General features: G+C 71.6%; 201 protein-coding genes, 3 tRNA genes and 1 pseudogene (2 of these 205 running past the window's edge). 89 read left to right on the top strand and 116 right to left on the bottom strand.

Annotated elements, in window-relative coordinates; translation table 11 throughout:
* The 3 genes in view from ASF89_RS05385 to ASF89_RS05375 are tightly spaced (at most 29 nt apart) and all read left to right on the top strand, a layout consistent with a single transcriptional unit that may run on beyond the window.
* A protein-coding gene (locus tag ASF89_RS05385; protein ID WP_055812630.1) for a molybdopterin molybdotransferase MoeA crosses the window boundary here: on the top strand, window positions 1-610 show its 3' portion. Its footprint begins 566 nt before the window's first position; the window shows 610 of its 1176 coding nt (coding positions 567-1176); its start codon lies beyond the left edge, outside the window; it ends in the stop codon at window positions 608-610.
* A gap of 29 nt (window positions 611-639) precedes the next feature.
* Window positions 640-1599 (top strand): formate dehydrogenase accessory sulfurtransferase FdhD, encoded by a 960-nt coding sequence (gene fdhD / locus ASF89_RS05380; protein WP_082489795.1) that lies wholly within the window; start codon window positions 640-642, stop codon window positions 1597-1599.
* Entirely contained in the window at window positions 1596-3908 is a 2313-nt protein-coding gene (locus tag ASF89_RS05375; RefSeq protein ID WP_055812627.1) for an FdhF/YdeP family oxidoreductase, read from the top strand. The genes fdhD and ASF89_RS05375 overlap by 4 nt, the downstream gene beginning before the upstream one ends.
* Here the strand turns inward: ASF89_RS05375 and ASF89_RS05370 are convergent.
* Window positions 3905-4624, bottom strand: a complete 720-nt coding sequence (locus ASF89_RS05370) for an MBL fold metallo-hydrolase (RefSeq protein ID WP_055812624.1) — start codon at window positions 4622-4624, stop codon at window positions 3905-3907. The genes ASF89_RS05375 and ASF89_RS05370 overlap by 4 nt on opposite strands.
* A gap of 53 nt (window positions 4625-4677) precedes the next feature.
* On the opposite strand from ASF89_RS05370, the gene ASF89_RS05365 reads away from it, so the two are divergent.
* The gene (locus tag ASF89_RS05365; RefSeq protein WP_055794423.1) at window positions 4678-5226 is read left to right on the top strand and encodes a TetR/AcrR family transcriptional regulator; all 549 of its coding nucleotides are present in this window, start codon (window positions 4678-4680) and stop codon (window positions 5224-5226) included.
* A 20-nt stretch (window positions 5227-5246) separates the two neighbouring features.
* On the opposite strand, the gene ASF89_RS05360 is transcribed toward ASF89_RS05365, so the two are convergent.
* The gene (locus ASF89_RS05360; protein ID WP_055812619.1) at window positions 5247-6413 is read right to left on the bottom strand and encodes a N(5)-(carboxyethyl)ornithine synthase; all 1167 of its coding nucleotides are present in this window, start codon (window positions 6411-6413) and stop codon (window positions 5247-5249) included.
* Window positions 6414-6485: 72 nt separating this feature from the next.
* On the opposite strand from ASF89_RS05360, the gene ASF89_RS15645 reads away from it, so the two are divergent.
* A complete protein-coding gene (locus ASF89_RS15645; RefSeq protein WP_055812616.1) occupies window positions 6486-7040 on the top strand; it encodes a hypothetical protein in 555 nt (184 codons plus the stop codon).
* A gap of 543 nt (window positions 7041-7583) precedes the next feature.
* Here ASF89_RS15645 and ASF89_RS05350 read toward each other — a convergent pair.
* Window positions 7584-7883, bottom strand: coding sequence for a hypothetical protein (locus ASF89_RS05350; RefSeq protein WP_055794416.1), 300 nt, complete (start codon window positions 7881-7883; stop codon window positions 7584-7586).
* On the bottom strand, window positions 7880-13357 hold the full coding sequence (locus tag ASF89_RS05345) for a DUF6531 domain-containing protein (protein WP_055812613.1): 5478 nt from the start codon (window positions 13355-13357) through the stop codon (window positions 7880-7882). Before ASF89_RS05345 ends, ASF89_RS05350 begins: the two co-directional genes overlap by 4 nt.
* A 305-nt stretch (window positions 13358-13662) precedes the next feature.
* On the opposite strand from ASF89_RS05345, the gene ASF89_RS05340 reads away from it, so the two are divergent.
* The gene (locus ASF89_RS05340; RefSeq protein WP_055812610.1) at window positions 13663-14667 is read left to right on the top strand and encodes a helix-turn-helix transcriptional regulator; all 1005 of its coding nucleotides are present in this window, start codon (window positions 13663-13665) and stop codon (window positions 14665-14667) included.
* A 374-nt stretch (window positions 14668-15041) separates the two neighbouring features.
* Here the strand turns inward: ASF89_RS05340 and ASF89_RS05335 are convergent, their stop codons facing one another.
* The 3 genes from ASF89_RS05335 to ASF89_RS05325 are packed head-to-tail and all read right to left on the bottom strand — an operon-like array spanning window position 15042 to window position 19700.
* Window positions 15042-16997, bottom strand: coding sequence for a hypothetical protein (locus ASF89_RS05335; protein ID WP_055812608.1), 1956 nt, complete (start codon window positions 16995-16997; stop codon window positions 15042-15044).
* 13 nt (window positions 16998-17010) lie between these two features.
* Window positions 17011-19155: a hypothetical protein gene (locus ASF89_RS05330; protein WP_055812605.1), complete on the bottom strand. Its 2145-nt coding sequence runs from the start codon at window positions 19153-19155 to the stop codon at window positions 17011-17013.
* Entirely contained in the window at window positions 19155-19700 is a 546-nt protein-coding gene (locus tag ASF89_RS05325) for a hypothetical protein (protein WP_055812602.1), read from the bottom strand. Before ASF89_RS05325 ends, ASF89_RS05330 begins: the two co-directional genes overlap by 1 nt.
* Before the next feature lie 672 nt (window positions 19701-20372).
* Here ASF89_RS05325 and ASF89_RS16175 point away from each other — a divergent pair.
* Window positions 20373-20507 (top strand): annotated as a pseudogene (locus ASF89_RS16175) (site-specific integrase); the annotation flags it as partial.
* Window positions 20508-20644: 137 nt separating this feature from the next.
* Here ASF89_RS16175 and ychF read toward each other — a convergent pair.
* Complete coding sequence (ychF, locus tag ASF89_RS05320) at window positions 20645-21718, bottom strand: redox-regulated ATPase YchF (protein WP_055812599.1); 1074 nt, start codon at window positions 21716-21718, stop codon at window positions 20645-20647.
* A gap of 120 nt (window positions 21719-21838) precedes the next feature.
* Between ychF and ASF89_RS05315 the strand changes: the two genes are divergently transcribed.
* Together ASF89_RS05315 and ASF89_RS05310 are read left to right on the top strand one after the other, a co-directional pair.
* On the top strand, window positions 21839-22474 hold the full coding sequence (locus ASF89_RS05315; protein ID WP_055812595.1) for an exonuclease domain-containing protein: 636 nt from the start codon (window positions 21839-21841) through the stop codon (window positions 22472-22474).
* A gap of 52 nt (window positions 22475-22526) precedes the next feature.
* A complete protein-coding gene (locus ASF89_RS05310; RefSeq protein WP_055813150.1) occupies window positions 22527-23828 on the top strand; it encodes a DNA recombination protein RmuC in 1302 nt (433 codons plus the stop codon).
* Here ASF89_RS05310 and glpX read toward each other — a convergent pair.
* A complete protein-coding gene (gene glpX, locus ASF89_RS05305; RefSeq protein ID WP_055794400.1) occupies window positions 23825-24823 on the bottom strand; it encodes a class II fructose-bisphosphatase in 999 nt (332 codons plus the stop codon). The genes ASF89_RS05310 and glpX overlap by 4 nt on opposite strands.
* Before the next feature lie 71 nt (window positions 24824-24894).
* Between glpX and ASF89_RS05300 the strand changes: the two genes are divergently transcribed.
* Window positions 24895-28290 (top strand): SdrD B-like domain-containing protein, encoded by a 3396-nt coding sequence (locus ASF89_RS05300; RefSeq protein ID WP_055812592.1) that lies wholly within the window; start codon window positions 24895-24897, stop codon window positions 28288-28290.
* 126 nt (window positions 28291-28416) lie between these two features.
* Window positions 28417-29445 carry a class II fructose-bisphosphate aldolase gene (gene fbaA, locus ASF89_RS05295; protein WP_055812589.1) on the top strand — a complete coding sequence of 343 codons (1029 nt, stop codon included), beginning with the start codon at window positions 28417-28419 and terminating at the stop codon, window positions 29443-29445.
* 73 nt (window positions 29446-29518) lie between these two features.
* Here fbaA and ASF89_RS05290 read toward each other — a convergent pair whose 3' ends face one another.
* Window positions 29519-30136, bottom strand: coding sequence for a DUF6264 family protein (locus tag ASF89_RS05290; protein ID WP_055812586.1), 618 nt, complete (start codon window positions 30134-30136; stop codon window positions 29519-29521).
* Window positions 30133-31146: a 4-hydroxy-3-methylbut-2-enyl diphosphate reductase gene (locus tag ASF89_RS05285; protein ID WP_055794392.1), complete on the bottom strand. Its 1014-nt coding sequence runs from the start codon at window positions 31144-31146 to the stop codon at window positions 30133-30135. Before ASF89_RS05285 ends, ASF89_RS05290 begins: the two co-directional genes overlap by 4 nt.
* 188 nt (window positions 31147-31334) lie before the next feature.
* Here ASF89_RS05285 and xseA point away from each other — a divergent pair, with 188 nt between their 5' ends.
* From xseA to ASF89_RS05260, 5 genes are all read left to right on the top strand, one after another.
* Complete coding sequence (xseA, locus tag ASF89_RS05280; RefSeq protein ID WP_055794390.1) at window positions 31335-32648, top strand: exodeoxyribonuclease VII large subunit; 1314 nt, start codon at window positions 31335-31337, stop codon at window positions 32646-32648.
* Window positions 32649-32733: 85 nt separating this feature from the next.
* Window positions 32734-32943: an exodeoxyribonuclease VII small subunit gene (locus tag ASF89_RS05275; protein WP_055795490.1), complete on the top strand. Its 210-nt coding sequence runs from the start codon at window positions 32734-32736 to the stop codon at window positions 32941-32943.
* Entirely contained in the window at window positions 32940-33614 is a 675-nt protein-coding gene (locus tag ASF89_RS05270) for a DUF4245 domain-containing protein (RefSeq protein WP_055812583.1), read from the top strand. The genes ASF89_RS05275 and ASF89_RS05270 overlap by 4 nt, the downstream gene beginning before the upstream one ends.
* A gap of 2 nt (window positions 33615-33616) precedes the next feature.
* The gene (locus tag ASF89_RS05265) at window positions 33617-34267 is read left to right on the top strand and encodes a carbonic anhydrase (RefSeq protein ID WP_055794385.1); all 651 of its coding nucleotides are present in this window, start codon (window positions 33617-33619) and stop codon (window positions 34265-34267) included.
* A 69-nt stretch (window positions 34268-34336) separates the two neighbouring features.
* Window positions 34337-35731, top strand: a complete 1395-nt coding sequence (locus ASF89_RS05260) for a class II fumarate hydratase (protein WP_200913402.1) — start codon at window positions 34337-34339, stop codon at window positions 35729-35731.
* A gap of 75 nt (window positions 35732-35806) precedes the next feature.
* Here ASF89_RS05260 and ASF89_RS05255 read toward each other — a convergent pair whose 3' ends face one another.
* The 5 genes from ASF89_RS05255 to ASF89_RS05235 form a co-directional block, all read right to left on the bottom strand.
* The gene (locus ASF89_RS05255) at window positions 35807-36418 is read right to left on the bottom strand and encodes a hypothetical protein (RefSeq protein ID WP_055812580.1); all 612 of its coding nucleotides are present in this window, start codon (window positions 36416-36418) and stop codon (window positions 35807-35809) included.
* Window positions 36415-37476: a hypothetical protein gene (locus ASF89_RS05250; RefSeq protein ID WP_055812577.1), complete on the bottom strand. Its 1062-nt coding sequence runs from the start codon at window positions 37474-37476 to the stop codon at window positions 36415-36417. Before ASF89_RS05250 ends, ASF89_RS05255 begins: the two co-directional genes overlap by 4 nt.
* Window positions 37477-38022: 546 nt before the next feature.
* Window positions 38023-39315: a PhoH family protein gene (locus ASF89_RS05245; RefSeq protein WP_055795486.1), complete on the bottom strand. Its 1293-nt coding sequence runs from the start codon at window positions 39313-39315 to the stop codon at window positions 38023-38025.
* A gap of 316 nt (window positions 39316-39631) precedes the next feature.
* Window positions 39632-40759 carry an aminotransferase class V-fold PLP-dependent enzyme gene (locus tag ASF89_RS05240; RefSeq protein WP_055794378.1) on the bottom strand — a complete coding sequence of 376 codons (1128 nt, stop codon included), beginning with the start codon at window positions 40757-40759 and terminating at the stop codon, window positions 39632-39634.
* 91 nt (window positions 40760-40850) lie between these two features.
* Window positions 40851-41639 (bottom strand): isoprenyl transferase, encoded by a 789-nt coding sequence (locus ASF89_RS05235; protein ID WP_055794376.1) that lies wholly within the window; start codon window positions 41637-41639, stop codon window positions 40851-40853.
* 72 nt (window positions 41640-41711) lie between these two features.
* Here ASF89_RS05235 and ASF89_RS05230 point away from each other — a divergent pair, with 72 nt between their 5' ends.
* Window positions 41712-42437, top strand: a complete 726-nt coding sequence (locus tag ASF89_RS05230) for a hemolysin III family protein (protein ID WP_055812574.1) — start codon at window positions 41712-41714, stop codon at window positions 42435-42437.
* Between the two features lie 69 nt (window positions 42438-42506).
* Here the strand turns inward: ASF89_RS05230 and ASF89_RS05225 are convergent, their stop codons facing one another.
* Both ASF89_RS05225 and mca read right to left on the bottom strand, forming a co-directional pair.
* On the bottom strand, window positions 42507-42833 hold the full coding sequence (locus ASF89_RS05225) for a hypothetical protein (protein WP_055794373.1): 327 nt from the start codon (window positions 42831-42833) through the stop codon (window positions 42507-42509).
* Window positions 42830-43720, bottom strand: coding sequence for a mycothiol conjugate amidase Mca (gene mca, locus ASF89_RS05220; protein WP_200913400.1), 891 nt, complete (start codon window positions 43718-43720; stop codon window positions 42830-42832). The genes ASF89_RS05225 and mca overlap by 4 nt, the downstream gene beginning before the upstream one ends.
* A 78-nt stretch (window positions 43721-43798) precedes the next feature.
* Here mca and ASF89_RS05215 point away from each other — a divergent pair, with 78 nt between their 5' ends.
* Window positions 43799-44239 (top strand): DUF4307 domain-containing protein, encoded by a 441-nt coding sequence (locus ASF89_RS05215; protein ID WP_055794371.1) that lies wholly within the window; start codon window positions 43799-43801, stop codon window positions 44237-44239.
* A 135-nt stretch (window positions 44240-44374) separates the two neighbouring features.
* Window positions 44375-44866 (top strand): transcription elongation factor GreA, encoded by a 492-nt coding sequence (greA, locus tag ASF89_RS05210; protein ID WP_055794368.1) that lies wholly within the window; start codon window positions 44375-44377, stop codon window positions 44864-44866.
* Between the two features lie 27 nt (window positions 44867-44893).
* Here greA and ilvA read toward each other — a convergent pair whose 3' ends face one another.
* Window positions 44894-46132 carry a threonine ammonia-lyase gene (ilvA, locus tag ASF89_RS05205; protein ID WP_055794366.1) on the bottom strand — a complete coding sequence of 413 codons (1239 nt, stop codon included), beginning with the start codon at window positions 46130-46132 and terminating at the stop codon, window positions 44894-44896.
* Entirely contained in the window at window positions 46125-47300 is a 1176-nt protein-coding gene (locus ASF89_RS05200; protein WP_082489792.1) for an AI-2E family transporter, read from the bottom strand. Before ASF89_RS05200 ends, ilvA begins: the two co-directional genes overlap by 8 nt.
* 118 nt (window positions 47301-47418) lie before the next feature.
* On the opposite strand from ASF89_RS05200, the gene ASF89_RS05195 reads away from it, so the two are divergent.
* Window positions 47419-48609 carry a winged helix-turn-helix domain-containing protein gene (locus ASF89_RS05195; RefSeq protein WP_055812571.1) on the top strand — a complete coding sequence of 397 codons (1191 nt, stop codon included), beginning with the start codon at window positions 47419-47421 and terminating at the stop codon, window positions 48607-48609.
* 73 nt (window positions 48610-48682) lie between these two features.
* On the opposite strand, the gene ASF89_RS05190 is transcribed toward ASF89_RS05195, so the two are convergent.
* Together ASF89_RS05190 and ASF89_RS05185 are read right to left on the bottom strand one after the other, a co-directional pair.
* A complete protein-coding gene (locus tag ASF89_RS05190) occupies window positions 48683-49591 on the bottom strand; it encodes a M48 family metalloprotease (protein WP_055794362.1) in 909 nt (302 codons plus the stop codon).
* Window positions 49592-49629: 38 nt separating this feature from the next.
* Entirely contained in the window at window positions 49630-50211 is a 582-nt protein-coding gene (locus ASF89_RS05185; protein WP_055812568.1) for a LemA family protein, read from the bottom strand.
* Window positions 50212-50488: 277 nt separating this feature from the next.
* Between ASF89_RS05185 and ASF89_RS05180 the strand changes: the two genes are divergently transcribed.
* A complete protein-coding gene (locus tag ASF89_RS05180) occupies window positions 50489-52789 on the top strand; it encodes an Ig-like domain-containing protein (RefSeq protein ID WP_055812566.1) in 2301 nt (766 codons plus the stop codon).
* Between the two features lie 427 nt (window positions 52790-53216).
* Here the strand turns inward: ASF89_RS05180 and ASF89_RS05175 are convergent.
* The 13 genes from ASF89_RS05175 to ASF89_RS05115 all read right to left on the bottom strand — a co-directional run bounded on the left by ASF89_RS05175 (window position 53217) and on the right by ASF89_RS05115 (window position 67673).
* A tRNA-Leu gene (locus ASF89_RS05175) sits at window positions 53217-53293 on the bottom strand.
* Window positions 53294-53388: 95 nt separating this feature from the next.
* Complete coding sequence (locus ASF89_RS05170) at window positions 53389-54843, bottom strand: NAD(P)/FAD-dependent oxidoreductase (protein ID WP_055812563.1); 1455 nt, start codon at window positions 54841-54843, stop codon at window positions 53389-53391.
* A gap of 39 nt (window positions 54844-54882) precedes the next feature.
* Entirely contained in the window at window positions 54883-56133 is a 1251-nt protein-coding gene (locus ASF89_RS05165; RefSeq protein ID WP_055794353.1) for a S8 family serine peptidase, read from the bottom strand.
* 4 nt (window positions 56134-56137) lie between these two features.
* On the bottom strand, window positions 56138-56689 hold the full coding sequence (locus ASF89_RS05160; protein WP_055812560.1) for a DUF501 domain-containing protein: 552 nt from the start codon (window positions 56687-56689) through the stop codon (window positions 56138-56140).
* Complete coding sequence (locus ASF89_RS05155; protein WP_055794348.1) at window positions 56686-57225, bottom strand: septum formation initiator family protein; 540 nt, start codon at window positions 57223-57225, stop codon at window positions 56686-56688. Before ASF89_RS05155 ends, ASF89_RS05160 begins: the two co-directional genes overlap by 4 nt.
* Before the next feature lie 114 nt (window positions 57226-57339).
* Window positions 57340-58620 (bottom strand): phosphopyruvate hydratase, encoded by a 1281-nt coding sequence (gene eno, locus ASF89_RS05150; RefSeq protein ID WP_055794346.1) that lies wholly within the window; start codon window positions 58618-58620, stop codon window positions 57340-57342.
* Window positions 58621-58708: 88 nt separating this feature from the next.
* Window positions 58709-59953, bottom strand: coding sequence for a histidine--tRNA ligase (gene hisS, locus ASF89_RS05145; protein WP_055812556.1), 1245 nt, complete (start codon window positions 59951-59953; stop codon window positions 58709-58711).
* Window positions 59954-60234: 281 nt separating this feature from the next.
* Window positions 60235-60813 carry a TetR/AcrR family transcriptional regulator gene (locus ASF89_RS15845; protein ID WP_055812553.1) on the bottom strand — a complete coding sequence of 193 codons (579 nt, stop codon included), beginning with the start codon at window positions 60811-60813 and terminating at the stop codon, window positions 60235-60237.
* Between the two features lie 334 nt (window positions 60814-61147).
* Complete coding sequence (locus ASF89_RS05135) at window positions 61148-61927, bottom strand: MazG family protein (protein WP_055812550.1); 780 nt, start codon at window positions 61925-61927, stop codon at window positions 61148-61150.
* A 31-nt stretch (window positions 61928-61958) separates the two neighbouring features.
* Window positions 61959-65573, bottom strand: a complete 3615-nt coding sequence (mfd, locus tag ASF89_RS05130; protein ID WP_055812547.1) for a transcription-repair coupling factor — start codon at window positions 65571-65573, stop codon at window positions 61959-61961.
* 43 nt (window positions 65574-65616) lie between these two features.
* Window positions 65617-66207 (bottom strand): aminoacyl-tRNA hydrolase, encoded by a 591-nt coding sequence (gene pth, locus ASF89_RS05125; RefSeq protein ID WP_055812544.1) that lies wholly within the window; start codon window positions 66205-66207, stop codon window positions 65617-65619.
* 45 nt (window positions 66208-66252) lie between these two features.
* Window positions 66253-66888: a 50S ribosomal protein L25/general stress protein Ctc gene (locus ASF89_RS05120; RefSeq protein ID WP_055794333.1), complete on the bottom strand. Its 636-nt coding sequence runs from the start codon at window positions 66886-66888 to the stop codon at window positions 66253-66255.
* 242 nt (window positions 66889-67130) lie between these two features.
* Window positions 67131-67673: a gluconokinase gene (locus ASF89_RS05115; protein WP_235483989.1), complete on the bottom strand. Its 543-nt coding sequence runs from the start codon at window positions 67671-67673 to the stop codon at window positions 67131-67133.
* Between the two features lie 134 nt (window positions 67674-67807).
* Here ASF89_RS05115 and gndA point away from each other — a divergent pair, with 134 nt between their 5' ends.
* Window positions 67808-69280 (top strand): NADP-dependent phosphogluconate dehydrogenase, encoded by a 1473-nt coding sequence (gene gndA, locus ASF89_RS05110; RefSeq protein ID WP_055812541.1) that lies wholly within the window; start codon window positions 67808-67810, stop codon window positions 69278-69280.
* 457 nt (window positions 69281-69737) lie between these two features.
* Here gndA and ASF89_RS05105 read toward each other — a convergent pair whose 3' ends face one another.
* The 4 genes from ASF89_RS05105 to ASF89_RS05090 all read right to left on the bottom strand — a co-directional run bounded on the left by ASF89_RS05105 (window position 69738) and on the right by ASF89_RS05090 (window position 73394).
* Window positions 69738-70217 (bottom strand): SRPBCC family protein, encoded by a 480-nt coding sequence (locus tag ASF89_RS05105; RefSeq protein ID WP_055794331.1) that lies wholly within the window; start codon window positions 70215-70217, stop codon window positions 69738-69740.
* A gap of 114 nt (window positions 70218-70331) precedes the next feature.
* Window positions 70332-71309 (bottom strand): ribose-phosphate diphosphokinase, encoded by a 978-nt coding sequence (locus ASF89_RS05100; protein WP_055794328.1) that lies wholly within the window; start codon window positions 71307-71309, stop codon window positions 70332-70334.
* Window positions 71310-71351: 42 nt separating this feature from the next.
* Window positions 71352-72785, bottom strand: coding sequence for a bifunctional UDP-N-acetylglucosamine diphosphorylase/glucosamine-1-phosphate N-acetyltransferase GlmU (glmU, locus tag ASF89_RS05095; RefSeq protein ID WP_055794326.1), 1434 nt, complete (start codon window positions 72783-72785; stop codon window positions 71352-71354).
* A gap of 120 nt (window positions 72786-72905) precedes the next feature.
* Complete coding sequence (locus ASF89_RS05090) at window positions 72906-73394, bottom strand: hypothetical protein (RefSeq protein WP_055812538.1); 489 nt, start codon at window positions 73392-73394, stop codon at window positions 72906-72908.
* Between ASF89_RS05090 and ASF89_RS15630 the strand changes: the two genes are divergently transcribed.
* Window positions 73384-73854 carry a hypothetical protein gene (locus ASF89_RS15630; protein WP_156463313.1) on the top strand — a complete coding sequence of 157 codons (471 nt, stop codon included), beginning with the start codon at window positions 73384-73386 and terminating at the stop codon, window positions 73852-73854. The two genes, ASF89_RS05090 and ASF89_RS15630, sit on opposite strands and share 11 nt — an antisense overlap.
* A 140-nt stretch (window positions 73855-73994) precedes the next feature.
* Here ASF89_RS15630 and ASF89_RS05085 read toward each other — a convergent pair.
* A tRNA-Gln gene (locus ASF89_RS05085) sits at window positions 73995-74069 on the bottom strand.
* Between the two features lie 65 nt (window positions 74070-74134).
* Between ASF89_RS05085 and ASF89_RS05080 the strand changes: the two genes are divergently transcribed.
* Window positions 74135-74629 carry a MarR family winged helix-turn-helix transcriptional regulator gene (locus tag ASF89_RS05080; RefSeq protein WP_055812535.1) on the top strand — a complete coding sequence of 165 codons (495 nt, stop codon included), beginning with the start codon at window positions 74135-74137 and terminating at the stop codon, window positions 74627-74629.
* Window positions 74630-74765: 136 nt separating this feature from the next.
* On the opposite strand, the gene ASF89_RS05075 is transcribed toward ASF89_RS05080, so the two are convergent.
* The 5 genes from ASF89_RS05075 to glp form a co-directional block, all read right to left on the bottom strand.
* A complete protein-coding gene (locus ASF89_RS05075; RefSeq protein ID WP_055813141.1) occupies window positions 74766-76580 on the bottom strand; it encodes an ABC-F family ATP-binding cassette domain-containing protein in 1815 nt (604 codons plus the stop codon).
* 132 nt (window positions 76581-76712) lie between these two features.
* Window positions 76713-77186, bottom strand: coding sequence for a molybdenum cofactor biosynthesis protein MoaE (locus ASF89_RS05070; RefSeq protein WP_055812533.1), 474 nt, complete (start codon window positions 77184-77186; stop codon window positions 76713-76715).
* A complete protein-coding gene (locus ASF89_RS05065; RefSeq protein ID WP_055812530.1) occupies window positions 77179-77667 on the bottom strand; it encodes a molybdenum cofactor biosynthesis protein B in 489 nt (162 codons plus the stop codon). Before ASF89_RS05065 ends, ASF89_RS05070 begins: the two co-directional genes overlap by 8 nt.
* Entirely contained in the window at window positions 77664-78164 is a 501-nt protein-coding gene (moaC, locus tag ASF89_RS05060) for a cyclic pyranopterin monophosphate synthase MoaC (protein ID WP_055794312.1), read from the bottom strand. The genes ASF89_RS05065 and moaC overlap by 4 nt, the downstream gene beginning before the upstream one ends.
* Window positions 78157-79401: a gephyrin-like molybdotransferase Glp gene (gene glp / locus ASF89_RS05055; protein ID WP_235483986.1), complete on the bottom strand. Its 1245-nt coding sequence runs from the start codon at window positions 79399-79401 to the stop codon at window positions 78157-78159. The genes moaC and glp overlap by 8 nt, the downstream gene beginning before the upstream one ends.
* A gap of 37 nt (window positions 79402-79438) precedes the next feature.
* Between glp and ASF89_RS05050 the strand changes: the two genes are divergently transcribed.
* From ASF89_RS05050 to ASF89_RS05030, 5 genes are all read left to right on the top strand, one after another.
* Complete coding sequence (locus ASF89_RS05050) at window positions 79439-80320, top strand: MTAP family purine nucleoside phosphorylase (RefSeq protein ID WP_055794310.1); 882 nt, start codon at window positions 79439-79441, stop codon at window positions 80318-80320.
* The gene (locus tag ASF89_RS05045) at window positions 80317-81417 is read left to right on the top strand and encodes an NAD(P)-dependent oxidoreductase (protein WP_082489789.1); all 1101 of its coding nucleotides are present in this window, start codon (window positions 80317-80319) and stop codon (window positions 81415-81417) included. The genes ASF89_RS05050 and ASF89_RS05045 overlap by 4 nt, the downstream gene beginning before the upstream one ends.
* Window positions 81418-81522: 105 nt before the next feature.
* Window positions 81523-82206, top strand: a complete 684-nt coding sequence (locus ASF89_RS05040; RefSeq protein ID WP_055812527.1) for a glycosyltransferase family 2 protein — start codon at window positions 81523-81525, stop codon at window positions 82204-82206.
* Window positions 82203-82925 (top strand): DUF2064 domain-containing protein, encoded by a 723-nt coding sequence (locus tag ASF89_RS05035; RefSeq protein WP_055794304.1) that lies wholly within the window; start codon window positions 82203-82205, stop codon window positions 82923-82925. The genes ASF89_RS05040 and ASF89_RS05035 overlap by 4 nt, the downstream gene beginning before the upstream one ends.
* A complete protein-coding gene (locus ASF89_RS05030) occupies window positions 82922-83650 on the top strand; it encodes a bifunctional 2-polyprenyl-6-hydroxyphenol methylase/3-demethylubiquinol 3-O-methyltransferase UbiG (RefSeq protein WP_055812524.1) in 729 nt (242 codons plus the stop codon). The genes ASF89_RS05035 and ASF89_RS05030 overlap by 4 nt, the downstream gene beginning before the upstream one ends.
* Here the strand turns inward: ASF89_RS05030 and ASF89_RS05025 are convergent.
* The gene (locus tag ASF89_RS05025; RefSeq protein WP_055812521.1) at window positions 83596-84078 is read right to left on the bottom strand and encodes a hypothetical protein; all 483 of its coding nucleotides are present in this window, start codon (window positions 84076-84078) and stop codon (window positions 83596-83598) included. The genes ASF89_RS05030 and ASF89_RS05025 overlap by 55 nt on opposite strands.
* Complete coding sequence (locus tag ASF89_RS05020) at window positions 84078-85409, bottom strand: molybdopterin-dependent oxidoreductase (RefSeq protein WP_055813132.1); 1332 nt, start codon at window positions 85407-85409, stop codon at window positions 84078-84080. The genes ASF89_RS05025 and ASF89_RS05020 overlap by 1 nt, the downstream gene beginning before the upstream one ends.
* A gap of 68 nt (window positions 85410-85477) precedes the next feature.
* On the opposite strand from ASF89_RS05020, the gene ASF89_RS05015 reads away from it, so the two are divergent.
* The 3 genes from ASF89_RS05015 to ASF89_RS05005 are packed head-to-tail and all read left to right on the top strand — an operon-like array spanning window position 85478 to window position 88385.
* Window positions 85478-86956 (top strand): glycosyltransferase 87 family protein, encoded by a 1479-nt coding sequence (locus tag ASF89_RS05015; RefSeq protein ID WP_235483985.1) that lies wholly within the window; start codon window positions 85478-85480, stop codon window positions 86954-86956.
* A gap of 9 nt (window positions 86957-86965) precedes the next feature.
* Window positions 86966-88060 carry a GTP 3',8-cyclase MoaA gene (moaA, locus tag ASF89_RS05010; protein ID WP_156357241.1) on the top strand — a complete coding sequence of 365 codons (1095 nt, stop codon included), beginning with the start codon at window positions 86966-86968 and terminating at the stop codon, window positions 88058-88060.
* Between the two features lies 1 nt (window position 88061).
* Window positions 88062-88385, top strand: coding sequence for a MoaD/ThiS family protein (locus tag ASF89_RS05005; RefSeq protein WP_055812515.1), 324 nt, complete (start codon window positions 88062-88064; stop codon window positions 88383-88385).
* A 309-nt stretch (window positions 88386-88694) separates the two neighbouring features.
* On the opposite strand, the gene ASF89_RS15840 is transcribed toward ASF89_RS05005, so the two are convergent.
* The gene (locus ASF89_RS15840) at window positions 88695-90158 is read right to left on the bottom strand and encodes a ThiF family adenylyltransferase (protein ID WP_055812513.1); all 1464 of its coding nucleotides are present in this window, start codon (window positions 90156-90158) and stop codon (window positions 88695-88697) included.
* Here ASF89_RS15840 and ASF89_RS04995 point away from each other — a divergent pair.
* A complete protein-coding gene (locus ASF89_RS04995; RefSeq protein ID WP_055812510.1) occupies window positions 90157-91833 on the top strand; it encodes a hypothetical protein in 1677 nt (558 codons plus the stop codon). The two genes, ASF89_RS15840 and ASF89_RS04995, sit on opposite strands and share 2 nt — an antisense overlap.
* A 39-nt stretch (window positions 91834-91872) precedes the next feature.
* On the opposite strand, the gene ASF89_RS04990 is transcribed toward ASF89_RS04995, so the two are convergent.
* The 7 genes from ASF89_RS04990 to rsmI form a co-directional block, all read right to left on the bottom strand.
* Complete coding sequence (locus ASF89_RS04990) at window positions 91873-92811, bottom strand: 4-(cytidine 5'-diphospho)-2-C-methyl-D-erythritol kinase (protein WP_055794290.1); 939 nt, start codon at window positions 92809-92811, stop codon at window positions 91873-91875.
* A gap of 13 nt (window positions 92812-92824) precedes the next feature.
* Window positions 92825-93343 (bottom strand): hypothetical protein, encoded by a 519-nt coding sequence (locus tag ASF89_RS04985; RefSeq protein ID WP_055812508.1) that lies wholly within the window; start codon window positions 93341-93343, stop codon window positions 92825-92827.
* A gap of 37 nt (window positions 93344-93380) precedes the next feature.
* The gene (gene rsmA / locus ASF89_RS04980) at window positions 93381-94259 is read right to left on the bottom strand and encodes a 16S rRNA (adenine(1518)-N(6)/adenine(1519)-N(6))-dimethyltransferase RsmA (protein ID WP_055812505.1); all 879 of its coding nucleotides are present in this window, start codon (window positions 94257-94259) and stop codon (window positions 93381-93383) included.
* Window positions 94259-95236 carry a TatD family hydrolase gene (locus ASF89_RS04975; RefSeq protein WP_055794284.1) on the bottom strand — a complete coding sequence of 326 codons (978 nt, stop codon included), beginning with the start codon at window positions 95234-95236 and terminating at the stop codon, window positions 94259-94261. Before ASF89_RS04975 ends, rsmA begins: the two co-directional genes overlap by 1 nt.
* Window positions 95233-96801: a methionine--tRNA ligase gene (metG, locus tag ASF89_RS04970; protein ID WP_055794282.1), complete on the bottom strand. Its 1569-nt coding sequence runs from the start codon at window positions 96799-96801 to the stop codon at window positions 95233-95235. The genes ASF89_RS04975 and metG overlap by 4 nt, the downstream gene beginning before the upstream one ends.
* Window positions 96802-96924: 123 nt before the next feature.
* Window positions 96925-97911 carry an NADP-dependent oxidoreductase gene (locus ASF89_RS04965; protein WP_082489785.1) on the bottom strand — a complete coding sequence of 329 codons (987 nt, stop codon included), beginning with the start codon at window positions 97909-97911 and terminating at the stop codon, window positions 96925-96927.
* Window positions 97912-98064: 153 nt separating this feature from the next.
* Window positions 98065-98892, bottom strand: a complete 828-nt coding sequence (rsmI, locus tag ASF89_RS04960; protein WP_055812503.1) for a 16S rRNA (cytidine(1402)-2'-O)-methyltransferase — start codon at window positions 98890-98892, stop codon at window positions 98065-98067.
* Between the two features lie 46 nt (window positions 98893-98938).
* Between rsmI and ASF89_RS04955 the strand changes: the two genes are divergently transcribed.
* The 5 genes from ASF89_RS04955 (at window position 98939) to ASF89_RS04935 (ending at window position 104031) form a co-directional block, all read left to right on the top strand.
* Window positions 98939-100672, top strand: a complete 1734-nt coding sequence (locus ASF89_RS04955) for a dolichyl-phosphate-mannose--protein mannosyltransferase (RefSeq protein ID WP_082489784.1) — start codon at window positions 98939-98941, stop codon at window positions 100670-100672.
* Between the two features lie 95 nt (window positions 100673-100767).
* Window positions 100768-102060 carry an O-acetylhomoserine aminocarboxypropyltransferase/cysteine synthase family protein gene (locus ASF89_RS04950; RefSeq protein WP_055794276.1) on the top strand — a complete coding sequence of 431 codons (1293 nt, stop codon included), beginning with the start codon at window positions 100768-100770 and terminating at the stop codon, window positions 102058-102060.
* Between the two features lie 7 nt (window positions 102061-102067).
* On the top strand, window positions 102068-102643 hold the full coding sequence (locus ASF89_RS04945; protein WP_055794274.1) for a CoA-binding protein: 576 nt from the start codon (window positions 102068-102070) through the stop codon (window positions 102641-102643).
* Window positions 102644-102722: 79 nt separating this feature from the next.
* A complete protein-coding gene (locus ASF89_RS04940) occupies window positions 102723-103595 on the top strand; it encodes a sulfurtransferase (RefSeq protein WP_162240685.1) in 873 nt (290 codons plus the stop codon).
* An 88-nt stretch (window positions 103596-103683) separates the two neighbouring features.
* Window positions 103684-104031 carry a hypothetical protein gene (locus tag ASF89_RS04935; RefSeq protein ID WP_055794270.1) on the top strand — a complete coding sequence of 116 codons (348 nt, stop codon included), beginning with the start codon at window positions 103684-103686 and terminating at the stop codon, window positions 104029-104031.
* Between the two features lie 72 nt (window positions 104032-104103).
* Here ASF89_RS04935 and ASF89_RS04930 read toward each other — a convergent pair whose 3' ends face one another.
* The 7 genes from ASF89_RS04930 to ASF89_RS04900 all read right to left on the bottom strand — a co-directional run bounded on the left by ASF89_RS04930 (window position 104104) and on the right by ASF89_RS04900 (window position 113247).
* Window positions 104104-106308, bottom strand: a complete 2205-nt coding sequence (locus ASF89_RS04930) for a thioredoxin domain-containing protein (RefSeq protein ID WP_055812497.1) — start codon at window positions 106306-106308, stop codon at window positions 104104-104106.
* A gap of 9 nt (window positions 106309-106317) precedes the next feature.
* Window positions 106318-107517, bottom strand: coding sequence for a bifunctional 2-methylcitrate synthase/citrate synthase (locus ASF89_RS04925; protein WP_055795471.1), 1200 nt, complete (start codon window positions 107515-107517; stop codon window positions 106318-106320).
* Window positions 107518-107579: 62 nt separating this feature from the next.
* A complete protein-coding gene (gene prpB / locus ASF89_RS04920) occupies window positions 107580-108482 on the bottom strand; it encodes a methylisocitrate lyase (protein WP_055812493.1) in 903 nt (300 codons plus the stop codon).
* A complete protein-coding gene (locus ASF89_RS04915) occupies window positions 108482-110053 on the bottom strand; it encodes an MmgE/PrpD family protein (protein ID WP_055812490.1) in 1572 nt (523 codons plus the stop codon). Before ASF89_RS04915 ends, prpB begins: the two co-directional genes overlap by 1 nt.
* Window positions 110053-110985 (bottom strand): DMT family transporter, encoded by a 933-nt coding sequence (locus tag ASF89_RS04910; RefSeq protein ID WP_200937097.1) that lies wholly within the window; start codon window positions 110983-110985, stop codon window positions 110053-110055. The genes ASF89_RS04915 and ASF89_RS04910 overlap by 1 nt, the downstream gene beginning before the upstream one ends.
* Window positions 110986-111088: 103 nt before the next feature.
* A complete protein-coding gene (locus ASF89_RS04905; RefSeq protein ID WP_055812484.1) occupies window positions 111089-112675 on the bottom strand; it encodes a long-chain fatty acid--CoA ligase in 1587 nt (528 codons plus the stop codon).
* 92 nt (window positions 112676-112767) lie between these two features.
* Window positions 112768-113247, bottom strand: a complete 480-nt coding sequence (locus ASF89_RS04900; RefSeq protein ID WP_055812480.1) for a helix-turn-helix transcriptional regulator — start codon at window positions 113245-113247, stop codon at window positions 112768-112770.
* Between the two features lie 645 nt (window positions 113248-113892).
* Between ASF89_RS04900 and hrpA the strand changes: the two genes are divergently transcribed.
* From hrpA to ASF89_RS04850, 9 genes are all read left to right on the top strand, one after another.
* A complete protein-coding gene (hrpA, locus tag ASF89_RS04890) occupies window positions 113893-117810 on the top strand; it encodes an ATP-dependent RNA helicase HrpA (protein ID WP_055812474.1) in 3918 nt (1305 codons plus the stop codon).
* 103 nt (window positions 117811-117913) lie between these two features.
* Window positions 117914-118924 carry a LacI family DNA-binding transcriptional regulator gene (locus ASF89_RS04885; protein ID WP_055794254.1) on the top strand — a complete coding sequence of 337 codons (1011 nt, stop codon included), beginning with the start codon at window positions 117914-117916 and terminating at the stop codon, window positions 118922-118924.
* A gap of 150 nt (window positions 118925-119074) precedes the next feature.
* Window positions 119075-119971: a glucose 1-dehydrogenase gene (locus ASF89_RS04880; RefSeq protein ID WP_055794252.1), complete on the top strand. Its 897-nt coding sequence runs from the start codon at window positions 119075-119077 to the stop codon at window positions 119969-119971.
* Between the two features lie 77 nt (window positions 119972-120048).
* The gene (locus ASF89_RS04875) at window positions 120049-120819 is read left to right on the top strand and encodes an AzlC family ABC transporter permease (RefSeq protein ID WP_235476286.1); all 771 of its coding nucleotides are present in this window, start codon (window positions 120049-120051) and stop codon (window positions 120817-120819) included.
* The gene (locus tag ASF89_RS04870; RefSeq protein ID WP_055794250.1) at window positions 120816-121127 is read left to right on the top strand and encodes an AzlD domain-containing protein; all 312 of its coding nucleotides are present in this window, start codon (window positions 120816-120818) and stop codon (window positions 121125-121127) included. Before ASF89_RS04875 ends, ASF89_RS04870 begins: the two co-directional genes overlap by 4 nt.
* A 116-nt stretch (window positions 121128-121243) precedes the next feature.
* A complete protein-coding gene (locus ASF89_RS04865) occupies window positions 121244-122611 on the top strand; it encodes an extracellular solute-binding protein (RefSeq protein ID WP_055794247.1) in 1368 nt (455 codons plus the stop codon).
* Window positions 122612-122798: 187 nt separating this feature from the next.
* Window positions 122799-123704 (top strand): carbohydrate ABC transporter permease, encoded by a 906-nt coding sequence (locus tag ASF89_RS04860; RefSeq protein ID WP_055813126.1) that lies wholly within the window; start codon window positions 122799-122801, stop codon window positions 123702-123704.
* A complete protein-coding gene (locus ASF89_RS04855) occupies window positions 123701-124612 on the top strand; it encodes a carbohydrate ABC transporter permease (protein WP_055794245.1) in 912 nt (303 codons plus the stop codon). The genes ASF89_RS04860 and ASF89_RS04855 overlap by 4 nt, the downstream gene beginning before the upstream one ends.
* Before the next feature lie 76 nt (window positions 124613-124688).
* A complete protein-coding gene (locus ASF89_RS04850; RefSeq protein ID WP_055794242.1) occupies window positions 124689-126224 on the top strand; it encodes an alpha-N-arabinofuranosidase in 1536 nt (511 codons plus the stop codon).
* Between the two features lie 106 nt (window positions 126225-126330).
* Here ASF89_RS04850 and ASF89_RS04845 read toward each other — a convergent pair whose 3' ends face one another.
* Together ASF89_RS04845 and msuE are read right to left on the bottom strand one after the other, a co-directional pair.
* Window positions 126331-126735, bottom strand: a complete 405-nt coding sequence (locus ASF89_RS04845) for a hypothetical protein (RefSeq protein WP_055794240.1) — start codon at window positions 126733-126735, stop codon at window positions 126331-126333.
* Window positions 126736-126799: 64 nt separating this feature from the next.
* Entirely contained in the window at window positions 126800-127462 is a 663-nt protein-coding gene (gene msuE / locus ASF89_RS04840; protein WP_082474938.1) for an FMN reductase, read from the bottom strand.
* Between the two features lie 71 nt (window positions 127463-127533).
* Here msuE and ASF89_RS04835 point away from each other — a divergent pair, with 71 nt between their 5' ends.
* The 3 genes from ASF89_RS04835 to ASF89_RS16065 all read left to right on the top strand — a co-directional run bounded on the left by ASF89_RS04835 (window position 127534) and on the right by ASF89_RS16065 (window position 130741).
* Window positions 127534-128307: a class I SAM-dependent methyltransferase gene (locus ASF89_RS04835; RefSeq protein WP_235483983.1), complete on the top strand. Its 774-nt coding sequence runs from the start codon at window positions 127534-127536 to the stop codon at window positions 128305-128307.
* 122 nt (window positions 128308-128429) lie between these two features.
* Entirely contained in the window at window positions 128430-129488 is a 1059-nt protein-coding gene (locus ASF89_RS16070; protein ID WP_055812468.1) for a hypothetical protein, read from the top strand.
* The gene (locus tag ASF89_RS16065; RefSeq protein ID WP_369814528.1) at window positions 129485-130741 is read left to right on the top strand and encodes a kynureninase; all 1257 of its coding nucleotides are present in this window, start codon (window positions 129485-129487) and stop codon (window positions 130739-130741) included. Before ASF89_RS16070 ends, ASF89_RS16065 begins: the two co-directional genes overlap by 4 nt.
* Before the next feature lie 89 nt (window positions 130742-130830).
* Here ASF89_RS16065 and ASF89_RS04820 read toward each other — a convergent pair whose 3' ends face one another.
* The 5 genes from ASF89_RS04820 to nrdH form a co-directional block, all read right to left on the bottom strand.
* Window positions 130831-131790, bottom strand: a complete 960-nt coding sequence (locus ASF89_RS04820; protein ID WP_055812465.1) for a hypothetical protein — start codon at window positions 131788-131790, stop codon at window positions 130831-130833.
* A gap of 187 nt (window positions 131791-131977) precedes the next feature.
* Window positions 131978-132979, bottom strand: coding sequence for a class 1b ribonucleoside-diphosphate reductase subunit beta (gene nrdF / locus ASF89_RS04815; RefSeq protein ID WP_055794231.1), 1002 nt, complete (start codon window positions 132977-132979; stop codon window positions 131978-131980).
* A 115-nt stretch (window positions 132980-133094) separates the two neighbouring features.
* On the bottom strand, window positions 133095-135200 hold the full coding sequence (gene nrdE / locus ASF89_RS04810) for a class 1b ribonucleoside-diphosphate reductase subunit alpha (protein ID WP_055813120.1): 2106 nt from the start codon (window positions 135198-135200) through the stop codon (window positions 133095-133097).
* Window positions 135201-135238: 38 nt separating this feature from the next.
* Window positions 135239-135655, bottom strand: a complete 417-nt coding sequence (gene nrdI, locus ASF89_RS04805; RefSeq protein WP_055794229.1) for a class Ib ribonucleoside-diphosphate reductase assembly flavoprotein NrdI — start codon at window positions 135653-135655, stop codon at window positions 135239-135241.
* A 78-nt stretch (window positions 135656-135733) separates the two neighbouring features.
* On the bottom strand, window positions 135734-135967 hold the full coding sequence (gene nrdH, locus ASF89_RS04800; protein WP_055794227.1) for a glutaredoxin-like protein NrdH: 234 nt from the start codon (window positions 135965-135967) through the stop codon (window positions 135734-135736).
* A 331-nt stretch (window positions 135968-136298) separates the two neighbouring features.
* On the opposite strand from nrdH, the gene ASF89_RS04795 reads away from it, so the two are divergent.
* The 3 genes from ASF89_RS04795 (at window position 136299) to ASF89_RS04785 (ending at window position 139054) form a co-directional block, all read left to right on the top strand.
* Window positions 136299-137507, top strand: a complete 1209-nt coding sequence (locus ASF89_RS04795; protein WP_055812462.1) for an MFS transporter — start codon at window positions 136299-136301, stop codon at window positions 137505-137507.
* A 32-nt stretch (window positions 137508-137539) separates the two neighbouring features.
* On the top strand, window positions 137540-138370 hold the full coding sequence (locus ASF89_RS04790) for an aldo/keto reductase (protein ID WP_055812459.1): 831 nt from the start codon (window positions 137540-137542) through the stop codon (window positions 138368-138370).
* A gap of 150 nt (window positions 138371-138520) precedes the next feature.
* The gene (locus ASF89_RS04785; RefSeq protein ID WP_055794221.1) at window positions 138521-139054 is read left to right on the top strand and encodes a ribonuclease H; all 534 of its coding nucleotides are present in this window, start codon (window positions 138521-138523) and stop codon (window positions 139052-139054) included.
* 282 nt (window positions 139055-139336) lie between these two features.
* Here ASF89_RS04785 and ASF89_RS04780 read toward each other — a convergent pair whose 3' ends face one another.
* Complete coding sequence (locus ASF89_RS04780; protein ID WP_055812457.1) at window positions 139337-140098, bottom strand: SDR family NAD(P)-dependent oxidoreductase; 762 nt, start codon at window positions 140096-140098, stop codon at window positions 139337-139339.
* Window positions 140099-140175: 77 nt separating this feature from the next.
* Window positions 140176-142746, bottom strand: coding sequence for an RNA helicase (locus ASF89_RS04775; RefSeq protein ID WP_082489781.1), 2571 nt, complete (start codon window positions 142744-142746; stop codon window positions 140176-140178).
* Between the two features lie 332 nt (window positions 142747-143078).
* Here ASF89_RS04775 and ASF89_RS04770 point away from each other — a divergent pair, with 332 nt between their 5' ends.
* Complete coding sequence (locus tag ASF89_RS04770; RefSeq protein WP_055794218.1) at window positions 143079-144005, top strand: NAD(P)-dependent oxidoreductase; 927 nt, start codon at window positions 143079-143081, stop codon at window positions 144003-144005.
* A gap of 53 nt (window positions 144006-144058) precedes the next feature.
* Here ASF89_RS04770 and ASF89_RS04765 read toward each other — a convergent pair whose 3' ends face one another.
* From ASF89_RS04765 to galU, 5 genes are all read right to left on the bottom strand, one after another.
* A complete protein-coding gene (locus ASF89_RS04765; RefSeq protein ID WP_082489780.1) occupies window positions 144059-145732 on the bottom strand; it encodes a methyltransferase in 1674 nt (557 codons plus the stop codon).
* A 52-nt stretch (window positions 145733-145784) separates the two neighbouring features.
* Window positions 145785-145857, bottom strand: a tRNA-Ala gene (locus ASF89_RS04760).
* A 54-nt stretch (window positions 145858-145911) separates the two neighbouring features.
* Window positions 145912-146985, bottom strand: a complete 1074-nt coding sequence (locus tag ASF89_RS04755; protein ID WP_156463312.1) for a DUF3040 domain-containing protein — start codon at window positions 146983-146985, stop codon at window positions 145912-145914.
* Window positions 146986-147093: 108 nt separating this feature from the next.
* Window positions 147094-147741, bottom strand: a complete 648-nt coding sequence (locus ASF89_RS04750) for a GNAT family N-acetyltransferase (protein WP_055812445.1) — start codon at window positions 147739-147741, stop codon at window positions 147094-147096.
* A 12-nt stretch (window positions 147742-147753) separates the two neighbouring features.
* Complete coding sequence (gene galU / locus ASF89_RS04745) at window positions 147754-148647, bottom strand: UTP--glucose-1-phosphate uridylyltransferase GalU (RefSeq protein ID WP_055794212.1); 894 nt, start codon at window positions 148645-148647, stop codon at window positions 147754-147756.
* 66 nt (window positions 148648-148713) lie between these two features.
* On the opposite strand from galU, the gene ASF89_RS04740 reads away from it, so the two are divergent.
* From ASF89_RS04740 to mscL, 3 genes are all read left to right on the top strand, one after another.
* Window positions 148714-149292, top strand: coding sequence for a 5-formyltetrahydrofolate cyclo-ligase (locus ASF89_RS04740; RefSeq protein ID WP_055794211.1), 579 nt, complete (start codon window positions 148714-148716; stop codon window positions 149290-149292).
* Between the two features lie 28 nt (window positions 149293-149320).
* Window positions 149321-149701, top strand: a complete 381-nt coding sequence (locus ASF89_RS04735; RefSeq protein ID WP_055812442.1) for an FmdB family zinc ribbon protein — start codon at window positions 149321-149323, stop codon at window positions 149699-149701.
* A gap of 76 nt (window positions 149702-149777) precedes the next feature.
* Window positions 149778-150275, top strand: coding sequence for a large conductance mechanosensitive channel protein MscL (gene mscL / locus ASF89_RS04730; protein ID WP_055812439.1), 498 nt, complete (start codon window positions 149778-149780; stop codon window positions 150273-150275).
* A gap of 125 nt (window positions 150276-150400) precedes the next feature.
* Here the strand turns inward: mscL and ASF89_RS04725 are convergent, their stop codons facing one another.
* Both ASF89_RS04725 and ASF89_RS04720 read right to left on the bottom strand, forming a co-directional pair.
* Window positions 150401-150616 (bottom strand): hypothetical protein, encoded by a 216-nt coding sequence (locus ASF89_RS04725; protein WP_055794207.1) that lies wholly within the window; start codon window positions 150614-150616, stop codon window positions 150401-150403.
* Window positions 150613-154380 (bottom strand): AAA family ATPase, encoded by a 3768-nt coding sequence (locus tag ASF89_RS04720; RefSeq protein ID WP_055812436.1) that lies wholly within the window; start codon window positions 154378-154380, stop codon window positions 150613-150615. The genes ASF89_RS04725 and ASF89_RS04720 overlap by 4 nt, the downstream gene beginning before the upstream one ends.
* A gap of 190 nt (window positions 154381-154570) precedes the next feature.
* Here ASF89_RS04720 and ASF89_RS04715 point away from each other — a divergent pair, with 190 nt between their 5' ends.
* The 3 genes from ASF89_RS04715 to ASF89_RS04705 all read left to right on the top strand — a co-directional run bounded on the left by ASF89_RS04715 (window position 154571) and on the right by ASF89_RS04705 (window position 156385).
* Window positions 154571-154969 (top strand): hypothetical protein, encoded by a 399-nt coding sequence (locus tag ASF89_RS04715; RefSeq protein ID WP_055812433.1) that lies wholly within the window; start codon window positions 154571-154573, stop codon window positions 154967-154969.
* A gap of 233 nt (window positions 154970-155202) precedes the next feature.
* Window positions 155203-155409 (top strand): DUF1508 domain-containing protein, encoded by a 207-nt coding sequence (locus ASF89_RS04710; protein ID WP_055794201.1) that lies wholly within the window; start codon window positions 155203-155205, stop codon window positions 155407-155409.
* Window positions 155410-155416: 7 nt separating this feature from the next.
* On the top strand, window positions 155417-156385 hold the full coding sequence (locus tag ASF89_RS04705; RefSeq protein WP_055812427.1) for an epimerase: 969 nt from the start codon (window positions 155417-155419) through the stop codon (window positions 156383-156385).
* 28 nt (window positions 156386-156413) lie between these two features.
* Here the strand turns inward: ASF89_RS04705 and ASF89_RS04700 are convergent, their stop codons facing one another.
* From ASF89_RS04700 to ASF89_RS04690, 3 genes are all read right to left on the bottom strand, one after another.
* Window positions 156414-157385: a WcbI family polysaccharide biosynthesis putative acetyltransferase gene (locus ASF89_RS04700; RefSeq protein WP_055794197.1), complete on the bottom strand. Its 972-nt coding sequence runs from the start codon at window positions 157383-157385 to the stop codon at window positions 156414-156416.
* A gap of 40 nt (window positions 157386-157425) precedes the next feature.
* The gene (locus tag ASF89_RS04695; RefSeq protein ID WP_082489835.1) at window positions 157426-158703 is read right to left on the bottom strand and encodes a DUF418 domain-containing protein; all 1278 of its coding nucleotides are present in this window, start codon (window positions 158701-158703) and stop codon (window positions 157426-157428) included.
* A gap of 93 nt (window positions 158704-158796) precedes the next feature.
* Complete coding sequence (locus ASF89_RS04690) at window positions 158797-159042, bottom strand: glutaredoxin family protein (RefSeq protein WP_055794195.1); 246 nt, start codon at window positions 159040-159042, stop codon at window positions 158797-158799.
* Window positions 159043-159167: 125 nt separating this feature from the next.
* Here ASF89_RS04690 and ASF89_RS04685 point away from each other — a divergent pair, with 125 nt between their 5' ends.
* Window positions 159168-160487: an amidohydrolase family protein gene (locus ASF89_RS04685; protein WP_055812425.1), complete on the top strand. Its 1320-nt coding sequence runs from the start codon at window positions 159168-159170 to the stop codon at window positions 160485-160487.
* A 9-nt stretch (window positions 160488-160496) separates the two neighbouring features.
* Here ASF89_RS04685 and ASF89_RS04680 read toward each other — a convergent pair whose 3' ends face one another.
* Together ASF89_RS04680 and ASF89_RS04675 are read right to left on the bottom strand one after the other, a co-directional pair.
* Window positions 160497-161459 carry a PDR/VanB family oxidoreductase gene (locus tag ASF89_RS04680; RefSeq protein ID WP_055812416.1) on the bottom strand — a complete coding sequence of 321 codons (963 nt, stop codon included), beginning with the start codon at window positions 161457-161459 and terminating at the stop codon, window positions 160497-160499.
* Window positions 161456-162109 carry a helix-turn-helix domain-containing protein gene (locus tag ASF89_RS04675; protein WP_200937093.1) on the bottom strand — a complete coding sequence of 218 codons (654 nt, stop codon included), beginning with the start codon at window positions 162107-162109 and terminating at the stop codon, window positions 161456-161458. Before ASF89_RS04675 ends, ASF89_RS04680 begins: the two co-directional genes overlap by 4 nt.
* A gap of 124 nt (window positions 162110-162233) precedes the next feature.
* Here ASF89_RS04675 and ASF89_RS04670 point away from each other — a divergent pair, with 124 nt between their 5' ends.
* From ASF89_RS04670 to allB, 9 genes are all read left to right on the top strand, one after another.
* On the top strand, window positions 162234-163523 hold the full coding sequence (locus ASF89_RS04670) for an amidohydrolase family protein (RefSeq protein WP_055812413.1): 1290 nt from the start codon (window positions 162234-162236) through the stop codon (window positions 163521-163523).
* A 7-nt stretch (window positions 163524-163530) separates the two neighbouring features.
* The gene (locus ASF89_RS04665) at window positions 163531-164310 is read left to right on the top strand and encodes an ABC transporter ATP-binding protein (protein ID WP_156357238.1); all 780 of its coding nucleotides are present in this window, start codon (window positions 163531-163533) and stop codon (window positions 164308-164310) included.
* Entirely contained in the window at window positions 164310-165185 is an 876-nt protein-coding gene (locus ASF89_RS04660) for an ABC transporter permease (RefSeq protein ID WP_055812410.1), read from the top strand. The genes ASF89_RS04665 and ASF89_RS04660 overlap by 1 nt, the downstream gene beginning before the upstream one ends.
* A 158-nt stretch (window positions 165186-165343) precedes the next feature.
* Complete coding sequence (locus ASF89_RS04655; RefSeq protein ID WP_055794185.1) at window positions 165344-166534, top strand: hypothetical protein; 1191 nt, start codon at window positions 165344-165346, stop codon at window positions 166532-166534.
* A gap of 58 nt (window positions 166535-166592) precedes the next feature.
* Window positions 166593-167996, top strand: a complete 1404-nt coding sequence (locus ASF89_RS04650) for an FAD-binding oxidoreductase (protein WP_055794183.1) — start codon at window positions 166593-166595, stop codon at window positions 167994-167996.
* Window positions 167993-168847 carry a creatininase family protein gene (locus ASF89_RS04645; protein ID WP_055794181.1) on the top strand — a complete coding sequence of 285 codons (855 nt, stop codon included), beginning with the start codon at window positions 167993-167995 and terminating at the stop codon, window positions 168845-168847. Before ASF89_RS04650 ends, ASF89_RS04645 begins: the two co-directional genes overlap by 4 nt.
* Entirely contained in the window at window positions 168844-169515 is a 672-nt protein-coding gene (locus ASF89_RS04640) for a pyridoxal 5'-phosphate synthase (protein WP_055812407.1), read from the top strand. The genes ASF89_RS04645 and ASF89_RS04640 overlap by 4 nt, the downstream gene beginning before the upstream one ends.
* 113 nt (window positions 169516-169628) lie before the next feature.
* On the top strand, window positions 169629-170387 hold the full coding sequence (locus tag ASF89_RS04635; protein WP_235476273.1) for a DUF1275 family protein: 759 nt from the start codon (window positions 169629-169631) through the stop codon (window positions 170385-170387).
* Complete coding sequence (gene allB, locus ASF89_RS04630) at window positions 170380-171783, top strand: allantoinase AllB (RefSeq protein ID WP_235483981.1); 1404 nt, start codon at window positions 170380-170382, stop codon at window positions 171781-171783. The genes ASF89_RS04635 and allB overlap by 8 nt, the downstream gene beginning before the upstream one ends.
* Window positions 171784-171804: 21 nt before the next feature.
* Here the strand turns inward: allB and ASF89_RS04625 are convergent, their stop codons facing one another.
* The 4 genes from ASF89_RS04625 to ASF89_RS04610 form a co-directional block, all read right to left on the bottom strand.
* Complete coding sequence (locus ASF89_RS04625; protein WP_055813106.1) at window positions 171805-174402, bottom strand: glycoside hydrolase family 78 protein; 2598 nt, start codon at window positions 174400-174402, stop codon at window positions 171805-171807.
* Between the two features lie 2 nt (window positions 174403-174404).
* Entirely contained in the window at window positions 174405-175310 is a 906-nt protein-coding gene (locus ASF89_RS04620; protein ID WP_055794178.1) for a carbohydrate ABC transporter permease, read from the bottom strand.
* Window positions 175311-175313: 3 nt separating this feature from the next.
* Window positions 175314-176198: a carbohydrate ABC transporter permease gene (locus ASF89_RS04615; RefSeq protein ID WP_055812406.1), complete on the bottom strand. Its 885-nt coding sequence runs from the start codon at window positions 176196-176198 to the stop codon at window positions 175314-175316.
* Between the two features lie 133 nt (window positions 176199-176331).
* A complete protein-coding gene (locus ASF89_RS04610) occupies window positions 176332-177612 on the bottom strand; it encodes an ABC transporter substrate-binding protein (protein WP_156463310.1) in 1281 nt (426 codons plus the stop codon).
* Between the two features lie 116 nt (window positions 177613-177728).
* Between ASF89_RS04610 and ASF89_RS04605 the strand changes: the two genes are divergently transcribed.
* Window positions 177729-178778 carry a LacI family DNA-binding transcriptional regulator gene (locus ASF89_RS04605; protein ID WP_055812401.1) on the top strand — a complete coding sequence of 350 codons (1050 nt, stop codon included), beginning with the start codon at window positions 177729-177731 and terminating at the stop codon, window positions 178776-178778.
* A 44-nt stretch (window positions 178779-178822) separates the two neighbouring features.
* On the opposite strand, the gene ASF89_RS04600 is transcribed toward ASF89_RS04605, so the two are convergent.
* The 3 genes from ASF89_RS04600 to ASF89_RS04590 all read right to left on the bottom strand — a co-directional run bounded on the left by ASF89_RS04600 (window position 178823) and on the right by ASF89_RS04590 (window position 180819).
* Complete coding sequence (locus ASF89_RS04600; protein ID WP_055812400.1) at window positions 178823-179281, bottom strand: MSMEG_6728 family protein; 459 nt, start codon at window positions 179279-179281, stop codon at window positions 178823-178825.
* Window positions 179282-179353: 72 nt separating this feature from the next.
* The gene (locus ASF89_RS04595; protein WP_055812398.1) at window positions 179354-180361 is read right to left on the bottom strand and encodes a cation diffusion facilitator family transporter; all 1008 of its coding nucleotides are present in this window, start codon (window positions 180359-180361) and stop codon (window positions 179354-179356) included.
* Entirely contained in the window at window positions 180358-180819 is a 462-nt protein-coding gene (locus tag ASF89_RS04590; RefSeq protein ID WP_055812397.1) for a hypothetical protein, read from the bottom strand. The genes ASF89_RS04595 and ASF89_RS04590 overlap by 4 nt, the downstream gene beginning before the upstream one ends.
* 572 nt (window positions 180820-181391) lie before the next feature.
* On the opposite strand from ASF89_RS04590, the gene ASF89_RS04580 reads away from it, so the two are divergent.
* Window positions 181392-182537, top strand: coding sequence for a zinc-dependent alcohol dehydrogenase (locus tag ASF89_RS04580; RefSeq protein ID WP_055812393.1), 1146 nt, complete (start codon window positions 181392-181394; stop codon window positions 182535-182537).
* 76 nt (window positions 182538-182613) lie between these two features.
* Window positions 182614-183210, top strand: coding sequence for a hypothetical protein (locus tag ASF89_RS04575; RefSeq protein ID WP_082489779.1), 597 nt, complete (start codon window positions 182614-182616; stop codon window positions 183208-183210).
* 67 nt (window positions 183211-183277) lie between these two features.
* Here the strand turns inward: ASF89_RS04575 and ASF89_RS04570 are convergent, their stop codons facing one another.
* Complete coding sequence (locus ASF89_RS04570) at window positions 183278-183730, bottom strand: VOC family protein (RefSeq protein ID WP_082489778.1); 453 nt, start codon at window positions 183728-183730, stop codon at window positions 183278-183280.
* Window positions 183731-183931: 201 nt separating this feature from the next.
* On the opposite strand from ASF89_RS04570, the gene ASF89_RS04565 reads away from it, so the two are divergent.
* Entirely contained in the window at window positions 183932-184198 is a 267-nt protein-coding gene (locus ASF89_RS04565) for a hypothetical protein (RefSeq protein ID WP_055812390.1), read from the top strand.
* A 22-nt stretch (window positions 184199-184220) separates the two neighbouring features.
* On the opposite strand, the gene ASF89_RS04560 is transcribed toward ASF89_RS04565, so the two are convergent.
* The 4 genes from ASF89_RS04560 to ASF89_RS04545 all read right to left on the bottom strand — a co-directional run bounded on the left by ASF89_RS04560 (window position 184221) and on the right by ASF89_RS04545 (window position 188244).
* On the bottom strand, window positions 184221-184847 hold the full coding sequence (locus tag ASF89_RS04560) for a TetR/AcrR family transcriptional regulator (RefSeq protein WP_055794157.1): 627 nt from the start codon (window positions 184845-184847) through the stop codon (window positions 184221-184223).
* 63 nt (window positions 184848-184910) lie between these two features.
* Window positions 184911-185771, bottom strand: coding sequence for a MurR/RpiR family transcriptional regulator (locus tag ASF89_RS04555; RefSeq protein WP_235476268.1), 861 nt, complete (start codon window positions 185769-185771; stop codon window positions 184911-184913).
* Entirely contained in the window at window positions 185768-187021 is a 1254-nt protein-coding gene (locus ASF89_RS04550; protein ID WP_055812388.1) for an allantoate amidohydrolase, read from the bottom strand. Before ASF89_RS04550 ends, ASF89_RS04555 begins: the two co-directional genes overlap by 4 nt.
* The gene (locus ASF89_RS04545; RefSeq protein WP_082489777.1) at window positions 187018-188244 is read right to left on the bottom strand and encodes an alanine--glyoxylate aminotransferase family protein; all 1227 of its coding nucleotides are present in this window, start codon (window positions 188242-188244) and stop codon (window positions 187018-187020) included. The genes ASF89_RS04550 and ASF89_RS04545 overlap by 4 nt, the downstream gene beginning before the upstream one ends.
* Before the next feature lie 199 nt (window positions 188245-188443).
* On the opposite strand from ASF89_RS04545, the gene ASF89_RS15620 reads away from it, so the two are divergent.
* From ASF89_RS15620 to ASF89_RS04530, 3 genes are all read left to right on the top strand, one after another.
* Window positions 188444-188749 (top strand): hypothetical protein, encoded by a 306-nt coding sequence (locus ASF89_RS15620; RefSeq protein WP_156357235.1) that lies wholly within the window; start codon window positions 188444-188446, stop codon window positions 188747-188749.
* A 67-nt stretch (window positions 188750-188816) separates the two neighbouring features.
* Window positions 188817-189269, top strand: coding sequence for a GNAT family N-acetyltransferase (locus tag ASF89_RS04535; protein WP_055812381.1), 453 nt, complete (start codon window positions 188817-188819; stop codon window positions 189267-189269).
* A 224-nt stretch (window positions 189270-189493) separates the two neighbouring features.
* Entirely contained in the window at window positions 189494-190489 is a 996-nt protein-coding gene (locus ASF89_RS04530) for an NADP-dependent oxidoreductase (protein WP_055812378.1), read from the top strand.
* Window positions 190490-190572: 83 nt separating this feature from the next.
* Here ASF89_RS04530 and ASF89_RS04525 read toward each other — a convergent pair whose 3' ends face one another.
* A complete protein-coding gene (locus tag ASF89_RS04525; RefSeq protein WP_055812375.1) occupies window positions 190573-191241 on the bottom strand; it encodes an NUDIX domain-containing protein in 669 nt (222 codons plus the stop codon).
* A gap of 99 nt (window positions 191242-191340) precedes the next feature.
* Between ASF89_RS04525 and ASF89_RS04520 the strand changes: the two genes are divergently transcribed.
* Window positions 191341-192180 (top strand): CPBP family intramembrane glutamic endopeptidase, encoded by an 840-nt coding sequence (locus ASF89_RS04520; protein ID WP_082489776.1) that lies wholly within the window; start codon window positions 191341-191343, stop codon window positions 192178-192180.
* Window positions 192181-192216: 36 nt separating this feature from the next.
* Here the strand turns inward: ASF89_RS04520 and ASF89_RS04515 are convergent, their stop codons facing one another.
* From ASF89_RS04515 to ASF89_RS04505, 3 genes are all read right to left on the bottom strand, one after another.
* Window positions 192217-193185 carry an aldo/keto reductase gene (locus tag ASF89_RS04515; protein WP_055812372.1) on the bottom strand — a complete coding sequence of 323 codons (969 nt, stop codon included), beginning with the start codon at window positions 193183-193185 and terminating at the stop codon, window positions 192217-192219.
* A complete protein-coding gene (locus ASF89_RS04510; RefSeq protein ID WP_055812369.1) occupies window positions 193182-194120 on the bottom strand; it encodes a helix-turn-helix domain-containing protein in 939 nt (312 codons plus the stop codon). Before ASF89_RS04510 ends, ASF89_RS04515 begins: the two co-directional genes overlap by 4 nt.
* A 139-nt stretch (window positions 194121-194259) precedes the next feature.
* Window positions 194260-195282, bottom strand: a complete 1023-nt coding sequence (locus ASF89_RS04505) for a LacI family DNA-binding transcriptional regulator (RefSeq protein ID WP_055812366.1) — start codon at window positions 195280-195282, stop codon at window positions 194260-194262.
* Between the two features lie 163 nt (window positions 195283-195445).
* Between ASF89_RS04505 and ASF89_RS04500 the strand changes: the two genes are divergently transcribed.
* From ASF89_RS04500 to ASF89_RS04485, 4 genes are all read left to right on the top strand, one after another.
* The gene (locus tag ASF89_RS04500) at window positions 195446-196702 is read left to right on the top strand and encodes an extracellular solute-binding protein (protein ID WP_055812359.1); all 1257 of its coding nucleotides are present in this window, start codon (window positions 195446-195448) and stop codon (window positions 196700-196702) included.
* A gap of 64 nt (window positions 196703-196766) precedes the next feature.
* Entirely contained in the window at window positions 196767-197741 is a 975-nt protein-coding gene (locus tag ASF89_RS04495) for a carbohydrate ABC transporter permease (protein ID WP_055812356.1), read from the top strand.
* Window positions 197742-197857: 116 nt separating this feature from the next.
* On the top strand, window positions 197858-198619 hold the full coding sequence (locus ASF89_RS04490; protein ID WP_055813100.1) for a carbohydrate ABC transporter permease: 762 nt from the start codon (window positions 197858-197860) through the stop codon (window positions 198617-198619).
* A gap of 70 nt (window positions 198620-198689) precedes the next feature.
* A complete protein-coding gene (locus ASF89_RS04485; protein ID WP_055812353.1) occupies window positions 198690-200657 on the top strand; it encodes a glycoside hydrolase family 127 protein in 1968 nt (655 codons plus the stop codon).
* Between the two features lie 18 nt (window positions 200658-200675).
* Here the strand turns inward: ASF89_RS04485 and ASF89_RS04480 are convergent, their stop codons facing one another.
* Both ASF89_RS04480 and ASF89_RS04475 read right to left on the bottom strand, forming a co-directional pair.
* On the bottom strand, window positions 200676-202526 hold the full coding sequence (locus tag ASF89_RS04480; protein WP_055812350.1) for an AtzH-like domain-containing protein: 1851 nt from the start codon (window positions 202524-202526) through the stop codon (window positions 200676-200678).
* On the bottom strand, window positions 202519-203646 hold the full coding sequence (locus ASF89_RS04475; RefSeq protein WP_055813095.1) for an acetamidase/formamidase family protein: 1128 nt from the start codon (window positions 203644-203646) through the stop codon (window positions 202519-202521). The genes ASF89_RS04480 and ASF89_RS04475 overlap by 8 nt, the downstream gene beginning before the upstream one ends.
* A gap of 158 nt (window positions 203647-203804) precedes the next feature.
* Here ASF89_RS04475 and pucL point away from each other — a divergent pair, with 158 nt between their 5' ends.
* A complete protein-coding gene (pucL, locus tag ASF89_RS04470) occupies window positions 203805-204698 on the top strand; it encodes a factor-independent urate hydroxylase (RefSeq protein ID WP_055812344.1) in 894 nt (297 codons plus the stop codon).
* A 50-nt stretch (window positions 204699-204748) separates the two neighbouring features.
* The gene (locus ASF89_RS04465; RefSeq protein ID WP_055794113.1) at window positions 204749-205225 is read left to right on the top strand and encodes a nucleoside deaminase; all 477 of its coding nucleotides are present in this window, start codon (window positions 204749-204751) and stop codon (window positions 205223-205225) included.
* Between the two features lie 34 nt (window positions 205226-205259).
* Here ASF89_RS04465 and uraH read toward each other — a convergent pair whose 3' ends face one another.
* Together uraH and ASF89_RS04455 are read right to left on the bottom strand one after the other, a co-directional pair.
* Window positions 205260-205586, bottom strand: a complete 327-nt coding sequence (gene uraH / locus ASF89_RS04460; protein WP_055794110.1) for a hydroxyisourate hydrolase — start codon at window positions 205584-205586, stop codon at window positions 205260-205262.
* Window positions 205583-206134 (bottom strand): 2-oxo-4-hydroxy-4-carboxy-5-ureidoimidazoline decarboxylase, encoded by a 552-nt coding sequence (locus ASF89_RS04455; protein WP_055794107.1) that lies wholly within the window; start codon window positions 206132-206134, stop codon window positions 205583-205585. The genes uraH and ASF89_RS04455 overlap by 4 nt, the downstream gene beginning before the upstream one ends.
* 57 nt (window positions 206135-206191) lie before the next feature.
* On the opposite strand from ASF89_RS04455, the gene ASF89_RS04450 reads away from it, so the two are divergent.
* Together ASF89_RS04450 and ASF89_RS04445 are read left to right on the top strand one after the other, a co-directional pair.
* Window positions 206192-207001, top strand: a complete 810-nt coding sequence (locus ASF89_RS04450) for a xanthine dehydrogenase family protein subunit M (protein ID WP_055812340.1) — start codon at window positions 206192-206194, stop codon at window positions 206999-207001.
* Between the two features lie 53 nt (window positions 207002-207054).
* Window positions 207055-209823, top strand: a complete 2769-nt coding sequence (locus ASF89_RS04445) for a molybdopterin-dependent oxidoreductase (protein ID WP_369814536.1) — start codon at window positions 207055-207057, stop codon at window positions 209821-209823.
* A 112-nt stretch (window positions 209824-209935) separates the two neighbouring features.
* Here ASF89_RS04445 and ASF89_RS04440 read toward each other — a convergent pair whose 3' ends face one another.
* On the bottom strand, window positions 209936-210619 hold the full coding sequence (locus ASF89_RS04440; RefSeq protein WP_055812334.1) for a DUF2848 domain-containing protein: 684 nt from the start codon (window positions 210617-210619) through the stop codon (window positions 209936-209938).
* Between the two features lie 162 nt (window positions 210620-210781).
* Between ASF89_RS04440 and ASF89_RS04435 the strand changes: the two genes are divergently transcribed.
* Complete coding sequence (locus ASF89_RS04435; protein WP_055812331.1) at window positions 210782-212182, top strand: MFS transporter; 1401 nt, start codon at window positions 210782-210784, stop codon at window positions 212180-212182.
* 28 nt (window positions 212183-212210) lie between these two features.
* On the opposite strand, the gene ASF89_RS04430 is transcribed toward ASF89_RS04435, so the two are convergent.
* Window positions 212211-212870 (bottom strand): GntR family transcriptional regulator, encoded by a 660-nt coding sequence (locus ASF89_RS04430; protein ID WP_235476266.1) that lies wholly within the window; start codon window positions 212868-212870, stop codon window positions 212211-212213.
* Window positions 212871-212908: 38 nt separating this feature from the next.
* On the opposite strand from ASF89_RS04430, the gene ASF89_RS04425 reads away from it, so the two are divergent.
* Window positions 212909-213727 (top strand): carbon-nitrogen hydrolase family protein, encoded by an 819-nt coding sequence (locus tag ASF89_RS04425; protein ID WP_055812328.1) that lies wholly within the window; start codon window positions 212909-212911, stop codon window positions 213725-213727.
* Between the two features lie 23 nt (window positions 213728-213750).
* On the opposite strand, the gene ASF89_RS15835 is transcribed toward ASF89_RS04425, so the two are convergent.
* From ASF89_RS15835 to ASF89_RS04395, 7 genes are all read right to left on the bottom strand, one after another.
* Complete coding sequence (locus ASF89_RS15835) at window positions 213751-215886, bottom strand: ATP-binding cassette domain-containing protein (protein WP_055812325.1); 2136 nt, start codon at window positions 215884-215886, stop codon at window positions 213751-213753.
* Window positions 215886-217160 (bottom strand): peptidoglycan-binding domain-containing protein, encoded by a 1275-nt coding sequence (locus ASF89_RS04415; protein WP_055812322.1) that lies wholly within the window; start codon window positions 217158-217160, stop codon window positions 215886-215888. Before ASF89_RS04415 ends, ASF89_RS15835 begins: the two co-directional genes overlap by 1 nt.
* Before the next feature lie 31 nt (window positions 217161-217191).
* The gene (locus tag ASF89_RS04410; RefSeq protein ID WP_156463309.1) at window positions 217192-218106 is read right to left on the bottom strand and encodes a hypothetical protein; all 915 of its coding nucleotides are present in this window, start codon (window positions 218104-218106) and stop codon (window positions 217192-217194) included.
* The gene (locus ASF89_RS16285; RefSeq protein WP_162240684.1) at window positions 218103-218438 is read right to left on the bottom strand and encodes a peptidase inhibitor family I36 protein; all 336 of its coding nucleotides are present in this window, start codon (window positions 218436-218438) and stop codon (window positions 218103-218105) included. Before ASF89_RS16285 ends, ASF89_RS04410 begins: the two co-directional genes overlap by 4 nt.
* Before the next feature lie 595 nt (window positions 218439-219033).
* Window positions 219034-220050, bottom strand: coding sequence for a BMP family protein (locus ASF89_RS04405; RefSeq protein ID WP_055813090.1), 1017 nt, complete (start codon window positions 220048-220050; stop codon window positions 219034-219036).
* A 200-nt stretch (window positions 220051-220250) separates the two neighbouring features.
* A complete protein-coding gene (locus ASF89_RS04400; protein ID WP_055813087.1) occupies window positions 220251-220919 on the bottom strand; it encodes a response regulator transcription factor in 669 nt (222 codons plus the stop codon).
* 104 nt (window positions 220920-221023) lie between these two features.
* Window positions 221024-222325, bottom strand: coding sequence for a sensor histidine kinase (locus ASF89_RS04395; protein ID WP_082489773.1), 1302 nt, complete (start codon window positions 222323-222325; stop codon window positions 221024-221026).
* Window positions 222326-222542: 217 nt separating this feature from the next.
* On the opposite strand from ASF89_RS04395, the gene ASF89_RS04390 reads away from it, so the two are divergent.
* Complete coding sequence (locus ASF89_RS04390) at window positions 222543-222971, top strand: DUF6314 family protein (RefSeq protein WP_055812315.1); 429 nt, start codon at window positions 222543-222545, stop codon at window positions 222969-222971.
* Window positions 222972-223157: 186 nt separating this feature from the next.
* Here ASF89_RS04390 and ASF89_RS04385 read toward each other — a convergent pair whose 3' ends face one another.
* From ASF89_RS04385 to ASF89_RS04370, 4 genes are all read right to left on the bottom strand, one after another.
* Window positions 223158-225818, bottom strand: coding sequence for a phosphoenolpyruvate carboxylase (locus ASF89_RS04385; RefSeq protein WP_055812312.1), 2661 nt, complete (start codon window positions 225816-225818; stop codon window positions 223158-223160).
* 182 nt (window positions 225819-226000) lie between these two features.
* Entirely contained in the window at window positions 226001-227239 is a 1239-nt protein-coding gene (locus tag ASF89_RS04380) for an alpha-hydroxy acid oxidase (protein WP_055812309.1), read from the bottom strand.
* A 31-nt stretch (window positions 227240-227270) separates the two neighbouring features.
* Entirely contained in the window at window positions 227271-228707 is a 1437-nt protein-coding gene (locus ASF89_RS04375; protein WP_082489832.1) for a rhamnulokinase family protein, read from the bottom strand.
* 73 nt (window positions 228708-228780) lie between these two features.
* Window positions 228781-230686, bottom strand: the 3' portion of a protein-coding gene (locus ASF89_RS04370) for a bifunctional rhamnulose-1-phosphate aldolase/short-chain dehydrogenase (protein WP_055812303.1). The gene runs 140 nt beyond the window's last position; 1906 of the gene's 2046 nt are visible here — the last part of the coding sequence; its start codon lies off the right edge, out of view — the gene reads right to left on this strand; it ends in the stop codon at window positions 228781-228783.

Here is a 230686-nt window from a genome sequence, read left to right as displayed (position 1 = left end):
GGGGGTGCCCGCACCGGGGACGGTGCGCGACGTGTTCTCGGTCCCGGTGCCGCGCCTCCTCGGCTCCCTCGGGGTCGGCGACGTGTCGGCGACCCGCGTCGCCGACGACCTCGCCGCCACCGTCGCGGCGCTCGACCGGCCCGACGTCGCACTCATCGTCACGACCGGCGGAACGGCCCGCAGCAGCACCGACCACGTGCGGGCGGCCCTCCAGCGCCTCGGCGCCGAGCTGGTGATCGACGGACTGGCTCTGCGGCCCGGGCAGCCGCTGCTCGTCGCACGACGCGGCGGGACCCTGTACCTCTGCCTGCCGGGCAACCCCATGGCCGCCCTCGTCGGCCTGACCCTGATCGGGGCGCCCCTCGTCGACGGCCTCCTCGGGCGCCGCCCCGCGCCTCCCGGCGCCGTGACCCTGGCCGTCGACGTGCCGCACGCCCGCTCCGGCGACCTCGTGCAGGCCTACCGCGACACGCCCGACGGCGCGATGCCGACGGCGCGCCAGTCGTCGGCCATGCTGCGCGGGCTGGCCGACGCCGACGGGCTGCTCATCGTGTCCGCAGGCGGCGCGCGCGCGGGCGACACGGTGCCGACGATCGCCCTGCCATGGTGATCCGAGGCGATCGGGGGTAGACCTGACCCATGGCACGCATCACGTCACGGAAGCCCGTGACCCGGCTCACCGTCGACGACGACGGGGCGACCGCCGTCCGACGGACGATGGACACCCTGGCCGTCGAGGAGCCGCTCGAGATCCGGGTGGGCGGGCGGTCCCTCGCGATCACCATGCGCACCCCCGGGCACGACTTCGATCTCGCCGCGGGGTTCCTCGTCTCCGAGGGCGTGATCTCGACCGGCGACGAGTACTTCGCAGCGCGCTACTGCGCCGGCGCCACCGCCGAGGGGCTCAACACCTACAACGTGCTCGACGTCACGCTCGCCCCCGGGGTGCCCGCCCCCGACCCGAGCCTCGAACGCGCCTTCTACACGACGAGCTCGTGCGGGCTCTGCGGCAAGGCCTCGATCGACGCCGTCCGCACGAAGTCGCAGCACGCCGTGCTCCACGACCCGCTCGAGATCGACCCCGCCCTGCTCGCCACGTTCCCCGACCGGCTGCGCGAGGGGCAGGACGTCTTCGAGAAGACGGGCGGCCTGCACGCCGCCGCCCTCTTCGACGGCGCGACCGGCGAGATGCTCGTGCTGCGCGAGGACGTCGGGCGCCACAACGCCGTCGACAAGGTCGTCGGCTGGGCCGTGAAGGAGGGGCGGCTGCCCTCGGCGGGGACCGTCCTGATGGTCTCGGGTCGCGCCTCGTTCGAGCTCACCCAGAAGGCGTCGATGGCCGGCATCCCGATGCTCGCCGCCGTCTCGGCCCCGTCGTCGCTCGCCGTCGACCTCGCCGACGAGCTGGGCGTGACCATCGTGGGGTTCCTCCGCGGGCGGTCGATGGTCGTGTACTCGCGACCGGACCGACTCGGCGCTCCCGACGAGACGACCCGCGCCTCCTCGGCGACCCCGGCCGCCGCCCCGGCGACGGCGGGTCCGGCCGAGACCACCCGCATCACCACCCCCGTGCCCCTGACGATCGGACCGAGACCGTGACCGAGAAGCCCCCCGTCGACGATGTGAACGACGACGACATCGAGGTCGGCCCGCCCCGCGAGTGGGCGGCCGGCGTGCCCGGCGTGCTGCACTCGATGGAGCCGGCGATCAAGCAGCTCGGACTCGCCCGCACGGTGAAGCTGATGACGTCGCTGAACCAGAAGGACGGCTTCGACTGCATGAGCTGCGCCTGGCCCGACCCGAACCACCGCAAGGTCGCGGAGTTCTGCGAGAACGGCGCCAAGGCCGTCACCTGGGAGGCCAACCCGGTGCTCGTGCCCGACGCGTTCTGGGCCGAGCACTCGATCGACGATCTGCTCGACAAGTCGGAGTACTGGCTCGGCATGCAGGGGCGCCTGACGACGCCGGTGCACAAGCCCCTCGGCGCCGACCACTACGAGCCGGTCAGCTGGGAGCGCGCCTTCGAGATCATCGGCGACAAGCTGAACTCCCTCGACAGCCCCGACGAGGCGTCGTTCTACACGTCGGGCCGCACCTCGAACGAGGCCGCCTTCGAGTACCAGCTCTTCGTCCGGGCCTTCGGCACGAACAACCTGCCCGACTGCTCGAACATGTGCCACGAGTCGACCGGCGCCGCCATGGGCGAGACCGTCGGGGTCGGCAAGTCGACGATCGCCTACGACGACTTCGAGCAGTCCGACCTGATCATCGTGCTCGGGCAGAACCCCGGCACGAACCACCCGCGCATGCTCACCGCCCTCGAGGACGCCAAACGGAACGGGGCGTCGATCGTCGCGGTGAACCCGCTGCCCGAGGCGGGGCTGCGCCGCTACAAGAACCCCCAGCTGCCGCGGGGGGTCGTGGGGCGCGGAACGAACATCGCCGACCAGTTCGTGCAGATCCGTCTCGGCGGCGACATGGCCCTGCTGCAGGCCGTCGCCAAGCGCGTGCTCGCGGCGGAGGACGCCGCGCCGGGCACCGTGCTCGATCACGCGTTCCTCGCCGAGCACACGGTCGGGCTCGAGGCGTTCCGCGAGCACATCGCCCGCGTCGACGACGACGAGGTGCTGCTCGCCACCGGCATCACGACAGCCGAGATCGACGAGCTGGCCGAGCGCTACATCGCCGCCGAGCGGGTCATCATCACCTGGGCGATGGGCATCACGCAGCACCGCAAGGCCGTCGACACCATCAAGGAGATCATCAACCTGCTGCTGCTGCGCGGCAACATCGGCAGGCCCGGTGCGGGCGCCTCGCCCATCCGCGGGCACAGCAACGTGCAGGGCGACCGCACGATGGGCATCTGGGAGCAGATGTCCGATCAGTTCCTCGACGCGCTGCAGCGCGAGTTCCGCTTCGACCCGCCGCGCGAGCACGGCGTCGACGCGCTCAAGGGCATCAAGGCCATGCAGGAGGGGCGGATCAAGTTCTGGATGGGCATGGGCGGCAACCTCGTGGCCGCCATCTCGGACACGCAGCTGGCCGAGGCCGCCATGCGCGGCACCGACATGACCGTCCAGGTGTCGACGAAGCTCAACCGATCGCACGCCGTCGTGGGCGCCGAGGCGCTCATCCTGCCGACCCTCGGTCGCACCGAGATCGACGTGCAGAAGTCGGGGCCGCAGTTCGTCTCCGTCGAAGACACGGTCTGCTCGGTGCACGGCAGTCACGGTCAGGTGCCGCCGGTGGCCCCCGACCTGCTGTCGGAGGTGGCGATCGTCAGCAGGCTCGCGCAGGCGACCCTCCGCCATCGCGACGATCTCGAGATCGACTGGCAGGCGTTCGAAGACGACTACGACACCCTGCGTGACCACATCAGCCGCGTGGTCCCGGGCTTCGAGCGCTACAGCGAGCGCGTGCGCAGCCGCGACGGGTTCGTCCTGCCCAACGGGCCCCGCGACTCGCGGACGTTCGACACCGCTGCGGGCAAGGCCATGATCACCGTGAACGAGCTCGAGCACGTCGAGCGGCCGGCCGGGCGCCTCCTGCTGCAGACCCTTCGCTCGCACGACCAGTACAACACGACGATCTACAGCCTGAACGACCGCTACCGCGGCATCAAGAAGGGACGCGAGGTCGTCTTCATCAACCCGGACGACCTCGCCGAGCTGGGTCTCGTCGACGGGCAGCGGGTCGACGTGTTCACCGAATGGACCGACGACGTCGAGCGCGTGCTGCGCGACTACCGGGTCGTGGCGTACCCGACGGCGCGAGGGTGCGCGGCGGCGTACTTCCCCGAGGCGAACGTGCTCGTGCCGCTCGACAGCGCGTCGATCGGCAGCAACACGCCGGTATCGAAGGCGGTGCTCGTGCGGGTGGTTCCGGCGGCGGTGCCCGCGACCGTCTAGCCGCGGCGGGCGGCGGCGCGCACGGCCTCGACGGCGGCGGTGACCCCACCGCTCCAGGGGGCGCCGTGGCCGGGGAGCACCCAGGTCGCGCCGGTCTCGACGAGCGCCGAGAGCGCGTCGAGGGCCTGCTCCGGCTCGTCGGTGAACGGCGCCGGCGCCGGACCGACCTCGCCGGTCAGCACGTGGCGGGTCGTCAGGGCGTCGCCCACGAACACGGCGTCGACGCCCGGCACGAACACCGCGATGCTGCCCTCGGAGTGACCGGGCATCGGGATGACCTGCGGCGAGCCCGGCAGGTCGAGCGTCTCGCCGCCGTGCAGCTCGACGACCTCGGTGAGCCAGTCCGTCTTCACCCCGCCCTTCCGCAGCGTGTAGGCGAGGAACCCGAGCACCGCGCCGAGTCGCATCCGCTGCTTGGCGTTCTTCGGCTTGGCGCCGCCCTTCGCCCGGGCGACGTCTGCCGCGTGGATGAAGACGGGCACGCCGTGCTCGCGGCGGAGCCGTTCGGCGAAGCCGAGATGATCGCCGTCGCCGTGCGTCAGCACGACTCCCCTCACGTCGGCCGGCGTGCGACCGAGGGAGGCCAGCTCGGCGACCAGTTCGGCATGCAGACCGGGCAGCCCGGCGTCGATCACGGTGACGCCGTCGGGCGTCACGACGAGGTAGGCGGCGACGACGTCGCTGCCGATGCGGTGAAGCGAGGGGGTGAGTTCCATGATGGCTACTGTAGATAGCCATCATGGCTACTGTCAATAGCTATACTCGACGGATGCCGTCTCCTGAGCGCACCTCCCTCGACGCCATCGTCGCCGCCGCCCGCGAGCTGCTCGAGACCGACGGCCCCACCGGGCTCACCATGGCGGCGGTCGCCGCGCGGGTGGGCGTCCGCGCCCCCTCCCTCTACAAGCGCGTCGACAGCAGGGAGGCGCTGGTCCAGCTGGTCGCGGAGGCCACCCTCTCGGATCTGGCCGTCCACCTCGACGCGGCGGCGGGCGCCCGCCAGGTGCTCGACGGATTCCGCTCGTTCGCGCACGAGCGCCCGGCGGCGTTCCAGCTCGTCATGACGCCCGGCCCCGGCATGCCGCGAGCGCGAGCGGAGTTCGGGGCCGAGGCGAGCCGGGCCGCCCTCCGGGTCGGAGCGGAGCTCGCCGGCGCCGACAACGCCCTCGCGGCGGCCCGCACCCTCACGGCCTGGGTCGCCGGCTTCGTCGTGATGGAGCTGAACGGCGGGTTCCAGCTCGGCGGCGACGTCGACGACGCGTGGGAGTTCGGGACGGAACGGGTCATCGCGGCGCTCGCCGCGCCTCCTCGGCTCTGAGCACGCGACGCGCGGTGTGCTCAGGCGTCGAGAGGCAGGTGCGGGTACTGGGGCGACCGGCCCTGGAAGGTGAGGATCGCGTCGTTCACGACCCGCCCCTCCTCGATCTCGATGGCACGGCGGATCGTGTCGGACTCGCGCCATGACGACGCCCCCTCCATCACGGTGCGGAGGAACGGCATCAGCGCCTCGCTGATCTCCCACGTGGTCGAGTTCCACAGCAGCGACGGGCTGTGGTCGACGGCGTAGTAGTTCGTCGTCTCGCCGACCGTGATGAGCGGCTCGGCGAACGTGGTGGCGCGCGCCCACTCGAAGCCCATGCCCTCGTCGACCGAGACGTCGACGATGAGGCTGCCGGGGCGGAAGGACTCGAGGTCGCTGGTGCGCAGGTAGGTGAGGGGCGCGTTCGGGTCCTGCAGGGTGCAGTTGACGACGATGTCGTTCGCCGCCAGGAACGGCGCGAGGGCGACGGGGCCGTCGGGGGTGTTGACGGTGCTGGCGCCGGGGGTCTCGGGGTCGTGCTCGAACTGGTGGATGTCGACCGAGGGGATGGGCGAGCCGACGGCCGCGATGTTCCGGTTGGTCAGCACGCGGACGTCGTGGATGCCGTGGGCGTTCAGGGCGGTGACGGCGCCGCGGGCTGTGGCGCCGAAGCCGATCACGACGGCGGTCAGGCGGCGACCGTAGTCGCCGGTCGAACCGCAGAGCTGGAGCCCGTGCAGCACCGAGCAGTAGCCGGCGAGCTCGTTGTTCTTGTGGAAGACGTGCAGGGCGTAGCCGCCGTCGGGCTGCCAGTGGTTCATGGCCTCCCACGCGATGAGGGTGAGCTTCTTGTCGATGGCGAGCTGGGTGATCTCGCGATCCTGCACGCAGTGCGGCCAGCCCCAGAGCGTCTGCCCGTCGCGCAGCTCGGCGAGGTCGTCGGCCTGCGGCTTCGGCAGCAGCACGACGTCGCTGTCGGCGATGATCCGCTCGCGGTCGGCCAGGGCCACGAGCGGCTCGAGGTCGGAGTCGGGGATGCCGAAGCGGAGGCCGTAGCCGCGCTCGAGGGTCATGCTGGCGCGCAGATCGGCGTCGATCCGCTCGAGGTGCGCGGGGTGGATCGGCAGGCGCCGCTCGTCGGGCTTGCGGGAGGTCGCGAGGACGCCGAGGCGCAGCAGTGCGGGGGCGGGCGTGATTCGGCTCATGCCTGACCTTAGACGAGGCCGGCTCAGGCCCGGGACCGATGGTGCCGTGCGTGCACGTGCCACCATCGAGTCATGAGCCGAGAGACCGAGAGACCGGTGGCCGTGCGAGCCGTGGCGTTCATGGCTCGATCGTGGTGGGGCGGCCGGCCGCATCGCCGGGTCTCGTACGACGCCTGGTGGCCCGACGGTCGTCTCGAGAACGGTGTCAGTCTCGCCTCGGTGCTGGACCTCCGTCACCCGGCCGACATCGCCGACGCCGAGACGGCCGTCCATGGCCGGTGCCCTGAGATCGGGCCGGGCGAGTGGTGCGACAGGTGGGGACGCGTGGTCGACGGGCCCGTCGACGGTTCGGCGGGGGTCTCGTCTTCGCGGCGCCAGCAGCGACCTCGTCGCCCGCGTCGCCTGATGAGCCAACGGCGCGAGTTCGACGCACCCCGGTACGACCCGACGAAACAGCCCAGCCGGACGGGCCGCCTGGTCGCAGGCCTTGTCGCTCTCGTCGTGGGCGTGGTGCTGCTGGTCACGACCTCGGGCGACGGGCCGCTCGCGCTCGTCGGCGTCCTGAGCGTCTTCTCCTCCGTGGGTCTGCTGGCCGGTCTCGTGCCGCGCCAGCGTCGGTGGTGGTGACGGCGATGATCAGGCCCGGGACCGGTGGCCCCGACACGTCTGCTCAGCCTCGGAGGACCTCTCCGCTCGACGAGACGCCACCGTAGGGCTTGGTCACGGCTTCGCCAGCTCGTCGGTGCTGACGGTGATGCCGGTCGGGTACTCGACCCAGAGGTCGCTGCCCTCGCGGAACAGCCGGGCGGCCGTCATGTCGCACTCCTGGAAGTCGCGACGCGACGTGGGTGACGCGCCCAGCGCTTCCCTCGCCTGTGACAACGGCACCGTCGGGTCACGCCGGGGCCGACATGACCTCGTACTCCGACTCTTCGCGCGAAAAGAGGAGCCACCGGGTCGGCGAGGCCACCTGACAGAAGTACCGGTAATCCTCGGTGAACACCACTGCCTCTCTTTGCATCTCTCACTTCAGCAGCCGTACGAACGGCACAAATTCCTTTTGTTGGCGTAAAGGTCACCAGTCGATGTCGAGGACTAATCGGCCTGGAGACTCGCTTACTGATCCCGACGTGCCGAAATCATGCCGGCAAGTGCTTAGACGTCCGGACATCAGCCTCGCGGGATCTCCTCGGTGGCACTCACGCTTCCGTATGGCCAGTTCACCCACGACTCCGTCTCAGCCTTCTCGAAGAGACGCCGGGATGTCGCGAAGAACTCCTGGAAGTCGCGGCGACCCGACTGCGTGACCCCGAGACGCGTTCGCAGTTCGCCGAGTCCTACCACGTGGTCGGACGAACCGGTCGAAGCGATGACATCGAACTCGTAGTCCCCCGACTTGAACACGAACCATCCGGTGGGGCTCGCAGTCATCCTGAAGAACTTCAGATAGTCGGGGCTCGGCTCGGTCAATTGAGATTCCAAGAGGACTGGTAATCTTGACGGTAATTCGGATAGTCGATCATCTGCGTTCGCTCCATGTCGTAGAAGTCACTTTGATCCAGTGGCTTCACCCAAGCAGGACGCAACTGCGGATCCGGGGCCCCGATGTCGACGAACGACCGCCCCTCAGCCTGCTGGTAGTTAATCCATTTCTTGTTGGCCCAGACGTGGACCTTATCGGTGGCATCGGGGAACAGCTTCGCTGGTCCGTCGTACGTCCAGTCTGGAAGGGCTTCATACGAGGCATAGCCATGTGTCTTGGCGTAGGGGTGCACGCGGTAGTCCATGCTCCGTCCCATGACGACCGTGTCTGCACCCGCATTCCGGGTGACCGAGTTCATCAGGCCCTCTCCGAGCTTGCGACCGGCCGCGCCGCCGACCAGACCGGTGACCGTGCCGGCGGCGGCGCTGCCGGCCGTCGCGGCCAGCGCACCGCTGACCGTGTGGGGACCCGGCCCGCTGTAGTAGCCGTAGGCGCCCTGGGCCGCACCGCCGATGCCGCCCGAGCTCGAGCCGGCGACCAGGGCCGCCTTCATGCCCGTCGCGCCGACCTTCGCGGCGATCGCCGCGCCTCCGAATCCTCCGAGGGCGCCGCTGACCGCGACCTGGCCCCAGTTGACCGTCCCGGTCGTCGCCTTCTGGATGATCGTGTCGGCACCGGCCGAGATGAGCATGACGCCGATGGGCCCGCCGACGCCAGTCGCAATCATCAAGGCACCGCCCACCACCATGGCGCCGCCGACGATGTACTCCCAGTTGTCGGCGAGCTTCTGCCCGACCCAGGCGAGAGCCCCGCGCGACTCGGAGTCGTACGCCGTCAGCTCGGCGTCGGTCAGAGGTCGCAGACCCGTGGGGTCGATCGCGCCCAGCGGGTCGTTGCCCGCGTAGGCATAGGGGTTGCCGTCCCACCCGGCGCCGAGCACCGGGGGCAGCGGGTCGGTCGAGAGGAACCCTCTCGCGCCGGGGTCGTACGCCCTGGCGCCGAGCCATTCGAGACCGGCGACGGTGAGTCCACCCGACGCGGTGATGCTCGGAGCGGAGGGCCCGCCGACGGCGGCGACGCCGTCCAGCCCCGCCGGCGCCCAGGGGTCCGCCTCGTCCGTCGAGCGAGCGCCGCGCCACGACGACGCCGCCCAGGAGCCGCCGACGCCGGTCAGACCACCGGGCACGCCGACGACCTGCCGGCCGCCGAGGCCGACGAGTCGCGGGAACGGCGACGCCGTGTCCCACCAGACCGACGCGTCGTCGACCTCGGCGAGCTCGCCCAGGGCGTCGACCCAGAGGCGGTGCTCGGCGACGACGCGCCCGCCGTCCCGCGACGTGACACCCGCGAGACCGCCGGTCGCGCCCCAGGCGTAGTCGATCTGCGTGCCGTCGCCGTGCTCGACGCGGACGCGGCGACCGAGGCCGTCGTACACGAACGCGGAGCGCGTGCCGTCCGAACCGAGCGTCTCCGCCAGCTGCCCCGCCGCGTCATACCGGTACGACGTCGTCCCGACCGGCGAGCTCTCGCGGACGAGCCGCCCGCCCGCGTCGTACTCCCAGGTCGAACCGGTGCCGTCGTCGGTCGTGCTGGCGATCAGCTGCCCGGCGGCGTCACGCGTGAACCGCGTCACCGCGCCTCCGCGGTCGATCGAGGTGATCCGCCCGTCGTCGTCGCGGGTGATCTCGGTGGTGATGCCGTGAGCGGTGTGCGAGACGACCGCGCCGTCGCGGTACGACCAGACCCGCGCCTCCTCGGCGATCGTGACGGCGACGCACCGGCCCGCCGCGTCCCGGGCGAAGTCGGCTCGGCCCAGCGTCGGGTTCTCGAGGGCGACGATGCGACCGGCGGCGTCGTGCAGCCAGGTCGTCCGCACACCCGAGGCGTCGGTCTGGGCCAGGCGCTCGCCGTCGGCGCCGTACTCCCAGGTGAGCGCGTGCCCGTCGCGCGACCGCGACACGAGCAGACCACGGCGGTCCGAGCGCAGCTCGTGCTCGACGACCCGGCCGTCGGGGCGGGTGCTGTCCGAGACGACCACGCGGCGGTTCACCGGGTCGTGGGTGATGGAGGCGAGGAGGCGGCCGTCCAGATGACGCGCGACCTCGCGACCGGCGTCGTCGTGGCTCCAGGTCCTCACGTGGCCGTCGGGATCGATGCGCTCGATGCGTCGCCCCGCGGGGTCGTACCGCTGCGTGGTGGTGCGCCCGAGCGGGTCGGTGACCGACGCGGTCTGGTCGAGTGCGGTCCACTCGCGGGTGGTGACACCGCCCATCGGGTCGACGGTGCGGACGACGCGCCCGCGCTCGTCGTACTCGAACCGCGTCGTGCCGCCGACGCCGTTGACCGTGCGGATCAGCTGACCCGCGGCGTCGTAGGCGAAGCGGCGGGTGCCCTGCGCGGCGCCCTGCACGAACGTGACGCGACCGGCGGCGTCGTAGCCGAAGCGCGTCGTGCCGAGACCTGGCACGGACTGGGCCGAGACCCGCCCGCCGTCGTCGTACTCGATGCGCTCGACGTCGCCCGTCGGCAGACTGCGGCGCACCACGCGCTGGTCGGCGTCGTAGGTCAGCTCGGTCGTGCCGCCGAGGGGGTCGAGGGTGCGCCAGGGCCGACCGCAGTCGTCGTACTCGAGCCGGGTGGTGGCCCCCGAGGGTGCGACGACGGCGACGACGCGCCCGGCGACGTCACGCTCGAGACGCGTGAGCCCGCCCTCGCCGTCGATCAGCTCGACGGGATTGCCCGCGGCGTCGTAGACGGTCAGCTCGACCGAACCGTCGGCCGACTCGCGGCGGATGGGTCGACCCAGCTCGTCGAGCCGCACGGTGACCGACCCGAACGCGTCGGTCACCGAGGCGACCCCCGCGGATCGGTCGCTCTCGCCGCCGGCCCGGACGCCCGTCGGATCGATCGTGGCCGTCAGGGTGCCGACGGCGTCGTACTCGCGGCGCCATTCGTGCCCGAGCGGGTCGGTGACGGTGGTCAGGCGGGACAGGGCGTCGTGCGCGAACGTCCACGCGTCGCCGCCGGGGAGGGTCGCCGCGGAGAGATTGCCGAGCTCGTCGAACGTGCGCTCGACGGCGCGGCCCAGCGGGTCGACGGTCCGCACGAGCTCGCCGTTCGGCGCGTACTCGAACGTGGTCCGCGCGCCGAGGGGGTCGACGACGGCCGTGGTGCGACCGGCGACGTCGTGCTCGACGGCCCAGACCGCGCCGTCCGGGTCGCGCCGCTCGACGAGCAGCCCCGCCGAGTCGTAGCGGTAGGCCGTCCGAGCGCCGAGGGGGCTGATCGCCGCCGTGGGCCGCCCGGCCTGATCGCGCTCGATGCGCGCCGTCTCGCCGCGCGTGTTGCGCGTCGCGACCAGGTCGCCGAAGGCGTCGTAGTCGAACTCGAGGCGGACCCCGACCGGGTCGACGACCGAGGCGAGCCGACCGCGCTGCCAGGCCAGCTCGGTCCGTCCGCCCAGCGCGTCGACGATGACCGAGGGGTTCCGTTCGACGTCGTCGGCGTACTCGTACGCGACGATCGCACCCGCCGCGGTCACGAAGGTCGTCACGCGATCGTGCTCGTCGTACCCGTAGGTCAGATCGGCGCCCTCGGGGGTGACCGTGCGGGTCCGCCGGCCCCGCTCGTCGTAACCGTGCACCGTGACGGAGCCGTCGCGCTCGGTGAACGAGACGAGGTTCCCGAAGGAGTCGTAGGCCATCGACTGCCGGCGGTCCTCGGTGTCGCGCACCCCGACGAGGCGACCCTTGGCGTCGGCGATCCACGAGTTCGAGCGCGAGCCGTCCTCGTCCGAGACCGCCGTCACGCGCCCGGGCAGGTACGCGAAGCGGGTGCGGCGTCCGTGCTGGGTCACCTGCGTGACGACCCGCCCCTGGTCGTCGTACGTGTTCTCGGCCTCGACGACGCCGGCCGCCGAGACGACGGCCTCGATCAGGCCCTGGCTGTTCCAGCGGTAGGTGCGGCTGCCGATCGGCGAGACCACCTCGACGAGGCGACCCTCGTCGTAGACGTACTCGCACCTCCTGCCGTCCGACGCCGCCACGACCGCGACACGGCCGTCGACGTGCTCGACGTCGATGAACCGACCGAGGGAGTGCAGGAGGCGCGTCACCGGACCGTCATCGCCCCGCCCGACCGAGATGGTGCGGCCCCGACCCGAACCCGAGCCGAGCCAGACACCTGCGGCCGTGAAGGCCCACCAGCGACCGCCGTTGTCGCGGACCACCAGGAATTCGTCGGCGCCCTCGCGGGCGGACGTCAGCTCGCCGTGACCGGGTGCCACCGTCTCGCGGGCGAGCCACAGGCTCTCGCCGACGGCCCGGTCGAAGCCGGCACCGGCCCGCGGGAAGTCGACGGCGCGACCGTCCTCCCTGACCCAGCGCGCGCCCTCGTCGGAGAGCACGAGGGTCTGGTCGAGCACGGACGACCAGCCGACGCCGAAGACGCCCGCTTCGGCGTGGCCCGACGGCAGCGAGTTGTACATGCGGTCGAGGGCCAGCGGGTCGGCCCCGGGGAACGCGAGGTCGGTCTCGGGCTCGATGAAGTTGCCGGTCGCCGTGTTGACCGGGTCGTTGGCGTACCCGCTGGTGGGGACGGCGCCTGCAGCCGTCGGCGGGTCGATGGTGAGCGCCGAGCGGGTGGCCGAGACCCCGGCGGCGGCGAGCGCGTCGGCCAGCGCGGCGTCGCTCAGGGTCGAGACGTCGCCGGTGCCGCCCGCCGACTCGAAGGCGGCGGCCACGGTGTCGGCCCACGACGCGTCGTTCGCGTTGGCGGCCAGGTACCGGCGGTAGGCGCTGACCACGCCGTCGGCGTCGATGCGTCCCCACGAGCACTGGCTCGCGAACGTCGCCAGAGCACCCTCGATCGTGCCGGGGGCGGCGGCGAGCGAGTCGTCGAGGCCCCGCGAGCCGGTGGCGAACGACCTCAGATCGGCGGGCCGGGCCGACGAGGTGCCCCCGCCCCCTCCACCGCCGCTGCCCGGGGCGGGCGTCTCGCGCGAGCCCGTCGAGGTCGACTCCGACGGGAAGGTCGGCGCCGGGCCGGGGTCCGCGTTCGGGCGCTCCTCCTCGCCGAAGAAGAAGTCGTGCACCTCGTCGCCGAAGTCCTTGTCGTTGTGGCGACGCACCCACTCGTTGTTCTCTCGACGGCGGTCGTCCTCGTCGCGGGCGGCGGTCACCATCGTCCCGACGTAGCCCGCGACCGTGCGGAGCGAGCTCGCGAGGGCGGAGGCGTCGACGGCGGCGGTCGCGGCGTTCTGGGCGAACAGCTCGGAGAACCGCCCCGCGAAGTCCTGCTGACCCGTCGAGACGTACGAGGCCCGGGAGCCGGCCTGGTCGTCGAGGCGACCGGCCTCGGTCTCGAGCGTCGACTTCAGGTCGGAGGCCGTCGAGTAGACGAACCTGCCCCCGTTCGACGAATCCGACTGCGGCAGCAGCGGCACCTCTGTGAACTCGGTCATGTGAGCACTCCCCCGGGCGGCGTCTCGACCGGCCGACCCCCGTCGACCGTCATCGCAGGCGACCCGCGACCTCCTCACGGTAGTCCCGCGGCGGGCGCCCGTCCACGCCCCGATCGGGGCGAGGCCCGTTCCGGCCGACCCCTGTTCTGGGTCGGCCCCGCACCCATCCGCCGACGAGGCCGCGTCCGAACTCACCATGAGGTCGGACGAATTCGTGACGTTTCGCTCAGTCGACACGTCCGATTGATGTACCGCCGCGTCCACCACCGCGGCGTCGCCGGACCGCATCGGACCAGGAGGATTCCATGACGAGCACCTACGCACCGCAGCACGAGGGCGACACCAGCCCGATCGCCGTGCAGGCCGACCCCTCCTTCCGCCGCACCGAGCAGGGCACCGACGACCTCCTCGACGCCTGCGCGCGCCTTCAGGACCTCTACGACGGGCGCCACTTCCGGGCCCGTCGCGCCGACGAGGCCTTCCTCTTCCGCTACGCGAGCGCCGGCGACGATCGCCTGAGCCTGCGCACCGCGACGTTCCTCGGGCATCTGCAGGGCGACGTGCCGTGGTCGAAGGACTACGTCGTGTCGTGGCTGCGGTCGGGCACCGCGACGATCGAGCACCACGGCGGCCAGCTGACGAGTCTCGGCGGTCAGCCGTTCCTCATCCCGTCCGAGACGTCGTTCTCGTTCATGATGACGCCGCACCGGAACAACATGGTCCACGCCGACGCGGCGTTCCTGGAGGACATCGCGACCGAGATCCACGGTGGCCCCTCGCAGCGCATCGTCTTCGACCACACCGCCACCCCGACCCCGGAGGCGCTGGTCGCCTGGCGATCGGCCGTCACCGCCGCCACCCCGGCCGTCGTCACCGAGAAGGTCGCGCCGCTCGTGCGGCACGAGGCCCAGGTCACGCTGGTGCGCGCCATGCTGGCGCTGTTCCCCTGGCAGGCCGTCGACGTGCCGACGAGCCTTCGGACCGAACGCACGGCCCGACTCCGCGTGGCGGTGGAGTACGTGCACGCGTCCGCCGATCAGCCGATCACCCCCGCGGACATCGCCCGCGCCGCCGGCATGCACACGCGCACGCTGCAGCAGGCCATGAACGACCACCTCGGCGCGAGCCCGATGAACTACCTGCGCCAGGTGCGGCTCGACAAGGCCCACGACGAGCTCGTGTCGTCGTCGCGCGACGAGGCCCTCGTCTCGGACATCGCCCGCCGCTGGGGCTTCGGCAACCTCGGCCGCTTCTCCGCCGCCTACGTCAAGCGCTTCGGCGAGTACCCCCGCGACACCCTGCTGCGCTGACGCTCAGGGCCGAGGAGGCGCGGCGTCAGAAGGGAGTAACGCACGGCTCCGTCCGCGGCAGCATCTGGGGTGTCTCAATCGAGACAGTCCGCAAAGCACGTGATCGTGGCGGTGAAACTCGCCTTGCCTTCGGTGACTGCTTCGTGCGCCGCAAGGCGGTCGTCCTGGCGGGCCAACTCTTGTAGACCGAGCCACCTGAATTACGCCTCGTAGAGATCGTCGACGCGTTTAGACCGTTGTCAGCGTCGAAGACCGTGAGTTCGAACTTGCCCGCCGTCCTAGGCTGCTTCACGTGATCGGATGTGAGTTCGAGAGCACGAAGACGGGTCACGTAAAAGTCTGTAGAGCCGGCGCCCATAGAGCAATTACGCCGCTTAGGTTTGAGGTGTCACCCGCTTCTTGCGTGTGATGCGCTTCTTCGAGGTGGCAGAAGGCGGTTCGACGTTTGCTTGGAGGCGGACCGTAACGAGGGCGTGCTGCCGCGAGGCGGAGTCAAGCCTAAGCGGAACGACGTGGAATGCCGCAGTGAGATCGCGGCGGATCTTCCGCGGAACGTAGTCGGCCACCACCAGAATGGCGACGGGAATGTTAGTCACGGCGTACTGGACTGCTTGCGCGCCAAAGTCCACAACGAGTTCGTCGTCGGAGCGATCCTTGTCGACTGTCTTAACCTCGATATAGATGGTGCAGCGGTCGGCGAAGGTCAGCGCTATGTCCACGCGGCCGCCCGCAACGTTGGGCAGCTCGACCGCTGAGTCGCGGCCGGCCATCACCAGCTTGGAGTTCAGGTCGTCCGCAAGTTCATGCTCTTCAGGCCAGGGCTGGCCCAGGACCATCCACGGTGGCAACCTGTTGGGCGACTGACTGACGTTGAGGTGGTAGCTGGTGTACCGGACGACGTCGGCGAGGAGGACTTTCAGCTCAGTCCGGTAAGCGCCGATTCCTCTTTCGGCGTGTTCCTCGCACTGGGCCAGGAGGCTGGAAAGGAGTTCGTCCTCTGCGAGGTTCAGCGACCGACTCTGGATCGCGATCTCCTCGAAGACCTGGACGAGAGACGGTTCGGATGCTGCCGCGCGTTCGAGCTCGGAGAAGGCGGCGTCCGTCAGATGGAAACTTCCGCGAATCGCATCCGGAAGACGAAGCGACCCGCTAAGTGCTTTTTTTTGGGGCGCCTCTTCCAACCGGCCGAGGAGCCCTTCCACTGCTGCGCGAGTCGCTGATCCGGTGGGCTCGCCACTCACCTTCAGCCATCGCTGCAGGTGCACGACGACCGACGCGTTTCCTTGCGCGATCTCCTCGATTCGGGGCCAGACCAGCTCGCGCACACCGACCTGAGGCGCCGGCTCCGCCATGCCCGGGTTGACGACGAGCACCATGGTCTGCTCGGCAGCGAACGCACGCGCGAGCGCTCGCAGCGTGGTGCCGGTATCGAACCAACGGTCGGTCTCGGCTATTCGGAGTTGCGTCAGGAGGTCCAGCCAGGCGCTGGTCGTGCCTGCGCGGGCTCCCCGCCAGCTCGGCTCGACTCCTCGGTACCCATCGAGGTACTCGTAGACAGCGTCGGCGATGACGTCGAACCGCTCATCGGGAATGGCTTGGCCCGACACCTGCTCGGCAACACCGGTGACCACGGCCCGGAACGCGGTGGCGTCACGACGACGGTCTTCGAGACATGCGGTGTCGAACCAATGCATCGCGTCATAGAGATCTAAGCGCACGGCTTCAAGCTCGACGGACGCGGCAGCGGTAGCGATCTTTTGGAAGCCGAGCTCCATCGCAGCGTCCGCATCAAGCGAGTCGTGCGTGGAGAGCGCGGTCAAAGCATCTAAAAGTTCGGCGTCATCCCACATCGAGCAGGCGGCACCGAGCGCCCGAACCAGCGGCTCGGTGGCGTCCACCGCTTCGCTCCCGACCTGCAGCATTCCACGCAACTGCAGTGTGCCCTTCGTCCAGTGCCCGAGCGCCAGGCGCGTCCACCCCTCCAACGCGGTGTCCCTCTCGAACCCATGCCTGCTAGCGCGCGCTTTAAAAGCTCCTTCGAGGCCAGATGCGATCTGCGGGAGTGCCGACTCCGCAGCTAGCAGCACGTCGTAGAGGTCGCGTACGGCGAGCACCGGGATGGTGTTGGCAGCGTCGATCAGCAGCGCGCCGGCAGCCGCTTGGTCCTCGAGGTCGGTCCACTCGGCGCAAAGCGCTACGGCAACCTCGACGACGCGCGAGTCACGGACCAGCTCGGAGGACGAGCCGTAGATTGTCTGCTCACCGCCGAGACTAGTTACGGACGGCGTCCCCTCAAGGCTGTCGAGGAAGTCAAACACTGTCTGTGTCACGGCGAACTTCTCCTCACCACATCAGATCTTCCGCAGTCGGCCTCTGGATCGCCTCGTCCGGGAGTACGGCGTCCACCAACTCACTATGCGCCGTGCTCGTAATGACCTGAAGCCCGTACGTCTGCGCTACTCGACTTAACTCGCGCAGCAATAGTTCGCCGTTTTCGCGGTTGAGCTCCTCCGTGGCTAATGAATCGACGATGAGAAACCCTGGGTGACGGCCGAGGCCCGATGTTGTTCCCACGTCCAGGAGTGACACCACGAGCGCGATCTTCAGGCGTAGTTTCTCACCGTCGGTAAGCTTTCCGAACGCGGTCTTCTCGCCACCTTTCACGACTGGGAGTTGAGCGTTCGCCTGGAGAGTCGCCTTCTCCAGGTTGCTGATGCCGAGGGTCTTTCCGAGCGACGTGATCTGTGCACTCACCGACAGCAAGGCCGCTGCGAAAACGCTCTTACCGGAGTCCCCGGCAAAGGTTTCTGCGGCGTCGAGGATGCGTGCGTCGGCGGTCAACGGTTCCTCCTCCGGGTCTTCGTCCGACCGTTCGGATCGCTCCTGAATACGGCCGTCGAGCACCGCGATCCGGCGTTCGAGAGCGCGGCGCTCGATTGGGTCTCCATGGACGTTACTGATGACCTCTGACGCGCGCTGGAACTCGCTCTCGGCAGCCTCCGCCTGTGACATCGCGTCGTCGTGGAGCGTGGAGAGACGTTCCGCGTCGGCGGTGTACCGCGCGACCCTCTGCTCTGCCATCGTCACGGGATCGATCTCATCATCGACGGTGCCGGCATTGTCGAAATTTCCGTTGGGCGCTGCGTCAGATTCGTCTATCGGGTTGTTGCACAACGAACAGGAGCCTTCCTGCTCCCTCTGCCACTGCTCGGGCTGGACCTTAGCATCACATCGCGGGCAGCATGACGGCTTGAGGGCGTGCCAAAACCGTTTGGTGACAGCCGCCTCCTTAAAGGCGGCAAGATCCTGCTCCGCCGCATGCAGCTCTCGCTCCGCCGACCCATACGCGAGAGCGGCATCTGACATAGCCCGCTGCGTCCGGGTGATGGCAGCCGTGGCTTCGGTGACCACAGTCATCGCAGCCTCCACCTCCTCAGCGGTCATGCCAGAGACAGGGATGGTCTTCAGTTCGGCCTCAACCTCAGACTTCTCTGCGCGGAGCACCTGCGCGTTGGCTTCCCTCGATTCGGAGTCTCGGTCCCGACGCCGGTGGATACCGGCGAGCCGCCCGTCCACGGCCTTCTTCTGTGAACGAGCGCTGAGGGCCGTGGCACCCCACTCAGTTGCAAGGAAGGTGTTGAGCACATTCCTGGCGTGAAACGGTGTCTCTCCGATGACGGAGGCTTCACTCGGTTTGGTGATGGCAAGTGCCTGGGACCAAAGGTGCCAACCGTGGCCGACCAGATTTCCGTCATCCGCGTCAGTTGCGTTCGCAATTCGGGTCCACTGTGTCAGGGTGTCCAGTCCAAGGCGCTGGAGCATGAAATCACTGACCGCCGCCTCCATCTGCTCGTCCCCGTCGAAGCTATCGATGGGGAGCGCACCGCCTGTGAGGAGCCGCTCGACCAGGTCGTCAACGGGTACATCCATGCCGAACACTGGCTCACCTGCCGTGGCGGCCTCGTCGCTGTGCTTCTTCATCACGTCGGCGGCGGCGTAGCTGAGGGCATCGAGACCAGGTTCGACACCGGCTGGGAGGACCACGATCTTTCCCGTAGGAACCCCGTCGTCTACGCGCCAGGCAATGAGAATCCGCTCGCCGCCTATAGTCAGTAACAAACAGACCTGACGCAGCCAATTCTGCACGTCACCGGCAACCTTCGATGATCCGCGCAAGCCCCATTTAATGATGTCGAGGGTCGAGCTCTTCCCGGCATCGTTCTTCCCATCGCTGACGAACGCTGTCACGGGGGTGGCGAACGCGCGGTGGAAGGAGAAAGGTACGAATCGACGACCTTCTGCGTCATCGTCGGCCGCGAGATTCTTGATGCCCGCGAAGTGGATCGCGTCGACCCGCAGCTGACGCCTGGTCGGAACTGCCTTGGGCCCGACGATCCTGTACCGCGTGAGCACTTCCGTCACGGCTTCGCGATCTGCCCCTGCGCGCTCCGCGACAATGTCCACCCAGTCCAGGACGGTCCCCTCCATTAGCCCTCCACCACTTTCAGCTTCACGGCGCGCTCACGTACACGCTCGAGAATCGAGGGGATGACATCTCCATGCGCCGTGTCCGCGTACTCGGTCTGCAGATACTGCCGGCGCTTGGCCGCCGCACCAACCGCAGCGTCGGCGATAAGTCCGATGGCCACCGCCTGCTGCGCATACCATTCGAGTTCCGGGATGTCCGCCCGCATCGCAGCAATGGTATCCCGTCCCTTCTGCAGCAGAAAATAGTCCCGACGCGAGAGAGCGCCTGAATCAGCGGCGCGTCGATGCTCGATCTGCTCGTAGAGCTTGAGCACTGCGAGAGCGTCGTCGATAAACTCGTAAGCCCCATATATGTAGCGCTCCATTGGATAGGTGTGCAGTCGGGGCGCATCACCATCCAGCATCCGAACGACGTGCAGCTGGATTTCCTCGAAGGACACTAGGCCTTGCTCGTAGTCCGTGAGCAGTTCGTCAGCGAGGTAGTCGGGATTCCGGAGCCAGAAATCGAGCTTCTGCAGGCGGATGAGCGATGAGACGACGGCCACCGCACTGTCTACGTCGCAAGATGCTGGGACCGGAGTGCCCAGAACGTCCAGCAGCACCAGGACTCGCGTCGCGGTCTGGCTCGTGGATCCGCCACGGCGGCGTGCATCAGTTGATGGCGCTAGGACAATAGGCATCGACTTTCCTCCCCAGTTGTAATCAGCGTCGCAGATGAGTGCTCGGTTAGATGCCCGACACGCTCAGGCCCCTCGCCCGGGCGAACCTCGACGATGACTTGGTGTATCACTTATAGATCACTAACGAACTGCAGTCAGGGCAATTCGTCTGGCCCGACGTTCCCGGTCGTCGGCCGGCCAACGCACATAATTACGACACGTGGTCAGCGAGGGCAGAAGATGCCCTCGCGACAACAACGGAATCCTTAGATTTGCGATTGCGAGCCAGCTCTGCATGTTTTGCTCGCCCAGGACTCGCCTGTGAACGGTTGCCGACGGCCCCGCCCATTTCCGGGTCAGGGGTTCCTGCCGTGCCGGCAACCCGTCATTCAGACTCCCCGACGTATGCGACAGAACGGGCCTTTTGCACGCCTCGAAGCAAGGGTTCGAATCCAATGAGGCCCGTTCGGCGCCGAGAAGTGGCTCTTCCACGGCGAGAACAACGAGCCGCCTCACCAGAACACCGTCTATTATTGCTGAAAGACAACGCTCGAGCACGCCAGCGTCGATGGCGTCCGACTGCACAGCCTCCGGCACATCTACGCCCCGGGCCTGATCGCCGCGGGGTGTGATGTGGTGACCGTTCAACGTGCTTTCGAACACGCGAAACCAGCTACCACGCTCAACACGTAAAGCTATCCTTGGCCGACCGCCGACGACCCCACGAGGGCCGCTGCCAAGACTCTCGGCGAAATCGTACTGCGGAATCTTGCGGACCCGTGCCGACTGGATGGTCGACTTCAGCGTGATGACGCTGCAATACAAGCCATCTAGTTGTTGAAGCGGAACTCCACCACGTCGCCGTCCTGCATGACGTACTCCTTGCCCTCGATGCGGGCCTTGCCGGCCGAGCGCGCCTCCGCGATGGAGCCGGTCTCGACGAGGTCGTCGTACGAGATGACCTCGGCCTTGATGAAGCCCTTCTCGAAGTCCGTGTGGATCACTCCGGCGGCCTGCGGGGCCTTCCAGCCCTTGCCGATCGTCCAGGCGCGCGTCTCTTTCGGGCCGGCCGTGAGGTAGGTCTGCAGCCCCAGCGTCTCGAACCCGATGCGGGCGAGCTGGTCGAGGCCGGATTCGTCCTGCCCGAGCGACGCGAGCAGCTCGGCCGCGTCGTCGTCGTCGAGGCCGATCAGCTCGGACTCGACCTGCGCGTCGAGGAAGATCGCCTCGGCCGGCGACACGAGCGCCTGCAGCTCGGCCTTGCGGGCCTCGTCGGTCAGCACGGCCTCGTCGACGTTGAAGACGTAGATGAAGGGTTTCGCGGTGAGCAGCCCCAGCTCGCGGATCGGCTCGAGGTCGATGCTCGTCGACGAGAGCGCCTCGCCCCGCTGGAGGGCGTCGCGGGCGGCCACGGCGGTCTCGTGCACGACCGGCTCGACGCGCTTGAGCCGCAGCTCCTTCTCGTACCGCACGAGCGCCTTCTCGACCGTCTCGAGGTCGGCGAGGATCAGCTCGGTGTTGATCGTGCCCATGTCGCTCTCGGGGTCGACCTTGCCGTCGACGTGCACGACGTCGGGGTCGTCGAATCCGCGGACGACCTCGGCGATCGCGTCGGCCTCGCGGATGTTCGCCAGGAACTTGTTGCCGAGCCCCTCGCCCTCGCTCGCGCCCTTGACGATGCCGGCGATGTCGACGAACGACACCGGCGCGGGCAGGATCTTCTCGCTGCCGAAGATCCCGGCGAGCACGTGGAGGCGCGGGTCGGGCAGGTTGACGATGCCGACGTTCGGCTCGATGGTCGCGAACGGGTAGTTCGCCGCCAGCACCTGGTTCTTGGTCAGGGCGTTGAACAGGGTGGACTTGCCGACATTGGGCAGTCCGACGATCGCGATAGTGAGAGCCACGAGGGTCAAGCGTACCGGGCGTGCCGCGGCACCGGGGCGGAGCGGGACCCGAGGAGGCGCGGGTCGCCCTCCGCCCGGCCCTGTGGAGGGAGTGTCGGAGGCGCGTGAGACCATGAGTCAATGCCCATCGACTTCACCGCGATCGACTTCGAGACCGCGAACTCGAGCAGCGCCAGCGCCTGCTCCGTCGGCCTCGTCAAGGTCCGCGACGGCGTCGTCGTCGACAAGGTCGGGTGGCTGATCCAGCCGCCCGCGGGCCATGACGAGTTCTCGGAGTGGAACACGCGCATCCACGGGATCGTCGCCTCCGACGTCGTCGGCGCGTTCGGCTGGGCCGAGCAGTTCGACCTGATCGCCGACTTCGCCGGCGACGACGTCTTCGTCGCCCACAACGCCGGTTTCGACATGGGGGTCATCAAGTCGGCGTGCGCGGCGACGGGGCTCACTCCCCCGCCCTGGTCGTACCTCTGCAGTCTGCAGGTCGCCCGCAAGACGTACGCCCTCGACTCGTACCGACTCCCTCTGGCGGCCGCGGCCGCCGGTTTCACCGGCTTCTCGCACCACGACGCCCTGGCCGACGCCGAGGCCTGCGCCGCGATCGTCTCGCACGCCGCGCTCTTCCACGGCGCCGACGACCTCGCCGAGCTCGCGTCGATCGCGTCGGTCAAGGTCAAGGTGCTGAAGCCCGCTCCCCTGCCCGAGTCCCCCGAGGGCGCCGAGCCGGTCAAGCGCCGCCTCCGGGTCTTCTTCAGCTGACCCGGTCCGTCGCCGACGGGCGGTGTCGGTGGCCGCTGCCACACTGCTCGACATGGTCTCCTCGCTCGTCGCCTTCCTCCTCGCCCTGACCGCGCTCGTCGTCGGAGCCCTCGTGGGCGCCCTCGCCGGTCGTTCCCGCAGCGCCGCCGCGACGGGTCGTCTCGCCGCCGAGGCGGCGGCGGCCCGAGCGACCGCGGACTCCTACCAGGAGCGCCTCCACGAGCAGGATCAGCAGTACCGTCGGCAGATCGCGGGGCAGGAGGCGCGGCTCACCGAGTTCCAGGATCGCCTCCGTGACATCCGCATCACCGAGGCCGAGCGCACCCGCTCCGAGGGGCATGTGCTGACGGCCCTCAGCCCCGTCGCCCAGAGTCTCGCCGCCGTGCAGAAGAAGGTCGCCGAACTGGAAGAGCAGCGCACCCATCAGTACGGCGCCTTGAGCGAGCAGCTCCGCAGCGCCGCCGCGTCGGAGGAGCGCCTGCGCAGCACGGCCGAGAGTCTCGCCTCCGCCCTGAAGTCGAACAGCACCCGAGGCGTCTGGGGCGAGACGCAGCTGCGCAACGTGGTGCAGGCGGCCGGCCTCGTCGAGAGGGTCGACTTCGACGTGCAGACGAGCATCCACTCCGACGCGGGGTCCGGTCGCCCCGACATGGTGGTGCACCTCCCCGGCGGCAAGAACATCGCCGTCGACGCGAAGGTGCCCTTCACCGCCTACCTCGAGGCGAGCGCGATCCCGGCCACGGCCGGCGGCGAGGAGGGGGCGCGACGCGAGACCCTGCTGCTCCAGCACGTGAAGGCCCTGCGGGCGCACGTCGACGCGCTCGCGTCGAAGAGCTACTGGGCGGGGCTCGAGTCGTCACCTGAGCTGGTCATCGCCTTCATTCCGAGCGAGTCCCTCGTGGCCTCGGCCCTCGAGGCCGACCCGTCGATCATGGATTACGCCTTCCAGAAGCGGGTCGCCCTGGCATCCCCGGTGACACTCTGGTCCGTGCTCAAGACCATCGCGTTCAGCTGGCAGCAGGACGTCGTGACCGCCGAGGCGAAGTCGCTGTTCGATCTCAGCCGCGAGCTGTACGGCCGCTTGTCGACGATGGCCGGCCACGTCGACAAGCTCGGCCGGTCACTGCGGGGATCCGTGTCCGACTACAACCGCTTCGTGGGCTCGCTCGAGCGGACGGTGCTTCCGTCCGCCCGACGCCTGAGCATGCTCGACGAGACGAAGGTCCTGGCCGCGCCCGCGACCATCGAAGAGACGCCCCGCGACCTGACGGCCGCCGAACTGACAGCCGCCCTCGACGCCGATCGGGAACGACACGGCGCGAGGGCGGATACCGGGATGCAGCGAGAAGGCTAGGCGGTCTCTCCGTACCACTTCGACACGAGGTGGTCGGCCTCGACACGGCGGATCGTGCCCGAGTGCGATCGGAGCACGATGCTCGAGGTGCGGATCATGCCCTGCTTGCGCGTCACACCGGCGACGAGAGCGCCGTCGGTGACGCCGGTCGCGACGAAGTAGGCGTTGTCACCGGTGACCAGGTCGTCCTGGTCGAGAACGCGATCGAGGTCGTGCCCGGCGTCGAGGGCCTTCTGCCGCTCGGCGTCGTCCTTCGGAGCGAGTCGGGCGAGGATGAGACCGTCGAGCGCCTTGACCGCGCACGCGGTGATGATCCCCTCGGGGGTGCCGCCGACGCCGACGCACATGTCGATGCGCGAGTCGGGTCGAGCGGCGTTGATGCCGCCGGCGACATCCCCGTCGAGCAGCAGGCGGGTGGAGGCGCCGACGGCGCGGATCTCCGCGATCAGGTCGGCGTGACGGGGGCGGTCCAGGACGGCGATCTGCATGTCCTCGACGGCGATGCCCTTCGCGGCGGCGAGCGCCACGATGTTCTCGCCGATGGGCCGGTCGAGGTCGATGATGCCGCGACCCTCGGGGCCGGTCACGATCTTGTCCATGTAGAAGACGGCGCTCGGGTCGTACATGCTGCCGCGGTCGCTGACGGCGATGACCGACAGCGCGTTCATCCGGCCGGCCGCCGTGAGGCTCGTCCCGTCGATCGGGTCGACGGCGATGTCGCAGGCCGGCCCGAAGCCGTTGCCGACGTGCTCGCCGTTGAAGAGCATCGGCGCCTCGTCCTTCTCGCCCTCGCCGATGACGACGACGCCGTCGAAGGCGACCGTGCCGAGGAACTTGCGCATGGCGTCGACGGCGGCCTTGTCGGCCGCGTTCTTGTCGCCTTTGCCGATGAAGGGCGCCGAGCGGATGGCCGCCGCCTCCGTCGCCCGAACCAGCTCCATTCCGAGGTTGCGATCGGGGTGCGAGTACAGGGTTCCGGAGGGTGAGTCAGCCATCCCTGAAGCATAGTCCGGCGTCGCCGGGACGTGACGACGTGCGATATGTTCGTGGATCGTATGCAGAACACGTGTTCTACCGAAAGGCTCTCATGCAGCTCTCCCGTCGGCGACCCGCCGCGATCCTCGCCGCCGTCCTCAGCGCCGTCGCGGTCCTGGCCGGCGTTCCGTCGGCCTCCGCGTCCACGATCGCCCCGACCCTGAACGACGTCGAGATCGCGGTCCGGGTCACGAGCGACGGTCTCGGTCGCTTCACCGACCACGATCGTCCCGGCGGTGACAGCGGCCCCTCCAACGGGATCGTGCGGACGGGCGACGCCGTGGTCTACGGCGTCACGGTGGGCACGTCCCGCGGGACGGCGACCGGCGGCGAGTTCACCCTCACCGCGCCTCCCGGGCTCTCCTGGACGCGGCTGCCCTCGGAGTGCGCTCCCGACGGATCGACGATCACGGGCGATCAGCTGCGCTGCCACCTCGGCACGTTGACGAGCGGCGCCCGGACGATCAGCGTCGCCGCCTCGGTCGCCGTGGCGCTCCCCCACGAGGCGATGCTGGCGGTCTCGGCCCAGGCGCGGGCCGAGGGCAACGAGCCCGTCGAGGCGCTCTCGCCCGCAGTGCGGGTCTCGGCCGTCCCCCGCTACGACGTCTCGATGGATCGGGCCCTCCCCGTGCTCGGCGCCGCCACTGGCCCGGACGGCGTGACGCCGGGCTTCCGGCTCGTCTACCCGCTGCTGGTGCACTGGAACGGCCTCGTCGACGGAGGGGGCCTCCTCGGCGCCGAGCCGCTCGGTGACCGCATGACCCTGGTCGACGACGTCTCGGCGATGTACGGCGGCGATGCGAGCCCCGCCGTCCTGTCTCCCCTCGACGGAGCTCCGGCCTGCGGTCCGAACTCCGGGCAGATCGAGTCGATGCCCGGGGGCTCCGGTGGCGGCACGCACGCCGTGGTCGACTCGGGCACCGTGACCTGCACCCAGACGGCTCCTGGCGAGCCCGTGACGATCGAGATCACCGGCGCGGACACCTCGATGTCGTCCGTCCCGACCAAGAGCGTCACCGGAGGGGACATCCTCGGAGGCGCGCTGCCGTACGTCGTGTCGGCCTACGTCTCGCTGTGGGTGCCCGAGCAGGGCGAGGCGGGGGCGTTCCGGGCGACCAACACATACCGGGACTTCGTCGCAGAGTCGGTGAGCGGCCGGGACAACTACGACGGCGCGGGCGAACCGGTCGAGAACAACACGATCTCCCGCGATGTGGCGAGAGGCGCCGGGGCCGGGGGCTCGCTGCGCTACCTCGGCATCGACGCCGAGACGGGCGCGTCGTTCGATCTCTCGGGCAAGAACAACCTGCCGTACGTGACTCCCGCGCAGCCGGTGATGAGCATGCTCGGCGTCCGCAACTCGGGCACCGCGCCGTGGGATTCCGCGATCTCGTGCATCGTGTTCGACAACTCGATGCAGACGATCCGCGAGCACCCGTCCGGCGTGTGGGCCACCTCGACGAACACCGCGCTGACCGGTCGGCCGGAGTTCGCGGCGTTCGACGGATCGGATCCGTCGACGGCCCGCGACGCCCGGTGCGGCGACGACGACCTCGACTGGCAGGCTGACCCGCGATCGGTGACGGGCGGCGCGGACGCCGTGGGGGCCGTGCGGTGGACGTACGACCACCCGGCCACGTCGTCGATCACCTTCGGCGCGCATGTGCGCATCGCCCCCCGCCTCGAGAACGGCACGCGCCCCCGCACCTTCGCAGCGATCCGCACGTCGCCGACGGCCGCCTGGACGCTCGACGTCGGAGACGCCGACTCGGCCAACGGCGGATGGGCGGACTTCCTCACCGTGACGAGCAACATGGCCCGCATCCGCGCCGCCGTCGTCGACGCCGGACACGACGCCGACAGCACACCCGACGAGACGACCTACGTCACCTCCGGGGGCACGGCGACCTACGCCCTGCATCCGAGCCTGACCAACGCCTCCGACGACCGAGTCGACGAAGCGCTCACCATCGAGGCCCGGCTGCCCGCGGGGACCTCCTACGTGCCCGGAAGCGCCTCGCGAGAGCCCGAGGTCGACGACGTCGTGATCGGCGGCGTCGTCCGCCAGCGACTCGTCTGGCGCCTCGCACCCGTGTCCGTCAACGACGCCGTCGACCCCCTCACCTTCGACGTCCGCTTCGACACCGTGCCCCCAGGGGCCGAAGCACGACTCGAAGCGATCGTCGGATCGACCCGCGACGTCTCGGCCGAGTCGGCACGCGTCGCGCATCGCACCGTGACCGTCCTCGAGGGCGGCGGATTCGACGCCGAGGAGACCGTCGATCGGCCGGTCCGCGTGATCGGAGACGACGCGACCTACACCCTGACCTACCGCAACACCGGCAGCACGACGCTGCCGGGAAGCGCGCTCGTCACGGTCCTGCCGTACGACGGCGACGAGCGAGGCACCACGGGCGGCCGGGCCGTCGCCGTCCACGAGCTCACCGCCCACACGACGACGGACGACATCCGCTACACGTCCGCCGCCTCGGAGGACGTGTCCGACGACCCCGTCCACCCGTCGAACCTCGCAGGCGGAGAGACGGCCTGGTGCCCGGCCGGCGAGTTCGGCGTCGACGGCTGCCCCGACAGCCTGAGCGACGTCACGGCGATCCGGGTCGACCGCAGCGAACCGATCGCGCCCGGGGCGGAGGTCAGCCACGAGTTGACGATCGACGGCGCCGCCGCCGGTCTCGAGACCTGGGCGTCGACCTTCGGCCTCCGCGTGACCGGCATCGACTGGACGGCGACGTCCACCGTCGCCACGACCACGGGCGTGGCCGGTTCGATCGGCCGTCACGTCTGGCTCGACACCGACCGCGACGGCACGCGCGGCGACGACGAACCCGCCGCCGCCGCCGGGCATCGGGTGGCACTCCACGGCGTCGACGATCGGGGTGCGGACGTGACGCGGACGACCGAGACCGGAGTCGACGGCCAGTACCGGTTCGAGGGTCTGCGTCCGGGTGACTACGTCATCGACTTCGGCCGCGCGCCGCAGGGATGGACCCTCCGCGACGTCGGCGACGACGAGCGCGACTCCGACGTCGACGACGAGGGGGTCGCTCGGGCGGCACTCGAGACCGTGGTCGGATCCGGTGGACTGACGGGGGTGACGCGGCATGAGCACCTCGATGCCGGGATGCTGCCCGAGGCGGTCGTGGGCGGCCCGGGCGGAGACGACGGCCGTGACGACGGGGCCGATGCGGGCGACTCCACGGGCTCCGGCGGCTCCGACCGTCCGAGCGACGGAGCGGTCGGAGCCGGTGACGACTCGTCCGACGGCCGTCCCGCCTCGCCCGCCGCCGACCGGCTCGCATTCACCGGTGCACACCTCGTCGGCGCAGCGGTCGCCGGTCTGATGCTCACGACCGCGGGCCTCCTGCTCGTCGCACTCCGGCGCAGACGCTCCCGGGCCACGCCGTGACCAGACGGGCGCCCGTCCCGACGACGGAGACGTCGTCTCCCCCCGGGTCCGACCCGTCGAGCGTCGTCGGAGGCCCGCTGACTAGGGTGGTGGCTGCAGCCACCACCCGCAATCGAAGGAGATGCAATGCCCGTCGCAACCCCTGAGCAGTACGCCGAGATGCTCGACAAGGCCAAGACCAAGGGCTTCGCCTACCCGGCCGTGAACGTGTCGTCGTCGCAGACGATCAACTCCGTTCTGCAGGGTCTCACCGAGGCGGGCAGCGACGGCATCATCCAGGTGACCACGGGAGGCGCGGACTACTTCGCCGGTCACACCGTCAAGAACCGCGCGGCCGGCGCCATCGCCTTCGCCAGGTTCGCCACCGAGGTGGCCAAGAACTACCCGATCACGGTCGCCCTCCACACCGACCACTGCCCGAAGGACGCCCTCGACGGTTTCGTCCTGCCCCTCATCGCCGCCAGCGAGGAGGAGGTGCGCGCCGGTCGCAACCCGCTGTTCCAGTCCCACATGTGGGACGGCTCGGCCGTGCCGCTCGACGAGAACATCTCGATCGCAGAAGACATGCTGAAGCGCACCCGGGCGATCAACGCCATCCTCGAGGTCGAGATCGGCGTCGTCGGCGGCGAAGAGGACGGCGTCGAGCACGAGGGCACGAACGACGCCCTCTACACGACCGTCGGCGACGTCACCCGCGTGGTCGAGGCGCTCGGTCTCGGCGAGAACGGCCGCTACATCGCCGCGCTGACGTTCGGCAACGTCCACGGCGTCTACAAGCCCGGCAACGTCAAGCTGCGTCCCGAGCTCCTCGGCGAGATCCAGCAGGGCATCCGCGAGCGCTTCGACACGGCCGAGAAGCCGCTCGAACTCGTCTTCCACGGCGGCTCGGGCTCATCCGACGCCGAGATCCGCGAGGCCGTGGCCAACGGCGTCGTCAAGATGAACCTCGACACCGACACCCAGTACGCGTTCAGCCGGTCGATCGCCGACACCGTGCTGAAGAACTACGACGGCTTCATCAAGGCCGACGGCGAGGTCGGCAACAAGAAGCAGTACGACCCCCGCGCCTGGGGCAAGGTCGCCGAGTCCGCGATGGCGAAGCGGGTCGTCGAGGCGACCCGGCAGCTCGGCTCGTACGGTCAGTCGGGGAGCTGACCCGCGCCTCCTCGGCTCGGTCCGACCATGACGAAGGGCCCCGCAGCATCGGCTGCGGGGCCCTTCTCGTCGCTCAGAGCGAGGGACCCGACTCGATGATCGACTGAACGAAGCCCGCGTCGCCGAAGAGCACTCCGAGCACGAGGACCATCTGCACGATCGACATCACGACCCCGATCGACAGCGGGACCCAGAACGTCACCTTCCGGGCCGCCAGCCGGCGGAGGCTCCAGATCAACGTCACCGCGAACGCGGCGACCGTCGACACGGCGATGATGACGCCGACCCGCTGGAGGGCGTCCTGGCTCGTGAACGCGTCGGTCGAGTAGCCCGCGCCGCTCATGGCCGAGAGCAGCGCCGACGAGAACGACGACGCCATGACCACGTTGGACACCACGCTGTAGAGGCCGATGCCGAGAAGCACGAACGTCGCGACCCGGTCGAATCGGCGTCCGCCGGTCGAGTCGTTCACCGCAGGACGAGGAGGCGCGCCCCAGGTCCCCGCAGCGGGCGCGTCGGAACGGACTGCCGGCGAGGGACCCTGCTGTGCCGTGCTCGGGGCGGACGACTCCGTGCTCGACTCGACCGGGGCGACCGGGTTCACCCAGCCCTCCGGCGCGTACTCGCCGTAGCGGGGGCGCGGGCGCTCGTCGCGGGCGGCGGCGGGCGCGTCGTGGCGATCGTCGGTCATCGGGTCCGACCGCCGAGCCCGCGGGCGTCGACCTGGCCGCTGGAGTCCTTGCGCAGCTCCTTGGGGAGCGAGAACATGAGGTCCTCTTCGGCCGTCACGACCTCGGCGACGTCGAGGTAGCCCGCGTCGGCCAGATCGTCGAGGACCTCCTTCACGAGGACCTCGGGCACGGAGGCGCCGGAGGTCACGCCGACGGTCTCGACGCCGTCGAGCCACTCCTGCCGGATCTCGGACGAGAAGTCGACGCGATAGGCGGCCTTGGCCCCGTGCTCGAGGGCGACCTCGACCAGTCGGACGCTGTTCGAGCTGTTGGCGGAGCCGACCACGATGACCAGGTCGGCCTCGGGGGCGACCTTCTTGATGGCCACCTGACGGTTCTGCGTGGCGTAGCAGATGTCGTCGCTCGGGGGGTTCTGGATGCTCGGGAAGCGCTCGCGCAGACGCCGCACGGTCTCCATGGTCTCGTCGACGCTCAGGGTCGTCTGCGACAGCCAGACGAGGTTCTCGGGGTCGTCGATGACGAGATCGTCGACCTCGCCGGGGTTCTGCACGAGGGTCGTGCGGTCGAGCGCGTGACCCATGGTGCCCTCGACCTCCTCGTGACCCTCGTGGCCGATGAGGATGATGTGCCGCCCCTGGCTGCCGAAGCGGACCGCCTCGCGGTGCACCTTCGTCACTAGCGGACAGGTGGCGTCGATCGCCTGGAGCTGCCGATCGGCGGCTCCCTGCACGACGGCCGGCGAGACGCCGTGGGCGCTGAAGACGATGTGGGAGCCCTCGGGGACCTCGTCGACCTCGTCGACGAAGATCGCGCCCTGGCTCTCGAGGGTCGCGACGACGTGGACGTTGTGCACGATCTGCTTGCGCACGTAGACGGGCGCGCCGTAGTGCTCCAACGCCTTCTCGACGGCGATCACCGCTCGGTCGACGCCCGCGCAGTAGCCGCGGGGTGCCGCGAGCAGCACGCGCTTGTGTCCGGTGACAGGGGTATCCCTTAGCCTGTTACGCACCGCAGGAACACGCGGTGTCGGCAGGTCGATGGCAAGGGCGCCGTTGGTGATATGGCTCACCCGACGATTCTAGGTGCGGCGACTGGTCGCGTACTGAGAGCGGCTGGTCGAGTCCCGCCGACGCGGGCGCGAGCGCTCCCGCCCACCCTCACCGAGCATCCTCGACACCGGTCGACCACAGGAGACGAATGACGATCGTGCCCCCGCCGCCCACGGCCGACGCGCCCTGGCCCGTCGGCCTGCTGGCGAGCAAGGTGCGTGACTGGATCGACCGCCTCGGCACGGCCTGGGTCGAGGGCGAGATCACGCAGTGGAACGTCTCGGGGGGCAACGTCTACGGCAAGCTCCGCGATCTCGAACAGGACGCGACGGTCTCGTTCTCGATCTGGTCGAGCGTGAAGTCCCGGGTCCCCGCCGACCTCAAGCAGGGCGATCGCGTCATCGCCGCCGTCAAGCCCAACTACTGGGTCAAGGGCGGATCGCTCACCATGCAGGTGTTCGACATGCGTCACGTCGGGCTCGGCGACCTCCTCGAACGGCTCGAGCGACTGCGCGTGGCGCTCACCGCCGAAGGGCTGTTCGCGCCCGAGCGCAAGCGGCGCCTGCCGTTCCTGCCCCAGTGCATCGGGCTCGTGACGGGCAGAGACAGCGACGCCGAGAAAGACGTTCTCCGCAACGCGCAGCTGCGGTGGCCGTCGGTCGAGTTCCGCGTGGTGCACGCGGCCGTCCAGGGCGACCGCATGGTCTCCGAGGTGACGACCGCGGTGCAGCAGCTCGACGCCGACCCCGAGGTCGACGTCATCATCGTGGCGCGGGGCGGCGGCGACTTCCAGAACCTGCTCGGCTTCAGCGACGAATCGCTCATCCGCGCCGTGGCCGCGTGCACGACGCCCGTCGTCAGCGCCATCGGTCACGAGGCCGACCGCCCGCTGCTCGACGAGGTCGCCGATCTGCGGGCCTCGACGCCGACCGACGCCGCCAAACGGGTGGTGCCCGACGTCAGCGAAGAGCTGTCGCGCGTGCAGCAGGCCCGGGCCCGCATCGGGCAGCGTCTGACCGCCCTCGTCGCGACCGAGGTCGATCGGCTCGAGCAGATCCGCAGCCGGCCCGTGCTGGCGTCCCCCCAGACCCTCGTCGACGTGCGGGCAGACGAGATCGTCCGCGCGGTCGCCCGGGGCGAAGAGCTCGTCTTCCGGGCGATCGAACGCGCCGACACGCGCGTCGCCGAGCTCACCGCCGGGCTCAGGGCGCTGTCGCCCCAGGGCACCCTCCGTCGCGGATACGCCATCGTCCAGGTGCCGGGGGGCGGCGTCCTCCACGACCCCGCCGAGGCACCCTCCGACACCGAGCTGACGCTCACCGTCGCCGGGGGCAGCCTCACCGCGGTGTCCGGCGGCCCGCGCGGAGGCCCTCTCGACGACCGTCCCTCCCCAGGAGGCACGGGGTCGTCCCGCACGACGGCCGCCGGTCGCTCGCAGCCCACCTCGGCAACCCCTCGTTAGGATCGACATCGTGGACAACACCCCCTCAGACACCTCCCCGGTCGGCGACTCGTCGCCCTCCGACGGCGCGGCGTCCGCTGCGGCCCTGCCCGCCGACATCGCCTCGCTGAGCTACGAGCAGGCCCGCGACGAGCTGGTCTCCGTCGTCGCCGAGCTCGAGCAGGGGGCGTCGACCCTCGAGCGGTCCCTGTCGCTCTGGGAGCGCGGCGAGGCGCTCGCCCGCCGCTGCGAGGAATGGCTGATGGGCGCCCGCGAACGCCTCGAAGCCGCTCGTCGTCAGGCCCCCACGTCATGAGCACGCCGAGACGCGGGCGCGGTCGCGGCCCGCAGGGCCCCCGGGTCGTCGCCGAGCTCGGCCGTCCCGAGACACCCGCCGAGACCGCGGCGCGCAAGGCCGAGAACACCCGCAAGCACTACGCGAACCAGACGGCCATCAACCTGAGCCTGTCGATCGTCGCGTCGCTCGGCATCGTGCTGTTCCTCGTCCTGGTCGTCGTCCGCCCCAACGGCACCGTCAACCGCCAGGACATCGCCTACACGGCCGTCGCCCGACAGGCGCAGGCCAGCGTCGATGTCCCGCTCGCCGCTCCGACGCTGCCCGACACCTGGACCTCCAACCGAGCGGACATCGACACCTCGACGCCCGACGGGGTCGACGTCTGGTATGTCGGGCTCATCACCCCCGACGAGCAGTTCATCGCCCTCGAGCAGGGCATCGACGCCAACGACACCTGGCTCGCCGCAGCGGTCGACAACCGCGCCGCGACGACCGCGCGGCAGATCGCCGGCCTCGACTGGAGGGTCTACGACCGCCGAGACGACGACTCCGCCGGCAACTACGCTTATTCGCTGACGACGACGGTCGACCGCAGCTCGTACGTGCTGCACGGCACCGCCGACGACACCGATTTCGATGCTCTGGCGACGGCCCTGGCTGCCGACGTCGCCGACAGGACGGACGACTGACCATGACGACCCAGCCCCTCATCGAGACCGCGCCGCAGACCCCCGGGGACTCCTGGCGCCGGATGACGGACGGCAACGAGCGCTTCGTCGCCGGATCCCCCGATCATCCCCACCAGGACAGCGACCACCGCTCCAGCCTCGCCGGCGGACAGAAGCCCGTCGCGGCCCTGTTCGGCTGCGCGGACTCGCGGCTGGCCGCCGAGATCATCTTCGACGTCGGCCTCGGCGACCTCTTCGTCGTGCGGAACGCCGGGCAGGTCGTCGGCGACACCGTCATCGCCTCGCTCGAATACGCCGTCTCCGTGCTCAACGTCCCTCTCATCGTCGTCCTCGGGCACGACAGCTGCGGCGCCGTCGCGACGGCCATCGACTCGCTGACCTCCGAGGCGCCTCCCGGGTCGAGGTTCCTCGGCGGACTCATCGACATGATCGTCCCCTCCGTCCGGCGGGCGACGATCGATCTCGAACCGGGCGCCGTGCTCGACCCGCGCAGCGTCGGCAAGCTGCACATCGAGGCGTCCGTCCAGTCGCTCGTCGGCTCGTCCGCGCTCATCGCGACGGCCATCGCCGAGGGCCGTCTCGCGGTCGTGGGGGCCAACTACGCGCTCGCCAACGGGCGCGTCGACCCGTCCGTGGTCGTCGGCCGCCTCTGAGAACCACCCCGGGGCGGCCGCCCCGGGACGCCAGCGCCCCACGAGGGCAGAAGAAGGGACCACGACGTCGTGATCACATCCGAGTACCGCATCGAGCACGACACGATGGGCGAGGTGCGCGTGCCCGCATCGGCTCTGTACCGCGCTCAGACCCAACGTGCCGTCGAGAACTTCCCGATCTCGGGCACCGGCCTCGAGCCGGCGCAGATCGTCGCCCTGGCCCGCATCAAGCGCGCCGCCGCGATCGTCAACGGCGAGATGGGCATCGTCGCCCCCGCCGTGGCCGACGCCATCGTCGCCGCTGCCGACACCGTGATCGGCGGCCGGCACCACGACCAGTTCCCCGTCGACGTCTACCAGACGGGCAGCGGGACCTCGTCGAACATGAACATGAACGAGGTCCTGGCGACGCTCGCCGGCACCGTCGACGGCATCGCGGTTCACCCCAACGACCACGTGAACGCCTCGCAGTCCTCGAACGACGTCTTCCCGACCTCGGTGCACATCGCCGTCACCGGCGCGCTCCTCCACGATCTGGTTCCGGCGCTCACGCATCTCGCCGAGTCGCTCGAACGCAAGTCGGCCGACTGGGCCGACGTCGTCAAGGCGGGCCGCACGCACCTCATGGACGCCACCCCCGTCACCCTCGGGCAGGAGTTCGGCGGTTACGCGCGTCAGATCCGTCTCGCCGTCGAGCGCGTCGAGTCGACCCTCCCCCGCGTGGCCGAGGTCCCCCTCGGCGGGACGGCCACCGGAACCGGCATCAACACGCCCCTCGGCTTCCCGCAGCGCGTCATCGCCGCCCTCGCGGAAGACAGCGGTCTCCCCGTCACGGAGGCCCTCGATCACTTCGAGGCCCAGGGCGCCCGAGACGCCCTCGTCGAAGCATCCGGCGCTCTCCGCGTGCTCGCCGTCAGCCTCACCAAGATCAACAACGACATCCGCTGGATGGGATCCGGCCCGAACGCCGGTCTCGGCGAGCTGCACATCCCCGACCTGCAGCCCGGTTCGTCGATCATGCCCGGCAAGGTCAACCCCGTCATCCCCGAGGCCGTGCTCATGGTCTCCGCTCGGGTCATCGGCAACGACGCCACGATCGCGTGGGCCGGCGCCTCCGGAGCGTTCGAGCTCAACGTCGCGATCCCCGTCATGGGCACGGCGCTGCTCGAGTCCATCCGTCTTCTGACCAACGCGAGCACAGCCCTCGCAGACAAGACCATCGACGGCCTCGAGGCGAACGTCGAGCACGCTCGAGCCCTCGCCGAGTCCTCGCCGTCGATCGTCACCCCCCTGAACCGGGTCATCGGATACGAGGCTGCCGCCAAGGTCGCCAAGCACGCCGTCGCCCAGAAGATGACCGTGCGCGAGGCCGTCGTCGATCTGGGCTTCGTCTCCCGCGGCGAGGTCAGCGACGAGCAGCTCGACAAGGCGCTCGACGTCCTCAGCATGACCCACCCGGGCTGAGCCGGGCACCTCGAGGAGGCGCGGCGCGGCACCATCGCGCGCCGCACCTCCTCGACTCCCCACCCCGTTCGCAGCTCACACGGTCACTACCGTCCCCACCGTCACCGACCAGAAGGCCAGCAGCAGACACGGGCCGAAGGGGACGCCCCGGCCTCCTCTGTGTGGATCGGGGACCTCGGACGGCGCTGACTGCGACGCGAGGCGGCGATCCTGTCGTCGGTCGAGGGCCTCGTATGCCCTCGAGCCCACGGCTGCGACGAGACCGACGACGCCGGCCGCGGCCACGAGGGTGCCCACGGCGACGGCACCCGACGGGGCGGCGGTCCCGACGAGGACCGCGCCGAGCTTGACGTCGCCCATGCCGAGCAGACCTCCGACGGCGAGCGCGAATCCCACGACGAACCACAGCCCGGCCCACGCCCACGGCATCGCCGCCGCCACGGGCCCCTGCTCGGTCGCGACGACGACGCTCGTCGTGACGAGTCCGCCCGCGGCCAACCCGACCAGAACGTTCGGGAGCCGACGCGAGACGAGGTCGTGCCGGATGAGGGCGGGCGTGACCGCGGCCACGGCCAGGTAGGCGACGGCCCGCGGATCAGCGCCCACGGCCGTGACGGCCGTCATGCCGAGGATCACGACGACCCCGAGCTCGAGCACCTGATCGCCGCCCTGACGATCGGGGATCATCGAGGTCGATCCGTGCGCAGACGGATGATCGTCCCCACCGCGGAATTCCGACCCGGTGATGTGCTGCGATCGCCCCGGCCGCCCTGTGCCTGGCCGACGCGATCGTCCGAACGTCGGGGTGTCCGCGGAGGCGGCAACCGCCACCGTGCTCCGTCGAGGCACGCCGCGTGGCGCGTCTCACGACACCGTCTCGCAGCCGTGCTCGTCGCATCGGATCTGGCGACGATCGCGTGCACGGCGTCGATGATGCGCTCTCGCTCGTCTCTCACCATCCGATAGCCGCATCGGAGGGGGATCCGACCTGCGATGGCCACCGCGACGTCCTTCCGACGATCGGCGTCGAACGTGTCGGCGTGGAACGCGCGGCCGTCGACCTCGATGGCGACGGCCTCGTCCACCACGACGTCGATCCGCCGCGCATCTCCTGGTGCCACGGGCACCTGGACCGTGACACGGTGCCCGAGGGCGGCGAAGGTCGCCCTGACGAGACTCTCGATGAAGCTCTGACTGCCGGCGTCAGCCCAGTCGACGATCGCAGCTCGCGCTGCCGAGACGCCCGCGAAGGCGTCCGCGAGCCCCGCACGGGTCATGCCGCCGCCGACCAGGGCCCAGTCCAGCACCGCGACCGCCTCGTCGAACGGGAGCTCCGTGACGGCCAGGACCAGCGCCTCCTCGAGGGAGTCCGCCCAGGGAGGCCTCGCATCGTCGGCGGGATCGGGCCTGCCCGCAGAGCCACGACGCCAGACCACGGTGGCACCGTGTCGAGGGCGGAGCCGGGAGGCGTTCCGAGGGACGACCACCGTCAGCCGCGGTGTGTTCCAGAGCCACGCCCCCGACAGCGCCAGCAGGGACGCACCCGTCAGACGACCGCCGATTCGGACGGCTTCGTGACGGGGGTCGCCCGGCGGGAAGACGGTGTACCAGCCACGCCGGGCGCGATGCACGGCTCCGCTTCGAACCGCGGCCGTCAGGAGCCTGTCCGTGGCGCCGTGGGCCGCGAGCCGGCTCTTGGATGCGACACCGCCGAGGTCCGTGATCAGTGCTCTGAATTGCTCCATGCCGGCAGCCTGACGGCTCGCGGCGTTCTCGACCTCGCGACCCCGACCATCTGGGGACGGAACCCGCGACGCCTGTCTGTGCAGGACTCGTCGAGTGCCGCCGCGAGCGACACCGTGGAGTGCGCGCGTCGGCACGCCGTCCGTCTGTGCCGACCCGTCGATGTCACCGGCTGGTCGGCGACTCAGGTCGGACGGCCCGCCAGCGGGCGCCCCGCCCGCCAACGAGCCCCCGCACCTGAGTCGCCGACCACGAACCGCGCACGGCACCTGAGTCGCCGACCACGTGGCATGCGGCGTGCGGCATGCGGCATGCGGCGTGCGGCGCGCGGCGCGCGGCGTGCGGGACCCGGCCGCCAGGCGCCAGCAGGTCGGCGACTCAGGTCGAAGGGCCCGCCACCGGGCTCCGCACCCGCAAACGAGCCTCCGCACCTGAGTCGCCGACCACGAACGAGCCGCGCGGCACCTGAGTCGCCGACCACGAGCCACGCGCCGCACCTGAGCCACCAGCCACGAGCCGCGCGGCACCTGAGCCGACGGCGTGCCGCATCAGAGGGTGTCGGCGGACTCCAGCATCTGCGTCACGAGCGCGGCGATCGCCGACCGCTCGGACCTCATGAGGGTGACGTGTCCGAACAGGGGGTGCCCCTTGAGCGTCTCGATCACCGAGGCCACGCCGTCGTGCCGCCCCACCCGGAGGTTGTCGCGCTGCGCCACGTCGTGGGTCAGCACCACGCGCGAGTTCTGCCCGATGCGCGACAGCACCGTGAGCAGCACGTTGCGCTCCAGCGACTGGGCCTCGTCGACGATCACGAACGCGTCGTGCAGCGACCGCCCGCGGATGTGCGTCAGGGGCAGCACCTCGAGCAGTCCGCGTTCGACGACCTCGTCGAGCACGTTCTGCGACACGAGCGCGCCGAGGGTGTCGAAGACCGCCTGGCCCCAGGGGTTCATCTTCTCGCCGGCGTCGCCCGGCAGGTAGCCGAGGTCCTGCCCGCCGACCGCGTAGAGGGGCCGGAAGACCATGATCTTCCGGTGCTGCTGCTTTTCGAGCACGGCCTCGAGGCCGGCGCAGAGCGCGAGGGCCGACTTGCCGGTGCCGGCGCTCCCGCCGAGCGACACGATGCCGACCTCGGGGTCGAGCAGCAGATCGATGGCGAGGCGCTGTTCGGCCGAGCGGCCGTGCAGCCCGAAGACGTCGCGGTCGCCGCGGACGAGACGGGCCTCGCCCCGTGACACGACCCGAGCCAGGGCCGACCCCCGGTCGGAGTGCACGACGACGCCGGTGTTCACGGGTGCGTCCGCGAGGGCTCGCGAGCTCAGTCGCTCGGTCTCGTAGAACGCCGACATCTGCTCGCTCGACACGTCGACGTCGATCTGGCCGGTGTACCCGCTGTCGACGACCTGCTCGGCACGGTACTCCTCCGCGGCGAGGCCGATCGAGGCGGCCTTGACGCGCAGCGGCAGGTCCTTCGAGACCACGGTGACCGCGAGTCCGTCGCCCGCGAGGTTCGAGGCGACGGCGAGGATGCGCGAGTCGTTGTCGTTCAGCTGCAGACCCGAGGGCAGCACGGACATGTTCGAGTGGTTGAGCTCGACCCGGAACGATCCGCCGTCGCCCACCTCGACGGGGAAGTCGAGCCGTTCGTGCTGGACCCGCAGCCCGTCGAGCAGCCGCAGCGCCTGCCGCGCGAAGTAGCCGAGCTCGGGGTCGTGGCGCTTGCCCTCGAGTTCGCTGATGACGATGACGGGCAGCACCACGTCGTGCTCGGCGAAGCGGAATAGAGCCTGCGGGTCCGACAGCAGGACCGACGTGTCGAGCACGTAGGTGCGCTGCGCCACCGGGGCGGATCGCGCCTCCCGGGTCGCGTCGTCGGTGCGGGGCTTGCCGGTCTGGGGGGTGTCAAGCGCGGTCACGACCACTCCATCTCCGAGCGCGATGCGCTCGGTACCTTCGGCGAAGACGGCCGCGGAGCAGTTGCGAGGCGAACTTTCGTGGCCGTCTCGATCGGACCCTGTGCCCGATGCGTCGAACATACGTCGCGACGCGCGAGGTGGCGCGACCCGACGCCCCGTGTCGCGTGACGATCAGATGAACACGGACCGGGAGCCGGCCGAGAGCCGAGGAGGCGCGGCGCAGGAGCCGAGGAGGCGCGCCTCAGTAGTAGACGGTCGTCCCGAACGAGGTGAGCGCGCCGCGCAGCAGCTCGAACGAGTCGTCGCCGGTCGACAGGTGCGCGCTCAGGCGCACGGTCGTGTCGCGGACCGTGGCCGTGACGCCGTGGTTCCACAGCGCCGCCGTGAGCGTCGTCATCTGGTCGGGGGCCGGTTCGAGCACGACGATGCCCGCCCGCTCGGCCTCGTCACGCGGGGACACGACGGGGACGGCGTACTCGTCGGCGATGTCGATGAGTCGCGAGGCGCGGTGGGCGATCTCGCGTGACACGTCGGCTATGCCGGCCGACGCGATGCCCTCGAGGGCGGTCGAGAGTCGCGCCTGCGCGATCGGATCGGGGTTCGTGATCTGGAAGGCCGCGGCGCCGGGCAGCGCGGGGAGGGCCTGGTGATACGAGCCGCCGAGAGTGAGCTCGCTGCCCGCGACGCCGCTGAAGACGGGGGTGAGCATCGTGGCGGCCCGCTCGCTGAGGGCGAGGAACCCCGTGCCCCACCCGGCGCGGACCCACTTCTGACCGCCGGAGGCGACGACGTCCGCCACGCCGTACGGGGCGTCGACCACGCCGAACCCCTGGATCGCGTCCACGATCAGCAGCCGGTCGCCGATCACCTGGCGGATGCCCTCGAGGTCGACGAGGTAACCGGTCCGGTAGTCGACGAGACTCACGGCGACCGCCGTCACCCGGTCGGTGAGGTGACGCTGGACCACGGCGGGGGTGACCACGTCGTGGTCGAGGTCCATCCAGAGCGGTTCGAGCACGCGGAGGGCGGCCGAGGCCCGGGTCGCCGCGAGGGGCAGGCTGGGGTAGTCGCGCGGCGACAGGAGCACCTGCCCGGTGAGTCCGAACATCGCGTGGACGAGCCCGGCGCTCGTGTTCGGCTGGAAGACCACCTGATCCGCGGGGAACCCGATGAGGGCCGAGACGGCCCGCTGAACACGACCGGCCTGCTCGGTGAGCGCGACCTCCGACCCGAAGCGAGCCCGAGACTGGACGTCGACGAGAGCGCGCTCCTCTTCGACGACGGGTCGCGAGATCGGACCCCACTTGGCGAAGTCGAAGTACCCGGGTTCGTCGGTGTAACCCGAGATGAGGTCGGCGGTGCTGGTCACGGTGGTCTCCTCGACGGTGTCGCTGGCTGTCCACCTTAACGCGGACGACCCACGGCGGCCGCCCGCGTGGCCGGATGGCGCCGCCGGCGGCTCAGCTGCCGTAGCGGCGGTGGCGGAGCGCGAAGTCGCGGACGGCCCGGAGGAAGTCCACCTCGCGGAGGTCGGGGTAGAACGCCTCGACGAAGTAGAACTCGCTGTGCGCGCTCTGCCACAGCATGAAGTCGCTGAGCCTCTGCTCGCCCGACGTGCGGATCACCAGGTCGGGGTCGGGCTGCCCGCCCGTGTACAGGTGCTCGGCGATCAGCTCGGGGGTGAGGACCTCGGCCAGGGCGTCGAGGGTGCCCCCGTTCGCGTCGTGCTCGCGGACGATGCTGCGCATGGCGTCGGCGATCTCGCGTCGTCCGCCGTAGCCGACCGCCAGGTTGACGTGCAGGCCCTTCTTGTCGGCGGTGCGCTCGGCGGCCCCGCTCAGCGACCGGCAGAGCCCCTCGGGCAGGTCGTCGGTCGCCCCGACGTGCTGGACCCGCCAGTCCCGCTGATGCGAGAGCTCGTCGGCCACGTCGCCGATGATGCCGAACAGCTCGGTGAGCTCGTCGGAGGCGCGGTTGCCGAGGTTGTCGGCCGACAGGAGGTACAGCGTGACGACGCGGATGCCGAGGTCGTCGCACCAGGTCAGGAACTCGCTGATCTTGGCGGCACCGGCGCGGTGGCCGTGAGCGGCCGTCTCGAGCATCCGCTGCTTCGCCCAGCGCCGGTTGCCGTCGACGATCATGGCGACGTGGTGCGGCAGGTCGGCGCCCTCGAGCTCCCGACGGAGTCGGCTCTGGTACAGCTCGTAGAGCACACCGCGGGCCAGCGGCGACCTCCGACGACTTTTCACATCGCTACGGTAGCCCACCCTCGGCCGAGTGCCGCCCGGGCGGCGTCGGCGACGCTCCCCTACGCTCGGACCATGACCCGACCCGTGAGCGAGGACGCCGGCGGAGCCGACATCCCGAACCTGCCTCTGCTCGACGACTCGCTCGAATACGCCTCGATCGAGCGCAAGCCCACCTGGCGCGGCTGGATCCATGCGGCGACGTTCCCGGTGGCCATCGCGACGGGCGTCATCCTGGTCGTGCTCGCCGACGGGGCCGCCGCGACCTGGGCCTCCGCCGTCTTCATGACGACGTCGCTCCTGCTCTTCGGCATCTCGGCGACGTATCACCGGTTCCCGTGGAGCCCGGGTGCGAAGCGGTTCCTGAAGCGGCTGGATCACGCCAACATCTTCCTGCTGATCGCCGGCACGTACACGCCCATCGCGGTGATCGCGCTGCCGCCGGCGACGTCGACGCTGCTGCTGGCCCTCGTGTGGACCGGAGCCGGTCTCGGCATCCTGTTCCGCATCTTCTTCCTCGGCGCGCCGCGCTGGCTGTACGTGCCGCTGTACATCCTGCTGGGGGTGGGCGCGCTCGGCTTCACGGGCGACCTCCTGGCCGCGAGCGTCCCGATGACGGTGCTCGTGCTGACGGGCGGTGCGATGTACATCCTCGGCGCGGTCTTCTACGCGCTGAAGCGCCCGAATCCGGCCCCCGGGCGGTTCGGCTTCCACGAGCTCTTCCACGCGCTGACGGTCCTGGCGTACCTGTGCCACTGGACGGGGATCCTCGTGCTGGCGCTGAATCCGCCGAGCTTCTAGCCGCAGACGCACGCGACGCCCCCGCGCGAAGGCGGGGGCGTCGGGGACGACCGAGGAGGCGCGTGGCCGTCAGTCTCGCGGCACGGGCCCCCCGGACGCGTCGTCACCCGGTGCGCGGGGAGGCGCGTCGGTCGCCGATCCGGCCTCGTCGGCCCGTTCGGCCTCGATGCGCTCGCGCACCTCGCCGCGGTACCGCGTGCGACGGACCCGCCGCGTCATGTCGACGATGATCAGCACGGTCGCGACGGCGACGAAGGCGATCGCCACGAAGCCCCAGACTCCGGGCGTCACGTCGACGTCGGGCACGGTCGACGCCGGCAGCGTCGGATCGGGCGTGGACGGCTGGGCGAGGAGGCGCACCGCGACCGACAGGGTCGCGTCGCCGAGGGCGCTCATCGGAGCGCTCCGACCAGGCCGGTCTCGTCGTCGGTCACTCCGGCGAAGAGGTCGTTCTCGGGCATCGTCGTCTCGACTCTCGATTCGATGAGCTGGAAGTCCTCCGTCGGCCAGGCGGCGACCTGCAGCTCGTGGGGCCAGAAGAAGAAGGCGCTGTCGAGCGGCACCTGGCTGGCGTGGGCCCGGAGCGCGGCGTCGCGGTGGGGGAAGAACTCGGAGGCGGGCACGTGGGTGGTGGCGAGATCGGGTCGTGCGCCCATCCATTCGAGCATCTCGGTCAGGCGCTCGATCAGGGGCGACTCGGCGTCCGCCTGCTGCAGGTGGGTCAGCATGGACTTCAGGCGCGCGGTGTTCATGATCCGGTCGTAGTAGACCTTGTCGATCCGCCACGGCTCGCCGGCCGACGGGTAGCGGTCGGGATCGGAGGCGGCGCGGTACGCGGCCATCGAGATCTCGTGACTGCGGATGTGGTCGGGGTGCGGGTAGCCGCCGTTCTCGTCGTACGTGACGAGGACCTGCGGTCGGAACCGTCGGATGATCGCCACGAGGGGCTCCGCGCTCGTCTCGAGCGGGATCGTCGCGAAGCCGTTGACGGCCACGGGCTCGCCTTCGGGCGGCAGCCCCGAGTCGGCGTAGCCGAGCCACAGGTGGTCGACGCCGAGGGCCTCCTGGGCGCGCTTCATCTCGAGGACGCGCAGACCGGCGATGTCGCGCTCGGCGTGATGCCTGGCCTCGAGCTGCTCGTTGAGGATGGAGCCCTGCTCACCGCCCGTGCAGCTGACGACGAGCACCTCGACTCCGAGACTGCGGTAGAGGGCGTACGTCGCCGAGCCCTTGCTCGACTCGTCGTCCGGGTGGGCGTGGACCGCCAGCAGGCGCAGGGTCACATGTTCCTCGCAATTCGTGCAGGGCAGACGTTGCTACCCTGCCCTAAGGATAATCGGACGGAGATCCGCGTGGCGTCCATGCCCCCCGCACACCCGTCGACCGAGGCCCCGCAGGCCCCACCCGTCGACGACCATCTCGACGCGCGCTACGGGCGCAGCCCCCTCGTGACCCGACGTCGGCGCCTGATCGCGCTCGTCGTCGCCGCCGCGTTCGTCGTGGTCTTCGGCGCCTGGGTCGTGTTCGCGGCCTTCGACGGCGACGGCTCGAAGCTCGAGACCCGTGATCTCGGCTACACCGTGGGCAGCGACCGGCAGATCGACGTGCAGTACACGATCAGCGTCGAGGCCGGCACCCGGGTCAGCTGCGCGGTGCAGGCGCAGAGCGACAAGTTCGCGATCGTCGGATGGAAGGTCGTCGACCTGCCGCCCGCCGACCGCTTCACCTCGACCTACACGACGTCGCTCGCCACCTCGGAGCGGGCCGTGACGGGCTTGATCTACCAGTGCTGGCTTCCCTAGACTGCTCTGAATGACGAGACCGGCCAGTCGGCCGGTCTCCTTTTTTCGGTGGGCGCGCCTCCCGGTCGGCGTCGGCGTGACCCGCGGTCCGATCCCCAGCGCACCGGCAGGTCCGCCGCACGAACGGAGAACCCCATGACGAACGACAATCCCACCACCTGGCTCACCCCCGACGCCCGCGACCGGCTCGAGGCCGAGCTCGCGACGCTGAGCGGCGAGGGCCGGCGCGAGATCACCAGCCGCATCGAGGCCGCCCGCGAGGAGGGCGACCTGAAGGAGAACGGCGGCTACCACGCCGCGAAAGACGAGCAGGGCAAGATGGAGGCGCGCATCCGCACCCTCATCAACCTGCTGAAGAGCGCCACGGTCGGCGAGTCGACCGCCGCCGACGGCATCGTCGGACCGGGCACGGTGGTCACCGCCACGATCGCCGGAGACCCGAGCACGTTCCTCCTCGGCAACCGCGAGATCATCGCCGCCGACAGCGACCTCTCGGTCTACAGCGAGACCAGCCCGCTGGGTCAGGCCATCAACGGTCTCGCCGTCGGCACCGCGACGAGCTACACCGCTCCGAACGGCAAGGAGATCACGGTGGAGATCACCGCGGTCGAGGCCTACACGCCGTAGAGGCGGGGACCCCGGCGCCGACCTCGATCAGAAGTCGACGTCGGGGGTGAAGCCGGCGTCGCGCAGACGCTGCAGCACCTCCTCGACATGGTCGGGGCCCCGCGTCTCGACGCTCAGCTCGAGTTCGACCTCGCTGATCTGGAGACCCCGGCCGTGCCGGGTGTGCAGCACCTCGACGACGTTGGCGTTCGCGTCGGCCAGGATCTCGGACACCCGGGCGAGCTGACCCGGGCGATCGGGCAGACCGACGCGCATCTTCAGGTACCGCTCGGCCGCGGCGAGACCCCGTCCGATGACGCGTTCCATCATCAGCGGGTCGATGTTGCCGCCGCTCAGCACGATGACCGTCGTGCCCAGATCGCGGACCTGCTCGGTCATGACCGCGGCGACGCCAACGGCCCCCGCGGCCTCGACGACCAGCTTGGCCCGTTCGAGCATCACGAGGATCGCCCGGGCGGTGTCGTCGTCGCCGACCGTGACGACCTCGTCGACCGTCTCGCGGACGATCTCGAAGTTCAGCACGCCGGGACGGGCCACGGCGATGCCGTCGGCGATCGTCGGCTGCGTCTCGACGTCGGTGCGGACGCCTCGCTTCATCGAGACGGCGAAGGGCGCGGCGTTGACCGCCTGCACGCCGATGATCCGGACCTTCTTGCCGGTCTCGGCGCCCGACTGCGCCAGGGCGCTCGCGATGCCCGAGATCAGCCCGCCGCCGCCGATGGGCACGATCACCGTGTCGACATCGGGGACCTGCTCGAGGATCTCGAGACCGACGGTGCCCTGGCCGGCGATCACGTCGGGATGGTCGAACGGCGGGATGAACACCGCGCCGGTCGAATCGGAGAACTCCTGGGCGGCCCGCAGCGCCTGCTCGACCGAGTGACCGCTCAGGACGACGTCGGCGCCGTAGTCCCGCGTGGCCTGCAGCTTCGGGAGCGCGACCCCGACCGGCATGAAGATGGTCGCCCGGACGCCCATCTCTCGCGCCGCGAAGGCGACGCCCTGGGCGTGGTTGCCGGCGGACGCGGCGACGACGCCGCGCGATCGCTCGTCGTCGCTGAGCTGCGTGAGCCGGTTGTAGGCGCCGCGGATCTTGTACGAGCCCGTCCGCTGCAGGTTCTCGCACTTGAGGTAGACCGGGGAGCCCAGCAGCTCGGCGAGGAACCGCGAGCTCTCCATCGGGGTGACCCGGGCGACCTGCGCGACCCGGGCGCGCGCCTCCTGGATCTCGGCGAGCGTCGGTCCTGCGAGGGTGAGATCAGACATCGGTGGCGTGTCTTTCCGTGACGACGACGCCCGCGGCGGGCACCGGCTCGCGCCAGGCCCCCCGGGCGACGTAGGTGATCATGACGTTGAGGACGGCGACGACGGGCACCGCGAAGAGCGCGCCCGGGATGCCGGCGAGGAGCGTGCCCGCCGCGACGGCGAACACGACGGCGAGAGGGTGGACCTTGACGGCGCTGCCCATGACGAACGGCTGGAGGAGGTGCCCCTCGATCTGCTGAACGAGGATCACGACCGCGAGCATCAGCAGCGCCACGACCCAGCCGTTGTAGACGAGCGCGATCACGACGGCGACCGCACCCGTGGCCACGGCGCCGACGACCGGGACGAACGAGCCGAGGAAGACCGCGATGGCGATCGGGACGACGAGCGGCAGACCGAGGAACAGCGCCCCGAGACCGATGCCGACGGCGTCGACGAACGCGACGAAGATCTGCACCTTGACGAAGTTGGTGAGGGTGAGCCAGCCCGCGCTGCCCGCGCCGTCGATGGCGCGCCGGGCCTTCGACGGGAACAGCCCGACGACCCAGTGCCAGATGTCCGAGCCGCCGACGAGGATGAAGATCGTCGCGAAGAGCATGAGGACGAGGCCGGCGGCGATGTGACCCGCGGTCGACCCGATCGAGAGGGCTCCCTGCAGGAGCGGCTGGCTGTCCTGCTGCAGAGCGGCCAGAGCGTCGCGCAGGTAGCCGTTGATCTGCGCCTCGGTGAGCTGCAGCGGCGACGCGAGCAGGAGGTCGCGGAGCTGCGCGTAGGAGGCGATGGTCCGGTCGCGGAGCTCGGGCGCGCCGTCGATGATCTGGACGACGACGGCGTAGAACAGGCCGGCGACGATGACCAGGAACCCCACGAGACTGACGACGACGGCGACCCACTTCGGCCATCGATGGCGTTGGAGCCAGCTCGAGAACGGCACGAGCAGCGCCGAGATCAGCAGGGCCACCATGAACGGGATCACGATGATCCGGAGCTGGATGACGAGCCAGACGAAGACCGCCACCGCGCCGACCACCACGAGGATGCGCCACGACCAGGCACCCGCGATGACCATGCCTCGCGAGACGGACGGGTCGGGGACCGCGCCGAACGCGGACGCGACGGGAGGAGGGGTCTCGACCGGACTGCGCGGGGGCCTGCTTCGCCGCATCATGCGCTCAGTGTAGGACCACGGACCTGGTGCCTCGTGACGCCGGATATACCCCTCGCGGCATACGGCCCGGCGGCCCGGCCCGCCCCGGGTGTCGGAGGGCCTGGCTACAGTCGACGGCGTGGCTCACGATCAGCTCTCCCCCGCCCTCGCGCGTCGCGTCGCCCTGGCCGCGCAGGGCTTCGGCGCGTCGACGACGACCCCCGTGGGCACCCGGCGGCTCACCGGCATGATCGGTCGTCTGGGTCTGCTGCAGATCGACTCGGTCAACGTCTTCGAGCGCAGTCACTACCTGCCGCTGTTCGCCCGACTCGGCGAGTACGACCGCGCGCACCTGGACCGACTCACCCTCGACGGACCGGGGCGGTACATCGAGTACTGGGCCCACGAGGCCGCCCTCGTGCCGATCACGACCTGGCCGCTCTTCCGATGGCGGATGGCCGACCACCGACGCCGTGCGCTGGCCGACGACGACTCCTGGTCGTCGGCGAACCCCCGACTCGCCCGGTGGCTGCTCGACCTCGTGCGCGACGGGGGCCCGGTGCCCGCCAGCCTCGTCGAGCACGAGTCGAACGTCCGCACCGGTCCGTGGTGGGGATGGGGCTCGGTCAAGCAGGGGCTCGAGGCGCTCTTCCGCGTGGGCGATCTGGTCAGCGCCGGGAGGCGTCGCTTCGAGCGCGTCTACGCGCTGCCCGAGCAGGTGCTCCCCCGCGAACTGCTCGACCTCGACGTGTCGCGACACGAGGCGCACCGCCGCCTGCTGACCCAGGCGGCGGCGGCTCAGGGCGTCGCCACGACGAGCGATCTGGCCGACTACCACCGCCTCAAGACGGCCGACGTCGTGCCGGCGCTCCGCGAACTGCACGACGAGGGCGTGCTGGCGCCGGTCGAGGTCTCGGGGTGGGGCCGCCCGGCCTGGCTGCACCGGGATGCGCGCCGCCCCCGACGAGTCGGCGCCGATGCGCTGCTCTCGCCGTTCGATCCCGTGGTCTGGACCCGCCCCCGGGCCGAGCGCGTCTTCGGCTTCCGCTACCGCATCGAGATCTACACGCCCCTCGAGAAGCGCATCCACGGCTACTACGTCCTCCCCGTCCTCCAGGACGATCTGCTCGTCGCGCGAGTCGATCTGAAGAGCGACCGTCAAAGCAGCGTGCTGCGGGTGCAGGCCGCCTGGCGCGAACGGGATCTCGAGGTCGACTGCGATCGTCTCGCCGCCCTGCTCCGGCGAGCGGCCCGGTGGCAGGGCCTCGAGGCCGTCGAGGTCATGCACCGGGGCGACCTCGCCGCCGAGCTGCGACGCGCCGTCGGGTGACGGGAGATCCCCCCTCGGGCCCTCGCCGCGCCTCCTCGGCCGACGTCCGCCGCCGCGGCCGACACCCGTCCGTCTAGAAGCGACCGGCGCTCTCGCGGAGTCGGGAGACGCGATCGGCCAGAGGCGGGTGCGTGCTGAACAGGCGATCCATGACGCCCGGCTTCATGGGGTCGCTGATCCACAGATGCGACATGGACGTGTTCTGCGTCCGCATCGGCTGACCGTGCGAGCCCAGCTTCTCGAGCGCCCGGGCGAGACCCTCGGGGTACCGCGTGGTCAGAGCCCCCGTGGCGTCCGCGAGGTACTCGCGCTGCCTCGAGACCGCGGCCTGGACGCCCGCCGCGGCCAGCGGGGCCACGATCATCGCCACGAGGCCCAGGACGAGGAACACCGGGTTGGAACCGCCCCCGCCGTTGTTGCCGTTGGAGTTCCGGTTGCCGCCCGAGAGCGCGCTGAAGAACGACATGCGCAGGAGGATGTCGGCCAGGAACCCCACGGCGACGACCAGCCCGAACACCATCATCGACACGCGGATGTCGTAGTTCTTCACGTGACCGAGCTCGTGGGCCATGACCCCCTCGAGCTCCGAGTCGTCCATGATCTCGAGGAGTCCCGTGGTCGCGGCGACCACGGCGTGCTCCGGGTCCCGCCCGGTGGCGAACGCGTTCGGCGCCGGATCGACGACGACGTAGACCTCGGGCATCGGGAGGCCCATGGTGATGCTGAGATTCTCGACCGTGCGGTACAGCCTCGGCGCCGAGGTTCCGTCGACGCGCTGGGCGTGGCTGAGAGACAGCGCCTGACGACCGGCGGCGAAGTACTGGATCAGCGCGTAGACCGCGGCCACGACCAGCACGATGAAGCCCACCGAGGGGTTGCCGTACAACGCCCCGGCCCCGAAGCCCAGGGCGCCGACGATCACCAGGAAGATCAGGACGATGAGCACCGTGTTGCGCTTGTTGCGCGAGATGGCTGAGTACATGGGCCGGAGACCGATCTACAGGGCCGCGTCGGGCGGCGTCAGAACTGGACGCGAGGAGGCTCGGCGATCGCCGACGGCTCCGCGACCTCGAAGAAGTCGCGCTCGGTGAAGCCCAGGCGCTTCGCGAACATCGTGTTGGGGAACACCCGCGTCTTCGTGTTGAACTCGCGGACGCCGCCGTTGTAGAACCGCCGAGCGGCCTGGATCTTGTCTTCGGTGTCGACCAGCTCGGACTGCAGCTGCAGGAAGTTCTGGCTGGCCTGCAGCTGCGGGTAGGCCTCGGACACGGCGAAGATGCTCTTCAGGGCCGTCTGCATGTGACCCTCGGCGGCGGAGGCCTCGGCGGGCGTCTGCGCCCCCAGCGTCTCGGCCCGCGCCTCCGTGACGTTCTGGAACACCTTCGACTCGTGAGACGCGTAGCCCTTGACCGCCTCGATGATGTTCGGGATCAGATCGGCGCGACGTTTGAGCTGGACGGTGATGTCGCTCCAGGCCTCGTCGACCCGGACCTTGAGGGTCACGAGCGAGTTGTAGGTCGCCCAGAGGTAGATGCCCGCGATGACGGCGAGCAGGACGATGATGCCGACGGCTACCAGGATGCCGATCGTGGCCGGTTGCATGACGTGTCACTCCTTGGGGTACGACGCGAACGACCCAGGGGATGACGGTCGTCTCAGGCGGTGTTCGGGCCGCCACGGTCAGGCTTTCACTATAAATGCGCCTGCCGTCGCCTCGCCGCGGTGGGCGGGTCTTCGGAGCCAACTCACGACCAGGCGCACGGAGATCCCCCCTCGAGCGGATTGACTTGACGGGTCCGACCGTGCTGAATGGGAGGCAGTGCCCGTTCTCTCGACCCCGTCATCATCGCGTGCCCCGACCGCCGTCGTGCGCCGTGCGATGACCCGTGCCGTCGTCTGCACGATGGCGCTGCTCGTGGCCCTCGGGCTCACGCTCGGTGCGCTCGGCGCCCTGCTCCCCGCGTCGTCGGCGCAGGCGGCCGGCGCCCCCACGGCCGAGCCGAGCGCCGCACCGGACCCGGCGCCCGATCGCGAGAGCGCCCCCACTCCGCCGGCGGGCCCGACCCCCACCCCTACCCAGCCGGGCGTCCCGACCGGGCCCACGTTCGACGCCGTCGGCTCCCGGGGCGTCAACACGTTCGTCGTCGGCGGCAGCGCGAGCCCCGGGTCGTCGCTGCGGGTGCTCGACCCGGAGGTCCCCTCCCGGTCCCTCTGCGAGACGGCGACCGCGTCGGCCGCGGCGGCGACGGTGCGCTGGTCGTGCACGGTGACCGTCTCGAACGGGGCGGGGATCAGCCTGACCGTGCGGGACACGACGCACCCCGCTCTGCCCGACGCGAGCAGCGCCTCCTTCTCGGTGCTCGGCGCCCCGACGGTGCGCGGCGGGCTCCTCCTCGGGGCGAAGGCCTCGGGAACGGGCGAGCCGGGCGCCGTCGTCACCGTGTCGTCGAGCTCGGGCGCTTCCGCCTCCGGCACGGCCGACGCCTCGGGCGAGTGGAGCGCCGTCCTCGACTCCACGTCGTTCCCCTCGGGTCGCTACACCCTGACGGCCACCCAGCGGAGCTCCGCCATCCCCGACGTCGACCGCTCCGGGTCGTCCGCCCCCGTCCAGGCCACCGTCGACCGCACGGGACCGACGGCGCCCGTCATCACGGCACCCGCGTCGGGCGACGTCGTCACCCGTCAGCCGGTCGTCGTGGAGGGCACGGGCGAGGACGGCGCGACCGTCACCGTCTACGTCGACGGCTCTCCGATCTGCCAGGCCACGGTGGCGGACGGGTCGTGGCGCTGCGACTCGGCGGGGTCGTCCCTCCCCTCCGGCGCACGGGAGATCACCGCGGCGCAGGTCGACGCCGCCGGGAACTTCGGGCCCGTCTCGGCGCCCTCGACCATCCGGATCGGGCCCGGCGGGGCGACGTCCGCACCGACCGCCTCACCGAGCGCGCCGACGGCGCCGGGGTCCGCCGTCCCGTCCCCCTCCGCTCCGGAGCCGGGTGCGTCGCCCTCCCCCGGCGCCCCGACGGACGCCCCCACGATCCCCGCCCCCACCGTGCCCGGGAGCGACGGCGGTGCCGGGGCCGCAGGCGGCGCAGCGGGATCCGATGCGACCGGTGGAGGCCCCGGAGGCGCGGGCGAGGTGACCGGGGACGCCGCCGCCCCGCGGACGGGCACCTGGGCCACGGCCACCTCCTTCGGCCGGGACCTCCCTCGTCTGACCCAGACCCTCGGCGGCCCGACCTGGCCGCTCGCCGTCGCCCTCGGTCTGCTCTTCCTCGCGATCGCCGCCGGCCCGGTGCGTCTGGCCGTCGCCGCCGCCGGTGCCCGCCTCCGTCGTCGGCCCCCTCGGCTGACCGGCCGCAACCGGGCGCTCGAGCCGCCGACCTCGTTCAGCGGCGGGAGCATCGACCCCCGCCTGGCCCTGGCGGTCTCCGTCGCCGTCGGTTCGGTCGCGATCGCCTTCTCCGCCGGCGTCGACGACCAGGTGCAGTACGCACGACTGCTGATCGCCATCGTGATCGGCGTGGTGGCGCTGAACGGCCTGGCGATCGTCCTGCCCGCCGTGCTCCTGGCCCGTCGTCTCGGATCGTCGTTCTCGATGCGCCTGTCGCCCGCTCTCGTCGTCGCCGCCCTCGTGGCCGTCGCGCTCACCCGGGTGCTGTCCCTCGATCCGCCGCTCGTCCTCGGGGTCCTCGTGACGGCCACGCTCGCGGCGCGGGCCGCCGACACGGCGCCGGATGACGAGTCCGCACCCTCGGACGCTGCTCGCGGTGTCGTCGCGGTCGCTCAGCTCGGCGCGCTCGTCGTCGTCTCGCTGAGCGCGTGGGCCCTCCTCGGCGTCGTCGGAGACGCAGGAAGCGGGTTCCCGGCGCAGTTGACCCGGGAGGTGCTGGTCACCCTGTGCCTCGCGGGGCTGGGTTCGCTGGTGGTCTCGATGCTCCCCCTGGGATCCTCGCCCGGGCAGGCCCTGTGGTCGTGGTCACCCGTCGGCTACGGCGGGGTCGTGCTGATCGGCGCCACCGCCGCGGCGCTGGTCTTCGTCGGGGGGCCGGGCCCGGCCGGTGCCGGCACGACCGCGATCGGTGCGACGCTCGCGGCCCTGCTGCTCGCCGGGGCATCCGCGCTCTGGGCCCGCCGCGGAGACCGTCCTCGGCACGCTCAGGCGTACCGCCCACGGGGCTGACGCGAAGCGTCATGTGGTGCCCCCGCACGGGGACGACGCGCAGCGTCGTCGGGCCGCATCAGGGTTCGGATCCCCGCGCGGGCGACGCGAAGCGTCATGTGGTGCCCCCGCACGGGGACGACGCGCAGCGTCGTCGGGCCGCATCAGGGTTCGGATCCCTGCGGGGGCCGACGCGAAGCGTCATGTGGTGCCCCCGCACGGGGACGACGCGCAGCGTCGTCGGGCCGCGTCAGGGTTCGGATCCCTGCGGGGGCCGACGCGAAGCGTCATGTGGTGCCCCCGCACGGGGACGACGCGCAGCGTCGTCGGGCCGCGTCAGGGTTCGGATCCCTGCGGGGGCCNGGTGCCCCCGCACGGGGACGACGCGCAGCGTCGTCGGGCCGCGTCAGGGTTCGGATCCCTGCGGGGGCCGACGCGAAGCGTCATGTGGTGCCCCCGCAGGGATTCGAACCCTGACTGAAGCGATTTTAAGTCGCCTGCCTCTGCCGGTTGGGCTACGGGGGCCCGCGTCTCAGCCTACAAAGAGCGTGGACGCGACGACGCCCGCCTCGCGGTGATCCGCGGGCGGGCGTCGTCGTGCGTCGAACGGCCTCGAAGCGCTACTTGGCCGCGGGGGCGACGGTCTCCGTCTCGGCGGCCGCACCCTTCTCGTCGGCCGGGTTGGCGTACACGGGGCCGGGCTCGCCGGCCGGCGTGCCCACCTCGGGCGCGGCTGCGACGGGAGCGGCCTCGCCTGCGGGCTTCGGACGGGAGGCGAACTCCTCGAAGGCGGCGCGCGGACGCTCCCGGTTGTCGAGCGACACGATGTCGCGACCGAGCCAGAGGTTGTTCCACCAGCCGCCCACGACACGGAACTTGCGCTCGAACGACGGCATGGCCAGACCGTGGTACCCGCGGTGAGCGATCCAGGCGGGGAACCCCTTGACGGCGATCTTGCCGCTCTGGAACACGCCGACGTTCAGTCCCAGACCGGCGACGGCCCCGAGGTTCTCGTGTCGGTAGTCCGTGACCGCTTCGCCGCGCAGCGACGCGACGATGTTCTTCGCGAGCTGCTTGCCCATGCGGACGGCGTGCTGGGCGTTCGGGACGCAGAAGCCGCCGACGCCCTTGCCCGTGAGGTCGGGGGTCGCCGCGACGTCACCACAGGCCCAGGCATCGGGGACGACGGTCTCGCCGTCGACGATGCGGAGGTCGGGCTTGACGGTGATGCGTCCGCGCTGCTCGAGCGGGAAGTCGGTGTTGCGGACCATGGGGTTGGCCATGACGCCGGCCGTCCACACGATCAGGTCCGACTCGAACGAGTCGCCCGTGGAGAGCTCGATCTTCCCGCCGACGGCCGACTGGAGCTGGGTGTCGAGGTGGACGATGGCCTGCCGCTCGGCGAGGTTCTTCAGCACCCAGTGGCTCGTCTCGAGCGAGACCTCGGGCATGATGCGGCCCATGGCCTCGATGAGGTGGAAGTGCGTGTCGTCGACGGTCAGACCCGGGTAGTTCTTGAGCAGATCGCTGGCGAAGCTGCGGAGCTCCGCGAACACCTCGATGCCGGCGAAGCCGCCTCCGACCACGACGACGGTCAGGAGGCGGTCGCGCTCCGGACCGGCCGGCAGGTTCGAGGCCTTGGCGAAGTTCGTGAGGAGCTTGTCGCGGATCGCCGCCGCCTCCTCGATGGTCTTGAGGCCGATGGCCTCGTCCGCGACGCCCGGGATCGGGAACGTCCGCGAGACGGCGCCGGCCGTCATGACGACCTGGTCGTACTCCATCGTCCAGGCGTCGCCGACCTCGGGCGTGATGGTGGCGGTCTTCGTCGCGTGGTCGACGTTCGTGACCTTCGCGGTGACCACGTTCGTCTTCTTGAGGTGGCGCCGCAGAGCGACGACCGCGTGACGGGGCTCGATCGAGCCGGCCGCGACCTCGGGCAGGAACGGCTGATAGGTCATGTAGGGCAGCGGGTCGACGATCGTGACCTCGGCCTCACCCTTGCGCAGCCACTTCTCGAGCTTCCAGGCGGTGTAGAAACCGGCGTAGCCGCCGCCGACGATCAGGATTTTGGGCACGGGGAATGATCTCCTTGAGGTGGGTTGTCCGAGACGACCTTACTCCTGGTGGCGTCTTCTCCTGAATTGGCGCACGGCACCCCAGACGACCGCCGCGAGGGCCGAACCGAACAGGCCGTAGACGATCAGGGGGATGCCCGTCGATCGCATCGTCTCGACGGTCGGCACCAGCGCCTGCAGGCGATCGTCGCGGTCGACCCGCGGAGTGGGGACGGGCGCCGGCTCGGCGGAGGTCGAGGGCGTCGTCGCCGGGAGCTCCGCCCGCCGGTGCAGGCGGATCCACTCGGCGAGGTCTCCCATCGGATTGACGTCGACGCTCGGCACCGGGTCTCCGACCGCGGCCGCCGCATCGATGAGCCCGTGCCCGTAGAGCGGATCGGGCGTGACGGCCCCTCGCGGGGTCGCCGTCGAGACGACGCGGTTGATGACGTCGTCCGCATCGAGGTCGGGGTGCGCACCGCGGACGAGTGCGACGACCCCGGCCACGATCGGCGTGGCGCCGCTCGTCCCGCTCCAGCTGTAGTGGACGTCGCCCGGCCCGACCCCGACGAGCTTCTCGCTCGGGGCCGCGACCCCGATGGTGATGCCCTGACTCGAGGCGTCGAAGCTGGCCGTGCCCATCCGGTCGACGCCGGCCACGGTGAGGACCCCGGGCATGGTCGCCGGCGCTCCGACCTCGGTGGTTCCGCTGCCGCGGTTGCCAGCGGCGGCGACCACGACCACGTCGTTCTCCATCGCGTAGAGGAACGCGTCGTCCCAGCTCGTGGGCCAGTCGAGGGTGTTCCGGGTGAGGGACATGTTGATGACGTCCGCCCCGTGATCGACCGACCAGCGGACCGCCTCGGCGATCTGCGTGTCGGAGTCGACCGCGTCGGAGCCGAAGCCGACCGAGACGGAGAGGAGCTCGGCCTCGGGCGCCACGCCGATGACGCCGTCGCCCGGGGCCGTCCCCCGACCGGCGAGGATCGATCCGACCAGCGTGCCGTGGGTCGGGTCGTCGGCCCCCACGGGCGTCTGCCCGTCGGCGGACCCCTCGCCCGAGACGTCGGTGCCGCCCACCACCGCGCCGTCGAGCTCGGCCACCGACGAGTCGACGCCGGTGTCGATGACCGCCACGGTCACGCCGGCGCCGCGACTCGTCTGCCAGGCCTGCTCGATGCCGTAGTCCGCGAGCCAGTACTGGTCGTCGCGGATGGCGTCCGCTCGGGCGCCGGCGGCCGGGACGAGCACGACGCCCAGGACCAGCACGACGCCGACGGTCGCCGCACCCACGCCGCGGAGGGTGCGCACGTTCTCAGGCTCCCCCGCCGGAGGCGCGCTCGGCCTGGTCGCCCTCGGCCAGGTAGTCGGGGCATCGGCACACGTCGGGACTCCAGCCGGCACGCTCGAGCGCGAGGTCCCCGAAGGGGTTGACGCCGGGACCCGCTGCGAGCGTGTGCCCCACCAGGGCGTGGAGGCACTTGATGCGCTCGGGCATGCCGCCGGCGGTCACGTGCGCGATCTCGTCGACGTGCTCGATGCTCTCGCGGTCGGCGAGATACGCCTGATGGGCCGACCGGTACCGATCGGCCAGCTCGGGGTCCGTCGCCAGGGTCTCGGTGAACTCCGCCATGACGCCGTTCGCCTCGAGGGTCGACACGGCCGCCGTGGCGCCGGGGTGGCAGAGGTAGTAGAGCGTGGGGAACGGCGTGCCGTCGCCGAGTCGAGGCCTGGTCGCGACGACCGTCGGGTTGCCGCAGACGCAGCGAGCGGCGATGCCGATGACGTCGCGCGCCGGACGGCCGAGCTGCGCCGTCACGATGCGGACGTCGAGGTCGCTCACGGGATCGAACGGAGGAGTGCTCACGGGGTGCCGCCTGTCGGGGTGGTGGTCGGGAGTTCGCTGCCGTCGATGTCGGGCGCGATCAGCTCGGTCGCGGGGGCGTCGCTCAGCCCGGCGTCGACGACGGACGAGGTCATGGCGGCGATCCAGTCCACCTGGGGCGTCTGCAGCTCGTCGCTGATGGGAGCCTGCGTCCGCTCGGCGTCGGTGGTGGCGTCGCCCATCACGAGGTAGCTGTACTCGCCCGGGTAGACGTACAGCAGCCGGTCGCGGGCCTGCGCCTCGATGTACGCGGGGTCGCTCCATCGCGCGACGTCGCCCTGCAGATCGGTCACATCGTCCTGCTGACGTTCGACCTCGTCCTGGATCGCGGCGATCTGCTGCTGCTGCTGGACGAGCGTCCGCAGCGACGGCGCGAGCACCACGACGAACAGCACGAGGATCACGAGCATCAGCAGACTGAATCCGGAGAAGCGGATCGACCGGAGCCAGCCGCCGGCCGGGGAGTCCGTCTCGGGCAGGGCTACGGGCAGACGCCTGCTCTTCGACTCTCGGGGCATGCCTCCGAGGGTAGACGACGCCCCCGGCTCGTCGGTCACGGAACGCCGAGAGGCCCGCCCCGCTGATGCGGGACGGGCCTCTCGGACGACACGGCGACGAGGTCGCCGGAGTCGCTAGCCGCGGAAGCGCGGGAACGCCGAACGGCCGGCGTAGACCGCCGCGTCGCCGAGCTCCTCCTCGATGCGGAGCAGCTGGTTGTACTTCGCGACGCGCTCGGAGCGGGCCGGGGCGCCGGTCTTGATCTGACCGGCGTCGGTCGCGACCGCGAGGTCGGCGATCGTGGTGTCCTCGGTCTCACCCGACCGGTGCGACAGGACCGTGGTGTAGCCGCTGCGCTGAGCGAGGGCCACCGCGTCGAGGGATTCCGTCAGGGTGCCGATCTGGTTCACCTTGACGAGGATCGAGTTGGCGGCGCCGGCCTCGATGCCCTTGGCGAGTCGCTCGGGATTCGTGACGAAGAGGTCGTCGCCGACGATCTGGGTCTTCGAGCCGATCTCGCTCGTCAGGTGCGCCCAGCCCTCCCAGTCGTCCTCGTCGAGAGGGTCCTCGATGGTGACGAGCGGGTACGAGGCGACGAGGTCGGCGTAGTAGCCGGCGAGGAACGCCGAGTCGCGCTTCTCGCCCTCGAAGGTGTACGAGCCGTCCGTGAAGAACTCGCTCGAGGCGACGTCGAGGCCGAGGGCGATGTCCGTGCCGGGCGTGAAGCCGGCCTTGGTGATGGCCTCGACGAGCAGGTCGAGCGCGGCGCGGTTGCTGTCGAGGTTCGGCGCGAAGCCGCCCTCGTCGCCGAGGCCGGTCGACAGGCCCTTGCTCTTGAGCTCGCTCTTCAGCGCGTGGTACGTCTCGGCACCCCAGCGGAGGGCCTCGGCGAACGACGACGCGCCCACGGGGAGGATCATGAACTCCTGGATGTCGACGTTGCTGTCGGCGTGGGAGCCGCCGTTGATGACGTTGAGCATCGGGACGGGCAGCGTGTGAGCGTTCGGTCCGCCGAGGTAGCGGAACAGGGGCAGATCGGCCGAGTCGGCGGCCGCGCGGGCGACGGCGAGCGAAACGCCGAGGATGGCGTTGGCGCCCAGGCGCTTCTTGTTCTCGGTGCCGTCGAGCTCGATCATGGCGGCGTCGATGATGCGCTGATCGGTGGCGTCGAGGCCCTCGACCGCCGGTCCGATCTCGTCGATGACGGCGGAGACCGCCTTCAGCACGCCCTTGCCGAGGTAGCGGCTCGAGTCGCCGTCACGCAGTTCGTAGGCCTCGAAGGCCCCGGTCGATGCGCCCGAGGGGACGGCGGCCCGAGAGACCGTCCCGTCGTCGAGCAAGACCTCGACCTCGACCGTCGGGTTGCCCCGCGAGTCGAGGATTTCGCGGGCGCCTACGGCGTCGATTGCTGCCACGGAGAACTCCTTAGTAGTCGTTGTGTTCGCAGGACCGAGGTCCACGGCAATCCTAGCGACGCCCCGTGGCGTGACGGTCGGCCGGTGGTCAGCCCAGGGTCCGGACGTCGAGGTCGCCGACGCCCTCTCCGCCTCGGACCGACGCGAAGCGCGTGTAACCGGCCGCCGAGAGGGTGTCGAGCTGCCTCGTGAGGTTCTTGACGCGGCGCTCCAGACGGACCCGCGCCTCCCCCTGTTCGAGCAGTCCGGCCCTCAGCGCCACGAGCTCGGCCGCGGGCACGGACGCGTCGTGCACCAGCACGAGCCCCTCACCACCGGCGTCGGCGTCGTCGACCAGGTCGACGATGCGCTCGAAGCCCAGCGAGAAGCCCGCTGCGGGGACGTCGACCCCGAGGAACCGGCCGATCATGCCGTCGTAGCGACCGCCGCCGCCGAGCGAGTACCCGAAGTCCGGGTGCGCGACCTCGAAGATCGTGCCCGTGTAATAGCCCATTCCGCGAACGAGGGTCGGATCGAAGACGAGCCGCGCATCCGGCAGCGCGTCACGGAGAGCGACCAGATCGGCGGCCGCTTCGACATCGAGCCAGGCAGGAGGCGCGGTGCCGGTGATCGTCGACCACTCGGCCGTCGAGAGCTCGCCCAGGGCGTCGTCGAGACCATCGCGCTCGAGGCCGATCTCGACGAGCCGGTCGACGACCCCGGTCACGCCCAGCTTGTCGAGCTTGTCGAGCTCGATCAGCGCCTGATCCGTGAGCTCCGCCGGCGTGCCCCAGTGGGCGAGCACCCCGAGGAGGATGCGCCGGTCATTGATGCGGATCGACGTGCCGTGGAGACCCAGCGACGACAGGACGGCCGTGGTGGCGGAGATCAGCTCGACCTCCGCCAGGGGGCCGGCCTCGCCGAGGATGTCGATGTCGCACTGGACGAACTGGCGGTAGCGGCCCTTCTGCGGCCGCTCGGCGCGCCAGACGGGGGCCACCTGGACGGATCGGAAGACGCCCGGCAGTTCGGAGCGGTGGGATGCGTAGAACCGGGCCAGGGGCACGGTGAGATCGAAGCGGAGGCCGAGGTCGGCCAGCGCGAGCGCCGAGTCGGCGGCCCGGAGCGCCTCGACGTCGAGACCCCGCTTCAGGACGGCGAAGACCTGCTTCTCGTTGTCGCCGCCGAGACCCGAGTAGAGGTAGTCGGTGGACTCGACGACGGGCGTCTCGATCTCGTCGAAGCCGTACGAGCGGTAGACGTCGCGGATGGTGGCGAGCACCCGCTCGCGACGGCGCTTCTCGGCGGGGAGGAAGTCCCGCATCCCGCGGGGAGGGCTCACGTGTGACGGCATGACACCATCCTCCCAGAGGGGCGCGGGGTCGTGGCGGCGCGCGAGGTGGACTTGCGGATCATGTGAGATTCCACGTACGATATGACCACCAGACGGGGTGAATCGGGTTGCATGCCGTCGGGTCACGGTGCCCTACCTTCCCTGCGGTGAGGGCGCTTGAACGGGCCGGATGCCGAGTGCATCCGGCCCGTTCTCCGTCTCGCGCCGGACCGATGGTCGACGACCGAGGCCCGAGGTCCTACGACCGACGACCGACGTCCGACCTCCGACGACCTGGCGACCTACGCGCCGACCGATTCGACGACGGCATCCAGGCGGCGCGTGAAGACGGCGCCGGGCTCGTCGGCGTGGCCCCCGATGACGGCGTCGTACAGCAACCCCTCGAGCTCCGCGACGAAGGCGCGTGCTCGGACGACGGCGTCGTCGGACGAGACCCCCTGGGCGACGAGCCACGCCGCGACGGTCTCGCGCCACCGGTCCCCCGCGCGCCGTGCGACGCCGGGCTCGTCGCCGGCCACGACCTCGAGCAGCGCCGCCTCCATCTCGAGACGCTGGAGGTCGAGGCCCCGCTCGCTCGAGGCCTCGTCCCAGTACTGCTCGAGGTGACGCCGGAAGCCGGCGGCGTCGAGTCCGGAGGGATCCGCCGGGACCAGATGATCATGACGACCGACGACGGCGCGCACGATCTCGGCGATGAGCTCGGCGCGGTTCCCGAAGTGATAGACGAAGACGTAGGTGCTCACGCCGAGGGCCTCGGCGAGGGTCCGGAACGAGACGGTCGCGATGCTCCGCGACCGGAGGTGGTCGATGATCTGGCCCAGCAGTTCGGGCTTGCGTGTCGGATCGGGCTTACGAGGCATAGATGCCACTCCTTCGTGCGGACGGGTCGGGACGCCCTGCGCGGCCACGACCGTCGTCTCGCGACCATAACAGACGTCTGCCGACGCCGCTCGGGAGGCCACGCGGCGTCCGTGGATGCACCGGCAGGGTGCGATCCGAGCGATCACTTCGTGTTTCGTCGGATGACCCTTGACATTTTAGGTGCTGTAGCTCTACATTTGCCTGAGCGCGGCAAGGCCCGCCGGGCCTGATCCCTCGGTGGAGTGCCGGTCGCGCGAACGTGACCACACCGACTAGGCCGACTCCTTCTTGCGATCGGAGTCGGCTCGGGGGCGGTCACGAGGGGCGCCCCGCCTATTCGGGTTGGCGGGGCGCCCCGCTCTCGGGCGACCGTCCTGCGAGTTGATCCGCGCCTCCTGCGTGCCCCTCCCGCGCGGAGCCGCGTCCGAGCGACTCGACCTCGCGTAGAGCCGACTCGCGCTCCCGGACCGCTCGCCGAAGAGCCCGCTCGGCGTCCACCCCCCGCGCCGTCGCGGTATCGACCAACCGGGCCAGCTCCCGTCCGATCAGCAGCTCGTCGTCGACCGGGGACGCAGCATCCGCACCGGCACCGGTGCGCTCCCCCGTCGCGGCGTGCTCCACGGACGCCAACCCCGCCGCCCGCCGTCGCCCGTCTATCTTCTGCGCCCGTGCCAGAGCGGGCAGTCCCCGGGGGACGCCGTCGAAGGCGCTCGTCCGCTGCGACTTCTCGCGAGCCTTCGCGGCCGACCAGAGCCGGATGATGTCGTCGACGCCGTGCGCCTCGTCGGCGGCGAAGACATGAGGATGGCGACGCACCGTCTTGACCATCACATCGCGGACGACGTCGTCGAGGTCGAACGTCCCGGCCCTCTCGGCCAGAGCCGCGTGGAGGACCACCTGGTAGAGGACGTCGCCGAGCTCCTCGCGTCGGTCGGCGGAGGTCCCCTCCTCGATCGCCTCGACCAGCTCGGCGGTCTCCTCGACGAGGTAGGTCACGAGGCTCTCGTGCGTCTGCGCCCGGTTCCATTCGCACCCGCCCTCGTCGGCCAGGAGGGCGGCGACCACGCCGACCAGCTCGTCGATCGGGGCGCGGGGCTCGTCGCGATCGCTCACCCGCGCCTCCTCGTGTCGCATCGTCGGCGGATCAGCCCGCGGCAGCCGCGGAGTCCGCGGCCGGGCGCGGAGCCTCGGCGCCGAAGATCGCCGACATCAGCTGCTCGACCCACCGGATCAGCTCGCCGTCGGGCAGCGCCTCCCCGTGCGGGCGGGGCAGCGGCACGCTGACCGACTTCGTCTGGGCGAACCAGCGGGCACCCGGGTACATGCGCTGCAGACGGACCTGCATGCTGTCGGCCAGATCGAGACCGGCCACCCGGAGGTTGCTGCCCATGACGACGACCTCGCTGAGACCGGCCTTCTGCGCCGCCCGGCGGAGGCGCGACACCTCGATGAGGGCGAGCACGGACGCCGGAGGCGCGCCGTACCGGTCGGTGAGCTCGTCGAGCACCGAATCGATCTGCTCGTCGGTCGAGGTCGGCGAGCTCGCGGTCGACAACTTCTGATACGCCTCGAGTCGCAGTCGCTCGCTCTCGACGTACTCGTCGGGGATGTGCGCGTCGACGGGGAGCTCGAGACGCAGCTCGGTCTGCCCCTCGGCCACGTCGCCGCGGAACGCCCCGACGGCCTCGCCGATCATCCGCAGATACAGGTCGAAGCCGACTCCGGCGATGTGACCGGACTGCTCGCCGCCCAGCAGGTTGCCGGCACCGCGGATCTCGAGGTCCTTCAGCGCCACCTGCATGCCGGCGCCCAGCTCGTTGTTCGCGGCGATGGTCTCGAGCCGATCCTGAGCGGTCTCGCTCAGAGGACGCTCGGCGTCGTAGAGGAAGTACGCGTAGCCGCGTTCGCGACCACGACCCACCCGGCCGCGCAGCTGATGCAGCTGGCTGAGGCCGTACTTGTCGGCGCGATCGATGATCAGCGTGTTCGCGTTGGCGATGTCGAGACCGGTCTCGATGATCGTGGTCGAGACGAGCACGTCGAACTTGCGCTCCCAGAAGTCGACCATGACCTGCTCGAGCGACGACTCGGCCATCTGTCCGTGCGCGACCGCCACCCGCGCCTCCGGGACCAGCTCGGCGATCTGCGCCGCGACGCGGTTGATGCTCGAGACGCGGTTGTGCACGAAGAACACCTGCCCCTCGCGGAGCAGCTCGCGCCGGATCGCCGCCGCCTTCTGCCGGTCGCTCTCGGGCCCGACGAAGGTGAGGATCGGGTGGCGGTCCTCGGGCGGCGTGGTCAGGGTCGACATCTCGCGGATGCCCGTGACGGCCATCTCGAGGGAGCGCGGGATGGGCGTGGCCGACATCGCGAGGATGTCCACGTTGGTCTTGAGCTTCTTCAGGGCGTCCTTGTGCTCGACGCCGAACCGCTGCTCCTCGTCGATGATGACGAGGCCGACGTCCTTGTACGCGATGCCCTCGCTGAGGAGGCGGTGGGTGCCGATGACCATGTCGACGGTGCCGTCGCCGAGCCCCTTGATCGTCTCGCGGCTCTCCTTCGCGCTCTGGAACCTGCTGAGGCTCCGCAGGTGCACGGGGAACCCGGCGAACCGATCGGAGAAGGTGTCGAAGTGCTGCTTCACGAGCAGCGTCGTCGGGACGAGCATGACGACCTGCTTGCCGTCCTGGATCGCCTTGAAGGCCGCTCGGACGGCGACCTCGGTCTTGCCGTAGCCGACATCGCCCGAGAGGAGGCGATCCATCGGGATGGGGCGCTCCATGTCGGCCTTGATCTCGTCGATGGTCGTCAGCTGGTCCGCCGTCTCGGCGAAGGGGAAGGCCTCCTCCAGCTCGCGCTGCCACGGGGTGTCGGGCGGGAACGCATGACCCTTGCTCGCCATGCGCGCCGAGTAGAGCTTCACGAGCTCGACGGCGATGTCCCGCACCGCGCGACGCGCCTTGCTCTTCGCCGACGCCCAGTCGCTGCCGCCCATCTTGCTGAGCGACGGGGCCTCGCCGCCGACGTAGCGGCTGAGCAGGTCGAGCTGGTCGGTCGGGACGTAGAGCTTGTCACCCGGGTACCCGCGCTTCGAGGGCGCGTACTCGAGCACGAGGTACTCGCGGCTGTTCTTCACGGCGTTCTTGCCGCCCGTGCTCACCTCGCGGCTGGTGAGCTCGAGGAACTTGCCGATGCCGTGCGTCTGGTGCACCACGACATCGCCCGGCTTCAGCTGCAGGGGATCGACCACGTTCTTTCGACGACTGGCGAGCTTCGTGACCTGACGGGAGTCGTAGTTCGCGGAACGACCGTAGAAGTCGCTCTCGCCGAGCACCGCGAGCTTCGCCTCGGGGATCTCGAAGCCCGCCTCGACCCCGCCCGCCACGAGATGCGCCACCCCGGGCTCGAGGGTGTCGGGCAGCGACTCGTGCAGCCGGGCGGCGACGCCGCGTTCGGCCAGCACGTCGCGTGCCCTCTCGACGAGGCCGACCCCGCGGGAGGTCACGACGACGCTCCACCCGTCGCCGAGCCGCGACACGACGTGATCGAGAGCGCCCTCGGCATGACCACTGAAGCTCGGGACCGCGTCGGCCGCCAGACGGACGTAGTCGCCGGCCGACGCGATCGCCTCGTCGTCCGTGAGCACCTCGCCGCTGTCGAACGTGCTCATGCTGAACCAGGCGCGATCGCCCGCCGAGTCGCGGAGGTCGCGGAGGGAGATGAAGTCGCCCGCGTCGAGGTCGATCGGGGCCTCGGCGCCGGCCGTCGCGGCGCTCCAGGCGGCGGAGAGGAACTCGCGGTTCGTCTCCGCCAGGCTGCGGGCCCGCGAGACGACCCGCTCGGGCGACAGGACGGCGATCGAGGCGTCGGCGGGGAGGTAATGGGTGAGGGGCACCAGACCGTGCACGAGCGCGGGGGCCAGCGACTCCATGCCCTCGACGGGGATGCCCTCGCCGATCTTGGCGAGCATCTGCGCCAGGCTCGGGAACTCGTGCTGCATCTCGCGGGCACGCTGCCGCACCTGCTCGGTGAGCAGCATCTCTCGACTCGGCGGGAGGTCCACCGTCGTCACATCGCCGTCCAGGCTGCGCTGATCGGCCACCGAGAAGCGCCGCACCTGATCGACCTCGTCGCCGAAGAAGTCGACCCGCAGCGGGTGCTCCGCCGTCGGCGGGAAGACGTCGAGGATGCCGCCCCGCACCGCGAACTCGCCGCGGCGGGTCACCATGTCGACCCGGGCGTAAGCCAGATCGACGAGCCGGACCGCGATGGCCGAGAGGTCGTGACCCCGATCGCCGACCGTGAGCACCACCGGATCGATCGACGCGAGATTGTCGGCCAGCGGCTGCAGGGCCGCCCGGACGCCGGCCACGACGACGATCGGCCTGGTCGCCTGGGGCTCGGCCGCGGCCTGCGCCTGCCACGCGGCCAGACGGCGCAGCGCGTGGATCCGCTTCCCGACGGTCTCGGCGCTCGGGCTGAGACGCTCGTGGGGCAGGGTCTCCCACGCGGGGAACTCGATGATCTCGGCCTCGGGCAGGAAGCTCGACAGCGATCCCCGCACAGCCTCGGACTCGCGCCCCGTGGCCGTCACGACGAGGAGCGCCTGCGGCCCCTCCCGGCGGGACAGGAGCCCGGCGAGGAGCGGCACGCGCAGACCGTCGACGACGGAGAAGTCGGTGCTTCGGCCATGCCGGTCGAGGGCAGCCGAGAAGGTGGAGGCGCGCGAAAGCGCCGGAATCAAGCCCGCGAGTATCACCCGACAGATGGTACTCGTGCACGCTCCGAGCGGAGCGCCGCCCTCAGTCTCTGGCGGTGTGGAATCTGAGCTGCGCGGCGGTCAGCCCCTCGGACGCGATCATCTCGACCGCGTCGGCCGCATCGGCGAGGAGGATGGGCAGAATCTGCCGCTCGGCCGCCGCGAAGTCCTTCAGGACGAAGTCGGCGGCGGGCTGGCGCCCCGGAGGTCGCCCGATGCCGACCCTCACCCGGGTGAACTCGTTCGAGCCCGTCGCCGCGATGATGTCCCGCAGGCCGTTGTGGCCGCCGTGACCGCCGCCGTGCTTGAGCTTGATCGTGTCGAAGTCGATGTCGAGCTCGTCGTGGACCACGATCAGCCTCGACACGTCGAGGTCGTAGAACCGCAGGAGCGCCTGCACCGGCCCGCCCGACAGGTTCATGAACGTGTTCGGCTTCGCGAGAACGAATCGCGCCGCACCGGGCGCGAGGCGCCCCTCGGCCACGGTCGAGTCGGTGCGGTGCCTCGTGAAGCGGGCGGACAGACGGTGGGCCATCTCGGCCAGCACCATCTGCCCGACGTTGTGCCTGTTGCCGGCGTAGCCGGGCCCGGGGTTGCCGAGCCCGACCACGATCCACTGATCGTCGGATGCCATCGTTCGTCGGTCGTCTCTTCAGTGGGTCTGCGCCGGCAGGGGGTGTTACTCGGAGCGCTCTTCGTCTTCGATCGAGTCGACGTCGCCCTCGGCCGGAGCGGCCTCGCCGTCCTCGTCGGACACGGCGTCGGTCGTCAGGTCGAGCTGGGGAACCGAGATGGCGAGCACGAGGGTCTCGGGCTCGCTGACGAGGTTCGCGCCCTTCGGGAGGACGAGGTCGGCGGCGGTGATCTGCGCACCCTCCTCGAGGCCCTCGATCGACACGACGACGCTCTGCGGGATGTGGGTCGCCTCGACCTCGAGCTCGACGGCGTTGAGCTCGAGCACGTGGATGGTGCCGGGGTACGACTCGCCCTCGACGTGCACGGGCACCTCGACGCTGACCTTCTCGCCCTTGCGGACGACGATGAGGTCGATGTGCTCGATGGTCTGCTTGACCGGGTCGCGCTGGATGTCCTTCACCAGCGCGAGCTGGTCGGTGCCCTCGATGTCGAGCGTGATGACGGCGTTCGCACGACGCGTGATCAGCATGGTCTCGTGACCGGGGAGGGTCACGTGCTGGGGGTCGGTGCCGTGACCGTAGATGACCGCGGGGATCATGTCGTTGGCGCGGATCTTGCGGGCGGCGCCCTTGCCGAAGCTCGTGCGGACGAGCGCGGACAGCTTGTTGTCGTCGGACATGTGTGTCTCCTTCTGTGGCCGCCGCGAGGGCGGACCGGATGTGTGGTCGGTTTCAACTCGAACGCGTATCGCGTGAGGAAAGACCCCGCAGCCGTGAGGTGACGGATTCTGTCGAACCCGCCCGTACGAGACTGAGCGCCTGCCTACCGCGTCGATAACGGATGCCTTCGCATCCCTCGCCGAAGTTCAGCTTCCGAGGTTACACGGGCCCCGGGCGTGTCGCCAACCCGCGCCTCCTCGGCTCAGGCGTCTGCTCGGGCGCCGTGCTCGCTCTCGAGACGCACGACGACATCGGCCACGATCCGGTCGGGCGTCGCGTCGACGTCGATGCCGAACCCGGCCTCGTCGTCGGCGAGGGGCTCGAGGGTGGCGATCTGCGACCGCATCAGACCCGAGGGCATGAAGTGCCCCTTGCGCGCCTTCTGCCGCCGCTCGACGAGCTCGTGCACACCCGTCAGATGGACGAAGAGGAGGCGCGGGTCGCCCTGACGGAGCACGTCGCGATAGCGCCTCGTCAACGCGGAGCACGCCACGACGACCGACTCGTCGCCGGCGTCGCGGATGCGGTCGGCGACGATCGTCAGCCACGGTGCCCGGTCGTCGTCGTCGAGCGGCCGCCCTTCGGCCATCTTGCGACGGTTCGCCTCGGGGTGGAGGTCGTCGGCATCGACGAACGGCGCCCCCGTGACCGAGGCCAGCAATTCGCCCACGGTCGACTTGCCCGAGCCGGACACCCCCATCACGACGACGGGCGGGAACGGACGCGGGCTCAGGATGTCGGTCACGGGTGGCCTTCGGGCTCGGGGCGGTGGTCGCGACCAGCCTAGGCGCGGCCGCGTCACGGGGCCCTGACCGTACCCGTCGGGCACCCGGGCCGGAGGAATAGTCTGCGGACACCCACCCCCGAGAAGGAGTCGACATGACCGAACAGGGAACAGCAGAGACGTCCACCGCACAGGCGAACATCGGAGTCGTCGGACTCGCCGTCATGGGCTCGAACCTGGCGCGGAACCTCGCCAGCCGTGAGGGCAACACCGTCGCCGTCTACAACCGCTCGCCGGAGCGCACCGACACCCTCATGACCGAGCACGGCGACGCCGGATTCATCGCCTCGAAGACGATCGAGGACTTCGCCGCCTCGCTGCAGAAGCCCCGCACCGCCATCATCATGGTGCAGGCCGGGCGCGGCACCGACGCCGTCATCGACCAGCTCGCCGATCTCTTCGACGAAGGCGACATCATCGTCGACGGCGGCAACGCGAACTTCCAGGACACCCGCCGGCGGGAGGCAGCCCTGCGCGACCGCGGCCTCAACTTCGTCGGTGCCGGCATCTCGGGCGGTGAGGAAGGCGCCCTCAAGGGGCCCTCGATCATGCCCGGCGGCTCGAAGGAGGCGTACGAGACGCTCGGCCCCATCCTGTCGTCCATCGCCGCGGTCGCCGAGGGCGAGCCGTGCGTCACGCACGTCGGATCCGACGGCGCGGGGCACTTCGTCAAGATGATCCACAACGGCATCGAGTACGCCGACATGCAGCTCATCGCGGAGTCGTACGACCTGCTGCGGCGCGTCGGCGGCCACGAACCCGCCGCCATCGCCGCCGTCTTCGACGAATGGAACAAGGGCGAGCTCGAGTCGTACCTCATCGAGATCACCGCCGACGTGCTCCGTCAGGTCGACGCCAAGACGGGCGGCCCGCTCGTCGACTCGATCGTCGACGAGGCCGGCTCGAAGGGCACCGGCGTCTGGACCGTGCAGAACTCGGTCGGACTCGGCGTCCCGGTCGGCGGAATCGCCGAGGCCGTCTTCGCCCGCGCCGTCTCGTCGAAGCCCGACCAGCGCGCCGCCGTGCAGGCGACACTGCAGGGCCGGCCCGAGGTGCAGGAGGCCGGTGACGGGTTCGAGGACGATGTGCAGAAAGCGCTGTACGCATCGAAGATCGTCGCCTACGCCCAGGGCTTCGACGCCATCATCGCCGGCGCCCTCGAGTACGACTGGGACATCGACAAGGGGGCCATCGCCAAGATCTGGCGCGGCGGCTGCATCATCCGCGCGCAGTTCCTCAACCGCATCGTCGACGCCTACGAGAAGGACGCCACCATCGCGACCCTCCTCGAGGACGACTACTTCGCCGCGGCCGTCCGCGACGGTGAAGCGGCCTGGCGCCGCATCGTCGCCAAGGCCGCCCTCTCGGGCATCCCCGTGCCCGGGTTCGCCTCAGCGCTCAGCTACTACGACTCGCTCGCGTCCACGCGCCTCCCGGCTTCGCTGATCCAGGGGCAACGCGACTTCTTCGGCGCCCACACGTACGAGCGCGTCGGCGAGGACGGCGTGTTCCACACGCTCTGGTCGGGTGACCGGTCGGAGATCGAGACGGAGCCGTCGACCCACTGAGGGCGGGCGCGGGGCTGCGCCGCGCCTCCTGAGCTGCACCCAGGCGGGCGGGTCCCGCCGTCCTGACCCTGCGACCGCGGGGCGGACGGCGGGCCCGCCCGTCCGCACGCGTGGCCTGCGCTCGCCTCGGGCGTCGCGCGGCGCGCGTCGGCGACTCAGGCAGACCGGCGGCCGCGCGGGACAACGCCACGCGCAGGCGCCACATCACCTGAGTCGCCGACCGACGCCTGCCCCGCGTCGGCGACTCAGGCAGACCGGCGGCCGCGCGGGACAACGCCACGCGCACGCGCCACATCACCTGAGTCGCCGACCGACGCCTGCCCCGCGTCGGCAACTCAGGCTCGGGGGCGGTGTGGCGGGACAGGGCCACGGTCGGGTGCCGCATCGCCTGAGTTGCCGACGGGGGGGGGCTGCGCGCGTGGCCTGCAGCGTCGCTGCGCCGATGCCGGGCGGGGGGTCAGGGGGTGGCAGCGGCGAGGACGAGAGGGTCCTCGCAGCCGCGGGCGAAGCCCTGGATGCGGTGGTCGATGTCGCGTTGCAGCACGACGGCTCCGATGCGCTCGGCGAGAGGGGCGAGCCAGCGCGGCCGGCAGGTGAAGTTGTAGCGCCAGATCGCCAGGGTGCTCTGCGGGTCGCCGTCGACCGCACTGAACCGCCAGCCGCCGCCCATGCGCTCGAAGAACCAGGAGCCCTTGGTCATCTTCATGCCGACGTTCGTGGGCGGCGCGTACGAGACGTACTCGCTCTCCATCCGGAATCCGAACCGCTGCACCGTGAGGGTGCGGACGCCTCGGGCGGGCACGGTCGCTCCCCCGACGAGGTGCTGGTGGCGGATGAACGGGTCCCAGCGCTTGCGCGCCTCACCCTGCGTCTGCGACACCGCGAAGGCGACCTCCGGGCTCACCGGGACGACCACACGGGATTCGACGACGGGCATGGGCACATCGTGGCACGACGCGGGATCGACCGGGGGGGGGGGGAGATGCCGAGAGGGGGCGCCCCTCCGCCGGTTCGGGCGGTCGGGTGCCCCCTCAAGGCGGGTGCTCGAGGCCTAGGCCGCGCCGTCGAACATGCTCGTCACGGAGCCGTTGTCGAAGACCTCGTGGATCGCGCGCGCGATCAAGGGCGCGATCGGGAGGATCTCGAGCTTGTCGAACTTCTGGTGCTCGGTGAGCGGCAGGGTGTCGGTCACCACGACGGAGTCGATGAACTCGCTGTTGAGGATCTCGGGGGCCGGGTCGCTGAAGACGGCGTGGGTGGCGGCGACGACGACCCCGATGGCCCCTGCTGCCTTGAGGGCCTCGGCGGCCTTCACGATGGTGCGGCCCGTGTCGATGAGGTCGTCGACCAGGAGGCAGACACGACCGGCGACCTCGCCGACGATCTCGTGCACGGTGACCTGATTGGGCACGAGGGGGTCGCGGCGCTTGTGGATGATCGCCAGAGGGGCGTCGAGCTTCTCGCTCCAGATGTCGGCGACGCGGACGCGACCCATGTCGGGTGAGACGACGGTCAGCGTCGCGTTGTCGAGCTTGGCGCGGAAGTGCTCGAGCAGCACCGGCATGGCGAACAGGTGGTCGACGGGGCCGTCGAAGAAGCCCTGGATCTGCGGGGCGTGCAGGTCGACGCTCATGATGCGGTGGGCGCCGGCCGCCTTGAACAGGTCGGCGACCAGACGCGCCGAGATCGGCTCGCGGCCGCGGCCCTTCTTGTCTTGCCGGGCGTAGGGGTAGAAGGGCGCGACGACGGTGATGCGCTTGGCGGATGCGCGCTTGAGCGCGTCGACCATGATCAGCTGCTCCATCAACCACTCGTTGATGGGGGCCGAGTGCGACTGGATGACGAACGCGTCGGCGCCGCGCACGCTCTCGTCGAAGCGCGCGTACAGCTCGCCGTTGGCGAAGGTGCGAGCGTCGGTGGGGATGAGCTCCGACCCCAGCTCGGAGGCGATCTGATCGGCGAGCTCGGGGTGCGCACGCCCCGAGACCAGAACGAGTCGGTTCTCGCCGGTGATCTTGATTCCGGACACGTCACTCGCTCTCCGGCCCCGAGGGGCCAACCCGACCGGGGTTCAGTCGGTCGTTCGTTCGGCGCGAGCGGCGGCCTCGGCAGCCGCGGAGCCGGGGCGGTTCGCCTCGACCCATCCGCTCGCATTGCGCTGTGGAGCGATGCTCAGCGCCAGGGCACCTGCCGGCACGTCTTTGCGGACGACCGTTCCCGCACCTGAGTACGCTCCGTCGCCAATCCTAACGGGGGCGACGAAGACGTTGTGCGACCCGGTGCGCACGTTCGACCCGACCTGCGTCCGGTGCTTGTTCACCCCGTCGTAGTTGGCGGTGATCGTGCCCGCCCCGATGTTCGAGTCGCGGCCGACCTCGGTGTCTCCGATGTAGCTGAGGTGCGGCACCTTCGACCCCTCGCCGATCTCGACGTTCTTGGTCTCGACGAAGGTGCCGATCTTGCCCCCCGTGCCGAGAACGCTGCCGGGTCGCAGGTAGGCGAACGGACCGACGGAGGCGCGGGCCCCGATGACCGCGAGGGTCGCGTCGGTGCGCTTCACGACCGCGCCCTCGCCGACCTCGGTGTCGACCAGCGTGGTGTCCGGTCCGACCACGGCGCCCGCGGCGATGTACGTCGCTCCGCGCAGCTGGGTGCCGGGCAGCAGCTCGACGTCGGGGCTGAGCGAGACGTCGCGGTCGATCCAGGTGGTCTGCGGGTCGATGATCGAGACGCCCTCGCGCTGCCAGTGCTCGACGATGCGGTCGTTCAGCCGGCGAGCAGCGGCCGCGAGCTGCACGCGGTCGTTGATGCCCTCGAGCCGCCACGTCTCGTCGACGGCGCGAGCGGCGACGATCTCGCCGGCACCCGTCAGCAGGCCGACCATGTCGGTCACGTACTTCTCGTTCTGGGCGTTGGCCGAGCCGATCCGCGGCAGGTGGGTTCGCAGGGCCGACACGGTGAAGACGTAGGTGCCCGAGTTGATCTCGCGGACCTCGCGCTCATCCGCCGTCGCGTCTTTGTGCTCGACGATGCGGTCGACGTCGCCGGACGCCCGGCGGACCACGCGCCCGTAGCCGGTGGCGTCGGGCAGCACTGCCGACAGGAGCGTGGCCGACGCGGCGGCCTCGCGGTGCTGGTCGAGCAGCGCCGACAGGGTCTCGTGGTCGAGGAACGGCACGTCGGCGCTGACGACCACCACGTCGCCCTCGAACTCGGCCGGCAGCGCCTCGACGGCCTGCTCGACGGCCCGCCCGGTGCCGGGGATCTCGTCTTGATCGACGATGACGGCGGCCGGCGAGGTGTCGAGCACGCTCGCGACGACGAGGTCGCGCTCGTGCCGCACGACCGCGACGAGGTGCTCGGGGTCGAGGGCGCCGGCCGACTCGAGCACGTGCTGGATGAGCGGCATGCCGGCCAGGCGGTGCAGCACCTTGGGTGTCGACGACTTCATGCGCGTGCCCTGTCCTGCTGCGAGGACGACGACGGCGAGGCTGCGTTCAGACATGGTGCTCCTTGGTGAGGTGGTGCGCGATCTCCGGCGATCCTCCCACGGGCGGCGAAGGAGGCGCGAAAGGGCCGACGGGTTCCGGTGCGATCCAGCGGACGGCCGGCCCCTGTGGAGGATTCAGCGGGAGCGCACCAGCGCGAACGCGCTCGAGACGGTCAGCGCGTCTTCGGCGAGCGCCACGACGGCATCGGGAAGACCGGTCCCGTCGACGGCGGTCTTGCGAGCCCGATAGAAGAGCCAGCTGCCCGCCAACGCGCCGAGGGCGCCCGCGACGGCGCCTGACACGCGGAGCCCTCCACGACCCGTGTCCGAGATGGCCAGCCCGACCACGGCGCCGGCGAGCGCGCGGCCGAACAGCGGCCCGGCCGCGATGCGGCTCGGGGTCGTGGGGAGCTTGTCGCCGACCAGCTCGCCGGCCCCGGCCGCGACGAGCGCCGCACGGCCCAGGGGCGCACGGAACAGGGGCCAGCTCTGCCAGGCGCCCCGCGCCTCCTCGGCTCCCTGGTTCAGAGCGAGAACGGCGAGCGGGGTCGCCGAGCGGGAGCCGCTGAGGAGGCCGAGCAGGGCGGCACGGGCGAGGGGCGGGAGGGTGCTGGTGGTCGACATCGCGGGGTCCTCGTCGTCGGTGGCGGTGCCGGCACGACCGGCGGGTGAGACCGCAGGCTATCGACGAGCGCCCGACGATGCCCGATGCGCGTGTCTACTCGCCGTGGTTCTTGAGCTCGACCGGGTCGCCGTCCGCGCACGGGGACAGGGCGTCGACGCTCTAGCCGCGTTCGTCGGCGAGGAAGTCGATGGACGTCGTCGGACCCCCGGAACCCCGGACGCCGAGGATGGGCTCGTCGCCGCCGCTCTGATAGCGCTCGGTCGTGATGCCCTGGTCGTTCCAGAGCTTCTCGACGAACACCTGACCCGCCTGGAGTCGTCGGCGCTGTCGATCGCGTCGGGAAGCCCGGCAGACCCGATGCTCGTGAAGGTGTCGTCCCGCACTTCGTGCAGATCTGTCTGCCTGACGTGGATCCACGTGTCGACGGCATGCGAGCATCTCCTGGGGCGAGATCTATGAGACCGAGGCAGACGCGCGCGCCCATGAGCTGAGCGCTCGCCCGCGCCCTCAGATGCGTGATCGAGTCACTCGGCGATCGCCAGCAGCTGCGCGAGCCCGGCTACGAGGCCGAAGGAGGAAGAAGGCCGTCGGCGTGCCCCTGGCTCCGCCACCAGGATTCGAACCTGGACCTAACAGCTCCAAAGGCTGTCGTGCTGCCGTTACACCATGGCGGACCGCGCTCATGCGCCTTTCCAGTGTGCCAGACGGCGGTGGCGGCACCGGTCGCCATAATGGTCGGATGCCCGAGCAGGACGAGGTCGACAGGATCGTCGAGGCGTGGCGCCACGAGCGGCCCGACCTCGACTTCGCGCCGCTCCATGTGCTCTCGCGCGTCGCGCGGCTCGCCAAGCACCTCGACCGCGCCCGCCGTGAGGCGTTCCAGGCGAGCGACCTCGAGTCATGGGAGTTCGACGTGCTCTCGGCGCTCCGCCGTGCGGGCACCCCGTACCAGCTGAGTCCGAAGACCCTCCTGCAGCAGACTCTCGTCTCGAGCGGTGCGATGACGAACCGCATCGACCGGCTCGTCGACCGCGGTCTCGTCGAACGCCGCACCGACCCGGACGACGGCCGCGGCATCCTCGTCACGATGACGACCGCGGGCCGCCGGACGGTCGACGCCGCCATCGAACGCCTGCTCGCGGCCGAGGACGCCCTGCTGAGCGACATCGACGTCGCCGACCGCAGCCGCCTGGCGGAGTTGCTGCGCACCCTCAGCCTGACCCTGGGCGGCTGAGCGCACCACGACGCACGCCGCACGACCGAGCGGAGCCGAGGAGGCGCGGTGCGGCACGACCAGCCCTCACGACCTGCCGAACGGAGCCGAGGAAACGCGGTGCGGCTGCGGCGGGTCGCCCAGGCCCCTGGAGCGGCTAGGCCAGCAGCTCGCTCAGCTCGAGCCAGCGCACCTCGAGCTCGGCGGTCTTGTGGTCGAGCGCCGTGAGCTTCGCCTGCAGCGCGGCCAGGCCGTCGAAGTCGGACTGGTCGAAGGTCGAGAACTGCGCCAGCAGCGAATCGCGCTCGGTCGCGGCCTTCGCCATCTTGCGGTCGATCGACCCGAGCTCCTTCTCGGCGTTGCGCTTCTCGGCGCCGGAGAGACCCGAGGCGGCAGCGGAGGCCGCGACGGATGCCGACGCCCCCTGGACGGCCGTCGGTCGGTCGGTCGCGCCTCCTTGGCTGTCCGTCGCCTGCTTGCGCAGCTGCAGGTACTGGTCGACGCCGCCCGGCAGGTGCCGGAAGCGGCCGTCGAGCACCGCGTACTGCTGGTCGGTGACCCGCTCGAGCAGGTACCGGTCGTGCGAGACGACGAGCAGGGTGCCCGGCCAGCCGTCGAGGAGGTCCTCCATGGCGGCGAGCATGTCGGTGTCGAGGTCGTTGGTGGGCTCGTCGAGGATGAGCACGTTCGGCTCGTTGAGGAGGATCAGCAGGAACTGCAGGCGACGCTTCTGACCACCCGACAGGTCTTTGATCGGGGTCTGCAGCTGGGCGCTCGTGAACCCGAGGCGCTCGAGCAGCTGACCCGGCGTCATCTCCTTGCCGGCGGTGACGTACGAGGTGCGCTGGCGGCCGATCACGTCGTTGACGCGCTCGTGGGCGACCTCGTGGAGGTCGGCGAGCTGCTGGTCGAGGATCGCGAACTTGACCGTCTTGCCCTGCTTCACCCGACCCTCGGTCGGTGCGATGACCCCGGTGACGACCTTGAGCAGCGTCGACTTGCCGGCGCCGTTCACGCCGAGCACGCCGGTGCGCTCGCCGGGTGCGATGCGCCATTCGACGCCCTCGAGCACCCGCTTGTCGCCGAACGAGACGCCGACCTCGACGAGGTCGACCACGTCTTTGCCGAGTCGGGCGGTCGCCATCTGCGACAGCTGCACGGCGTCGCGGACGGGCGGCTCGTCGGCGATCAGCTCGTTGGCGGCGTCGATGCGGAACTTGGGCTTGGTCGACCGGGCGGGGGCGCCGCGACGCAGCCAGGCGAGCTCTTTGCGCATCAGGTTCTGACGCTTCGACTCGGAGGCCGACGCCATGCGGTCGCGCTCGACGCGCTGCAGCACGTACGCGGCGTAGCCGCCCTCGAAGGGCTCGACGATGCCGTCGTGGACCTCCCACGTGTCGGTCGAGACCTCGTCGAGGAACCACCGGTCGTGCGTCACGACGACGAGCGCGCCCGAGTTGGCCGACCAGCGGCGCTTGAGGTGCTGGGCCAGCCAGGCCACGCCCTCGACGTCGAGGTGGTTGGTGGGCTCGTCGAGGAACAGGACGTCCCAGTCGCCGACCAGCAGGGTCGCGAGGGCCACGCGGCGGCGCTGACCGCCGGAGAGGTCCTCGACCGCGGCCTCCCAGGGGATGTCGGTGGCGAGCCCGGAGATGACGTCGCGGATGCGCGCGTCGCCGGCCCATTCGTGCTCGTCGCGGTCGCCCACGATGAGGCTGCCGACGGTGGCGCCCGTGGGCAGCACGTCGCGCTGGTCGAGCATGCCGATGGTCAGACCGCGACGCGTCGTCACGCGACCGTCGTCGGGCTGGAGTCGACCCGCCAGCACCGACATGAGGGTCGACTTGCCGTCGCCGTTGCGGCCGACGACCCCGATGCGGGAGCCCTCGTCGATGCCGAGGGTCACCCCGTCGAGGACGACCTTGGTCGGGAATTCGAGACGGAGGTTTTCTGCGCCGAGTAGATGTGCCACCCGAGAAGCGTAGTCGGCCCCGCCTGACGCCTCGACGAGCACGTCGGACGGGAGCTCGGGCGAGCGCGTCAGACGGACGCGCACGGCGAGCGCGTCAGCCGAGCGCGTCAGCCGAGCGCGTCGCCGTGACGATCAGCCCAGCGACGCCGTCCACTCGTCGGAGCCGTCGGCGAACTCCTGCCGCTTCCAGATCGGCACGCGCGCCTTGACCTCGTCGACGAGGGCGGCGCAGGCCGCGAACGCCTCGGCGCGGTGGGCGGACGACACGGCGCAGGCCAGCGCGACGTCGCCGATCTCGAGGTCGCCGTAGCGGTGCTCGGCGGCGACCCGCACCTCGGGATGCGCGGCGGCGATCGACAGGGCCACCTCGCGGATCACGTCAGTCGCGTTCGGATGCGCCTCGTAGTGCAGGGCCGTGACCCCGCGCCCCTCGTCGTGATCGCGCACCACGCCCTCGAAGGTCACGACCGCCCCGGAGGCGCGGCTCGCCACGAGAGCCGAGCACTCGGTCACCGAGAGGGCCTCGTCGACGACCCGCGCCAGCAGCACGCGGTCGGCGGCGGGCGAGGCGGCCCGGCCGGCGGGCGAGGCGACGTCGTCAGTCATGCGATCCTCCGGCCAGCTGGTCGACCACGTGGTCGACGACGCCGCCGAGCACCTCGAGACCGTCGCGGACTCCCCCGCGCGAACCCGGCAGGTTGACGACGAACGTGCGACCGCTGACGCCGGCGACGCCGCGTGACAGGATCGCGGTCGGCGTGGCGGCGAGACCCCTGCGACGGAGCTCCTCGGCGACGCCGGGCAGCTCGCGCTCGAGCAGCGGGCGGGTCTGCTCGGGGGTCGCGTCGGTCGGCGAGACCCCGGTGCCGCCGGTCGTCACGATCACGTCGGGCGAGGTCGCGAGGGCCTCGGCGAGCGCGCGACCGACGGGCTCGCCGTCGGCGACGACGATCGGGGCGGGCACGTCGTAGCGTCGGGCCTCGAACCAGGCGCGGATGACCGGGCCGGTGAGGTCGTCGGCGCTCCCCGCGGCGGCGCGGGTCGAGGCGACGATGACGACGGCGCGGCGGACGGGCAGGGTCGTCATCGCGACCAGTCCCCCGACTTGCCGCCCTGCTTCGCGACCACCTTGACGTCGTGGATCTCGGCGAGCGGGTCGACGGCCTTGATCATGTCGTAGAGCGTCAGCGCGGCGATCGAGGCGGCGGTGAGCGCCTCCATCTCGACGCCCGTCTTGCCGTGGGTCTTGACGCGGGCGAGCACGACGATATCGGTCTCGCCGGGCTCGAAGTCGACGGTGACCGATCCGATCGGCAGCGGATGGCAGAGCGGGATCAGCGACGACGTCCGCTTGGCGGCCATGATGCCGGCGATGCGGGCGGTGCCGAGCGCCTCGCCCTTCGGCAGGGTGCCCTCGACCAGCCGGGCGAGCACGTCGGCCCGGGTCGTGAGGCGCGCCTGAGCGGTGGCGATGCGCGTGGTCTCGCTCTTGTCGGTGACGTCGACCATGTGCGCCGTCCCGTCGTCACGCACGTGGGTGAGCCGAGGAGGCGCGGTGTCGTCGGGCCGGTCGCGATCAGTCATCGAGCGCCCACACTACGACGTCGTCGCCCGCCTCGACCCGCTCGACGCCGACGGGCAGGTGCACCAGGAGGGTGGCCGCCGCGTGGTTCGACAGCAGGTGGGATCCGGCGCCGCCGACGAGGGCGACCCGGCCGTCGGCGTCGAGACGCCCTCGGCGGAGCTGGTGCTTTCCGACGGGCGACTCGGCGGGTTCTGCCATCGGGGCGACCGTGCGCGCGCGCGGGCGGCCGACGCCGGTGGCCGCCTGCAGGAGCGGACGGAGGAAGACCTCGAACGAGACGAGAGCGCTGACCGGGTTCCCGGGGAAGCACACGGCCGGCAGCCGGCGGTCGCCGACGGAGAGGGGACCATGCCCCTGGGGGCCCCCGGGCTGCATGGCGACCGACCCGAACACGACGCCCGCGGTCTCGAAGGCGTCGCGGACCACCTCGTACGCGCCGGCGCTGACCCCGCCGGTCGTGACGACGAGGTCGACGTCGGCGGCGTGCCGGGCGATCAGCGCGGTCAGCGTGGCCGCGTCGTCGGTGACGCGCTCGGCGACGACCTCGACGCCGACCTCGGCGAGGGCCGCGGCGAGCGCGACGCCGTTCGCATCGTGGATCTCGCCCGGGCCCAGCTCGGCGCCGGGTGCGGCGAGCTCCTCGCCGGTCGAGACGAGCAGGAGGCGCGGTCGGCGTCGGACGGCGACCTCGCCGAGTCCGGCTGCCGCCAGCACACCCCAGCGCGCCGGGGTCATGATCGTGCCGGCCGGCAGCAGCACGCTGCCCGCGACGACGTCGGAGCCGGCCTCGCGGACGAACGCACCGGCCGCCACGGGACCGGTGACCGCCACCCGGGCGTCGACGCCCTCGGCGGGGAACAGCGGAGGCTCGACCCGCTCGACCGGAACGACGGCGTCGGCGCCGTCGGGCACGGCGGCGCCCGTCATGATCGGCGCGGCCGTCCCGGGGAGCAGGGCCGGGCCCACGCGCCCGGCGGGGATGCGGTCGACCACGACGAGCGAGGCGTCGGCGACGACGTCGGACGACGACACGGCGAAGCCGTCCATCTGCGAGTTGGCGAACGGGGGGAGGTCGATGGGCGCGACGACGTCGGAGGCGAGCTCGCGCCTCCGGTAGCGGTCGGGGTCGGCCGCCACGGCGGCCGGATCGAGCGGGAGGCGCTCGCTCGGTCGCGACGCCAGGGCGGCCTCGACCAGCCCGGCCACGTCGTCCTGATGCTGATCGATGGTGCGCACGAGGCTCCTCCCGGCTGTCGTCGGTAGCGTAGCGGGGGTGACCGACACCACCCCCGCCTCCTCGTCCCCGCCCCGCGTCGACGTCGCCGTCATCGGCGGCTCCGGCCTCTACTCGCTCTTCGCCCCCGGCACGGCGACGAGCCACGTGGTCGCCACCCCCTACGGACCGACGTCGAGCGAGGTCTCGATCGGCGAGCTGGGCGGCAAGCGCGTCGCGTTCCTCACCCGTCACGGCAAGGGGCACTCCGTGCCGCCGCACCGCATCGACTTCCGGGCCAACGTCTGGGCGCTGGCGTCGCTCGGCGCCCGGGCCGTCGTGTCGTCGTCCGCCGTCGGCGGCGTCAGCCCCGAGTACCCGCCGGGGACGATGGTGGTCACCGACCAGTTCATCGACCGCACCTGGGGCCGGCCCGACACCTTCTACGACGTCGAGGGCTCGGTGCAGCACCTCGTGGCCGCCGACCCGTTCGACCCGGTGCTGCGCGCCGCCGCCGTCGCCGCCCTCGAGGCGCAGGGCGAGCCGTTCGCACCGACCGGCACGTGCGTGGTGATCCAGGGTCCGCGCTTCTCGACGCGAGCCGAGTCGCTGTGGTTCCGTGCCGCGGGGGCCCACACGATCAACATGACGATGTACCCCGAGGTGCCGCTGACCCTCGAGCTCGGCATGGGCGCCGTCAACATCTCGTTCGTCACCGACAGCGACGCCGGCATCTCCCCGGAGGAGGGCACCGATGACGACGCGGTCAGCCACCAGCTCGTCATGGACCGCCTCGCCGCCGCGCAGCCCCGCATCGTCGCCGCCATCGAGTCGATCGTCGCCGGCCTGCCGAGCGACTACGAGCCGCGCGAGCTCATCCCGGCCGACGCCGTCGCCGCGGTGCTCGCCCGCCCCGTGCTGTCGCGCCGGACCGCGCTGTGACCGCCGGCTCCGGCGGCGCGGCCGACCCGCGCCTCCTCGGCCGTCTGCTCGTCACGGGCGGAGCGGGGTTCATCGGCTCCGCGATCGTCGCGCAGGCCCTCGACCGCGGCTGGACCGTGCGCGTGCTCGACTCGCTGCGATCCGACGTGCACGGCGGCGAGCCCGAGCTCGACCCGCGCGTCGAGTTCATCCGAGGCGACGTCCGCGACGCCGACGTCGTCGACCGGGCGCTCGACGGCGTCGACGCGGTCTGCCATCAGGCGGCGAAGGTCGGTCTCGGCGTGGACTTCCAGGACGCCCCGGACTACGTCTCGTCGAACGAGCTCGGCACCGCCGTCGTGCTGGCCGCGCTCGACCGGGCCGGCATCGACCGCCTCGTCGTGGCCTCGTCGATGGTCGTCTACGGCGAGGGCAGCTACCGCACCTCGGCGGGCGCCACCGAGCGCCCCGCCCCGCGCCGCATCGTCGACCTCGACGCCGGCGTGTTCGACCCGCGCGACGAGACCGGCGCCCTGCTCGAGCCGCAGCTCATCGGGGAGGACGCCCCGCTCGACCCGCGGAACGTCTACGCCATCACGAAGCTCACCCAGGAGCACCTCGCCACCTCGTGGGCGCGCAGCACGGGTGGTCGCGCGGCCGCCCTGCGCTATCACAACGTCTACGGCCCCGGCATGCCCCAGAACACCCCCTATGCCGGTGTCGCGTCGCTGTTCCGCTCGGCGCTGCAGCGGGGCGAGGCGCCGCGGGTCTTCGAGGACGGAGCTCAGCGTCGCGACTTCGTGCACGTGCGCGACATCGCCGCCGCCAACCTCGCCGCCCTCGACTGGACGACCGAGCAGGCGCCCGAGACCTTCCGGGCGTTCAACGTCGGCAGCGGGGTCGTGCACACGATCGGCGAGATGGCGGCGGCCCTCGCCCGCGAGGCCGGCGGCCCCGAGCCCGTCGTCACCGGCCAGTACCGCGCCGGCGACGTGCGGCACGTCACCGCGTCGTCCGCACGGCTGCGCGACGAGCTGCGCTGGGAGCCCGCGGTCACCTTCGAGGAGGGCATGCGCGAGTTCGCGACGGCGCCGCTCCGCGCATCCGTCGCGCCCTAGACCGCCCCCTCCGAGGCCACCGGGGCGGCCGGGTCGGCTGTCCTCGATGCGCAGGCGGCGCGCCTCCCATCACCTTCATGGGATCGCATCCGTACAGTCGGGAGGATGACCACTCCTCCCGTCGGCGCCCCCCTCGTCGACGTCGTGCTGCCCTGCCTCGACGAGGAGGGCGCGCTCCCCTGGGTGCTGGGCCGCATGCCCGAGGGCTGGCACGGCATCGTGGTCGACAACGGCTCCACCGACGACTCGGCCCGCGTCGCCGCCGACCACGGCGCGACGGTGGTGCAGGAGGCGCGGCGCGGCTTCGGCAGCGCCGCCCACGCCGGTCTCCTCGCCGCCACCGCCCCCTACGTCGCCTTCTGCGACGCCGACGCCTCGATGGACCCCGCCGACCTCGTGGCACTCGCCGCGCCGGTCATCGCGGGCGACGCCGACCTGGTGCTCGGCCGCCGTCGGCCGACCACCCGCGGGGCCTGGCCCGTGCACGCCCGCATCGCCAACCTCGTGCTGGCGCGGCTGATGCGACGGGCCAGCGGCGTCGCGCTGCACGACCTCGGGCCCATGCGCGTCGCCCGACGCGACGCCCTGCTCGCCCTCGACCTGAAGGACCGCCGCAGCGGCTACCCCCTCGAGATGGTGCTGCGCGCCTCCGAAGCCGGCTGGCGCATCCGCGAGCAGGACGCCCCCTACTCGCCGCGCGTCGGGCGCAGCAAGGTGACGGGCACGATCCGGGGCACGAGCATCGCCGTGAAGGACATGTCGCGACTGCTGAGAGAGGTGGGCCGATGACCACCATCGTCGTGATCGCGAAGGAGACGATCGCCGGACGGGTCAAGACCCGCCTGCACCCGCCGCTCAGCCTCCAGCAGGCCGCGGACGTCGCGGCGGCGGCCATCCAGGACACCCTCGCCGTGGCGTCGGCGCTGCCCGCCACCCGGCGGGTGCTGCTCTTCGACGGCAACCGAACGCCCCCCGGCTCCGAAGAGTTCGATGTGATCCCTCAGATCGGTGGCGACCTCGACGCACGGCTCGGCGCCCTCTTCGACGAGGTCGACGGCCCCACCGTGCTGATCGGCATGGACACGCCCCAGGTCACCGTCGAGACGCTCTCGCCCGTCTTCACCGACTGGACCGACGACGTCGACGCGTGGTTCGGCCCCGCCAACGACGGCGGCTTCTGGGCCCTCGGACTCGCCCGCCCGACCGGCGATCTGCTCCGCGGCGTGCCGATGTCGCGTGACGACACCGGGGCGCATCAGCTCCGCCGCCTCGCCGAGGCCGGGCTGCGCGTGCGCATGCTGCCCGAGCTCGTCGACGTCGACACCATCGATGACGCCCGACTCGTGGCCGCCACCGCACCGGACAGCCGCTTCTCCGCGGCGCTCCGCCTCGCCCAGGCGAGCCCGGAGACCGACCCGGCCCGCGCCTCCTCGACCACCCTCGCTCCCCCCTCCGCCGCCGAGGCACCGTCGCCGGCCGACTCGACTCCGAAGGAGCCGCACTCGTGACGCTCACCGCCGACACCCGCCCTCAGCCCGTCGCCACCTTCGGATCGGGCGGGGCCGAGCCCTACGCCCGGGCGCTCCGCCGCGAGGGTCGACTGAGGCTCGTGCGGGCCGACGTCGCCCCCGAGACCGCCGGCGGGACGCCTCGCGCCGCCGCGACCGACGCCCCCGCCGACGAGCCCTTCGACGTCGCCCGCTGGAGCGCCGCGGCCGACGCCGCCGACCTCTCGACCCTCGCCGACGCGCGATCCGTCCTCGACATCGGCTGCGGCCCCGCCCGCATGGTGCGCGCCGCCGCCGCCCTCGGCATCGACGCGCTCGGCATCGACGTGTCGGAGACCGCGGTCGCCATGGCCCGCGACGCCGGTCTGCCGGTGGCCGCGGGTTCCGTCTTCGACCCGCTCGAGGCCGAGGGGCGGTGGCACGTCGCCCTGCTCCTCGACGGCAACATCGGCATCGGCGGCGACCCCACGGCCCTGCTGGCCCGATGCGCCGAGGTGATCGCGCCGAACGGCTCCGTCGTCGTCGAGACCGCCCCCGACGTCGACGCCGACGAGTTCTACGACGCCCGCGTCGTCGACGACCGCGATCTCGCGAGCGCGACGTTCCCCTGGGCCGAGGTGGGCCGCGCGGCCCTGCCGGCCCACGCGCGTCGCGCCGGCCTCCGCGTCGCTCAGACCTGGTCGGTCGACTCGCGCGACTTCTGCCGCCTCGTCCGCACGAGGTAGGCCACGACGGCGAGCGCCGTCAGCACGACGATGACCAGCCACATGACCGACAGGCGCCCGGCGTAGTCGAACGGCAGCACCGTGTCGTTCTTCGGCCCCTTCGCCTGAGCCACGATCTCGGGCACGACGATCATCGTCATCACGACGCCCACGACGACGGCGCTCTGCACGAGGGCGACGACGACCCCGGGGACCCTCCGCCCCGTCCGACGCACCGCGAGGGCGGCCACCACGACGAGGGGCGCGATGATCGCGTCGTGCACGATCACCGACCCGAGCAGCCAGACGAGCAGTCCGCCGTACCGGGTCGGACTGACCGTCTCGGTCAGCACGTAGCCGCCGAGGCCGATCAGGGCGATGCCGAAGACGACCAGCAGAGCCCGGGTCGCGCGGACGCCGCGACCGGCGGCGGGGGGCGTGGCGGTCATCACAGCACCTCGATCGTGGTCAGCCATTTGGTCTGCAGCACCCCGGGCCTCCCCGGCGCGATCACCCGCGCCGGATAGCCGTGGTCGATGCTCAGCCGCTCGCCGTTGAGCTCGAGGGCGATCAGCGTCGCCGGGTCGGTCGCGAACTCGGGACCCATCAGCATCACGCGGTAGCCCCCGCGCTCCTCGAGACTGGTGAAGCGCAGCCGTCGCTCGGGCGGGGCGCCGACGGACGCCATCAGATCGACGAGCCGGACACCGCGCCACAGCCCCGTCTGACTCCAGCCCTCGACGCACGAGATCGGCAGCGCGCCCTCGTTCTGCGTCATCGCCCTGAGGTCGTCCGCGCTGAACGAGCGGGAGCGGTCGCCGTTCGAGACGGTCAGGGCCCAGCCGGGCGCCATCGCGCTCTCGAGCACCCGCGCGGCGGCGGCGGTGCGGTTGATCGGCAGATCGTTCGGGCCGATGCCGCGCTGGCGCGGGGCGAAGGCGTTGAAGGGCTCGAACGCCGTGAACGACTGCCCCGCCGTCAGCACGACCGCGCCGCCCGTCGCGACCCCGATCGCCCCGAAGAACCCGCGCCGCGACACCCGGGCGTTCCGCGGCTCGTCATCGCCCTCGTGCGCGGTGTCGATCCACTGCACGATCCGGCCGACGATCCCGCGGGGCCGAGGAGGCGCGGTGCCGGTGGACTCGGCGACCCGCGCCTCCTCGGCCCTGCGCCTCGTGGCGAGCTCGCGGGTCGCCGCGAACTCGGCCCGTGCCGGGTCGAGCGCCCCGTGCGGCTCGACGAACACGCCGTCGGCGTCGTAGCTGTCGCGGGCCCGCCAGTAGCGGGTGATGAGGGGCAGCTTCACGGCGATGTGGATCGCCAGCGACCCGATGATGACGAACGACAGCGCGAAGTGCACCTGCCGGAACGGGAACGGCCACGGGTAGTACTGGAACGTGTTGAGCAGACCGGTGACGAGCTGCAGCACCGACGTGGCGATGAAGACGGCGATGGAGGCGCGCTCGAGCACCTGCACCGGGTGCCTCACCGGCGGGTACTGGAACAGCTGCGGGAACACCGCGTGGAGCTTGCCGAGCAGCAGCGGGATGCAGGCGATGCCCGCCGTGATGTGCACGCCCTGGCTCACCTGGTAGAGCCAGACGGGGCGGGTGGGGAACCGCATCCACTCGGCGGGCTCCTGCAGGAAGTGGCTGTAGAGACCGGTCAGCAGGCAGACGACGAAGGCGATGCCGAGCAGGCGACCGAGCACGGTGGCCGTCCGGGCGTTCCGCGTCGGCGACGACGCCGCGAGACGGAGTGTGAACAGCAGGCTTCTCATGGTGATGCGCCTCGGGGTCTGGCCCGACACATCGGACACCCGGGTGGGCGTCCGACAGACTGGCTCTCGTGCGTACTCTATTCGCGGCCGTGGCCGTCGGCGGTTTGGCCGTCGCCGTGGGTTGGGGGCTGCTGACCCTCGGATTCGTCGCGAAGGAGACCCGCGCCGACTTCGTCCACTGGACCGCCGTGTGCTGGGGGCTGTTCGTCGTCGCCCTGCTGCTGCTGCGCCGCGTGCCGGCGCGCGCGGTCACGGCCCTCGTGCTCGTCGGCGCCGCAGCCGTCGGCGGGGCGTCTCTGCTCAGCCCGCCGAACACCAGCACCGACCCCGCCCGCTACGCCTGGGACGGCATCGTCCAGACCGACGGCGTCTCGCCGTACGCGTACACGCCCGAGGCGGGCGAGCTGCGCGACCTGCGACCCGAGTGGATCTTCCCGCCCGCGGCCGAGTTCACCCGCGACGACGGCACCATCGGCCTGCGCTGCGGGCAGGAGACCCGGCAGATCCACCGCGGCTACGACACCGGGACCGGCGACGTGGTCTGCACGGCGATCAACCGGCCCGAGGTGCCCACGATCTACCCGCCGACCGCCGAGCTGTACTTCTGGGCCGTGCGCGCCGTCGTCGGACCCGACGCCGAGTTCGCACCGCTGCAGGTGCTCGGGCTCGTCATGGTCCTCGCCACCACCGCGGCGCTCCTCGTGGCGCTCCGCCGACGCGGACTCGACCCGCGCTGGGCGGCGCTCTGGGGATGGTGCCCCCTCGTCTACAGCGAGGGCGTGACGAACTCGCACGTCGACCTGCTCGGCGGCGTGCTCGTGCTCGCCGCGTCGCTGCTCGTCTCGACGCGGCGGCGGTGGCGCGGCGGGATCGCCCTGGGCGCGGCCATCGCGACCAAGCTCATCCCCGTGATCGCCGCACCCGCCCTGCTGCGCCGCCAGCCCCACAAGGTGATCGTCGGCGCGGTCGTGACCTTCGCGGTGCTCTACGTGCCCTACGTCGTCTCGACCGGGATCGCGGTGCTCGGCTACCTGCCCGGCTACCTCACGGAGGAGGGCTACGAGGACGGCAGCCGCTTCGCCCTCGTCTCGGCCTGGGTTCCCGACGCGTGGGCCACACCCGTCGTGGTGCTCGTCGTGGGCGTCACCGGTCTGCTCGTCTGGCTGAAGACCGACCCCGACGACCCCTGGCTCGGCCAGCTCGTCATGATCGGCGTGACCCTCGTCGCCGTCAGCCCGCGGTACCCCTGGTACGCCCTGCTGCTCGTGCCGTTCGTGGCCATGACGGGGCGGTGGGAGTGGCTGGCGATCCCCGTCGCGCTGCTCGTGCGGCAGTTCGAGCCCGGTCTCGCCCTGCAGCGGTCGTCACTCGCCACCGCCGTGCTGGTCATCCTGCTGGTGTCGCTCTGGCGCGCGCGGCCGGGCTTCGCCGACCGGCTGCTCGACGGGTTCGCGGACGACGCCCGACGGGTGCGCGCACTCGTCCCACGAGGCGGTCGGCCTTCCGGTGCGGCGACACGGAGCGCGGATGTCGGCCGCGGGGCTTAGCCTCGACAGATGACCGTCTCACTCGGACTGCCCACGATGCCCGGCCGGGCTCGTGACATCGCCGCGACCATCCCGCGGCCGTCGAGCGGGTCGGCACCCGGGCTGCTCGACCGGTTCGGTCGCACCGCCACCGACCTGCGTGTCTCGCTGACCGATAAGTGCAATCTGCGGTGCACGTACTGCATGCCCGCCGAGGGGCTGCCCGCCCTGCCCCGCGAACAGGCGCTCGACGCCGACGAGATCGTGCGGCTCGTCGAGATCGGGGTGCGCCTCCTCGGCATCCGCCAGGTGCGGTTCACCGGTGGCGAGCCGCTGCTGCGCGCCGACCTGATCGACATCGTCCGCCGGGTCTCGGCCCTGTCGCCCCGACCCGAGGTGTCGCTCACCACCAACGCGATCGGACTCGCGCACCGGGCGCAGGCGCTCGCCGACGCCGGTCTCGACCGCGTGAACGTCTCGCTCGACTCGCTGCACGCCGAGACCTTCATGAAGGTGTCGAGGCGTCCGTTCCTCGACAAGGTGCTGGCCGGGGTCGACGCCGCCGCCGCAGCCGGGCTCACCCCCGTCAAGATCAACGCCGTGCTGCTGCCCGGCGTGAACGACCACGAGGCGCCCGACCTGCTCGCCTGGGCGCTGCGGGGCGGGCACGAGCTGCGCTTCATCGAGCAGATGCCGCTCGACGCCGACCGGAGCTGGGACCGCGCCTCCTTCGTGACCTCGCGCGACATCCACTCGCTGATCGCCACGCGCTTCGATCTGCGTCCGACCGACATCGACCGCGACGGCGCCCCCGCCGAGCTGTTCGACGCCGTCGGACGAGGCGACGACGCCGGCCTCCACGGTCGCGTCGGCATCATCGCCTCGGTCAGCGAACCGTTCTGCGCCGACTGCCGCCGTACACGGATGACCGCCGAGGGGGGCATCCGCAGCTGCCTGTTCAGCGAGGGCGAGACGGGGCTGCGCGATCTGCTGCGCGCCGGTGCGTCCGACGACGAGCTGGCCGACGCGTGGCGCGGCGCCATGTGGGCCAAGCCTCAGGGACACGGCATCGACGACCCCGACTTCGTGCAACCCGCCCGCACCATGAGCGCCATCGGAGGCTGACATGTCGACACTCCTCGAACAGGCCGGAGAGCCTGCGCCCGACGTCCCCCGCACGCCGATCTCGGTCACGCTGAGGTTCTTCGCGGCGGCGCGCGCGGCCGTCGGCCGAGACGAGCAGCGCGTCGACGTCCCGACGGGCGAGCGACCCACCATCGGTCGCCTGCTGACCGAGGTGCGACCCGTCGAGGGGATGTCGGCGGCCGACTTCCGCGACGTGATGCTCCGCTGCTCGTTCCTGGTCGACGGGATCACCACCCGCGACCGCGAGCAGCTCGTCGACGACGGCGCCGTCATCGACGTCATGCCGCCCTTCGCCGGGGGCTGACGCGGTGCCGCGCTTCGCCCCGGGGGCTCTGACCCGTCGCTGCGGTTCGGCGCTCGCCGACACGGCGCGGCCACTCGCCCCGGCGCTCTGACCCGGCGCTGCGGTTCGCCGCTCGCCGACGCGGCGCCGCCCCTCACCCCGGGGGCTCTGACCCGGCGCTGCGGTTCGCCGCTGGCCGACACGGCGCGGCCCCTCGCCCGAGGCCGACAGGGCGTCGCTCTTCGCCGGCGCTGACACGGCGCGCCCTCGACCAGGGGCTGCCGCGGTGTCGCCCTTGGCCTGAGGCTATCGCGGCGTCGCGGTGCGGACTCAGCCGCCGGCGACCCGGTGGCCGGCGGTGCCCTGCGCCAGCTGCCATCCGATCATGCCGCCGTGCAGCACCGCTACGTCGAACCCGTCCCTGATGAGCAGCTCGGCGGCAGCGCGTGCCCGGGGCCCACGGGCGCAGTACACGACGACGGGCAGCGCCGGGTCCAGCTCGGGTCGTTGACGCGTGCGCGTGCCGAAACCCGCCGCGAGGACGTCGCCGGTGATGTGCGCGAAGACGTGCTCGTCGAGCTCGCGGACGTCGAGCAGCGTGAATCCCCGACCGCCGGCCCCGCGCGCCTCCAGCATCGTCGACAACTCAGGCGATCCGACGTCGGGTCGGGCCGAGCCCCGGTGCGAGGGCTCTGCGCCTGAGTCCCCGACCGCGGCGCCGGGCCCCACCGACGCACGCCCACCCGTCGACAACTCAGGCGATCCGACATCAGGTCGGGCCGAGCCCCGGTGCGAGGGCTCTGCGCCTGAGTTACCGACCGCGGCGCCGGGCCTCACCGACGCACGCCCACCCGTCGACAACTCAGGCGATCCGACGTCCAGTCGGGCCGAGCCCCGGTACGAGGGCTCTGCGCCTGAGTTACCGACCGCGGCGGCGGCGGGGGCGGCGGGGGCGGTGGAGGCGCGGCGCAGGGCGTTCGCGGCGGCCCGCTCCCCGGCTCGATGCGGCGCCCGGGCGACCCGGCTCTCACGCCAGGTCGCCTCGAGCGCGTCGACGGTGACCACGCGCCCCAGAAGCGGCTCGCCGATGCCGGCGAGGAGCTTGACGACCTCGGTCGCCATGGCCGTGCCGACCGTGCCGCACAGCGGTCCGAGCACCCCGACGTCGGCGCACGACTCGTCCCAGCCCGCGGCGGGAGGGGCCGGGTGCAGGTCGCGGTAGTCGACCGACCGGCCGTCGGGCGCATCGTCCCAGAACACGCTGAGCTGCCCGTCGAACCGGTTGACGCTGCCCCAGACGACGGGGAGCCCCCGGGCGGCGGCCTCGTCGGCCACGACGTAGCAGGTGTCGAACGAGTCGCTGCCGTCGACGATGAGGTCGTAGTCGTCGAGCAGCGCCGAGTTCTCGGCCGTGAGTCGCACAGGATGGACGACGACGCGGACGTCCGGCGCCGACGCTCGGACCCATTCCGCCGCCGCACGGGCCTTCGGCACCCCCACCTGGTCGGGGCGGAACAGGACCTGACGCTGTAGATTCGACAGGTCGACGACGTCGTCGTCGACGATCCCCAGCGTCCCGACACCGGATGCTGCGAGATACTCGATCACCGGTGCGCCGAGTCCCCCGGCTCCCACCACGAGCACCCGCGCGGCCAGCAGTCGGCTCTGCGCATCGAGGCCGAACCCCGGCAGTCGGACGCTCCGCGAGTAGCGGGCCGACACCTCGAGCGAGTCCGAGGCATCCGCACCGGTCGACGAATCCGGCACCGAGACGAGAGGGGGCAGAGACGACATGGCAGACCTCCAGACAACGCGTGCGGACCACGCGCCGTCCACTGTAACCGCGGGTCGGGCGCCCTCCTCGCGAGGTCTGCTCGGCCGACGGCACGCCGACGCCGTCCTCATCGGTCTTCTCGGCGCGCTCGTGTCGGGGGCCTTCCTCTGGGTTCCGTCGGTCTGGTACGACGAGGCCGCCACCGTCGTGTCGGCCACCCGCTCGTGGGGGCAGCTCTGGGCGATGATCCAGACCGTCGACCTGGTCCACGCGGCGTACTACGCGTTCATGCACCTGTGGTTCGACGTGTTCCCGTACTCCCCCGTGTCGCTCCGGGTGCCGAGCGCGATCGCGACGGGCGTCGCCGCGGGGCTGACCGTGGCTCTGACGCGCATCCTCGTCGACCGACGCACGTCGGTGGTCGCCGGCCTGCTGTTCTGCCTCCTGCCCCGCGTCACCTGGATGGGCGGCGAAGGCCGCTCGTACGCCCTGTCGGCCATGCTCGCGGTCGCGCTCACCCTCGTGCTCGTCGTCGCCGCGCGTCGCACGGCCGAGTCGGGTGCGGCGCGGACGCATCGCTCCGTCGTCGGCTGGTGGGTCGCCTACGCGGTGCTGGCGGTCGTGTCGGCCGCGTTCTTCCTGTACCTGGCGCTGCTCGTCGTGGGGCACGCGGTGACCATGCTGGTGCGGGTGCTGCGCGACCGGCACGACCAGCGCCTCCAGCGGGACCGGGTCGACGAGTGGGCGCGCACGGGTGCGGTCGCGGTCGTGCACGACCCGGAAGGAGGCGCCAGGCTGACGGTCCGCTCGTCACGTCGGGCGCTCGCCGGCTGGTTCGTCGGAGCCGCCGTCGCCGGACTCGCCAGCCTGCCGCTGGCCTGGTTCATCGCGTCGCAGAACGGCCAGATCAGCTGGATCGAACGCCCCACGTTCGGGACGCTGCGCTCGGTGCTCGTGACGCAGTGGTTCTACCAGAACGAGAGCTTCGCGATCTTCGGTCTGCTCTGCGCCGGGGCGAGCATCGTGGTGCTGTCGCTGCGTCTGGTGCCCGCCGCGCGCGGCTTCGCCGAGGTCGTGCTGCCGTGGATGGTCGTGCCGACCGCAGGGCTGATCATCGTGTCGCTCGTCGGCAGCCCGCTGTACTCGCCTCGCTATCTGACCTTCGGCACGCCCGCGATCGCGATGACGATGGCGGTCGCCGTCGCCGCGATCCCGTGGCGGCGCGTCATCGCCCTCGTGCTGCTCGTCGCCGTCGGGCTGACCTCGCCCACCTACGTCGATCAGCGCCAGCCCGAGGCGAAGGACCGCTCGGCCTGGAACCAGGTCGCCGCCCTCGTGGCACGCGAACGCGCGGACGAGCCCGCCGACCTCGAGGAGGGGCTCGTCTTCGGCCCCGTGCGACGTCACCCGAAGGCGACCTCGCGGATCATCCAGGACACCTACCCGGACGCGTTCGAGGGCATGTCCGACTTCACGCTCGAGACCCCGGGCGCCGAGACCGACGGCCTCTGGGAGGTCCAGCGCCCCCTCGGCGACGTGCTCGACCGCACGGACGACCTCGACGTCGTCTGGCTCATCACGAGCGACCGGCAGGACTGGCGCCCCCGGGTGACCGAGCAGCTCGCCTCGAAGGGCTTCCGACTCGACCGCGAGTGGAACCTGACCCGGACGAACGTCCTGCGCTACGAGCGCTGACCACGACCGGCCGACCGCGGCCTGCTGGTCGGTCGCCGCTCAGTCGGAGACGACGCGGGCGCCGTGCACCGGACCGGTCGCGCGCACGACCGACAGCTTCGCCGAGCCGAGCGCGAGCTGCAGCTCGAGGGCGCCGTCGAGGTCGGGCGCCAGGAACGCGACGGTCGGACCCGAGCCCGAGACGAGGCCCGCCAGCGCGCCGTTGCCCTCGCCGAGCTCGAGCACCGCGGCGAGCCCCGGCTCGAGGTGCAGCGCGGGGGCCTGCAGGTCGTTGTGCATCGAGTCGGCGAGCATCCCGGCATCACCCGCGCGGAGGGCCTGGAGCACACCGGCGTCGACGACCGGTCGACGGACGGGCGAGATGTCGCTCGAGTGGCGCCGGCGGTGCTCGTCGAGCTCGCGGTACACGGTGGGCGTCGAGAGTCCGAAGTCGGCGAGGGCGAGCACCCACTGGAACGTGCCCTTGGCGAGGGCAGGGCTGAGCTCGTCGCCGCGACCCGTGCCGATGGCCGTGCCGCCGGCGAAGGCGAAGGGGACGTCCGCACCGAGCTCGGCGGCGAGGTGGAGCAGGTCGTCCCGGCCGAGACCGGTGCCCCACAGCGTGTCGCAGGCGAGGAGGGTGGCCGCCGCGTCGGCGGAGCCGCCGCCCATGCCGCCGGCGACGGGGACGTTCTTGTCGATGCGCAGGGCGACGCCGCCGCGATAGCCGGTGGTGGAGGCGAGGAGGCGCGCAGCCCGGATGGCGAGGTTGCTCCCGTCGGTCGGCACACCGCTGACGTCGACCGCCGGACCGCCGGCGACCTGCACCGAGAAGTCGTCGGACCGGCGCGCCCGGACGTCCTCGTAGAGCGACACGGCCTGGTACGCCGTGGCGAGCTCGTGGTAGCCGTCGTCCTGCAGATCGCCGACGGCGAGGAACACGTTGATCTTGCCGGGGGCCCGCGTGTGGACCACGGTCGGGGCGGCCTCGGTCGTCATGACACCAACCTAGTCAGTTCTGGCGATCGACCATGACGTCGAGGGCCGCGGTGAGCGCCTCGCGGACGGGTTGCACGCGCTCGGGAAGACGGAGTCGCCCCTGCGTGAGCGCGACGGCGCACTTGCCCCCGGTCGAGGGCGTGACCGTGATCGTCAGCACGTCGCCGTTCGACAGCGTCCACTCGGCCGTCGGACGACCGCCCGGCCGACTCGTGACCGGTGCCGCACCTCCCGTGTACTCGGCCAGGCGCGACACGAGCAGCTCCAGCAGCTCGGCGGGCTCGCCGCGGAGACTGCGCCCGAGGGTCACCGCGTACGACCCGTCGGGTTGCAGGCCGGGCGACGGCAGCCCCCTGGCCTGCTCGTATCGCACGGTGATGACCTGCGCCCACCAGGGGGCGACCTCGTGATCGACCATCAGGAGGTGCGCGATCCGCTCGTGGGAGAGTCGCGTCGCCCGCGCCCCGTCGAGGAGAGCGAACCAGTCGGCGGCGCTCCGCCCCGTGCCCGAGCCGAGTCTCGCGTCGCTCACCGAGCGGGCGGGAGGATCCGTTCGACGCGGCATGCGCTCAGTCGGCGTCGGACACCCGCGACCCGGACAGCGCGTCGAGGTCGCTCGCCCGGGCGATGGCCAGGAAGTCGTCGACGGTCAGCTGCTCCCCGCGGACGGTCGGCGCGATGCCGGCGCGTTCGAGGGCCTCGGTCGCCGCGGCGGACGAGCCGTAGAGGGACGACAGCGACTGCCGCATCATCTTGCGGCGCTGCTGGAACGCCGCGTCGACGAGGGCGAACACGGCGAGACGCTCGGTCTCGGTGCCCCGGGGCGCACGCCGGTCGAACGCCACGAGGATGCTGTCGACGTTCGGCACCGGCCAGAACACCTGGCGGCTGACCTGCCCGGCTGCGCGGAACTCGCCGTACCAGGCGGCCTTGATGCTGGGCGATCCGTAGATCTTCGAGCCGGGCTCGGCCGCGAGCCGGAGACCCACCTCGGACTGCACCATGACGAGACCGTGCTGCAGGCTGTCGAAGTGCTCGAGGAAGTGGAGCAGCACCGGCACGCTGATGTTGTACGGCAGGTTGGCGACGAGATGAGTCGGCTCGACCGGCAGCGACGTGACCCGCATCGCGTCGTCGACGACGACCGTGAGCTCGGCGGCCGGCTGCAGCAGCGCGACCGTCTGCGGCAGCTGCTCGGCGAGGCGCTTGTCGATCTCGACGGCGACGACCGAGCAGCCCGCCTCGAGCAGACCGAGGGTGAGCGAGCCGAGCCCCGGACCGATCTCGACCACCGACGTCCCGGCCGAGACGCCCGACGCGGTGACGATGCGGCGCACCGTGTTGGCGTCGTGCACGAAGTTCTGCCCGAGCTTCTTGGTCGGCTGGATGCCGAGCATCTCGGCGAGATCGCGGATCTCGGCGGGGCCCAGGAGGGTCGCTCGGGCCATCAGGCGTCGACCGTGACGGGTTCGTCGTCCCAGCCGCCGTAGACCAGCTCGGTGTTCGACGAGATCTGCGCCGCGAGCATCGAGACGTCGGTGCCGATCGTCTCGGCCATCGACCGGAGGGTGAACGGCACGAGGTAGGGCGCGTTGGGGCGACCGCGGTACGGCACGGGGGTGAGATACGGCGCGTCCGTCTCGACGAGGAGCAGATGGCGCGGCAGCTGCACGAGGGCGTCGCGGAGCGGCTGGGCGTTCGAGAAGGTCACCGTGCCGGAGAACGACGCGTACCAGCCGTTCTCGGCGAGGATGCCCGCCAGCTCGGGCCCGCCGCTGAAGCAGTGGAACACCGTGCGCTCGGGTGCGCCCACCTCGAGCAGCAGGTCGACGACGTCGTCGTGGGCGTCGCGATCGTGGATCTGCAGGGCGAGACCGTGTCGCTTGGCGATCTCGATGTGCGCTGCGAACGACTCGATCTGCGCGGCGCGCCCTTCGGGGCCGGTGCGGAAGAAGTCGAGACCGGTCTCGCCGATCGCCCGCACGCGCGGTCGCGCGGCGAGCTCGTCGATCACGGCGAGGGCGGCGTCGAGCCGCCCCTCGTCGGCCAGCCGGGGGGCCTCGTTGGGGTGCAGCGCCACGGCGGCGAGCACGCGGGGCTCTCGCGCCGCGATCTCGGCCGACCACCGCGAGGTCTCGACGTCGGTGCCGACCTGCACGACGCCGCGGATGCCCACGGCGGACGCGCGGTCGAGGTGCTCCCGGTAGTCGAGCGGGCCGCCGTCGGTGCCGGGCTCGCCCTCGCCGTCGGCGATCTCGAGGTGCGTGTGGTTGTCGTAGACCGGGACGACGAGCGGATTCGGCGGGGCCGGGTAGCTGAGGTCGCGCTTCTTGCCGCCGGATTCGCTGGAGGTGCGGTGCCGGACGTGGGTCGGCGTCGCCTCGCCCGTCGGGTCGGCCCCCGACCGGGCCTCGTGCTCGCTCACGCCGCGGGCTCCGGCTGCTCGATCCGCGGGAAGAGACCGGCGGCCAGCGGGGCGACCGTCGGGGCGCTCGACCACTCGGGGGCGCGGTCGACGGGCTGACTGGTCAGCTCGCCCTGGCCGATGCTCTGCCAGAGGGTGGTCGTGGCGGTCGGGATGAACGGAGAGAGGAGCACGGTGAGCGTGCCGAGACCGCGCAGCGAGGTCGCCAGGACCGTCGCGAGACGCTCGCGCTTCGAGTCGTCTTTCGCGAGCGCCCAGGGCTCCTGCTCGGTGATGTAGCCGTTGAGGGTGTCGACGAGCTCCCACACGGACGAGAGCGCCTCGTTGATCGCGAAGCGGTCGATGGCGGCATCGGCCTCGGCGGTGACCCGCACCTCGGTCTCGCGCACGGCGAGGTCGGCGTCGGTCAGCTCGCCGGCGACCGGGACGGTGCCGTCGAAGTACCGGGTGATCATGGCGACGACCCGCGAGGCGAGGTTGCCGAAGCCGTTGGCGAGCTCGGCCTGGTACCGCGCCGAAATGTCCTCCCAGCTGAAGTTGCCGTCCTGACCGAAGGTGATGGCGCGCATGAAGTAGTACCGGAAGGCGTCCGAGCCGAAGACGTCGGTGATCTGCTGCGGCGCGATGCCGGTCAGCTTCGACTTCGACATCTTCTCGCCGCCGACCAGCAGCCAGCCGTGACCGAAGACGTTCTTCGGCACGGGCAGACCCGCGGCCATGAGCATGGCGGGCCAGATGACGGCGTGGAAGCGCGCGATGTCCTTTCCGACCAGCTGCACGGCGGGCCAGCGGCGGCGGAACTCGTCGTCGTCGACGCCGTAGCCGATGGCGGTGATGTAGTTCAGGAGGGCGTCGAACCAGACGTAGACGACGTGCTTCTCGTCCCATGGGACCTTGACGCCCCAGTCGAAGCTCTGCCGCGAGATCGACAGATCACGGAGACCCTGCTTGACGAACTGGACGATCTCGTTGCGCACCGTGTCGGGCTGGACGAAGTCGGGCTGCTGCTCGTACAGGTCGAGCAGGCGCTGCTCGAAGTCGCTCATGCGGAAGAAGTAGTTGCTCTCTTGCAGGAGCTCGACGGGCTTCGAGTGGATGGCGCAGACCTGCTGACCCTCGAACGGACCGGTGCCCTCGACGAGATCGCCCGGCTGCTTGTACTCCTCGCAGCCGACGCAGTAGAACCCCTCGAACTCGCCCTGGTAGATGAAGCCGTCGTCGTAGAGCTTCTGGAGGAACGTCTGGACGCCCTTCTCGTGCCGCTCGTCGGTCGTGCGGATGAAGTCGTCGTTGCGGATGTCGACCGTCTGCAGCAGGGGCTTCCAGGATTCGGTGACGAGCTTGTCGGCCCACTCCTGCGGGGTCACGCCGTTGCTCGTGGCCGTGCGGAGGATCTTCTGACCGTGCTCGTCCGTGCCGGTCAGCAGCCAGGCGTCGTCGCCCCGCTGCCGGTGCCACCGGGCGAGCACGTCGGCTGCGACCTCGGTGTAGGCGTGACCGATGTGCGGCACGTCGTTGACGTAGAAGATGGGCGTTGCGATGAAGAAGGAGTCGCCGGCGGGCATGGGGACCATCTTAGGTGCGGCCACCGACACGACGACGCGACCCGCGCCTCTTCGGCTCCGACCGCCGGGAGCCCAGGAGGCGCGGGTCGCGACGGCGACGCCGGGCGCGGCTCGACCGGTCGCTCAGGTCGCCTGCTCGGACCCCTCGTCGGTCCCGGCGCGCTCGCCCTCGTTCTCGCCCGGGTAGGCGACGACGTCGAGGCCCAGCACGTACTTGCCCCGGGCGTGGCCGTCCTCGAGGTCGCGGTAGGCGTCCCTCACCTCGTCGAGAGGGAAGACGCCGTCGATCGGCACCGTGATCTTCGCCTCGGCGATCAGCCCGAGCAGCTCGGTCAGCACCGCCTGGGTCGTGGCCTGCGCGCTGCCCTCGGCCTTGACGCCGTGCCGCTCGACGGCGTCGAAGTCGGTGATCGTGTTGATGCGGTGCGGCGCCACCCCGAGCTCGAGCCCGTACTCGACGTTGCCGTGCCCGTAGCAGTCGATGAAGGCGTCGACGCCGGTGGTCGCGACGTCGCGGATGCGGCCCACGACGCCCTCGCCGTACTCGACCGGGATGACGCCGAGACTGCGGAGGAAGTCGTGGTTCTGCTCGCTCGCGGTGCCGATCACGGTGAGTCCCCCGAGCACCGCCAGCTGCGACACCAGCACCCCGACTCCCCCGGCGGCGGCGGAGACGACGAGGGTGTCGCCCTCGGTCGCCTGCACGGCGCGGAGGGCGGCGAACGCGGTGGGCCCGGTCACGCTGATGCTGCCGGCGACCTCCCACGCGATGTTGCTGGGCTTCCGAACGAGCTGGTCGGCCGGCACGACGACGAACTCGGCGTGCGACGACCTCGTGGCCCAGCCGACCACCTCGTCGTCGCGCGACCAGCCGTCGACGCCGTCTCCGACCTCGTCGACGATGCCGGCGAAGTCCGTGCCCTGGCCCGACGGGAACGACGCGGGGAACGCGTCGTGCAGCAGACCGGCGCGGATGGCGGCCTCGCCGGGGTTCAGCCCCGCGGCCTTGACGGCGACGACGACCTGCCCCGGGCCCGCCTGCGGCTTCGCGATCTGCTCGACCCGCAGCTCGTCGATGTCGCCGTACTTCTCGAACCGGACCGCTTTCATGCCGTGCTCCTCACTCTGCCGAGCGCGCCCCGTGCAGACGCGTCGTCCTTCGAGCTTGCACCCCGGGGCCCGGGTCGGGTCCGGTCCGTCCGTCCGATCGTCCGCCCGCCCGCCGCGGATCGCATGACGGCGAGTATGCCGCGCAGGAGGGCGCTAGGGTCGCGGCGGGCGGGCCGCGAGGGCCGCCTGGTACAGGTCGCGCCGTGACAGACCGGTGGCCGCGGCCACGTCGGTGGTCGCCTCCTTCAGGCGGACCCCGTCGGCCACGAGCGACTGCACCTGCGCCAGCCCGGCCGCGAGATCGACGACGCGCTCCGGCGCACCCTCGACGACGAGGCAGATCTCGCCGCGCACGCCCTCGGCCGCCCACGACGCGAGCTCGGTCGCGGTGCCGCGCCGCACCTCCTCGTGCATCTTCGTCAGCTCGCGGCAGACGACGGCACGGCGATCGCCGCCCAGGGCGGTCACGAGATCGGCCAGCGAGTCGGCCAGACGATGCGGCGACTCGAAGAAGACCATCGTGCGGCGCTCGTCGACGAGCGCGCCGAGCACGCGCAGCCGGTCGCCCTGCTTGCGCGGCAGGAACCCCTCGAAGCTGAAGCGGTCGGTGGGCAGGCCCGACACGGCGAGCGCGGTGAGCACGGCCGACGGCCCGGGGATCGCGGTGACCGTGACGCCCGCCGCGGCCGCCGCCTCGACGAGGGGGAACCCGGGGTCGCTGATCGCGGGCATGCCGGCGTCGGTGAGCACCACCACGTCGGAGACCCGGGCCAGCTCGACGATCTCGGCCGCCTTCTCGCGTTCGTTGTGCTCGTGCAGCGCGATCAGGCGCGGACGGTTCTCGACCCCGAGGGCGCGCATGAGATGGATCGCGGTGCGGGTGTCCTCTGCGGCGACCACCTCGGCGTTCGAGAGCGTCTCGACGAGGCGTCGCGAGGCGTCGCCGAGGTTTCCGATGGGGGTGGCGACGAGCACGATCACCCGACCATTGTCCCCCGCCCGCTGCGCCGCTCATTACGATGGCCCGATGACGACCCCGCCCGAGCGCGACTCCGCCGTGCTCGCCGAGGTCGACGGCACGCCCGCCGAGCCGCACGACGGGACGCCCGCCGCACCGCACGACGGGCGGACGGCCGAGGAGGCGCGGGTCGACTCCTCGGCATCCGCGAGCGTCGCCGAGGGATCCGCCCCGAGCGAGCCCGCGCTGACCCGTCTCGACGCCTGGTGGGGGCGGCTGCTCTCGACGCCCGGCCGGCGCCGCGCCTGGGCGTTCGGCGGACCGATTGCGGTCACCCTGCTGGCGGCCGTGCTGCGCCTGTGGCATCTCGGCCACCCGGGCTCGCTGGTCTTCGACGAGACCTACTACGTCAAAGACGCGTGGACCCTGCACGAGCTCGGCTACGAGGCCGCATGGCCGGCCGACTACGACCCCACCTTCGCCGCAGGAGGCGCCGACGGCTTCTCGACGGCGGCGTCGTTCGTGGCTCATCCGCCGCTCGGCAAATGGCTGATCAGCCTCGGCATGGCGGCGCTCGGCCCGGACGATCCGGCGGGCTGGCGGCTCAGCACGGCCGTCGTGGGCATCCTCGCGGTCGCCCTCGTGGCCGTGATCGGCACGGTGCTGCTCCGGTCGACGCTGGTCGGCACGCTCGCGGGGTTCCTGCTCGCCATCGACGGGCACGCCATCGTGATGTCCCGGGTGTCGCTGCTCGACAACTTCGTCATGCTCTTCGGCCTGCTGGCCTTCGCCGCCGTGCTGCTCGACCGTCGGTGGACGGCGCGGCGGCTCGACGCCTGGGTGTCGCGGAGGCGGAGCGCGGGGCGCGATCTCGCGTGGGGGCCGGCCCTCTGGTCGCGGCCGTGGCTGCTGACGGCGGGTCTGCTGTGCGGCCTCGCCACGGGCGTCAAGTGGAACGGGCTGTACTTCCTGGCCGTGTTCGCGGTCTACACGGTCGTCGTCGACGTGCTGGCTCGCCGCCGCGCCGGGGTCGAGTTCTGGCTGACGGGCACCCTGCTGAAGCAGGCGCCGGTGAGCTTCCTGCTCACCGTGCCCGTGGCGCTCGTCGCCTACCTCGTCACCTGGACCGGATGGTTCGTGACGGGCGGCGGCTACTACCGGAACTGGGTCGAGGAGGGCGGTCAGCGCTGGACGGGCGCGCTCGCGTGGGTCCCCGACGTGGTGCAGAACTTCTGGCACTACGAGGCCGGCGTCTACGCGTTCAACGTGGGTCTCGCGACGCCGCACTCGTATCAGGCGAACCCGTTCACGTGGCTGCTCATGCTGCGCCCGACGAGCATGTACTACCAGGGCTTCGACGAGGGTCAGGGCGGCTGCGAGGTGGCCCGCTGCGGCGAGGCGATCACCTCGGTCGCGAACCCGGTGATCTGGTACGCGGCAGTCGCGGCGTGCCTCTATCTGCTCTACCGGGTGGTCCGGCACCGCGAGTGGCGCCACGGCGCGATCCTCGTCGGCATCGCGGCCGGCTACCTGCCCTGGCTCGCCTTCTCGGATCGGACGGTCTTCCAGTTCTACACGATCGCCTTCGAGCCCTATCTCGTGCTCGGGCTCGCGGCGACCCTCGGCATCATCCTCGGCCGGCGCACCGATCACCTCGATCGCAGGCGGAGCGGGATCGCCGTCACCGCCATCGTCGTGGTGGCCGCCGTGGCGGTGACCGTCTTCTTCTACCCGCTGTGGACGGCGCAGCTCGCCGACTGGGAGTTCATCCGCATCCACTACTGGATCCCCAGCTGGAAGTGACACCGCTCCTCCTCAGCAGGGGAGGCGGGGGTCGTCATGTGTCGTCGGGTTACCTGCCGAGTCCCCCCGTGACGACCAGCGGCTAGCGTTGGCGCATGGCAGATCGTGAGTACGGCTTCCGCACGCGGGCTATCCACGCGGGCAACATCCCCGACGCGGTGACGGGCTCGCGGGCCCTCCCCATCTACCAGTCGAGCGCGTTCGTGTTCGACGACACGGAGGACGCCGCGGCGCGGTTCGCGCTGCAGAAGTACGGCAACATCTACAGCCGCCTGGCCAACCCGACCACGGCCTCGTTCGAAGAGCGCATCGCCAGCCTCGAGGGGGGTCTCGGCGCCGTCGCGACGTCGAGCGGGCTGAGCGCCCAGTTCATCACCTTCGCCTCGCTCGCCGGTGCGGGCGATCACATCGTCGCGAGCGCCAACCTGTACGGCGGCTCGATCACCCAGCTCGACGTCACCCTCCGCCGGTTCGGCGTCGAGACGACGTTCGTCCAGTCGAGCGACCCGGCCGACTACGCCGCGGCCATCACCCCGAAGACGAAGCTGGTCTTCGTCGAGACCGTCGCGAACCCGTCCGGCGAGATCGCCGATCTCGAGGGTCTCGCCGAGGTCGCCCACGCAGCCGGCGTGCCCCTCATCGTCGACTCGACCATCGCGACCCCGTACCTGAACCGCCCGATCGAGTGGGGCGCCGACGTCGTCATCCACTCGGCCACGAAGTTCCTCGGCGGCCACGGCACCACCCTCGGCGGTGTGGTCGTCGAGTCGGGCCGCTTCGCCTGGGACTCCGAGCGGTTCCCCCTCTTCGACCAGCCCGTCCCGAGCTACGGCGGGCTCAACTGGTCGGGCAACTTCGGCGAGTACGCCTTCCTGACCCGCCTCCGCGCCGAGCAGCTGCGCGACATCGGCCCCGCGCTGGCACCTCACTCGGCCTGGCTGCTCGCCCAGGGCGTCGAGACCCTGCCCTTCCGGATGCGCGCCCACGTCGAGAACGCCCGTCACGTCGCCGAGTGGCTCGACGCCGATCCTCGGATCGAGCGCGTCCGCTGGGCCGGGCTGCCCGGCCACCCTCACCACGACCGGGCGGCGAAGTACCTGCCCGAGGGGCCGGGCTCGGTGTTCACGTTCGAGCTCAAGGGCGGTCGCGCGGCCGGGAGGACGTTCATCGAGTCGGTCGAGCTGGCGAGTCACCTCGCGAACATCGGCGACGCGAAGACCCTCGTCATCCACCCCGGTTCGACCACCCACGCGCAGCTGAGCGAGCAGCAGCTCGTCGATGCGGGCGTGCTGCCCGGGTCGGTGCGGATCAGCGTCGGCATCGAGGACCCGGCCGACATCGTGCACGACCTCGACCAGGCGCTCCGCGCCGCGACGAAGGGCGAGTGACCCCGCCATGACCGACATCACCGAGACCGTCACCACGCAGCTGAGCAACGGGCTCACCTGCGAGCTCCCCTCGGGCTCGCCGCTCGCGAAGCTCCTGAAGTCGCAGCGGACCTGGGTCGGACCGAGTGCGAAGGAGCGTCAGGCGATCCTCCGCGGGGCGCAGTCCGTCGCCATCGTGGGCGCGTCGCCCAACCCGACCCGCTCCTCCTACTTCGTCGGCACCTACCTGCAGCAGTCGAGCGACCTGCGCGTGTACTTCGTGAACCCGAACGCCGAGACGATCCTCGGGCAGAAGGCCTACCCCGACCTCGCGTCGCTGCCCGAGGTACCCGACATCGTCGACGTCTTCCGCAAGGCGAGCGACATCCCCTCGGTCGTCGACGACGTGCTCGCCAGCGGCGCGAAGACGATCTGGGTGCAGCTCGGCATCTACAACGAGGAGGCGGCGAGGTACGCCGAGCAGAACGGGCTCACCGTGGTCATGGATCGCTGCATCAAGGTCGAGCACGCGAGGTTCCACGGCGGTCTCAACCTCATGGGCTTCGACACCGGGGTGATCTCGGCCAAGAAGACCGGTCGCTGACCCCGCCGGGGCGGCGGCTCGTGACGCCGTGTTGCCCGCCTGACGCCGGATGTCGGTCGTCGTGGCTACGGTGGGGCCCATGCCCCCTGTGCTGACCTCCCCTCTCGTCTCGACCCAGTGGCTCGCCGACCACCTGGGCGCCGACGACATGGTCGTGGTCGACACCACCGTGCGTCCCGTCGCGGGTGTCGACGGCACCCCGACCGGGCGCTTCACCACGGGTCGCGAAGGGCACCGGGCCGAGCACGTGCCCGGCGCCGTCTTCGCCGACCTCATCGGCGACTTCAGCGACTCGGACGCCCATCTGCCCTTCACGCGCCCGGGTCGGGCGCGCTTCGAAGACGCCGTCGGCGCGCTCGGCATCTCGAACGAGACCACCGTCGTCGTATACGACGACGCCCGCAGCGAATGGGCGTGCCGCCTGTGGTGGCTGTTCCGTGCATTCGGGTACGACGACGTCGCCGTGCTCGACGGCGGAGCGAGCGTGTGGCGCGACGAGCGCCGCCCGGTCGAGCGCGGTCACGTCGAGCCCGACCCGACCCTCTTCGAGGCCGTCGAGCGACCCGATCTGTGGGTCGACAAGACCTTCGTCGAACGCGTCGTGGCCGGCGACGAGTCGGCGGCCCTGGTCTGCGCCTCGCCGGCGCCCGAGTTCGCGGGGCTCGACGGTCGACGCCCACGGCTGGGGCACATCCCCTCGAGCGTGTCGGTGCCGGTCGAGCGGCTGGTCGACCCCGACCACCAGTTCCGGGCCGAGAGCTCGATCGAAGCCGCGTTCGCCCCCGTGGCCGGTGCCGGCCGCGTCGTCGTCTACTGCGGCGCCGGCATCGAGGCGAGCGCCGACGCCTTCGCCCTGACCCTCATCGGCGAGCGGAACGTCGCCCTGTACGACGGTTCGCTCGACGAGTGGTCATCTGACGCCGAAGCACCCCTTCGGACTCTGGCCGCCTGAGGGCTCCGGGCGGCCCCGGGCGGGCGATCCGTGCCGGGCCGGCCGGACGCACATGTCGCGCGCACCTCCACGGCGTACGGTGCCGCGCATGCACGATGACGAGCAGGACACCCAGCCCAGCGACACCCAGGCGAGCGACTCGAGCAGCGACTCGACCGGCAGCACCTCCCCCGCGGCCGACGGCACGACGGAGAACGACGACCCGACGGCCGACTTCCCGCGCAGCGAGAAGACGACGGCGGAGATGCAGCGATCGGACACCACCGACTCGCCCGCGGTCGACGACGACATCGACGCAGACGCCGTCAAGACGCTCCCCGGCGAGGGGGGACCGGACGACGTCGGAGACATCGAGGTCGATCCCGCCGATCTGAACCTCTCGGGCGACTCGATCCCCGGTCACCCCAAGCCCGGCCCGCCCAAGCCCCGGGCCTGAGAGCCCACTCGCCCACCACGGGGTGGACGGGTCCCGCACGATCCTGCGGGGTCCCGTCCACCCCGTCGTGCTTCAGGCCCCGTCCACCGCGCCGGCCACGGACGTGGCACCGACCACGGCCGCGGTCGCCAGTTCGCGCACGAGCGACCGCGAGTCGGTGACCGGCAGACGACAGACCGAGTCCCGGCAGACGTAGGCCGTCGGCGCCGGGCCGGCATCGGACCCCGCCGAGAAGGCACGACGCCCCTCGAAGAGCTCGAACCCGGCCTCCGCGAAGGCTCCCGCCTCGTCGTCGTCCACGACGACGACCACGAGTCCCGGTGCCACCTGACGCCGCGCCAGGTCGGCGAGGCCCACCTCGGCGTCGGCGCCACCGGCATCCGTCTCGGTGCCGGCGTCGGCAGCAGCACCGCCGTCGGCGGTGGCGGTGGCTCCCCTGCCGGCGTCGGCCGGACCCGCGCCCGCGCCGCCGTCCGCGCCTGCACCCGGCACCACGACGACGACCTGCGTCGCGCCCGCCGCGAGGTCGGCGAGGACCCCGAACGTCGTGCCGTACGCGGACGGCGAGCCGAGGGCGGCCGAGGCGGTCGGCGCGAGGGCGAGCTCGGCGGCGGTCCGGTAGCGCGCCTCCCCGGTGATCCGGTGGAGGGTCGCCGAGGCCGTCGCGATCGCGGCGGTGCCCGACGGGTAGGCGCCCTCCGACGGGTCGCTGACGAGGGCCGTGCCCTGGGCCGCGAGCACGGGGTCGACGCCGCCGGGGGCGACGAAGACGGGGTCGTCCGCACCCTCCCGACCCGCGCCTCCTCGGCTGCGGTCGCCGGCGTCGAGGCAGCGATCGACGAGTTTCCGCCCCTCGACGGCGTAGCGGGGCGTCCCGGACGCCAGGGCGAGCTGCAGCAGCCCCTCGGCGAGCATGCCGTGATCCTCGAGCGTCGCCACGGCGGTCGACACCCCGGAGGACGTGGAGGCGCGCAGCAACCGCCCCTCCGCCGTCACGTGCTCGCGCAGCAGCACATCCGCCGCCTCGCGTGCCGCGTCGATCCACTCGGGCCGACCGAGTCTCGATCCGGCCTCCGCCAGGGCGGCGATGGCGAGCCCGTTCCACCCGGTGAGGACCTTGTCGTCGACAGGGGGCGCCTCGTGCCGTGATCGGCCGGCGGCGTCGAGCAGGTAGTAGCCGCCCTCGACGCGGCGCCCGTCGATCGTGCTCTCGCTGTCCTGAGCCGAGCCGAAGGCGCCGCGAGCGGTGCGAAGCCGCTCGAGCAGGAACGTCGCGACCCCCGCGGCGATCCGACGGGCGGGGACCGCGTCGGCGTCACGACCGAAACCCGCGGCGGCACCGGCACCCGCACCCGCAGCACCGGCACCGGCACCCGCACCGGAGCCCTCCAGCACGGCCAGCCGCGAGTAGGCGGTCAGCAGCAGCGCGTTGTCGTAGAGCATGCGCTCGTAGTGCGGGTCGGCCCAGTCGTGCCGGGTCGAGTAGCGGAAGAAGCCGCCCTCGACCGCGTCGCGGAGGGGCGACGCCGCCATGGCCCGCAGCGTCCGCGACGCGAGCCCGGCCGCCGTCTCGTCGCCGCCGGCGCCGAGTCCGAGCAGCGCGAGCTGCAGCGGCGCGGTCGGGAACTTCGGGGCCCCGCCCAGCCCGCCGTGCTCGGTGTCCTCGAAGGGCGCGAGTCGGCCGGCCGCCGCCCTCAGGTCGTCGGTCGACGGCAGCACGACCGACGTCTCGGGCACGATCGGCGACACGGCCCCGTCGGCGACCGCAGGAGGCGCGGCTCGACCGGACAGCGCCTCCTGGACCGCTCGGGCGGTCGCCTCGACCTCGGCGCGCCGATCGCGCCACGCCTCGGTCACGGCGTCGAGCACCTGGCCGAAGGCGGGGTGCTCGCCGACCGGGGTCGGCGGGTAGTAGGTGCCCGCGTAGAAGACCCGACCCTCGGGCGTCGCGAAGGCCGTCAGGGGCCACCCGAGACTCGGGGTGAAGGCCGAGGCGGCGGCGAGGTAGCTGGAGTCGACGTCGGGGTGCTCCTCGCGGTCGACCTTGACGGCGACGAATCGCGCGTTCAGCCCCTCGGCCAGCACCGGGTCCGAGAAGCTCTCGCGCGCCATGACGTGACACCAGTGGCACGTCGAGTAGCCGATCGAGACGAGCACGGGCACGTCGCGACGGGCGGCCTCGGCGAACGCCTCGGCGCCCCACGGACGCCAGTCGACGGGGTTCTCGGCATGCGAGCGGAGGTACGGGCTGACGGCGTCGGCGAGGCGGTTGGTCATGCCCCCACGCTAGGCCGGGGCCGCACCCTCCGCGCGGGGCGGCACGTCGCGCAGCTCGGCGCCGTCGTAGTGGCTGAGCGGCCTGATCAGCGAGTTCGCCTCGCGCTGCTCGATCACGTGAGCGCTCCAGCCGAGCACGCGCGAGGCGACGAACAGCGGGGTGAACACGGCGGTGTCGAAGCCCATCAGGTGGTACGCCAGCCCCGAGGGGTAGTCGACGTTGGGCTTGAGGCCCTTCTTCTCGAGCACGCCCGCGGCCAGGACGTCGTAGGTGGCGGCGAGGTCCGCGATGCGGGCGTCTCCGGAGGCGCGGGCCCGGTCGACGAGACCGGCGAGCGCCTGCTCCATCGTCGGCACCCGGCTGTCGCCGTTCTTGTAGACGCGGTGCCCGAAGCCCATGATCTTCTCGCGACGGGCGAAGGCGCCGTCGAGCCATTCGCCCGCACCCTCGGCCCCGCCGGCGTCGGTGACTCGGGCCAGGAGCTCGAGGGCGGCCTCGTTCGCACCGCCGTGCAGCGGGCCCTTGAGCGCGCCGATCGCGCCGACGATCGACGAGTGGAGGTCGGACAGGGTCGACGCGATGACGCGCGCCGTGAACGTCGACGCGTTGAACGAGTGCTCGGCGTAGAGCACCATCGACGTGTCGAACGCCCGGACGTCGAGCGGGTCGGCCTCGCGTCCGAAGACCTGGTGCAGGAAGTCCGCGCTGTAGCCGAGGTCGTCGCGCGGCGGGACCGGCGGCAGGTCGTGGCGGCGACGCTGGTCGTAGGCGATGACGGCGGGCAGCACCGCGAACAGGCGCGTCGCGATCCGACGCGTGGCGTCGGCGTCGTATTCGCCGGGCGCGGTGCTCGGCTCGGGCTGAGCCGCGCCGAGCGCGCTGACGGCCGTGCGGACGACGTCCATCGGGTGCGCCGAGGTCGGGATCAGATCGATGACGTGCAGGAGGCCCGGTGCCAGCGGCCGGGCGGCCCGCAGCTCGGCGTCGAACGCGGCCCGCTGCTCGGCCGTCGGCAGCTCGCCGTGGATCAGCAGATGGGCGACGTCCTCGATGTCCCGCTCGGCCGCGAGCTGCTGCACGGGATACCCGCGGTAGAGCAGCGAGTTGCTGGCCGCGTCGACCTTCGACACCGCGGTGCGATCGACGACGACGCCGGCGAGTCCCTTGTGCAGCTCGACGGGCGGTGGGGAGGTGATGGTGTCGGTCATGGTCACTCCTTCGTGATCCTGTGGTCTCGGCGGGCCCGGCGCGGGTGCGTCGGGCCCCGCTGTCAGCGTTCGACGGTGAAGTCGAAGACGCTCGAGTCGAACGCCGTGTATCCGCGGTAGTCGATCAGGTCGTAGAGATCGCTGCGGTGCTGCATGGAGCCGAGCAGCGCCTCCTGGGTGCCCGCCGTCGCGATCTCGTCGAGGCCGCGCGAGGCGGCGCCCATCGCGAGTCGCAGCAGCGTCACCGGGTAGATGACGATCCGCACCCCGGCGTCGCGCAGCTCGTCGGCGGTGTGGAGGCGGCCCTTGCCGAACTCGGTCATGTTGGCGAGCACGGGCACGTCGACGGCCCGGGCGACGGCCTCGAACTCGTCGAGGCCGGTCATCGCCTCCGGGAACACCGCATCGGCCCCGGCATCGACGAGCGCCCTGGCCCGGTCGACCGCGGCGCCGAGGCCGTCGACGGCCCGGACGTCGGTGCGCGCCATGATCAGCAGATCGGGGTCGCGTCGACCGTCGGCGGCTGCGCGGATGCGCTTGAGGGCGGTGTCGAGATCGACGACCGCCTTGCCGTCGAGGTGACCGCAGCGCTTCGGGTTGACCTGGTCCTCGATGTGGAGGCCGGCGACGCCGGCGTCCTCCATCGTCTGCACGGTGCGGGCGACGTTCATGGGCTCGCCGAATCCCGTGTCGGCGTCCACGAGGGTCGGCAGGTCGGTCATCCGTGCGATCTGAGCGGCCCGCTGCGCGACCTCGGTCAGCGTGGTCAGGCCGATGTCGGGCAGACCGAGATCGGCGCTGACGACGGCGCCCGAGACGTAGACGCCCTCGAAGCCCTTCTGCTCGATGAGGCGCGCGCTCAGGGGGTTGAACGCCCCCGGCAGGCGCAGCAGCTCGTCGGAGTCGTCCAGTCGGGCACGGAGCCGACGACGCTTCTCGGCCGGGGTCAGGGTCGAGTACAGCATCAGAACAGCCCGTCGGGCAGGGCGTCGTCGGCCGCTCGGAGCGACCCGGGAGGCGCGGCGAGGCTCAGCCCCTGCAGCTCGCCGGCCCGGAGGTCGGGGAGGCGCGCGGCCGTGTCGAGGAACCTCTCGATCTCGTCGTCGGCCAGCACGCCGGCGGCCAGGGTGCGGAACTTCCGCACGTAGTCCTCTCGACCGAAGGGGCGGGCGCCGAGCGGGTGGGCGTCGGCGACCGAGATCTCGTCGACCAGACGGCGCCCGTCGGCGAACTCGACCTCGATGCGACCGCCGAACGCCTTCTCGGCCGGATCGATCGAGTGGTAGCGCCGCGTCCACTCCGGGTCCTCAGCCGTGGTGATGCGGCGCCAGAGCGCGACGGTGTCGGGGCGGGCGGCGCGCTCGGGGGCGTAGCTGCGCTCGTGGTGCCACTCGCCGTCCTGGAGGGCGACGGCCACGATGTAGGGGATCGAGTGGTCGAGGGTCTCGCGGCTGGCCGTCGGGTCGTACTTCTGCGGGTCTCCGGCGCCCGAGCCGATCACGACGTGCGTGTGGTGACTCGTGTGCAGCACGATCGATCCGATCGCGGCGGGGTCGCGGAGCTCGGGGTGCTCCCGTCCGAGCCGGCGGGCGAGGTCGATCCACGCCTGGGCCTGGTACTCGGCGCTGTGCTCTTTCGTGTAGCTGGCGAGGATGGCGCGCTTCGACTCGCCGGGGCCGGGCAGCGGCACCCGGTAGTGGGCGTCGGGGCCGTCCAGCAGCCAGGCGATGACGCCGTCCTCGCCCTCGTAGATCGGGCTGGGGCTCGTCTGACCGCGCAGAGCCCGGTCGACGGCCTCGACGGCCTGCTTGCCGGCGAACGCGGGGGCGTAGGCCTTCCAGGTCGAGATGAGGCCCTTGCGCGACTGCCGCGTCGCGGTCGTGGTGTGCAGCGCCTGCGCGATGGCCTGAGCCGTCGTCTCGGCGTCGAGTCCGAGCAGCGCGCCGATGCCGCCCGCCGCGCTCGGCCCGAGGTGCGCCACGTGGTCGATCTTGTGGGCGTGCAGGCTGATCGCCGAGACGAGGTCGATCTGCAGCTCGTAGCCGGCGGCGAGACCGCGCACCAGCTGCTCTCCGGTCGCGCCGACGTGCTGCGCGACGGCGAGCACGGGCGGGATGTTGTCGCCGGGGTGCGAGTACTCCGCCGCGAGGAACGTGTCGTGGAAATCGAGCTCGCGGACGGCCACGCCGTTCGCCCACGCCGCCCACTCGGGCTGCACGCGGATCGCGGGGTCGAGGCCCACGACGGTGGCGCCCTCGCGACCGCGACCGGCGGCGCCGGAGCGACCCGCGCCTCCTCGGGGATCGTCGGGAGCCTGCCGACGGGCGGCGGCCTGGGCCCGGGCGGCCGCGACGGGGGCCCGCCCGAGGCTGGCGGCGGACACGGCGGCGTTGTCGATCACCCGGTTCACGATCATGTCGACCACGTCGACGTCGACGGCCACGGGGTCGAGGGCGACGGCGGCCAGCTTGGCGGCCAGCTCGTCGGCCCGGGCGAGGGGGTCGTCGGAACGGTGGACGTGCACGTCGTTGAGCATCACGCCCTCGACTCTAGGCGCGACCGGCCGGGTCGCGCGACGGCCACGGCGACGACGCCCGCGAGCACCAGCGCGACGCCGAGCCAGCCGAGGGGCGACAGCCGCTCGCCCACGACCAGCACGGCCAGCAGCGTCGCGACGACGGGCTCGAGCAGCGTCACCGTCGTGGCCCGCGAGCCCGTCACCGTGCGGAGTCCCCGGCCGAAGGCGAGGTACGCGACGAACATCGGGCCGAGGGCGAGGTAGGCGGCGACCCCGACCGACGCCGTCGACTGCAGCAGGGGCGCGCCGGTCAGCAGCAGCACCGGAAGGAGCAGCAGGGCGCCGACGCCGAACTGGGCGGCCATCGAGCCCCGCGACGGATGCCCGTCGCGCATGAGGCGGCCGGCGGTGTCGGTGTAGACGGCGTAGGCCAGACCCGCGAGCAGACCGAGGGCGATCCCGGCGAGCAGGTCGGCGTCCGCGCCGGTCGTGGTGCCGAGCGGGCCGGCGACGGCCGCCCCGTGCCCCGCGCCCCCGCCGACGAGCAGCACGACGCCGAGCACGGCTGCCCCGGCCGACAGGGCCCAGCGTCGGTCGAGCGGGCGCCCGGTCCCCCGCGTCACGACGAAGCGCTCGAGGAGCGCCGCGAACACCGGCGCCGTCCCGAGCGCGACGACGTTGCCGACCGCGACCCCGGCGAGCGACATCGACGAGTAGAACGCGAGCGGGTACGCGGCGACGGCGAGCGCCCCCGGGAGGATCCTGCGCCAGGCGGACGCGCCTCCTCGGAGGACGGCGACGGTCGCCCGAGGCGCCGTCAGCGCCAGCAGCAGACCGCCGACGCCCATGGTCGCGGCGCCGGTCGCCAGGGGGCTCACATCGCCCGGCAGCAGGGTCGCGGCCGTGCCGGTCGTGCCCCAGAGGAGCGCGGCGAGCACGATGGCGGGCATGGCCGTCATCGTAGGGCGCAGCGGACCCGTGTGCGTCGAGGAGGTGCGGGGCGGGTCCGCCGGGCCGCGCGGGTCAGGGGCGGCCGGGTCAGGGGCGCTCGGGTCAGAGGGCGCTCGGCACGACCTCGGGCGCGGTGAAGCGGGCGACGAGCTCGCGCTTCAGGATCTTGCCGCTCGGCCCGAGGGGCAGCGACTCGACGATGTGCACGACGCGGGGGAACTTGTAGGCCGCGATCTCGTCCGAGACGAACGTCACCAGCTCGTCGGCGCCGACGGTCGCACCCTCGCGGAGCACCACGGCCGCCTCGATCTCCTGTCCGTGTCGCTCGTGCGGCACGCCGAAGACGGCCGCCATGGTCACGTCGGGGTGCGTCGCCAGCACCTCCTCCACCTGCCGCGGGTACACGTTGTAGCCGTTGCGGATGATCATGTCCTTCGTCCGGTCGACGATGGTGAGGTAGCCGTCGTCGTCCTTGGTGCCGAGGTCGCCGGTGCGGAACCAGCCGTCGACGATGGCCTCGGCCGTGTCGTCGGGGCGGTTGAGGTAGCCGTTCATCAGATTGTGGCCGCGGATGACGAGCTCGCCGATCTCGCCGTGGGGCAGCAGCGCGATGGAGTCGAGGACGCCGGGGTCGGCGATCTCGACGTCGACGCCCCAGATCGGGGTGCCGATGGTGCCCGGCCGCGGTGTGCGCCCGACGTGGTTGAAGGTCGCGACCGGCGAGGTCTCGGTCAGTCCGTACCCCTCGTGCAGCGGTGCACCGAAGACCTGCTCGAAGCGCTGCAGCACGGCGAGCGGCAGCGAGGCTCCGCCCGAGACGGCGTACCGGAGGGTCGGTCGGGCGTCGGAGCGCGTGGCCGCGTCGAGGAGCGCCATGTACATCGTCGGGACGCCCATGAAGATGGCGCACTCGTGCTCGACCATGGCCGCGAGGGCGGCGTCGCCGTCGAAGCGCGGCAGCATGACGATGGTCGCGCCGGCCCGCAGACCGGTGTTCATGGTGCAGGTCTGACCGAAGGTGTGGAACAGCGGGAGGGCGCCGAGCAGCACGTCGCCGCGTCGCATGTCGAAGGTGCTCATCAGGTTGGTGTTGACCTGCTCGATGAGCGCGAAGTGCGACCCCTCGGCCCCCTTCGGCTTGCCGGTCGTGCCGCTCGTGTAGAGGATCGTCGCGGTGTCGAACGGGTCGCGGGGCACGTAGGTGTCGAGCGGCTCGGCGGTCTCGGCGAGCGCCTCGAGCCGGTCGTGCCCGGTGCCGTGCGGGTCGACGGGGCTTCCCGGGGCGAGCACGGTGACGACGTCGACGCCGGCGAGCGAGGCGCCGGCGGCGCCCTCGGCGAGCAGCGGGGCGGCGCAGACGAGGATGGTCGAGCCGCTGTCGCGGAGCACGTACTCGATCTCGTGGCGCTTCAGCAGCGCGTGGACGGGCACGGCGACGGCGCCGAGGGCGAGCGTCGCGTAGTACACGCGGGGGAAGTCCGCGACGTTGGGCACGAGCATGGCGACGCGGTCGCCCTCGCGGACCCCCTTGGCGCGGAGGGCGCCGGCGTAGGCGAGGGTCTGCTGCCAGAGGTCGGCGTAGGAGGTGCGCTCGGCTCCCACGATCACCGCGATGTCGTCCGCGAAACGCGTCGCGGACTCGGCCAGGATCGCGGCGACCGATGCGGTCGCGCGAGAGGGGGTGCTCATGTTCGGGTGTTCTCCGTCTCCGTTGACGAGTGATCCTCGCAGGATAGTACGTCCCCCCACAGACCCCCACCCGGGAGGCACGGCCTCCGCCATCACTCGAATCCGCCACCCCCGTCGGCGTCCCGCGCCCACGGGCTGCGCCCGATTCCGCGCTCGCTGAGATTCAGTCGGCCCGCCCCGGGCCGAGCCGAGCGGAGAGGAGCGGACGTCGCGGAGGGCTCCGGTTCCGTCACCACGCCGCGGCGGACGCGGAGCCGGTGGACCGGGACGACCCAACCGAGTTCCCGGTCGGCTCCACCCTCCGACCAGACGTCGCGCCACTCGTCGACCGCCTGATCGACGAGGTCGAGCCAGGCGTCGGCCAGGAAGTGGTATCGGGTGGGACCATCCTCGAGGACCAGGGTGAAGCCGGACTCGCGGAGGACGCCGAGGTGGTGCGAGACGCTCGACCATCCCTTGCCGGTCGAGTCGTGGATCATCGTGGCGATGTCGCCTGACGACGCCGCACCCCGGCACAGCAGCTCGACGATCTCGTGGCGCACGGGGTCGGACAGGACGACGAACGGGCTCACGCGGCGTGAGCGCCCACCGCGCGGACTCACGGAGCCGCTCTCGCAGGGTCGCGCGGGGCGTCCGTCACGGCGCTGAGCACGGCGTCGCCCTCAGCATCGCTCGCGGCGGCGGAGGCCGCCCGGAGCAGCAGGAGGTCCGTCGTCGCGGAGACTATTACGCACACATGCGCAGCCCGCCTCTCCGAAGCCCGCCCGTGCTCCGCGGAGCCGCGCAGCGACGCGCACCTCGCGACACCCCGCCAGGCATGCCACGACCCCCGCTGCGCATCCACGCGTACTAGCGCCCCAGCGAACACACCACTCCACCTCCGAGCCACCCGCCCCCGCCCCGTCCCGTCCCTCGCTACGCATCCACGCGTAATAGCGCCCCAGCAGGCACACGAACCCGCCGCCGCCCTCGTCGCCGCCGACGACTCGTACGCCCGCAGCTCGCACGCCCGCGCATCACCGGCCAGACGCAGGCACTCCCCTGCGGAACTCATCGTCGGCAGGAGACGCGAGGCGAGCGGCTCGTCGCAGGAGGCAGGCATGACTCGAGACTGCGGGCAGGGCCGATCCGCGCCTCCTCGGCCCCGTTCCGCCTGGGGAGAACGCCCGCCCCCGCGCGCCGGGGGAGGGCGCACGACCGCTTAAGCTGGAACGCCCATGATCCCCACCATCACGTACCCGGCCGAGCTGCCGGTCAGCCAGCGGCGCGACGACATCTCCGCCGCGATCCGCGACAACCAGGTCATCATCGTCGCCGGCGCCACCGGCTCGGGGAAGACCACGCAGCTGCCGAAGATCTGCCTCGAGCTCGGCCGCACGAAGATCGGGCACACGCAGCCCCGCCGCATCGCCGCCCGCACCATCAGCGAGCGCATCGCGGAGGAGCTCGGCGACGAGGTCGGCGGCGTCGTCGGCTACCAGGTCCGCTTCGACGACCGGGTGGGCGCCGACACGCAGATCAAGCTGATGACCGACGGCATCCTGCTGAACGAGATCCACTTCGACCGCGACCTCGAGCGCTACGACACGATCATCATCGACGAGGCCCACGAGCGCAGCCTCACCATCGACTTCCTGCTCGGCTACCTCAAGCAGCTGCTGCCGCGTCGCCCCGACCTCAAGCTCATCATCACCAGCGCCACGATCGACCCGCAGTCGTTCTCGCGCCACTTCGGCGACGCCCCCATCGTCGAGGTCTCGGGCCGCACCTACCCCGTCGAGGTCCGCTACCGCCCCCTCGTCGCCGACGACGCGGCCGGCGACGACGACGACGACCTCGACGACGACGAGGACGACGACCGGCGGGAGGCGCGGCGCGGCCCGTCCTCCGGGTCCCGCTCCGGCCCCGGGCCCGGCTCCGGCTCCGGCTCCGGCGGACGGCAGCGCGCCGACGACAAGGACTACCTCCAGGGCATCAACGAGGCGCTCGACGAGCTCGCCGGCGAGAGCTCGGGCGACGTGCTCGTGTTCCTCAGCGGCGAGAACGAGATCCGCGACGCGGAGGAGAGCATCCGCGGTCGCAACCTCCCGCACACCGAGGTCCTGCCGCTCTACGGCCGCCTCAGCGCAGCCGATCAGCACCGGGTCTTCCGGCCCAGCACGACCGCGGGCACGCGGCGACGCATCGTCCTCGCGACCAACGTCGCCGAGACCAGCCTCACCGTGCCGGGCATCAAGTACGTGATCGACGCCGGCACCGCCCGCATCAGCCGCTACTCGACCCGTGCCAAGGTGCAGCGCCTCCCGATCGAGGCCATCTCGCAGGCCAGCGCGAATCAGCGCTCGGGCCGCTCGGGCCGCACGAGCAGCGGCATCGCGATCCGTCTCTACAGCGAGACCGACTTCGAGAAGCGCCCCGAGTACACCGAGCCCGAGATCCTCCGCACGAACCTCGCCGCGGTCATCCTGCAGATGATCTCGCTCGACCTCGGCGACATCGCGGCGTTCCCGTTCCTGCAGCCGCCGGACTCCCGCGGCATCAAGGACGGCCTCGACCTCCTCCGCGAGCTCGGTGCCGTGACCCAGGGCGGGCAGATCACCCGCGTCGGCAAGCAGCTGACCCGCCTGCCGATCGACCCCCGGCTGGCCCGCATGGTCGTCGAGTCGAAGACCCACGGCACGACCCGCGAGGTGCTCGCCATCGTCGCCGCCCTCAGCATCCAGGACCCTCGCGAGCGTCCGCTCGAGAGGCGCGCGCAGGCCGACGAGAAGCACGCGCGGTTCCGCGACCCGGCCGGCGACTTCATGACCCTGCTGAACCTCTGGAACCACCTCGAGGACAAGCAGAAGGAGCTCAGCGGCAACGCCTTCAAGCGCCTCTGCCGCGACGAGTTCCTGAACTACCTGCGGATCCGCGAATGGCAGGACGTCTACCGCCAGCTGTCGCGCGCCTCCCGCCCTCTCGGTCTGCACATCGGCGAGCGCAGCACGAACCCCGACGGCGTGCACCGCAGCCTGCTCGCCGGCCTGCTCAGCCAGATCGGCCTGTTCGACCCGCAGAAGAAGGACTACGTCGGCGCCCGTCAGTCGCGCTTCGTGGTGTTCCCGGGCAGCGCCCTCGCGAAGAAGCAGCCGGCGGCCATCATGAGCGCCGAACTCGTCGAGACGAGCCGCCTCTTCGCCCGCGTGAACGGCGCCATCGACCCCGCGTGGGCCGAGCCGCTCGCCCCCGACCTCGTCAAGCGCAGCTACGGCGAACCCCACTGGGAGAAGAAGCAGGGCGCGGTCGTCGCCTACGAGCGCGTCACGCTCTACGGCGTCCCGATCGTGCCGAGGAGGCGCATCCAGTTCTCGCGCATCGACCCGGCCTACGCGCGCGAGCTGTTCATCCGGCACGCCCTGGTCGAGGGCGACTGGGAGTCCCGCCAGGCCTTCGAGCAGCAGAACCAGCGGCTGATCCGCGAGCTGACCGAGGTCGAGGAGCGGACGCGCCGCCGCGACATCCTCGTCGACGGCGACGCGGCGTTCGAGTTCTTCCAGCGCCGCATCCCCGCCGACGTCGCCAGCACGCGCGACTTCGAGGGCTGGTGGCGCAAGGCGAGGACCGAGACGCCCGACCTGCTGACCATGACCGCCGCCGACCTGCTGGGCGACGACGAGCCCGACGTCGACGAGCAGGGGTTCCCGAGCACCTGGCAGCAGGGCGACCAGACGCTCACGCTGCGCTACAAGTTCGAACCCGGCGCCGACGACGACGGCGTGACGGTCGTCGTGCCCCTGCCTCTGCTGCCGCGCCTGCGGCCGGTCGGCTTCGACTGGCAGGTGCCGGGCCTCCGCGACGAGCTGGTCACCTCGCTCATCAAGTCGCTGCCGAAGCAGATCCGCAAGAACGTCGTCCCCGCCGCCGACTGGGCGAAGCGGATCACCGACGAGCTGCCCGACGCTCCGCCGACCGACGTGTCCGAGCCGTTCACGGCGACCCTCGCCGCGGTCATCAAGAAGCTCACCTACACGCCGGTCTCGGCCGACGACTTCGATCTCGCCCGGGTGCCCGCGCACCTCCGGGTGACGTACGCGGTCGTCGACGACCGCGGGCGGGCCGTCGGCGCCGACGAGGACCTCGAGGCGCTGCAGCACCGTCTCCGCGACGCCACGCGCGACAGCGTCGCGCGGGTCACGCAGGGCGGCGGACGCGACGCGCGCGGCCGCGGGAGCCGAGGAGGCCCGGGTCGGGTCGCCGAGGCCGACCAGCGCCCCGCGAACTCGCTCGAGCGCGCCGGCATCACGTCGTGGGACTTCGACGAGCTGCCCGCGGTCGTCGACACGCGGCACGGCGACACCGTCATCCGCGCCTACCCGGCCCTCGTCGACCACGGCGACTCCGTCTCGATCACGCTCATGGCCACCCCGGCCGATCAGGCCCTCGCGACGCCGAAGGGCGTCCGGCGGCTGCTCATGCTCGCGACACCCTCGCCGGTGGCGTACGTGCAGCAGCATCTGACGAGCCCCGAGAAGCTGATCCTCGCGACGAGCCCGTACCAGAACACGGCGGCGCTGTTCGCGGACTGCCTCGTCGCCGTCGTCGACGACGTCCTGTTCCGGGTGAAGCCCGACGGCATGGTGATGACGAAGAAGGAGTTCCTCTCGACCCGCGACCGGGTCTCGAGCGCGGTCATGGATCAGATGTTCCAGACCGTGTCGCTCGTCGCCCGCACCCTGACCGCCGCGCGCGACGCCGACAAGGCGCTGAAGGGCGCGACGTCGATGAATCTGCTCGCGGCCCTGACCGACATGCGCCAGCAGCGCGACCGGCTCGTCTACCCGGGCTTCGTGTCGGCGACCGGGCTGCAGCAGCTCCAGCGGGTGCCCGTGTACCTCGTGGGCATCGCCCGACGGACGACGAAGCTGCTCGAGAACCCGCAGCGCGACCGCGTCTGGTTGAGCGAGGTGCAGCAGGCGACCGAGCGGTACGAGTCGGCCGGCGGGACGTTCCCTCCGACCGGCACCGCGCCTCCTGCGCTCGTCCGGGCCCGGTGGATGCTCGAGGAGTTCCGGCTCAGCCTGTTCGCCCAGGACCTGCGGCCGAGCGAGAGCGTCTCGCTGCAGCGCATCGTCAAGGTGCTCGCCTCCGCCTGAGCGGCCAGTACGACGAGACCGTCCGAATCCGCCCGGACCCCGCCGCGCACGCCGGGGTCCGGGCGGGTTCCCGGGGTCTCGCGGCCGCCGCTAGCCTTGGCGCATGCGTGCGACGGTGAAGGACGTGGCGACCCTCGCCGGGGTCTCGCCGAAGACCGTGTCGAACGTGATCAACGGGGTCGTGTTCGTACGACCCGAGACCCGCGAGCGCGTCGAGCAGGCGCTGACGGAGCTCGACTACGTGCCGAATCTCAGCGCGCGGGGGCTCCGCAACGGACGCACCGGGTCGATCGCGCTGGCGTTCCCGGACCTCACCACCCCGTACAGCGCCGAGATGTCGCACTGGTTCGTCGAGGTCGCGCACGAGCGCGGCTGGTCGGTGCAGCTCGAGCAGACCGGCATGCGACCCGAACGCGAGGGCGAGCTGCTGCTGCGCGGCAAGGAGCACCTCGTCGACGGTCTCGTGCTGAACCCGACCAGCCTCGACGAGAGCGCCATCGTCGGCGCCGAGAGCCTGCCCCCGCTCGTCGTGATCGGCGAGGTCGAGCAGACCCTCGTCGACCAGGTGCGCGTCGACAGCGTCTCGGCCGCCCGCGACATGACCGAGCACCTGATCGGACTCGGTCATCGACGCATCGCCGTGCTCGGCAGCTCGGGCCGCGACTTCGACACGGCGACGGCGCGCGCCCGCACCCAGGGCTGGACCGAGGCCATGGCCGCCGCCGGCCTCGCGGTCGACGAGGGCCTTCGCTGGTCGTGCGACGCGTGGTCGCCCGCCGCCGCCTCCGCCGCCGTGACCGAGGCCCTCGCCCGGCACGACGCACCCGACGCGCTCTTCTGCTTCACCGACTCGCTGGCCATCGGCGCCGTGCACGCGCTCTGGTCGGCGGGCCTCCGCGTGCCGGACGACGTGTCGGTCGCCGGATTCGACGACATCACCGACGGCCGCTTCGTCCTGCCGCCGCTCACCACCGTGGCCCTCGACAAGAGACTGTTCGCCGTCCGCACCCTCGAGCTGCTCGCCGCCCGCATCGCCGACCGCGACCGGCCGCCGGAGCTCGCGATCATCCCGCACACGATCGTCGCGAGAGCGAGCACGGCTCCGCGACGCTGACCGGCGGGCCGAGCGCCCGGGTCGACCCGCGCCTCCGGCCGTTCCGTTCGTCGTCGGGATAGACGACGGCCGTTCTTCAGCGACCCCTGACGAGGAGGCGCGGCGAGGCCTACCGTCGGACCTCCCCTGCCGAGATCGAGAGGCTCCACCATGTCCGCAGACCAGTACGCATTCGAAGACCCCACCAAGAAGTTCGCCGACATCACCCCGAAGGCCCAGTACCTCGAGGGCGCCGGCACCGACGAGGAGCTCAGCTCGCCCGCCGACCACGGCGAGGAGACCTATCGCGGCTCGGGTCGCCTCGAGGGCCGCAAGGCGCTCGTCACCGGCGGCGACTCGGGGATCGGCGCGGCCGTCGCCATCGCCTACGCCCGCGAGGGCGCCGACGTCGCCATCAGCTACCTCGCCGAGGAGGAGGAGGACGCCCAGCGCATCGTCGGACTCATCGAGGCCGCCGGCCGCAAGGCCGTCGCCCTGCCGGGCGACATCAAGGACCGCCAGGTCTGCCTCGACCTCGTGCAGAAGGCCGTCGACGGTCTCGGCGGGCTCGACATCCTCGTGAACAACGCCGGCAAGCAGCAGCACGTCGAGGACTTCGCCGACCTCGACGACGAGAACTTCGACGACACCTACAAGACCAACGTCTACGCCATGTTCTGGATCACGAAGGCCGCCCTGCCGCACCTCGCCCCCGGGTCGACCATCATCAACACGACGTCGATCCAGGCGTACCAGCCCGCCCCGATGCTCGTGGACTACGCCTCGACGAAGGCCGCGATCAACACCTTCTCGAAGGGCCTCGCGATGCAGCTGGCCCCCAAGGGGATCCGCGTCAACGCGGTCGCGCCCGGCCCGATCTGGACTCCCCTGCAGCCCGCCGGCGGTCAGCCGTCGGATGCGCTCCCCGACGTCGGCAGCCAGACGGCCCTGGGCCGCTGGGGTCAGCCGGCCGAGCTCGCCCCCGCCTACGTGTTCCTCGCGTCGGGCGAGTCGAGCTACGTCGTCGGCGAGACGCTGCACGTCGACGGCGGCATGCCCACGCCGTAGGCCCCGCGCGCCCGGCGGCCGGCTCGGGCGGGAGACGCCGGGAGTCATCCGCCCGCTCCCACCCCTACGCTGGGAGCGTGTCGACGCCCGCAGCCCCTCTGCCGCTGCGCCGCTCCCCCGGTGTCCGGGTCGGCGTCTCGATCGCCGTCGCGACGGGACTCTACGGGGTCTCGTTCGGCGCCCTCGCCGTCGCCTCGGGCTTGACGACCGCGCAGGCCTGCGTGCTCAGCCTGCTGCTGTTCTCGGGCGGCTCGCAGTTCGCGTTCGTCGGGGTGATCGCCGGCGGGGGCGCAGGGTCCGCCGCCGCCGGGGCCGCCGCGCTGCTCGGCGTCCGCAACGCGATCTACGGCATGCAGTTGAATGCGCTGCTGCGCCCGCGCGGTCTGCTCCGCCCGCTGGCCGCCCAGGTGACCATCGACGAGTCGCTCGCGACGAGCACCGGTCAGTCCGACCCGGTCGAGCAGCGCCGCGGGTTCTGGGTCGCCGGCGTAGGCGTCTTCCTGCTCTGGAACCTCTTCACGCTGATCGGCGCCCTCGCCGGCGACGCGCTCGGCGATCCCCGTCGCTGGGGCCTCGACGGAGCGGCCGTCGCCGCGTTCCTGGCCCTGCTCTGGCCCCGCCTCCGCACGCGGGACGCGGGCGCGGTCGCCGTCGCCTGCGCGCTGGTGACCGTGATCGCCGTGCCCTTCGCGCCGCCGGGCGTGCCGATCGTGCTGGCCGCCGTCGTCGCCGCCGGTCTCGGCTGGTCCGGCGGCCGGGCCGGAAGCGGCCACGGCCGCGTGGTGGGCGCGGACGCGTCCGAGGGGCCGGCCGACGACGCCGGCGAGCACCGAGGAGGCGCGGTGTGAGCACCTGGATCTGGATCGGCGTCGCCTGCGTGGTCGCGTACCTCACGAAGCTCAGCGGCTACCTCGTGCCGCGGTCGCTGCTGTCGGACCCACGCGTCGCGCGGGTCGCCGGCACCCTCACGATCGGGCTCCTTGCCTCGCTGACGATCGCCAACACGGTGGCGACGGGCCAGCAGCTCGTGCTCGACGCCCGACTCGGGGCGCTGGTCGCCGCGGGGATCGCACTCGTGCTCCGTGCGCCCTTCCTCGTCGTGGTCGTCGCGGGGGCTGCGGCGGCGGCCGGGCTGCGCCTCCTCGGACTGCCCTGACCCGCGCCTCCTCGGCCCGCGCCATGGGGCGGACCGAACTCGCAGCCCGCTCTTGCGCATCGGTTACAACGATGTAATGCTGTCGGCAGTCGACGATTCACGAAGGAGTGACACCGATGACCCCACGTTCAGCGACGCCCGGCGCACCGAGCGAGACGCCCCCGGCCCACGGCCTCAGCCGCCGGAACCTGCTGGTGGGCGGGGCCGCCATCCTCGGCGGCGCGTTCGCCGTCGGCGGCCTCGCCGGCTGCTCGACCGGCGCCGTCTCCGGCTCCGGCGCAGTCGCCGACCTCAGCTTCTGGCACCTGCTGAGCGGGGGCGACGGCATCAAGATGTCCGCCCTGATCGATCAGGCCAACGCCCAGAACCCCGAGTTCCGGGCGACCCAGACGGTGCTCGCCTGGGGCACGCCGTACTACACCAAGCTCGCGATGGCCTCGGCCGGGGGCCGCGCCCCCGACGTCGCCATCATGCACGCGTCGCGGGTCCCGGGCTACGCCCCCGGCGGGCTGCTCGACCCGTGGGACGTCGACAAGCTCGCCTCGTACGGCGTGCGCGAGCAGGACTTCGCCCCCGCCGTCTGGAAGGCCGGCTTCAGCGGCGACAGGCTCTTCTCGGTCGCGCTCGACTCGCACCCGTTCATCCTGCTGTACAACACGGAGATCGCCGAGAAGGCCGGGGCCCTCGGCGGCGACGGACGCCTCGTCGACATCACGAGCCCCGAGCAGTTCCTCGAGGTCGCGAACGCCATGCAGGCGGTCACCGGCAAGCACGGCGCCTCGTGGGGCTACCTCAACGACGGCGCCCAGCTCTGGCGCATGTTCTACACGTTCTACAAGCAGCAGGGCGCCGACATGGTGCTCACCGAGGGCGGCACGGTCGAGTACGACGAGGCCGCGGCGGTCACCGCGCTCGAGTTCATGCAGAAGATGACCGACGGCACGGCCATGGCCACCGCGAGCGACATCCAGTCGGGCATCGCCGAGTTCGTCAGCGGCGAGAGCGGGATGCTCTTCACCGGGGTGTGGGAGGTCCCGAGCGCCCAGAACGCCGGGATCCCCTTCGACGCCGGCATCATCCCGACCCTCTTCGGCACGCCGGCCGTCTACGCGGACTCGCATTCGTTCGTGCTGCCGCGGCAGAGCGAGGTCGACGACGTCAAGCGCGAAGACGTCTACAAGATGGTGTCGACCATCCTGAAGGACTCCATCTCGTGGGCCGAGGCCGGGCACATCCCCGCCTACGGTCCCGTCGTCGACAGCTCCGCGTACGCCGAGCTGCAGCCCCAGGCGAACTACGCCGAGGCGGCGCAGTACCTCAACTACGACCCGCCCGCCTGGTTCACGGGCTCGGGGTCGGACTTCCAGACGTACTTCCTCGACAACGTCCAATCCGTCGTGCTGTCGAAGAACGACGCCGCGGCGGGCATGCGCGCGTTCGTGAACCGCGTCAACACGCAGCTCTCGCGGCCGGCGCCGGTGTGAGCGGGCCGACCCGCGCCTCCTCGGCTCCGGCCCTTCAGGAGGCGCGTCACCAGCGGACATCGCCCGTCGCGACACCGCACCACCCCATGACACACGACGACGAAGGAGTCGACCTGTGACCACCACGACGGTCAAGGCCCGCGGGGCCGGCGCCGGCACGACGACGCGATCGGCGGCGCCCGAGCGGGTGCGGACCGGTTCGCGCCTGAAGCCCGGCGCCCACAAAGACAACCGGATCGGCTGGGGGTTCGCCGCCCCGTTCGCCATCCTGTTTGGATTGTTCCTCGTCTGGCCCGTCATCCACGGGCTGTACCTCAGCTTCACCGGGCAGAGCCTCACCGGCTCGGGCGGCGAGCTGATCGGCGTCGCGAACTACGCCGAGGCCTTCGCCGACGGCGACATGTGGCGTTCGATGGCCAACACGCTGTGGTTCACGGTGCTGAGCACGATCCCGCTGGTCGTCATCGCCCTGCTGCTCGCCCTGCTGGTCAACACGGGGCTGCCGGGTCAGTGGCTCTGGCGGCTGAGCTTCTTCCTGCCGTACCTGCTCGCGTCGACCGTCGTCTCGCTGTTCTGGATCCAGCTCTACAGCCCGACGCTCGGGCCGATCAACAACGTCCTCGCCACCGTCGGCCTGCCGCAGCCGGCCTGGCTGCAGGATCCGAACACGGCCATGATCGCCGTCGTCGCGACCACCGTCTGGTGGACCGTCGGCTTCAACTTCCTGCTGTACCTGGCGGCGCTGCAGAACATCCCCGACCAGCAGTACGAGGCGGCGTCGCTCGACGGCGCCGGACGCTGGCGGTCGCTGCTGTCGATCACCATCCCGCAGCTCGGCCCGACCACCGGCCTGATCGTCATCCTGCAGGTGCTGGCCTCGCTCAAGGTCTTCGACCAGATCTACCAGATGACCACCGGCGGACCGGCGGGCAGCACCCGCTCGGCGGTGCAGTACATCTTCGACACCGGCTTCACCGGCTACCGCTTCGGCTACTCGTCGGCCATCTCGTACATCTTCTTCGCCCTGATCATCGTCATCTCGGTCGCGCAGTTCGCCATCGCCGCGCAGCGCCGGAAAGGAGCCCAGCGATGACCGCCCCCGCCGTCGCCCCGGGCAGCGGACTCCGCGCCCCCACCGCCGAGCGCGCCCGGCGCCCGCACAAGCCGGGCCAGCGCCGCTTCGGCCCGCTCGCCGTCGTCAGCGTGGTGGTCCTGATCGTGCTGGCCGCGCTCTGGCTGCTGCCGTTCCTCTGGTCGCTGTCGACCTCGTTCAAGAGCGAGGCCGACGCCGCGGCGACACCGCAGACCTGGCTCCCCGCCGGAGGCTTCACGCTCGACGCCTACCGCGCCGTGCTGGCCCAGGGGAACATCCCCACGTGGCTCTTCAACAGCCTGTTCACGTCGATCGTCATCACGCTGATCGTCGTCGCGACGTCTGCGCTGGTGGCCTACGCCTTCTCACGCCTCGACTTCGCCGGCAAGAAGTGGCTCTACGTCGCCACCATCGCGTCGATCATCATCCCGCCGCAGGTGCTGATCGTGCCGCTGTTCTACCAGATGCTCGCCTTCAACATGGTCGACACGTACTGGGGCGTGATCCTGCCGCAGGCCATCGCGCCGGCCATGGTCTTCGTGCTCAAGAAGTTCTTCGACCAGGTGCCCATCGAGCTCGAGGACGCCGCGCGGGTCGACGGCGCCGGCCGCATCCGGGTGTTCTTCACGATCCTGCTGCCGCTGTCGCGCCCCATCCTCGGGGCCGTCTCGATCTTCGTGTTCATCGGCGCCTGGAACAACTTCCTCTGGCCCTTCATCGTCACGAACGACGCCGCCCTGCTGACCCTGCCGGTCGGCCTGCAGACGATCGAGAGCGCCTACGGCATCCAGTACGCGCAGAACATGGCATCGGCGATCCTCGCGGCGCTGCCCCTCATCCTGGTGTTCCTGTTCTTCCAGCGGCAGATCATCAAGGGCATCTCGACCACCGGCTTCGGGGGGCAGTGACCGACCCGCGCCTCCCCGTCCCCTCCCGACAGACCGCACCACCGACACCGCACGCCACGACCTCCTGAGGAGCACCATGTCCACCGCCCGCATCACCGTCGACCGCGAGTTCACGATCGGCGAGGTCCCCCGCCGCATCTTCGGCTCGTTCGTCGAGCACATGGGCCGCTGCGTCTACACCGGCATCTACGAGCCCGGTCACGCGACCGCCGACGAGAACGGCTTCCGCCACGACGTGCTCGAGCTCACCAAGGAGCTCGGCGCCACCGTCATCCGCTACCCCGGCGGCAACTTCGTCTCGGGCTACAACTGGGAGGACGGCGTCGGCCCCGTCGACCAGCGGCCTCGCCGCCTCGACGGCGCCTGGCACACGGTCGAGTCGAACGCGTTCGGCCTGCACGAGTTCGTCGAATGGTCGAAGCTGGCCGGCACCGAGGTCATGGAGGCCGTGAACCTCGGCACCCGCGGCGTCGACGCGGCCCGCGAGCTCGTCGAGTACTCCAACCACGCCGGCGGCACCGCGCTGAGCGACCGCCGCATCGCCAACGGCGCGAAGGACCCCTTCGACATCAAGCTCTGGTGCCTCGGCAACGAGCTCGACGGCCCCTGGCAGATCGGCCACAAGACCGCCACCGAGTACGGCCGCCTGGCTCAGGAGGCCGCGAAGGCGATGAAGTTCGTCGACCCGACCATCGAGCTCGTCGCGGTCGGCAGCTCGGGTCGCGGCATGCCCACCTTCGGGGCCTGGGAGCACGAGGTCCTGACGCACGCCTACGACGAGGTCGAGTACGTCTCGATGCACGCCTACTACCAGGAGCACGACGGCGACGCGAAGAGCTTCCTGGCGACGGCCGTCGACATGGACGCCTTCATCGACGAGGTCGTCTCGACCATCGACGGCGTCAAGGCGGCGGGCAAGCACACGAAGCAGGTCGACATCTCGTTCGACGAGTGGAACGTCTGGTACCAGACCGGCCTCGACACCGACGACCAGCCGCACAACGTCTCGAAGGGCTGGGTCGAGCACCCGCGTCTGATCGAGGACCAGTACAACGTCACGGACGCCGTCGTCGTCGGGACGTTCCTGAACTCGCTGCTGCGCCACGGCGACCGGGTCAAGATCGCGAACCAGGCGCAGCTGGTCAACGTGATCGCCCCCATCCGCAGCGAGCAGGGCGGGCCGGCGTGGCGTCAGACGATCTTCTGGCCGTTCGCGCGGATGGCCGCGCTGGCGTCGGGGCAGATCCTCCGCACGCTCGTGACGAGCGACAAGGTCGACACGGCCAAGTACGGCGACGCCGATCTCGTCGACGTGAGCTCGACCTACGACGAGGAGACGGGGCGGGTCGCGTTCTTCCTCGCGAACCGCGGGCTGGACGAGGCGGCCGACGTCGAGATCGCGCTGCGCGGGTTCTCGGGCGCACGCGTCACGCGCGCCGAGCTGCTCACCGTGCCCGAGGGCGGGGACCGCTTCACCTCGAACACCGAGCAGGCGCAGGACGCCGTCGGCCTCGTGCCCCTCGAGGGCGTCACCGTCGACGAGGGCTCGGCGCGCCTGACGCTGCCGGCCCTGTCGTGGGCGGTCGTCGAGCTCGAGGTCGGCAAGGCGTAGCGCGCGCCGCGCGCCGCGAGACCCCGGTCGGTCGCCGAGACCCCTGTGCGCGCACGGGGGTCTCGGCGACTTCGCGGCGTCTCGGCGGACGCGGTGGCTGGGCCGCTCAGCCGCGGGGCCGGAACAGGCGCGAGATGCTGTCCCGCACCGACTCCTCGATGGTGTCCGTGAAGCTGTTGGAGTAGCCGAGGGCGTCCGACGATGCGGAGGCGGCCGTCATCGACGCGACGATCCGCTCGCCGTGATACGCCCGCGCCGCCTTGACCGACGCGAAACCGAGTCCGAACGACTCGGCCGCCTCGGCGAGCAGCGCAGCCCGTCGCTCGTCGGTGCTGGTCAGCGCACCCGCCAACACGGTGAGCGAGGGATGCTCGAGCCCGTCGGTCATCCACTGCTGCGCACGGGCGGGCAGCGTGCCCGCCGACAGCATGCCGAGCAGCCGCCGGGCCTCGTCGTCGCGGAGCTCGGCGCGGGCGACCGCCTCGTCGCGGGGAGTCGTCGGATCGGTCATGACAAGACGATACCGTCCGGTACAGACGGTTCCTCCCGCGCGCGGTCCACCACCAGCGCAGTCCTCAGCTGAACAGGCGGGTCGGCCCCGCCGCGGCCCCCTCGAGCTCGGGCGCGACCTCGTCGACCCGTTCGCCGAGCAGCTCGCGTTCGATGCGCTCCTTCTCGGCGATGCTCGAGCGGATGAGCGGCAGACCGCGGGCGATGGCGTTGCGGATGCGCTCCTGCAGCAGAGGCGCCGTCACCCGCCGATCCGTGAAGTCGCTGGCGTGCGCGTAGACCCCGAGCGGCAGGGTCAGCGCCTGGAAGAACCCGAAGAGCGGTCGCATCGAGTGCTCGAGGATCAGCGCGTGCCGCTCGCTGCCGCCGGTCGCGGCCAGCAGCACGGGCGTGTCGACGAGGGCGTACTGCTCGACGAAGTCGAACAGGTGCTTGAACAGCCCGGTGAAGGAGGCGCGGTAGACGGGCGAGGCGGCGATCAGCAGGTCGGCGGACTCGATGGCTCGCAGCTCGCGCTCGACCCGTTCGTCGAGCTGGTCGCGGGTGAGCGCCCCGGCGAAGAGCGGGCCCAGCTCGCTCACGCGGATGACGTGCCGCTCGATCGGCAGCACCTCGGCCAGCTCGTCCAGGATGGCGTCGACGAGGGCGTCGGTCTTGGACGGCGTGCTCAGGGTTCCCGACACGGCGACCACGCGGAGCGGTTGTGGAGAGGTCAGTGGTGGGGTCATTCGATACATGCTCCCCTCCACGCGACGTAACAGTCGCACTGTGACGCAATGAGTCGTGCGACAGTATGCCGGTGACGCATCAACCAGTTCAGCACGGGTTCGACCCGGCTCACCCCGACTCCGATCTCGCCTCGTCGTTCGGCCTCGCGGCCGACGTGTACGAGCGCGGCCGACCGTCGTATCCGACGGCAGCCGTCGAGTGGCTCCTCCCGAGCGGCGCCTGTCACGTCGTCGACCTCGGTGCGGGCACGGGCAAGCTGACCCGGGTGCTGCTCGACACGGTGCCCTCGGTGACGGCCGTCGAGCCCTCGGAGGGGATGCGCGAACAGCTCGAGCGGGTCGTGCCGGCGGCGACGTCGGTCGCGGGCTCGGCCGAGTCGATCCCGCTCGACGATGCGTCGGTCGACGCCGTCTTCGTCGCGCAGGCCTGGCACTGGGTCGACCCCGTGCGGGCCGTCCCCGAGGTCGCGCGCGTGCTCCGCCCGGGCGGCACCCTCGCGCTGATCTGGAACATCCGCGACGAGAGCGTGCCCTGGGTGGCCGAGCTCAGCCGGGTCATGCGTCAGCCGCGCGAACGCGACCTGCAGTCGGACGCCCCTCCCGTCGGGGCGCCGTTCGGCCCGATCGAGCGGCACGACGTCGAGTGGGTGCACGAGATGACGCGCGAGGAGTTCCTCGACATGATCGCCTCGCGCAGCTACGTCATCACGCTGTCGCCGGCCGAACGCACCGAGCTCCTGGCCCGGGTCGAGCACCTGCTCGACACGCACCCCGACACCCGCGGCCTCGACGTCGTCCGCGTGCCGTACGTGGCGCGGTGCAGCCGCGCCGTGCTGCCCGGCTGAGTCGCGACCGGCGCGGGGCCACGCGACCCGCGCCTCCTCCCCTGCCCGCCTGATCCGCCCGCTCCTGTGAATGGGGGCGGGCGGATCGCCGTTCGCGCACCCGGGCGGCATAGGGTCGACGCATGACTCGGGAGGCGCGGTTCGTCACGGTCGATCACGCCTGGTCGGGCGGGTGGTCGGGTCGCTCGCTCGTGCGTGTGACCGACGATATCGACCTGCTCGGCCCTCCCCGGGCGGTGCACGCGGGGCTGCCGCATCTGCCCGGAACGCTGCTCGCGCCGTTCACCGACTCGCACGTGCATCTCGGGCTGATCGACCCGACCGCTCTCGCCTCCGGCGGCATCGCGCGCGTCGACGATCTCGGCTGGGATCCCGACGAGGCCTCGCTCTGGCCCGAGCACGGGCGCCTGGACCAGCGGTGGCCCGAGGTGCGCGTGGCGGGCGGCCTGCTGTGCCCGCCGGGCGGTTATCCCAGCCGGTCCGAGTGGGCACCCGACACGGCGGCCGTCGTCGTCTCGAACCCGGCGGGCGCTCGGCGGGAGGTCGAGCGGATGCACGACCTGGGCGCGTCGTTCGTCAAGATCAGCCTCAACTCCGATGCCGGTCCGGTGTTCACCGACGTCACGCTGCGGACGATCGTCGACGCGGCGACCGATCGGCTGCTCGTGCCGGTCGCCCACGTGCAGGGCGCCGGGCAGGCGCGCCGCGCCCTCGACGCCGGCGTCGCCCGCCTCGCGCACACGCCCTTCAGCGAACGACTCGACGACGACCTCGTCGAGCGTCTGGCGGCACGCACCAGCTGGATCAGCACCCTCGACATCCACGGTCACGGCCGAGGAGGCGCCGTGCACGACGTCGCCGTCGCCAACCTCGCGAGGTTCCGGGCCGCGGGCGGGCACGTGCTCTACGGCACCGACCTCGGCAACGGCGACCTCCCCGTCGGCGTGAACGCGCGCGAGCTGCGGGCCCTGCAGCGGGCGGGCCTCGATCTCGAGCAGCTGCTGCACGCCCTCACGGCCGGCGCCGAACTCGGCGGCACGGGCGAGACCGGCCGCGCTCCGAGTCGCGCCACGTGGATCGCGACGCCGCCCCCGACCTCCGACCCCTCCGCGGTCGCCTCCGACTGGCTGGCCACCGCCACCGTCATCACCCCCGACACCCTGCTGGAGAAGACCACGTGACCCGCACCTCCTCGGCCTCCGCCGACTCGATCACTCCCCCGCCGGCCGAGCTGCCGTCCGAGCCGCTCGACGCCGCCGACCCGCTCGCGTCGTTCGTCGACCGGTTCACACCGGCCGGCGACGTCGTGTCGTACCTCGACGGCAACTCGCTCGGGCGGCCGCTGCGGGTGACGCCCGAGCGGCTCACCGCCTTCGTGACGCACGACTGGGGCAGCCGCCTGATCCGCTCGTGGGACGAGCAGTGGATGGATCGCCCGGTGGCTCTCGGCGACCGGATCGGCGCTGCGGCGCTCGGAGCCGCCGCCGGCCAGACCGTGGTGGGCGACTCGACGACGGTCCTGCTCTACAAGGCGATCCGCGCCCTGCTCGCAGCACGGCCCGACCGGCACGAGATCGTCATCGACGACGACCAGTTCCCGACCGACCGCTTCGTGGTCGAGGGCATCGCCCGCGAGCGGGGCGCCACGGTCCGGTGGGTGCACGTCGACCCGGCCCTCGGGGTGACCGTCGATCTGCTCGCCGACGTGGTCGGCCCCGACACGGCCGTCGTGCTCGTGAACCACGTGTCGTACCGGTCGGGGCATCTGGCCGACATGCCCGCGATCATGCGGCTCGTGCACGACGCCGGCGCCCTGGTGCTGTTCGATCTCTGCCACTCGGTCGGCGTCGTGCCGATGCGGCTCGACGAGTGGGGCGTCGACGTGGCCGTCGGCTGCACGTACAAGTACCTGAACGGCGGGCCGGGGGCGCCCGCGTTCGTCTATGCGCGGCGCGATCTGCTGCCGTCGCTCGATCAGCCGATCCAGGGGTGGATGGGTGCGGCCGACGTCTTCGCGATGGCCGACGGGTACACGCCGGCCGACGGCATCCGGCGCTTCATCAGCGGCACCCCTCCGATCGTCGGCATGCTGCCGCTGGGCGACATGCTCGACGTGGTCGACGAGGCCGGGATCGACGCGATCCGCGCCAAGTCGCTGGCCCTCACCGACTACGCCTTCGCCCTGGTCGACGCCTGGCTCGTGCCGCTCGGGGTCGAGGTCGCGACGCCGCGTTCAGCCGAGTCGCGGGGCAGTCACGTCACCGTGCGGCACCCCGCCTTCGAGAAGGTCGTGGCCGCTCTGTGGCGTGAGGGAGTCGTGCCCGACTTCCGCAACCCCGACGGGCTGCGCATCGGCCTGTCGCCGCTCTCGACCACGTTCGCCGAGGTGCGGGTCGGCATCGCCGCGATCCGTGCGGCGCTGCTCGCCGACTGACGCCGACAGCCGCCCTCCTCCCTCGCGGTCGGAAGCCCCGGGCGCGATGAGGAATCCGTCAGCTCGCTCTACGTCGAGAGGATCGGGGTTCACGAGGGATAGGGCGCGACCCGCTCAGCACGACGACGACGCCACTCCTGCACCGGGCGACGCAGTGCGAGACCGATGCCCGCGAGCACAGCCGCGACGAGCACCGCGCGCCAGGTGGCCGGCGACGCGAGGGCGGACGTGAAGATGCCCCCCGCGATCTCGACCATCTCGAACGGGTAGCTCGCGTAGACCCGGCTCCCGGCGACGTTCGAGACGGCGGTGATCGCGGCGGGGCCGACCGACAGGGCGATCAGCGCCACCGCCGCGCCCACCGCTCGTCCGATCGTCGACACCCCGGCCCAGACGATGGCGGCGGCGACGAGCACGGCGGGCAGCCACCGCAGCACGGAGTCGGCGACGGGGACGTTCTCGGTCACGAGCGAGAACGGCGGGTAGACCAGCGCGTAGCCCCACTGAGCCAGGGCGATCGCCCCCACGGCGAGACCGACGACGGCCGCCCCCCGGCGCGCTCGGGCGATGAGCAGCAGCACGACGACTCCGAAGGCGATGCCGGCCACCGCGGCCCCGACCACGGCGCCGAGGTAGACGACCGACTCGACGCGGTCGGCGAGCCCACCGGTCACGGTAACGGAGCTCTGGACGAGCGCGACCGACTGCGCGCCAACCGTCCCGGCGAGGACCGCGATGACGGCGCCTCGGCTCCGCCGCGCGCCGGCTGCCCGGGCGACCAGGCCCGCGACGGCCGACCCTGTGATGAGCAGCGACGCCTGCAGAGTGAGCGCGTACTGGCTGAAGGGGAGCAGCGAGACGGGCATCGACTCGGGGGCAGCCGTGACTCCGTCGGCCTCGACGACGGGTGCGGCCCAGAGGTTCTGCAGCGGGAGGCGGGCGCCGGTCAGCAGCCACGGCGCCAGTCCGACGATGACCGCGACCACCCCCAGCCCGACGAAGAGCAGGATGGCGCGTGCGTCTGTCGGTGTGCGTTCCCCCGTGGTCATCCTCCGACCCTAGCGGCGGCGTCGAACCCGCCCCGGCACCGCACGACGGTCGCCGGCACGCGGGGACGACGCGGGTCCGCGGTCTCGATGCCCCGCACATGACGAGAACCCCGAAGGCGAAGAGGTATCCCGTTCGACGGGGGTTCTCTTTCGCGTTCGGGGTTCTCGGCGACGGTGGCTTCGGGGGTTAGAAGTCCCAGTCCTCGTCTTCGGTGGTGACGGCCTTGCCGATGACGTACGACGAGCCGGACCCCGAGAAGAAGTCGTGGTTCTCGTCGGCGTTGGGCGAGAGCGCCGACAGGATCGCCGGGTTCACGTCGGTCGTCTCTTTCGGGAACATGGCCTCGTAGCCGAGGTTCATCAGCGCCTTGTTGGCGTTGTAGTGCAGGAACTTCTTGACGTCCTCGGTCAGACCGACGCTGTCGTAGAGGTCCTGCGTGTACTGGATCTCGTTCTCGTAGAGCTCGAAGAGGAGGTTGAACGTGTAGTCCTTGATCTCCTGCTTGCGCTCCTCGGAGGCTCCCTCGAGGCCCTTCTGGAACTTGTAGCCGATGTAGTACCCGTGCACGGCCTCGTCGCGGATGATGAGGCGGATCAGGTCGGCCGTGTTGGTGAGCTTCGCTCGCGACGACCAGTACATCGGCAGGTAGAAGCCGCTGTAGAACAGGAACGACTCGAGCAGCGTCGAGGCGACCTTGCGCTTCAGGGGATCGTCACCCGTGTAGTAGTCGAGGACGATCTGAGCCTTCTTCTGCAGGTTCGGGTTCTCGACCGACCAGCGGAAGGCGTCGTCGATCTCGGGGGTCGACGCGAGGGTCGAGAAGATCGACGAGTAGCTCTTGGCGTGGACCGACTCCATGAACGCGATGTTCGTGTAGACGGCCTCCTCGTGCGGGGTGATCGCGTCGGGGATGAGGCTGATGGCGCCGACGGTGCCCTGGATGGTGTCGAGCAGGGTCAGACCGGTGAAGACGCGCATGGTGAGCTGCTGCTCTTCGGGCGTCAGGGTGTTCCACGACTGGACGTCGTTCGACAGCGGGATCTTCTCGGGCAGCCAGAAGTTGTTGACCAGGCGGTTCCAGACGTCGACGTCTTTCTCGTCGTGGATGCGGTTCCAGTTGATCGCGCTGACCGATTTGATCAGCGGGATCGACTTGCCGGTCGCGTGGACCGGGTCGGTGATGGTCATGACATGCCTTTCGAAGACAGGATCGGGAGTTCAGGAGGCGCGGGCCGGTGTTCGAGACCGGCCCGCGCCGGGTGCCGCGAGGGGTGCGTCGCCGAGGCGGCGCACGATCGGGGCACTAGAGCATGCAGCTGACGCAGCCGTCGACCTCGGTGCCCTCGAGCGCGAGCTGGCGGAGACGGATGTAGTAGATCGTCTTGATGCCCTTGCGCCATGCGTAGATCTGCGCCTTGTTGATGTCGCGCGTCGTGGCGGTGTCCTTGAAGAACAGCGTGAGCGAGAGACCCTGGTCGACGTGCTGCGTGGCCGCGGCGTAGGTGTCGATGATCTTCTCGGGCCCGATCTCGTAAGCGTCGGTGTAGTACTCGAGGTTGTCGTTCGTCATGAACGGCGCCGGGTAGTAGACGCGACCGAGCTTGCCCTCTTTGCGGATCTCGATCTTCGAGGCGATCGGGTGGATCGACGACGTCGAGTGGTTGATGTACGAGATCGACCCGGTCGGGGGCACGGCCTGCAGGTTCTGGTTGTAGAGACCGTGCGCCATGACGCTGGCCTTGAGCTCGCGCCAGTCGTCTTGCGTGGGGATGGCTACCTGGGCGTCGGCGAACAGCGAGGCGCCGCGAGCGGTCGAGGGGGCCCACACCTGCTCGGTGTACTTGTCGAAGAACTCCCCCGACGCGTAGGTGCTGTCGGCGAAACCGCCGAAGGTGACCCCGCGCTCGATCGCGATGGTGTTCGAGGCGCGCAGGGCGTGGAACAGCACCGTGTAGAAGTAGATGTTCGTGAAGTCGATGGCCTCTTCGCTGCCGTAGTGCACGTGCTCACGCGCGAGGTAGCCGTGCAGGTTCATCTGGCCGAGGCCGATGGCGTGCGACTGGTCGTTGCCGACCTCGATGGAGCGGACCGACGTGATGTGGCTCATGTCGCTGACCGCGCTGAGGCCGCGGATGGCGGTCTCGACGGTCTTGCCGAGGTCGGGGGCGTCCATCGACAGCGCGATGTTCATCGAGCCGAGGTTGCACGAGATGTCTTTCCCGATCTCGTTGTACGAGAGGTCCTCGTTGAACGTGGTCGGGGTGTTGACCTGGAGGATCTCCGAGCAGAGGTTCGACATGTTGATGCGGCCCTTGATCGGGTTCGCCTTGTTCACCGTGTCTTCGAACACGATGTAGGGGTAGCCCGACTCGAACTGGATCTCGGCGATCGTCTGGAAGAAGTCGCGCGCCTTGATCTTGGTCTTCTTGATGCGCGATTCGGCGACCATCTCGCGGTACTTCTCGCTGATGGCCACGTCGCCGAAGGGGACCCCGTAGACCTTCTCGACGTCGTACGGCGAGAAGAGGTACATGTCCTCGTTGTTCTTGGCGAGCTCGAACGTGATGTCGGGCACGACGACGCCGAGCGACAGCGTCTTGATGCGGATCTTCTCGTCGGCGTTCTCGCGCTTGGTGTCGAGGAACCGCATGATGTCGGGGTGGTGGGCGCTGAGGTACACGGCGCCGGCACCCTGACGGGCGCCGAGCTGGTTCGCGTAGCTGAAGCTGTCTTCGAGCAGCTTCATGACGGGGATGATGCCCGACGACTGGTTCTCGATCTGCTTGATCGGGGCGCCGGCCTCACGGATGTTCGACAGCGACAGGGCGACGCCGCCACCGCGCTTCGAGAGCTGGAGCGACGAGTTGATGCCGCGCGAGATCGACTCCATGTTGTCTTCGATGCGCAGCAGGAAGCAGCTGACGAGCTCGCCGCGCTGAGCCTTCGCGGTGTTGAGGAACGTCGGCGTCGCGGGCTGGAAGCGACCGGCGATGATCTCCTCGACCAGGTCGACGGCGAGCTTCTCGTCGCCCTGCGCGAGACCGAGGGCCGTCATGACGACGCGGTCCTCGAAGCGCTCGAGGTAGCGCTTCCCGTCGAAGGTCTTGAGCGTGTACGACGTGTAGTACTTGAACGCGCCGAGGAACGTCTGGAAGCGGAACTTCTTCGAGTACGCGAGGTCGTTCAGCTTCTCGACGAACGAGAAGTCGTACTGCTCGATGGTCGCGGCCTCGTAGTACTCGTTCTCGACCAGGTAGTCGAGACGCTCGCGCAGGTTGTGGAAGAAGACGGTGTTCTGGTTCACGTGCTGCAGGAAGTACTGCTTCGCAGCCTCACGGTCTTTGTCGAACTGGATCTCGCCCGACGGCCCGTAGAGGTTGAGCATCGCGTTGAGCGCGTGGTAGTCCATCCCGGTGGTGCCGGCGAGACCCTGTCCGGGTGCGGCGATCACTTCGAGATCATCGACTGCTGAAGCCAAAATTCTTCCAATCCTGTGTGTACTGCTTGTACGTCGTCCGGCGTTCCGAAGACCTCGAAACGGTAGAGAAGGGGAACCTCGCACTTGGCCGAGACGATGTCGCCGGCCAGGCAGTAGCCCTCTCCGAAGTTGGTGTTGCCCGCAGCGATCACGCCTCGGATGAGACGTCGGTTGCCCTCGTCGTTGAGGAACCGGATGACCTGCTTCGGGACGGCGCCCCGCCCTTCGCCGCCACCGTAGGTGGGGAGGACGAGGACGTAGGGGTCACTGACGTGGAGCGCTTGCTCTGACGGGAACAGCGGGATCCGCTCGGCCGGCACGCCCAGCTTCTCGACGAATCGCCGGGTGTTGCCCGAGACGCTGGAGAAGTAGACGAGGTTCGTCATGACCCGGGGTCCTCCTGCGTTGTCGGTGGATTCGCCGGGCTCCGTCGTGACGACGTCGACCCGGCGGACCCGGGTGGGTCAGGAGATGCGGGCGGCGAGGCCGGCGATCTTGTCGGGGCGGAATCCGCTCCAGTGGTCGTCGTCGGCGATGACCACGGGGGCCTGCAGGTAGCCGAGGGCCTTGACGGTCTCGAGCGCGGCGTCGTCGGCCGTGACGTCGAGGATGTCGTACTCGATGCCCTTGTTGTCGAGGGCGCGGTACGTGGCCGTGCACTGGACGCAGGACGGCTTGGTGTAGACGGTGATGGCCATGGGATCCCCTGTGTTCTGGCCGGCTTTCGAGGCCGGGTCTGGTGGTTCGCGGGCCACGGGGCGTAGTGCCCGTGGCGACTCTTCGATACTACATCTAGTGGCCGACGACGGCACCCATAACTACATGCGGTGTTACACCGGTGTAACTCTGACCGGTCCGACTTTCCACAGGGCAGCCCACAAGTTGCCAACAGTTATCGGGGTGTTCTCCCCGATTCCGGGTGGTTCTCCACATGCTTCTCCCCACCTCCGACATTCGAATCGGGTTGGCCCCATTTCGGGTCGTCGGCGTGTCGCGGGCGACGGGGCCGCTCCGTAGACTTGACCCCTCGTGAGCACCTATTCGACCCTGCTGAAGACGCCCGGCGTCTCGCGCATCATCGCGGCGCAGCTGACCGCGCGATTCCCCTTCGGCATGCTGTCGCTCGCGTTCCTGCTGCACGTCGAGCACGTGCACCACTCGTACGCCGCCGCCGGCCTGGTGCTCGCGGCCACGAGCATCGGTCAGGCCATCTCGGGTCCGCTCACGAGCCGGTGGATGGGCCGCTGGGCCATGCGCCCCGTGCTGACCCTCACGCTCATCGTCTGCTTCGCCTCGATGATGACCTTCACCCTGGTCGACTTCTCGGTGCCGGCGTTCATGGCCCTCGGCTTCGTGACGGGGCTCAGCGTCCCGCCCGTCCAGCCCGCGGTCCGCACCATCTACCCGAAGATGGTCACCTCGAACCAGCTGACCCCGCTGTTCTCCCTCGACGCCTCCGCCCAGGAGATCATCTGGGTCGCCGGCCCCGTGATCACGACCTTCGTCGGCACCCAGATCGGCACCCAGGAGGCGATCTGGCTCGCTGCGGCGTTCCTCGTCGGCGGCGGCGTCTGGTTCATCGCCTCGCCCGAGGTCGGCCGCGTCCGGATCCCCCGCAGCAAGCGGGCCTTCGGCAAGGTGCTCGCCCGCCCCACCGTGCTGCTCGCCACGGTCGCCGGATTCCTCCTCATCGGCGCGTGCGCCGCCGTCGAGGCCGGTGTCGTCGCTCTCTTCGGCGAGGGCAGCGCGGACTCCGGCATCGCGCTCGCGATCTTCGCCGCCGGCTCGCTCGTCGGCGGTCTCGCGCTCGGTCACGTGCCGGTCGGCCCGTGGGCCCTCGCCCGACGCCTCTCGATCGTCTTCGTCGGCATGACGCTGGCGGTCTTCATGACCGGCCTCTGGCCCCTCAGCGTCACGCTGCTCATCGCCGGCGTCGGGATCGCCCCCGCGCTGGCCGTCATGTTCGCGATCGTCTCGTCGAGCGTCAAGTTCAGCGACACCGCCGAGGCCTACGGCTGGGCGGGCACCGGGCAGCTGATCGGCTCGGCCCTCGGCTCCGCCATCGCGGGCTTCTACATCGACCGCATCGGCGGGCAGGGCGGCCTCATCGTCGCCGCCGCCTTCGCCCTCGTCGGCATGATCGTCGGGGTCCTGTTCCACCGCTCGCTGCCCGATCTGCGCGGTCGCGACGCCAGCCCGCTGCCGGACACCGAGCCGGTGGCGATCCAGCCCAGCTGACCCGCGCCTCCTCGGCCTGGCAGGATCTCAGCATGTCCGACATCGAAGTCCCCCGGATCGCGCTCACCGACGGGACGACCATCCCGCAGCTCGGCCTCGGCGTCTACAAGGTCGCCGACGACGAGGCCGAACGGGTCGTCCGCATCGCCCTCGACGAGGGCTACCGCCACGTCGACACCGCGACCCTCTACGGCAACGAGGCCGGCGTCGGGCGGGCGATCCGCGCCTCCGGGCTCGATCGCGACGACGTCTACCTGACGACCAAGGTGTGGAACACGGCGCACGGCTACGACGAGACCCTGCGCGCGTTCGACGAGAGCCTCGCCCGGCTGGGCACCGACCATGTCGACCTGTACCTGATCCACTGGCCCGCACCGGCGCGCGACCGCTACGTCGAGACCTACCGCGCCCTCGAGACGATCCGGGCGGAGGGGCGGGCCCGGTCGATCGGCGTCAGCAACTTCTCGATCGCGCACCTCGAGCGACTGCTCGGCGAGACCGACGTCGTGCCGGTCGTCGACCAGGTCGAGGCGCACCCGTGGCTGCCGCAGCGGGAGCTGCGCGCGTTCGGCGACGCTCACGGCATCGTCACCGAGGCGTGGTCGCCGCTCGCCCGCGGGCGCATCCTCGACGACTCCGTGCTGCTCGGCATCGCCGAGCGGCACGGGGTGAGCACGGCGCAGGTCGTCATCCGCTGGCATCTGCAGCAGGGGATGGTGGTGATCCCGAAGTCGGCGACGGCGTCCCGGATCCGCTCGAACCTCGACGTGTTCGGCTTCGAGCTCGACGACGCCGACCTCGCGGCGATCGCCCGGCTCGAGTCGGGCCGCCGCACCGGGTCGCACCCCGACGACGTCGAGTGACCGCGGGCTGCGGCGGGTCACCGTCATCGGTGGCGGGTCAGCGCTGACCCGCCACCGATGACGCGAGCCCGCCGCGGGGCCCCGACAGGAGGCGCGGGCCGGGTCCGTTACCGTGGTCAGGCACGCCGTCGACGCAAGGAGCACCCCCGCATGACCATCACCGCCGCAGCAGACGGATCCGCCCTCGGCAACCCCGGACCGGCCGGCTGGGCCTGGTACGTCGACGACGAGCGCTGGGCGGCCGGCGGCTGGCCGCGGGCCACCAACAACCAGGGCGAGCTGACGGCCGTGCTCGAGCTGCTGCGGGCGACCGCCGGCACCGACGACGATCTGCACATCCTCTGCGACAGCCAGTACACGATCAAGGCCTGCACCGAGTGGATGCCGGGCTGGAAGCGCAAGGGCTGGCGGAAGGCCGACGGCAAGCCGGTGCTGAACGTCGAGATCCTCAAGGAGCTCGACGCCGCCCTGGCCGGCCGACGGGTCCGCTTCGAGTGGGTGCGCGGTCATGTGGGCCACGAGATGAACGAGGCGGCCGACGTGCGGGCGCGCGGTGCGGCGACGGCGTTCCAGAACCGCACGACGGTGCCGAGCGGGCCCGGCTGGCCGGGGGCTCCCGTGTCGACGACCGACCCGATCGCGGCCCCGGCGACCCCGCCCGCGCCTCCCGCGACGCTCTTCTGACGCGATCCGCGCCTCCCCCGCGGTCGACGCTCTGACGCGACCCGCGACCCGCGACCCGCGCCTCCGTTTCCGTTTCCGTTTCCGTTTCGACGGCAGCGGCGTCGAGTGGTCGGATGGTGCCCTTCGATCGAGGATGAAGAACATCTTCCGACCACTCGATCTACGGCCCGGGGCTCGAGGGCGGGGCGGGCAGGCTCGCGGTGCTGTCACGCACCTCCGCGTGATGGCCGTGGAGCGCGCGCTCCACCCAGGAGGCGCGGGTCGGCTCGATCGACGCCTGCGCTACATCGAGGGGTGCGTGCTCGACAGGCCGCCGTCGACGACGAACTGCCCGCCGGTCGAGAACGCCGAGTCGTCGGACGCGAGGTGCAGGGCGAGCCCGGCGACCTCCTCCGGTCGAGCCAGCCGACCGCGCGGGCTCATCGTCTTGAACGCGTCGAGCAGGCCCGGCTGCGCCTCGACCTGGCGACGGAACATCGCGGTGTCCGTCGGGCCGGGGTGCAGCGAGTTGATGCGGATGTCCCAGCCCTCCTGCGCGGCGTGGGCGGCGCTCGAGCGGGTGAGACCGACGAGCGCGTGCTTGCTCGCCGTGTACGCCGCATCGTCACCGAAGCCGAGGAACGACGTCGCCGGCGCCAGGTTGATGATCGAGCCGCCTTGACCGTCGGGGTTGGCGCGCATCTGCTCGATGGCGAATCGCGTGCCGAGCATGACGCCGGTGACGTTGACGGCGAAGACCCGGTTCCAGCTCTCGAGCTGGGTCACGTCGATCGACTGACCGGAGACGATGCCGGCGTTGTTGACGAGCACGTCGAGGCGGCCGTGCTGTTCGGCGACGTGGTCCATGACGCGCTTCCAGTCGCCGCCGTTGGCGACGTCGTGGCGGAGGAACTCGGCGCCGGCCTCGGCCGCGACGGCCGTCCCGTCGACGATGTCGGTGGCGATGACGTGCGCCCCCTCGTCGGCGAATCGACGGACGATGGCCTCGCCGATGCCCGAGGCCGCCCCGGTGACGATCGCGACTTTTCCGGACAGGCGAGACATGGGTCCTCCTCGTGGAACGGAGCACGGTGGTGCTGCGGTCATCGGCGGCTCCCGGGTCGGGGAGCACGGGATCGAGGTTACTCCTCGACGCGCATGCCCCCGGTGCGCTCGGAGGCGGGTCCGACGTGGGTGACGGTCACCACGGCCTCACCCCGCTCGTCGCTCGACGCGAGGTCGACGACGGCCGAGATGCCGAAGTCGTGGTCGCCCTCGGGGTCGGCGAGGATCTGCCGGACCCGCCACACCGTCGGCAGCTGCTCGACGACGAGCATGTGCGGCCCGCGAGCGGCCGCATCGGTGCCCATCGAGTCGTACTCGTCGTAGTAGCGGTCGAGCGCCTCGCCCCAGCGGTCGGTGTCCCACCCCGAGGCGGCGTCGATCCGACCGAGCTCCTCGGCGTCGTCGCGCGCGGCGAGCTGGACGCGCCGGAACATCTCGTTGCGGACGGCGATGCGGAAGGCCCGCTCGTTCGCGCTGAAGCGACGCAGCACGGGAGGGACGATGTCGTCGTGAGCGTCGACCTCCCGGGGGTTGAGCATCTCCTCCCACTCGTCGAGGAGGCTCGAGTCGACCTGTCGCACCAGCTCGCCCAGCCATTCGATCAGGTCGGCGAGCTCGTCGGTCTTGGCCTCGTCGGGGACGGTCTGCCGCAGGGCCCGGAACGCGTCGGACAGGTAGCGCAGCACGAGACCCTCGGATCGGGCGAGTCCGTAGAAGTTCACGAAGTCGCCGAAGGTCATCGCCCGTTCGTAGAGATCGCGGACGACCGACTTCGGGCTCAGCTCGAAGTCGCCGATCCACGGCTGGGACGCCTTGTACGTCTCGAAGAGCGCCGTCAGCAGCTCGTCGAGGGGCTTGGGGTGGGTGACCTGCTCGAGCAGCTCCATCCGCTGGTCGTACTCGATGCCCTCGGACTTCATGGCGGCGACGGCCTCGCCGCGGGCCTTGAACTGCTGCTGCGAGAGGATCGGGCGCGGGTCGTCGAGCGTCGACTCGACGACGGAGACGACATCGAGCGCGTAGCTGGGCGACTCGCGGTCGAGCACGTCGAAGGTCGCGAGCGCGAAGGGCGAGAGCGGCTGGTTCAGCGCGAAGTTCGCCTGCAGGTCGACCGTCAGCCGGATGACCGGATCGCCCCCGTCGACGGACGGCTCCTGGACGACGACCTCGGCGGTCCGCAGCGTGCGGTAGATCGAGATGGCCTGCCGCGCCATCGCGTACTGCCGGGCTCGCGGCTCGTGGTTGTCGAAGACGAGCGACCGGACGGCGCCGAAGACGTCTCCGCCGCGCCCGATGACGTTCAGCAGCATGGCGTGGGTGATCTGCATGTGCGAGGTCAGGGCCTCGGGCTCGGCGGCGATGAGCTTCTGGAAGCTCGGCTCGCCCCACGAGACGAACCCCTCGGGCGCCTTCTTGCGGACGATCTTCCGCTTCTTCTTCGGATCGTCGCCGGCCTTCTCGATGGCCTTGAGGTTGTCGATCTCGTGCTCGGGCGCCTGCAGCACGACCGAGCCCGACGTGTCGTAGCCCGCCCGACCGGCACGACCGGCGATCTGATGGAACTCCCGTGCCGAGAGCTGTCGCATGCGCGTGCCGTCGAACTTGGTCAACGCCGTCAGCAGCACCGTGCGGATGGGCACGTTGATGCCGACGCCGAGGGTGTCGGTGCCGCAGATGACCCGCAGCAGCCCCCTCTGGGCGAGCTGCTCGACGAGACGGCGGTACTTCGGCAGCATGCCGGCGTGGTGCACGCCGATGCCCGATCGCACGAGTCGGCCGAGGGTCTTGCCGAAGCCCGTGCTGAAGCGGAATCCGCCGATGAGCTCGGCGATCTCGTCGCGCTGCTCACGGCTGGCGATCTTGATGCTCGACAGCGCCTGGGCCCGCTCGAGGGCCGCCGCCTGCGAGAAGTGCACGACGTAGACGGGCGCCTCCCCGGTGCCCAGCAGGTCCTCGACGGTCTCCTGAACCGGCGTCTGCGCGTACGTGTAGTGCAGCGGCACGGGGCGCTCGACGCCGGTGACCCGGGCGACGGGCCGCCCCGTCCGTCGCGAGAGGTCGTCGGTGATGCGGGTGACGTCGCCGAGCGTGGCGGACATCAGCAGGAACTGCGCCCGCGGCAGCAGCAGGAGCGGCACCTGCCAGGCCCAGCCGCGGGACTGGTCGCCGTAGAAGTGGAACTCGTCCATGACGACCTGGTCGACCTCGGCGTCGTCGCCGTGCCGGAGAGCCAGGTTCGCCAGGATCTCGGCGGTGCAGCAGATGATGGGCGCGTCGGAGTTGACCGACGAGTCGCCGGTGACCATGCCGACGTTCTCGGGCCCGAAGAGCTCGACGAGGGCGAAGAACTTCTCGCTCACCAGGGCCTTGATCGGGGCCGTGTAGTACGTGCGCTGCCCCTTGCTCAGCGCCACGAAGTGGGCGCCGGCGGCCACGAGCGACTTTCCCGTGCCGGTGGGCGTGCTGAGGATGACGGAGGCGCCCGAGACGAGCTCGATCATCGCTTCGTCCTGCGCGGGGTACAGGGGCAGCCCGCGGCCTTCGGCCCAGTCGGCGAAGTCCGCGTACGCCGCGTCCGCATCGTAGGAGGCGGCGCCCGGCCGGGCGGGCAGCAGGGCGGCGAGAGGAGCGGTGGCAGCGGAGGGCATGATGACTCGATCTTGCCCCATCGCGCCGGAGAGACGGCACGCCCCCGTCGACGAGTCGAGACTCGGACGGAGGCGTGCGGTCCGCGCCCTGGACCGGGGCCGTGCGCGATCGGATCAGGAGACCGGGCACGGGACCGCCGATCGATCGGCGGGCGCGGGCGCCTCGGTAACCAGCCGAGAGCGCACTACAAGATAGCGGCTCAACCGGCCTGCGCGGCGGGATGAGCGGGTGATCGTCGCCGGGTGGTCCGCATCACCCGTCCGGTCGACCCTCCCGGTGTCGGTGCCTCCTGGTAGAACGGAGTCTCCCCGACAGGCAGGAAGAACAGACGATGACGTCCACTCCCCCCAGCACCACCGACCGCAGCACGTCGAAGCTCGGCCCCCACGAGCGGGTGGCCGTGACGGGCGGCAGCGGCAAGCTCGGCCGGGCCGTCGTCCGCGACCTCGTCGAGCACGGCTACGAGGTCGTGCTCCTCGACCGGGCCCCCAGCCCCGACCCCGTCGAGGGCGTGACGTTCGTGCGCGTGGACCTCGCCGACTACGGCGAGGTCGTCCAGGCGCTCACCCACATCGACGACCGGTACGACAACATCGACGCCGTCGTGCATCTCGGGGCGATCCCCGCGCCCGGTCTCGTGCCGAACGCGTCGCTGTTCACGAACAACGTGACCGCCAGCTACAACGTCTTCGCGGCCGCCCGCGCCGCGCGCATCCGCAACGTCGTGTGGGCCTCGAGCGAGACGCTGCTCGGCATCCCGTTCGACCTCGACCCGCCCTACCTGCCCGTCGACGAGGAGTACGCGGTCCGCCCCGAGTCGTCGTACTCGCTCGGCAAGGCCCTCGACGAGGAGATGGCGCGCCACTTCACCCGCTGGGACCGCCAGCTGAAGATGTTCGGGCTGCGCTTCTCGAACGTGATGGACGACGGCGACTACGAGGCGTTCCCCTTCGACGAGACCCCGGAGCAGCGCACGTTCAACCTGTTCTCGTACATCGACGCCCGCGACGGCGCTCAGGCCGTCCGCAAGGCGCTCGAGTCCGACATGGTCGGCTTCGAGGCGTTCATCATCGCGAACGCCGACACGGTCATGAACACGCCGACGTCCGTGCTCGCCGACCGCTACTACCCGCAGGTCGAGCGCCGGGCGGCGATCGAGGGCAACGAGCCCCTGCTCAGCTCCGACAAGGCGCGCGACCTGCTCGGCTTCGTGCCCGAGTACTCGTGGCGCACCTGGGGCGACCGCAACGGGCGGTAGCCGCATCACGGCCGGCGGTCCCGCGGAGGCCGCCGGTCGCCGCGCCGGGCGACTCAGAGTCGGAGCATGCCCACGGCGACCAGCTCGCGGAGGCGCGGTGCCAGCTCGACACGGAGCTGCGCCTCCTCGACTCCCAGCAGCTGCGCCAGCGCCCCCACGACGGCCGCAGCCGACAGCTCGCCGTCGGAGGCTCCGACGAGGGCCGACAGGGCCGTGCCGGACTCGACGCTGCGGGCGAACCCGCCGCCCTGCCGGAGGGTGAGCACCGTCGGGTCGTCGTTGCCCGGCCAGTAGTGCCGCTCCTCGGTGACGTCGCCGGCCACGCGCAGGTGGGTCGCGAGCAGCGCGTCGTCGTCGAGATCCCGCAGGGCGTCGATGGCGTCCATCGTCGCGAGCAGATGCGAGCCGAGGCCGACCTCGTTCGCCCCCATGGCCCCGAGGAGGCGCTCGATCCGCACCACGGGCGGACGCGCCTCGTCGACGGGGCGGCGGAGGGTCACGTAGCCGAACCCGACCTGCTCGACGCCCCGGGCCTCGAAGTCGCCGAGCCAGGCCTCGTACAGGCGCTCGAACTCGTCGCTGCCGGGGCGGGTGCCGCCGTCGCGGATCCACGTCTCCGCATAGGCGGCCGGGTCCTGCAGCTCGCGCTCGACCACCCAGACGTCGAGCGGGACGCCTCCGCGTGACGCCCAGTCGGCGACCGAGTAGGCGCCCTTCTTGGCGGGCGCGCCTCCGGGGCCCGCGGACTCCCAGTTGCCGAGCAGCTGGGCGACGCCGCCGGGGGTCAGGTGCCACCCCACCTGGGCGACGACCGAGGCGACGAGGTCGTCGCCCTCCATGCCGCCGTCGCGGTACTCGTACTCGGGCACCCCCTCGAGACGCGGTGTGATGACGAACGGCGGGTTCGAGACGACGTGATCGAACATCTCGCCGGCCACCGGCTCGAACAGGCTCCCGAGGCGGAACTCGATGCCGTCGATGAGGTTGAGCGCCGCGTTGAACCGGGCGAAGGCGAGAGCGCGGGTCGAGATGTCGGTCGCGACGACGTGACGGGCGTGCCGGGCGACGTGCATCGCCTGGATGCCGCAGCCCGTGCCGAGATCGAGCGCCCGGTCGACGTCGCGCGGGACGATCAGCCCCGCGAGGGTCGCGGACGCCCCGCCGACGCCGAGCACGTGATCCTCGCGGAGCGCGCCGCCGAGGGCCAGCTCGCCGAGATCGGAGGCGATCCACCAGGCGGCCTCGCCGACGCCGTCGACGAACGAGTACGGGCGGAGATCGACCCGGGCCCGGACGACGCCGGCCGTCCCCTCGGCAGCGGGGCCGTCGACGTCGGGCCCCGCGACGTCCGACGGAGTCGATGCGGCGTCGTCCGTCTCGATCAACCCGAGGGTCTCGGCGCCGTCGACGCCGAGGGTGGGCAGGGCGCGCTCGACGTCGGCCCGGGGCTGCGGGTACCCGAGGATGAACAGCAGGGCGAGCGTCGCCGCCGTGCGGATCCCCTCGTTCGCCCGGGCGCTGCGGCGCAGAGCGCGACGGGCGGCGACCCGCTCGCCGCGGAAGAGCGCCGCACCGGCCGTCGGACCCCAGGCGTCGGGGCCGCTCAGGCGGTCGACGGTGAACCCCGACGACGACAGGTCGGAGCGGAGTCGGGCGAGCAGGGCGTGATCGGTGGAGACGAGAGGCACTCCCCCATCTTTCCGCACCGATGCCGAGGTACGCGGCATCGCGACCGGGCAAGCGAAAGGCCCCCGTCGCCGGGGGCCTCTCTGCATTCCGTGGAGCTAAGGGGATTCGAACCCCTGACCTTCTCATTGCGAACGAGACGCGCTACCAACTGCGCCATAGCCCCGGAAGCCGCTCTGCAACGATAGCACCCCCGCAGGGGCGCTCCAACCTCGCCGGGTCAGACGGCGCGGCGCCGGGCGAGGGCCTCGTCGAGCCGGATCGACGGCTGACCCAGGTCGTCGATGATGCCCATGCGGGCGAAGCGGCTGTCGGGTGCAGGAGGCGCGGGCTCCGCGGCCGCAGCGGCCGACGCCGCCGAGGTGGTCGCCTCGGCCGCCGGCGTGGCGGGCCGTTCGCGGACGGTGCGCGTCGTCGGCGCGATGAGGGCCGCCTCGGCCCGAGCCGCCTGACGGAGCGCGTCGAGCTGCGCCTCGCGGAGCGCCTGCACCGATCGCGCCGCCTCGGCGCGGAGGTCCGGCTCGATGTCGGTCCGTGCCGACGGCGCCGGTCGCGGCGCCATGCCGGCCCCGGCGACGGCACGCTGACGGCCACGACGGAGGTACAGCGGCCTCGGCACGGGGACGGGGGTCCACTGACGGGAGGCGGTCTGCTCGCCCTCGCGCGCCTCCTCGGTGCCGGTCGACTGCGGCGACCCGTCGGCGAAGTCGCGGAAGGGCTGAGCCACCCGGGGCTCGGCGACGACCTGGCGCCTCGACCGGGCACGCGACACGGCGGCGAGCTGAGACAGCATCGCCACCGCGCCGGCTCCGAAGACCAGACCGGCGACGCCGAGCAGCCAGGCGGCCTGCAGGTTCGCGACGGCGACGACGATCGCGATCAGGCTGACGATGAGGATCGCGGTCGACACGAGACGCGACCGGCGCAGTCGGCGCGCGGCCAGGGCCGGGTCGCGGTCGGCGGCCGACAGCTTCGGACCGGCGGCGGCGAGCTCGCGGGTGATCGCACGCTGGCGCGCGGCCTCGTGCGCCCTCCTCAGGGCCTCGCGCCGCGCCTCCTCGTCTCGGAGGATCCGCTGCGCCTGCGCGACGGATCGCGCGTTGGCCTCGACGCGGACCTCCTCGGGCAGCTCGGCGGTCTGCGCGAGGATGCGGAGCGTCTGTTGGAGACGGATGGCGTTGCGCTCGGTGGCCAGGTACTCCTGACGTTTGTGCCAGGTGGGCACGAGATACGCGACCCAGAGCACGGCGACCAGCGCCAGCACGGCGCCACCACCCCAGGACTCGATGTTCATGGTGACAAAGGTATGAGTGCGGAGGGGGCCGCGAGGCCTAGGCGACAGGTGTGTCTGCCCGATTCGCGGACGGATGTGCGCCGCGCGGCTCGGAGGAGGCGGTGACGCTCAGATCGGGAGCGCGCGCCCGGCCTCGGCGAGGGCCGCGGGCGGGACGCCGCCCTGGCCGACCGGCACGGTGCCGCTCCTCCAGCGGGCGAGGACCCCCTCGGGCACCTCTTCGGCGACGAGCGCGAAGCAGAAGTGATCGCGCCACATGCCGTTGATGTGGATGTAGCGCCGACGGAGACCCTCGTAGCGGAAGCCGAGCTTCTCGACGACCCGCAGCGAGGGGGCGTTCTCGGGTCGGATGCAGATCTCCATCCGGTGCAGCCCCAGCACCCGGAAGCAGTGGTCGGTCGCGAGCGCCACGGCCGTCGGCGTCGCGTCGTGACCGGCGGCCGACTGCGTCACCCAGTAGCCGATCGTGGCCGAGCCGAGGGACCCGTAGGTGATGCCGCTGACGTTCAGCTGACCGACGAAGCGGCCGTCGAGCTCGATCGCGAAGGGCAGGCCGAGCCCGGCGCGCGCGTTCGTCTGCAGAGCGCGGATGCTGCCGCGGACGTCGTGGTTCGTGAAGCCGTTCGGGTTCGTGGCCTCCCATTGGCGAAGCCACGAGCGGTTCTCGGACAGGGCCGCGTCGAGGTCGCGGGTGTCACGCAGACGGAGGGGCCGGATGCCGATCCGCCCCTCCGCCAGCGTGGGAATGGTCGCCACAGGTGCGCTCGCCTACTCCAGTCCGGCCGTGAACTCTTTGAGCCACGGACGCAGCTCGGCGCCGAGGTCGTCACGGTCGCTGGCGAGCTGCACGATCGCCTTGATGTAGTCGAGCTTGTCGCCGGTGTCGTAGCGACGACCGCGGAAGACGACGCCGTAGACGCCGCCCGTCCACTCCTCGGCGCTGGCCATCTTCATCAGCGCGTCGGTCAGCTGGATCTCGCCGCCCTTGCCCGGCTCCTGCTTCTCGAGGACGTCGAAGACCTCGGGGCGGATGACGTAGCGACCGATGATGGCGAGATTCGAGGGCGCCTCGCCCTGAGCCGGCTTCTCGACCAGGCCGGTGATCTTGACGACGTCGTCGACGTCGGTCTCCTCGACGGTCGCGATGCCGTAGAGGTGGGTCATCGACGGGTCGACCTCGAGCAGCGCGACGATGGTCGCGTTCTTCTGGCCCTGGACCTCGATCATGCGGTTCAGGAGGGGGTCACGCGCGTCGATGATGTCATCGCCCAGCAGCACGGCGAAGGGCTCGCGACCGACGTGCATCTTCGCGCGGAGCACCGCGTGGCCGAGACCGAGCGGGTCGCCCTGACGGACGTAGTGCATGTCGGCGAGGTCGGTCGACTGGTTGACCTTGGCGAGCTTGTCGTGGTCGCCCTTCTTGCGCAGGGTCTCCTCCAGCTCGCTCACGTGGTCGAAGTGGTTCTCGAGCGCGTTCTTGTTCCGGCCGGTGATCATCAGCACGTCGGTCAGGCCGGCGTTGACGGCCTCCTCCACGACGTACTGGATCGCCGGCTTGTCGACGACCGGCAGCATCTCCTTCGGCATGGCTTTGGTCGCGGGGAGGAACCGAGTCCCGAGACCCGCTGCGGGAATGACTGCTTTGGTTATAGAGAAGCCCATGCGGGTCAGCGTACCGATCGGAGGGGCCTCGCGGGCGCGCCGATTCTTCCCCTTACGATTGGGCGCATGACGGACGAGGTCGGCAACGAGAAACGCGCCCTGCGAGCCGAGCTCCGCCAGCGGCGCCGCAACCGCACCGGACGGGATCGGGCCGAGGCGAGCGTCGGCATCACCCGGCACCTCATCGACCTCGCGACGAGCCTCGAGGTGCGTTCGATCTCGGCCTACCTCTCGACGGCCGACGAGCCCGACACCCGCCCCTTCGTCAACTGGGCCTTCGAGAACGGCATCCGCGTGCTGTTCCCGATCTCGCGCGAGGACGGCCTGCTCGACTGGGCCGTCGGCGACGGCGAGAGCGAGACCCGCGGGCTCTTCGACCTGCCCGAGCCGGTCGGCGAGGTGCTGAGCCCCATGGCCATCAACGACGTCGACCTGATCGTCGTGCCCGCGGCGCTCATCGACCACGGCGGCATGCGCATGGGCTGGGGCCGCGGCTACTTCGACAAGACCCTCGGCTCGATGGAGAAACGGCCCCCGGTCTATGCTGTGGTGTTCGATCCCGAGTACGTCGACACCGTGCCCCGCGAACGCCACGACCAGCCCGTCGACGGGGTCGTGACGCCCTCCGGCGTCCACGAGTTCTGACGCGGCCCGCTCTCCGACGAGGATCCCTGTGCCCACGTATTCCTACCGCTGCACCGAGTGCGACAACGCCTTCGACATCGTCCAGTCGTTCACCGACGACACCCTCACGGTCTGCCCCGTGTGCCAGGGGAAGCTGCGCAAGGTGTTCAGCCCCGTGGGCGTCACCTTCAACGGATCGGGCTTCTACCGCACCGACTCGCGCGGCGCCAAGGGCTCCGGCGGCGGCGCCGGGTCGAAGACCGGGTCGGGCGACAAGGCCTCCGGCTCCGGCTCCGGCTCCGGAGACAAGCCCTCGACGGGCGGCTCCTCCGAGGCGAAGACCTCAGGAGGCGCGTCGTCGTCGTCGACGCCGTCCTCCGGCTCCAGCGGATCCGGCTCCTCCTCCGGTGGCGGGGCCGCAGCGAAGTGACTGGCGGGCCGAGCCGCCCCGTGGTTAGGTCGTCTCCGACAGGCTCTGTCATCAATCGACCCGAAGGAGCACGCCCGTGAAGGGTTTCAAAGAGTTCATCCTGCGCGGCAACGTGATCGACCTGGCCGTCGCCGTGGTCATCGGCGCCGCGTTCACCGCCATCGTCACCTCGCTCGTGACGAACATCTTCAACCCGCTGATCGGCGCGGCGTTCAGTGCCTCCTCGCTCGACGACAGCCTGATCGTCAGCATCCCGACCCTCGGCGACGGTGGCGACGCCCAGCTGCTCTTCGGAGCCGTGCTCGGATCCGTGATCCAGTTCGTGATCGTGGCCGCGGTGGTCTACTTCTGCCTCGTGCTGCCGGTCAACCACCTCCTGAAGCGGACCTTCGCGCGCCAGGCGGCGGAGGAGACGCCGACCGACGTGCCGCCGACCGACGTCGAGCTGCTCAGCGAGATCCGCGACCTGCTGCGCGCTCAGAGCGCGCCGGCCGCCGGGTCGGGCTCGCACGCGGCGCCGCTCGCCGAAGGCACCGACCGCACCGGCGCCAACGGACCCCTCGGCAGCCGCTGAACCGCAGCTCCCCCGCTTCCGCGACGGCCCGCCACGCTCCCGTGGCGGGCCGTCGTGCGTCCGGCGGACGCCGTGCGTCGGCCGACGCCGCCAGCCCACGCCTCAAGCCCACGCCGCGGTGCGGGTCAGCCCCAGTGAGGCGGCACGTCGGCGCGCAGCTGCGCGTCGTTCTCGGCCGAGGCGTGCCGAGGAGGCTCGGGTGCGGGAGTCGGATCGCTGCCGGGCACCGGGTCGGTCGAGACCCGACGCCCGCCGCGACGCCGCACCACGAGGGGGTGCTGCGCGACCGCCTCGACGACGTCGGGGGCGTCGTCGTCGGACGCCGCGCCTCCTCGACTCACCCGCGGTTGACGTGCTGGCTGGCCGGCACGCTCGGGATCTCGCTGGTGCGCGATCCCTCGATGCCGAGGACCTCGGCCACGCGCGACGCCACCGCATCGGGGTCGGTGAACAGCTGGAACGCGTGCACCCTGACGTAGTGCCACCCGAGTCGGCGGAGCGTCTCGGGACGCGCCCGCAGCGATTCGCGGAGGCTCGTGCGCGAGAGGGTCGTGTCGGTCTCGATCGTCACGCAGACGCCGTCGTGCGCCGCCACCAGGCCGAGCTTGCCGCGGTGACCCAGCGCCACGGGGATGCCCTTGGCCTCGAGTCGTCGGGCGAGGTCGACCAGCATCGGGTCGCTGTCGTCGGGGACGTGCTCCGCGGTCGTGCGGACCTGCACCTCGGTGAGGATCTCGGAGAGCGCGACCGTCCCGTGGCCCATGCGGCCGCCGTCGATGTCGCTCGGCTGGAAGCACGTGACGATCACCATCGAGCGACGGGCCCGCGTCATCGCGACCGCGAGGAGACGCTCGCCGCCCGGCTGCCCGAGCGGACCGAAGTCGCTCAGCACCCGACCGTGCGGCGTGCGGCCGTAGCCGATCGAGAAGACGACGTGGTCGCGGCTCTGCGCGACGCTCTGCTCGAGGGTCGCCACCATGAACGGCTCGGCGCGGTCGCCGACCACGAACTCGGTGAGGTCCTTGTGACCCGAGACCGCGGTGAGCACCGCCTGCTGCACGCGTACGGCGTGCTTCGCGCTGGCCGTGATGACCATGAGCGACTCGCGGGGCCGCGTGCGGGCGTGCTCGACCACGAGCGAGACGACCCGGTCGACCTCGGCGTCGACGCTCTCGACGGCGCCGGACTCGGGGTCGGGCACGGCCGTTCCGCCCGAGACGTAGTCGAGCGCGATGCTGCCGTGACCGAGGAAGCTCCCCGCCCAGGGCAGCGACTCGATACGCCCGCCGTAGAAGCGGCGGTTGACCAGCTCGGCGAGGTCCTCGCCGCCGGCCCGGTAGCTGCGGGTCAGCGAGAGCGTCGGCAGCAGGGTCGACAGACGCGCCAGGGCGCTGTCGGCGTGCAGGGCCTCGAGGGTCGCGTCGTCGTGCGACGGCGGGCGCTTGCCGGGCGTGACCGCGATGTCGAACTCCGAGGGCGTCTGCGTGACCGGGTCTCCGAAGGCCACGGTCTGCTTGCCGCGACGGATCGCGCCGACGTTCTCGGCGATGGTCGTGGCGCCCGCGTCGACGAGGATGACCGTGTCGAACGGCACCGTGTCGGCGATGGTGTGCACCTCGTAGGGCGAGGCCAGCCAGACCGGGGCGATGGACCGCGAGAGGTGCGGGGCGGCGTCGTGCAGGAGGCGCGCGGTCACGTGCTCCTGGCGCAGGAGGCGCTTGAGGGCGGCGGCCTCGTCGGGCCAGTCGACCAGACCGATCGTCCAGTTCTCGGCGAGCAGCCAGCCGAGCAGCTGGGCGCTGCCGGCGGCGTGCGCCTCGTCGACGAGCCGGAAGTCGGCCTCGAGACGGTCGAGCATGGCGGTGTTCGCCCCGAGCAGGGCGCGGTCGGCCTCGAGCAGCGACTCGAGCGCGGATCGCCACCAGGCGAGCTCGAGCTCGGCGGCGACCTGCTGCTCGGGCACGTGCCGGTTCGCGAGATCGGTCAGGAGAGGGGTCAGCTCGAGGTCGCGGAGGGTCGTCATCAGCTCGGTGCGCTCCTGCAGGTTCTGCAGGACGTCGCTCTCGGCCGCCAGGGCGTCGAGCCGCTGCTGCAGCTCGACGACGCCGATCTCGGTGAGCCCCTCGTCGCCGGTGAGACCGAGCGGGCGGTCGAGGCGTTCGAGGTCGTGGGAGACCTGCTGGTGCAGCACGTGGGTGTCGGCGATGCCGGTGGGCACCTCGGGGGGCGTGCCCGCGGCGACGAAACGCTGCCACTCGTACCGCTGCTGCTGGATGCGCTGCAGAGCGCCGTGCAGGTCGGCGATGTGGACCCCGGGGCGGACGTACTCGCGAGCGAGCTTCTTCAGCCGACGCCGGTTCGCGCTCGACATGTCGGGGGCCTCGCGCTTCGGCGCCGTCGCCGCCACGAGCTCGGCGACCGACCGGTCGAAGACCACCGGCAGGAACTTGTCGAGCGTGTCGCGGATCTCGGTCAGGAGGCGCAGGTAGACGCCCAGCTCGGCGATCGATTCGAACGGTCGCATCCGGGTCTTGCCGATGACGTCGCCGGCGCGCTCGAGCAGGCGGGGCAGATCGCGGTGGTGCAGGTTCTTGGCGAGCTGATGAGCGTCACCGGCGCCGAACGAGTCCGTGAACTGCGAGCCGTACCAGGGCGAGTCGCCCGGGCCGTAGCGGAACTCGCCGAGGTTCGCCGCGTTGACCATCGTCTCGGCGACCCGTGAGCGGCCGTCGACCATCGCCTCGATGCTGCGGCGGCTGAGTCGCGCGGTCGTGGCCGGAGGCGCGGGCAGCAGGGCGAGACGCGAGAGCTCGGTCAGGCAGTCGAGCACGGAGACCTCGAGGCGCGGGTCCCGCTTGCTGAGGGCGCCCCGGTAGTCGACGAGCACCTTGCGCAGACGCACCAGGGCGTCGTCGACCTCGCCCATCTGAGGACGGGTCGCCTTCTCGTTGCGGCCGATGGCCCGCACGACGTCGCGTCGCAGCGTCTTCGGCGCCACGGCGACGCCGGGCAGACCGACCTCGGTGAGGCGGTCGCCGATGCCGCTCAGGGTCGCGCGTCGGGCGCTGACCACGAGCACGCGCTTGTTCTGCGACACGAGACGACCGATCGCGTTGACGATGGTCTGCGTGCCGCCCGTGCCGGGCAGGGTCTTGACGACCACCGAGTTGCCGGCGGCGATCTGCGCGACCACGTTCTCCTGCTCGGGGTCGGCGTCGAGCAGCAGGGTGTCGGTCTCGGGGCTCCGCTCGTCCTGCGGGGTCGCCGAGGCGGAGCGATGCCCCTCGGCCACCTGGCGGAGCGCCATGGCGTTCCCGGTCAGGGCGTCGAGGACCGGGTGCCCGAGCTCGCGGGTGTCGAGCGCCATCTCGGTGCCGACCTCGGCGAAGGTCGAGACGATCAGTCGGGGCTGGACGGTGAACCACTCGAGGTGCGCCGTCAGACCGCGCAGCCGGTCGATGACCGGGTTCGGCGTGAATGACCCCTCGCGGCTGGCCAGGGCGACGAACGACTCGGCGTCGAGCGCGATGTCGAACTGCTCGTGGAGCGCGTCGACGAGAGCCGGGTTGAGGAACGGCCTGCCGAGCAGCTTCACCTCGAAGTCGCGCCCGTGCCGGCGGATAGCGAGCGGACGGAGCAGCACCGGGGCGCGGTAGTCGTGGCCCGCGTGCGACCAGGCGGCGACGCCGATCGCCAGGTGCACGGCGTCGATGCCGCGGACGGTGGCCAGCTCGAGACCCTTGGCCGCGATCTCGCCGGCCGCCAGCCGCGCGGTGCGCAGCGCGAGGTCGTCGCGGATCAGGCTCGACAGGAGGGTCGTTTTGCCGGTGATGAACTGCGCGAGACCGCCCGGGTGGGTCGTGCTCAGCTCGATGCGGGCGCGCTGCTCGTCGCCGAAGTGCAGCAGGGTCGATCGTCCGCCGATCTCGCCCAGCTGCTGACGCCAGACCGCCCAGACGGGCTCGGCCGCGTTGCCGACCGAGAGCCCTGGATCACCGAGGCTCACGGTGTGCGGGGAGTGCGCGCCACCGGGCGCGCTCGTCGGGACGACCTCGGAACGGGTTCCGTCGTCGTCGTCGTCATGCTGTCTGTCGGCGCGCCACACACCAGCCACCTTAAGGCGTCGAGCCCGAGATAGTGGGGAGGACGGGCGGACGTCCGGGCAGCAGTACGACCATCTGCGATCCTGTCATGTGACATGACGATGATGGCATGTCGGCCCACCCGACTGCGTTATGGTCATCACGGTCGATTGCCAAAGGGCACGTCGGCCGCATCGATCACGGGAGACCACCTTGCCTTTCGAGCAGAAGTACAGCACCGCCGTCCGAGAGCAGTCGCTCGCTCGGGTCCTGCAACGACGCGAGTCCGAGCCGGGCAACCGCGCCGTCATCCGCGAGACCGCGGTGGAGTTCGCCGTCGGCGAGCAGTCGCTGCGGGCCTGGCTCCGCGCCCACGAGCGCGCCCAGAACCCCGAGGCCGTCGCGACGCCGGAATCGAACTCGGGCTCGGGCTCGTCGGCCGACGAGACGGGCCCGTCGACGACCCTGGCCGGACCCCCACCGGCACGGCGCCCCGGCTCGCTCGACGCCTCGACCGCGGACCGCATCACCGAACTCGAGGCCGAGGTCACGCGGCTGCGTCGCGATCGCGAGGCCCTGAAGTCCGCCATGGCCGTCGTCCTGGTCGACTGACCGGGGGGGGGGAGCAGGAGGCGCGGGTCGAACCCCGAGACGCCCTCGGAACCGACGACGCGGCCACCGGCTCGACGGGGGGATCGGAGCCGATGGCCGCATCGCGGCCGGCTCAGTCTGCAATGTGACATGCCAGATGTCAAGGCGGCGCGACGGGCCCGGTCGCAGCCGAGGGGCGCGTCGTAGGGTGTGACCACCGACAGCGCGTCGCGCACTCTCATTCAGGAGCTCCCATGGCTGGAAGATTCATCGTCACGCACGACGCCGACGGCATGTTCCGTTTCGCGTTGACCACGGCCGCCGGCGAGGTCGTCGCGACGTCCGAGGCCTACGGCCAGAAGGGGGCGGCGATGAACGGCATCGACTCCCTCCGCGAACTCGCGACCGACGCCATCGTCGACGATCGCACGACGTCGCCTGCTCCGACCCACGCCGACTAGGCGTCCGGTGACTCAGCACGTCGTCCTCGCCGGCGCCTCGGGCTTCATCGGTCGCCATCTCGCCGACGCCTTCCGCGCCGAGGGCGCCCGGGTCAGCCTGATCGGCCGCCACGGCCCCGACGCCCGCTGGGGCGACACCGCCGCGATCACCGCTCTGCTCGACGGCGCCGACCTGGTGGTGAACCTCGCCGGCAAGAGCGTCAACTGCCGGTACTCGCCGGCGAACCGCGCCGAGATCGTGCGGTCGCGGGTGGCCACCACGCGCGAACTGGGCGAGGCCATCGCCGCCTGCGCCGCGCCTCCTCGGCTCTGGCTCAACTCGTCGACCTCGACGATCTACCGTCACGCCGACGACCGACCCCAGTCGGAGGCCGACGGCGAGATCGGCTCGGGCTTCTCCGTCGACGTCGCCACCGCCTGGGAGGACGCGCTGTTCGCCCCCGACCTGCCGCACACGCGCCGGGTCGCCCTGCGCATCGCGATCGTGCTCGGCGACGCCGGCGCCCTCGCGCCGCTGCTCAACCTCGCCCGCGCCGGCCTCGGCGGCCCCCAGCTCGACGGGCGGTGGCCCGCCACCCGCGCGCGCCTGTGGGCGGGCACCTACCACCGCCGCGCCACCCCCGGCGGCCGCCAGAAGTTCAGCTGGATCCACATCGACGACATGATCGGCTCGCTGATGTGGCTGCGCGATCACGACGAGGTCGAGGGTGTCGTCAACATCGCGTCGCCGAACCCCGTCGACAACCGGACGATGATGGGCGTCGCACGACGCGCGGTCGGCATGCCGTTCGGTCTGCCCGCGTTCCGCTGGATGCTCGAGATCGGCATGGCGGTCTTCCGCACCGAGAGCGAGCTCGTGCTCAAGAGCCGCTGGATCGAACCGCGGCGCCTGGTCGACGGCGGCTACGCCTTCGAGCATCCCCACATCGAGGAGGCGGTCGGCACGATCGTCGCGGAGGGTCGCCGCCGCGCCTGATCGCCCCCCCCGGGCGGGGCGGGCGGGGTCAGCGGAGGTCGAGGGCGGCGAGCGCCGGGCTGTGACGGGCGAGCCCGGCGTCGACGGCGTCGGGGTGCTCGGCGTACCAGGCCAGGTGGGCGGCGCGCACCTCGTCGGTCGGCACGACGGCTCCGTCGACGATCCAGTGCTCGGTCGGCTCGTCGGCGAGGCCGAAGGTCTCGATGACGGCAGCCAGCCGGGGCGCGTGCACCCGGTCGAGCAGCGGACGACCCGGGTCCACGACGTGATCGGGCAGGCCCAGCGCCTCACGCACCCGTGACGCGGCGGTGCTCCAGACGGGATTGCCGGGGTGGTTCAGCGTCCGCATCTGCTCGAACGACGGCTGCTCGAAGAGGTCGGACAGCACGATGGTCGCGTTCGCGGCCTCGCGGGCGCGCAGCTGAGCCAGCGACTCGGAGGCGACGGTGCGGACGGCGAGGGCGTCGAGTCGGCCGGCGACGCCGGTGACGGGCACCGCGCCTCCTTCGCGACGGATGGCGGCCTCGACCAGCACGCGCAGGTCGTGGTACTCGACGAGAGGCGGCACGAGCGAGGTGTCGCTCGGCGGACGCACGATCGCATGCGTCGGGTACAGCCCGGCGACGCGCACCACGGGCACCCGCAGCAGTCGGGCCCCGGCCGGCAGCACCGCCGCGAGCTGAGCCGTGCCGAGGGGCAGACCGTGGTAGTCGTCGCGCACGGGCTGCGACACGAGGACCGACGCCCGGGACACCCAGTGCTGCAGGTACGGGAGGTCGGCGGCGGTCAGCTCGTGCACCGCGGGGATGCGCACCGTCGCGAGCCCCGGCCCCTCGAGCATCTGACGCAGGCTCTCGGCCTGGCAGTTGCCGACGACGATCGCGACGTCGTCGGACGGCCCCTCGGCCAGGGAGTAGAAGACCCCGTAGTGATGGGCGCGGGCGTCCGCATCGATCGGAGGCGCAGGAGGCGCGGCGGAGGGTGAGGAGGAGTCGGTCACGACCCCAGCATGGCCCACCCGGCCCTCGGCCACCCGGCGCTCAGCGGCCGTAGCTCAGGCGGCGGAGGAGGCGCTCGGCCGGCCCCGGCGTCGCCGTGCGCTCGAGGACGACCGCGACGAGCACCGTGACCAGCCACACGCCGACGGCGATCAGCGCCACCCGCAGCGTGCCCGCCCCGACGCCGAGACCCAGCGCCCACGGCTTCAGGAGCACGACGAAGAGCACCGACTGCAGCAGGTAGCAGGTCAGCGACCGGCGGCCGACCGCCAGGAGCGCCGACAGCACGGCACCGGGCCGGGCGCCCGCCGAGACGCGCTCGGCCCGGCCGGCGGCCCACCAGCCGACGAGGCCGACGAGCGCCAGGGCCCCCGCGACGCCGGTCGTCCCGTGCAGGACGCCGAGGGCGTAGAGGGCGACCGGGCCGGGCTCCCCGACGCCGGTCGAGGCGAGCACGAGGGGCAACGCGCCGAGGATGCTGATCGGGAACCCGATGAGGGCGAGGCGGCGGAGCAGGACGACGTGCTGCTCGGGGTGCTCGAGCACCCGGCGACGCCCGAGGAGCGTGCCGAGCGCGGCGATCGGCAGCAGCATGGCGACCGTCAGCGGCGCGCTGAAGACGAGGGCGACGAGCGCCAGCACCCGCCAGAGGAGATCGCCGAGCAGCGTCGTCTGATCGAAGGGGAGCCACGAGAGATCGCCCGCTCCCCCGCCGACGCCGTCGGCGCCCGAGGCGAGCGCGAAGATCGCGAGCGTCGACCAGCCGACGACCCGGAACACCCTGTCGCTCGCCGCGAACATCGCCGCGAGCACGAGACCGAGGGCCCCGTAGCTGAACAGGATGTCGCCCTCGAAGAGCAGCACGACGTGGAGGGCGCCGAAGACGAGCAGCCAGAGGCTGCGTCGCAGCAGGAGCGAGCGGGCCCGACGGCGATCGACGCCGCGTTCGGCCTGACGCCGGACGAGCACGGTGAAGCCGTAGGCGAAGAGCAGCGTGAAGAGCGGGAAGGCCCGGTTGTCGACGAAGGTGCCGACGATGACGTCGGCCACGTGGTCGCCGGTCGAGCCGTCGACCGGGCGACCCAGGGGCCCGATCACCCGACCGCCGATGTAGTAGACCGCGTTGGCCAGGGCGATGCCGAGCAGAGCGACGCCCCGCAGCAGGTCGGGGGCGATGAAGCGCTCGGACGCCGCGATCGGGCCGCTGTAGGCGGTGGGCGTCGGGGCCGCCTCGGTCGGGTGCGGCGCGACGGGGAGGGGCGGGAGACCGGCCGGGCTCGCGGCACCGGAGACAGGCGGTGGAGGAGGATTCGTGCTCACGCGATCAGCCTGGCGGACGGCGCGGACCGGGACCACCGCCGTCAGACGGAGATGGGGGCGCCGCACGAGGTCGCGCGGCCTCGGGAGGACCGGTCAGAGCCGCGCCGCGAGCTCCGGATCGGTCGGCTCGACGAGATGCGTGCCGTCGGGGAACACGACGACGGGGATGTTCGTGCGACCGCTGACCGCGTAGGCGCGGTCGGCGCCGTCGGCGACGGCCTCGAGGTCGACGTAGTCGTACTCGACCCCGCGGGAGTCGAGCAGCGCCTTCGACCGACGGCAGTCCCGGCACCATTCGGCGCCGAACATGAGGATGCGGTCGGGAGCGCTGTCAGACATGTCCGCGAGTGTAAACCTCGGTTCCGAGGGCCGGCTGGGATCCCCGTCCGCAGCCGACGACCTCCGTGACGAGCCGAGGAGGCGCCGGTAACGTCCGCGACACACGGCGCTGCTAGACACGCCCCATGCTCGAGATCACCGGCGCCACCCGCATCGTCGTCGACGAGGCGACCGAGACCACCGGCAGCCTCTTCGTCGAGGGCGGGGTGATCGTCGACGGGTCGTCGGGCGAGGTCACCGAGACCCTCGACGCCGGCGGCTGCGTCATCACCCCCGGTCTCGTCAACGCGCATCACCACCTGCTGCAGAGCGGGTTCCGCACGCTGCCCGGCACCCGCGGGGTCCCCATGGCCGACTGGCTGCCGACGATGGCGGGGGCCTACGGCGCGGCGGGCATCGACCCGTCGCTCGTCGCCGCGACGGCAGCGGTCGGCGTGGCCGAGGGGCTGCTGAGCGGAGTGACGACCGTCGCCGACCACCACCTCAACTGGCCGGTGCCCGCCGTGTCGGCGGCCGACACCGCGGCGATCGCGCGCGCCGTCGCCGACGCCGCAGCCCTGCTCGGAGGGCGACTCGTGTTCGTGCGCGGCTCGGCGCGCGACGATCCGCAGACGGCGGCGGCCTCCGCGGACGCGATCGTGCGGGGTCTGCTGACCCGCGCCTCCGGGGCCCTCCCGCCCGGCGGCGTGTCCGACGACGGCATGCTGCAGATCGCCGTCGGCCCGGCCGGCGTGCACAGCGACGGCCGCGAGACCTTCGAGCTGCTGGGCGAGGTCGCCGCCCGACACGGACTCCGGAGGCGCACCCAGGCGAACGAGCAGGTCGACGTCGTCATCGCCCTCGAGCGCTACGGGCGGCGACCGCTCGATCTGCTCGACGAGTGGGGCTGGCTCGCCCCCGACGTCACGATCGCGCACCTCTGCGCCGTCGAGACCGACGAGATCGCCCGCCTCGCGGCCGCCGGGGTGACGGCGACGCACGCCCCCGGCTGCGACCTGCCGATGGGCTGGGGCATCGCCCCCGTCGCGGCGCTCCTGGCCGCCGGCGTGCCCGTCGGACTCGGCACGAGCGGCGGCGGGAGCAACGACGCCGGGCATCTGCTCGCGGACGCCCGGCTGGCTCTGCAGGTCGCACCCCTCGTGGGGCCTCCCGTCCCCGCGCGGACGATGCTGGGCATGGCGACGGCCGGCTCGGCCGCGGGGCTCGGACGACCCGAGCTCGGGCACCTGCGCCCGGGAGCCGCCGCCGACCTCTGCCTCTGGGACGTCTCGGGCGTGGCGGACGCGGGCGTCGCCGACCCGGTCGCCGGGCTGTTGTGGGCGTCGCCCGGGCGACGACCGCGGGACGTCTACGTGGCGGGGAGGCGCGTCGTCGACGGCGGACGCCTGGTCGGGGCGGACGAGCACGACCTGGTCGACGCGCTCACCGCCCGCCTCGCCCGCTGAGGCGCGGCCCTACAGGTCGAGCACGAGGCGAGGGCAGGCCGCCCGCGAGACGCAGAGGAACATCCGGTCGCCCGCCGCCTGCTCGTCAGGGGTCAGGATCGAGTCGCGGTGATCGACCTCGCCCTCGAGCACGGTCGTCTCGCAGGTGCCGCAGGTGCCCTCGCGGCAGCTCGAGAGCACGAGCACGCCGGCCTCCTCGACCACGTCGAGCACTGAGCGGTCGGGCGGCACCGTGACCGTCAGGCCCGACCCGGCCAGCTCGACCTCGAACGACTCGTGCCGCACGGGCTCGCCGACGGCCTTCGCCTCGAAGCGCTCGACGACGACCTGACGCCCGGCGCCGGCGGCCTCGACCGCCGCGACCAGTCGCTCGGGTCCGCAGCAGTACGTCGTCGTGAAGGGGGCCAGGGCCGCGAAGAGCGCCTCGACGTCGAGGCGTCCGCCCTCGTCGGCGACGTGCAGCACGAGTCTCTCGCCGTGCAGGGCGGCGAGCTCGTCGATGAGCGCCATGGTCGAGCGCGACCGGCCGGCGTAGTGCAGCACGTAGTCGAGGCCCGCCGCGGCGGCCGCGCGGGCCATGGCCGAGATCGGGGTGATGCCGACGCCGCCGGCGACGAAGACGTACGACGTGCCGCGCCGCGGCTCGAACTCGAAGTGGTTGCGGGGACCGGCGAGCCGGACCGTGTCGCCGACGGCCAGGTTCTCGTGCAGCCAGGCCGAGCCTCCTCGTCCGTCGGTCTCGCGCAGCACGCCGATGCGCCACCCGTCGGCGGCCGGGTCGCCGCAGAGCGAGTACTGCCGCACCTCGCCGGTGGGCAGGGCGACGTCGACGTGGGCGCCGGGCTGCCAGCGCGGCAGCGGCGATCCGTCGGCGGCGGCGAGCTCGAAGAGGTCGACGGCCTCGGCCGCACGCGTGCGGGCGGTGACGACGGCGTCGAGGGCGGTCTCGGGGAGGCGGGTCGGGGCGGTCACACGGGCTCCGGTCTCTGCTTGACGACGAACAGGCGGTAGCCGTCGTCACCGACGGCGCTCCAGCGGTGACGGGTGCCGCCGCCGTAGTACAGGGAGTCGCCCGCGGCCAGAACGCGGGCGCCCTCGTCGTCGAGGTCGACGCGCAGCCGGCCGGACACGACGTGCACGAACTCGTCTTCGGCGTGCACGAAGAAGTCGCCGGGGTCGAGGTTCGCGCCCGACATCTCCATGACGCGGAACGGCCGGTCGGGCGGGGTGAGGAGGCGCGCGGCGGCCTGCCCGTAGCGTCCGGTCGATCCGTCGGCGACCCCGACGAAGCCGACGACCGGCCCGTCGGCCGTGCGCTGATCGTCGACCACCTCGAGGATCTCGACCTGACTCGACCCGAGGGCCCGGGCGATCCGCTCGAGCGACACCATGCTCGGTCGGGCGAGTCCGCGCTCGAGCTGGCTGAGGAACGGATGCGACAGCTGCGCCTCGGCGGCGAGCTGGACGAGGGTGAGCCCGCGAGCGCGACGCAGAGCGCGGATCCGACCGCCGACGGCCAGGGCCTGCGGGTCGACGGGGGCGTCGAGGGACGTGACGGGGGGCCTCCTCGGTCGGGTGGTCAGACGAGGTCTACCACGGGGTCCGGTGTGCTCGGCGAGCAATTAACACGGCGAAACGGTCGCGTCATCTGTCGGAAACGAGCACTCCTTAGATTGACACATGTTGACGCCATCAACATTCTGACCGACCGACGGCCCGTACGCCAGCCCGACCCGAGAGGCCCCCGTGACCCGACTGCCCCGACAGCTCTCCCTGCTGCGGAACGCCACCCTGCCGAGCGGCGAGGTGGTCGACGTGCGCATCGCGGGCGACGTCGTGGAGGCGGTGCTCCCGGCGGGCACGGCACCCGCGGCCCCCGGGATCGAGACCCTCGACCTGGCCGGGCACGTGCTCCTCTCGGCACCCGCCGAGCCGCACGCGCACCTCGACAAGGCCCTCTCGTGGGACGCCATCCGCCCGCCGATGGGCGACCTGGAGCTCGCGATCGCCTCGTGGCGCGTCTACGCCGCCACGATGACGGTCGACGACATCGCGGACCGCGCCCGGCGTCAGCTGCTGGCCATGCTCGCCCAGGGCACGACCGCCGTCCGCACCCACGTCGACGTGCTGCTCGGCGACCGGCCGACCCGCGGCGCCGAGGCCCTGGTGCGGGTGCGCGACGAGCTGCGCGGGCTGATCGACGTCGAGATCGTCGCCCTCGCCTCGCAGGACAGCCCCGACTCCGACATCGAGGCCGTCCTCGACCTGGGGGTCGACCTCGTGGGAGGCGCACCCCACCTGTCGAGGGATCCGCACGGCGATCTGCACCGCCTCCTCGACCTCGCCGAGCGCCGCGGCGTCGGCGTCGACCTGCACACCGACGAGAGCCTCGACGGGGCCGTGACCCTCGACGAGTACGCCCGCCGTGTCGCCGACTGGACGACGACCGTCTCGGCCGGGCACTGCACGCGGCTCGGCTCGATGCCCGCCGAGCGTCGCGACGACATCGTCGCGGCCGTGCTCGCCGCCGACATGGGCGTCATCGCGAACCCCATCACGAACCTGTACCTGCAGGGCTGGGGCCACCCGGTCTCGACGCCACGCGGCCTCACCGCACTGCGGCCGCTGCTCGACGCGGGCGTGCGTCTCGCCGCCGGCGCCGACAACGTCCGCGACCCCTTCAACCCCCTCGGCCGCAGCGACGCGCTCGAGACCGCCATGCTGCTCGTCACCGCCGGACATCTCACGATCGACGAGGCCTACGCCGCGGTCAGCGACTCGGCGCGATCGGTCATGGGGCTGCCCGTCGCGGGCGTCGCCGCCGGGGCCCGTGCCGAGCTGCTGGCCGTCCGGGCCGGCTCGCTGGCCGACGTCGTCGCCGACGCGTCGGCCGACCGCTTCGTCGTCCACGCCGGCCGACTCGTCGCCGAGAGCCGGGTCACCCGCTCGATCGCCGATCCCGCGGAGTCCCTCGCGGAGTCGTCCTCCACGGCGACGCCCGCCTCCCCCCGCCCGACCCTCGCAGAGACCCGGTGACCCGATCATGACCATCGCCAGCCCTCCCGTCGCCCCGCCGGCCTCGACGCGGGTCGACACCCTGCTCGACTTCCGCGACGTCGCCATGCGGTTCGCCAACGGCACCGTCGCCCTGCAGGACGTCGACCTCACCGTCGACCGGGGCGAGTTCGTCACCGTCGTCGGCCCGTCCGGCTGCGGCAAGTCCACGCTGCTGCGCATCGCATCGGGGCTCGAGAACGCGTCGCACGGCAGCGCCGAGGTCGACACCGACCGCATCGGCTACGTCTTCCAGGACGCCACGCTGCTGCCCTGGCGCACCGTGCGCGACAACGTCGAGCTGCTCGCCGAGCTGAACGGGGCGCCGAAGACCGCCCGCCGTGCCGCGGCGCAGGAGTCGATCGATCTGGTCGGCCTGTCGGGCTTCGAGTCGAACCTGCCGAAGGAGCTGTCGGGCGGCATGCGGATGCGCGCCTCCCTCGCCCGCTCCCTCACCCTCGACCCCGAGCTGTTCCTCTTCGACGAGCCGTTCGGCGCACTCGACGAGATCACCCGCGAACGACTGAACGACGAGCTGCTGCGCCTGTTCGTCGAGAAGCGCTTCGCCGGACTGTTCATCACCCACTCCGTGTCGGAGGCCGTCTACCTCTCGACCCGCGTGGTCGTCATGTCCGGTCGCCCCGGGCGCATCGTCGGCGAGTTCGACGTGCCGTTCGACATGCCCCGCGACCCCGAGATCCGCTTCACCGCCGAGTTCGCCGAACTCGTCGGCGAGGTCAGCCACGCACTCCGAGAAGGGCACAACTGATGGCCGTCGACACCCGCGTCTCGCGCACCGAGCCCGCCACGACGGCCACCCGCCTCTCGGGGCCGAAGCCGCCCCGGCGGACGGCCTCTCCGCGGGCCACCCGCATCACGAACATCGTGCTGCCGATCGCCGTCTTCTTCGTGCTGATCGGCGTCGGCTACGCCATCGCCGCCTACTACGACCAGGTGCGCGGCCTGCCGTTCCTGGTGCCGTACCCGCACCTCGTCGTCCAGGCCCTGCTCTTCGACGGCGACTTCCGCCCCGACCTGCTCGAGGCCCTCGGCAACACGACCCTGATCGCCGTGATCGGCCTCGCGATCGCCATCGTCATCGGCATGGCCTGGGCCGTGCTCATGGTGCAGGCCAGCTGGATCGAGAGCGCGCTGTTCCCCTACGCCGTGGTGCTGCAGTGCATCCCGATCCTCGCGCTCGTGCCGCTGATCGGCTCGCTGTTCGGGTACGAGATGCCGTCGCGCATCATCGTGACGGTCATGTTCGCGCTGTTCCCGATGGTCTCGAACACGCTGTTCGGCCTCCAGTCCGTCGACAAGGGCCAGCGCGAGCTCTTCCAGCTGCAGGGCGCCTCGCGCCTCACCCTGCTGACGAAGCTGCGGTTCCCCGCGGCGCTGCCCTCGATCTTCATCGGCCTCCGCAACTCGGCCGGCCTCTCGGTCATCGGCGCCATCGTCGCCGACCAGTTCTTCCAGCGCGGCGACGGCGGACTGGGCGTCCTGATCTCGGTGATGAACCAGCGCCTCAACGGCGCCGAGATGTTCGCCGCCATCGTCGTCGCCAGCGTGCTCGGCGTCGTCGTCTTCGTCGCGTTCGGCTGGCTCCGCCGCCTCGCGATCGGCCGCTGGTACAGCGCGAACTGAGCCGCCCCTCCCCCGCAGCGCGCATCGCCCAGTCGACCCGCGCCTCCTCGACCACCCCTCCGCACCTCCCGACAGCACCTCCCCGCACCATCCACAGCACACGCTCCACGGCACCCCGCCCCGCACCATCCCCTGCTCCACCCCCGACAGGAGACCCCATGCCCCGCACCTCCCGCGCCTCCCGCACCCTCACCGCCCTCGGACTCGTCGTCGTCACGGCCGCCGCCCTCTCGGCCTGCTCGGGCGGATCGAGCGACGACGCCGCCCCGCAGGCCGCCGCGAGCGGGTCGGCCGTCGACCTCTCGGGCGTCTGCCCCGCCACCGTGGTGATCCAGACCGACTGGAACCCCGAGGCCGAGCACGGGCACGCCTATCAGCTGCTCGGCGACGACTACACCGTCGACGCCGACCAGAAGTCGGTCTCGAGCGACCTCGTCATCGGCGGCGAGCCCACCGGGGTGAAGGTCGAGATCCGCGCCGGCGGACCCGCCATCGGCTTCAACACCGTCCCCTCGCAGATGTACCAGGACGACGAGATCACGATGGGCTACGTCACCACCGACGTGGCCGTGCAGAACTCGGCCGACCTGCCCACCACGGCCGTCTTCGCCGAGAACGACATCTCGCCGCAGATGATCATGTGGGACCCGGCGACCTACCCCGACGTGTCGACCATCGAGGAGCTGGGCGCCGAGCTCGAGGCCGAGGGCGGGGTCGTCCGCTACTTCGGCGGCGCCGCCTACATGGACTACCTCGTCGGCAACGGGATCGTGCCCGAGTCGGTCACCGACGGCAGCTACGACGGCACCCCCGCGAAGTTCGTCGTCGCCCAGGGCAAGGACGCGCAGCAGGGCTTCGCCACCGCCGAGCCGTTCGTCTACGAGAACCAGGTCTCGGCCTGGGGCGAGCCGCTCGACTACCAGCTGATCAACGACACCGGCTACCCGATCTACCCCGAGGCCATGTCGGTCCGCACCGGCGACCTCGAGGAGCTCAGCCCCTGCCTCGAGAAGCTCGTGCCCGTGCTGCAGCAGGCCGACGTCGACTACTTCGCCTCGCCCGAGGCCACCAACGAGAAGATCGTCGACCTCGTCGACCAGTACGACACCGGCTGGGTCTACGACGAGGACGTCGCCGCGTACGCCGTCGACAAGATGAAGGAGCTGAAGATCGCGACCGACGGCGACAACGGCTACGTCGGCGACATGGACGAGGAGCGCATGCAGACGATCATCGACCTCGACACGGAGATCTTCGAGAAGCAGGGCTCGACGCTGAAGGAGGGCCTCGCGCCGTCCGACCTGTACACGAACGAGTTCCTCGACGACACGATCAGCCTCGGCTTCTGATCACCCGGGGGCCCGGTGCGAGCCGGGCCCCCTCCCTCCTCTCCAGACAGGACGCACCATGAACGACATCCGTCCCCCCGCAGCCCCGGAGGCGCTGGCCGCCCTCGAGGGCGAGCTCCGCACCCTGCTCGGCGAGCGCGGCGTCTCGGTCGAGCTCGCCGCCCGCGAGAAGGCGTCGGTCGACGGCTCGCGGCTCTCGCCCGTGATCAGCGAGCAGCTGCCCCTCGGTCTCGCCGACCTGGTGGCCTACCCGGCGAGCGCCGAGCAGATCGCCGAGGTCGTCGCCGCGGCGGTCCGCCACGGCGTGCCGGTCACCCCGCGCGGCAAGGGCACCGGCAACTACGGCCAGGCGATCCCGATGTCGGGCGGGCTGGTGCTCGACATGACGCGCGCCAAGGCGATCGTCGAGGTCGGCGACGGCTTCATCACCGCCGAGGCCGGTGCGACGATGGTCGCGCTCGAGCAGGCCGCGAACAAGGCGGGGCAGCAGATCCTCATGTACCCGTCGACGGCCCAGTCGTCGCTCGGCGGGTTCCTGTCGGGCGGCTCGGGCGGCACCGGATCGATCAAGCACGGGTCGAACAGCTCGGGCTTCGTCACGGCGCTCGACGTCGTGCACGCCGCGCCCGACGCCACCCTCGTGCACGTCGAGGGCGACGACGCGCAGCCGTACGTGCACAACTACGGCACGGCCGGCGTCATCGCCCGGGCGACCGTGCAGCTCGAGCCCCTGCAGGACTGGCGCGGCTTCTTCGCCAGCTTCGACACGTTCGAGCAGGCCCTCGGCCTCATCAGGCCGTTCGCCGACCTCGAGCCGACGCCGCGGCTCGTCAGCGCCGATCTGCCGACCCTGGCCGACGCGCTGCCGGCCGACCCCGGCATCCCCGCCGGCCGGGTGAGCCTCCGGGCCATCCTCGACGTCGCGACCGTCGCCGAGGCGAGCCGGATGGTCGAGGAGGCGGGAGGCCGTGTCGAGGACGTCCGCGAGGGCGCGCAGACGTCGATGAAGATCAGCATGATGTCGTACAACCACCCGATCGAGTGGCTGCAGAAGGCCTACCCCGACACGTACTTCCATGTTGAGGTCTCGGGCGACGCCCTCGTCGACCGCATCGACGAGGTGCACGCCGTCTACCCCGGCGGCATGCTGCACATCGAGTCGCAGCACGGTCGGCCGATCGGCATGCTCGCCGGCGTCTACACGAGCGCCGCCGACGTCTACGCGGGCTTCGAGAAGCTCAAGGGCCTGGGCGTCGGCTACCACAACCCGCACCAGTGGTACGTGGACTTCGAGCCCGCGCGCACGCGGGCGCTGGCGGAGACGACCGACCCCGACGGGCTGCTGAACCCCGGCAAGCTCGTCGACCCGCTGACGGTCGGCGGCCCCGACACCGGGGTCAAGGGCGGGCATCCCGTGCCCACCGGACGCATCGGCGTCGACACCGGGGTGAAGGTCTCGTGAGCGGCGTCGACGGGTCGACCCGCGCCTCCTCGGGTCGCCCGCCCGGCCGCCGCTCGCGCGACCTCGTCGAGCTGAGCGGGCCCGCCGCGGCCTCGGCCCTGACCGAGGACAGCATCCTCGTGCTGCCGACGGGCGCCATCGAGCACCACGGACCGCACCTGCCGCTCGCGACCGACTGGCTGATGGCCGATCTGATCGGCCGGGCCGTCGTCGAGGAGGCGGCTGCGGCCGGGCAGGACGTCTGGCTGCTGCCGTCGCTCGCCTACACCAAGTCGGACGAGCACCACTGGGCGCCCGGCACGATGTGGCTGACGGCCGAGACGCTGCTGCAGACCGTCGTCGACATCGGACGCTCGGTCGCGGCGACCCCGGCCCGCACGCTGGTGTTCTACAACGGGCACGGCGGCAACATCGCCCTGCTGCAGGTCGCCCTGCGCGAGCTCCGCCGACGGTTCGGTCTGCGCACCTTCCTGATGGGCAGCGGGATGGCGCCCGGCGACGGCGTGAACGGACCCGACGAGCACGGCTTCGGCGTGCACGGCGGGCACAGCGAGACGTCGATGATCCTGCACCTGCGCCCCGACCTCGTCGACATGACGCAGGCCGACCGGTGGATCCCCGATCACATGATCGATCTCGAGTACGTCCGGTTCAACGGCGGACCCGTGCACTTCGGCTGGCTGAGCGACGACTTCGGCCCGGCGGGCGTCGTGGGCGACGCGAGCGGGGCGAACGCCGAGTGGGGCGCGACGCTCTACGAGACGGCGCTGCGCCGGGGCGTCGAGTCGCTGGCCGAGATCGCACGGTTCCGGCACCGTCCGGCGCCGGGGCCGGTGGGGTTCGGGGCGTGAGCTCCGTCGACGTCGGCTCCGCGGGCGCGAGCTCCGCGGGTGCCGGCCCGGAGGGGGCGAGCCCCCGGGGCGCGAACTCCGTGGGTGCGGGTCCGGTGCGCGTGCCGGACGACGCCTGGGCCCTGCTCGCCGACTGGCTGCCCGGGGACGACGACCCCCACCGACCGCAGATCACCCTCTCGACGGTCGACGCCGACGGCGGGCCCGACGCCCGCACCGTGCTGCTGAGCTCGTTCGACCGCGACGGCTTCGTGTTCCACACCGACGCCGCCAGCCGCAAGGTCGCGCAGCTCGAGGCGCGCCCGCAGGCGGCGATCACGGTGCTCTGGCCGGGGTTCACCCGGCAGATCGTCGTGCGGGGCGTCGCGTCGCGTGCCGACGCCCCCGCGATCGCCCGGGCCTACCGCGCACGATCGCCGTACCTGCAGCAGCTCGCCTGGCTCAACTCGCACGACTTCGCCGGGCTGCCGCTCGAGGAGCGCCGTTCCCGCTGGGCCGCCTTCGAACGCGAGCACGCCCACGGCTTCGAGCAACCGGCGGGCTGGACCGGCTTCGTCGTCCGGCCCACCCGCCTCACCTTCTGGACCAGCGCGCCCGACACCGCGAGCCGCCGCCGGGAGTGGTCGCTCGGGCCGGACGGCTGGACGCACTCGTACCGCGCGGGCTGATCCCCGCACAGGGTTCGAGCCCGGCGTCCGATCCACGCGACGGGCGGACCGTGCCGACCCGAGCCTCCTCGGCTGGAAGAATCGGACCACCGTGCCGTGACGAAAGGACCCCCGTGAAGAAGTTCCGTGCCGACCAGGCGCGCATGCACCTGATCATGATGCTCGCCCTGACCTTCACGACCGGCATCATCGACGCCGTCGGCTACCTCGGCCTCGACCGCGTGTTCACGGCGAACATGACGGGCAACGTGGTGATCCTCGGCATGGCGATCGCGCAGGCCGACGGGCTGCCCATCGTGGGCCCGATCGTCGCGCTGGTCGCGTTCATGATCGGCGCCGCGCTCGGCGGGGCCCTGCTCCGCTCGGCTCGCGCGGGCTGGTCGGGTCGCAGCACGATCGCGTTCTCGGTCACCGGCACGGTGCTGCTCGGCCTCGGGGTGTCGTGCTTCGTCGTGCTGCCGGTCGAGGGGTCGCCGTGGGCGTTCACCATCACCGGGCTGCTCGGCGCGGCCATGGGTCTGCAGGCCGCCGCGGCGCGGAAGCTCGCGGTGGCCGACGTGACCACCGTCGTCGTCACCTCGACGATCGTGGGGCTCGCCTCCGAGTCGAAGCTCGCCGGCGGCACGGGCAAGAACTTCCCGCGACGGGTGCTCGCGGTGCTGATGATCCTGGTCGGCGCCGGGGTCGGCGCGCTGCTGCTGCAGGTGCACATCGGCATCGGCATGGGGACCGCGGGCGGGCTGACGCTGCTCGTCGCCCTCGCGGGTCACCTGCTGCGGAAGCGCCGCAAGGAGCTCGAGGCGGAGGCGGCCGAGGCAGCCGCCGCCGAGGAGGCGCGGGTCGCGTCGACCCCGGAGGGCACCCGTGCCTGAGCCGGTCGTCTCCATCCCCGTCGACCTCGTGCTGCGCGCCGAGCGGGTGCTCGTCGACGGCGAGTGGCGGGCGGCCGCCGTGGCCGTGCGCGACGGCGTCGTCGCCGAGATCGGACCCGTCGACGCGCCGTTCACGACGGTCCGCGTCGACGACGACCGTCTGCTGCCGCCCGACCAGGTGCTGCTGCCCGGCATCGTCGACACCCACGTGCACGTGAACGAGCCGGGTCGCACCGAGTGGGAGGGCTTCGCCTCGGCCACCCGCGCCGCGGCCGCCGGCGGCGTGACGACGATCGTCGACATGCCGCTGAACAGCATCCCCCCGACGGTGACGGTCGAGGCGCTCGACCTGAAACGGGCCGCCGCCGCGGCGCAGTCCGTCGTCGACGTCGGCTTCTGGGGCGGGGTGATCCCGTCGAACCTCGGCACGGGCGACCTGCGAGCGCTGCACGACGCCGGCGTCTTCGGCTTCAAGGCGTTCCTCTCGCCCTCGGGCGTCGACGAGTTCCCGCACCTGTCGACCGAGCAGCTGTTCGCGGCCCTCCGCGAGCTGACCGCCTTCGACGGCCTGCTGATCGTCCACGCCGAGGACCCGGACCAGCTCGACGCCGCCGCGGCCTCGCTCGAGGTCACGGCAGGAGGCGCGGTGTACGACGACTTCGTGCGGTCGCGCCCCGAGGCGGTCGAGCAGACCGCGATCGAGCACGTGATCGACGCGCTGCGCGAGACCGGCGGGCGGGCGCACGTTCTGCATCTGTCGTCGGCGTCGGCGCTGGCGGCGATCCGGGCGGCCAAGGCCGAGGGCCTGCGACTGACGGTCGAGACCTGCCCGCACTACCTGACCTTCGACGCCGAGTCGATCGGCGACGGCGAGACGCAGTACAAGTGCTGCCCGCCGATCCGCGACGAGCACAACCGCGAGCTGCTCTGGGAGGCTCTCGTCGACGGCACGATCGACGTCGTGGCCTCCGACCACTCGCCGTCGACCGCGGCGCTGAAGTTCGCCGGCGACGGCTCGTTCGACCTCGCCTGGGGCGGCATCGCCGGGCTCGAGGTGAGCTTCCGCGCGGTATGGACGGGGGCGCGTGCTCGCGGAATCCCCCTCGAGAGGGTCGTGGGCTGGATGTCGTCGGGCACGGCGGGGCTCGTCGACCTCGGGGCCGGCTCGACCGCCGGACGACCGCCGAAGGGGTCGATCACGGTGGGCGGCGCGGCGGACCTCGTCGCCTTCGCGCCCGAGACGCCGTTCACGGTCGACGCGACGGCGCTCCGGCACCGCAACCCGGTCTCGGCGTTCGACGGCGCGACCCTGATGGGCGCCGTCGCCGGGACCTGGGTGGCGGGCGTCCGGGTGGACTCGGACGCGCCTCCCGCCCGTCTGCTCAGCCGGGGCTGACCTCGAGGGCGGGGAGGGCGGCTAGCCCGCCGCCTCCCCCGCCGCCGTCGGCAGCTCGCAGCGGAACTCGTGCCGGCCGTGCCGGACCTCGACGGTCGTGCCGTCGGGCAGCCAGACCGATCCGCTGGTACCGACCGGGAGCGCGACCGTCAGGAGGAACGCTCCCCGGTCGATCCGCCACTCGGACGAGATCTCCCCGTACGGCGACAGGTGCCGGCCCGACGCGTGCGTGAGACCGCCGCCGGGACGCGGCGCGAACCGCACCCGGCGCCATCCCGGCGCCGCCGGCGCGAGTCCGGCGACCGTCGAGTGCAGCCAGTCGGCCACGGCGCCGAGGGCGTAGTGGTTGAAGCTCGTCATCTCGCCGGGGTTGACGGTGCCGTCGGGCAGCATGCTGTCCCAGCGCTCCCAGATCGTCGTGCCGCCCATGTCGACGGTGTACAGCCACGACGGGCACGACCGTTCGAGCACCAGGTCGTAAGCGCGGTCGACGTGTCCGGTGCGGGTGAGCGCGGGTGCCACGACGGGCGTTCCCGCGAAGCCCGTGGCGATGCGGTTGCCGGCCTCGGCCACCAGCTGGGCGAGACGGTCTCCGCCGGCCCGCGCCTCCTCGCCCTCGATCAGACCGAACTCCACGGCGAGACCGTAGGCCGTCTGGGCGTCGCTCGTCGTCCGGCCCCGGCCGTCGGTGTACCGGCCCACGAAGGCCGCGCGCACCTCGTCGGCGATCGCGCCGTACCGGGTGGCGTCGTCGTCGCGCCCGAGCACCTCCGCGGTCAACGCCAGGTGCCGGGTCGACCAGTGGAGGTAGGCCGTGGCGACGAGGTGACGATCGGTGAGCGCGTCGGCCGGATCGTCGGGCGGGGCCGCCGGATCGAGCCAGTCGCCCAGCTGGAAGCCCTCGTCCCAGACGCGGTCCTCCCCCGCCCGCTCGAGGATCAGGTCGACCCAGGCCTTCGCCGAGTCCCACTGCCGGGCCAGCACGCCCGCGTCGCCGAACCGCTCGTACAGCGTCCACGGCGTCAGCACGGCGGCGTCGCCCCAGACCGCTCCCGGCTCGATCGGCTCCCACGACGGACCGCCGGGGATCCGCGGCACGAACCACGGCACGGTGCCGTCGGGCAGCTGGTCGATGGCGAGGTCCTGCAGCCACGAGCCGAGCATCCCCGAGCAGTCGAACAGGAAGGAGGCGGTGGGCGCGAACACCTGGATGTCACCCGTCCAGCCCAGACGCTCGTCGCGCTGCGGGCAGTCGGTGGGGATGTCGACGAAGTTGCCTCGGGTGCTCCAGAGGACGTTCTCGTGGAGGCGGTTCAGGCCCGTGTCGGAGCTCTCGAACCAGCCGGTCCGCTCCATGTCGGTGTGGAGCACACGGGCGACGACGGCCGCGGGGTCGAAGTCGCCCGGCCAGCCGGTGATCTCGGCGTAGCGGAAGCCGTGCACGGTGAACCGCGGCTCCCACGTGACCGGGCCGTCGCCGCGGAGGGTCACGACGTCCTCCGCCGCGGCCAGGCGCAGGGTGCGTCGGTAGAGCTCGCCGTCCTGGACCACCTCGGCGTGATGCAGGGTGATCTCGCGTCCGGCCTCGCCGTCGACCGTGATGCGGAGGCGCCCGACGAGGTTCTGCCCGAAGTCGAGCACGACGGTGCCGCGCGGGGTCCTCCAGTGCTCGACCGGCCGGACCTCCTCGGTGCACCGCACCGGCGGCTGCTCCGGCGCGACGAGCGTGGCGGGGTCGCGTCCGGCCACCGTGACCGGCGTCCAGCCGTCGAGGTCGGCGCCCGCGATCGACCAGGCGTCGTCGTCGAGCCGGAGGTCATGACGCTCGCCGTCGTAGAGCCCGCTGAACGAGATCGGGCTGACCCGCGCCTCCCACCGGTCGTCCGTGGCGACGACCACGCGCCTCCCGTCGACGAGGTCGACCTCGAGTTGCGCGATGAACGAGAGATCGGTGCCGTAGAGGTCGTGGTAGCCGCCGTTGAAGCCGAGGCGACCGCGGTACCAGCCGTCGCCGAGCCAGGCGCCGATGACGTTGTCGCCCTCGACGAGCAGTTCGGTGACGTCGTGGGTGCGGTAGCGGAGTCGGGACCCGTACGAGGTCCAGCCCGGCGAGAGCTCGTCATCGCCGACCCGTGCGCCGTTGATCTCGGCCTCGAAGACGCCGTGGGCCGACGCGTAGAGGCGGGCGGCGGCGACGGGGGCGTCGAGCCGGAACCCTCGGCGCACACGGGACGGACGGCGATCGGTGCCGGGCGCCTCGCCCCAGGCGCCGCCCACGGGACGGGCCTGCCAGTCGGTCGGCAGCAGCAGCCCCGTCTCGACGGGCGTCGGGTCGCTCCAGGGCGAGACGGAGCCGTCGACGCCGGTGACCCGCACCCGCACCAGGACGCGCTCGCGCGAGCCGAGGTCGGCGAAGGGCCAGGCGACCAGCACCTGCTCGTCGGTCTCGAGGACGGACGTCCGGGTCGCGCCCGAGCGGGTCTCGAGGGCGATCTCGACCGAGGACTGCCGCCAGCCCGAGGGCCCGTCGAGACGCCACGAGAGGCGGGGCCGCGGCGTGCCGAGGCCGAGGGCCGGCCCGCCGTGCTCGATCCGGAGGTCGATGACCGTCGCGCTCATCATCAGCCCTTCACCGCGCCGGCCGTCAGGCCCTTCTGGACCTGCTTGTTGAGGAACAGATAGATGACGAGGATCGCCACGACGTTGAGGCAGATGGCGGCGAAGAGCGGCCCGTACTGCACCGAGCCGAACTGTCCGGTGAAGTTCAGCAGTCCGACCTGCAGCGTGCGGAGCGAGCCGGAGTTCGTGAAGGTGAGGGCGATGAGCAGGTCGTTCCAGAGCATGAAGAACTGCACGAGACCGACCGTGAAGAGCGCGTTGCGCACCATCGGGAGCCCGACGAGGAAGAACGAGCGGATGAGTCCGGCGCCGTCGAGGGTGGCTGCCTCGAAGATCTCGCGCGGGACGGCCCGGAAGAACGTCGCCATGAGGAAGACCGCCAACGGCAGGCTCGTCGCCGTGTAGGTGATCAGCAGGGGCCAGAGCGTGCCCGTCAGGCCGAGTCGGAAGTAGGCGGCGAACAGCGGCAGCAGGATCATCTGCGTCGGCACCATGATGCCGGCCAGGAACGTGATGAGGATCGCGCCCCGACCCTTCCAGACCAGCACCTCGAGTGCGAAGCCCGCCATCGAGCCGAACAGCAGCACGAGCAGCAGCGACGGGAAGACCGTCAGCACCGAGTTCGACGCGTACTGGGCGAAGTTCCCCTGCGTCCAGGCGAAGACGTAGTTGTCGAGGTTCCACTGCTGCGGCAGCGCCCAGACGGGCTGCTCGAGGAACTCGGTCTGCGTCTTGAACGAACCGAGCACCATCCAGACGAGCGGTCCGACCACGATGACCAGGAGGAGCGCGACGAGCACGCCGCTGACGATCTGCCCGAGGCGGCGCCGGGGCGCGAGACGGCGACGCGGTCTCGGAGCGGAGGCGACGGCGGACGGGACGGGGACGGTGGTGTCGACGGAGGTCATCGGTCAGTCCTTCGTGAGGTCGCGGCGGTTCGCGCGGAAGATGAAGACGGTCACGAGCAGGGACACGATCGTGAGGAGGAACGCGACCGTGCTGCCGTAGCCGTACTGCCCGAAGCGGAACGACGTGTCGAACATGTAGATCGTCAGCGGACTCGTCGACGTCCCCGGGCCGCCGTTGGTGAGGGCGAGGATGCTGTCGAAGACCTTCAGCGTGCCGTTGACCGAGAAGATCAGCGACGAGATCAGCACGGGCAGCGACAGGGGCAGGACGATCCATCGGACCAGGCCGAAGCCCGACGCGCCGTCGATGCGGGCCGACTCGAAGACCTCTTCGGGGATGTCGAGCAGGCCCGCGTAGAGGAGGACGCCGTAGAAGCCCATCGACCGCCAGACGTCCATCACGATGATCACGAGGAACGCCGTGCCTCCGTCGCCGAACCAGTCGACGGACGACAGGCCGATCGCCTCGAGGGCGGTGTTGACGAGGCCGTTCTGGGGCGCGATGGCGAACATCTGCTGGAACAGCAGCGCCACCGCGACGGTCGGCAGCACGACCGGGAAGAAGACCAGGGTGCGGACGGCGCTCGACCACCTGCGGAGCACGAAGACGTAGAGGAGCGACAGCAGGTAGCCGAAGCCGACCTGCAGGACGGTCATGAGGACGGCGTAGCGGACGGTGAGCAGCAGCGCGTCGCGCACCCGGGTGTCGGTCACGAGGCGCTGGTAGTTCTCGAGCCCGGAGAAGGTGAACCCGGTGATCGCGTTGCCGCTGGTGAGGGTGTAGCCGAACGACACGATGATCGGGACGAGCATCACGACGGAGTAGATGAGCAGCGCGGGCCCGATGAGGATCAGGGTCGCGCGCCGGTCGCCGAGCAGGGGGTTCATGAGGGGCCTTCGGTGCGAACGGACGGTCGGGGCGAGGGGGTCGCGAGTACGGGTCGCGAGGGGCGGATGGCGCGGGGGCGGGGCGGAGGGGCGGGGTCGCGTTCGTCGCCGCCCCGCCCCCTCGCGGGAGGCTCTAGCCCAGATCGCCCTGGACGAGCGTCATGAACTCCTCCGCCGTGATGGCGCCCGTGACGAGCTGCGCGGCGTTCTGCTGCGAGGTGGTCGTCGCCTGCGTGCTGAAGTACGCCTCGAACCACGGGATGGTCGTGTCGGTCTCGGAGATGCGGTCACGCACCTCCGTCGTCAGGGCGTTCCCCGCCGCGTCGCCCGACACCGTGAAGCCCGAGATGCGGCTGCTGTCTTCGAGGGCGACCTGTCCGTAGTTCTCGGCGATGCAGGCGACCCACGCCTTGCTGTCGTCGTTCAGCGCACTCGGGTTGATCGTGAAGGGCAGTCCGACGTTCGCGACGAGCTCGCTGCTGTCGCCCTGGCCGCCCTCGACGTCGGGGAACGGCAGATAGCCGATGGCGTCCTCGCCGATCTGGTTGGCCGTGTCGTCGGCGAAGTTGCTCAGCACCCAGCTGCCCATGTAGAGCATGGGCGAGCTGCCGTTGAGGAACTCGTTGATCGAGGTGTCGTAGTCGATCGAGCCGACGCCCTCGCCGAAGTAGCCCTCGGCGCCGAGGTCGACGATCTGCTGGGCCGCGGCCACGTACTCGGGATCGGTCAGCGAGGCGTCGCCGTCGGCGACGGCCTGCAGGGCGTCGGGGCCGAGCTCGCGCTCGATGAGATTGCCGACGAGGCGCGTCAGAGGCCAGCCCTGCTCGCCGCTGGCGGCGAACGGCGTGAGCCCGGCGTCCTGGAAGGTGGCGGCCGCGGCGACCACGTCGTCCCAGCTCTCGGGCACCTCGACGTCGTTCTCGGCGAACTGGTCCTTGTTGTACCAGATGCCCTCGATGTTGTATTCGGTCGGCAGCACGAGGAACTCGCCGTCGTAGAGCGACTCGACGGTCGACCGGGCGGCGGGCTCGATCGAGTCGGCCACCCCCAGCTCGTCGAAGAGCTCGTCGAAGTGCGCGACGAAGCCGGCGTCGTCGAGCTGCTGCACGAGCTCGTTCGTGTCGACGGCGTACATGACGGGCAGACCGCCCTGACCGGCGAGGAGCTGGACCTGCTGGTTGAGGTTGGTCTGGGGAACGGTCTCGATCTTCAGCGGCATGGCCTCGTCCTCGGTCGCGCAGGCGCCGTCGGCCAGGGTCTGAAGCGTTGCAGGGACGACCTCGTTCTCGACGTTGCCGAGGACGGTGAACTCGGTGGCGGCCTGACCCGCTCCCCCACCGGAGCACGCGGTGAGGGCGGCGATCGAAAGGCCGGCGACGGTGAGAGCGGCGACACGGCGAGCGGTGCGGGGCATCATTCCTCCTTGAATGGTGGTGCCTCAGAAAAGTTGAAGCGCTTCATAATCAACTCATCGGATGGGGCTTGTCAATACCCGATCGAGAGCGGTCGCGAGCTAAGCTCGGCGCCACGATGACCACCTCGACGCCCTCCTCACCTCGACGACCGCCCGTCATGGCCGACGTGGCACGGCTCGCGGGCGTCTCGCTGGGGACGGTCTCGAACGTCGTCAACACCCCGGCGAGGGTGAAGCCGGCGACGAGGCTCCGGGTCGAGGACGCCATCGCCTCGCTCGGCTTCACGCCGAACACCTCGGCCCGGACGCTCGCCGCGGGTCGCGGCACCCTCGTCGGTTTCGTCGCGGTCGACCTCGGGAACTCGTACTTCCTGGACATCGCTCGCGGCGTCGAGCGCGAGGCCGACCTCAGCCGGCAGTCGGTGCTGCTCGGCAACTCCGACGTCGATCTCGACAAGCAGACCGGCTATCTGAAGCTGTTCGAGCAGGCGCAGGCGGCCGGCATCGTCCTCGCCCCGTTCGACGGTCCGCTCGACGAGGCACGACGTCTGCGCCGGCGCGGTCTGCGTGTGGTGCACGTCAACTGGCCGGGTGAGCCCGACGAGAGCTGCGGCGTGGTCGTCGACGAGGTGCTCGGCGGTCGCCTGGCCGCGCAGCACCTCCTCGACCAGGGACGCCGACGGATCGTCTTCGTCGGAGGTCCTCTGGATCTGACAGCCGTCCGTCACCGGTTCGAAGGCGCCTCCGCGGCGACCCGAGAGGCCGGGGCGCCGCTGGGGCTGATCACCACCGCGGCGCTCACCGTCCGGGCCGGGCTGGCCGTCGGGCGCGACCTGGTCGCGCACGAGCCCTCGGCGCGACCCGACGGCATCGTCGCCGCCTCCGACGCCCTCGCCTCGGGCATCGTCCAGTCGCTGCTGCTCGGCGGTGTCGGCATCCCCGACGACCTGTCGATCACCGGCTACGACGACAACCACTTCGCGCAGGGCACGACCCTGCCCCTGACGACGGTGGGGCAACCGGGCGTCGAGATGGGCGGCCAGGCGATGCGCCTGCTGCGCGACGAGCTGGAGAACCCGGAGACCCACCGCCACGAGACGGTCGTGCTGCCACCCCGCCTGATCGTGCGGGGCAGCTCGCTGCAGGTGCCGGTCGACGGGGTCTGAGCCGGGCAGGAGGCGCGGCCGTCGTCCGGCTCGTCGCCGACGCCTCAGACGCCGCCCGCGGTCGGCACGGGCCAGACGTACTCGAGATCGGCGGGGTCGCCTCCGAAGACCTCGGCGTAGAACTCGGGCGCCTTGGCGAGGAGCTTGGAGCGGTGCGACCGGTGCACGTCCTCGCGGCCGAGCCACGACGGCGGCACGATGTCGCCGCGGCGGTAGGCGTCGGCATCCTCGGGCACCGCGTCGAGGGCGAGCAGCGTCTTCTCCAGGCAGGTGTCCGCGAAGCCGCGCGCGACCCACACCGCGCAGGTCTCCGCCTGATACGCCATGAGGGCGGGCCGATGGCCGCGCCACATGGCCGTCACGGGATGCCGCTGCCAGCCGTAGCCCGGAACCGTCAGGGCGCGCATGACCTGCAGCGTCTCGACCCGCTGCTTGCCGAGGCGGCGGTCGTCGAGCACCTCGGCGCTGAGGCGGAAGTCGGAGTACGGCAGGAACGTCTGCATCGCCCCAGCCAACACGGCGATCGCCGCCGAGGTCGCACGCGCAGGCGGCGGCCCGGTCGATGGCGTGGGGCCTCAGTGGTCCTGGCCGGAGGTGCTGAGACCCGGCAGGAACCCGGAGGGGAGCCCGGCTGTCGGCACGATCACCATGTCCTGCACCTTCCAGTCCATGTCGACGCACTCGGAGCGGGCCGCCTCCAGATCCTCGAGGGACGGCGTCATGCCCTCTCGCGGGACGACGAACGACTCGACATGGAACACGTGCCCGAGCTCGCGCACCCGGGACCTCGCCTCCTCGACCCAGGGCAGCGCGGTCAGATGCTCGTCGATGCGATCGGTCAGAGGGTGGGGGGCCTCGTCGTCGTAGGTCCTCGCCCGTCGGTCCATCAGACCCGCGACGGCGCCCCTCAGGTTCCGCAGGCCGTCGTGCAGGATGCTCACCGAGATCAGCAGCGCCGCGACGGAGTCCGCCCACCACCACCCCACGCCGATCCCGACGATCCCCGCGATCGCGGCGGCTCCGGTCATCCAGTCGGCCTTGTTCATGTCGGCGTCGGCGTACAGCACCTTGTCGTGCAGCGTCTCGGACAGCGTCAGCTTGGCGCGGCCCAGGATCACCGGGGCGACGGAGGTCACCGCGAGCGTCGCGACCATCAGCCAGCCGAGCCACACCGTCCGTCCGAGCACCTCGATCCCGCCGATGGTCGGATGCTCCGCGATGACGAGCTTGAATCCCGAATCGACGATCAGGTAGGCGCCCATCACCAGCAGTGCGACCGCCGCGACGAGATGGGCGATCCCCGTGGCTCGATGAAGACCATAGGGATGATCGCGTGTGGGCGGACGCCGGATCACTCGAGTGGCCATCAGGAACGCGATCGGCGGCAGGAACGAGAGCAGGTCCTCGATCCAGGCCACCCGCATCGCCTGCGAGCTGCCGAGCACCAGGAACATCAGCGTCGCGGTCACGGTGAGCACCCCGATCGTGACCCACTCCAGCCTGACGGCTCGTCTCAACGCGTCCCGTTGCTCGTCGGGCAGCTGCGGATGGCCGAACTTCGCCGTCCGGGTCGCGTCCCTCATCGCGGGTCGCCCGAACCGAGCAGGAAGGAGTCGAGCTCGAACAGCAGGGCGTTCTCCCCCAGCGGGACCAGCATCACGTGCTTCACCGTCCCGCCTCGTCCGTCGATGCTCTCGGTGTACGGACGGGTCATCCCCGCTTCCTCGGACCACGGGGTGTCCTCCGAGAGCCCGCCGATGACGAGATCGAGGTCGCCGTCCTCCAGCCCGGCGACCAGCGCCTCCTCGCTTCCGGAGGACCAGGCCACGTCCGCATCGAGGGTCGACGCGAACGATCTCACGAGATCCGGCTCCCGGCCGGCGGGATCCTCCCCCTCGCGGAGATCGACCCACGAGCCGTTCGCCGTGGCGCCCACCCTCAACGTGCCTCCTCTCGCCCTGTCGAGCGTGCCGTCCGGATCGGTGGGGATCGTCGCCCCGCAACCGGCTGTGAGGAGCACGGACAGCCCGCAGACGACCATCGCCCTCACGATCGGACCTCTCGACACGTCCCCACCCCGCTCAGTCGGGGAGTCCACGAACGGACTCCGCGTCGCCATCCTCCGGGCCCGTCGGAGCACCGTGTCAAGGGGTGGCGTCCCCCGGCGTCGACGGAGTACAACGACCTCACGACCGACACCGCGGCATGAGGAGACATCGATGACGATTCCCACGCGCAGCTGCCCACGCTGCCAGTGCACCGGCTCGATGATCGCGGGCAGGACGCCCGGGAGCGCGACGCCCTCGGTCCGGTGGACGTGCCGGCACTGTCGTCACCACTACGACACCACCAGGGACTACTGGGCCTTCGCCGCCCTCGTCGGACACCGGCCCGCGTCGCCGTCGCCGTCCCGGAGGACGGCCACCGGCGACCTCACCCGCGCCTCCGGCCCCGACCCGAGCGGGCTCGGATGGTAGCGGCCCCGGCAGCCCCCGGCAAGTCCCCTCGGCGCCTTCGCCCCACCCGAGGGAGGGCGACGTTGACTGGACGGATGGCGCGAGTGCGGCGCCGCCCGACCCCGCGGGGTCGGCCCGCGAGACAGGGAGACGACGGATGAGAGCCATGACCTACCGGGGCCCGTACAAGGTGCGCGTCGAGGAGAAGGACGTGCCGCGCATCGAGCATCCGAACGACGCGATCGTCCGGGTGACGCTCGCGGCGATCTGCGGCTCCGACCTGCACCTCTACCACGGCCTCATGCCCGACACCCGGATCGGTCACACGTTCGGCCATGAGTTCATCGGCGTCGTGGAGGAGGTCGGCTCGTCGGTGGAGACCCTGAAGAAGGGCGACCGCGTCATGGTGCCCTTCAACATCTACTGCGGCTCGTGCTGGTTCTGCGCCCGCGGCCTGTACTCGAACTGCCACAACGTCAACCCGAACGCCACCGCGGTCGGCGGCATCTACGGCTACTCGCACACCACGGGCGGCTACGACGGCGGCCAGGCCGAGTACGTCCGCGTGCCGTTCGCGGACGTCGGCCCGAGCATCATCCCCGACGACATCGCCGACGAGGACGCCCTGCTGATGACCGACGCGCTCAGCACCGGCTACTTCGGCGCGCAGCTCGGCGAGATCGCCCAGGGCGACACGGTCGTCGTGCTCGGAGCCGGCCCCGTCGGCCTGTTCGCCGCACGGTCGGCGTGGTTCATGGGCGCCGCCCGCGTCATCGTCGTCGATCACCTCGAGTACCGCCTCGAGAAGGCCCGCACCTTCGCGCACGCCGAGACGCTGAACTTCGCCGAGCACGACGACATCGTCGTCGAGCTGAAGAAGCAGACCGACCATCTCGGCGCGGACGTCGTCATCGACGCGGTGGGCGCGGAGGCCGACGGCGACCTCGTCCAGCACGTCACGAGCGCGAAGTTCAAGCTCCAGGGCGGCTCGCCGATCGCCCTCAACTGGGCCATCGACGGCGTCCGCAAGGGCGGCACCGTCTCGGTCATGGGCGCCTACGGCCCGATCTTCAGCGCCGTCAAGTTCGGCGACGCCATGAACAAGGGCCTGACCCTCCGCATGAACCAGGCCCCGGTCAAGCGCCAGTGGCCGCGCCTGTTCGAGCACATCCGCGCCGGCCACTTCTCGCCGAGCGACATCGTCACCCACCGGGTGCCGCTCGAGCACATCGCCGAGGGCTACCACCTCTTCTCGGCGAAGCTCGACGGCAACATCAAGACCCTCGTGGTGCCGGGCTCCTGACCCCGCCCGCGCAGGCGACCGCCTCGACACCAGCAGTCATGACACCAGCAGCACCCACGAGCAGCAGAGGAAGACCATGAGCGACCACGACGACATCCCCCTCGCCTACCTCCCCTCCAAGCCCCGCGACAACCCCTCGGCCGAGGAGCTGCGAGCCCGGATCCCCGGCTGGGGCGCCGATCTCGACCCGGCCGACCGCCCGGCGCACCCCAAGCTGCAGTACGCGCCCGGCGCCTCCGGAGCCCACTGGGAGTTCCCCGAGCGCCAGCCCGGCAGCGAGGGGCGCGAGCGGTCGATCGAGCACGCCTTCGTGACGCCGGTCTTCGGCACGGCCCAGCCGCTGCGCGGCCTGTCGGGCGTCATCCGCCGCTTCGCCTACGACCGTTACAGCGAAGGCCGCCTGGCGCACTGGCTGCTGCTCGTCGCCGGCGACCGCGTCGACTCGACGGGGGCGCACCTGCGGTCGTTCGTCACCGGGCGGCCCGACGACCTGCTGACCGAGACCGGCATCACGGCCGAGGCGAGGAAGGAGGTGCGGGCCGCGTCGCGCGACCGCACCCGCGTCGACCGTCACCACCGCTGGATGGACCCGCTGCTCGTGGCCGGCCCGTGGGTCGTCACGAGCGTCGTCGCCGTGCGCCTCGCCGCGAAGCTCGTCCGCGCCCTGCGCTGACCCCCGGCGCGGGATCGGATGCCGAGATCGGGACGATCGACGGGCGCTGACGCGGTCCGTACGGGCGTCAGCTGTGCGTCGTGTTCGCCCGCATCTCGTCGAGGGACATCTCCGGCGCCCCGCCGGCCGCCGCCTCCGGGTCCATCCAGACGAAGTCCCAGTGGTGGCCGTCGAGGTCGTCGAAGCTCTTCGAGTACATGAAGCCGTGGTCCTGCTCGCCGGCGGGGGTGGCGCCGGCCGCGAGGGCCTTGTCGTGGATCGCGTCGACCTCCTCCTTGCTCTCGGCGCTGAGGGCGAGCTGGACCTCCGTCGACGTGGTGGCGTCGATGATGGCCTTGCTCGTGAACTCCGCGAAGAACCCGCGGGTGAGCAGCATCGCGGTGATCGTGTCGCTGATGACGACGCTCACGGCGTTCTCGTCGCTGAACCCCTCGTTGATCGAGTAGCCGAGCGCCTCGAAGAAGGCCCGCGACCGGGGCAGGTCGGCGACGGCCAGGTTGACGAAGATCGTGGTGGGCATCGGGGCCGCCTCTCGGAGGGTGCCGGCGGCCGGTCGCCGTCGATCGCTTCTGCATGATGGCGACGACCAGCGCCTGCGTCAAGGACTCGTGACCGGCCGGGCGACGGGCCCGGGATTCGCTGATGCGCCCTCGAGCCCGGGGTTGAACCCGAGTGATGCTCGACGTACGGTGAAAGGGCCGATGACAGCGAGGGAGCGATCATGGACGAGAACGCGGACCAGCAGAAGGGCCGGCTGCGGCTGCACCGCCCGACGTTCCGGGGGTCGTCGGTCGGCTGGGGCATAGCCGCGGTGTTCTGGCTCTCGTTCGCGGTCCAGGATCTCGTCGGGATCGTGCAGGGCGGAGGCGCATCCGTCGGCGGCGGTCTGCTGCTGGCCGCCACGGCGGCCCTGGGTGTGGTCTGCGTCATCGGAACGGTCGCGACGATCCGGCATCCCCGGAAGGGACCGCCCGCCACGGACCACTGAGACCGGGAGGCGCTTCGGCAGGTCAGGCCGACGGGCCCGCCGCGTTCCGCGTCAGCGCCGCGATCACCTCGCCCATGACCTGGCCCGGCGAGACCTCGCCCGTCGCGGGCGAGTCGAACGCCGAGCCGAGGGCGACATCGATCAGGAGGCGCGCGAGGGTGTCCGACGACAGCCCCGTCACCGGCACCGTGCCTCCGGCGAAGACCTGGTCGATCAGCCCGCGCAGCTTCTCGAGCACCGCGCGGCGCTGCTCGACGAAGACCGCCATGACGCGCTCGTCGGCGAGCGCCTGCGATCGGAACTCCGACATGAGGGCGAAGTCCTCGGCGGTGCCCGGGCCGTACGGCTCGAACGCGCGGCGGACCGCGTCGGGCAGCGAGGTCAGCTCGGTGCCGGGCAGCATCATGTCGTCGAGGGCCCGGAGCGCCCCCTCGGTCTCGCGGCGCAGCAGCTCGACGACGAGGTCGCCCTTCGACGAGAAGTTCGAGTAGACGGCGCCCTTGCTGAAGCCGGCCTCGCGGGCCACCTGGTCGAGCGTGGTGGTGTGCACTCCGCCGGTGGAGAACAGCCGCGCGGCGGCGACGAGCAGCCGTTCGCGGACTTCGGCCTTGGGCGGCCGGGTGCCCGGGGCGTCGTCGTTGCTCACCATGCCTCCGACCCTAGGGGAAACGACCGGGCGAGGCAGCCCACTCGCACCGGCACATCCGTCCGTCTACTCGAGCTCGTCGAGGGCGGCGTAGAGCGACGTGATCTCGCCGATGCGGGTGCGCCCGGCGCGCGGGTGCTCGGCGAGGACGGCCGAGGCCAGCAGCGCCGCGAGACTCATCGCCGCGGCGTAGCTGTCGAACGGCGACTCGCTGTCGACGGGGCACTCGAGCCGCAGCACCCCGGTCGCCCGGGCCGTCACGTCGCCGATCAGCACGACGGGGACGCCCTGCTCGACCAGCGCGCCGAGCAGGCCCGCGAACCCCGCCGGGCGGCGGCGGAATCCGACGAGCACCACCACGTCGCGCTCGCTCAGCCCGGCGAGCTCTTCGCCGACGGACTGCCCGGGCTGCGGCGCCAGTCGCACGTCGTCGCGCGCCTGCACGAGCTGCTGCCGCAGGTGCGACGCGACCGGATAGCTGTTGCGGAACCCCGCGACGACGACGCGCCGCGCACCGGCGATCAGGCTCGCGGCCTGCTCGAGTCGGCCGTCGGCGAGTCCGTCGAGCATGCGCTGCAGGTTGCGGTGCTCGGCGGCCGCGTGGCGGACGAGATCCGAGGAGGCGCCGGCCGGCCCGACGGGGACGCCGCGGCTCCGCGACGCCCTCGCCTGGTCGCGGACCTCCTGCGCGTCGGTGAACCCGAGGCGCCGGAACAGCCGCGAGACGGTCGCCTTCGACACCCCGCTGTGCTCGGCGATCTCGGTCGCGGTGTAGACCGCGAGATCGTCGAGGTGATCGAGGATGAAGTCCGCCGCCCGCTGCTCGCGCGGACTGAGAGCGCCGTAGCCGGAGTCGATGCGGTCGCGGATGCCCTCGGGAGCGGGCGCGGCGGGGTCGACGCGACCCGCGCCTCCGTCGTCGCTCACGTGGCGCCGACGGAGGACGGTGCGGGCCCGGCCAGCTCGCGGACGGTCGCCTCGAACGCGTCGAGCGCGACGGCGACGTCGGCCGCATCGACGATCTCGTCGGGGTGGTGGCTGATGCCGCCGTTGCCGCAGCGGACGAAGAGCATGGCCCAGTCGGTCAGGGCGTCGATCGCCATGGCGTCGTGCCCCGCCTTCGAGAAGAGGGTGAGCGGTTCGACGTCACCCGTCGAGACGATGCCCCCGCGGACGGCCTCGGCGAGCCGGGGGGAGGCCACGACGGCGGGCGCCGAGTGGGTCTCGTGGGCGGTGAAGACGAGCCCCCGCTCGGCGCAGGTCGTGGCCGCGGCGGCTTCGATGGCGGCCCAGACCTCGTCGCGCCGGTCGTCGTGCTCGGCCCGCAGGTCGAGGCTGAACTCGACCAGCCCGGGGATCACGTTGACCCCACCGGGGAACGCCTCGAGACGCCCGACGGTGGCGATGCACCCGGCCTCGCGGGCGATCCGCTCGACGGCGAGCACCACCTCGGCGGCGCCGGCGAGCGCGTCGTGCCGTCGGTGGAACGGCACCCCTCCGGCGTGACCGGCGACGCCCTCCATCGTCAGCTCGAAGCGGCGCGCCCCCGCGATCGACGACACGACGGCGAGCGCCCGGTCGGCCTCCTCGAGGTAGGGCCCCTGCTCGATGTGCGTCTCGAGGTACCCGATGACGGAGTCCCGAGGAGGCGCGGCGTCGCCCACGGCCTCGGGGTCGAGCCCGAAGGCGACGAACGCGTCGCGCAGACTCACGCCCTCCGCGTCGAGCAGGCCCCACCAGTCGGCGTCCCACGTGCCGGCGACCGCCCGGGATCCGAGCAGGGCCGTGCCGAAGCGCGTGCCCTCCTCGTCGCCGAACGCGATGACCTCGACGGCGAACGGCAGGCGCACCCCCTCGACGTTCAGACGCTCGACGACCGCGATCGCCAGCAGCACGCCGAGCATGCCGTCGTAGCGGCCCGCGTCGGGCACCGTGTCGAGGTGCGAGCCGAGGAGCAGCGCGGGCGCCCCGGGCTCCGCGCCCTCGTAGCGGCCCCGCTGGTTGCCGGCGGCGTCGAGCCACGTCGTCATGCCGGCCTGCTGCATCCAGCCCGCGGCGAGCTCGTTGACCCGGGCGTGCTCGGGGCTGAGGTAGACGCGGGTGAGGCCGGTGCCGCTCGACGAGACGGCGGCGAGCACGTCGCAGCGCTCGAGCACGGTCAGCGCGTCGGGGCTCACGCCGCGCCTCCTGCGCCGCCTGTCGTCGCGGCCGCCGCGCGGTCGGCGTCGATGTAGACGTCGTAGGCGGCGCCCACCCCGCCGCCCGTCGTGACGGGGGCGCCGGCGCGCCGCAGCACGGCCTCGAGGGCGGACAGCGTCGTGAGCACGGTGTCGCGGCGGGCGTTGTAGCCCATCGTGCCGATGCGCCACACCTTGCCATGCAGCGGACCGAACGAGGTGCCGATCTCGATGCCGAAGTCGGTCAGCATCGCGCCGCGCACGGCGTCGCCGTCGACCCCGTCGGGGATCACGACGGCGACGACGTTGTTCATCTTGTGCGCGAGGTCGCCGAAGACCTCGAGCCCGAGGCCCTGCACCCCGGCGAGCATGGCCGAGCCGTGCAGCGCGTGCCGGGCGATCGTGCGGTCGAGACCCTCGTCGACCACCAGCCGGGCGCACTCCCGGGCGCCGTAGAGCATGGTCGTCGCCTCGGTGTGGTGGTTCAATCGCTGCGGGCCCCAGTAGTCGAAGATCATCGCGAGGTCGAAGTAGTTCGACGCGATGCGACGGCTGCTCGTGACGTCGCCCTCGCCGCGGATGCCGGCCTCGACCGACGTCCGGGCGCGGATCGCCTCGACCGCTCGCGGCGAGAACGTGGCGGGGGCCGACCCGGAGGGGCCGCCGAGGCACTTCTGCAGCCCGGCGGTGACGGCGTCGAGGCCGAGCTCGTCGGTGGCGAACGCGTTGCCGGTGATCGACGCGGTGACGTCGGTGTAGAACAGCACGCCGTGCTCGGCGCAGACCTCGCCGAGACCCTCGAGCGGCTGGGCGACGGTGGTCGAGGTGTCGCCGTGCACGACGGCGAGCAGCGAGGGCCTGACCCGCTCGATCGCGGCGGTGATCTGCTCGAGCGTGAAGACCTGGCCCCACGGCGCCTCGATCGTGTGCACCTCGGCTCCGCACCGCTCGGCGATCTCGCGCAGGAGGTGCCCGAAGCGCCCGAAGACCGGCACCAGCACGCGGTCGCCCGGCTCGATCAGCGACACCAGCGCGGCCTCGATGCCGGCGCGCGACGTGCCGTCGACGAGGACCGTCTGCTCGTTGGCCGTCTGGAAGACCTCGCGGTAGAGGGCCTGGGTCTCGTCCATGTAGGCGGTCATCGCCGGGTCGTACTGACCGACGAGCTGCGCGGACATGGCGCGCAGCACGCGCGGGTCGGCGTTGATCGGGCCGGGGCCCATCAACAGACGAGCGGGGGGATCGATCTGCTGGAAGACGCGTTTCACCCTGGAGATGATACGCAACCCGTGTTTCAGGCACGTGAACTGCCCGGGCCGTGCAGTGCGGCACTGGGCGGCGGGTGCGGCTCGGCGGGCCGGACGCCCGGTCGGCGCGCCGGACGCCCGGCTCGGGTCGGGGGCGGTGCCAGTAGACTCCGGTGTGCCTTTTCGTGCGGAGTGGACAGCCCGAGGTGTCGCCTACGCGGCCGAGACCCATGAGGGGTATCTGCTGTGGGGCTCCGCGCCCGCCCGATCGACCGGGCCGCTGTCGATGACCCGGGTCGAACCCGCGGGATTCGAGGTGCTGTCGCGGGTCACGGATCGCCAGGAGACCACCATCACGGCGCTGGTGCGGGGCAAGAGGGTCACGGTCGTCATCCCGCGCGCGGTCGTCGCCCAGCTCGAGCTGGCCTGGGCGCAGGTGAACGGCGTCCCGGCCGAGCGTCGCGACGGCGCTCTGTCGTAGCCGTCGACCTCGGGACGCCGTGATGTCGGGCGGTCGGCGTCCGGCCGGTCCGTTCCTAGAATGACTCATGCCCACGATCCGCATCGAGAGCCCGCAGTCCGACGACGTCATCGCCCTGCTGCGCCAGGGCGACGAGTTCGCCCTCTCGCTCTACCCGGCCGAGAGCTACTACGGACTCGATCTCGCAGCCCTCGAGGCCGACGACGTCTCGCTCTTCGTCGCTCGCGAGGACGGCGCCGCGAGGGGGACGGCGGCCCTCGTCGACCGCGGCGACGGTTCGGCCGAGATCAAGAGGATGTTCGTCACCGACGCCGCCCGGGGGCTCGGCATCGGGCGGCGCCTCCTGGAGGCGCTCGAGGCGCACGCACGGGCCTCCGACATCACCACGGTGCAGCTCGAGACCGGGCTGCCTCAGGTCGCGGCGATCGCGCTGTACGAGAAGCTCGGCTACGAGCAGATCCCCCGCTTCGGGACGTATGCGGACGACCCGACGAGCTACTGCATGGAGAAGCACCTCTGAGACCCGGAGCAGAGCAGCCCGTGGTCGCCTGCTGAACAGGTCGACGACGACGTCGCCGCCGGTCGGGCGCGACGGCGAGCACCTCGGGGATGGAACTCACGCCGCCCCCCGGCGCCGGCGCCTTGACAAAGTTCTTGAGTGAACTCAGTATTGAGCTCAGTCGGATACAACGCGCCCGCGGCGTCCTCGGCACCACCCGCCTCAGTTCATCAGGAGATCCCCTCATGCGAGCCTTCGCCTTCGACGCCTACAAGCAGCCCCTGCACGAGGTCGACGTCCCTGAGCCGACCTTCGGCGACCACGACGTCCTGATCGAGGTCGCCGCAGCCGGCCTGAACCACCTCGACGCGAAGATCCGCGAGGGCGAGTTCACGCTGATCCTCCCCTACAAGGCGCCCCTCGTCCTCGGCCACGACGTCGCCGGGACGGTCATCGAGGTCGGCGGCTCCGTCCGCAGCCTGAAGCCCGGCGACGAGGTCTTCGCCCGACCCCGTGATCCCCGCATCGGCACCTTCGCCGAGCGGATCGCCGTCGACGAAGCCGACGTCTCCCTCGCCCCGACCACGATCAGCACCGTCGAGGCGGCGTCCCTCCCCCTCGTCGCCCTGACCGCCTGGCAGGCCCTCGTCGAGCGCGGGAACGTCGGGCCCGGCCAGAAGGTGCTGATCCACGCGGGCGCCGGCGGCGTCGGCACGATCGCGATCCAGCTCGCGAAGCACCTCGGAGCGCACGTCGCGACCACCGCCTCCTCGGCGAACTCCGACTTCGTGCGCGATCTCGGCGCCGACGTCGTCATCGACTACCGGACCCAGGACTTCGAGGAGGAGCTCACCGGCTACGACCTCGTCCTCGACAGCCTCGGCGGCGAGAACGTCGCGAAATCGCTGCGGGTGCTCCGTCCCGGCGGTCTCGCGATCGGCATCCAGGGCCCACCCACCCCCGCCTTCGCGAAGGCCGCCGGGCTGAACCCGGTCCTGCGCCTGGCGATCGCCGGTCTCAGCCGCACGGTGCGGGCCCGGGCGAAGAAGCTCGGCGTCTCGTACGAGTTCCTCTTCATGCGCGCCGACGGCGGTCAGCTGGCCGAGATCGCAGCACTCGTCGACGCCGGAGTCATCCGACCGGTCGTCGGCGCCACCCACCCGTTCGCCGAGACCGCGACAGCACTCGACGCTCTCGGAAAGTCCCCACTCCGCGGCAAGGCCGTCGTCACCCTCCCGTAGCACGCACCACCACGGACGCGCGTCACCGGCAGGAGGAGCCGAGCTGACACCCGGTGCAGATCAGCTGTCGAGCCCGGTGAGCGTCATGTCCGGCTCCCCAGGACATCGTTCAGTGCGGCCCACTGCAGCAGCAGGATCGTCTTGCCGTCGACGATCCGGCCGTCCTCGAGCATCAGAAGCGCGTCGCCCAGGGGCATCTCGAGCACCTCGATCTCCTCGCCCTCGTCGGCGACACCGCCGCCTGCGTCGATCAGGTCGGCGGGGCCGTACGGTGCTGCGTAGCAGTGCACCCGCTCGGTCACGGAACCCGGGCTCATGTAGGCGTCGACCACGTGGGTGAGCGGTCCGAGGCGCACACCGAGCTCCTCGTGCGCCTCTCGTCGGACGGCGGTCTCCGGGTCGTCGGCGTCGAGCAGACCGGCGGCGACCTCGATGAGCATCCCGTCGGGATGGTCGTTGACGTAGGCGGGCCAGCGGAACTGCCGGGTGAGCAGGACGGTCCCCCGATCCGGGTCGTACGGGAGGACGGCGGCGCCGTTGCCCCGGTCGTACGTCTCACGCTGCTGCGTCGTCCACGAGCCGGCCCGGCCTCGGATGTCGAACGTCGTCCGCCGTAGCACGTGCCAGCCGTCCGAGGTGACCTCGACGTCACGGACGACCACGTCGGGGTTCCGATCGAGGTCGCGGCCGACCAGGTCGAGACCGGTCCGACCCCGGCTGTCCGGTCGGGTGGTCCCTGGAGTCGTCGTCACACCGCGAGGCTAGCGGAGCGCCGGTCCGGCTGTCGGCAGGAGTGGAGGCTCGAGGAGACGTCACCTGTGGTCTACTGATCTCGACATGGGGGGCAGGCGATGAGCAGCATGGTCCAACGGTCGGGGTGGACGCGCTTCTGGGACCACGGGCGGTGGTGGAGAGCACTGATCCTCGCCCTCGGCTACCTCGCGATCTACGAGCCGGCCTCGTTGCTCATGGCCCCGTTCGTGCCTCTCATCGGAGACGCGGGCTCTGCGAGCTACGTCCTCGTGCTCATCGTCGTGCCGATCCTCATCGGCGGCCTCATCCTGATCGGCTTCGGGTCGAGCGTCGGTTGGCTGCGGAGCACATTCGACCGGCAGCCCATCCGCGGAGGCGGCTGGATGTGGATCGCGATCACGGTCGTGCTGCTGTTCAACGTGATGCGCTTCGCGAGCATCGACTACTCCGCGGCCGGGTTGGAATGGGTGGCCGCCTGGCTGCTGGGCGGGCTCGTCATCGGCTTCGCCGAGGAACTCCTCACCCGCGGATACGTCGTCCGGATCATGCGCTCCTCGGGTCGCTCCGAGATCGCCGTCGGTCTGGTCTCGGCAGCTCTCTTCGCCTTGCTGCATGCGACGAACCTCTTCATCGGCCAGCCGCTCCTGCCCACGCTGCTGCAGATGCTCTACACGTTCTTCTTCGGATTCTGCATGTATCTCGCACTGCGCGTGACTCGTACGATCCTCGCGCCGATCCTGCTGCACGCCAGCACGGACCCCAGCATCTTCATGCAGAGCACCTACCCAGCCGGCGGCACCCTCAGCTCCGTCGCCCAGCTCGGCAACATCGCCATGATCCTGGTCGGGCTCGTCCTCCTCGTCGCCTTCATCGTCTCCGAGCGCCGCGCTCGACGCCGTGCCGGCGCCGGCCCGCACGAGGCATCCCACATCTCCTGACGACCGCACACCCGGGACCGACCCCTCAGCGGTCGGTCACCACCAGAAGGGGGCCTGGGGCACGTAGCGCTCCTCGAGGCGGCGGACGTCGTCGTCGGTGAGCTCGACCTCGAGGGCGGCGACCGCGTCGCCGAGGTGCGGCGGCTTGGTCGCTCCGACGATCGGGGCCGAGACGACGGGGTTGCGGAGCACCCAGGCGACGGCGATCTGCGCCATCGACACCTCGTGCTCGGCGGCGATCTGCTCGACGGCGTCGATGATCGGTCCGTCGGCGTCGGTGTCGAAGGCCTTGGCGACCTCGTCGACGGCCGAGCGGCCGGTGGTCACGTCGCGCGGGCGCGTCAGTCGCCCCTTGCCCTGCGGCGAGTAGGGCACGAGCCCGACGCCGAGGTCGGCGCAGAGCGGGATCATCTCGCGCTCCTCCTCGCGCTTGAGGAGGTTGTACTGGTCCTGCATCGACGCGAAGGGCGTCCAGCCGTTCACGGCGGCGGCGGTCTGCATCTTGGCGAACTGCCACGCGAACATGCTCGACGCGCCCGTGTAGCGGACCTTCCCGGCCCGGACGAGGTCGTGGAGCGCCTCCATCGTCTCCTCGACCGGGGTCTCGGGGTCGTAGCGGTGGACCTGGTAGAGGTCGATGTGGTCGGTGCCGAGGCGGGTCAGCGACGCGTCGACCTGCTCGAGGACGGCCTTGCGCGAGAGCCCGGACCCGCCGGGCCCGTCGTGCATCCGGCCGCCGACCTTCGTGGCCAGCACGATGTCCTCCCGGCGGGAGTACTCGCGGATGGCACGGCCGACGTACTCTTCGCCGGTGCCCTGCTGGTACACGTCGGCGGTGTCCCAGAAGGTGACGCCGAGCTCGACGGCCTGCCGGAAGAAGGGCGCCGCCTCCTCCTCGGTCAGCGTCCAGGAATGCAGACCGCGCGTCGGGTCCCCGTAGCTCATGCAGCCCAGGCCGATGCGGCTGATCCGCAGGCCGGTCGTCCCGAGTCGTCCGTACTTCATCGTGGGCTCTCTTCTCGTCGTGCGTCTCGATCGGCGCGGTGCCGGTCGGCGGGGAGCCCCGGCGCTCGCTCGCCGGCGTCGACAGGGGCGGCGGCCCAGCTGGCGAGGAGGCGGAGGCGCTCCTCGGTCGGGGTGCCCGGCTCGGCGCTGTAGATGAGGAAGTTCAGCCCCGGCTCGCCCATCGGCTCCATGGCCGCGTAGACGAGGTCGAGATCGCCGACGACGGGATGCCGGAACGACTTGCTCCCCGACGCGTGGTGCCGCACCTCGTGCGCGCCCCACCGGGTGCGGAACTCGGCGCTCCGGGTCGACAGCTCGCCGACCAGGTCGTGCAGGGCCTTGTCGTGCGGATCGCGCCCGGCCTCGGTCCTCAGGATCGCGACGTTGATGTCGGCCGCGATCGACCACGACGGGTAGAACGCCTCTGCCGGCTCCCGATGCAGGAACACGAAGCGGGCGAGATTGACGGGCCGGTCCGGGAGCGCGTACAGGTCCGAGTAGAGAGCCCGGAAGAGGGCATTCTCGCCCAGCACGTCCATCCGCCCGTTCCGGACGAACGCCGGCCCCGACGCCACCGAGTCGAGGGCGAGCTGCAGCGGGCGCGAGACGCCGGCGGGACGCGCCCGCGACCTCGACCGGGCACGCACGGGCGACTCGTTCGTGACTCGTGCGAGGTCGGCCAGGTGCGATCGCTCGGCCTCGTCGAACAGAAGCGCTCCACCGATCGCCTCGAGCACGGCGTCGGAGACCCCCTTGAGATCGCCTCGCTCGAGGCGCGAGTAGTACTCGACGCTGACACCCGCGAGCATCGCCACCTCGGCCCGTCGCAGGCCGGGCACGCGACGCCCCGGGCCGCCGGGCAGCTCGACCTGCTCCGGAGTCACACGGGCGCGCCTCGTCGTGAGGAAGTCCCGCACCTCGCTCCTGTTGTCCATGACGACGACCGTACGACCCGCGGGCCGTCTTCGGGATGCACGGTCAGTGCACCCCTCTCCATCCCACCTCGCCGACACCCGGTCCGGCGGCCGGCGATCAGCTGATCGACCGGACCGGGTCGAGCACCTCCGCCCGCAGTCAGGCCGAGTCTCGGACGACCAGTCGCACCGGACCGGCGACGACGCCCGGTGACGGTGCGCCGCCGATGGCGTCGACGAGGTGCTGAGCGGCGGCGCGGCCGAGCTCCTCGAGCGACATGTCGATGCTCGTCAGGGGCGGTCGCGACTCGCGGACCAGCAGATCCCAGTTGTCGAAGCCGACCACGGAGATGTCCTCGGGAACCCGCACGCCCTCGTCGCGGAGGGCGTCGATGGCGCCCCGGGCGATGTGGTCGCTGCCTCCGATGATCGCGTCGACCGGCTCGCCGCCCCGGACCAGGAGGCGCGCGCAGTCGCGACCCCAGCCCTCGCCCCACTGCCCGAAGAGAGCGGTGCCGCCGACCATCTCCAGCCCCGCCGCCGTCAGAGCCTGCTGGACACCCGCCGCGCGATCACGAGCGGCGGCGTACGAGGCCTCGCCGTTGATCAGGGCGATGCGGGTCCGACCCTTCTCGATCAGATGCTCCGCCGCCAGTCGTCCGGCCTGCACGTTGTCCGGAGTGAACGACGCGTCCTTCGGGTCGCTCGAGGGGGCGTAGACGTAGACGACGGGGACGTCCGCGAGCAGAGGGACGGGCGGGCGCGGATTCGTCGTCCGACCGACGATGAGCAGCCCGTCGACTCGGCGCGTGAGGAGCGTCTGCAGGTGCAGCTGCTCGCGGAGCGCGTCGTCCCGGGCGTCGGCGAGCAGCACAGAGAGCGAACCCGAGCCGAAGGCGTCCTCGGCGCCGAGCAGCACCGGGAGCACGAAGCGGTTGTCGAGGTCGCTCGTGACCATCCCGATCGTGCCCGTCCGCGCCGAGTTCAGCGCCTGGGCGAAGAAGTTGGGGGTGAACGAGAGAGCCGCAGCAGCCTCCTGCACCCTGACGCGGGTCGATTCGCGCACCTGGGCCCGGCCGTTCAGCGCCTTGGACGCCGTAGCGACCGAGACTCCGGCAGCTCGTGCCACATCAGCCAGCGTGACGGGCGACGCCATCGCCTTGCCCTCTCCTGCAGTGGTCATGTACCGAAATTAGTTCACTTGGGCATTGACGGGCAACTGCCTGCCGTGTAACTTCACTCCCGAAACCAGTTTCGGTCTCTTTGCTCTCGACGATGAGCGCCCTGTGCTGCACCTGCCGGGCCCTCTGACGGAGCACCCGCAGCAGTTCAGAGAGGAACCTCCTGTGATCTCGTTCATCCGCAGCAAGCGCACCGCCGTGGCGATGGTCGGCCTGGCCGCCGCCACCCTGGCCCTGACCGGCTGCGCCGGCGGGGCAGGCGGCGGCTCGTCCGACGCCGCCTCCGGCACCTACACGTTCTGGGACCCGTACCCCCAGTTCGACGACACGAGCGACTGGGCGAAGCTCATCGAGAAGTGCGGCACGGAAGCGGGCGTGACGATCGAGCGCACCGGCTACGACACCTCCGACCTCACCAGCAAGGCCCTGCTCGCGGGCCAGCAGGGCAACTCGCCCGATCTGCTCCTCGTCGACAACCCGGTCGTCTCGACCCTCGCCGAAGCGGGCCTGCTCACCGACACCGACGAGACGGGCGCCGACACCTCGGCGATCGAGGCGAACATCCTGGCCGCAGGCCAGCTCGACGGGAAGACCTACGGCGTCCCCATCGGCGCCAACACGCTCGCGCTGTACTACAACAAGACCGTCCTCGACGCCGCCGGGGTCGACCCCGCGTCGATCACCGACTGGGACAGCCTCACCTCCGCCCTCGAGGCGGTCTCCGCCTCCGGAGGCAAGGGGATCACGTTCTCGGGCATCGGAACCGAGGAGGGCAGCTTCCAGTTCCTGCCCTGGTACTGGGGCTCCGGCGCCGATCTCACCGAACTCGACTCGGACGACGCCGTCTCGGCTCTGACCCTCTGGACCGACTGGGTCGAGAAGGGCTACGCCCCGAACTCGGTGATCAACAACACGCAGACCACGAGCTGGCAGGAGTTCCTCACCGGCGAGTACGCGTTCAGCGAGAACGGCACCTGGCAGCTCGCGGGCGTGAAGGAGTCCGGCATCGACTACGGCATCATCTCGATCCCGTCGAAGGGCGGCGGCGCGGCCCCCGCCCCCACCGGTGGCGAGTTCCTGACCGTCCCCGTGCAGAGCGACGACGCCCGGTACGAGGTGAGCGAGAAGATCCAGTCGTGCCTCACGAGCACCGACAACCTCGTCGCCACGGACACGACCCTGTCGTACGTCGCCCCCACGAAGGACGCTCAGACCGAGCAGGTCGCGACCGACCCCGATCTCGAGCCGTGGGTCACCGCTGTCGCCGATGCCAAGGGCCGCACGAGCGACGACCTGGGCACGGACTACCCGAAGATCTCGGAGCAGCTCTGGAAGGCCGTGCAGAACAGCCTCAGCGGGTCGTCCGACCCCGCGGACGCCCTGAAGGAGGCGCAGCAGGCCGCCGCGTCCGCCACCGAGTGACCGCACCGACACCCACGTGACCACCCACCGCACCGGACGACGCCCGACGACGAGGAGCAGCACCATGAGCATCGACACGATGGAACGTCGCGAGGCACCGCCCGGGGGGAGGCCGGACCCGGACCCCGGCCTCCCCGGCGCCGGGCCCCGGCGCGGACCAGGCGCCTCCCAGCTCACCGCCTGGGCGTTCCTCGCCCCCGTCGTCACCTACCTCGCCGTCTTCTACGTCTGGCCGCTCGTCCGCAACGTCGACCTCTCGACGCACGACTACACGGTCCGGTCGTTCATCGACGGCACGGCCCCCTTCATCGGCCTCGAGAACTTCGCCGACGTGTTCGCCAGCCCGACCTTCGGCCCGGCCCTGATGAACACCCTCCTCTTCACGGGCGTCTCGATCGCGTTCCAGTTCACGATCGGCATGGCCCTCGCCGTGTTCTTCTTCCAGAGGTTCCCGCTCTCCTCGACTCTCAGGGCGCTGTTCCTCGTCCCGTGGCTGCTGCCGCTGATCGTCAGCGCATCGACCTGGTCGTGGATGCTCAACAGCGAGAGCGGCGTCGTCAACTCGGTCATCCGCACCCTCGGAGGCGACCAGGTCAACTGGCTGACCTCTCCGCAGTGGGCGCTGACGAGCGTCATCATCGCCAACATCTGGATCGGGATCCCGTTCAACCTGGTCATCCTCTACAGCGGCCTGCAGAACATCCCCGGCGACATCTACGAGGCGGCCGCGCTCGACGGGGCGAACGCCTGGCAGGTCTTCCGGCGCATCACGTTCCCGCTGCTGCGCCCGGTCTCCGCCATCACCATCCTGCTCGGACTCGTCTACACGCTGAAGGTGTTCGACATCATCTGGATCATGACCCGCGGCGGGCCCGGGGACGCCTCGACCACCTTCGCCATCTGGTCGTACCAGCTGGGCTTCGGCTCCACCCTCCCCTCCTTCGGCCCCGCCGCCGCGGTCGGCAACCTGCTGATCGTCATGGCCCTGGTCTGCGGGTTCGTCTACCTGCGCGTGCAGAGGAAGCAGGACCGGTCATGAGCGCCACCATCCGGCCGGCCGCCGCCCCGACCTCCGCCGCCCGCCGCGCCTCCTCGGGTCGTGCCGGACGCCGCAGCCTCGCCACCACCCTGATCGGCGTCGTGCTGACCGCGATCATGCTGTTCCCGATCTACTGGATGATCAACGTCTCGCTGACGCCCGCCGCGCAGATGCGGCAGAGTCCGCCGTCGTGGTTCCCCTCCGCGCCGACCCTCGACGGCTACCGGGCCGTCGTCGCCGAGCAGCTGCCCTACCTCGGCACCAGCCTGCTGGTGGGCCTCGGCACCGTCGTCGTGACGGTGGCCCTCTCGGCACCGGCCGCGTACTCGCTCGCGAAGCTCCGACCGGTCGGAGGAGGCGCGCTGAGCTTCGTGATGATCGTCGCGCAGATGATCCCCCAGGTGATCATGGCCATGGGCTTCTACGCGATCTACCTCAACCTGGGGATCCTCAACCAGTGGTGGGGACTCGTCATCGCCGACTCGACCCTGGCGGTGCCCTTCGGCGTGCTCATCTTCACGGCCTTCATGCGGGGCATCCCCGACGAGCTGATGAGCGCCGCGAAGCTCGACGGCGCCGGGGCGTGGCGCACCTTCCGGTCCATCGTCCTGCCCGTGAGCCGCAACTCGGCCGTGACCGTCGGGCTCTTCGCGTTCCTGTGGGCCTGGTCGGACTTCGTGTTCTCGTCGACCCTGAACAGCGGCGGCGACGCGCAGACGATCACCCTCGGCATCTACCGGTACATCGGCAACAACAACCAGGAGTGGAACTCGATCATGGCGACCGCCGTCGTCGCGTCGATCCCCGCCACCGTCCTGCTCGTCGTCGCCCAGCGCTACGTCGCCGCCGGCGTCACCGCCGGAGCCGTCAAGGACTGACACCGGCGCCGCGAGCGCCAGCACCTCCTCCCCCGCTCGTCTCCCCTCCCTCACCACTCGGAGAACTCACGTGACCACCACTGCTCCCGCCACCCGCACCTCCTCGTCAGCCGTCGCCGGCGCCCGCCGGTTCGCGGGAACCGTCTCGCCGTCCTCCTCGACGCTGACCCCGCTCGACGCGACCGAGATCCACCTCACCGACGGCTTCTGGGCCGAGAAGCAGGCCCTGAACGCCGACGTCGTGCTGCGCCACTGCGAGGACTGGATGGAGCGCATCGGCTGGACGGGCAACTTCGACCGTGCCGCGGCCGGCCTCGGCGATCCCGGCACCCCCTGGGAGCACTCCGGGATCGAGTTCGTCGATTCGGAGGTCTACAAGCTCCTCGAGGGCATGGCCTGGGAGCTCGGACGCGAGCGCGAACCGGCCCTGCAGGCCCGCTACGACGCCCTCGTCGACCGGGTGGCCGCAGCGCAGGAGGACGACGGCTACCTGCACACGAGCTTCGGCCGTGCCTGGCAGCGCCCACGGTGGAGCGACCTCGAGTGGGGCCACGAGCTGTACTCGATGGGCCACCTGCTGCAGGCGGTGGTCGCCGCCGAGCGCACCGGCGCCTCGCCCCGCCTGGTCGAGGTCGGTCGCCGTCTCGCCGAGCACCTGTGGTCCGTCTTCGGCCCCGAGGGCAGGGTCGCGATCTGCGGGCACCCGGAGGTGGAGGTCGCCCTGGCCGAGCTCGGCCGCGCCCTCGACGAACCGCGCTGGGTCGAGCTCGCCCGCCTCTTCGTCGAGCGGCGAGGGCACGGGTTGCTCGGCCAGATCGAGTACGGCTCCGAGTACTTCCAGGACGACGTGCCGGTGCGCGACGCCGACGTGCTGCGCGGGCACGCCGTCCGGGCCCTCTACCTCGCGGCGGGCGCTCTCGACGTCGCGGTCGAGACCCGGGACGACGAGCTCGCCGATGCGGTCCGTCGACAGTGGGAGGCGACCGTCGCGGCCCGCACGTACGTCACGGGCGGCATGGGCTCCCACCACCAGGACGAGGCCTTCGGCGCCGACCACGAGCTGCCGCCCGACCGCGCCTACTCCGAGACCTGCGCGGGCATCGCCTCGACGATGCTCTCTTGGCGGCTGCTGCTCGCCGACGGCGACGCCCGGTACGCCGACCTGATCGAGCGGACCCTGCTGAACGTGGTTCTCGCCTCGCCGCGCGAGGACGGGCGGGCGTTCTTCTACACGAACACGCTCCACCAGAGGACCGAGGGCGTCGAGCCCGACGAGGACGAGCTGAACGCCCGCGCCCTGTCCAGCCTGCGCGCGCCCTGGTTCGAGGTGTCGTGCTGCCCCACGAACGTGGCCCGCACGCTGGCCAGCGTCGAGCAGTACTTCGCCACTCGCACGGCCGACGGGGTGCAGCTGCACCAGTACGGCAGCTACGACGTCGACACCGTGCTCGACGACGGCACGCCCGTGGCGCTGTCGGTCACGAGCGGATACCCCCTCGACGGGCGCGTCGCGGTGACGTGGCGCGGCGACGTCGACCGCGAGGTGGAGCTCGCTCTCCGTGTCCCCTCCTGGGCCGACGGTTCCGCGGTGACGGTGGCACTGCCCGGCGAGGAGGCCGGAGAGGCCCAGGGGCCGACGATCGTCGTCCGCCGCCGCTTCTCGGCGGGCGACGTCGTCGTGCTCGATCTGCCGACCACTGCCGAGTGGGTCCGACCGGATGCTCGCATCGACGCCGTGCGCGGCCAGGTCGCCGTTCAGAGAGGACCCCTCGTGCTCGCGCTCGAGTCGACCGACCTGCCCTCCGGCACCGTGAACGATGTGCTCGTCGACACGACCGTCGACCCGGTCACGACGCCGGCCGGTGCCCGGGTCGAGCTCTCGCGCAGCCGCACGCCTGCCGGCGGATGGCCCTACGGCCGCTCCACCGCGACCGCCGATCCTCTGGGCAGCGTGGAGCTCGTGCCCTACGCCACGTGGGGCAACCGCGGCCCGTCGACGATGCGGGTCTGGCTCCCGGTGGACGACCTCGAGGCCTAGACCGAGAGGGGACGACGGTCACGCACCCCAGGCGGCAGCCGCTGCCAGCAGGGCCAGGTCCGATCCGCGCGGCCCGACGAAGCACAGCCCCACCGGCGCCGGTCGAGACGTCACGACAGGCCGCCCGTCGGCGGCGAGCGCGGCATGTCGCGACCCGTCGCCGGGCACCTGCAGCCGCGGCGCCGACACGGCCGGCGCCCCCAGCACCCCCGCCACGCACGTCAGCCCCAGCGTCGCCGACCGCACCGCGTCGACCTCGGCCGACGTGGCGCTCAGCGAGGGCGCGGCCGACGAGGCGCTCGGCAGCAGCAGCACCCGGTCGGCGAGCACCGCCTCGAGGCGGTGACGCTCGTCGGCGAGGGCGACCCGCGCCTCCTCGGCCCTCTGCGGCGAGACGCTCGATCCGAAGGCGAAGCGCGCGGCGACGTCGTCGGCGAGCTGCCCGGGGTGCGCTTCGATCCAGTCGCCGTTCGAGCGCCAGGCCTCGTACGCCTGCCGCACCCGGAACAGCTCGAACAGCTCGGCCACGTCGCCGAGCGCGACCGGTTCGGGGCGGGCGATGCGCCCCTCCGCGACGGCCTCGTCGATCGATCGGGTGAACGCGTCGCGGACCTCGGGCGCGACGGCGGCGAGCAGAGTCGGATCGATGGCGAACACCGGATCGACCCCGCGCTGCTCGTCGGCGGGCAGCGACGTCGCGGCGGCCCTGAGCAGGGTGCCGGCATCGCGGGTCAGCCAGCCGACGGTGTCGAAGCTCGGGGCGAGAGGCAGCAGACCCGTGCGGTCGACGGCGCCGTGGGTCGTGCGGATGCCCCACAGCCCCTGATACGACGCGGGCACCCTCAGCGACCCGCCGGTGTCGGTGCCGAGGCCGATGCTCACCTGACCGAGGGCGACCGCTGCGGCGGGGCCGCTGGTCGAGCCGCCGGAGATCGCTCCGGGCCGGGCGGGGTTCGGCGGGGTGCCGTAGGCGGAGTTGCGCCCGGCGATGCTGTACGCGAACTCGTCGGTCTGGGCGATGCCCGTGATCGAGGCGCCCGCGTCGAGCAGTCGGCGCACCGCGGCGGCGTGCTCGGTCTGCACGGCGGCGCCCTCGAGGTAGGCGGGCACCCCCGCCCCGACGGCGTGCCCGGCGACGGCGAAGAGGTCCTTGACGGCGACGGTCTCGCCGACGAGGGTCGGCTCGAAGCCGTCGGCAGCCCCCTCAGGAGGCGCGGTGCCGGTCGACCCGTCACCCCGCCGCCCCGGCACGAGCGGCTCCCCCACCACACGCCACACGCGCCGGTCGACGGCGGGCGCCGGCGCCTGGACGTGCGCCGACGCGATGCGCCACGGGCCCTGCGCCGGGCCGCCCGATTCCGCGCCTGCGTCTGCGTCTGCGTCTGCGGTGGCTCCGGCGCTCGTGCTCGTGCTCGCGCTCGCGCTCGCGCTCGCGCTCGTGCCCGCGCTCGCATCGGATCCGCCGCGGCGCCAGAGCTGCGTCACCACGCCCCGTCCGCCGCCCGCCGGCGCGTTCACCGACACGATCAGCGCGGCGTCGTCGCCGAGCACCCGCACGTGCGCCTCGACGACCCGACGGACGGGCCCGCCGCCGCGTCGACCGCGGAACGCCGTGATCGCGTCGTGCCCCACCAGCAGACCGCCGGCGTCGGCCCGCATCACGGTCGCCGTCGGTTCGAAGGCGGCCGCCAGAGCCTCCTGGTCGTCGGCTGCCAGCGCGTGCTCGTACGCGTCGAACGCCTCGAGCAGCCCGGCGGGCAGCGCATCGGCAGCGGCCCCCTCGATCGTCGTGGGCGGCGTGGTCGGCGCGACCCGCGCCTCCTCGGAGCCGCCGGCCCGACCCGCGTCGTCGAGTGCGCGCTCAGCCACGGGAGACCCCTCCGCGGGCGACGCCGTCGAAGTCGGCGACGCGGATGCGCGCGTGCACGCCGGTCACGAGATCGACGACCTGCGAGATGTCGAAGTCGGTGGCGGCGCTGAGATAGGCGTAGGCGAGGGTCTCGTCCATGCCCCAGCGGGCGCGCAGCAGAGCGATCGCGGCGCGGACGCAGGCGCGGACGGCCTCGTCGAGATCGGGGTCCATGCCGGTGGGGACGAGGTGCTCGCGCGTCTCGACGAGCGGCCCGGCGAGCTCGCCGAACTCGGCGACGGCGACGTCGTGCGGCACGACGTCGAAGCGTAGGGTCACACGCAGCGACGCCTCCATGGCCGTCAACGCCACCTCGCCGTCTCCCTGGGCGAAGTGCGGGTCGCCGACGTAGGCGAGGGCGCCGTCGGCCTGCACCGGCAGGTAGAGCGACGATCCCTCCGTCAGCAGGTTGATGTCGATGTTGCCGCCGTGCGGACCGGGCGGAACCGAGTGCGGCCGCTCGTCGCCGGCCACGGCGACGCCCATGATGCCGAGGAACGGCCGCAACGGGAACCTCACCACCGGCGGCCCGCCCGGCACCACGGGCATCGTGCCGACGAGACCGTCGGGGCCCTGGTCGACGCCGGCGAACACGCTGACCGGGTCGGCGCCGAGCGGGTACTCGCCGGGCAGCGCGCCGCGGCCGTGCCGGTTCGAGACGACGCCGTAGGGCACCCGCGGCGTGGCCGTCACGACCGTGAGCTTGAGCAGGTCGCCGGGGCGGGCGCCGCGCACCTCGGCGGGGCCGGTGACGACGTGCGGCCCGTCGGCGGCGGCGTCGCGACCCGAGGCGTCGGAGGCGGCGATGGCCACGGCGTCGCGCAGCACCCCCTCGGCGGGCACCCCGTGGGAGGCGAAGTAGGCGAGCGGATCGCGCCCCTGGTCGTCGAGCACCCCCTCGTGACTGACCGTGTCGATGGTGACGGTCGCGCCCGACTCGATGGAGAGAACCGGGGCGTCGGAGGCGCACGGCAGTCGACCCCACAGGGTCGTCTCGGGGGTGGCCGGCAGATACGCGTCGCCGGGCAGGTCGCCCTCGCCGGGCTGCAGGACGGGGACGACGGGGCGGGGGTCGGTCATGCGGTGCCTCTCGATCTCGCGCATCGGGGCTGTCCGCCCCGGGGCCCTCTCGACCCTACCCAGCAGGCCGTCCCTCCCGAGGGCGCCTCTGAAACAATCAGTTCACAAACCGCCGATCGTGAAACACGCCGTTCACACGGCCGTGTGAGGATCACCGCATGGCGATCATCCTCGGCGACAATCAGTACGGCAAGGCGGAGTCCCGGCTCGTGCGCATCGTGCGCGACAGCCCCCGGCACGAGATCCGCGACCTCAACGTGACCACCGCGCTGCGGGGTCCGTTCGAGGCGGCGTACCTCGAGGGCGACCAGTCGGCGGTGCTCCCCACCGACACCCAGAAGAACACGGCCTTCGCGTTCGCCAAGTCGCACGGCGTGACCTCCATCGAGCGGTTCGGCCTCGACCTGGCGCGCCACTTCGTCACCGACGTCGGCCCCGTCGAAGGGGCTCGCATCGAGATCGAGGAGTACGCGTGGCAGCGTGCGGTGGTCGACGGCGTCGAGCACGACCACACCTGGCTGCGTTCCGGGCAGGAGATCCGCACGGCCGCGGTCACCGTCGACGCGAGCGGCGAGCACGTGATCGGCGGCCTGAAGGACCTCGTGCTGCTGAAGTCGACGGGTTCGGAGTTCGCGGGGTTCCTCAGCGACGAGTTCACCACCCTGCCCGAGACCCACGACCGCGTCATGGCCACGGCGCTCGACGCGAAGTGGCGCTTCACCTCGACCGACGTCGACTGGGAGGGCGTCTACGCCGAGGTGAAGAGACTGCTCGTCGCCCACTTCGCGACCCTGCAGTCGCTCGCCCTGCAGCAGACCCTCTGGCACATGGGCCGCGCCGTGCTCGAGGCGGTGCCCGCGATCGCCGAGATCCGTCTCGTCGCCCCGAACCGGCACCACTTCGCCTACGATCTCGACCGGTTCGGTCTCGAGAACCAGAACGAGGTCTTCTGGGCCGCCGACCGGCCCTACGGTCTGATCGAGGCCACGCTGCTCCGCGACGACGCGCCCCCCGCGGGCGACGCCTGGCGCGCCTCCGCGGGTCTCGCATGACCGCCGCCTCCCCCACCCGACCCGCACCCGACACCCCCGCAGGAGGCGCCATGCCCGGCACCGACGACGCCCAGTGGCTCGCCCGCTCCATCGATCTCGCCGTGGCGAACGTCGCCGACGGCGGCGGCCCGTTCGGGGCCCTCATCGTGCGCGACGGGGTCGTGCTCGCCGAGGGGCAGAACCGGGTCACCCGCGACCTCGACCCGACGGCGCACGCCGAGGTCGTCGCGATCCGCGCGGCCTGCGCCGCGGTCGGCGACTTCTCGCTGGCCGGGGCGACCCTGTACACCTCGTGCGAGCCCTGCCCGCTGTGCCTCTCGGCGGCGCTGTGGGCCCGTGTCGACCGCGTGGTCTACGCCGCCGACCGGCACGACGCCGCACGAGGCGGCTTCGACGACCTCGAGTTCTACGAGCTGTTCGGCCGCGACCGCGCCACGTGGGACCTCCCCGTCGACGCCGTCCGACCCGAGAACGCCCCGGCGCCCTTCGACGCCTGGCTCGCTCACGACCACCGGACGGACTACTAGGCCGGTGTCGGCGGACGGACTCAGGAGGCGCGGGTCAGCTGCCCCGGTACGTCGAGTACGCGAACGGGCTGAGCAGCAGGGGCACGTGGTGGTGAGCGCCCTCGTCGACGAGGTCGAAGTCGATCGTCACCCGCGGGTAGAAGGTGCGGCGATCGGCGGCCGCGAAGTAGACGGCGGTGTCGAAGACCAGGCGGTACACGCCCGCCGGCAGAGAGTCGGGGCCGAGGTCGCCGACGCGGCCGTCGTCGTCGGTGACGGCCGAGGCGATGACCTCGCCCGACTCGTCGGTCAGCACGACCGGCACGCCGGCGGCCGGTCGGCCGAGCGCGGCGTCGAGCACGTGCGTCGTGACGTGGCTCATGCGCCGAGCGGTTCGGGCTCGCGGGGCGACGCGGTCTCGGCCGAGCGGCCGGTCTCGGCGCTGGTGCGCCCGAAGGTCTGCCGCAGTCGCAGCACGGCGATCTCGACCAGCTGGGCGCCGGCCTCCTGCTTCTCGGACTCGTCGTCGAGCTTCAGACGACGGTCGAGCTCGGCGATGATCTCGGCCTTGCTGCGCCCGGCGGCCCGCACGACGAACACCCGGTCGAAGCGCTCCTCGTACGTGGCGTTGCCCTCGGCGAGCGCCTTGACCTCGGCGGGGTCGTCGGTCAGCTGCGACGCCTGCTGCTCGCGGCGGCTGAAGTCCTGCGACGCACCCTCGCCGTCGGGAGCCTCGCCGATGCGCGGGTGGTGCGCGAGCGCCTCGTCGATCTCGGCGTCGGTCAGACGCTCCCCGGCGCGCTCCGCGGCGGCCACGAGGTCGGACACGTCGGCGAAGGGCGCCTCGGCGGCGACGTCGTCGACCCAGCGCTGCACGGACAGGGCGGTCGCGAGGTGCTCGCGCAGCTGGCTCTCGGAGACGTCGATCATGGACGACACTGTATCCACGACTGGCTGCACGCCGACGACCACAGGCGGGAGCATCGGATGGACCTGGTGACGGTGGCGGACGTCCGCACCCCCTCGACCCGCGACGAGCTCGTCTTCGCTCCGGGCGAGCGGCCGCTCGGCGGCGGCACGTGGCTGTACTCCGAGGCGCAGCCCGGGTTGACGGGGCTCGTCGACCTCACCTCGCTCGGCTGGTCGCCGTTCGGCGAGACCGACGACGGGCTGACCGTCGGCGCGACGTGCACGATCGCCGAGCTGGCCGGGCTGGCGCCCCGCCCCGGGTGGTCGGCCCTGCCGCTCGTCCGTCAGTGCGCCGAGAGCCTGCTGGCCTCGTTCAAGATCTGGAACGTCGCCACGGTCGGGGGCAACGTCGCCCTGGGCCTGCCCGCCGGCGCGATGACCTCGCTCATGGCGACCCTCGACGCGACGGCCGTCGTCTGGACGACCGACGGCGGCGAACGCCGCACGCCGGTCGCCGAGTTCGTCACGGGCGTCCGCGAGTCGGCGCTCGCTCCCGGCGAGGTGCTCCGGGCGCTCGAGGTCCCCGCGGCGTCGCTCGAGTCGCGGACGGCCTTCCGCCGCATCGCCCTCAGCCCGCTGGGCCGGTCGGGCACGCTCGTCACCGGGCGGCTCGCCGCGTCGGGCGAGTTCGTCGTGACCGTCACGGCCGGCACGGTCCGCCCCGTGCAGCTGCGCTTCGACGAGGTGCCGGGCGCGAGGGCGCTGTCCGACGCGATGAGCCGCGTCGACGAGTGGTACGACGACCCGCACGGCGCCCCCGACTGGCGGCGCGCGACGAGCGGCGGGTTCGCCGAGGAGATCCGACGAGAACTGGGGGGCTCCTGGTGAGCACGCACGACGAGGGCGCACGGCGCCGCCACGGCTCGACGGGGGCGCAGGGCATCACGAACAACGGTCGACGCGTCGTGTTCGAGGTCGACGGCGAGTCGATCGACGCCCCGGTCGCCGCGGGGCAGGTGCTGCGCACCGTCCTCCGCGACGCCGGAGTGCACAGCGTCAAGAAGGGCTGCGACGCGGGAGACTGCGGCGCCTGCTCGGTCCTCGTCGACGACGATCCGGTGCACTCGTGCGTCTACCCCGCCCATCGACTCGACGGCCGCCGCGTCACCACGGCCGCCGGGCTCGGCACCCCCGAGGCCCCGCATCCGATGCAGCAGGCCTTCGTCGACGCGGCCGGGTTCCAGTGCGGCTTCTGCACGGCCGGCATGGTCGTGACGGCCTCGACGTTCACGGAGGCCGATCGGGACGACCTCCCGCGCCTCCTCAAGGGGAACATCTGCCGGTGCACCGGGTACCGGGCGATCCGCGACGCCGTCTGCGGCGTGGACAACACGGTGTCGCCGGCCGTCGGACAGGCGGCGGGGCGCTCGGTCAAGGCGCCGGCCGGCCTGAGGGTCGTGACCGGGCGCGAGGAGTTCACGCTCGACTCCCCCGCCCCGACGACGCTGCTGCACATCGCGGTGCTCGGCAGCCCGCACCCGCACGCGCGCATCGTGCGCATCGACACGACCGCGGCCCTGGCCCTGCCCGGCGTGCATGCGGTGCTCACCCACCACGACTCCCCCTCCACCCTGTTCTCGACCGGCCGCCACGAGGACCGCGAGGACGACCCCGACGACGGCCTCGTGATCGACCCCGTGCTGCGGTTCCGCGGCCAGCGGGTGGCCGCGGTCGTCGCCGAGTCGCGGCGGCAGGCCGAGCTCGCCCGCGACGCGATCGTCGTCGAGTACGAGCTGCTGCCCGCGGTCTTCGACCCCGAGGAGGCGCGGCGCCCCGGAGCCCCGCTGCTGCACGGCGAGAAGACCAGCGAGGTCTCGCGCATCGCGTTCCCCGAGCGCAACACCGTCGCGGCCATGCACGGCGAGACCGGCGACGTCGAGGCGGCCCTGGCCGCGGCCGCCGCCACGGTCGAGGGCACCTGGACGACGCAGCGCGTCAGTCACGGCTCGCTCGAGACTCACGCCACCCGCGGCTGGCTCGACGACGACGGGCGGCTGGTCCTCCGCACCTCGAGTCAGGTCCCGTTCCTCGTGCGCGACGAGATCGCCCACGTCTTCGGACTGCCCGAAGACCGGGTCCGGGTCTTCACGAAACGCGTCGGCGGCGGCTTCGGCGGCAAGCAGGAGCTCCTCACCGAAGACCTCGTCACGCTCGCCGTGCTGGCCACCGGCCGCCCCGTGCAGTACGAGTTCACCCGCGACGACGAGTTCACCATCGCCCCGACCCGGCACCCGATGCGCGTGCGCGTCCGACTCGGCGCCGACGCGGACGGCACGCTCACCGCCCTGCATGTCGACCAGCTGATGGACACCGGCGCCTACGGCAACCACGGCGTCGGCGTCATGTACCACTCGGTGCACGAGTCGATCGCGGTCTACCGCTGCGCGTCGAAGCGGGTCGACGCCGAATCGGTCTACACGAACAACCTGCCGTCGGGTGCGTTCCGCGGGTACGGCCTCGGGCAGGTGATCTTCGCCATCGAGTCGGCGATGGACGAGCTGTCGATCCGGCTCGGCATCGACCCCTTCGAGCTGCGCCGGAAGAACGTCGTCGTGCCCGGCGATGCGATGGTCGTCACCGACCCCGACGAGGAGACCGACCTCATCTGGGGCAGCTACGGCCTCGACCAGTGCCTCGATCTCGTCGAGGAGGCGCTGGCCGGCCCGGACCCGGAGCCCGCCCCCGTGGGCCCCACCTGGTCGACCGGCACCGGCATGGCCCTCGCGATGATCGCCACGATGCCGCCGCGCGGGCACTTCGCCGACACCACGGTCGAGCTGCGACCCGACGGCGGCTACGACATCGGCGTCGGCACCGCCGAATTCGGAAACGGCACGACGACCGTGCACGCTCAGCTCGTCGCCACCGCCCTCGGCACGACTCCCGACCGGGTCTCGATCCGCCAGTCGGACACCGACGTGGCCCGCTACGACTCCGGAGCCTTCGGCTCGGCCGGCGTCGTGGTCGCGGGCAAGGCCCTCTGGGCCGCGGCGCACAAGCTGCGAGCCGCTCTCGTCGATCGGGCGCTGGCCCTCTCAGGAGGCGCGGCGGACGTCGTCGACGGGGGCGCCGCACCCGAGGTGGTGCCGGGCGGGGTCGTCGTGACCCGCGCCTCCTCGGCGGGTCCGCCCTCGTCCCGGCTGGTGACGGTCGACGAGCTGCTCGCCGACGGGCCCCTCGTGGCCGACGGCAGTCACGACGGCACCCCGCGCTCGGTCGCGTTCAACGTGCACGCGTTCCGGGTGGCCGTCGACCGGTCCACCGGCGAGGTGCGCATGCTGCGCTCGATCCAGGCGGCCGACGCCGGCACCGTGCTGAACCCCGAGCAGCTGCGCGGGCAGATCGAGGGCGGCACGGCCCAGGCGATCGGCACCGCCCTCTACGAGGAGATGCTGCTCGACGGCGAGGGCCGCGTGCTCACGACGGCGCTGCGCAACTACCGGCTGCCGAAGTTCTCGGACGTCCCCGAGACGGAGGTCCTGTTCGCGGAGACCCACGACGAGCTGGGGCCGCTCGGCGCGAAGAGCATGAGCGAGGCGCCGTACAACCCCGTCGCCCCGGCGCTGGCGAACGCGATCCGCGACGCCCTGGGCGTGCGTCCGCACGAGCTGCCGATGTCGCGCGACCGCCTCTGGCGCCTCGCCCGCTGACGGGCGGCACGAGCCCGGGCCCGCTGACGACCGCACCCGGCCCGGGGTCTGGGCCCGGGCACCGGGCCGGGGTCGACGGGCCGGGCACCGGGCCGAGGAGGCGCGGGTCGGCTCAGCCGATCGGCGCGGGCATCGGGACGACGCGGTACGCCGCCTCGAGGGTGTCGCCGGTGGCCGGGTCGTGCATCTCGACGGACCACGAGTCGGCGAACTGGTCGACGCCCGGGAGCATGGCGACGGTGCCCGAGATGAGCACGGTGCCGGGCGTGGCGAGGTCGCGCTCGGCGAGCACGTCGAGCCAGTAGTCGGGGGTCAGCAGCGCGCCGAGGGTCGAGTCCTGGATGAGCCGGCGGGCGTCGCCCTCGCCGACGTACCCGCGCAGGGTGATGTCGTCGAGGTGGTCGCGGACGTCGTCGAGGCGCCAGGCGCGGGTGCCGAGCACGTTGGGGCTGGCGTTCTTGCTCCACGCGACGCCGTGCACCTCGAGCGCGCGATCGGTGTGGTCGCACGCGACGGTGAGCAGCACGCCCGAGCCGGTGATGACGAGAGCCCACTCGGCCTCGCCGCTGGTGCGCTCGTGCTGCACGTCGACGGCGGTCGCCTGCGAGGCGAGGTAGGGCGAGACCGGGTACAGCGCCGGCGTGGTCGTCGGTCCGGGCACGCCCAGCTCGGCGAGCTCGGCGATGTGCGCCTGCACCTCGTCCTGCTCGCGACCGGCGTATCCGGCGTTCAGGAGGCGCGTGACCTCGACGGTCTCGGTCGAGCCGTCGGGCAGGGTGAAGTGGAGCGTGCTCATGGGTCTCCCTCAGAAGGCGGTCGTGTGTTTCGGTCCGGTAAAAGATGTCCCGGGTCGACGCTCGGCCCTGTCGTCCGGCTTGTCGTACACCTACTGTATACACACGGTATCGCCGTGGCACCACCCTCCGACCGATCCCCACCGAACTCGATAGGACAGCCCATGACCACCGATCCACAGACGCCGGACCCCCTGGTCGACGACGCTCCGGCCAGTCGCCGATCGCTCGCGAAGGCGTTCACGGCCTCGCTCACCGGCACCTCGCTCGAGTGGTACGACTTCGCCGTGTACTCGGCGGCGTCGGCCGTCGTGTTCCCCGTCGTGTTCTTCCCGGCGAGCGACCCCTACACGGCGACGATCCTCGCCTTCTCGACGTACGCCGTCGGCTACGTCTCGCGGCCCGTCGGCGGGTTCGTGTTCGGGCGCCTCGGCGACAAGATCGGTCGGAAGCCCGTGCTCGTCACGACGCTGCTGATCATCGGCCTCGCGACGTTGCTCATCGGACTGCTGCCGAGCTACGCGACCATCGGCCTCGCGGCACCCATCCTCCTCGTGCTGCTGCGCTTCGCGCAGGGCGTCGGCGTGGGCGGCGAGTGGGGCGGCGCGGTGCTGCTGTCGAGCGAGTTCGGAGACCCGAGGAGGCGCGGCTTCTGGTCGTCCGCCGCCCAGGTCGGTCCCCCGGCCGGCAACCTGCTCGCCAACGGCGCTCTCGCGGTGCTCACGGCCGTGCTCACCGAGGAGGCCTTCCTGGACTGGGGCTGGCGCGTGGCGTTCCTCGCCTCGGCCGTGCTGGTCGGCTTCGGCCTCTGGATCCGCCTGAAGCTCGAGGACACCCCCGTCTTCCAGGCTCTCGAGGCGCGCGGCGATGCTCCGGCGGCGCCCGTCCGCGAGGTCTTCACCACGCAGCTGCGGCCGCTGATCGCGGCCATCCTCAGCCGCATCGGACCCGACGTCACCTACGCCCTCTTCACCGTCTTCACGCTGACCTACGGCACCGTCACCCTCGGACTCGAGCGCAGTCAGGTCCTGGTCGCCGTGCTCATCGGCTCGGCCTTCCAGCTCGCGTGCATCCCGCTCGCGGGCGCGCTGTCCGACCGCATCAACCGTCGACTGCTCTACGCGGTCGCCGCCGTGGGAGCCGCGGTCTGGGCCTACGTGTTCTTCGCGATCACCGACGGCTCGTCGACCGTCGTCCTGACGATCGGCATCGTGCTGGCCCTCGTCTTCCACTCGTTCATGTACGGGCCGCAGGCCGCGTTCATCGTCGAGCAGTTCTCGCCGCGGCTCCGCTCGACGGGCAGCTCGCTCGCCTACACGATCGCCGGCGTCTTCGGCGGAGCCATCGCCCCGCTGATGTTCACCATCATCTTCGAGGAGACGGGGAGCGGGCTCGGGGTCGCCGTCTACCTGACCGTGGCCGTCGTGCTGACCCTCGTGGGGCTGGCGCTCGGGCGCGACTCGAACGTCCAGGAGGACGCCGACTACCTGGCCGAGGCTCCGGCGACGGACGGGGTCGACGCGACCCGCGCCTCCTCGGGGCCGTCCGCGGCGGGCCGGGACTGACCCGCGCCGATCGGGCGACGCCGTGACGTCAGCTGCGCAGGAGGAGGTCGAGCGTCACCCCGAGGTGACGATCGATCGCATCACGCGCGGCCTCGGCGTCGCCCGACGCGAGGGCCTCGACGATCTCGTCGTGCTCGGCGCAGACCCGCTCCTGCCGATCGGTGCGACGGAACAGCGCCTCGACGCCGACCATCACCTGACGCGCGCGCAGCTTCTCGTAGCTGCGCGACATGAGGTCGTTGCCGGCCGCGTCGACCAGCAGCTGGTGGAATTCGCGGTCGTGCTCGATGAAGCGCTGGCCGCTCTCGCGCGGATCGAGGTCCTTCAACCCGTGCTGGGCGGCGAGCACGACCCGCATCGCCTCGAGCGGCACACGACCCGAGGCGAGGGTCGTCGTGGCGGCGTGGCGTTCGAGCACCCCGCGGAGCTCCATCAGCTCGGCGATCTCGCGACCGCTGATGACCGGCACGCGCACCCCCCGCTTCGGGATCATCTGCACCAGCCCGTCGGACGCGAGCAGCAGCAGCGCCTCGCGGACCGGGGTGCGCGAGACGCCCACGCGCTCGGCGATGTCCTGCTCGCTGAGGAACGCCCCCTGCATGGCGGGGTCGACGAGCACCTGAGAGTAGAGGTACTCGTAGGCCCGGTCGCGCCCCGAGGCCGCGGGGACGGGCGATTCGGGGCTCATCTGCATACCATACGTATACACCACCGATCGGAGAAACCATGCGCATCGCGCTCGCTCAGATGATCAGCTCGGCCGACCCCCGGGCGAACCTCGCCGAGATCGGGAGGACGACGGAGGCGGCGGTCGCCCAGGGAGCCGAGCTGGTCGTGTTCCCCGAGGCCGCCCTGTGCGCCTTCGGCAACGACCTCGGCGCCGTCGCCGAGCCGCTCGACGGGCCCTGGGCCACGGAGGTGCGTGCGCTCGCCCGACGCCTCGGCACCACGATCGTCGTGGGCGCCTTCACGCCGGGTTCGGGCGGGCGGGTGCGCAACACCCTGATCGTCGCCGGGCCGACGGCCGAGACCGATGACTCGTACGACAAGATGCACCTGTTCGACGCCTTCGGCTACGCCGAGTCGGACTCGGTCGAGGGCGGCGAGCGCGCCGTGACCGTCACGGTCGGCGAGACCCTGGTCGGCCTGGCGACCTGCTACGACATCCGCTTCCCGTCGCTGTTCGTGGCGAACGCGGCGGCGGGGGCGCGGCTGAGCGTCGTGTGCGCGTCGTGGGGTGCGGGGCCGGGCAAGATCGAGCAGTGGCAGCTGCTCGCGCGCGCCCGGGCGGTCGACACGACGACGGTCGTCGTCGCGGTCGGGCAGGGCGACCCCGCGTCGCAGGGCGTCGAGACGCCCGGCACGGCGCCGACCGGCGTGGGGCACAGCATGGTCGTGTCGCCGTTCGGCGTGGTGCTGCACGAGCTCGGGGCCGAGCCCGAGCTGCTCGTCGTCGACGTCGACCTCTCGACCGTCGATGCGGCGCGCGGGTCGCTGCCGGTGCTGGCGAACCAGCGGTTCGCGGTGGGCGCGCTGCGCGACTGAGGGGCGCCGCGCCTCCTCGGCTCTCAGAGGCGGAGCGCCTCGTGGGGCTCGATGCGGCTCGCCCGCCAGGCCGCGATGAGCCCGCCGGCCGCCCCGACGACGACTCCGCCCACGAGTGCGGCGGGTGCGAGACGCAGATCGAAGACGGGGATCCACTGCCGGGCGATGGTCATCACCAGCACCGCCCCGAGTCCGAGCGCCAGCCCGAGCAGTCCGCCGAGGGCGCCGATCACCACGGACTCGGCGAGCACGAGCCCGGCGATGTGACCGGGGCGGGCGCCGAGCGCTCGGCGCAGACCGAGCTCCTTGCGCCGTTCGAGGACGGCGAGCACCATCGAGTTGCCGAGACCCGCCACGGCCGCGAGGAGCGCCACCCCGGTGAAGGCCAGCAGGGTGGAGGCGACGTCCGACTCGATCTCGGCGCGGAGGGTGGTCGGGTCGATCGGGGCGTCGATCCGGAACGTCTCGGCGGCCACGGGGTCGATGGCGACCGGCGCCTGCCGGGCGACCTGCTGAGCCGCGCCCGCACCGGTCCGGATCAGCACGGACGTCTGAGAGGGGTTCTCGACTCCCGCCAGGGAGTGCGCCCCGGTCGTCACGGCTCCGACGAGGCTCGGCACGCGCGGCGAGTCGTCCACGATGCCGACGACGGCGACCTCGGTGTCGCCCAGGGTGACGACGGGCACCGCGGCGAGCGGACCGAGGGGCAGCTGAGCGGCGAGACCGCGGCCGATCAGCACCTCCCTTTCGCCGAGCGTCGGGCCGTGGCGGGCGAGCCACTCGACGTCGACGCGGGCGGCCGCGAGCAGGTTCCCCTCGATGCTCACGACCGGCGCCTGCAGGGCGTCGCGCACGGTGGTCGCCCGGACGACGGCCGAGCCCCGCTCGTGCAGGGCGCCGACCGACTCGACGCCGCTGAGCGCCGCGACCCGGTCGATCCTGCCGCCGATGTCGGCCGCGGCCTCGGGACTGCCGAACGGAGCGACAACAGGGCCCCCGCCGATCGCCCCCGGAGCCTCCCCTTCGGCGGTCGGGTCCACCGGGGAGTCCCACGAGACCCCGACGTCGCGGTTGGTGTGCAGATCGAAGGTTTCGCCGACCTGGGCGCGCGCCGACACCGACAGCCCGAGACTGGCGACGGCGAGCGCCACCGCCACGGCGACGGCGGCCGCGAGGCCCGCGGTCTTGCCCAGCCGCGACGTGACCGAGCGCAGGGCGTCGACGGCGAGGTCGCGGAACCGGAGGCGCGACGGGCGGCCCGGTCTCTCGGGTCGACGACCCGCGCCTCCTGAGCCCGTCGGCGAGGGAGCCGAGGAGGCGCGGGTCGTCCGCGTCACGCCGGTCGCGACCGCGAGACCCCCTGCGGGGACCGCGCCGGCACCGGCCGGGGCCGACTCGACCCGTTCGACCGGCTCGACCGGCTCGACCGGCTCGACCGGGACAGGTTCGACCGACTCGACCTGTCCGGCCTGTCCGACCGGTCCGGCCGGTTCGACCGACTCGATGCGCCCGTCGCGGAGGTGCGCGACACGATCGGCCGCGCGGGCGACGGTCGGGTCGTGGGTGACGAGGACGACCGTCGTGCCCGCGTCGCGGAGGGCGAGGAGGGTCTCGACGACGAGCGCGCCGTTCTCGGAGTCGAGATTGCCGGTCGGCTCGTCGGCGACGATGACGGGGGTGCCTGCGGCCAGCGCCCGGGCGATGGCGACCCGCTGACGTTGGCCGCCGGAGAGCTTCGCGGCGAGCTGGTCGCCGAGCCCGTCGAGCCCCACGCGGGCGAGCGCGTCGTCGACGAGGACGCGACGCTCGGCGGCCGGCACGGCGCGGTAGAGGAGGCCGAGCTCGACGCTGTCGCGGACGGGTCGCTGGTCGAGCAGATGGAAGCCCTGGAAGACGAAGCCGAAGGTCTCGGATCGTGTCTCCGCGAGGTGACGCGAGGTCGATCCATCGATGTCGTGACCGGCGATCGTGTACGTGCCGGTGGTGGGGTGGTCGAGCAGACCGACGGTGTTGAGCAGTGTGGACTTGCCGCCGCCGGAGGGGCCCATGATGGCGAAGAACTCGCCCGCCTCGATGTCGAGGGTGACGTCGTCGAGGGCGGCGACCTCGACCGCGCCCGAGAACGTGCGTCCGACCCCGCGGAGCTGCAGCAGGGCCATCAGTCGACCCGCACGCGGTCGCCCTCGGCGAGGTCGTCGGGGTCCGTCGGCTCGACGGCGCTCTCGCCGTCGAGCTGGCCGGTCTCGATGACGGGGATGCGACGGAAGGTCCCGTCGTCCTGTTCGACGAGGAGGTGCGCCTCACCTGATCCACCACCGGCGACCGCGACCGTGGGGACGATGAGGCTCCCGGTCTGCACGGTCTCGATGTCGAGGGCGACGAGGCCCTCCGCTCCGAGCAGGTCGGCCGCGAGCTCACCGTCAGCCGCGTCGAGGATCACACGGGACTCGGCGTCGTCGTCGCCCCCGGGCACGACGGTCTCGAGCGTGAGCGGCGTGGTCGCGCCGTCGGGCGCAGTGAAGGTGCCGGTGGAGCCCTCGCTCAGGGTCTCGGCGATGAGCACGGGAACATCGGCGGTCACGCGCAGGCGGCCGGACTCCAGGCGGAGCTGGACCTCGGAGCTGGCGGCGGTTCCGACGGCCGGCGTCTCGGCCGCGACGGCCGGGAGGGTCGGAACGACGACGAACTCGGACGGCGAGGCGACCACTCGACGCCTGATGGGGCGGTCGGAGGTCGCCTCGGTGTCGCTCGTGTCCGCTGCGGAGGGAGCGGAGCCGGCGCTCGATGAGGGTGCAGGGGTGCCCACCGGTGCGGGTTGAGCGCCGGTCGCGTCGACGGCCGCGCCCGTGCCGGGGGTGGCGTCTGTACCGGGGACGCCCCGGTCTTCCTCGATGGCGACCTCGGTGGGAGGCGCGTGTCCGGCCCGAGAGTAGAGCGCCGCCAGCGATCGCTCGGTACCGGCGCCGAACACACCGTCGACGGTCGTGGGGATGCCGGCATCGCGCAGGGCCGTCTGCAGTTGTCGCACGTCGGGGCCCGTGTGGTCTCGGCGGAGTTCGCGGTAGAAGGGGAAGGCGCCGGTGACGGCGAACACCGGGCGGCCGTTGACCTCGGTGACGACCTGGCCTGCGGTGACGGGGGCACCGGCCGACGTGGGCTTCCCGGTCACGTAGGCAGGCTCGGCCGCCGGGGCGGGCAGCGCGACGGACATGAGGCCGGTGCGACCCACCGTCGCCTGGAAGGTGATGCGGCGTGTGAGGTCGCCGACTCGGACCTCGCTCGTCACCGGGAGCGGCGACGGGGCGGTCGCGGCCGCCTCGCGCTGGGCGGGCGACTCGAACGCGTGGGCCAGCCCCCAGCCGCCGGCGAGGAGCGCGACGATCGCCGCACTTCCGCCGACGGCGAGGGTCTTGCGGGAACGGATGAGGGTCAAGTTCGCACCCGTGCTGCCGCTCGATGGGCTGTCATCGCGCATCGGCGGCGTGTTCAGCGAGGTACGCCTCGGCTCGCGCCCGTTCGTCGTCGATCTGTCGCTTGTAGCGGCTCAGATCATCGGCCCGTGCCGCCACAGCCTCCGCCTGCGCCTGCCATTCAGCCTCGTAGAGGGCGCTGGCGTACGCGACCGACTCGCGACAGGCGGCATCGGCGACGGCGAGGCGTATCTCCTCCGCAGGGACGGGTTCATCCTCGCCGGAAGCGTCCGCGCCATCGACATTGGACCCCCTCAGCCCCGCGATCGAGTCAGGGGGCATCTGATCGGGTGATCGTGGGAGATCCGGCACACCGGCTTCACGGAGACATCCGCGCCATCGAGACGCCGCCGCCTCGACATCGTCATCAGCCTTCGCGTCACCGTAGGCCACTCCCGCGAGCTGCTCCGCCAATTCGTATGAGCCGCGCCCCGAAGCCTCATTCGTCATGTCCCGAGAGTCCGCGAGGCACCGATCGAAGACCGCATGGGCGCTCTCGGGCAAGCTCCTGTTCGCTGACTCGGCTTCGTACATCGCTCGTTGCGCGGCGACAGATCGTGCGATCTCCGATGAGTTCCCGTAGCCGTATTCGCTCGCGAGTTCGATGGAGAAGAGCTTTCGTCCGACCGGGTTCCACGATTCACCGACAGCCGCCTCGCGCTCGGTCGGTGCGACCTTCCACAGAACCCCCGAGTCCCTCATGCAGTCTTGGATGAACGCATCCTGCGCGGAGGCGACGACATCGACGAGAGGCCTCTGGTACGGGTCGAGCGGGAGACTCCACGATGCGCGATCCTTCTCGGTGAGAACGACGGAGTCGTCGACCGGGTCTTCGGTGCATGCGACGAGGCTCAGGGATGTCCCGATGACGACCACGACGCTCGACCACCTGATCGAGGGGCGCTTCACTTGCAGTAGCCCTCGAAGCACGCCGAGGAGATCTTGTCGTTGGACGTACCGAAATTGAGCCCTCGTTGCGGGGCCGCGGTCTTACGAGGGCCCTGATAGTTCGCGTCATCGAACCACTTGACGACGCGATTCGTGGTCCCGTTGTTGAAGCCAGAGGAGGCCGAGTCGTTGGTCAGGAAATGGTTCGTTCCGCCCCATTGCCAGACGTCCTTGAAGTTTCGTACGTACTCATAGAAGTTGATACGGCCGCCGCGGTAGCCGGAATCCTCGTACGTGCATCCGTGCCCCCGCGTGGAGCATCCACTGGGCGCCGCCGAGGCTGGTGCGGCCATGATGACGGAGGAGGAGAGAATCCCAAGCGCGATTAGGGCGCTGAGAATCGGTCGGCTTGATCTAGCCATGAAGTAGGACCTCTAAACGAACCGCCAGTACCGCAAGAGGACCGTTGCGGTTCGTTCGACGGTGCCCAAGACCACCCTTCAAGGTGGCAGATGAAACACTAACAACCGATATGCATAACTGTCAACGACACGTTGGGTCGGATGCTGCACCTCCCGTGGCACGTCGGGCTCGACCCCGGAGCGGCCACTGGTACTGGTCGAGCGGCAACAGCCACCGATGCCGATTCTTCTCGGGCAGCGGCAGATCGGCCTCGTGCACCGATGAATTCGTACAGGCGGACAGACCGACCAGACAGACACCGACGGCTACGCCGAGGACCGCCCTCGACATCGTTCGGCGTGGCAGGATCATGAACAACACCTCGAATGAACCGCGAGCGCAGCGAGAGCCGATGCGGTTCGTCAGTCGGATTCCCAGGCCGCACCCTGAGTGCGACACGCGAAACGCTACCGACCGTTATGTCTTGCGGTCAAGACTCTGCTGCGCCGCTCCTCCTGAAGGCTGAGAACGAGTCCTTGAGGCGGCCTACGGCGCGCTCGGCGACTCCACCGTCACGGCGCCGCTGACGATGTCGGCGCGCAGGGCGTCGAGCTCGCCGCTCAGCTCGCCCGGCACCGACGACTCGAGGTCGTGGAACGGTGCGAGGCCGACACCGTCGTTGTCGAGCGTGCCGACGTACGGCTCGTTCGTGAACGACCCGTCGGCCGACGAGATCGCGATGTCCTGGACGGCCTGCTCGGTGTCCTTGATGACCGAGGTCAACAGGATGGGGCGGTACTCGGCGGGCAGCGTGTCGTACCCGTCGTTGTCGACCCAGACCACCGAGACGTCGCCCGCGTCGAGCGCGGCCGAGGCGGCGCCCTCGCCGACCTGACCGGCCACCGGCATGATCACGTCGGCACCCTGGTCGATGAGCGCCTGCGCCAGCTGCTTGCCCTTGTTGACGTCTTCGAAGTCACCGGTGAACGAGCCGTCCTGCGCCTCCTTGTCCCACCCGAGCAGCGCGACGGTCGTGCCGTGCGCCTCGTTGTACGCGTCGACGCCGTCGGAGAAGCCGTCCATGAACAGGGTCACCGGGGGCTGGTTGCCGCCGCCGAAGGTCGCCACCGTGCCGGTCTTCGAGACCCCCGCCGCGAGGTAGCCCGCGAGGTACGACGCCTGGGCGGTGTCGAACACGATCGGCTTGACGTTGTCGCCCTCGACGGTCTCGTCGACGATCGCGAAGTCGATGTCGGGGTTCGCCGCGGCCTGCTCCTCGGTGGCCGGCGCGAGCTCGTAGCCCACGGTCAGCACGAAGCCGCACCCCGACGACACCGCCTGCGCGACGTTCGGGGCGAGGTCGGTCTCGTTGGTCGAGACGAGCACCTCGGCCGCGATGCCGTCCTCCTTCTCGGCCTTCTGCAGCCCGGCCCAGCTCGACTGGTTGAACGAGCGGTCGTCGAGGCCACCCGAGTTCGTGACCATGCGCGAGCAGTGCGTCGAGTCGGTCGAGGCGGGGTCCGCCTCGGACGTGGGCGCCGAGGCGCAGGCGGCGAGCGCCATCAGCGCGACGGCGGAGAGAGCCACCGAGCCGAGGAGGCGCGGGTGGCGGAGACGGGACGACGAGCGATTCGTGCGGGCAGACACGGGGCGACCTCCTGGTCGGGCGAGACGAGCTCTCGAGACGAGGCGCCCGGACGGCGGGCGGCCCTCCGATGATCATGGCAGCCGTGCTCGCCGGGGTCGACCTCCGGGCCGCGCTGTTACGCGATCGTCGCCGGACCCCGACCGGCCGCATGCACGAGCAGCGCCACCTGCACCCGGTTGTCGACCTCGAGCTTCTCGTAGACGTGCCCGACGTGCGTCTTCACGGTGGCGACGCTGACGTACAGCTCCGACGCGATCTCGGCGTTCGTCGCCCCGCGGGCCACGGCCAGCGCCACGTCGGTCTCGCGCCCGGTGAGCCGGTCGAGGCGCTCGCGTTCGTCGCGACCGAGCGCGGGGTCGATCGGGGGCGCGCCGGCCGCGCCGGGCCCGCCGATCCTCCCGGCGGCCACGCCGATCACCCGGTCGAGCACCGACGGCGACAGGATCGAGCGGCCCGCCGCGACGGTGCGGACGGCCTGGACCAGCTCGTGCGGCGGAGTGTCCTTGACGAGGAACCCCCGGGCCCCGTGGCGCAGCGCGGCGAGCACGAGATCGTCGGCGTCGAAGGTGGTGAGCACGAGCACGGAGAGGTCGGGGCGCCGGGCCAGCTCGCGCTCGGTCGCCACGAGACCGTCGCAACGGGGCATCCGGATGTCCATCAGCACGACGTCGGGCTCCGTGCGGTCGATGACACCCTCGGCCTCGAGACCGTCGCCGGCCTCGCCCACCACCTCGATGCCCGGGTCGCCGCCGAGCAGCAGCCGCAACCCGGTGCGGACGAGCATCTCGTCGTCGACGATCACGACCCGGATCGGCGCGGCAGCGGGTGTCGCGGCGGCGGCGGTCGCGGCGGCGGCGGTCGCGGCGACGGGTGTCGCGGCGGCGGGCGTCAGCTCCACGGGAGCACCGCCTCGACGACGTGCGAGCCCTGCCCGTCGGGTCCGGCCCGGAACGTCCCGCCGACGAGTCGGACCCGCTCGGCCAGCCCGGTCAGACCGTGGCCCGGCGTGGTCGCCACTCCGCCGGCCATCGGGTTCCGCACGACGATCCGCAGCCCCTCCCCCGCCGCGTCCGACAGGGCGACCTCGACCGGTCGACCCGGGGCGTGCCTCCTCGCGTTCGTCAGCCCCTCCTGCACGATGCGGTAGGCGTGGCGTCCGAGCGACGTCGGCAGCTCGACGAGGCGGGCCGCGGTGCGGTCGTCGACGTCGACCGAGACCTCGGTCCCGGCGGCGCGGGCGTCGTCGAGCAGGACGGGCAGGTCGGCCAGCGAGGGCTGAGGAGGCGCGACCTCCGTGACCTCGGAGGCCCCCGACGCCGACGGGTCGCGCAGCACCCCGAGCACGTCGCGCAGCTCGCTGAGCGCCGACTGCGCGTTGTCGCGGACCACGCCCGCCGTCTCGACGACCTCGTCGGGGGTGAGCTCGCGACCGCGGTACTCGAGGGCGCCGGCGTGCAGGGCGACGAGCGACAGGCGGTGCCCCAGGACGTCGTGCATCTCGCGGGCGATGCGGCCGCGTTCGTGGTCGCGGGCGCGCTCCTCGCGGAGGGACTGCTCGTGCTCGGCGAGCACCGCCCGGTCGCGCAGCGAGGCGATCAGGTCGCGGCGGCTGCCGATCGCGGCGCCGACGGCGACGACGAGGGCGTAGAGGACGACGCCGCTGAGCAGCAGCTGCCAGGCGGGCAGCGAGTCGCCCATGGCGGGGAACATCACCGACTCCGAGAACCAGCCCGCGGCGAGGTACACGAGCCCGACGGCCGCCAGCTCGCGGGCGCGGCGACGGGTCGCGAGCGAGACGAGGCCGAGGACGGCGGCGCCGGTCGCGAGGGTCGAGACGCCGCCGCAGGCCGCCAGGATCAGCGCGATGACGAAGGGTGCGCGATGCCGGAATGCGACGAGCACGAGCGCGGAGACCCCGGCGGCCAGATCGCCCAGGATACTCAGGCCGAGTCGGGCGTCGCTCCAGCCGGCCGTCGACGTCTCGGGCCAGACGAGCCCGAAGGCCAGCAGGCCCACCAGCGTCGCGAGGCCGAGCCGCCAGGTCTCGGCCCAGACGCGCCGTACCCGGGACAGGTGCGCGCGGCCGGGCCCCGCACCGGTCGCGGGACGCCGCGGCGGGGCCGGCGGGACGGGCGCCGGGAGCGACGGCGCGACCGGCGCCGCGTGGGGTGTCGATGCCGAGGAGGTCATGCCCCGAGCCTAAGGAGGGCGCCCGGCCCGCCGGATCGACCGAAGGTCGGAGTTCGCGCGCGGACGGCTCGACGGCACCGGCCCCTGCGTGGCACCGCGGACCGACCGCGGAACCACGGGATCGCGCGTGCGCGGGATCCGGCGGGGCGACGGCCGCCTCGCGGCGTCCGACCGGACGACGGGCCGTGCGCGACGGGCCGTGCGCGACACTGGACGGATGGACACCCTCGCGCTGCTGCTCGGCCGCTGGCGCGTCGAGCGCCGCGTCGTCGATCGGCTCGTCGGCGACGAGACCGTCTTCACGGGGACCGCGGTCGTCGAGGCGGCGGGCGACGACCCCGAAGGACCCGCCTCGTACGTCGAGGAGGGGGAGGTCGTGCGGGGCTCGCACCGCGCCTCCGCGGGTCGACGGCTCACGTATCACCCGCGGGCGGACGGGTCGCTCGACGTCCGGTTCGCCGACGGACGGCACTTCGTCGACCTCGACCTGCGAGCGGGAGCCTGGGAGGCGCGGCATCCGTGCGCTCCCGACGACTACCTCGTCGAGACGCGCGTCCTGTCGCCCACGTCGTTCGTCGAGCGGTGGACGGTGCGCGGCCCGGCGAAGTCGTACGACGCCGAGACGACGTACACGCGCGAGGACTGACGGGCGCGAGCGCGTCGCGTCGCGTCGCCCGCTAGCCCCACCCACCCCACCTCGTGCTTCGAGTGGTCCGAAGATGCTCGTCTCGCGACCGCGGAGAGCATCTTCGGACCACTCGATCGAGGCGCGGGCGCCCAGCGCTCGCGAGCCCGGCGCCCGCGCCCGGTGCTCGCGAGCCCGCTCGTCGGATCAGCCCGTGTTCTGCAGCCCGGCGGCGATCCCGTTCACGGTGAGGAGGAGGAGGCGGTGGTCGGCATCGGCCGGGTCGCCTCCGCCGTTCACGCGGATCGACCGGAGCGCCCGCAGCTGCAGCAGCGACAGCGCGTCGACGTACGGGCTGCGCAGACGCACCGACCGGCTGAGCACGGGGCGACCGTCGAGCACCTCGGCGTGCTCGCTGACCTTCAGCACCCACTCGCGGGTGAGCGCCATCTCGTCGAGCACGGCGCCGGCGAGGTCGTCGCGCTCGGCGAGGCCGAGGTACTCGCGCGCGATGTGGCCGTCGGTCTTCGCCAGCGACAGCTCGACGTTCTTCACCATCGTGCGGAACAGCGGCCACGTCTTGTACGCATCGCGCAGCAGGTCGACGTCGCCGACGGCCGCGAGGGCCGAGCCGAGCCCGTACCAGCCGGCGAGGTTGATTCGGGCCTGGGTCCAGGCGAACACCCACGGGATCGCCCGCAGGTCTTCGAGCGACTCGACCGAGAGACCGCGACGGGCCGGGCGTGAGCCGAGGGCGAGCAGGCCGACCTCCTCCATCGGGGTGACGGCGGCGAACCACGACGCGAAGCCCTCGGCCTTGACCAGTCCGAAGAACGCAGCGCGGGACGCCTCGTCCATGGTGGTGACGACGTCGGCGAATCGGGCGGCGGCCTCGGCGTTCTCGGACTCGTTCGACGGGCTCGACGCGAGCAGCGTCGCCGCGGCCATCTGCTCGAGGTGCCGGGCGCCGATCGCCTGGTTGCCGTACTGGGCGACGATGACCTCGCCCTGCTCGGTGATCTTGAAGCGGCCGTCGACCGAGTGCGGCGGCTGAGCCAGCACGGCCTCGTTCGCCGGACCGCCCCCGCGGCCCAGGGCGCCGCCCCGTCCGTGGAACAGCGTCAGGGTGATGTCGTTCGCGGCCGCCCAGTCGGCGATGCGCGCCTGCGCGTCGTACAGGGCGAACGTCGCCGACACCGGCCCGACGTCCTTCGACGAGTCCGAGTAGCCGAGCATGACCTCGAGTCGGCGGCCCGTCTCCGCAAGGCGACGCTGCACGACCTCGGTGGCCAGCGCCTCCTCGAGGATGCGCGTGCTCGCCTCGAGGTCGGCGAACGTCTCGAACAGGGGCACGACGTCGAGCACGGGTGCGGCCTCGGCCGACCCGAGCGCGTACGCGGCCAGCTCGTGCACGTTCGCGAGGTCTGCGGACGACTGCGTGAACGACACGATGTACCGGGAGGCGGCACGCACCCCGTACCGCACCTGGAGGTCCTTGATGGTGCGGAAGACGGCGAGGACCTCGTCGGTCATCGGGCTCGTCTCACCGCCGGCGCGCAGCTCGTTGAGCGCCGTGCGGTGCACCTGCGAGTGCTGACGGACCTCGAGCTCGGCGAGGTGGAACCCGAAGGTCTCGACCTGCCAGACGAGTCCCTGCAGCTCGCCGTTCGCGGCGCGATGCGCCCCGGCCGCCCGCAGCGAGTGCTGCACGACGCGGAGGTCGGCGAGCAGCTGCTCGGGCGCGTCGTAGCCGAGCGGGTCGCCGTCGCGGCGGGTCGCCTCGATGCGGGCCGCCACGAAGAGCAGCACCCGACGGTGCGTCTCGTTCGGCGAGCGGACGCCGATGCTCGACGCGAGCTCGGGGTCGAGCGCCCGCTGGGCCTCGGCGAGGGCGAGCAGAGTCGCATCGGCGGGGGTGTCGGCCTCGTCGAGCGTGAGGGTCGCACCCACCCGCGACGCGGCCCGGTGCAGGCCGAGCAGCACGTGCTCGGCGGCGATGTCGGCGGCCTGCCGGGTGACCTCGGCCGTGACGTGCGGGTTGCCGTCGCGGTCGCCGCCGATCCAGCTGCCGAGTCGGAGGAACGCCGGGGCGACGGCCGGCTCGCGGCCGGCCCGGTCGCCGAGGAGGCGGTCGTCGAGCAGTCGGTACACCTGCGGCACGATCTCGAAGAGGGTCTGGTCGAAGACGCTCATCGCCGTTCGGACCTCGTCGAGCGGGGTGGGGCGCGTGGTGCGCAGCGGCGAGGTGCGCCAGAGCGTGTCGACCTCCTCGAGGAGGCGGCGCTCGGCCTCGGCGACGGCGATGTCGTTCTGCAGCCGGTCTCGCTCGTCCATCAGGTCGCTGATGCGGCGGATCGTCGACGCGACGGCTCGACGCCGGGCCTCGGTCGGGTGTGCGGTGAGCACGGGGTGGAAGCGGAGGTCGCTCAGGCGCTTCGAGGCCTCGTCGGCGCCCACCTCGGCGACGAGCTGCTGCAGCGTGTCGGCGACCGAGTCGGAGGCCGTGCGCTGCGCGCTGCCGCGCCGACGCAGCACGCGGACGCGGTGGTGCTCTTCGGCGAGGTTGCTGAGGTGGAAGTAGCAGGTGAAGGCCCGGGCGACCTGCTCGGCGCGTTCCTGGTCGAGGCCGTCGACGATGGCCTGCGCGTCGTCCAGCGAGGCGCCGCCGGCCCCCTCGTACGCGGCGATGACGGCGGCCCGCACCGCCTCGACGTCGCGGAACAGGTCGTCGGAGCCGGACTCGCGCAGCACGCGCCCGAGCAGGCTGCCGAGGAAGCTCACGTCGCCGCGCAGGTCGCCGTCGACGGCCCCGCGGATGTCATCACGGCTGCTGCCGTCGGCACGTCTCGATGTCTCGATGTCGGTCACGGCCCCATTGTGGACGATGCGGGGGCGTGTGACGCACACCGCGCCTCCTCGGCTCGCCTCGGGTTCGCTGGGCGTCCTGCGATGCGGCGGGTCCGTGTCGTCCGTGGCCGGTCGGCGCCGACCCGCCACGGATGACGGGAACCCGTCGCAGACCGAGGCACGAGCACGAGCAAGGGCACGGGTCAGCCGCGGGCTCGGGGCACGAGGCGCTCGAGCTGGGTGACGTGCCTCGGCTCGAGCTCGTCGAGGGAGTTCACGCCCAGGAGGCGCATCGTGCGCGCGATCTCGACCGACAGGATCTCGATGGCCCGGTCCACCCCCTCGCGCCCGCCCGCCATGAGCCCGTAGAGGTAGGCCCGTCCGATCAGCGTGAACCGCGCGCCGAGGGCGACCGCGGCGACGATGTCGGCGCCCGACATGATGCCCGTGTCGAGGTGCACCTCGGTGTCGCCGCCGACCTCGCGGACGACGTCGGGCAGCAGGTGGAACGGGATGGGCGCCCGGTCGAGCTGACGGCCGCCGTGGTTGGAGAGGATCAGGGCGTCGACGCCGAGGTCGGTCACCCGGCGCGCGTCGTCGACGGTCTGCACGCCCTTCACGACGAGCTTGCCGGGCCACTGCGACTTGATCCACGCCAGATCGTCGTAGGTCACCGTGGGGTCGAACATGGTGTTCAGCAGCTCGGCCACGGTGCCCGACCAGCGGTCGAGCGACGCGAAGGCGAGCGGCTCGGTCGTGAGGAAGTCGACCCACCACCACGGGCGCGGCAGGGCGTCGATGATCGTCTTCGGCGTCAGCGACGGCGGGATGGTCATGCCGTTGCGCGAATCGCGGAGGCGCGCTCCGGCCACCGGCACGTCGACCGTGACGAGCAGGGTGTCGAAGCCCGAGGCCGCCGCGCGGTCGACGAGGGCCATCGAGCGGTCGCGGTCCTTCCACATGTAGAGCTGGAACCAGTTGCGGCCCCCGGGTGCCGCCTCCGCGACGTCCTCGACGCTGGCCGTGCCCATCGTCGACAGGCTGAACGGGATCCCGGCGGCGGCGGCCGCCGCGGCGCCTGCCTTCTCGCCCTCGGTCTGCATCATCCGGGTGAACCCGGTCGGGGCGATGCCGAACGGCTGCTCGACCCGCTTGCCGAGCACGTCCCAGCCCGTGTCGACGGTGGCGACGTCGTGGAGGATCGCCGGGTTGAACTGGACGTCGCGGAACGCCTGCCGGGCCCGGCGCAGCGAGATCTCGGCCTCGGCCGACCCGTCGGTGTAGTCGAACGCGGCGGTCGGCGTGCGGCGCTTCGCGATCCTCCGCAGGTCCTCGATGGTCAACGCCTCGCGGAGCCGTTTGGCCTTCAGGTCGAAGGTGGGCTTCTTGAACTGCATCAGCGGCGCGAGGTCGTGGAACTTGGGGATGCGACGGTCGACCATGGGTGGTCCTTTCGAGAGGGGCGGAGGGAGCTCAGGAGGCGCGCGACGGCACCCGGGGCAGGTAGCGGACGGGTGCCGACGACGCCGACACCAGCGCCCGCAGCGCCTCGAGCGACGACGACGGGTCGATCAGGCCGACGGCCCGCGCCTGCACGAGGACGTTGCCGAGGGCCGTGGCCTCGACCGGCCCGGCGAGCACGGTGCAGCCCGTCCGATCGGCGGTCAGCTGGCAGAGCAGGGCGTTCTGCGAGCCGCCGCCGACGACGTGCACGGTGCGGATCGTGCGACCCGAGAGCCGTTCGGCGTCGCGCAGGGTCGACGCGTACGCCGCGGCGAGCGACTCGAGGATGCTGCGGACCGTCTCGGCCCGCCCCCGGGGCGGCTCGACGTCGTGCTCGACGCACCACGACGCGATGCGGGCCGGCATGTCGCCGGGCGGCGAGAAGCGCTCGTCGGTGGCGTCGAAGACGGGCACGGGGCGGACGACGTCGGCCGCCTCGGCGAGCAGTGCGGCCAGATCGCTGCTGCGCTCGGCCGCCGTCGCCGCGGAGCCGTCCCAGGTGCGCATCGACTCGCTGAGCAGCCAGAGGCCCGACACGTTCTTCAGGAACCGCGTGCGGCCGTCGACCCCGCCCTCGTTCGTGAATCCGGCGAGGCGCGCCTCCTCGGTGATCAGGGGCGCGGACAGCTCGAGGCCGACGAGCGACCAGGTGCCGCTCGAGACGTAGGCGGCGTCGTCGCCGCCGAGCGGCACGCCGACGACGGCCGACGCCGTGTCGTGCGATCCGACGACGGTGACGCCGAGCGACGACGGTGCACCGATCAGCTCGGCGATCGACGGCAGCAGCGGCCCGAGACGGGCGCCGGGCTCGACGAGCGGCGCGAAGAGGTCTGCGGGCACGCCGACGCGGTTCATCAGATCCACGTCGAACACGCGCTCGACGGGCGACAGCAGACCGGTGGTCGACGCGTTCGTCGACTCCGTCGCCGCCACCCCCGTCAGCCACCATGAGAACAGGTCGGGCATCAGCAGCGCGCGATCGGCCAGGGCGAGGACTCCGGAGGCGCGATCGGCCGCCAGCTGGAACACCGTGTTGAACGGCAGATGCTGCAGCCCGGCCCGCGTGAACAGCTCACGAGGCGACACCGCGGCGTGCACCGCCTCCACCCCCGCCGCCGTCCGCGCATCGCGGTAGTGGTACGGCGCGCCGAGCAGCCGCCCGTCGCGGAGGAGGGCGTAGTCGACGGCCCACGAGTCGACCCCGATCGAGCGGAGGTCGGGTTCGTCGCGCAGGGCGGCGGCCAGGCCGCCGGTGACGGAGCGCCAGAGGCCGAGGACGTCCCAGTGCAGACCGACACCGTGGGGACCGGGACGACCCGCGCCTCCTTCGGGGACGGTCACGGGCTCGTTCGCGAACCGGGCGACCGGTCGGAGCCGGACCCCGTCGCGGTCGACCCGGCCGAGCATGACGCGCCCGCTCGTGGCGCCGAGGTCGACCGCCGCGACCGCGCCGCCGCCTGCCGCGGTCACGAGACGCCGGTCATCGGAGGAAGGCCGCGGCGACGCCCGCGTCGACCGGCACGTGCAGCCCGGTCGTGTGCGAGAAGTCGCTCGTGCAGATGGCGAAGACGGCGGCGGCGACGTTCTCGGGCACGACCTCGCGCTTCAGGATGGTGCGCTGGGCGTAGAAGGCGCCGAGATCCTGCTCGTCGATGCCGTAGGTCGCGGCCCGGTTGGCGCCCCAGCCGCTGGCGAAGATGCCCGAGCCCCGCACGACCCCGTCGGGGTTGATGCCGTTGACCCGGATGCCGTGCTCGCCCAGCTCGGCGGCGAGCAGTCGCACCTGATGCGCCTGATCGGCCTTCGTGGCGCTGTACGCGATGTTGTTCGGGCCCGCGAAGACCGAGTTCTTCGACGAGATGTAGACGATGTCGCCGCCGAGCCCCTGGTCGACGAGCACCCGCGCGGCGTTCTTCGCGACGAGGAACGAGCCCTTCGCCATGACGTCGTGCTGGAGATCCCAGTCGGCCTCGGTGGTGTCGAACAGCGACTTCGACAGACTGAGCCCGGCGTTGTTGACGACCAGGTCGAGGCCGCCGAACGCGAGCAGCACCTCGTCGATCGAGGCCTTGACGGCCGCCTCGTCGCTCACGTCTGCCGCGACGCCGCGTGCCACGTCGGGCCCGCCGATCTCGGCCGCCGCGGCCTGCGCCTTCGCGAGATCGAGGTCGGCGACGACCACGCAGGCCCCCTCGGCGGCGAGACGCGTCGCGATCGCCTTCCCGATGCCCGACGCGGCGCCGGTGACCAGCGCGATGCGGGTGGCGAGGCGCCGGGGCGCCGGCAGACGCTTGAGCTTGGCCTCCTCGAGGGCCCAGTACTCGATGCGGAACTTCTCGGCCTCGTCGATCGGCGCGTACGTCGAGAGCCCCTCGGCACCGCGCATGACGTTGATCGCGTTGACGTAGAACTCGCCCGCGACCCGCGCGGTCTGCGCGTCCTTGCCGAACGAGAACATGCCGACGCCGGGCACGAGCACGATGAGCGGGTCGGCCCCGCGGATGGCCGGGCTGTCGGGCGTCGCGTGGCGGTCGTAGTAGGCCTGGTAGTCGAGCCGGTACTGCGCGTGCAGCTCGCGGAGGCGCCCGATGGACTCGTCGACGGAGGCGGTCGCCGGCAGATCGAGCAGCAGCGGCGTCACCTTCGTGCGGAGGAAGTGATCGGGGCAGCTCGTGCCGAGCGCGGCGAGCCGGGGGTGCTCGGCGCTCGCGAGGAACTCGAGCACGGCGGGGTCGTCGCTGAATCGGCCGACCTGCGGAGCGTCGTGCGAGGCGAGTCCGCGGATCGTGGCGGCGAGGGCGGCGGCGCGGGCGCGGCGCTCGGACTCGGGCAGCGCGGCGTACCCGTCGAGCGCGGGGCCGAACGGGTCGACGCGCGAGTGCTCGGCGATGTGGGCCTCGGCCGTCTCGATGATCCAGCGCGAGTTCGCCTCGGCCTCGTCGCTCGTGTCGCCCCAGGCCGTGATGCCGTGACCGCCGAGGATCGTGCCGATCGCCTCCGGGTTCTCGGCCTTGATCGCGGCGATGTCGAGCCCGAGCTGCCAGCCGGGGCGGCGCCACGGGACCCAGACGACGCGCGCGCCGAAGATCTCGGCCGTCAGTCGCTCGCCGTCGGCGGCCGTCGCGATGGCGATCCCGCTGTCGGGGTGCAGGTGGTCGACGTGCGCGGCGTCGACGAGACCGTGCATGGCCGTGTCGATCGAGGGGGCGGCCCCGCCCTTGCCGTGCAGCGCGTAGTCGAACGCGGCGACCATCTCGTCTTCGTGCTCGGGCCCGTGGTAGACCCCCGCGAGCCCGCGGAGCCGGTCGAGGCGGAGCACTGCGAGGCCCGACCCGGTCAGCGTGCCGAGGTCGCCGCCCGAGCCCTTGACCCAGAGCAGCTCGACC

The organism is Frigoribacterium sp. Leaf172 (assembly GCF_001424285.1).
Taxonomy (GTDB): Bacteria; Actinomycetota; Actinomycetes; order Actinomycetales; family Microbacteriaceae; genus Frigoribacterium.
Note: the sequence above shows the minus strand (reverse complement) of the source record. Positions and strands in the feature narration are given on the sequence as shown.

Coding starts and splice junctions, on each gene's coding strand:
- uraH (WP_055794110.1), bottom strand. CDS start 205,586: ATGAGCCACGTCACGACGCACGTGCTCGACGCCGCGCTCGGCCGACCG.
- ASF89_RS05365 (WP_055794423.1), top strand. CDS start 4,678: ATGCCGTCTCCTGAGCGCACCTCCCTCGACGCCATCGTCGCCGCCGCC.
- ASF89_RS04865 (WP_055794247.1), top strand. CDS start 121,244: ATGACCCCACGTTCAGCGACGCCCGGCGCACCGAGCGAGACGCCCCCG.
- moaC (WP_055794312.1), bottom strand. CDS start 78,164: ATGACTGATCGCGACCGGCCCGACGACACCGCGCCTCCTCGGCTCACC.
- ASF89_RS04490 (WP_055813100.1), top strand. CDS start 197,858: ATGCTGTTCCCGATCTACTGGATGATCAACGTCTCGCTGACGCCCGCC.
- ASF89_RS04580 (WP_055812393.1), top strand. CDS start 181,392: ATGAGAGCCATGACCTACCGGGGCCCGTACAAGGTGCGCGTCGAGGAG.
- ASF89_RS05340 (WP_055812610.1), top strand. CDS start 13,663: ATGACGAGCACCTACGCACCGCAGCACGAGGGCGACACCAGCCCGATC.
- ASF89_RS16070 (WP_055812468.1), top strand. CDS start 128,430: ATGACTCGGGAGGCGCGGTTCGTCACGGTCGATCACGCCTGGTCGGGC.
- ASF89_RS05070 (WP_055812533.1), bottom strand. CDS start 77,186: ATGACTGACGACGTCGCCTCGCCCGCCGGCCGGGCCGCCTCGCCCGCC.
- ASF89_RS04930 (WP_055812497.1), bottom strand. CDS start 106,308: ATGACCAACCGCCTCGCCGACGCCGTCAGCCCGTACCTCCGCTCGCAT.
- nrdE (WP_055813120.1), bottom strand. CDS start 135,200: ATGGACTACCACGCGCTCAACGCGATGCTCAACCTCTACGGGCCGTCG.
- ASF89_RS04650 (WP_055794183.1), top strand. CDS start 166,593: ATGAACGACATCCGTCCCCCCGCAGCCCCGGAGGCGCTGGCCGCCCTC.
- ASF89_RS15845 (WP_055812553.1), bottom strand. CDS start 60,813: ATGCCTCGTAAGCCCGATCCGACACGCAAGCCCGAACTGCTGGGCCAG.
- ASF89_RS04820 (WP_055812465.1), bottom strand. CDS start 131,790: ATGACCACGGGGGAACGCACACCGACAGACGCACGCGCCATCCTGCTC.
- ASF89_RS05310 (WP_055813150.1), top strand. CDS start 22,527: ATGGTCTCCTCGCTCGTCGCCTTCCTCCTCGCCCTGACCGCGCTCGTC.
- ASF89_RS04710 (WP_055794201.1), top strand. CDS start 155,203: ATGGCTGGAAGATTCATCGTCACGCACGACGCCGACGGCATGTTCCGT.
- metG (WP_055794282.1), bottom strand. CDS start 96,801: ATGCCCGCCGGCGACTCCTTCTTCATCGCAACGCCCATCTTCTACGTC.
- fbaA (WP_055812589.1), top strand. CDS start 28,417: ATGCCCGTCGCAACCCCTGAGCAGTACGCCGAGATGCTCGACAAGGCC.
- ASF89_RS04995 (WP_055812510.1), top strand. CDS start 90,157: ATGGCAGACCTCCAGACAACGCGTGCGGACCACGCGCCGTCCACTGTA.
- ASF89_RS04450 (WP_055812340.1), top strand. CDS start 206,192: ATGGACCTGGTGACGGTGGCGGACGTCCGCACCCCCTCGACCCGCGAC.
- ASF89_RS05020 (WP_055813132.1), bottom strand. CDS start 85,409: ATGAGAAGCCTGCTGTTCACACTCCGTCTCGCGGCGTCGTCGCCGACG.
- ASF89_RS04620 (WP_055794178.1), bottom strand. CDS start 175,310: ATGACCTCCGTCGACACCACCGTCCCCGTCCCGTCCGCCGTCGCCTCC.
- ASF89_RS05105 (WP_055794331.1), bottom strand. CDS start 70,217: ATGCCCGTCGTCGAATCCCGTGTGGTCGTCCCGGTGAGCCCGGAGGTC.
- ASF89_RS04430 (WP_235476266.1), bottom strand. CDS start 212,870: ATGAGCCCCGAATCGCCCGTCCCCGCGGCCTCGGGGCGCGACCGGGCC.
- ASF89_RS04600 (WP_055812400.1), bottom strand. CDS start 179,281: ATGCAGACGTTCCTGCCGTACTCCGACTTCCGCCTCAGCGCCGAGGTG.
- ASF89_RS05290 (WP_055812586.1), bottom strand. CDS start 30,136: ATGACCGACGATCGCCACGACGCGCCCGCCGCCGCCCGCGACGAGCGC.
- ASF89_RS04375 (WP_082489832.1), bottom strand. CDS start 228,707: ATGCTCGGCCGGGTCGACCGCGACGGGGTCCGGCTCCGACCGGTCGCC.
- hisS (WP_055812556.1), bottom strand. CDS start 59,953: ATGCCGTCACACGTGAGCCCTCCCCGCGGGATGCGGGACTTCCTCCCC.
- ASF89_RS05185 (WP_055812568.1), bottom strand. CDS start 50,211: ATGCAACCGGCCACGATCGGCATCCTGGTAGCCGTCGGCATCATCGTC.
- ASF89_RS05155 (WP_055794348.1), bottom strand. CDS start 57,225: ATGCCCCGAGAGTCGAAGAGCAGGCGTCTGCCCGTAGCCCTGCCCGAG.
- ASF89_RS04655 (WP_055794185.1), top strand. CDS start 165,344: ATGCCCCGCACCTCCCGCGCCTCCCGCACCCTCACCGCCCTCGGACTC.
- pucL (WP_055812344.1), top strand. CDS start 203,805: ATGGCGATCATCCTCGGCGACAATCAGTACGGCAAGGCGGAGTCCCGG.
- ASF89_RS04590 (WP_055812397.1), bottom strand. CDS start 180,819: ATGGTCGTCTGCGGGCTGTCCGTGCTCCTCACAGCCGGTTGCGGGGCG.
- ASF89_RS05180 (WP_055812566.1), top strand. CDS start 50,489: ATGACCCGTGCCGTCGTCTGCACGATGGCGCTGCTCGTGGCCCTCGGG.
- ASF89_RS04780 (WP_055812457.1), bottom strand. CDS start 140,098: ATGTCTCGCCTGTCCGGAAAAGTCGCGATCGTCACCGGGGCGGCCTCG.
- ASF89_RS04575 (WP_082489779.1), top strand. CDS start 182,614: ATGAGCGACCACGACGACATCCCCCTCGCCTACCTCCCCTCCAAGCCC.
- gndA (WP_055812541.1), top strand. CDS start 67,808: ATGACCGAACAGGGAACAGCAGAGACGTCCACCGCACAGGCGAACATC.
- ASF89_RS04790 (WP_055812459.1), top strand. CDS start 137,540: ATGTCCGACATCGAAGTCCCCCGGATCGCGCTCACCGACGGGACGACC.
- ilvA (WP_055794366.1), bottom strand. CDS start 46,132: ATGTCTGATCTCACCCTCGCAGGACCGACGCTCGCCGAGATCCAGGAG.
- ASF89_RS04475 (WP_055813095.1), bottom strand. CDS start 203,646: ATGACCGACCCCCGCCCCGTCGTCCCCGTCCTGCAGCCCGGCGAGGGC.
- ASF89_RS04940 (WP_162240685.1), top strand. CDS start 102,723: ATGCCCCCTGTGCTGACCTCCCCTCTCGTCTCGACCCAGTGGCTCGCC.
- ASF89_RS04570 (WP_082489778.1), bottom strand. CDS start 183,730: ATGCCCACCACGATCTTCGTCAACCTGGCCGTCGCCGACCTGCCCCGG.
- ASF89_RS05190 (WP_055794362.1), bottom strand. CDS start 49,591: ATGTACTCAGCCATCTCGCGCAACAAGCGCAACACGGTGCTCATCGTC.
- ASF89_RS05200 (WP_082489792.1), bottom strand. CDS start 47,300: ATGATGCGGCGAAGCAGGCCCCCGCGCAGTCCGGTCGAGACCCCTCCT.
- ASF89_RS04850 (WP_055794242.1), top strand. CDS start 124,689: ATGTCCACCGCCCGCATCACCGTCGACCGCGAGTTCACGATCGGCGAG.
- ASF89_RS04845 (WP_055794240.1), bottom strand. CDS start 126,735: ATGACCGATCCGACGACTCCCCGCGACGAGGCGGTCGCCCGCGCCGAG.
- ASF89_RS04530 (WP_055812378.1), top strand. CDS start 189,494: ATGCGAGCCTTCGCCTTCGACGCCTACAAGCAGCCCCTGCACGAGGTC.
- nrdF (WP_055794231.1), bottom strand. CDS start 132,979: ATGACCATCACCGACCCGGTCCACGCGACCGGCAAGTCGATCCCGCTG.
- nrdI (WP_055794229.1), bottom strand. CDS start 135,655: ATGACGAACCTCGTCTACTTCTCCAGCGTCTCGGGCAACACCCGGCGA.
- ASF89_RS04395 (WP_082489773.1), bottom strand. CDS start 222,325: ATGACCTCCTCGGCATCGACACCCCACGCGGCGCCGGTCGCGCCGTCG.
- ASF89_RS05080 (WP_055812535.1), top strand. CDS start 74,135: ATGCCCGAGCAGGACGAGGTCGACAGGATCGTCGAGGCGTGGCGCCAC.
- ASF89_RS05255 (WP_055812580.1), bottom strand. CDS start 36,418: ATGATCCCCGATCGTCAGGGCGGCGATCAGGTGCTCGAGCTCGGGGTC.
- ASF89_RS04965 (WP_082489785.1), bottom strand. CDS start 97,911: ATGAAAGCGGTCCGGTTCGAGAAGTACGGCGACATCGACGAGCTGCGG.
- ASF89_RS05345 (WP_055812613.1), bottom strand. CDS start 13,357: ATGACCGAGTTCACAGAGGTGCCGCTGCTGCCGCAGTCGGATTCGTCG.
- ASF89_RS04565 (WP_055812390.1), top strand. CDS start 183,932: ATGGACGAGAACGCGGACCAGCAGAAGGGCCGGCTGCGGCTGCACCGC.
- ASF89_RS05065 (WP_055812530.1), bottom strand. CDS start 77,667: ATGACGACCCTGCCCGTCCGCCGCGCCGTCGTCATCGTCGCCTCGACC.
- ASF89_RS15835 (WP_055812325.1), bottom strand. CDS start 215,886: ATGGCCCTGCTGCAGCTCCGCGGGGTCGGACGCACGTTCTCGGGCGCG.
- ASF89_RS04990 (WP_055794290.1), bottom strand. CDS start 92,811: ATGACGACCGAGGCCGCCCCGACCGTGGTCCACACGCGGGCCCCCGGC.
- ASF89_RS04905 (WP_055812484.1), bottom strand. CDS start 112,675: ATGAGCACCCCCTCTCGCGCGACCGCATCGGTCGCCGCGATCCTGGCC.
- ASF89_RS05315 (WP_055812595.1), top strand. CDS start 21,839: ATGCCCATCGACTTCACCGCGATCGACTTCGAGACCGCGAACTCGAGC.
- ASF89_RS04880 (WP_055794252.1), top strand. CDS start 119,075: ATGTCCGCAGACCAGTACGCATTCGAAGACCCCACCAAGAAGTTCGCC.
- ASF89_RS04515 (WP_055812372.1), bottom strand. CDS start 193,185: ATGAAGTACGGACGACTCGGGACGACCGGCCTGCGGATCAGCCGCATC.
- ASF89_RS04455 (WP_055794107.1), bottom strand. CDS start 206,134: ATGATCGACGTCTCCGAGAGCCAGCTGCGCGAGCACCTCGCGACCGCC.
- ASF89_RS05090 (WP_055812538.1), bottom strand. CDS start 73,394: ATGTCGACCACCAGCACCCTCCCGCCCCTCGCCCGTGCCGCCCTGCTC.
- ASF89_RS04660 (WP_055812410.1), top strand. CDS start 164,310: ATGGCCGTCGACACCCGCGTCTCGCGCACCGAGCCCGCCACGACGGCC.
- ASF89_RS04955 (WP_082489784.1), top strand. CDS start 98,939: ATGACGACCCCGCCCGAGCGCGACTCCGCCGTGCTCGCCGAGGTCGAC.
- ASF89_RS05250 (WP_055812577.1), bottom strand. CDS start 37,476: ATGGAGCAATTCAGAGCACTGATCACGGACCTCGGCGGTGTCGCATCC.
- ASF89_RS15645 (WP_055812616.1), top strand. CDS start 6,486: ATGAGCCGAGAGACCGAGAGACCGGTGGCCGTGCGAGCCGTGGCGTTC.
- ASF89_RS04510 (WP_055812369.1), bottom strand. CDS start 194,120: ATGGACAACAGGAGCGAGGTGCGGGACTTCCTCACGACGAGGCGCGCC.
- ASF89_RS04935 (WP_055794270.1), top strand. CDS start 103,684: ATGCACGATGACGAGCAGGACACCCAGCCCAGCGACACCCAGGCGAGC.
- ASF89_RS04855 (WP_055794245.1), top strand. CDS start 123,701: ATGACCGCCCCCGCCGTCGCCCCGGGCAGCGGACTCCGCGCCCCCACC.
- ASF89_RS04770 (WP_055794218.1), top strand. CDS start 143,079: ATGACGTCCACTCCCCCCAGCACCACCGACCGCAGCACGTCGAAGCTC.
- ASF89_RS05270 (WP_055812583.1), top strand. CDS start 32,940: ATGAGCACGCCGAGACGCGGGCGCGGTCGCGGCCCGCAGGGCCCCCGG.
- ASF89_RS04690 (WP_055794195.1), bottom strand. CDS start 159,042: ATGTCTGACAGCGCTCCCGACCGCATCCTCATGTTCGGCGCCGAATGG.
- ASF89_RS05040 (WP_055812527.1), top strand. CDS start 81,523: ATGACCACTCCTCCCGTCGGCGCCCCCCTCGTCGACGTCGTGCTGCCC.
- galU (WP_055794212.1), bottom strand. CDS start 148,647: ATGGGCTTCTCTATAACCAAAGCAGTCATTCCCGCAGCGGGTCTCGGG.
- ASF89_RS04950 (WP_055794276.1), top strand. CDS start 100,768: ATGGCAGATCGTGAGTACGGCTTCCGCACGCGGGCTATCCACGCGGGC.
- ASF89_RS04495 (WP_055812356.1), top strand. CDS start 196,767: ATGAGCATCGACACGATGGAACGTCGCGAGGCACCGCCCGGGGGGAGG.
- ASF89_RS04535 (WP_055812381.1), top strand. CDS start 188,817: ATGCCCACGATCCGCATCGAGAGCCCGCAGTCCGACGACGTCATCGCC.
- prpB (WP_055812493.1), bottom strand. CDS start 108,482: ATGCTGTACTCGACCCTGACCCCGGCCGAGAAGCGTCGTCGGCTCCGT.
- ASF89_RS04765 (WP_082489780.1), bottom strand. CDS start 145,732: ATGCCGCGTACCTCGGCATCGGTGCGGAAAGATGGGGGAGTGCCTCTC.
- ASF89_RS04685 (WP_055812425.1), top strand. CDS start 159,168: ATGCTCGAGATCACCGGCGCCACCCGCATCGTCGTCGACGAGGCGACC.
- ASF89_RS04885 (WP_055794254.1), top strand. CDS start 117,914: ATGCGTGCGACGGTGAAGGACGTGGCGACCCTCGCCGGGGTCTCGCCG.
- ASF89_RS04545 (WP_082489777.1), bottom strand. CDS start 188,244: ATGGGCCCCGGCCCGATCAACGCCGACCCGCGCGTGCTGCGCGCCATG.
- ASF89_RS05330 (WP_055812605.1), bottom strand. CDS start 19,155: ATGGAGGGGACCGTCCTGGACTGGGTGGACATTGTCGCGGAGCGCGCA.
- fdhD (WP_082489795.1), top strand. CDS start 640: ATGGCACGCATCACGTCACGGAAGCCCGTGACCCGGCTCACCGTCGAC.
- ASF89_RS04665 (WP_156357238.1), top strand. CDS start 163,531: ATGACCATCGCCAGCCCTCCCGTCGCCCCGCCGGCCTCGACGCGGGTC.
- xseA (WP_055794390.1), top strand. CDS start 31,335: ATGACGATCGTGCCCCCGCCGCCCACGGCCGACGCGCCCTGGCCCGTC.
- ASF89_RS04520 (WP_082489776.1), top strand. CDS start 191,341: ATGAGCAGCATGGTCCAACGGTCGGGGTGGACGCGCTTCTGGGACCAC.
- ASF89_RS04465 (WP_055794113.1), top strand. CDS start 204,749: ATGCCCGGCACCGACGACGCCCAGTGGCTCGCCCGCTCCATCGATCTC.
- ASF89_RS05225 (WP_055794373.1), bottom strand. CDS start 42,833: ATGAGCGCCCTCGGCGACGCGACCCTGTCGGTCGCGGTGCGCCTCCTC.
- msuE (WP_082474938.1), bottom strand. CDS start 127,462: ATGACCCCACCACTGACCTCTCCACAACCGCTCCGCGTGGTCGCCGTG.
- hrpA (WP_055812474.1), top strand. CDS start 113,893: ATGATCCCCACCATCACGTACCCGGCCGAGCTGCCGGTCAGCCAGCGG.
- greA (WP_055794368.1), top strand. CDS start 44,375: ATGACGAACGACAATCCCACCACCTGGCTCACCCCCGACGCCCGCGAC.
- ASF89_RS05025 (WP_055812521.1), bottom strand. CDS start 84,078: ATGACCGCCACGCCCCCCGCCGCCGGTCGCGGCGTCCGCGCGACCCGG.
- ASF89_RS04755 (WP_156463312.1), bottom strand. CDS start 146,985: ATGAACATCGAGTCCTGGGGTGGTGGCGCCGTGCTGGCGCTGGTCGCC.
- moaA (WP_156357241.1), top strand. CDS start 86,966: ATGACCGTCTCACTCGGACTGCCCACGATGCCCGGCCGGGCTCGTGAC.
- ASF89_RS04625 (WP_055813106.1), bottom strand. CDS start 174,402: ATGAGCGCGACGGTCATCGACCTCCGGATCGAGCACGGCGGGCCGGCC.
- ASF89_RS04595 (WP_055812398.1), bottom strand. CDS start 180,361: ATGAGGGACGCGACCCGGACGGCGAAGTTCGGCCATCCGCAGCTGCCC.
- ASF89_RS04910 (WP_200937097.1), bottom strand. CDS start 110,985: ATGCCCGCCATCGTGCTCGCCGCGCTCCTCTGGGGCACGACCGGCACG.
- ASF89_RS04945 (WP_055794274.1), top strand. CDS start 102,068: ATGACCGACATCACCGAGACCGTCACCACGCAGCTGAGCAACGGGCTC.
- ASF89_RS04435 (WP_055812331.1), top strand. CDS start 210,782: ATGACCACCGATCCACAGACGCCGGACCCCCTGGTCGACGACGCTCCG.
- ASF89_RS04610 (WP_156463310.1), bottom strand. CDS start 177,612: ATGCCCCGCACCGCTCGCCGTGTCGCCGCTCTCACCGTCGCCGGCCTT.
- ASF89_RS04560 (WP_055794157.1), bottom strand. CDS start 184,847: ATGGTGAGCAACGACGACGCCCCGGGCACCCGGCCGCCCAAGGCCGAA.
- rsmA (WP_055812505.1), bottom strand. CDS start 94,259: ATGGCCCGAGCGACCCTCCTGGGCCCCGCCGAGATCCGCGATCTCGCC.
- ASF89_RS04615 (WP_055812406.1), bottom strand. CDS start 176,198: ATGAACCCCCTGCTCGGCGACCGGCGCGCGACCCTGATCCTCATCGGG.
- pth (WP_055812544.1), bottom strand. CDS start 66,207: ATGGCATCCGACGATCAGTGGATCGTGGTCGGGCTCGGCAACCCCGGG.
- ASF89_RS04785 (WP_055794221.1), top strand. CDS start 138,521: ATGACCATCACCGCCGCAGCAGACGGATCCGCCCTCGGCAACCCCGGA.
- ASF89_RS05035 (WP_055794304.1), top strand. CDS start 82,203: ATGACCACCATCGTCGTGATCGCGAAGGAGACGATCGCCGGACGGGTC.
- ASF89_RS04925 (WP_055795471.1), bottom strand. CDS start 107,517: ATGACCGACACCATCACCTCCCCACCGCCCGTCGAGCTGCACAAGGGA.
- ASF89_RS05370 (WP_055812624.1), bottom strand. CDS start 4,624: ATGGAACTCACCCCCTCGCTTCACCGCATCGGCAGCGACGTCGTCGCC.
- ASF89_RS04740 (WP_055794211.1), top strand. CDS start 148,714: ATGACGGACGAGGTCGGCAACGAGAAACGCGCCCTGCGAGCCGAGCTC.
- ASF89_RS04505 (WP_055812366.1), bottom strand. CDS start 195,282: ATGACCACTGCAGGAGAGGGCAAGGCGATGGCGTCGCCCGTCACGCTG.
- ASF89_RS16285 (WP_162240684.1), bottom strand. CDS start 218,438: ATGGCCGCACCAGCCTCGGCGGCGCCCAGTGGATGCTCCACGCGGGGG.
- ASF89_RS05215 (WP_055794371.1), top strand. CDS start 43,799: ATGCCCCCCGCACACCCGTCGACCGAGGCCCCGCAGGCCCCACCCGTC.
- ASF89_RS04390 (WP_055812315.1), top strand. CDS start 222,543: ATGGACACCCTCGCGCTGCTGCTCGGCCGCTGGCGCGTCGAGCGCCGC.
- glmU (WP_055794326.1), bottom strand. CDS start 72,785: ATGTCTGAACGCAGCCTCGCCGTCGTCGTCCTCGCAGCAGGACAGGGC.
- ASF89_RS04440 (WP_055812334.1), bottom strand. CDS start 210,619: ATGAGCACGCTCCACTTCACCCTGCCCGACGGCTCGACCGAGACCGTC.
- ASF89_RS04380 (WP_055812309.1), bottom strand. CDS start 227,239: ATGGTCGACCGTCGCATCCCCAAGTTCCACGACCTCGCGCCGCTGATG.
- ASF89_RS05265 (WP_055794385.1), top strand. CDS start 33,617: ATGACGACCCAGCCCCTCATCGAGACCGCGCCGCAGACCCCCGGGGAC.
- ASF89_RS05230 (WP_055812574.1), top strand. CDS start 41,712: ATGACCCGACCCGTGAGCGAGGACGCCGGCGGAGCCGACATCCCGAAC.
- ASF89_RS04425 (WP_055812328.1), top strand. CDS start 212,909: ATGCGCATCGCGCTCGCTCAGATGATCAGCTCGGCCGACCCCCGGGCG.
- ASF89_RS04775 (WP_082489781.1), bottom strand. CDS start 142,746: ATGCCCTCCGCTGCCACCGCTCCTCTCGCCGCCCTGCTGCCCGCCCGG.
- ASF89_RS04400 (WP_055813087.1), bottom strand. CDS start 220,919: ATGCTCGTCCGCACCGGGTTGCGGCTGCTGCTCGGCGGCGACCCGGGC.
- ASF89_RS05360 (WP_055812619.1), bottom strand. CDS start 6,413: ATGAGCCGAATCACGCCCGCCCCCGCACTGCTGCGCCTCGGCGTCCTC.
- ASF89_RS05120 (WP_055794333.1), bottom strand. CDS start 66,888: ATGTCCGACGACAACAAGCTGTCCGCGCTCGTCCGCACGAGCTTCGGC.
- ASF89_RS04605 (WP_055812401.1), top strand. CDS start 177,729: ATGACCACCTCGACGCCCTCCTCACCTCGACGACCGCCCGTCATGGCC.
- ASF89_RS15840 (WP_055812513.1), bottom strand. CDS start 90,158: ATGTCGTCTCTGCCCCCTCTCGTCTCGGTGCCGGATTCGTCGACCGGT.
- nrdH (WP_055794227.1), bottom strand. CDS start 135,967: ATGGCCATCACCGTCTACACCAAGCCGTCCTGCGTCCAGTGCACGGCC.
- ASF89_RS04915 (WP_055812490.1), bottom strand. CDS start 110,053: ATGCTCAACGACGTGCACGTCCACCGTTCCGACGACCCCCTCGCCCGG.
- ASF89_RS04405 (WP_055813090.1), bottom strand. CDS start 220,050: ATGGCGCTCGCCGCCTGCGCCTCGGCGCCCACGTCCGAGGCGGACCCC.
- ASF89_RS05005 (WP_055812515.1), top strand. CDS start 88,062: ATGTCGACACTCCTCGAACAGGCCGGAGAGCCTGCGCCCGACGTCCCC.
- glpX (WP_055794400.1), bottom strand. CDS start 24,823: ATGGCTGACTCACCCTCCGGAACCCTGTACTCGCACCCCGATCGCAAC.